The sequence below is a fragment of the Enterococcus sp. AMC2644 genome (genome assembly GCF_058216475.1).
The window spans coordinates 1267501-1467500 of sequence record NZ_CM177095.1; the positions used below are offsets into that span (position 1 = coordinate 1267501).

General features: G+C 36.7%; 190 protein-coding genes, 1 tRNA gene, 2 rRNA genes, 1 riboswitch and 2 other annotated features (2 of these 196 only partly in view). Of the genes, 57 read left to right on the forward strand and 136 right to left on the reverse strand.

Annotated features, from left to right (window positions below; genetic code table 11):
• The 14 genes from AC4BC5_RS06225 to pth all read right to left on the reverse strand — a co-directional run.
• Nucleotides 1–15, reverse strand: a tRNA-Ala gene (locus AC4BC5_RS06225) (it extends 58 nt beyond the left edge of the window).
• A gap of 75 nt (nucleotides 16–90) precedes the next feature.
• Nucleotides 91–1648 (reverse strand): 16S ribosomal RNA (locus AC4BC5_RS06230).
• 639 nt (nucleotides 1649–2287) lie between these two features.
• Nucleotides 2288–3781, reverse strand: coding sequence for a lysine--tRNA ligase (lysS, locus tag AC4BC5_RS06235; RefSeq protein WP_490497249.1), 1494 nt, complete (start codon nucleotides 3779–3781; stop codon nucleotides 2288–2290).
• A gap of 101 nt (nucleotides 3782–3882) precedes the next feature.
• On the reverse strand, nucleotides 3883–4881 hold the full coding sequence (dusB, locus tag AC4BC5_RS06240; protein ID WP_490497251.1) for a tRNA dihydrouridine synthase DusB: 999 nt from the start codon (nucleotides 4879–4881) through the stop codon (nucleotides 3883–3885).
• Complete coding sequence (hslO, locus tag AC4BC5_RS06245) at nucleotides 4882–5772, reverse strand: Hsp33 family molecular chaperone HslO (protein ID WP_490497252.1); 891 nt, start codon at nucleotides 5770–5772, stop codon at nucleotides 4882–4884.
• A 121-nt stretch (nucleotides 5773–5893) separates the two neighbouring features.
• The gene (ftsH, locus tag AC4BC5_RS06250; protein ID WP_490497253.1) at nucleotides 5894–7978 is read right to left on the reverse strand and encodes an ATP-dependent zinc metalloprotease FtsH; all 2085 of its coding nucleotides are present in this window, start codon (nucleotides 7976–7978) and stop codon (nucleotides 5894–5896) included.
• A 67-nt stretch (nucleotides 7979–8045) separates the two neighbouring features.
• Nucleotides 8046–8594: a hypoxanthine phosphoribosyltransferase gene (gene hpt, locus AC4BC5_RS06255; RefSeq protein WP_490497254.1), complete on the reverse strand. Its 549-nt coding sequence runs from the start codon at nucleotides 8592–8594 to the stop codon at nucleotides 8046–8048.
• 177 nt (nucleotides 8595–8771) lie between these two features.
• Entirely contained in the window at nucleotides 8772–10139 is a 1368-nt protein-coding gene (gene tilS, locus AC4BC5_RS06260; RefSeq protein WP_490497255.1) for a tRNA lysidine(34) synthetase TilS, read from the reverse strand.
• Between the two features lie 82 nt (nucleotides 10140–10221).
• Complete coding sequence (locus tag AC4BC5_RS06265) at nucleotides 10222–10677, reverse strand: S1 domain-containing RNA-binding protein (RefSeq protein ID WP_490497256.1); 456 nt, start codon at nucleotides 10675–10677, stop codon at nucleotides 10222–10224.
• 183 nt (nucleotides 10678–10860) lie between these two features.
• Complete coding sequence (locus tag AC4BC5_RS06270; RefSeq protein WP_490497257.1) at nucleotides 10861–11277, reverse strand: FtsB family cell division protein; 417 nt, start codon at nucleotides 11275–11277, stop codon at nucleotides 10861–10863.
• Between the two features lie 72 nt (nucleotides 11278–11349).
• Nucleotides 11350–11616, reverse strand: coding sequence for an RNA-binding S4 domain-containing protein (locus tag AC4BC5_RS06275; protein ID WP_207942031.1), 267 nt, complete (start codon nucleotides 11614–11616; stop codon nucleotides 11350–11352).
• Nucleotides 11616–13205: a putative polysaccharide biosynthesis protein gene (locus AC4BC5_RS06280; protein ID WP_490497258.1), complete on the reverse strand. Its 1590-nt coding sequence runs from the start codon at nucleotides 13203–13205 to the stop codon at nucleotides 11616–11618. The genes AC4BC5_RS06275 and AC4BC5_RS06280 overlap by 1 nt, the downstream gene beginning before the upstream one ends.
• 15 nt (nucleotides 13206–13220) lie before the next feature.
• Nucleotides 13221–16748, reverse strand: a complete 3528-nt coding sequence (gene mfd, locus AC4BC5_RS06285) for a transcription-repair coupling factor (RefSeq protein WP_490497259.1) — start codon at nucleotides 16746–16748, stop codon at nucleotides 13221–13223.
• Between the two features lie 10 nt (nucleotides 16749–16758).
• Nucleotides 16759–17319, reverse strand: coding sequence for an aminoacyl-tRNA hydrolase (gene pth, locus AC4BC5_RS06290; protein WP_490497260.1), 561 nt, complete (start codon nucleotides 17317–17319; stop codon nucleotides 16759–16761).
• Between the two features lie 323 nt (nucleotides 17320–17642).
• Between pth and AC4BC5_RS06295 the strand changes: the two genes are divergently transcribed.
• Together AC4BC5_RS06295 and AC4BC5_RS06300 are read left to right on the forward strand one after the other, a co-directional pair.
• Entirely contained in the window at nucleotides 17643–18632 is a 990-nt protein-coding gene (locus AC4BC5_RS06295; protein WP_490497262.1) for an L-lactate dehydrogenase, read from the forward strand.
• Nucleotides 18633–18832: 200 nt separating this feature from the next.
• The gene (locus tag AC4BC5_RS06300) at nucleotides 18833–20239 is read left to right on the forward strand and encodes a L,D-transpeptidase family protein (RefSeq protein WP_490497263.1); all 1407 of its coding nucleotides are present in this window, start codon (nucleotides 18833–18835) and stop codon (nucleotides 20237–20239) included.
• 203 nt (nucleotides 20240–20442) lie between these two features.
• Here the strand turns inward: AC4BC5_RS06300 and AC4BC5_RS06305 are convergent, their stop codons facing one another.
• Nucleotides 20443–21165: a YebC/PmpR family DNA-binding transcriptional regulator gene (locus AC4BC5_RS06305; protein WP_490497264.1), complete on the reverse strand. Its 723-nt coding sequence runs from the start codon at nucleotides 21163–21165 to the stop codon at nucleotides 20443–20445.
• A gap of 15 nt (nucleotides 21166–21180) precedes the next feature.
• Entirely contained in the window at nucleotides 21181–21684 is a 504-nt protein-coding gene (locus AC4BC5_RS06310; RefSeq protein ID WP_490497265.1) for a VanZ family protein, read from the reverse strand.
• A 96-nt stretch (nucleotides 21685–21780) separates the two neighbouring features.
• On the opposite strand from AC4BC5_RS06310, the gene AC4BC5_RS06315 reads away from it, so the two are divergent.
• On the forward strand, nucleotides 21781–23583 hold the full coding sequence (locus AC4BC5_RS06315; RefSeq protein ID WP_490497266.1) for a M3 family oligoendopeptidase: 1803 nt from the start codon (nucleotides 21781–21783) through the stop codon (nucleotides 23581–23583).
• 61 nt (nucleotides 23584–23644) lie between these two features.
• Here the strand turns inward: AC4BC5_RS06315 and AC4BC5_RS06320 are convergent, their stop codons facing one another.
• The 3 genes from AC4BC5_RS06320 to AC4BC5_RS06330 form a co-directional block, all read right to left on the reverse strand.
• Complete coding sequence (locus AC4BC5_RS06320) at nucleotides 23645–24106, reverse strand: TspO/MBR family protein (RefSeq protein WP_490497267.1); 462 nt, start codon at nucleotides 24104–24106, stop codon at nucleotides 23645–23647.
• A 60-nt stretch (nucleotides 24107–24166) separates the two neighbouring features.
• Nucleotides 24167–24862, reverse strand: a complete 696-nt coding sequence (locus AC4BC5_RS06325) for a DUF554 domain-containing protein (protein ID WP_490497268.1) — start codon at nucleotides 24860–24862, stop codon at nucleotides 24167–24169.
• A gap of 411 nt (nucleotides 24863–25273) precedes the next feature.
• Entirely contained in the window at nucleotides 25274–26461 is a 1188-nt protein-coding gene (locus AC4BC5_RS06330) for an MFS transporter (protein ID WP_490497269.1), read from the reverse strand.
• A gap of 138 nt (nucleotides 26462–26599) precedes the next feature.
• Between AC4BC5_RS06330 and AC4BC5_RS06335 the strand changes: the two genes are divergently transcribed.
• Nucleotides 26600–27067 carry a GNAT family N-acetyltransferase gene (locus tag AC4BC5_RS06335; protein ID WP_490497270.1) on the forward strand — a complete coding sequence of 156 codons (468 nt, stop codon included), beginning with the start codon at nucleotides 26600–26602 and terminating at the stop codon, nucleotides 27065–27067.
• A 126-nt stretch (nucleotides 27068–27193) separates the two neighbouring features.
• Here the strand turns inward: AC4BC5_RS06335 and AC4BC5_RS06340 are convergent, their stop codons facing one another.
• A complete protein-coding gene (locus AC4BC5_RS06340) occupies nucleotides 27194–29635 on the reverse strand; it encodes a heavy metal translocating P-type ATPase (RefSeq protein ID WP_490497271.1) in 2442 nt (813 codons plus the stop codon).
• Between the two features lie 11 nt (nucleotides 29636–29646).
• Nucleotides 29647–30054 carry a CopY/TcrY family copper transport repressor gene (locus AC4BC5_RS06345; RefSeq protein WP_490497272.1) on the reverse strand — a complete coding sequence of 136 codons (408 nt, stop codon included), beginning with the start codon at nucleotides 30052–30054 and terminating at the stop codon, nucleotides 29647–29649.
• 190 nt (nucleotides 30055–30244) lie between these two features.
• On the opposite strand from AC4BC5_RS06345, the gene AC4BC5_RS06350 reads away from it, so the two are divergent.
• The 3 genes from AC4BC5_RS06350 to AC4BC5_RS06360 are packed head-to-tail and all read left to right on the forward strand — an operon-like array spanning nucleotide 30245 to nucleotide 32147.
• Complete coding sequence (locus AC4BC5_RS06350; RefSeq protein ID WP_490497273.1) at nucleotides 30245–30562, forward strand: PadR family transcriptional regulator; 318 nt, start codon at nucleotides 30245–30247, stop codon at nucleotides 30560–30562.
• A complete protein-coding gene (locus AC4BC5_RS06355) occupies nucleotides 30559–31143 on the forward strand; it encodes a DUF1700 domain-containing protein (RefSeq protein WP_490497274.1) in 585 nt (194 codons plus the stop codon). The genes AC4BC5_RS06350 and AC4BC5_RS06355 overlap by 4 nt, the downstream gene beginning before the upstream one ends.
• The gene (locus AC4BC5_RS06360; protein ID WP_490497275.1) at nucleotides 31140–32147 is read left to right on the forward strand and encodes a DUF4097 family beta strand repeat-containing protein; all 1008 of its coding nucleotides are present in this window, start codon (nucleotides 31140–31142) and stop codon (nucleotides 32145–32147) included. The genes AC4BC5_RS06355 and AC4BC5_RS06360 overlap by 4 nt, the downstream gene beginning before the upstream one ends.
• A gap of 110 nt (nucleotides 32148–32257) precedes the next feature.
• Here AC4BC5_RS06360 and AC4BC5_RS06365 read toward each other — a convergent pair whose 3' ends face one another.
• Nucleotides 32258–32956: a DUF4811 domain-containing protein gene (locus AC4BC5_RS06365; protein ID WP_490497276.1), complete on the reverse strand. Its 699-nt coding sequence runs from the start codon at nucleotides 32954–32956 to the stop codon at nucleotides 32258–32260.
• Nucleotides 32953–34431 (reverse strand): MDR family MFS transporter, encoded by a 1479-nt coding sequence (locus AC4BC5_RS06370; RefSeq protein WP_490497277.1) that lies wholly within the window; start codon nucleotides 34429–34431, stop codon nucleotides 32953–32955. The genes AC4BC5_RS06365 and AC4BC5_RS06370 overlap by 4 nt, the downstream gene beginning before the upstream one ends.
• Before the next feature lie 131 nt (nucleotides 34432–34562).
• Here AC4BC5_RS06370 and AC4BC5_RS06375 point away from each other — a divergent pair, with 131 nt between their 5' ends.
• A complete protein-coding gene (locus AC4BC5_RS06375; RefSeq protein WP_490497278.1) occupies nucleotides 34563–35051 on the forward strand; it encodes a MerR family transcriptional regulator in 489 nt (162 codons plus the stop codon).
• Nucleotides 35052–35055: 4 nt separating this feature from the next.
• Here the strand turns inward: AC4BC5_RS06375 and AC4BC5_RS06380 are convergent, their stop codons facing one another.
• The 4 genes from AC4BC5_RS06380 to AC4BC5_RS06395 all read right to left on the reverse strand — a co-directional run bounded on the left by AC4BC5_RS06380 (nucleotide 35056) and on the right by AC4BC5_RS06395 (nucleotide 39690).
• Nucleotides 35056–35916, reverse strand: a complete 861-nt coding sequence (locus AC4BC5_RS06380) for a formylglycine-generating enzyme family protein (RefSeq protein WP_490497279.1) — start codon at nucleotides 35914–35916, stop codon at nucleotides 35056–35058.
• On the reverse strand, nucleotides 35913–37409 hold the full coding sequence (locus AC4BC5_RS06385) for a sulfatase family protein (RefSeq protein ID WP_490497280.1): 1497 nt from the start codon (nucleotides 37407–37409) through the stop codon (nucleotides 35913–35915). Before AC4BC5_RS06385 ends, AC4BC5_RS06380 begins: the two co-directional genes overlap by 4 nt.
• Nucleotides 37410–37550: 141 nt before the next feature.
• Nucleotides 37551–38753, reverse strand: coding sequence for an NAD(P)/FAD-dependent oxidoreductase (locus AC4BC5_RS06390; RefSeq protein ID WP_490497281.1), 1203 nt, complete (start codon nucleotides 38751–38753; stop codon nucleotides 37551–37553).
• Between the two features lie 34 nt (nucleotides 38754–38787).
• Nucleotides 38788–39690, reverse strand: coding sequence for a prenyltransferase (locus AC4BC5_RS06395; RefSeq protein ID WP_490497282.1), 903 nt, complete (start codon nucleotides 39688–39690; stop codon nucleotides 38788–38790).
• A 98-nt stretch (nucleotides 39691–39788) separates the two neighbouring features.
• Here AC4BC5_RS06395 and AC4BC5_RS06400 point away from each other — a divergent pair, with 98 nt between their 5' ends.
• The 5 genes from AC4BC5_RS06400 (at nucleotide 39789) to AC4BC5_RS06420 (ending at nucleotide 43994) form a co-directional block, all read left to right on the forward strand.
• Nucleotides 39789–40769: a polyprenyl synthetase family protein gene (locus AC4BC5_RS06400; RefSeq protein ID WP_490497283.1), complete on the forward strand. Its 981-nt coding sequence runs from the start codon at nucleotides 39789–39791 to the stop codon at nucleotides 40767–40769.
• Nucleotides 40770–41331: 562 nt separating this feature from the next.
• Complete coding sequence (locus AC4BC5_RS06405; RefSeq protein WP_490497284.1) at nucleotides 41332–42072, forward strand: LytR/AlgR family response regulator transcription factor; 741 nt, start codon at nucleotides 41332–41334, stop codon at nucleotides 42070–42072.
• Between the two features lie 139 nt (nucleotides 42073–42211).
• Nucleotides 42212–43504, forward strand: a complete 1293-nt coding sequence (locus tag AC4BC5_RS06410; protein ID WP_490497285.1) for a GHKL domain-containing protein — start codon at nucleotides 42212–42214, stop codon at nucleotides 43502–43504.
• A gap of 119 nt (nucleotides 43505–43623) precedes the next feature.
• Nucleotides 43624–43836, forward strand: a complete 213-nt coding sequence (locus AC4BC5_RS06415; protein ID WP_490497286.1) for a hypothetical protein — start codon at nucleotides 43624–43626, stop codon at nucleotides 43834–43836.
• Nucleotides 43833–43994, forward strand: a complete 162-nt coding sequence (locus AC4BC5_RS06420) for a hypothetical protein (RefSeq protein ID WP_490497287.1) — start codon at nucleotides 43833–43835, stop codon at nucleotides 43992–43994. Before AC4BC5_RS06415 ends, AC4BC5_RS06420 begins: the two co-directional genes overlap by 4 nt.
• Nucleotides 43995–44041: 47 nt before the next feature.
• Here AC4BC5_RS06420 and lrgB read toward each other — a convergent pair whose 3' ends face one another.
• From lrgB to AC4BC5_RS06440, 4 genes are all read right to left on the reverse strand, one after another.
• A complete protein-coding gene (gene lrgB, locus AC4BC5_RS06425; protein WP_490497288.1) occupies nucleotides 44042–44725 on the reverse strand; it encodes an antiholin-like protein LrgB in 684 nt (227 codons plus the stop codon).
• The gene (lrgA, locus tag AC4BC5_RS06430; protein WP_490497289.1) at nucleotides 44722–45147 is read right to left on the reverse strand and encodes an antiholin-like murein hydrolase modulator LrgA; all 426 of its coding nucleotides are present in this window, start codon (nucleotides 45145–45147) and stop codon (nucleotides 44722–44724) included. The genes lrgB and lrgA overlap by 4 nt, the downstream gene beginning before the upstream one ends.
• Nucleotides 45148–45309: 162 nt before the next feature.
• Nucleotides 45310–46026, reverse strand: coding sequence for a LytR/AlgR family response regulator transcription factor (locus AC4BC5_RS06435; RefSeq protein ID WP_490497290.1), 717 nt, complete (start codon nucleotides 46024–46026; stop codon nucleotides 45310–45312).
• 7 nt (nucleotides 46027–46033) lie between these two features.
• Nucleotides 46034–47782, reverse strand: coding sequence for a LytS/YhcK type 5TM receptor domain-containing protein (locus AC4BC5_RS06440; protein ID WP_490497292.1), 1749 nt, complete (start codon nucleotides 47780–47782; stop codon nucleotides 46034–46036).
• 160 nt (nucleotides 47783–47942) lie between these two features.
• Here AC4BC5_RS06440 and AC4BC5_RS06445 point away from each other — a divergent pair, with 160 nt between their 5' ends.
• From AC4BC5_RS06445 to AC4BC5_RS06455, 3 genes are read left to right on the forward strand one after another with little or no spacing between them, the layout of a single operon-like run.
• Nucleotides 47943–49010 carry a dipeptide epimerase gene (locus AC4BC5_RS06445; RefSeq protein ID WP_490497293.1) on the forward strand — a complete coding sequence of 356 codons (1068 nt, stop codon included), beginning with the start codon at nucleotides 47943–47945 and terminating at the stop codon, nucleotides 49008–49010.
• Between the two features lie 25 nt (nucleotides 49011–49035).
• Nucleotides 49036–50451: a transglutaminase-like domain-containing protein gene (locus AC4BC5_RS06450; RefSeq protein ID WP_490497294.1), complete on the forward strand. Its 1416-nt coding sequence runs from the start codon at nucleotides 49036–49038 to the stop codon at nucleotides 50449–50451.
• A 13-nt stretch (nucleotides 50452–50464) separates the two neighbouring features.
• Complete coding sequence (locus tag AC4BC5_RS06455) at nucleotides 50465–52108, forward strand: peptide ABC transporter substrate-binding protein (RefSeq protein WP_490497295.1); 1644 nt, start codon at nucleotides 50465–50467, stop codon at nucleotides 52106–52108.
• A gap of 53 nt (nucleotides 52109–52161) precedes the next feature.
• Here AC4BC5_RS06455 and cydC read toward each other — a convergent pair whose 3' ends face one another.
• The 5 genes from cydC to AC4BC5_RS06480 all read right to left on the reverse strand — a co-directional run bounded on the left by cydC (nucleotide 52162) and on the right by AC4BC5_RS06480 (nucleotide 59105).
• Entirely contained in the window at nucleotides 52162–53904 is a 1743-nt protein-coding gene (cydC, locus tag AC4BC5_RS06460) for a thiol reductant ABC exporter subunit CydC (RefSeq protein ID WP_490497296.1), read from the reverse strand.
• On the reverse strand, nucleotides 53897–55615 hold the full coding sequence (gene cydD / locus AC4BC5_RS06465) for a thiol reductant ABC exporter subunit CydD (RefSeq protein ID WP_490497297.1): 1719 nt from the start codon (nucleotides 55613–55615) through the stop codon (nucleotides 53897–53899). The genes cydC and cydD overlap by 8 nt, the downstream gene beginning before the upstream one ends.
• A 4-nt stretch (nucleotides 55616–55619) precedes the next feature.
• Nucleotides 55620–56633, reverse strand: coding sequence for a cytochrome d ubiquinol oxidase subunit II (gene cydB, locus AC4BC5_RS06470; RefSeq protein WP_490497298.1), 1014 nt, complete (start codon nucleotides 56631–56633; stop codon nucleotides 55620–55622).
• Nucleotides 56626–58047, reverse strand: a complete 1422-nt coding sequence (locus AC4BC5_RS06475; RefSeq protein WP_490497299.1) for a cytochrome ubiquinol oxidase subunit I — start codon at nucleotides 58045–58047, stop codon at nucleotides 56626–56628. Before AC4BC5_RS06475 ends, cydB begins: the two co-directional genes overlap by 8 nt.
• 284 nt (nucleotides 58048–58331) lie before the next feature.
• Nucleotides 58332–59105 carry a sulfite exporter TauE/SafE family protein gene (locus AC4BC5_RS06480; RefSeq protein WP_490497300.1) on the reverse strand — a complete coding sequence of 258 codons (774 nt, stop codon included), beginning with the start codon at nucleotides 59103–59105 and terminating at the stop codon, nucleotides 58332–58334.
• Nucleotides 59106–59324: 219 nt separating this feature from the next.
• Here AC4BC5_RS06480 and AC4BC5_RS06485 point away from each other — a divergent pair, with 219 nt between their 5' ends.
• The 5 genes from AC4BC5_RS06485 to AC4BC5_RS06505 all read left to right on the forward strand — a co-directional run bounded on the left by AC4BC5_RS06485 (nucleotide 59325) and on the right by AC4BC5_RS06505 (nucleotide 65048).
• Nucleotides 59325–60407: a FecCD family ABC transporter permease gene (locus tag AC4BC5_RS06485; RefSeq protein WP_490497301.1), complete on the forward strand. Its 1083-nt coding sequence runs from the start codon at nucleotides 59325–59327 to the stop codon at nucleotides 60405–60407.
• Between the two features lie 2 nt (nucleotides 60408–60409).
• The gene (locus AC4BC5_RS06490; RefSeq protein WP_490497302.1) at nucleotides 60410–61168 is read left to right on the forward strand and encodes an ABC transporter ATP-binding protein; all 759 of its coding nucleotides are present in this window, start codon (nucleotides 60410–60412) and stop codon (nucleotides 61166–61168) included.
• Nucleotides 61169–61184: 16 nt separating this feature from the next.
• Complete coding sequence (locus AC4BC5_RS06495; RefSeq protein WP_490497303.1) at nucleotides 61185–62198, forward strand: ABC transporter substrate-binding protein; 1014 nt, start codon at nucleotides 61185–61187, stop codon at nucleotides 62196–62198.
• Between the two features lie 13 nt (nucleotides 62199–62211).
• Nucleotides 62212–63219, forward strand: a complete 1008-nt coding sequence (locus tag AC4BC5_RS06500; RefSeq protein WP_490497304.1) for an NAD(P)/FAD-dependent oxidoreductase — start codon at nucleotides 62212–62214, stop codon at nucleotides 63217–63219.
• An 839-nt stretch (nucleotides 63220–64058) separates the two neighbouring features.
• Nucleotides 64059–65048 (forward strand): helix-turn-helix domain-containing protein, encoded by a 990-nt coding sequence (locus tag AC4BC5_RS06505; RefSeq protein WP_490497305.1) that lies wholly within the window; start codon nucleotides 64059–64061, stop codon nucleotides 65046–65048.
• Between the two features lie 334 nt (nucleotides 65049–65382).
• Here AC4BC5_RS06505 and AC4BC5_RS06510 read toward each other — a convergent pair whose 3' ends face one another.
• From AC4BC5_RS06510 to AC4BC5_RS06580, 15 genes are all read right to left on the reverse strand, one after another.
• Nucleotides 65383–66435: an LLM class flavin-dependent oxidoreductase gene (locus AC4BC5_RS06510; RefSeq protein ID WP_490497306.1), complete on the reverse strand. Its 1053-nt coding sequence runs from the start codon at nucleotides 66433–66435 to the stop codon at nucleotides 65383–65385.
• Nucleotides 66436–66572: 137 nt separating this feature from the next.
• Complete coding sequence (locus AC4BC5_RS06515) at nucleotides 66573–69053, reverse strand: ATP-dependent Clp protease ATP-binding subunit (protein WP_490497307.1); 2481 nt, start codon at nucleotides 69051–69053, stop codon at nucleotides 66573–66575.
• A 5-nt stretch (nucleotides 69054–69058) separates the two neighbouring features.
• On the reverse strand, nucleotides 69059–69526 hold the full coding sequence (locus AC4BC5_RS06520) for a CtsR family transcriptional regulator (RefSeq protein WP_490497308.1): 468 nt from the start codon (nucleotides 69524–69526) through the stop codon (nucleotides 69059–69061).
• A 125-nt stretch (nucleotides 69527–69651) separates the two neighbouring features.
• On the reverse strand, nucleotides 69652–71865 hold the full coding sequence (gene pknB, locus AC4BC5_RS06525) for a Stk1 family PASTA domain-containing Ser/Thr kinase (protein ID WP_490497309.1): 2214 nt from the start codon (nucleotides 71863–71865) through the stop codon (nucleotides 69652–69654).
• Entirely contained in the window at nucleotides 71858–72601 is a 744-nt protein-coding gene (locus tag AC4BC5_RS06530; protein WP_490497310.1) for a Stp1/IreP family PP2C-type Ser/Thr phosphatase, read from the reverse strand. Before AC4BC5_RS06530 ends, pknB begins: the two co-directional genes overlap by 8 nt.
• A 13-nt stretch (nucleotides 72602–72614) precedes the next feature.
• A complete protein-coding gene (rsmB, locus tag AC4BC5_RS06535; RefSeq protein ID WP_490497311.1) occupies nucleotides 72615–73964 on the reverse strand; it encodes a 16S rRNA (cytosine(967)-C(5))-methyltransferase RsmB in 1350 nt (449 codons plus the stop codon).
• A gap of 1 nt (nucleotide 73965) precedes the next feature.
• A complete protein-coding gene (gene fmt / locus AC4BC5_RS06540) occupies nucleotides 73966–74907 on the reverse strand; it encodes a methionyl-tRNA formyltransferase (RefSeq protein ID WP_490497312.1) in 942 nt (313 codons plus the stop codon).
• Nucleotides 74900–75391: a peptide deformylase gene (gene def / locus AC4BC5_RS06545; RefSeq protein WP_490497313.1), complete on the reverse strand. Its 492-nt coding sequence runs from the start codon at nucleotides 75389–75391 to the stop codon at nucleotides 74900–74902. Before def ends, fmt begins: the two co-directional genes overlap by 8 nt.
• 15 nt (nucleotides 75392–75406) lie before the next feature.
• On the reverse strand, nucleotides 75407–77767 hold the full coding sequence (gene priA / locus AC4BC5_RS06550; protein WP_490497512.1) for a primosomal protein N': 2361 nt from the start codon (nucleotides 77765–77767) through the stop codon (nucleotides 75407–75409).
• 162 nt (nucleotides 77768–77929) lie between these two features.
• Complete coding sequence (gene rpoZ, locus AC4BC5_RS06555) at nucleotides 77930–78235, reverse strand: DNA-directed RNA polymerase subunit omega (protein ID WP_490497314.1); 306 nt, start codon at nucleotides 78233–78235, stop codon at nucleotides 77930–77932.
• Nucleotides 78236–78239: 4 nt separating this feature from the next.
• On the reverse strand, nucleotides 78240–78854 hold the full coding sequence (gmk, locus tag AC4BC5_RS06560; RefSeq protein ID WP_490497315.1) for a guanylate kinase: 615 nt from the start codon (nucleotides 78852–78854) through the stop codon (nucleotides 78240–78242).
• Between the two features lie 143 nt (nucleotides 78855–78997).
• Entirely contained in the window at nucleotides 78998–79879 is an 882-nt protein-coding gene (locus AC4BC5_RS06565) for a YicC/YloC family endoribonuclease (protein WP_490497316.1), read from the reverse strand.
• Nucleotides 79880–79896: 17 nt separating this feature from the next.
• The gene (locus AC4BC5_RS06570; protein WP_490497317.1) at nucleotides 79897–80115 is read right to left on the reverse strand and encodes a YdbC family protein; all 219 of its coding nucleotides are present in this window, start codon (nucleotides 80113–80115) and stop codon (nucleotides 79897–79899) included.
• A 31-nt stretch (nucleotides 80116–80146) separates the two neighbouring features.
• Nucleotides 80147–81820, reverse strand: a complete 1674-nt coding sequence (locus tag AC4BC5_RS06575) for a patatin-like phospholipase family protein (RefSeq protein WP_490497318.1) — start codon at nucleotides 81818–81820, stop codon at nucleotides 80147–80149.
• Nucleotides 81821–81842: 22 nt separating this feature from the next.
• A complete protein-coding gene (locus AC4BC5_RS06580) occupies nucleotides 81843–82556 on the reverse strand; it encodes a class A sortase (protein WP_490497319.1) in 714 nt (237 codons plus the stop codon).
• 188 nt (nucleotides 82557–82744) lie between these two features.
• Between AC4BC5_RS06580 and AC4BC5_RS06585 the strand changes: the two genes are divergently transcribed.
• Entirely contained in the window at nucleotides 82745–83533 is a 789-nt protein-coding gene (locus AC4BC5_RS06585) for a hypothetical protein (protein ID WP_490497320.1), read from the forward strand.
• A gap of 224 nt (nucleotides 83534–83757) precedes the next feature.
• Here the strand turns inward: AC4BC5_RS06585 and thiD are convergent, their stop codons facing one another.
• Genes thiD through thiT form a run of 6 tightly spaced genes read right to left on the reverse strand, consistent with a single transcriptional unit; the run spans nucleotide 83758 to nucleotide 87756 of the window.
• Complete coding sequence (gene thiD / locus AC4BC5_RS06590) at nucleotides 83758–84579, reverse strand: bifunctional hydroxymethylpyrimidine kinase/phosphomethylpyrimidine kinase (protein ID WP_490497321.1); 822 nt, start codon at nucleotides 84577–84579, stop codon at nucleotides 83758–83760.
• Nucleotides 84580–85203 carry a thiamine phosphate synthase gene (gene thiE / locus AC4BC5_RS06595; RefSeq protein ID WP_490497513.1) on the reverse strand — a complete coding sequence of 208 codons (624 nt, stop codon included), beginning with the start codon at nucleotides 85201–85203 and terminating at the stop codon, nucleotides 84580–84582.
• A complete protein-coding gene (gene thiM / locus AC4BC5_RS06600; RefSeq protein WP_490497322.1) occupies nucleotides 85197–86009 on the reverse strand; it encodes a hydroxyethylthiazole kinase in 813 nt (270 codons plus the stop codon). The genes thiE and thiM overlap by 7 nt, the downstream gene beginning before the upstream one ends.
• Nucleotides 86006–86521: an energy coupling factor transporter S component ThiW gene (thiW, locus tag AC4BC5_RS06605; protein WP_490497323.1), complete on the reverse strand. Its 516-nt coding sequence runs from the start codon at nucleotides 86519–86521 to the stop codon at nucleotides 86006–86008. The genes thiM and thiW overlap by 4 nt, the downstream gene beginning before the upstream one ends.
• A gap of 11 nt (nucleotides 86522–86532) precedes the next feature.
• Nucleotides 86533–87177: a thiaminase II gene (tenA, locus tag AC4BC5_RS06610; protein WP_490497324.1), complete on the reverse strand. Its 645-nt coding sequence runs from the start codon at nucleotides 87175–87177 to the stop codon at nucleotides 86533–86535.
• 6 nt (nucleotides 87178–87183) lie between these two features.
• Nucleotides 87184–87756, reverse strand: a complete 573-nt coding sequence (gene thiT, locus AC4BC5_RS06615; protein ID WP_490497325.1) for an energy-coupled thiamine transporter ThiT — start codon at nucleotides 87754–87756, stop codon at nucleotides 87184–87186.
• 66 nt (nucleotides 87757–87822) lie between these two features.
• Nucleotides 87823–87924: riboswitch (TPP riboswitch) on the reverse strand.
• Nucleotides 87925–88085: 161 nt separating this feature from the next.
• Between thiT and AC4BC5_RS06620 the strand changes: the two genes are divergently transcribed.
• Both AC4BC5_RS06620 and AC4BC5_RS06625 read left to right on the forward strand, forming a co-directional pair.
• The gene (locus AC4BC5_RS06620; protein WP_490497326.1) at nucleotides 88086–88403 is read left to right on the forward strand and encodes a cupin domain-containing protein; all 318 of its coding nucleotides are present in this window, start codon (nucleotides 88086–88088) and stop codon (nucleotides 88401–88403) included.
• A gap of 15 nt (nucleotides 88404–88418) precedes the next feature.
• Entirely contained in the window at nucleotides 88419–90035 is a 1617-nt protein-coding gene (locus tag AC4BC5_RS06625) for a peptide ABC transporter substrate-binding protein (protein ID WP_490497327.1), read from the forward strand.
• A 42-nt stretch (nucleotides 90036–90077) separates the two neighbouring features.
• Here the strand turns inward: AC4BC5_RS06625 and AC4BC5_RS06630 are convergent, their stop codons facing one another.
• The 12 genes from AC4BC5_RS06630 to treP all read right to left on the reverse strand — a co-directional run bounded on the left by AC4BC5_RS06630 (nucleotide 90078) and on the right by treP (nucleotide 102839).
• Nucleotides 90078–90935: a histidine phosphatase family protein gene (locus AC4BC5_RS06630; RefSeq protein ID WP_490497328.1), complete on the reverse strand. Its 858-nt coding sequence runs from the start codon at nucleotides 90933–90935 to the stop codon at nucleotides 90078–90080.
• A gap of 400 nt (nucleotides 90936–91335) precedes the next feature.
• Nucleotides 91336–92316 (reverse strand): ribose-phosphate diphosphokinase, encoded by a 981-nt coding sequence (locus AC4BC5_RS06635; protein ID WP_490497329.1) that lies wholly within the window; start codon nucleotides 92314–92316, stop codon nucleotides 91336–91338.
• A gap of 113 nt (nucleotides 92317–92429) precedes the next feature.
• Nucleotides 92430–93803: a bifunctional UDP-N-acetylglucosamine diphosphorylase/glucosamine-1-phosphate N-acetyltransferase GlmU gene (glmU, locus tag AC4BC5_RS06640; RefSeq protein WP_490497330.1), complete on the reverse strand. Its 1374-nt coding sequence runs from the start codon at nucleotides 93801–93803 to the stop codon at nucleotides 92430–92432.
• A gap of 91 nt (nucleotides 93804–93894) precedes the next feature.
• On the reverse strand, nucleotides 93895–94296 hold the full coding sequence (gene ndk, locus AC4BC5_RS06645) for a nucleoside-diphosphate kinase (protein ID WP_490497331.1): 402 nt from the start codon (nucleotides 94294–94296) through the stop codon (nucleotides 93895–93897).
• Nucleotides 94297–94456: 160 nt separating this feature from the next.
• Nucleotides 94457–95278 carry a pur operon repressor gene (purR, locus tag AC4BC5_RS06650; RefSeq protein WP_490497332.1) on the reverse strand — a complete coding sequence of 274 codons (822 nt, stop codon included), beginning with the start codon at nucleotides 95276–95278 and terminating at the stop codon, nucleotides 94457–94459.
• A 153-nt stretch (nucleotides 95279–95431) separates the two neighbouring features.
• Nucleotides 95432–96265, reverse strand: coding sequence for a metal ABC transporter permease (locus AC4BC5_RS06655; RefSeq protein ID WP_490497333.1), 834 nt, complete (start codon nucleotides 96263–96265; stop codon nucleotides 95432–95434).
• Complete coding sequence (locus AC4BC5_RS06660) at nucleotides 96238–96918, reverse strand: metal ABC transporter ATP-binding protein (RefSeq protein ID WP_490497334.1); 681 nt, start codon at nucleotides 96916–96918, stop codon at nucleotides 96238–96240. The genes AC4BC5_RS06655 and AC4BC5_RS06660 overlap by 28 nt, the downstream gene beginning before the upstream one ends.
• Nucleotides 96919–96930: 12 nt before the next feature.
• Nucleotides 96931–97860: a metal ABC transporter substrate-binding protein gene (locus tag AC4BC5_RS06665; RefSeq protein ID WP_490497335.1), complete on the reverse strand. Its 930-nt coding sequence runs from the start codon at nucleotides 97858–97860 to the stop codon at nucleotides 96931–96933.
• Nucleotides 97861–98021: 161 nt separating this feature from the next.
• On the reverse strand, nucleotides 98022–98873 hold the full coding sequence (gene ispE, locus AC4BC5_RS06670; protein ID WP_490497336.1) for a 4-(cytidine 5'-diphospho)-2-C-methyl-D-erythritol kinase: 852 nt from the start codon (nucleotides 98871–98873) through the stop codon (nucleotides 98022–98024).
• A gap of 288 nt (nucleotides 98874–99161) precedes the next feature.
• Nucleotides 99162–99749 carry a pentapeptide repeat-containing protein gene (locus tag AC4BC5_RS06675; RefSeq protein ID WP_490497337.1) on the reverse strand — a complete coding sequence of 196 codons (588 nt, stop codon included), beginning with the start codon at nucleotides 99747–99749 and terminating at the stop codon, nucleotides 99162–99164.
• A gap of 9 nt (nucleotides 99750–99758) precedes the next feature.
• Nucleotides 99759–100562, reverse strand: coding sequence for a Cof-type HAD-IIB family hydrolase (locus AC4BC5_RS06680; protein WP_490497338.1), 804 nt, complete (start codon nucleotides 100560–100562; stop codon nucleotides 99759–99761).
• A gap of 255 nt (nucleotides 100563–100817) precedes the next feature.
• On the reverse strand, nucleotides 100818–102839 hold the full coding sequence (gene treP / locus AC4BC5_RS06685; RefSeq protein ID WP_490497339.1) for a PTS system trehalose-specific EIIBC component: 2022 nt from the start codon (nucleotides 102837–102839) through the stop codon (nucleotides 100818–100820).
• Between the two features lie 294 nt (nucleotides 102840–103133).
• Here treP and AC4BC5_RS06690 point away from each other — a divergent pair, with 294 nt between their 5' ends.
• The 3 genes from AC4BC5_RS06690 to treR are packed head-to-tail and all read left to right on the forward strand — an operon-like array spanning nucleotide 103134 to nucleotide 107176.
• Nucleotides 103134–105740, forward strand: coding sequence for a glycoside hydrolase family 65 protein (locus AC4BC5_RS06690; RefSeq protein ID WP_490497340.1), 2607 nt, complete (start codon nucleotides 103134–103136; stop codon nucleotides 105738–105740).
• A gap of 15 nt (nucleotides 105741–105755) precedes the next feature.
• Nucleotides 105756–106406 carry a beta-phosphoglucomutase gene (pgmB, locus tag AC4BC5_RS06695; RefSeq protein WP_490497341.1) on the forward strand — a complete coding sequence of 217 codons (651 nt, stop codon included), beginning with the start codon at nucleotides 105756–105758 and terminating at the stop codon, nucleotides 106404–106406.
• Nucleotides 106407–106459: 53 nt separating this feature from the next.
• On the forward strand, nucleotides 106460–107176 hold the full coding sequence (treR, locus tag AC4BC5_RS06700; protein WP_207941934.1) for a trehalose operon repressor: 717 nt from the start codon (nucleotides 106460–106462) through the stop codon (nucleotides 107174–107176).
• 40 nt (nucleotides 107177–107216) lie between these two features.
• On the opposite strand, the gene AC4BC5_RS06705 is transcribed toward treR, so the two are convergent.
• From AC4BC5_RS06705 to yfmF, 11 genes are all read right to left on the reverse strand, one after another.
• Nucleotides 107217–107492 (reverse strand): hypothetical protein, encoded by a 276-nt coding sequence (locus AC4BC5_RS06705; RefSeq protein ID WP_490497342.1) that lies wholly within the window; start codon nucleotides 107490–107492, stop codon nucleotides 107217–107219.
• A gap of 142 nt (nucleotides 107493–107634) precedes the next feature.
• Complete coding sequence (locus tag AC4BC5_RS06710; RefSeq protein ID WP_490497343.1) at nucleotides 107635–107976, reverse strand: P-II family nitrogen regulator; 342 nt, start codon at nucleotides 107974–107976, stop codon at nucleotides 107635–107637.
• 13 nt (nucleotides 107977–107989) lie between these two features.
• A complete protein-coding gene (locus AC4BC5_RS06715) occupies nucleotides 107990–109207 on the reverse strand; it encodes an ammonium transporter (protein WP_490497344.1) in 1218 nt (405 codons plus the stop codon).
• Nucleotides 109208–109450: 243 nt separating this feature from the next.
• The gene (locus AC4BC5_RS06720; RefSeq protein ID WP_490497345.1) at nucleotides 109451–109663 is read right to left on the reverse strand and encodes a hypothetical protein; all 213 of its coding nucleotides are present in this window, start codon (nucleotides 109661–109663) and stop codon (nucleotides 109451–109453) included.
• A 113-nt stretch (nucleotides 109664–109776) separates the two neighbouring features.
• Nucleotides 109777–111333 carry a ribonuclease Y gene (rny, locus tag AC4BC5_RS06725; RefSeq protein ID WP_490497346.1) on the reverse strand — a complete coding sequence of 519 codons (1557 nt, stop codon included), beginning with the start codon at nucleotides 111331–111333 and terminating at the stop codon, nucleotides 109777–109779.
• Between the two features lie 265 nt (nucleotides 111334–111598).
• Nucleotides 111599–112639, reverse strand: a complete 1041-nt coding sequence (recA, locus tag AC4BC5_RS06730) for a recombinase RecA (RefSeq protein WP_490497347.1) — start codon at nucleotides 112637–112639, stop codon at nucleotides 111599–111601.
• Nucleotides 112640–112749: 110 nt separating this feature from the next.
• A complete protein-coding gene (locus tag AC4BC5_RS06735) occupies nucleotides 112750–113994 on the reverse strand; it encodes a competence/damage-inducible protein A (protein WP_490497348.1) in 1245 nt (414 codons plus the stop codon).
• Nucleotides 113995–114120: 126 nt separating this feature from the next.
• Nucleotides 114121–114702: a CDP-diacylglycerol--glycerol-3-phosphate 3-phosphatidyltransferase gene (gene pgsA / locus AC4BC5_RS06740; protein WP_490497349.1), complete on the reverse strand. Its 582-nt coding sequence runs from the start codon at nucleotides 114700–114702 to the stop codon at nucleotides 114121–114123.
• Between the two features lie 40 nt (nucleotides 114703–114742).
• Nucleotides 114743–115654 carry a helix-turn-helix domain-containing protein gene (locus tag AC4BC5_RS06745; protein WP_490497350.1) on the reverse strand — a complete coding sequence of 304 codons (912 nt, stop codon included), beginning with the start codon at nucleotides 115652–115654 and terminating at the stop codon, nucleotides 114743–114745.
• A 72-nt stretch (nucleotides 115655–115726) separates the two neighbouring features.
• Complete coding sequence (yfmH, locus tag AC4BC5_RS06750) at nucleotides 115727–117022, reverse strand: EF-P 5-aminopentanol modification-associated protein YfmH (protein ID WP_490497351.1); 1296 nt, start codon at nucleotides 117020–117022, stop codon at nucleotides 115727–115729.
• A 1-nt stretch (nucleotide 117023) separates the two neighbouring features.
• Nucleotides 117024–118283 (reverse strand): EF-P 5-aminopentanol modification-associated protein YfmF, encoded by a 1260-nt coding sequence (gene yfmF / locus AC4BC5_RS06755; protein ID WP_490497352.1) that lies wholly within the window; start codon nucleotides 118281–118283, stop codon nucleotides 117024–117026.
• Nucleotides 118284–118438: 155 nt separating this feature from the next.
• Between yfmF and mscL the strand changes: the two genes are divergently transcribed.
• Nucleotides 118439–118897, forward strand: coding sequence for a large conductance mechanosensitive channel protein MscL (mscL, locus tag AC4BC5_RS06760; protein WP_490497514.1), 459 nt, complete (start codon nucleotides 118439–118441; stop codon nucleotides 118895–118897).
• Between the two features lie 115 nt (nucleotides 118898–119012).
• On the opposite strand, the gene AC4BC5_RS06765 is transcribed toward mscL, so the two are convergent.
• From AC4BC5_RS06765 to AC4BC5_RS06815, 11 genes are all read right to left on the reverse strand, one after another.
• The gene (locus tag AC4BC5_RS06765) at nucleotides 119013–119453 is read right to left on the reverse strand and encodes a GNAT family N-acetyltransferase (RefSeq protein ID WP_490497353.1); all 441 of its coding nucleotides are present in this window, start codon (nucleotides 119451–119453) and stop codon (nucleotides 119013–119015) included.
• A gap of 56 nt (nucleotides 119454–119509) precedes the next feature.
• Complete coding sequence (locus AC4BC5_RS06770) at nucleotides 119510–119755, reverse strand: Veg family protein (RefSeq protein WP_016176080.1); 246 nt, start codon at nucleotides 119753–119755, stop codon at nucleotides 119510–119512.
• A 160-nt stretch (nucleotides 119756–119915) separates the two neighbouring features.
• Nucleotides 119916–120467: an RNA polymerase sigma factor gene (locus tag AC4BC5_RS06775; RefSeq protein ID WP_490497354.1), complete on the reverse strand. Its 552-nt coding sequence runs from the start codon at nucleotides 120465–120467 to the stop codon at nucleotides 119916–119918.
• 104 nt (nucleotides 120468–120571) lie between these two features.
• On the reverse strand, nucleotides 120572–121111 hold the full coding sequence (locus AC4BC5_RS06780; RefSeq protein WP_490497355.1) for an NYN domain-containing protein: 540 nt from the start codon (nucleotides 121109–121111) through the stop codon (nucleotides 120572–120574).
• Nucleotides 121108–121941 (reverse strand): 23S rRNA (guanosine(2251)-2'-O)-methyltransferase RlmB, encoded by an 834-nt coding sequence (rlmB, locus tag AC4BC5_RS06785; protein ID WP_490497356.1) that lies wholly within the window; start codon nucleotides 121939–121941, stop codon nucleotides 121108–121110. Before rlmB ends, AC4BC5_RS06780 begins: the two co-directional genes overlap by 4 nt.
• A 55-nt stretch (nucleotides 121942–121996) precedes the next feature.
• Complete coding sequence (gene hemH, locus AC4BC5_RS06790) at nucleotides 121997–122938, reverse strand: ferrochelatase (RefSeq protein ID WP_490497357.1); 942 nt, start codon at nucleotides 122936–122938, stop codon at nucleotides 121997–121999.
• Between the two features lie 19 nt (nucleotides 122939–122957).
• On the reverse strand, nucleotides 122958–123350 hold the full coding sequence (locus tag AC4BC5_RS06795; RefSeq protein WP_490497358.1) for a Mini-ribonuclease 3: 393 nt from the start codon (nucleotides 123348–123350) through the stop codon (nucleotides 122958–122960).
• Nucleotides 123347–124756 (reverse strand): cysteine--tRNA ligase, encoded by a 1410-nt coding sequence (cysS, locus tag AC4BC5_RS06800; RefSeq protein ID WP_490497359.1) that lies wholly within the window; start codon nucleotides 124754–124756, stop codon nucleotides 123347–123349. The genes AC4BC5_RS06795 and cysS overlap by 4 nt, the downstream gene beginning before the upstream one ends.
• Nucleotides 124728–125282 (reverse strand): serine O-acetyltransferase EpsC, encoded by a 555-nt coding sequence (gene epsC / locus AC4BC5_RS06805; protein WP_490497360.1) that lies wholly within the window; start codon nucleotides 125280–125282, stop codon nucleotides 124728–124730. Before epsC ends, cysS begins: the two co-directional genes overlap by 29 nt.
• A 298-nt stretch (nucleotides 125283–125580) precedes the next feature.
• Nucleotides 125581–125778, reverse strand: a binding site (T-box leader).
• Nucleotides 125778–127235 (reverse strand): glutamate--tRNA ligase, encoded by a 1458-nt coding sequence (gene gltX / locus AC4BC5_RS06810; RefSeq protein ID WP_490497361.1) that lies wholly within the window; start codon nucleotides 127233–127235, stop codon nucleotides 125778–125780. It overlaps the preceding feature by 1 nt.
• Nucleotides 127236–127508: 273 nt before the next feature.
• Nucleotides 127509–127940 (reverse strand): YxeA family protein, encoded by a 432-nt coding sequence (locus tag AC4BC5_RS06815; RefSeq protein ID WP_490497362.1) that lies wholly within the window; start codon nucleotides 127938–127940, stop codon nucleotides 127509–127511.
• Between the two features lie 639 nt (nucleotides 127941–128579).
• On the opposite strand from AC4BC5_RS06815, the gene AC4BC5_RS06820 reads away from it, so the two are divergent.
• Entirely contained in the window at nucleotides 128580–129026 is a 447-nt protein-coding gene (locus tag AC4BC5_RS06820) for a helix-turn-helix domain-containing protein (RefSeq protein ID WP_490497363.1), read from the forward strand.
• A 76-nt stretch (nucleotides 129027–129102) separates the two neighbouring features.
• On the opposite strand, the gene AC4BC5_RS06825 is transcribed toward AC4BC5_RS06820, so the two are convergent.
• The 4 genes from AC4BC5_RS06825 to AC4BC5_RS06840 form a co-directional block, all read right to left on the reverse strand.
• Nucleotides 129103–130221 (reverse strand): PIN/TRAM domain-containing protein, encoded by a 1119-nt coding sequence (locus AC4BC5_RS06825; RefSeq protein WP_490497365.1) that lies wholly within the window; start codon nucleotides 130219–130221, stop codon nucleotides 129103–129105.
• Nucleotides 130222–130300: 79 nt separating this feature from the next.
• Nucleotides 130301–131671, reverse strand: coding sequence for a DNA repair protein RadA (radA, locus tag AC4BC5_RS06830; RefSeq protein ID WP_490497366.1), 1371 nt, complete (start codon nucleotides 131669–131671; stop codon nucleotides 130301–130303).
• A gap of 11 nt (nucleotides 131672–131682) precedes the next feature.
• A complete protein-coding gene (locus AC4BC5_RS06835; RefSeq protein WP_490497515.1) occupies nucleotides 131683–132186 on the reverse strand; it encodes a dCTP deaminase/dUTPase family protein in 504 nt (167 codons plus the stop codon).
• 243 nt (nucleotides 132187–132429) lie between these two features.
• Entirely contained in the window at nucleotides 132430–133413 is a 984-nt protein-coding gene (locus tag AC4BC5_RS06840) for a P1 family peptidase (protein WP_490497367.1), read from the reverse strand.
• Between the two features lie 261 nt (nucleotides 133414–133674).
• On the opposite strand from AC4BC5_RS06840, the gene proB reads away from it, so the two are divergent.
• The 3 genes from proB (at nucleotide 133675) to AC4BC5_RS06855 (ending at nucleotide 135998) form a co-directional block, all read left to right on the forward strand.
• Entirely contained in the window at nucleotides 133675–134475 is an 801-nt protein-coding gene (gene proB, locus AC4BC5_RS06845; RefSeq protein WP_490497368.1) for a glutamate 5-kinase, read from the forward strand.
• A 2-nt stretch (nucleotides 134476–134477) separates the two neighbouring features.
• Nucleotides 134478–135722 (forward strand): glutamate-5-semialdehyde dehydrogenase, encoded by a 1245-nt coding sequence (locus AC4BC5_RS06850; protein ID WP_490497369.1) that lies wholly within the window; start codon nucleotides 134478–134480, stop codon nucleotides 135720–135722.
• A 72-nt stretch (nucleotides 135723–135794) separates the two neighbouring features.
• Nucleotides 135795–135998 carry a hypothetical protein gene (locus tag AC4BC5_RS06855; protein ID WP_490497370.1) on the forward strand — a complete coding sequence of 68 codons (204 nt, stop codon included), beginning with the start codon at nucleotides 135795–135797 and terminating at the stop codon, nucleotides 135996–135998.
• A 45-nt stretch (nucleotides 135999–136043) separates the two neighbouring features.
• Here the strand turns inward: AC4BC5_RS06855 and AC4BC5_RS06860 are convergent, their stop codons facing one another.
• Nucleotides 136044–136736 carry a PASTA domain-containing protein gene (locus tag AC4BC5_RS06860; protein WP_490497371.1) on the reverse strand — a complete coding sequence of 231 codons (693 nt, stop codon included), beginning with the start codon at nucleotides 136734–136736 and terminating at the stop codon, nucleotides 136044–136046.
• Nucleotides 136737–136910: 174 nt separating this feature from the next.
• On the opposite strand from AC4BC5_RS06860, the gene AC4BC5_RS06865 reads away from it, so the two are divergent.
• On the forward strand, nucleotides 136911–137408 hold the full coding sequence (locus AC4BC5_RS06865; protein WP_490497372.1) for an FUSC family protein: 498 nt from the start codon (nucleotides 136911–136913) through the stop codon (nucleotides 137406–137408).
• A gap of 45 nt (nucleotides 137409–137453) precedes the next feature.
• Here AC4BC5_RS06865 and AC4BC5_RS06870 read toward each other — a convergent pair whose 3' ends face one another.
• Nucleotides 137454–138272, reverse strand: a complete 819-nt coding sequence (locus tag AC4BC5_RS06870; RefSeq protein WP_490497373.1) for a ZIP family metal transporter — start codon at nucleotides 138270–138272, stop codon at nucleotides 137454–137456.
• Nucleotides 138273–138674: 402 nt separating this feature from the next.
• Here AC4BC5_RS06870 and AC4BC5_RS06875 point away from each other — a divergent pair, with 402 nt between their 5' ends.
• Nucleotides 138675–140297: an ABC-F family ATP-binding cassette domain-containing protein gene (locus AC4BC5_RS06875; RefSeq protein WP_490497374.1), complete on the forward strand. Its 1623-nt coding sequence runs from the start codon at nucleotides 138675–138677 to the stop codon at nucleotides 140295–140297.
• Between the two features lie 109 nt (nucleotides 140298–140406).
• Here the strand turns inward: AC4BC5_RS06875 and AC4BC5_RS06880 are convergent, their stop codons facing one another.
• From AC4BC5_RS06880 to AC4BC5_RS06910, 7 genes are all read right to left on the reverse strand, one after another.
• On the reverse strand, nucleotides 140407–141051 hold the full coding sequence (locus AC4BC5_RS06880) for a VTT domain-containing protein (RefSeq protein WP_490497375.1): 645 nt from the start codon (nucleotides 141049–141051) through the stop codon (nucleotides 140407–140409).
• A gap of 176 nt (nucleotides 141052–141227) precedes the next feature.
• Nucleotides 141228–142094 carry a DegV family protein gene (locus AC4BC5_RS06885; protein ID WP_490497376.1) on the reverse strand — a complete coding sequence of 289 codons (867 nt, stop codon included), beginning with the start codon at nucleotides 142092–142094 and terminating at the stop codon, nucleotides 141228–141230.
• Between the two features lie 90 nt (nucleotides 142095–142184).
• Nucleotides 142185–143477 carry an adenylosuccinate synthase gene (locus AC4BC5_RS06890; RefSeq protein WP_490497377.1) on the reverse strand — a complete coding sequence of 431 codons (1293 nt, stop codon included), beginning with the start codon at nucleotides 143475–143477 and terminating at the stop codon, nucleotides 142185–142187.
• Between the two features lie 447 nt (nucleotides 143478–143924).
• Nucleotides 143925–145850 carry a fructose-1,6-bisphosphatase gene (locus AC4BC5_RS06895; protein WP_490497378.1) on the reverse strand — a complete coding sequence of 642 codons (1926 nt, stop codon included), beginning with the start codon at nucleotides 145848–145850 and terminating at the stop codon, nucleotides 143925–143927.
• A gap of 95 nt (nucleotides 145851–145945) precedes the next feature.
• Nucleotides 145946–147316, reverse strand: coding sequence for a replicative DNA helicase (gene dnaB, locus AC4BC5_RS06900; RefSeq protein ID WP_490497379.1), 1371 nt, complete (start codon nucleotides 147314–147316; stop codon nucleotides 145946–145948).
• Nucleotides 147317–147420: 104 nt separating this feature from the next.
• Nucleotides 147421–147873 carry a 50S ribosomal protein L9 gene (gene rplI, locus AC4BC5_RS06905; RefSeq protein ID WP_490497380.1) on the reverse strand — a complete coding sequence of 151 codons (453 nt, stop codon included), beginning with the start codon at nucleotides 147871–147873 and terminating at the stop codon, nucleotides 147421–147423.
• Nucleotides 147874–147878: 5 nt separating this feature from the next.
• Complete coding sequence (locus tag AC4BC5_RS06910) at nucleotides 147879–149336, reverse strand: GGDEF domain-containing protein (RefSeq protein WP_490497381.1); 1458 nt, start codon at nucleotides 149334–149336, stop codon at nucleotides 147879–147881.
• 281 nt (nucleotides 149337–149617) lie between these two features.
• Here AC4BC5_RS06910 and AC4BC5_RS06915 point away from each other — a divergent pair, with 281 nt between their 5' ends.
• Entirely contained in the window at nucleotides 149618–150988 is a 1371-nt protein-coding gene (locus tag AC4BC5_RS06915; protein WP_490497382.1) for an ISL3 family transposase, read from the forward strand.
• Nucleotides 150989–151314: 326 nt separating this feature from the next.
• Here AC4BC5_RS06915 and AC4BC5_RS06920 read toward each other — a convergent pair whose 3' ends face one another.
• The 17 genes from AC4BC5_RS06920 to AC4BC5_RS07000 form a co-directional block, all read right to left on the reverse strand.
• Nucleotides 151315–152073, reverse strand: a complete 759-nt coding sequence (locus tag AC4BC5_RS06920) for a Panacea domain-containing protein (protein ID WP_490497383.1) — start codon at nucleotides 152071–152073, stop codon at nucleotides 151315–151317.
• Nucleotides 152073–152723, reverse strand: a complete 651-nt coding sequence (locus AC4BC5_RS06925; RefSeq protein ID WP_490497384.1) for a hypothetical protein — start codon at nucleotides 152721–152723, stop codon at nucleotides 152073–152075. The genes AC4BC5_RS06920 and AC4BC5_RS06925 overlap by 1 nt, the downstream gene beginning before the upstream one ends.
• Before the next feature lie 268 nt (nucleotides 152724–152991).
• Entirely contained in the window at nucleotides 152992–153105 is a 114-nt protein-coding gene (locus tag AC4BC5_RS06930; RefSeq protein ID WP_490497385.1) for a cold shock domain-containing protein, read from the reverse strand.
• Nucleotides 153102–153320 (reverse strand): hypothetical protein, encoded by a 219-nt coding sequence (locus AC4BC5_RS06935; protein WP_490497386.1) that lies wholly within the window; start codon nucleotides 153318–153320, stop codon nucleotides 153102–153104. The genes AC4BC5_RS06930 and AC4BC5_RS06935 overlap by 4 nt, the downstream gene beginning before the upstream one ends.
• Nucleotides 153321–153790: 470 nt before the next feature.
• Nucleotides 153791–154387 (reverse strand): hypothetical protein, encoded by a 597-nt coding sequence (locus AC4BC5_RS06940; RefSeq protein WP_490497387.1) that lies wholly within the window; start codon nucleotides 154385–154387, stop codon nucleotides 153791–153793.
• Between the two features lie 11 nt (nucleotides 154388–154398).
• Nucleotides 154399–154677, reverse strand: coding sequence for a hypothetical protein (locus tag AC4BC5_RS06945; RefSeq protein ID WP_490497388.1), 279 nt, complete (start codon nucleotides 154675–154677; stop codon nucleotides 154399–154401).
• Between the two features lie 18 nt (nucleotides 154678–154695).
• Nucleotides 154696–155166 (reverse strand): terminase small subunit, encoded by a 471-nt coding sequence (locus AC4BC5_RS06950; RefSeq protein ID WP_490497389.1) that lies wholly within the window; start codon nucleotides 155164–155166, stop codon nucleotides 154696–154698.
• A 190-nt stretch (nucleotides 155167–155356) separates the two neighbouring features.
• Complete coding sequence (locus AC4BC5_RS06955) at nucleotides 155357–155569, reverse strand: hypothetical protein (RefSeq protein WP_490497390.1); 213 nt, start codon at nucleotides 155567–155569, stop codon at nucleotides 155357–155359.
• A 3-nt stretch (nucleotides 155570–155572) separates the two neighbouring features.
• A complete protein-coding gene (locus AC4BC5_RS06960) occupies nucleotides 155573–155905 on the reverse strand; it encodes a hypothetical protein (protein ID WP_490497391.1) in 333 nt (110 codons plus the stop codon).
• A gap of 16 nt (nucleotides 155906–155921) precedes the next feature.
• Complete coding sequence (locus AC4BC5_RS06965) at nucleotides 155922–156827, reverse strand: phage replisome organizer N-terminal domain-containing protein (RefSeq protein ID WP_490497392.1); 906 nt, start codon at nucleotides 156825–156827, stop codon at nucleotides 155922–155924.
• Nucleotides 156827–157057: a hypothetical protein gene (locus tag AC4BC5_RS06970; RefSeq protein ID WP_490497393.1), complete on the reverse strand. Its 231-nt coding sequence runs from the start codon at nucleotides 157055–157057 to the stop codon at nucleotides 156827–156829. Before AC4BC5_RS06970 ends, AC4BC5_RS06965 begins: the two co-directional genes overlap by 1 nt.
• Nucleotides 157054–157218: a hypothetical protein gene (locus AC4BC5_RS06975; RefSeq protein WP_490497394.1), complete on the reverse strand. Its 165-nt coding sequence runs from the start codon at nucleotides 157216–157218 to the stop codon at nucleotides 157054–157056. Before AC4BC5_RS06975 ends, AC4BC5_RS06970 begins: the two co-directional genes overlap by 4 nt.
• 134 nt (nucleotides 157219–157352) lie before the next feature.
• Entirely contained in the window at nucleotides 157353–157943 is a 591-nt protein-coding gene (locus tag AC4BC5_RS06980; RefSeq protein WP_490497395.1) for a hypothetical protein, read from the reverse strand.
• Nucleotides 157940–158281, reverse strand: a complete 342-nt coding sequence (locus tag AC4BC5_RS06985) for a hypothetical protein (protein WP_490497396.1) — start codon at nucleotides 158279–158281, stop codon at nucleotides 157940–157942. Before AC4BC5_RS06985 ends, AC4BC5_RS06980 begins: the two co-directional genes overlap by 4 nt.
• A 21-nt stretch (nucleotides 158282–158302) precedes the next feature.
• The gene (locus AC4BC5_RS06990) at nucleotides 158303–159007 is read right to left on the reverse strand and encodes a BRO family protein (RefSeq protein WP_490497397.1); all 705 of its coding nucleotides are present in this window, start codon (nucleotides 159005–159007) and stop codon (nucleotides 158303–158305) included.
• Between the two features lie 84 nt (nucleotides 159008–159091).
• Complete coding sequence (locus AC4BC5_RS06995; protein WP_490497398.1) at nucleotides 159092–159373, reverse strand: helix-turn-helix domain-containing protein; 282 nt, start codon at nucleotides 159371–159373, stop codon at nucleotides 159092–159094.
• Entirely contained in the window at nucleotides 159373–159576 is a 204-nt protein-coding gene (locus AC4BC5_RS07000) for a helix-turn-helix domain-containing protein (protein WP_490497399.1), read from the reverse strand. The genes AC4BC5_RS06995 and AC4BC5_RS07000 overlap by 1 nt, the downstream gene beginning before the upstream one ends.
• A 156-nt stretch (nucleotides 159577–159732) precedes the next feature.
• Here AC4BC5_RS07000 and AC4BC5_RS07005 point away from each other — a divergent pair, with 156 nt between their 5' ends.
• On the forward strand, nucleotides 159733–160311 hold the full coding sequence (locus tag AC4BC5_RS07005) for a helix-turn-helix domain-containing protein (protein WP_490497400.1): 579 nt from the start codon (nucleotides 159733–159735) through the stop codon (nucleotides 160309–160311).
• A 95-nt stretch (nucleotides 160312–160406) separates the two neighbouring features.
• Entirely contained in the window at nucleotides 160407–161555 is a 1149-nt protein-coding gene (locus tag AC4BC5_RS07010; RefSeq protein ID WP_490497401.1) for a site-specific integrase, read from the forward strand.
• An 88-nt stretch (nucleotides 161556–161643) separates the two neighbouring features.
• On the opposite strand, the gene rpsR is transcribed toward AC4BC5_RS07010, so the two are convergent.
• The 9 genes from rpsR to dnaA form a co-directional block, all read right to left on the reverse strand.
• On the reverse strand, nucleotides 161644–161883 hold the full coding sequence (gene rpsR / locus AC4BC5_RS07015; RefSeq protein ID WP_016176044.1) for a 30S ribosomal protein S18: 240 nt from the start codon (nucleotides 161881–161883) through the stop codon (nucleotides 161644–161646).
• Between the two features lie 24 nt (nucleotides 161884–161907).
• Entirely contained in the window at nucleotides 161908–162414 is a 507-nt protein-coding gene (ssb, locus tag AC4BC5_RS07020; protein ID WP_490497402.1) for a single-stranded DNA-binding protein, read from the reverse strand.
• Nucleotides 162415–162462: 48 nt separating this feature from the next.
• Nucleotides 162463–162762: a 30S ribosomal protein S6 gene (rpsF, locus tag AC4BC5_RS07025; protein ID WP_016176042.1), complete on the reverse strand. Its 300-nt coding sequence runs from the start codon at nucleotides 162760–162762 to the stop codon at nucleotides 162463–162465.
• Between the two features lie 734 nt (nucleotides 162763–163496).
• Nucleotides 163497–165962: a DNA gyrase subunit A gene (gene gyrA, locus AC4BC5_RS07030; protein WP_490497403.1), complete on the reverse strand. Its 2466-nt coding sequence runs from the start codon at nucleotides 165960–165962 to the stop codon at nucleotides 163497–163499.
• An 18-nt stretch (nucleotides 165963–165980) separates the two neighbouring features.
• Nucleotides 165981–167930 (reverse strand): DNA topoisomerase (ATP-hydrolyzing) subunit B, encoded by a 1950-nt coding sequence (gene gyrB, locus AC4BC5_RS07035; protein ID WP_490497404.1) that lies wholly within the window; start codon nucleotides 167928–167930, stop codon nucleotides 165981–165983.
• On the reverse strand, nucleotides 167927–169051 hold the full coding sequence (gene recF / locus AC4BC5_RS07040; protein ID WP_490497405.1) for a DNA replication/repair protein RecF: 1125 nt from the start codon (nucleotides 169049–169051) through the stop codon (nucleotides 167927–167929). Before recF ends, gyrB begins: the two co-directional genes overlap by 4 nt.
• Nucleotides 169038–169274, reverse strand: coding sequence for a S4 domain-containing protein YaaA (gene yaaA, locus AC4BC5_RS07045; RefSeq protein WP_490497406.1), 237 nt, complete (start codon nucleotides 169272–169274; stop codon nucleotides 169038–169040). The genes recF and yaaA overlap by 14 nt, the downstream gene beginning before the upstream one ends.
• 226 nt (nucleotides 169275–169500) lie before the next feature.
• Nucleotides 169501–170631 carry a DNA polymerase III subunit beta gene (gene dnaN, locus AC4BC5_RS07050; RefSeq protein ID WP_490497407.1) on the reverse strand — a complete coding sequence of 377 codons (1131 nt, stop codon included), beginning with the start codon at nucleotides 170629–170631 and terminating at the stop codon, nucleotides 169501–169503.
• Between the two features lie 159 nt (nucleotides 170632–170790).
• Nucleotides 170791–172128, reverse strand: coding sequence for a chromosomal replication initiator protein DnaA (dnaA, locus tag AC4BC5_RS07055; RefSeq protein WP_490497408.1), 1338 nt, complete (start codon nucleotides 172126–172128; stop codon nucleotides 170791–170793).
• 631 nt (nucleotides 172129–172759) lie between these two features.
• Between dnaA and rpmH the strand changes: the two genes are divergently transcribed.
• From rpmH to AC4BC5_RS07080, 5 genes are all read left to right on the forward strand, one after another.
• Nucleotides 172760–172894, forward strand: coding sequence for a 50S ribosomal protein L34 (gene rpmH, locus AC4BC5_RS07060; protein ID WP_002293121.1), 135 nt, complete (start codon nucleotides 172760–172762; stop codon nucleotides 172892–172894).
• 119 nt (nucleotides 172895–173013) lie between these two features.
• Nucleotides 173014–173349 (forward strand): ribonuclease P protein component, encoded by a 336-nt coding sequence (rnpA, locus tag AC4BC5_RS07065; protein WP_490497409.1) that lies wholly within the window; start codon nucleotides 173014–173016, stop codon nucleotides 173347–173349.
• Nucleotides 173350–173368: 19 nt separating this feature from the next.
• Complete coding sequence (locus AC4BC5_RS07070) at nucleotides 173369–174196, forward strand: YidC/Oxa1 family membrane protein insertase (RefSeq protein WP_490497410.1); 828 nt, start codon at nucleotides 173369–173371, stop codon at nucleotides 174194–174196.
• Nucleotides 174197–174213: 17 nt separating this feature from the next.
• Complete coding sequence (jag, locus tag AC4BC5_RS07075; protein ID WP_490497411.1) at nucleotides 174214–174987, forward strand: RNA-binding cell elongation regulator Jag/EloR; 774 nt, start codon at nucleotides 174214–174216, stop codon at nucleotides 174985–174987.
• Between the two features lie 215 nt (nucleotides 174988–175202).
• Entirely contained in the window at nucleotides 175203–177188 is a 1986-nt protein-coding gene (locus tag AC4BC5_RS07080) for a KUP/HAK/KT family potassium transporter (RefSeq protein WP_490497412.1), read from the forward strand.
• Nucleotides 177189–177334: 146 nt separating this feature from the next.
• On the opposite strand, the gene AC4BC5_RS07085 is transcribed toward AC4BC5_RS07080, so the two are convergent.
• On the reverse strand, nucleotides 177335–177667 hold the full coding sequence (locus AC4BC5_RS07085) for a heavy metal-binding domain-containing protein (protein WP_490497413.1): 333 nt from the start codon (nucleotides 177665–177667) through the stop codon (nucleotides 177335–177337).
• Nucleotides 177668–177904: 237 nt separating this feature from the next.
• Here AC4BC5_RS07085 and mnmE point away from each other — a divergent pair, with 237 nt between their 5' ends.
• The 3 genes from mnmE to AC4BC5_RS07100 all read left to right on the forward strand — a co-directional run bounded on the left by mnmE (nucleotide 177905) and on the right by AC4BC5_RS07100 (nucleotide 181631).
• Nucleotides 177905–179299, forward strand: a complete 1395-nt coding sequence (gene mnmE, locus AC4BC5_RS07090) for a tRNA uridine-5-carboxymethylaminomethyl(34) synthesis GTPase MnmE (protein WP_490497414.1) — start codon at nucleotides 177905–177907, stop codon at nucleotides 179297–179299.
• Nucleotides 179300–179315: 16 nt separating this feature from the next.
• On the forward strand, nucleotides 179316–181214 hold the full coding sequence (gene mnmG, locus AC4BC5_RS07095) for a tRNA uridine-5-carboxymethylaminomethyl(34) synthesis enzyme MnmG (protein ID WP_490497415.1): 1899 nt from the start codon (nucleotides 179316–179318) through the stop codon (nucleotides 181212–181214).
• 90 nt (nucleotides 181215–181304) lie between these two features.
• Complete coding sequence (locus tag AC4BC5_RS07100) at nucleotides 181305–181631, forward strand: DMT family transporter (protein WP_490497416.1); 327 nt, start codon at nucleotides 181305–181307, stop codon at nucleotides 181629–181631.
• 52 nt (nucleotides 181632–181683) lie between these two features.
• Here the strand turns inward: AC4BC5_RS07100 and AC4BC5_RS07105 are convergent, their stop codons facing one another.
• Complete coding sequence (locus AC4BC5_RS07105) at nucleotides 181684–183207, reverse strand: class I adenylate-forming enzyme family protein (protein ID WP_490497417.1); 1524 nt, start codon at nucleotides 183205–183207, stop codon at nucleotides 181684–181686.
• 136 nt (nucleotides 183208–183343) lie between these two features.
• On the opposite strand from AC4BC5_RS07105, the gene AC4BC5_RS07110 reads away from it, so the two are divergent.
• The 11 genes from AC4BC5_RS07110 (at nucleotide 183344) to guaB (ending at nucleotide 192646) form a co-directional block, all read left to right on the forward strand.
• Nucleotides 183344–183592, forward strand: a complete 249-nt coding sequence (locus AC4BC5_RS07110; protein ID WP_490497418.1) for a DUF2922 family protein — start codon at nucleotides 183344–183346, stop codon at nucleotides 183590–183592.
• Nucleotides 183593–183852: 260 nt separating this feature from the next.
• Nucleotides 183853–184491, forward strand: a complete 639-nt coding sequence (locus AC4BC5_RS07115) for a FusB/FusC family EF-G-binding protein (RefSeq protein WP_490497419.1) — start codon at nucleotides 183853–183855, stop codon at nucleotides 184489–184491.
• 229 nt (nucleotides 184492–184720) lie between these two features.
• Entirely contained in the window at nucleotides 184721–185299 is a 579-nt protein-coding gene (locus tag AC4BC5_RS07120) for a nitroreductase family protein (protein WP_490497420.1), read from the forward strand.
• 247 nt (nucleotides 185300–185546) lie between these two features.
• On the forward strand, nucleotides 185547–186368 hold the full coding sequence (locus AC4BC5_RS07125) for a DUF6612 family protein (RefSeq protein WP_490497421.1): 822 nt from the start codon (nucleotides 185547–185549) through the stop codon (nucleotides 186366–186368).
• 149 nt (nucleotides 186369–186517) lie between these two features.
• Entirely contained in the window at nucleotides 186518–187234 is a 717-nt protein-coding gene (rsmG, locus tag AC4BC5_RS07130) for a 16S rRNA (guanine(527)-N(7))-methyltransferase RsmG (RefSeq protein ID WP_490497516.1), read from the forward strand.
• A gap of 11 nt (nucleotides 187235–187245) precedes the next feature.
• Entirely contained in the window at nucleotides 187246–188010 is a 765-nt protein-coding gene (locus AC4BC5_RS07135) for a ParA family protein (protein ID WP_490497422.1), read from the forward strand.
• Entirely contained in the window at nucleotides 188000–188887 is an 888-nt protein-coding gene (locus AC4BC5_RS07140; RefSeq protein WP_490497423.1) for a ParB/RepB/Spo0J family partition protein, read from the forward strand. The genes AC4BC5_RS07135 and AC4BC5_RS07140 overlap by 11 nt, the downstream gene beginning before the upstream one ends.
• Before the next feature lie 16 nt (nucleotides 188888–188903).
• Nucleotides 188904–189095 (forward strand): DUF951 domain-containing protein, encoded by a 192-nt coding sequence (locus AC4BC5_RS07145; protein ID WP_490497424.1) that lies wholly within the window; start codon nucleotides 188904–188906, stop codon nucleotides 189093–189095.
• A 3-nt stretch (nucleotides 189096–189098) separates the two neighbouring features.
• Complete coding sequence (gene ychF / locus AC4BC5_RS07150; protein ID WP_490497425.1) at nucleotides 189099–190211, forward strand: redox-regulated ATPase YchF; 1113 nt, start codon at nucleotides 189099–189101, stop codon at nucleotides 190209–190211.
• Between the two features lie 102 nt (nucleotides 190212–190313).
• Nucleotides 190314–191006, forward strand: a complete 693-nt coding sequence (locus AC4BC5_RS07155) for a DUF1129 domain-containing protein (protein ID WP_490497427.1) — start codon at nucleotides 190314–190316, stop codon at nucleotides 191004–191006.
• A 155-nt stretch (nucleotides 191007–191161) separates the two neighbouring features.
• Nucleotides 191162–192646 carry an IMP dehydrogenase gene (gene guaB, locus AC4BC5_RS07160; RefSeq protein WP_490497428.1) on the forward strand — a complete coding sequence of 495 codons (1485 nt, stop codon included), beginning with the start codon at nucleotides 191162–191164 and terminating at the stop codon, nucleotides 192644–192646.
• A 276-nt stretch (nucleotides 192647–192922) separates the two neighbouring features.
• Here the strand turns inward: guaB and AC4BC5_RS07165 are convergent, their stop codons facing one another.
• From AC4BC5_RS07165 to croR, 4 genes are all read right to left on the reverse strand, one after another.
• A complete protein-coding gene (locus AC4BC5_RS07165) occupies nucleotides 192923–194377 on the reverse strand; it encodes a polysaccharide deacetylase family protein (RefSeq protein ID WP_490497429.1) in 1455 nt (484 codons plus the stop codon).
• 109 nt (nucleotides 194378–194486) lie between these two features.
• Complete coding sequence (gene serS, locus AC4BC5_RS07170; protein ID WP_490497517.1) at nucleotides 194487–195761, reverse strand: serine--tRNA ligase; 1275 nt, start codon at nucleotides 195759–195761, stop codon at nucleotides 194487–194489.
• 60 nt (nucleotides 195762–195821) lie between these two features.
• Nucleotides 195822–196023 (reverse strand) — a binding site (T-box leader).
• Between the two features lie 51 nt (nucleotides 196024–196074).
• On the reverse strand, nucleotides 196075–197244 hold the full coding sequence (locus AC4BC5_RS07175; protein ID WP_490497430.1) for a sensor histidine kinase: 1170 nt from the start codon (nucleotides 197242–197244) through the stop codon (nucleotides 196075–196077).
• Complete coding sequence (croR, locus tag AC4BC5_RS07180) at nucleotides 197234–197923, reverse strand: response regulator transcription factor CroR (RefSeq protein WP_490497431.1); 690 nt, start codon at nucleotides 197921–197923, stop codon at nucleotides 197234–197236. Before croR ends, AC4BC5_RS07175 begins: the two co-directional genes overlap by 11 nt.
• A gap of 706 nt (nucleotides 197924–198629) precedes the next feature.
• On the opposite strand from croR, the gene AC4BC5_RS07185 reads away from it, so the two are divergent.
• Nucleotides 198630–200000: ribosomal RNA gene (locus AC4BC5_RS07185) — 16S ribosomal RNA — on the forward strand; it runs 187 nt beyond the window's last position.

Below are 200000 nucleotides of genomic sequence, written 5' to 3' on the forward strand. Positions count from 1 at the left end.
CTGAGCTAAGGCCCCAAAAAAGTTTTAAGAGTAAACCTCTCAAAACTGAACAAAGGCAAACGTTTGTGTAGTTTCCGTAATATTCCTTAGAAAGGAGGTGATCCAGCCGCACCTTCCGATACGGCTACCTTGTTACGACTTCACCCCAATCATCTATCCCACCTTAGGCGGCTGGCTCCAAAAAGGTTACCTCACCGACTTCGGGTGTTACAAACTCTCGTGGTGTGACGGGCGGTGTGTACAAGGCCCGGGAACGTATTCACCGCGGCGTGCTGATCCGCGATTACTAGCGATTCCGGCTTCATGTAGGCGAGTTGCAGCCTACAATCCGAACTGAGAGAAGTTTTAAGAGATTAGCTTAGCCTCGCGACTTCGCAACTCGTTGTACTTCCCATTGTAGCACGTGTGTAGCCCAGGTCATAAGGGGCATGATGATTTGACGTCATCCCCACCTTCCTCCGGTTTGTCACCGGCAGTCTCGCTAGAGTGCCCAACTAAATGATGGCAACTAACAATAAGGGTTGCGCTCGTTGCGGGACTTAACCCAACATCTCACGACACGAGCTGACGACAACCATGCACCACCTGTCACTTTGTCCCCGAAGGGAAAGCTCTATCTCTAGAGTGGTCAAAGGATGTCAAGACCTGGTAAGGTTCTTCGCGTTGCTTCGAATTAAACCACATGCTCCACCGCTTGTGCGGGCCCCCGTCAATTCCTTTGAGTTTCAACCTTGCGGTCGTACTCCCCAGGCGGAGTGCTTAATGCGTTTGCTGCAGCACTGAAGGGCGGAAACCCTCCAACACTTAGCACTCATCGTTTACGGCGTGGACTACCAGGGTATCTAATCCTGTTCGCTCCCCACGCTTTCGAGCCTCAGCGTCAGTTACAGACCAGAGAGCCGCCTTCGCCACTGGTGTTCCTCCATATATCTACGCATTTCACCGCTACACATGGAATTCCACTCTCCTCTTCTGCACTCAAGTCTCCCAGTTTCCAATGACCCTCCCCGGTTAAGCCGGGGGCTTTCACATCAGACTTAAGAAACCGCCTGCGCTCGCTTTACGCCCAATAAATCCGGACAACGCTTGCCACCTACGTATTACCGCGGCTGCTGGCACGTAGTTAGCCGTGGCTTTCTGGTTAGATACCGTCAAGGGATGAACATTCTCTTCTCATCCTTGTTCTTCTCTAACAACAGAGTTTTACGATCCGAAAACCTTCTTCACTCACGCGGCGTTGCTCGGTCAGACTTTCGTCCATTGCCGAAGATTCCCTACTGCTGCCTCCCGTAGGAGTCTGGGCCGTGTCTCAGTCCCAGTGTGGCCGATCACCCTCTCAGGTCGGCTATGCATCGTTGCCTTGGTGAGCCGTTACCTCACCAACTAGCTAATGCACCGCGGGTCCATCCATCAGTGACGCAAAAGCGCCTTTCAGCTTTCTCTCATGCGAGAAAAAGCATTATGCGGTATTAGCACCTGTTTCCAAGTGTTATCCCCCTCTGATGGGCAGGTTACCCACGTGTTACTCACCCGTTCGCCACTCCTCTTTTCCAGTGAACCGAAGTTCGGCGGAAAAGAAGCGTTCGACTTGCATGTATTAGGCACGCCGCCAGCGTTCGTCCTGAGCCAGGATCAAACTCTCATAAAAAATTTGAAACAATCTTTCGATTGTTAAGCTCAATAAAAAATTAACTTTGCTAGCTATTGCTTGCTTGTTGTATAACTTCTATCTAATAGAAGTGTCCTACACAATTGGTTCGTTTGCTTGCTTTGTTCAGTTTTCAAAGGTCTACTTTTGCTGTTCTAGCAACTTTTAAATCATAACAGATTGACGAATTGATGTCAATGTTTTTTTAAAAGTTTTTTTTGAAAAGAATTTAATTTTCTTAACTAACTTTTCGACAGCGACTTGATTATTTTAACAAATAGATTGTTACTTGTCAACAACTTTTTTCGATTTATTCATTGGTATTTCAACGTTTTTCATCGAATCCATTTTGACGACTTTGTTATAATATCATGTGTCATTTACTTCGTCAACTCTTTTTTTCAAAAGTTTTAAAAGTTATTTTGTCGTTTAGGACAAGTAATAATATACCAAGTAAACACCTTAAGGTCAATGAATTTATCATGTTTTTTCAAACTTTTTTTATTTCCGACTATTGAAAAATACACCTCTTAAAAATGTTCGCCTTTAGATAGAAATATACGCTAGTTTCTTATTTTTATTTGACTAAATATAATAAAAAAGCCACAGATAAAATCTGCAGCTTTTCCTACTATAGTATTAACGCATGGTTGGGAATAATAAAACGTCACGGATAGACTGTGCATCTGTTAATAGCATGACTAAACGGTCAATCCCGATTCCTAGACCACCAGTTGGCGGCATACCATATTCTAACGCTTCTAGGAAGTCTTCATCTACACCATGGGCTTCATCGTTTCCTGCTTCACGTTCTTTTTCTTGCCCTTCAAAACGTTCTCTTTGATCAATTGGATCATTTAACTCTGTAAAGGCGTTCGCAAATTCACGACCAACAATAAATAATTCAAAACGATCTGTAAAACGAGGATCTTCAGGATTTTTCTTTGCAAGTGGAGAGACTTCAACTGGATGACCATAAACAAATGTCGGTTGTTGCAATGTTTCTTCAACAAATGTTTCAAAGAATTCATTGATAATATGACCCACACTCATTGCATCAGTAATTTCAACATTCTGTTCTTTGGCTAATTGACGAGCTTCTTCAACGGTCATTTCTTGCCAGAAATCTACCCCTGTTCTATCTTTTACTGCATCAACCATATGGATGCGATTAAAATTAGAAGCTAAATCAATTTCTTGACCATCATAGACAATATGTGCCGAACCTAAAGATTTCTCAGCAGCATGACGAATGATACCTTCTGTTAAATCCATAATATCTTTATAATCTGTATAAGCGGTATAACATTCCAACATAGTGAATTCAGGATTATGGGTAGTGTCGATTCCTTCATTACGGAATACACGACCAATTTCATACACTTTTTCCATACCACCAACGATTAGACGTTTTAAATGTAGTTCTAAAGCAATACGTAGATACAAGTCCATATCTAATGCATTGTGATGAGTAATAAATGGACGCGCTGTTGCTCCACCTGCTTGATTGTGTAAAACTGGTGTTTCTACCTCTAAATAACCTTGTCCATCTAAATAACGACGAATCTCGCTGATGATTTGACTACGTTTTGTAAAACGATCAAAGCTTTCTTGATTACTAATTAAATCTAAATAACGTTGACGATAACGTTGTTCAATGTTTGTTAAACCATGGTATTTATCTGGTAACGGACGTAAAGCTTTTGATAAAATTGTGATTTCTTTTGCTTTAACAGACACTTCACCAGTATTTGTTTTCATAATTTGACCAGTAACACCAAAGAAGTCACCTAAATCTGCATGCTTAAACACGTCATATGCTTCATCACCAACTTCATCTTTACGTACATAAATTTGGATGCGGCCTTCACGATCTTGCAAATGTGCAAAACCAGCTTTTCCTTTACCACGCTTTGTAACGATACGTCCAGCAATACTTGCCGTCAGTTCCATTTCACTTAATTCTTCTTTTGTGCGTGATTCAAATAATTCATGCAACTCGGCAGAATTATGGGTACGGTCAAATCGTTGGCCAAATGGATCGATACCTTCTTCGCGCAATTGTTCCATCTTTTGTCGACGTACCAGCATTTGGTCATTTAGTTCTTCTTGTGTTTGTCGTTCCTCTGTCACGAGTTTTCCTCCATTCTCTGATATGTTTCCTTTCTATAATGCCAATGTTAACAAAAAAAAGCAAGTCGAAGTTATTTTTCGACTTGAATTTTCTTTCATAATTAACTTCTTACTGGTTGATTTTCTACTTTCTCAAGAAATTCTTCCAATAAGTGCACCGTTGTTGACCGGTTTTCCGATTGATTAATCGCAGCTTTAACTTTTGCTGCCCGCGAAATCCCCTTTAAATAGTAAGCTGCATGTTGACGAAACTCTAAAGATGCTACTTTTTCACCTTTCAAATCTATCAAACGATCATAATGTAAAATAGCCGTTTCAATTTTTTCTCTTGGTGTTGGTTCAGCAATTAATTCACCAGTTTCTAAATAATGTTTTGTTCGATGAATCATCCATGGGTTGCCTAAAGCAGCACGACCAATCATTACAGCATCGCAGCCTACTTCTTCAAACATTCGTTTTGCGTCTTCTGGTGTTCGGACATCACCATTGCCCATAAATGGAATGGAAATATTTTGTTTTACTTCTTTTAAAATATCCCAATTTGCTTGACCTTCGTACATCTGTACGCGTGTCCGACCATGCATCGCAATTGCTGATGCACCTGCTGCTTCGGCTGCTTGAGCATTTTGAACTGCAAAAACATGCTGTTCGTCCCAACCAATTCGCATTTTCACCGTTACAGGTTTATCGATTGCCGAAGAAACAGCATGAACCATTTCGTAAACTTTATCAGGATCAAGCAACCATTTAGCTCCAGCTTCGGCTTTAATAATTTTATTAACTGGACACCCCATATTAATATCAATGATATCGGCTGTCGTATTTTCAGCCACAAACTGTGCAGCTTCGACTAAAGAATCCTTATTACCACCAAAAATTTGTAGGCTTAATGGATGTTCTGTTTCATCAATATGCAACATACTCAAGGTTTTTTTGTTACGCATTTGAATCCCTTGATCGCTAATCATTTCACAGACAACTAATCCTGCCCCAGCTTCTTTCACAGTTACTCGAAACGCCGAATTTGAAATACCTGCCATTGGTGCAACTACCACACGATTAGGAATCTCTACATCACCAATTTTCCACGTGTGTTCCATCTATTCTTTTTCTCCTGTAATCTCTTGAATCAATGCTGTCAATTCAAGCTCGTCAAAATAATATTTTTCCCCACAGAATGAACAAACGGCTTCGGCACCATGATCTTCATCTATCATTGCTTGAATTTCACTTGTCCCTAATGTAATAATCGCCGTCGCAAATTTTTCTTTTGAACATCCACAGTTAAATTGAACAGGAGAATCTTCTAAAATCATGATTGCTTCACCTTCAAAAATAACTTCTAAAATGTCTTCGGGTGTTTTGCCTTCTTCTAATAAGGAAGAAATGTTTGGTAAAGTTTTTAAACATTCTTCTAATGCTTCAATTACTTCATCACTGGCACCAGGCATCACTTGTAGCATAAAGCCCCCTGCAGTTTTGATTGTATCGTCTGTATTAACCAATACGCTTAAACCTACTGCCGAAGGAATTTGTTCAGAAACTGCTAGGTAATAGGTAAAGTCTTCGCCTAATTCACCAGAAACAATTGGTGTTTGACCAGAGAAAGGTTCTTTTAAACCTAAATCTTTAATGACGGTAAAAACACCATTTGTTCCAACTGCACCACGTACATCAATTTTCCCTTTTTCGTTCAAAGGTAAGCTGACATGTGGGTTTTGAATATAACCTTTCACATCACCATTGCCGTTACTATCCACAATAATTGCACCGGCTGGTCCATCACCTTGAATTTTAACGGTCATTTTATCTTCACCTTTTAAGGTTGCTCCTAATAATAGTCCGCCTACTAATGAACGGCCTAATGCTGCGGAAGCTGTATTCCAAGTATCATGACGACGTTGTGCTTCGGCAACAGTCGCTGTTGCATTGACTGCATAGGCACGAACATAACCACCATACGCTAATGCTTTTACTAAATAATCTTTCATGAGTTGTTTTCGCTCCTTCATTATTTCACTAGTGAATCATACTAGTATCTGCTTTTTTTTTCAACTTTACAGTTTTTGACAAGCGAAGAGGCTGCGACATGGGTCACAGCCTACTTTTTTATTATTCTTTTGAATCATCTTGATCAGCGTCTTGAGTCTCTTCACGAATATTCGCAAAGTAATCTTTCGCTTCTTCAAAATCTTCTTTTTCTTCCGCTTGTTTTTGCGCATCTTTTGCTTCCAAAGCACGTTTTGCTTCTTCAAACGATTGCGCTTTTTCACTTGGGTAGTTGCTGTCTTCAGATCCTTCAGGCATTTTACCTAATTCAAACAATGATTTAATTGCTTTAGCGTCTAGTGTTTCAAACTCTAGTAATTTCTCAGCAATTAATTTGTGTTGCTCGCTATATTCTTCAATGATTTCACGTGCTTTCGTGTGAGCTTTCATTAAGATAGAACGAACTTCTTGATCGATTTCAAAGGCAACTTGTTCAGAATACGCTTTTGTTTGACCATAGTCACGACCGACAAAGACTTGATGATTTCCTTCATATTGAACAGGTCCAAGCTTATCACTCATTCCATATTCAGTCACCATACTACGTGCTAACGCAGTTGCTTGTTCGAAGTCATTTGAAGCTCCCGTTGATTGAACGTTGAAGACAATTTCTTCGGCTGTGCGTCCACCCAATAGGCCAACAATTTGTTCAAACATATCATCTTTTGTCATTAGCATTTGATCTTCTTTTGGTAAAGCAATCATGTAACCACCGGCCCGGCCACGTGGAATAATCGTTACTTTATGAACGATACGTGCACGACTTAAAACTAAACCGACAATAGTATGACCTGCTTCGTGATAGGCAACCATTTCGCGTTCACGTTTGCTGATAACACGATCTTTCTTCGCTGGACCAGCAATCACACGATCTTCTGCTTCATCAATATCTGAAGCATCAATTTTCTTTTTATTACGACGAGCAGCAACCAAAGCTGCCTCGTTTAAGACATTTTCCAGTTCTGCACCAGCAAAGCCTGGTGTTTGTTGCGCCACAACTTTTAAGTCAACGTCATCTGCCAATGGTTTATTACGAGCATGAACACGTAAAATTGCTTCACGACCTTTGACATCTGGACGGCCAACAAGAATTTGACGGTCAAAACGACCTGGACGTAATAACGCTGGGTCTAATACATCGGAACGGTTTGTTGCAGCGATAACGATAACGCCTTCGTTGCCACCAAAACCATCCATTTCAACTAACAATTGGTTAAGTGTTTGTTCACGTTCATCGTGTCCACCACCCATACCAGCACCACGTTGACGACCGACTGCATCGATTTCATCGATAAAGATAATCGCTGGTGCATTTTTCTTCGCTGTTTCAAATAAATCACGAACACGGCTAGCACCGACTCCGACAAACATTTCCACGAAATCTGAACCAGAAATTGAGTAAAATGGTACGCCTGCTTCACCAGCAACTGCTTTTGCCAATAAAGTTTTCCCTGTTCCTGGAGGTCCCTCTAAAAGAACACCAGCAGGAATACGTGCGCCTAATTCAGAAAAACGACGAGGGTCTTTTAAGAACTCAACAACTTCGACTAATTCTTGTTTTTCTTCTTCTGCTCCGGCTACATCAGAAAAACGAACACGGTTTGCTTTTTTATCTGCTTCTTTGGCTTTGGATTTACCAAAATTCATTACACGGCCGCTACCGCCACCGCCACCACCTTGTTGTCCCATCATCATGTAGAAGAAGAAAATGATGATAACTAGTGGTAAGAAACTAATCAATAGTGATAACCAAATACCACTACTTGACTCTTCTTCAATGGTTGTTTTTACAGAATGCTCACTTGCCAGCGTAGTCACTTCGCTGAGAGTAGTGTCATTTGGTAAAATGATTGTTGTGAATCGTGTGGTTGTTGCTTGAGTTGAGCCTAGAACAGCTAACCCATTATTATTATTGATTTTTTGTTCTTTGTTGTATTCACCAACGATACGATAGACACCATTCGCAGGTTGTACTTTAAACTCTTTGATCTCGCCTTCTTCTAATTGTTCAGTGAACTTAGAATATTCGATTTCAGGCGTTTGGTTTCCACCATTCCCTAGGAAGAAGTAAACAACCATGACCATTGCCAGTATGACCAGCACATAGTATAGGGTGTTTCGTACTGTTCCGTTATTTTTTTTATTCATGCGGCCCCTCCTTGCCAATTTGTCTTACTTTGACCTTTCCATTGTATCATAAGTTTTTTAGAAAGGGTCACTCTTTTGTTTCATAAACACTTGGTTTTAATACTCCTACATAAGGAAGGTTACGATATTGTTCTGCGTAGTCTAAACCATAGCCCACAACAAACTCATTTGGCACATCAAAACCAATATAATCTGCTTCGATATCAACAACACGACCTTCAGGTTTATCTAATAGTGTCACGATACGAACCGATTTTGCTTTACGATACTTAAATAAGTCAACTAGGTAAGCTAATGTGCGACCACTGTCGATAATATCTTCAACAATTAACATGTCGCGACCTTCTACATTGGTATCTAAGTCTTTGACAATTTTCACTTCACCAGATGAGACAGTCGCATTTCCATAGCTTGACACATCCATAAAATCTAACTCTAAGTAACAATCCATTTCACGAACGATGTCTGCCATAAATGGTACAGCACCTTTTAAAACACCGACCACTAGAGGATTTTTATCTGCATATTCTGCTGTTAATTCTTTTCCCAATTCCTCGCAACGTGACTGGATTTCTTCTCTTGTAATTAAGATTTTTTCAATGTCTTTTTCTAACATCTTGTTTCTCCTTCCAAATTCTACTCCTAATATGTGCGAACATTTCTTGAAAAAAGGGGCGATTTTATCCCTTTCAAGCAAACCCCATTGTTCAGGCGGTTTGACTTCTTATCATCTCGATGATTTTCTCATTAAAATCAAAAAGCAACTATTTTAACACTACAAATTGTAGCTCATTTATTTCATCCTTCGATAAAGTAGTACGTAGTGTATTTTATCAGTTTCTTTCGTAATACTCAAATAGGAAAAAGCGTAAGGAATCACTCCTAAAACCTCATCTTGTTCATTCGTTACAACCCATGCTTCTTCTCGCTTTTCGTGAGGAAGCTTTTTATCAATAAAAATGCGGCTAATTTTTTTGGTTAAAATTGGTGTCAAAGCGATTTTATCACCATTTTGACGTTTTCTGAGGTTAGTTACAGAAGGAAAGTTTACCGTCAAATCTTGGCGATACTCTGACCAAAGTTTGACTTTTTCGGGAATTTTTTCTTCTCCTACTGGAAAAATACCTAACCATTCAGTCTCAGACAAAAATTGTGCTTCCCCAATTTTCAATTTTAATGGTGTTATTTCTGTAGGCTTATTTATTTTTTGGGCAATTGTGATTTGCTGATACGTTTTTTTGATTTGCCACTGTTTCGTTAGATTAATTGTTCCTTGTGCTGGACCAATTAAGAGTTGCATAATCTGTTGAATCTGTTTATCAGAAAGAACAATTTTCTCGTTTTGTTGTAGTTTTTGCTTAACAGCTTGTAAAAAGAAATAGCGTTTGGCTTCTGAAAGCTTTAAATAATCAACCAAATCAAAACAGTATGTTTGAGCTTTTTGTACGAGATACTTTTCTAACCACTGCTCTTGCTGTTCAGCAACGATTTCTTGGGCAAAAATGGTTTGCTCAGACCATTGTTGAAAATGCTGAGCGATTTGCCGATTTTCTTTTTTTAAAACTGGCAACACCTGTGAACGCAAACGATTACGTTGCATTGCTAGCGATGTATTGGTTTCATCTTCAAAATAAGGAATGCCATTTTCTTGACTGTATGTGCGAATTTCTGCTTTTGTTGTTGTCAACAAGGGACGAACCAACCTACCTGAGCCAAATTGCTGACTAAAACGAATCCCGCTACTGCTAAAGAAATTTCCTTCACGAACCATTTTCATCAAGATTGTCTCTATCTGATCATCACTATGATGCGCCGTCAACAAAACGGAGTATTGCTGTTGCTTCATGATTTTTTCGAAAAAAGTATAACGAAATTTGCGCGCTGCAGCTTCAATCCCCGTAGTTGCAGGTTGTTCCCAGCGTGTTTGATACAACGGAATCTGGTGTCTTTGACAGTATTCCGTTAAAAAAAGAGCCTCCTTTTCAGATGCTTCTCGCAGTTGATGGTTCACATGAACAACACCGAAAGATACTTGTAGTTGTTCCAACAAATGAAGCAAGACCATTGAATCAACGCCTGTTGAAACAGCTACTAAAAGACAATCATCGGATTGCCATAGTTGCTTATCTTCCACTAGTTTCGCTACTCTCGATACTAACATTCGATTTCCCTCCCTTGGTCTCAAAACAAAAAACAGGTAAGAAGATTCGTCTCAAAACCTCCTACCTGTTCTAATTCAATTATTAATTACGACGACCGCCACGGCCTCCGCGTTTGCCTTCAGTATTACGACGTAAAGATGACAAACGATCATCACTGTCTTTTAAGAACGAACTCATTAATGAATCGAAGTCTTGTTTATTATTCCCTGTGTTTTGTTGATTGTTATTACGTGGGAATGATTTTTTCGGACTTGATCGATTAAAGTCTTTTTTCGGAAAGTCACGTTTTTCTTCTTTTGGCTTGTCTTCTGCCTTACGGATTGATAATCCAATTTTACCATCGTTCCCAATGGTTGTTACAAGTACGGTTACTTCATCGCCAACTTTTAAAACATCATTAATATCTTTCACAAAACCATTCGATACTTCACTAATGTGAACAAGCCCAGTTTTGCCTCCACCTAAATCAATAAACGCACCAAAATTTGTAATCCCTGACACTTTCCCAGGTAGTTTCGCTCCAACTTCGATTGACATAAAAAAATGTTCCTCCTAATTTTTGTCCCATTTTGAAAACTTCTTATGATATCTTCATAAGATTCTCGTCAGACGAGCAATCCCCATAGTTTCTATGGTTGTTTTATTTATGCTTTATACGTGCGTAGAATTTTCTACGCAAACATTGCACGACACAAGTTAGTAAATACTGCACAGTACCAATTATTCGCTTGATTCAGTTGTTGAATCATCTGCTTTTTCAGCGGCTTCATTCCCTGGCAAAGGGAAAATTAACTCACCTTCTTTTGAATACAAGAAACGGCTACGGGCAACTTTTGCGACATAATCCTTGTCTTTTAGTAAAGCCACATCTCTATTTAAATCTGCCATTTTTTGTTTCACTTCTGCTTGTTTCACAATTGTTTCTTGCTTTACATCTTGCAATCGTTGCAGACGTAAATAATCATTAAACAAGGAAATGCCAACACTCAAAAAAACAACGAAGGCGACGATAAAAACAGCCATTAAACGGCGACGACGAAAAATAATTTGTCGTTGTTGATACGCATATTTTGCATATTGTTCTTTCGCATAGTCTGTGTCTAAGATTTTCACATTATTTTTGATCTCTTTGCTCACAGGTACTCGCTCCAATCTCTCTTGACTGTCTTTTTTATTATACCAACATCAGAAACGCTTGTCTAACCTAATTTACTCGAAATTATCGACTCTTTTTTCTGATAAAATTTCATACATTTTTGCTGCATCTTCTTTTTTGGTTGATTCGTGTAATTCGTTGACTTTCACTTCTAAAATACGGTTACCAAATTGAATTTTCAACGTATCGCCAACTTTGACTGAACTACTTGACTTTGCTAACGTGCCATTAATTTGAATACGTCCTTTGTCTGCCACTTCTTTGGCAACAGAACGACGCTTAATAATTCTTGAAATTTTTAAAAACTTGTCTAAACGCATTATTTTCCTCCCATGAAACGCAATATTTTTTTCCCAAACGGAATCATTAGCCACTCACGTAATGTTAACAACTCGAAACGTATCGCAAATTGGATAAAAATGGTCCCACCAACTACAACTCCCAACAAACTAAAAACCAACGCCTGCAAACGGCTGCCCGGTGCACCAAGTACGTAGGTTAAAATGCCGTAGAAAATCCAGAGACCCATAACCATCCCAACTATACAAGCAATTAATTTACTGCCAAAATGTCGTTCTTTCCAAAAAACATTAATTTGAGCGTCTTCTTTTTTGATAAGATACCACAAGATGACGGTTAATCCTACTAAAGTTGATAAACTTGATCCAATTGTGCCAAACAAAATCGTCAATGGACCGGTCACAACAAATTTCATGACAATCCCCCAACCTGCTGCTTTTAATGAGCGACGAAAGTAATTTTGACTTTGAGCGATACTTTGATAAGCCTGAATGGTTGCGGTTAATACAATGGCAAATACAAACAAGGTTAGCGCCATATTACCAGCATTGTCTTTAAATAAGGCATAATTAATATATGGCAATAACACTGCAAGTCCAGTCGCTGCAGCTAGTGCTAGGCCAATTGTTAAACGAAGGTACATTTTTGCTGATTTCAAAAATTGTTCGCCTCGTTCTTCGATTAAACAAGTCGTCAACGCTGGTAAAAAAGTAGCGCTTAAAGCTGTAGCAGCAACTAACCCTAATTGCACCAAAGGCTGGCCTCGATCATATACGCCTTTAGCAATCCGAGCATTTTGTTCAATAACCCCTTGGAACTCTAATGCATTTACAATAAAAAACGAATCTACTAATTGGAATAAAATCAATAAACCACTATAGATTGATAACAAACCACCTTCAACAAAAAATTTACGGCGCATTCGTTTAGAAACCGAAAATGTTCTTGGTATTCGTAAAAAACGATGATTCGTTCCAAAAATTTTGTGGTCATAATAAGCCAAAAGCAACCATGCAACCACGCCTCCTACAAAGGCACCCGTCATTGCTAGCGTGCCTACTTGATAAATAGTGAGTGACAAACGATGAAAAGCCGAGGCAGCGACTAAAATAACCCCTACTCGTAATAATTGTTCAGAGACTTGCGAAACAGCAGACGGCACCATCAATAAATTCCCTTGAAAATTCCCACGGTAAAATGATAAAGGTGGGACTAATAAAAAGGTGAATGAAACCACCTGAATCAAAGGTTTCAATAAAACATTGCCCATAATAGTCGCAATCATACCACTAAAGAAAAAGGTAAGTCCCCATAAACAAATTGAAAACCAAAATACTAAAGGATAAATTTCATCTAGTGTTTGTTGTTGCTTCTGCGGATTTTTTTGACTTGCCACTAACTTTGAAATGAATTGTGGTAAACCAGATAACGCTAAGGTCATAGCTAATCCGTAGATAGGATAGACTTGTTGGTAAACATAAAATCCTTCATCACCAACCAAGTTTTGAAAAGGAACTCGATACACCGCACTCAATAATTTCGCGATAAAAGAAGCTAAGGTTAGCACAAATGCGCCTTTCATCATTCGTTGCATTTGATTTCGTGCCATGTGGCATCCTCCTTGCTAGCGCTGTTGCAATTGCTCTTGATAACGTATTTCACGTAAAGCTTTAACAAATTCCTGCACTTCATGCAGCCAAACCATTTGCTTCATTTCTTTAGGTACAGTTAGTTTGATGTGCATTTGTTCTTTTTCCACACCCAATGTTGCTTTTAACTTGGTAGACGATAATGCACCAAATAATTGTTCAACTGTATACGCTTTGGTTCCGGCTTTGCTCAAAATAAATTGAATAATAGGACCGTGTTTACGAATCGTATCAATTAATGCGCGATCGCCATTCATTTTAATTTCGCCAATCATTAACAAATGAGCAACTTCATCTGGATATTCACCAAAACGATCGATTAAATCATCTTGTAATTCATCTAAACTATCCATACTTTCCAGTTCACGAATACGTTTGTAAATTTCAATTTTTTGACGTTCATCATCAATGTATTCTGCGGGTAGGTAGGCATCAATTCCCAAATCAATTTCAACTGATGTTTTTTCAGTTTGCGTATTTTTTCCTTGCTTACGATCAACAGCTTCTGACAACATCTGCGCATACATATCGAATCCGACAGAGTCAATAAAGCCATGTTGTTGTGCTCCCAATAAGTTTCCCGCACCGCGAATCGATAAATCGCGCATGGCAATTTTAAACCCAGAGCCTAGTTCAGTAAAGTCTTTAATTGCTTGTAAGCGTTTCTCACTGACCTCATTTAATATTTTTTGTTGTTCATACATGAAATATGCATACGCCACGCGATTGCTTCGACCAACCCGTCCGCGTAATTGATACAACGTAGATAAGCCCATATAATCAGCATTTTCGACAAATAAGGTATTCGCGTTGGGGATATCTACGCCCGTTTCAATAATTGTTGTCGTAACTAAAACATCAAATTGGCCCTCAATAAAATCAAACAAGGTATTTTCCAATTGCACTTCAGTCATTTGCCCATGGGCGTACCCAATCCGAGCATCTGGTACTAACGCTTGGAGTTCCTCTACTTTTTGCTCTATCGTATCTACCCGATTGTATAAGTAGAAAACTTGGCCGCCACGTGCCATTTCGCGCAAGATAGCTTCACGAATTGCCCCTGGATTGGTTTCCATGACATACGTTTGAATGGGGTAACGATTTTCAGGTGGTGTTTCAATTACGGATAAATCCCGCACACCAAGCATTGACATGTGTAAGGTTCTTGGAATCGGCGTAGCTGTTAAGGTGACCACATCCACTTGTGAGCGAAGCTGTTTCAAGCGTTCTTTGTGTTTCACTCCAAAACGTTGCTCCTCGTCAATTACTAATAATCCTAAATCTGCAAATTCAATATCTTGCGACAAAATCCGATGGGTTCCAACGACAATATCCACTTTGCCTTCTTTAATTTCTTTAATCGTTTCATTTTGTTGCTTTTTTGTACGAAAACGGCTTAACAAGCCCACATTTACAGGAAAACCTTCAAAACGGTCAACCATCGTTTCATAATGTTGTTGCGCCAAAATCGTGGTTGGGACTAAAAAAGCCACTTGTTTACTTTCCTTAACTGCTTTAAATGCTGCTCGCAACGCTACTTCAGTTTTTCCAAAGCCAACATCGCCTACAAGTAAACGATCCATGGGTTTTTCTTTTTCCATGTCATGCTTAATTTCAGCCGTACTACGCAATTGATCGTCGGTTTCACTGTATGGAAAGGCATCTTCAAATTCACGCTGGTAAGCATCGTCGGGAGCGAAAGCATATCCCTTTTCAGCTTCTCGTTTCGCATAAAGTTGGATTAAATCATCCGCAATATCCTCAATTTTTTTCGAGACTTTTCGCTTGGTTTTTGCCCACTCTGTCCCACCCAGTTTATTAATCTTAGGTGATTTTGATTCAGAGGCAACATATTTTTGAATTAAGTTTAACTGAGTAACAGGGATAAATAACTTATCGTCATTTTGATAAACAATTGTCATGTAATCTTGATGGACACCATCTACCTCTAATGTTTGCATACCAATATATTTACCAATTCCATGATTCGCATGAACGACATAATCACCCGTTTTTAATTCATTGTAACTTTTTAAACGCTCTGCATTCGTAACTGTTTGCCGACGCTTACGCTTTTTGGTTACTTTTTGGAACATTTCTTGCTCAGTTACAATGACCACATGATCTTGAGGGAGTTCAAATCCGCTTTGCAATGTGCCTTCAACAATTTGAGAACGTCCTGTAAATAAGCGATCAGGTGTTGTTTCAACTGCATAAATTTCATGGTCACGAAAATCTTGCTCTAGTTTTTTAGCACGTTCCTGATTCCCAACTAAAAAAATGACTGTTTGTTGTTGTTTTTCCCAACGGTCAATTTCGACTTTTAATAAACCCATTTGTCCAAAAAATTGTTGCATCGGACGATATTGAACATTGTGAATAGCTTGGAAACGTAAATTTCCCATTCCTTTTTGAAATAGTGAAAAATAGGTCGTTGTAAAAGTTAAACGTTGAAATAATTGGTGAAGATTCATGCCAAACATTTGTTCAGAAAAAACGCGCAACTCAGAAATTTTTTGTGTCTGCCATTCACTTTCTTCTCGTTCAATTTCACGATTATTTTCCATCATACGACCGTAATCATCAACTAATAGTAAAGTATCTTTCGCGAAATAATCTAAAATGGTTTGTTTTTCTTGATATAAAAGATCCGTATACAAGTTCGCTGTATCGCCTGGAATCCCATCTCTCCAAGAAGCAATTAGTTGTCCGAAATAATCAGATAAAAATTGCTTGTCGGTTGGTTCATTCGTCACAGCTAAACGTTTAGTTAATAATTCTTGAAGTTTTTCGCTGCCTTTAGCTAAATTTTCTTTTGAAAAAACTAATTCTGTTGTTGGCAAGACGACTACTTCATCTAAATTTTCTACTGAACGCTGTGTCTCCACATCGAAATAACGCATGGAATCAATTTCAACATCAAATAATTCTAAACGAATAGGATATTCCGTATGCAAAGGGTAAATATCAATAATACTTCCTCGAATACTAAACTCACCCGGCTTGCCAATCATCGTTTGACGCTCATACCCCATTAATACTAACTGTTGTGGGAGTTGTCCAACATCAATTTCATCCCCTACGTGCCATGAGAATTGGACCTCTTGCCATGTTTTTAGAGTGGGTAAAAATTTACGAATCGCTGCAACAGGCAAGACATAGACGCCTGGTTGATTTTCAGCAATCGCATGTAAAGTTACTACCCGTTCGGCTTTGGCTTCAGGTGAAGAAAAAGCCATTTCTGCAGAAAGAACTTCATCTACTGGAAATATATAAACATCGTCAATCACTTGACGTAAATCTTCTACTAACTGGTTGGCATAATACAAATTCGCCGTCACAACAACGGTTGGACGACGGAACTTTTGATAGGCACTAGCAATTGCTAAGGTTTTAGCAGAACCCGCTAACCCGGTAATTAATTGTCTTTGTAATTTTTCTTCAATGCCTTGATACCACTCTTTAATAAAAGGAGTTTTTTCTATTAAATTAATTAAATTCATTCTTTTCCTCCTAATTAAAACGATTCATCGTAGCAATAAAATCATTCTTTTCAATATAATCAATGGTCGCTTCTACGGCTTTATCGATACTTCCTTCAATTAACGGCTGATTTTCTTTTGAAAAACCACTCAAGACGTGACTCACTACAGTCATGCCTGCTTTAGGGCGATCAATGCCAATTTTGATACGATCAAATTCTTGTGTGTTTAAATGAGAAATAATACTCTTCATGCCATTATGGCCACCCGCACTTCCTTTTTGACGAAGACGAATTTTACCTAAAACTAAATCCAAATCATCATAAATAACCACTAATTCTTCTGGATAAACACCAAAATAAGTCATCAACGGCCCAACTGCTCGTCCTGACTCATTCATAAACGTTTGTGGTTTAACTAATAAAATTTTTTCTCCATTCACAAAAAAATCAGCAACTTCTGCTTCAAAAGGATTTTTTTTGAAGGTTGCATTAAATTGTTTTGCTAAACGGTCTACGGTCATAAAGCCAACATTATGTTTTGTATTCTCATATTTTCTACCAGGGTTTCCCAGTCCGACGATCATTTTCATCTATCTATCTCCATTTGCTCCATTTTTTTCAATTTCACGCAAAATGCTGGACAAGTTTTCATTGTCCAGTTTCTCTGCTTATTTTTATAAATTATACCATAATCCCTCCCAATAACCCAAAATTCCATGCTTTCCTAATGATTTTTTTAACTATTTTACAAACTAAAAATAAGCACAGATTTGTGAAGTAAGCATTTACAACTATCACAGTTAAAAAAACTGTTACATTGTTTCATAAATCACATGACAAATCCTCGTGAAGATGGTAACATAGTAAATGTAAAGGAAATATTAAAACAAAAAGTGGAAGGATTGATACACTGATGGCTGCACAAACATTAAAAAAAGATCATCAAAAAGTTATTCTTGTTGGAGATGGCGCAGTAGGTTCTAGCTACGCATTTGCCTTAGTAACTCAAAATATTGCCCAAGAAATCGGCATTATTGATATCAACGTACCAAAAACTGAAGGAGATGCTCTAGACTTATCTCACGCATTAGCTTTCACTTCACCTAAAAAAATCTATGCAGCAACTTATGCAGATGCACATGATGCTGACATTGTTGTTATTACTGCTGGCGCTCCTCAAAAACCAGGCGAAACACGTTTAGATTTAGTTCACAAAAACTTAAAAATCAATCGTGAAGTAGTAACACAGATTGTTGAATCAGGATTTGATGGAATTTTCTTAATCGCAGCTAATCCGGTAGATATCTTAACTTATTCAACTTGGAAATTTTCAGGTTTCCCTAAAGAACGTATAATCGGTTCAGGTACTTCTCTAGATTCTGCACGCTTCCGTCAAGCATTAGCACAATTATTAGATGTGGATGCTCGTAACGTTCATGCCTATATCTTAGGTGAACATGGCGATTCAGAATTCCCTGTATGGTCTCACGCTAACGTTGCTGGTTTACAAATTTATGAGTGGGTTAAAAATCATCCAGAAGTCGATGAAGAAGCGATGGTTAACTTATTCTTTAGCGTACGTGATGCTGCCTACACTATTATTGAAAGAAAAGGGGCTACTTTTTATGGGATTGCCGTAGCTTTAGCACGTATCACTAAAGCTATTTTAGGCGATGAAAATGCTGTATTACCTTTATCTGTTTATATGAATGGTGAATATGGATTAGAAGATATCTATATTGGTGCACCAGCCATTATCAATGCACAAGGTATCCAACAAGTTATTGAAATCCCATTAAATGACGGCGAAAAAAATCGAATGGCTGCTTCAGCAAAACAATTGAAAGATATTCTAGATGCAGCTTTTGAAAAATTAGATGCCGAAGATGCTGAAAACAACTAATTTGTAACCAATCAAAAACATGAAAGAAGCAAACACGCCTTTGGTTTAAGGCCGTGTTTGCTTTTTTTTAAATATTTATTAGAATTCATCCACTTTATAAGCATTATTCTCGTTTTCAATTGTAAATGTGCTATGATATTACTAACTTATTGTGTTGTCAGGCAGCACAAGTTTAAATTTATGAGGAGTTGAATATCTCTATGTCTCTTTCTGAAAAACGTTCAATGACGTCTACGACTCAAAAAGTCATCATTGGCGTGTTGGTGGGTGTTTTGGTTATTGTCGCAGGTTATTCTTATCGTAGTACATATTATATTGATCATTTTTTACCAAAAACATATGTTGAAGATATCAATGTAAGTGAATTAACTGTAGAGGAAGCAAATAAAAAGCTGCATGATCAGTATGCAGCGCAAGAATTTACATTGAAAGAAAATAACCAGGAATGGAAAACAATTAATAAACATGACTTTGGTCTAAATACAGATTTTACTGCTGAACTAGAAAAAATTAAAGAGGAACAAAGCCAATGGTTATGGGGAACAGCTTCCCTTGGTTCCAAACAAAATCTTTCTTTAAATAAAGCTGCTTTTGATGAAAATAGTTTAGCTAACAAAACTGAAGAACTAAAAAAAGAACTTGATAAGCTAAATAAAGATCGACAAGTCACGGCAGATGCAAAATTAACTAAGGGAGAAGATGGATTTGAAATTACTCCTGAGGTTACAGGTACGAAATTTGATGTTCAAAAAACAATAGACGATTTCAAGGCTGACTTATTGGCTGGTAAAGATGAATTAAGTCTAGACACATATAAAACAACTCCAAAAATTACGGCAGATAATCCTGAATTAAACAAAGAAGCTGATACCTTAAATAAAATTGCGCATATCAATGCTTCTTATACTATTAATGGGAATACCTTTGAAATTCCTAAAGATAAAATTATGGATTGGTTATCTTATAAAGATGGAAAAGCAGATCTCAATCGGGACAAGGTACGCAAATACGTAGCTTCTTTAGGAGAAGAGTATAATACCAGTACGAATGATTCCACTTTCAAAAGTACTCGCCGCGGTGAAGTTTCTGTTCCTGCTGGGACATTGAGTTGGACTATTGCACCAGATGATGAAACAGATGCCTTAATTGCTGATTTATTAAATGGCGAAGATTTTACTCGTTCACCGATTGCCCAAGGAAGTGCTGATGCAGGTGCCCCACTATTCAGCAATACTTACGTTGAAGTAGATTTAAAAAATCAACATATGTGGTATTACAAAGATGGAGAAGTAGTGTTAGAAACGGATGTTGTTTCTGGGAAACCTAAAACACCTACGCCCCCAGGAGTCTTTTATATTTGGAATAAAGAACGCAATGCTACCTTACGTGGCACAAATGATGATGGCTCAAAATATGCTGAGCCGGTTGATTATTGGATGCCAATTGACTGGACTGGTGTCGGAATCCATGATTCAAGTTGGCAACCTGCTTATGGTGGCGAACTTTGGAAAACAGTTGGTTCTCACGGTTGTGTGAATACCCCACCTGGCGTCATGGCAGAACTATTTGATATTGTTGAAGTAGGAACGCCAGTTATTGTCCTATAAACAAAAAAGCTGAACAGCAATGAAGCGACCTCCAAAAGTTAGACCAAAAAATCTAACTTTTGGAGGTCGCTTTTTCATGGCTAAATACAGGCTTGAAGGAACGGGCGGAACAGACAGGCGCTTAAGAAGTAATTTTAGAACACTAAAAAAGAGCGGATTTCTCCACTCCTTAAACGTTTAACTTTTGGTCGTCATTACCTTTTTTATTCTTCAATTGATGTATAAACTTCTGATACATCGTCATCATCTTCTAATTTTTCAATAAGCTGGGCAAATTGTGCCTTTTGATCATCTGACAATACCGTAGTAGTTTGAGGAAACATGGTTAATTCAGCTTGCGCCAAGATAAATTCTTTTTCTAATTCATCACGAACCGCTGTGAAATCTTCTGGAGCTGTATAGATTTCAAATACTTCAGGCGATGTAATTAAATCCTCGCCGCCAACTTCCAAAATTTTTTCTAACATTTCATCTTCATCCAAAGTTACGTCTGCTCTTTCAATCGCAATATACCCTTTACGGTCAAACATATAACTGACCGAACCTGTCTCACCGAGATTTCCGCCATTACGGCTAAAAGCCACCCGCACGTTGGTTCCTGTACGATTACGATTATCCGTTAAAGTTTCTACCAAAATAGCTACGCCGCCCGGTCCATAACCTTCATAAATTACTTCATCATAGTTTGCGCCATCAGTGGAACTAGTCGCTTTTTTTATCGCACGTTCTACATTATCATTAGGCATGTTTGCTGCCTTCGCTTTATCCAAAGCTAAACGTAAAGCCGGATTTGAACTGCTATCCGAACCACCATTTTTTGCTGCAATATAAATCTCTCTTGATAATTTTTGGAAGATTTTTCCTCGTTTGGCATCTTGAGCATTTTTTCTTCCTTGAATATTTTTCCATTTACTATGTCCTGCCAATACTATCCTCTCCTTTTAGAAAATTCGCTGTTGTCGAAAGCCAATGAACATCCAACATAACATAACTGCCGTTAATGCCCCCACTGAATCTAACATCACATCTTGAAACAAAGGCGTGCGTCCATTTGTCATCATTTGATGAAATTCATCCATTCCCGCATAACCTGTTGCTGCCATCCAACCAAAAAAAGCCGATAAACCTAATGACTTTAATTTGGGAAATAGTCCTAAACAAAAGCTGCCCCCTAAAATAAAATAGGTGCAAAAATGGGCAAATTTACGAACAAAGAATTCAACAAAAGCAAAATAACCTTTCGCTTGAATACTAATTTCACTATCTGCATATAGAAAAGAAATTTTACTTAACCACTCTTTGAACGGTTCATTTTTTAACAATACTTTAAGTAATCCAATTTGAGACTGCTCCTCATAGGATTGCGATGAGCTATAAAAGAGGAGTGCCATAACAACAAAACCGATAATTAAATAGGTATTTCCATTTTTCATGCCTTTTTTCACTGTTCAATCACCTCAATATCTCATCTTAGCATTTTCTGTTTAGCAAAGAAACAGTTATGTTATACTAGATACGGAAAACAGAAGGGAGTTTTTTTCATGACTTATGCAATCAACTGGGATTTAGATTCAATTTTTTCAGGGGGAAGCAATTCAGAAAAGTTAGAACAACGAATGCAACAATTATCGGATGAAATCCATGAATACCATCATGCGGTAACGGCTTTTTCACCAGCTGAAGATGCGACCGATGCTTTAGTGCAACTATTGCAATTTGCTGAAACAATCAGCAACGGATTTGGACAATGTTCAAGTTTCATTAATGCCTTACTTTCAAGCAATGTTAACGATAGTAAAGCAAAAATATTATCCGGTGACTTATATAGTAAATTACCAGAATATCAGTTAGCAAGTACCATTTTCTCTAAAAAATTAACGGAGATTGATGAGGATACTTGGAAAACACTGATGGCAACCAAACAATTACAGCCAGTTGCTTTCCGCCTAACAGAAATTCGTCGTGATGGTAAGGAACTACTATCTGAAGCGGAAGAGAATATTATTAATACCTTAAAATTAGATGGTTTAAATGCTTGGAGTGAACATTATGACACAATTGTTGCAAGCATCACTATTCCATTTACCCAAACAGATGGTACAGAGATCCACCTGTCAGCCGGACAAGCCTTTAATAAAATGATGGGCGATCCTGACGCCAACGTTCGCCAAGAATTATTTGAGAAATGGGAGCAAGCTTGGAGTGAAAAAGCTGATTTATTTGCAGATACCCTCAACCACTTAGATGGCTTCCGTTTATCTACTCAAAAATTACATGGTTTCGACAATTATCTGAAAGAACCCTTAGAATACAATCGTTTAAAACAAGAAACTTTAGATACTATGTGGGCTACCATTCAAAAAAATAAACAACCAATCGTTGACTTTTTAACACGTAAAGCTCAATTATTTGGAAAAGATAAAATGGATTGGCAAGATCAAGATGCGCCTATCATTTTAGGTGAAATGCAAGAACGTACCTATTCTTTTGATGATGCAGCAGAATTTATTGTAGAGAATTTTGAAAAATTCAGTCCTAAAATGTCCGAATTTGCGCAAATGGCCTTTGATAAGGCCTGGATTGAAGCTGAAGATCGTCCAGGAAAACGCCCCGGTGGCTATTGTACGAGTTTACCTGAAACTCAAGAATCGCGTATTTTCATGACATATAGTAATTCTGTTAACGAAGTAGCAACCTTAGCCCATGAATTAGGTCATGCATTCCATAGTAGTGTCTTATGGGACTTACCTAGCTTAAACCAAGACTACGCTATGAACGTTGCCGAAACAGCTAGCACTTTTGCTGAATTGATTGTTGCTGATGCTACGTTAAAAGAAGCGACGACTAAAGAAGAAAAAATCAATTTATTGGATGCAAAAATGCAAAATGCCATTGCGATGTTCATGAACATCCATACACGTTACATTTTTGAAAATAATTTCTACCAAGCACGTCAAAAAGGATTGGTTTCTTCTGAACAAATCACAGAAATGATGTTAGCAGCCCAAAAAGAAAGTTATTTAGATAGCTTAGGCACATACCATCCACACTTCTGGGCGGCTAAATTACACTTCTTTATTGATGATGTGCCATTTTATAACTTCCCATATACATTTGGTTATTTATTTAGCATGGGCATCTATGCTTATGCTAATCAAAAAGGTGCTAACTTTGAAGATGAGTATATTGCCTTGTTACGTGACACTGCTTCAATGACAACCGAAGATTTAGCACAAAAACATTTACAAGTTGATTTGACAAAACCTGACTTCTGGCAAGCTGGTATCGATATGGTCTTAAAAGATATCAAAGAGTTCATGGTCTTAACTGAAGAATATCTGTAAAGAAAAGAAACGCTCCGAACGAGAGGCACAAATGTCGTGTGTTCCCATTCGGAGCGTTGTTTTAATTTAAAATAGCAATACTGATACATAAATAACTAGCAAATAGACACCATAAAAGATAGGGAATAAATAAATAACTTGCTAAAGGATTGATACGATAAAAGGCCTTGATACTAACAGCAATCAAAAGGATTAACGCCACGATTACCACACTCGCTAACCAATAGTGACCGCCACCAAAGAAAATAATGCTCCATGAAAAATTCAAAACTTGTTGAATAATAAATAAGACAATTGCTGTTTGTTTGCCTTTGCTGACTTTTGAAGTCAGCAACAGAAATAGTGCCGTCCCAATCATTGCATAAAGAATTGTCCACGTAATCCCAAATACACTACCTGCCGGTGAGAAAGGTGGTTTTTGTAATTCTTGGTAGACACTTTGAATATCACCTGCAAAAAAGCTAGAAATAACCCCGGTTAACTCAATACCAATCACGCTCAGTAACCAAATAAGCCATTGCATCTAAACGACCTCCTTTTTTCTAGAGTAACATAAGCAAAATAGGAAGCCTATCAATAACCATTAGTAGAAATATTGAATGCACATCAGTAGTACAAACACAAGCAATCCCGGTAAAAAATTGGATACTCGGATATAGCTGATTTTCAAAAGGTTAATCCCAATGCCCAAAATCATTATTCCTCCAATCGCGCTAATTTCACCCATTAACTCTGTTAGTAACTCAGGAGGAATCAAGCGGACTAAGACACTAGCAGCTAAAACAATGGTTCCTTGATATAAAAGAATAGGAATAGAAGAAAATAACACACCGACACCTAAAGAGGCTGTCAACATAATGGCTAAAAATCCATCCATAACGGCTTTTGTATACAATGTTGCATGATTTCCTGAGACACCACTTTCAATTGAACCAATAATGCCCATTGAACCAATCACAAAAATAAGCGATGCCGTCACAAAACCTTCAGCAAAATTACTATTAGGCCGCGCAAATTTCTTTTCTAAAAATAGCCCTAGACGGTTCATGCCATTTTCAATCCCTAAAAATTCACCAATCATTGCACCAATGCACAGACTCACAATCATCATTGTAAAAAATTTCGTCTGACTAGCCATTTGGATTCCCAAAGCAACTACACACAAGCCAATTCCTTTCGTAACGGTATCTTTCATTTCTTCACTAATATTGCGCAATATTGCACCTAAACAACCACCTAAAATAATTGCGGCACTATTGACGAGTACGCCATTTAACATTTCTATTCTCCTTTTATGATAAAATTTCCTGCTAATATTAAAAAATATAGATTTAACACTAATACATGCATCCCGTACATATAGAAAAACTTTATACTGGGGTTAAGACCGTTATCTAACCTCAATATAAAGAATTGCGTATTCATAAGTATAATGTAGATGTTTTGTTTAATAAATGCTTTTCTTAAATAAAACAGGGGAATCTACACATTCTATCAGTAGCTCTTATTCCATCTAGATTTATTTTAAAGAGATACAGACACTCATGCATTCTTTTATTCACTTGGTCCTAGCACCAATGTTATTCATAAAAAGAGATATTCAGACAAATGAAAAGTGGTAGAAAGCCTAAAATAAAAAGCTTTCTACCACTTTTAAAAGATACAATCTCTTTAATGTTGGACTTCCTTTTTAGATCTGTTCATTTAAAGCTTTAATACCTGGAATGGTCATCAATACTGTTAAACTAACTAAGTAAATTAATGATAAGAATAAGACTACAGCTTGTAAGTTGTAGTTATCCATTAAAAAGCCAATGACAATCGAAGAAAAACCACCTACCGCACGACCCAAATTCATAATAAAATTATTCGCAGTTGCGCGAATGGCCGTTGGATATAATCGACTAATAATGGCACCATAGCCGCCATACATGCCATTGATAAAGTAACCAACTATAACTGCTGCGGTAATTAAGGTCCATTGATTTTTAGCTAAGACTAATAAATAAACCGACAGTGCAGAACAGACTAAGAAGATCATATATGAGCGTCTGGCGCCAATTTTATCCATAATTGTTCCAAACGTTAGCATTCCTACAGACATTCCTAAAATAGTACTCACCATCCATAAAGAAGAACCTGATACAGACAAGCCCAAACGTGTTTGCATAATCGATGGTAGCCAGTTCATCAAACCGAAATAACCAGCAATTTGCACAGTAACCATTGCAGTTAAACCAATTGTTTGCCATGCTGTTTTAGGATTGGCAAATAATGACCATAAACTCGTGTTACGACCACTTGCTTGTGTTTCTTCAAAGGCTTCTGGTTCTTTTAAATCGCGACGAATAAATAAGACCATAAAAACTGGTAAAACCCCAATCACATATAACATTTTCCAACCAAGTGTTGGAATAATCAATGATGCTAAAATGGCTGCTAACATAGCCCCCACTTGACCACCAATTCCAGCCATTGAAGTCGCTTTTCCTAAGTGTTTTTTGGGAAATGTTTCAGAAATTAACGACATACATGCCCCATATTCCCCACCAGCACCAATTCCAGCGATAAAACGGAATAAATACACTAAATAAATATTTGATGCAAAATACATTAATAATGACGCAATCGAAAATAAAATAACTGTTTGCGAGAAAACTTTGACACGACCATACTTGTCCGCCATTAACCCAAAAAAGATTCCGCCGACTAACATTCCTAAATTGGTGATTGTTGCAATTAAACCCGCTTGTGTTCCTGAAATTCCAAAGGTTGAAATGATAGAAGAAAGCGAGAAAGCCAGAAACATGATATCCATATTTTCTAATGCGATTCCAGCAGAAGTAGATACTAAAACTTTTCGTTGATACTTAGACATTGCAAAACCATCTCCAACTCTATAAAATTAGTTAAACCTTCAAAATTTTACATGAATTTTCTGAAATTTTCAAGTATAAAAGAAGGATTTTCAGTATTATTTTCTGATAATTTGACAAATGGAATGGAGAGCAAAAAAATGATAATTCGTCCGATACAAGAAACAGATAATGCGATGATGGCAAAAATTATTCGCAAAAATCTCGAAGATTACCAATTAGATATTCCCGGTACAGCGTATTTTGACCCTGAATTAGATCAGCTATACGAATTTTATCAGCAAATACTACATGCAGAGTATTGGGTGCTTATTGAAAACAATCAATTAATTGGTGGTATTGGTGTTGTACCTTTTACCGAAAATATTGCTGAACTCCAAAAATTATACCTAAGCTCTAGTGCCAAAGGAAAAGGTTACGGACAACTGCTGATGTCTCATGCACTTGATTTTGCCAAAAAATACTATCAAGGGATTTATTTAGAAACTTTTTCAACAATGGAGAAAGCTTTACGCTTATACGAAAAAAATCAATTTGAACGCTTAGAAAGTCCTTTAGGTGCAAGCGGACATGATACGATGGATTGCTGGTATTTGAAAAAATTTTAGAGAAGTAATATGCTGCTTGTCACTATAACAAAAGGAAACAAAATAACTATACTCCCCCTATATAGGACACTGAAATGCGAAAGTCCTATATAGAGGGAGCATATTACCTTGATGAATATCTTAAGTTTATTTTTTCGGTTTAAACCCTTTTAAACGTAAGGCATTTAACAAAACAGAAACTGAACTAAAACTCATTGCTGCTCCAGCAATCATTGGATTTAACAACGGGCCGCCAAAAAGATGTAAAAGCCCCATCGCTACTGGTATACCTAACACATTATAAGCAAATGCCCAAAAAAGATTCTCTTTAATATTCTTAATCGTTGCCCGACTTAATTCAATTGCAGTCGGTACATCCATCAAATCACTGCGCATCAAGACAATATCGGCAGATTCAATTGCGACATCCGTTCCAGAACCAATCGCAATCCCAATGTCGGCTTGGGCTAAGGCAGGGGCGTCGTTAATGCCATCACCCACCATCGCAACATGTAATCCTTCATTTTGTAATTTCTTCACTTCTTTTGCTTTATCTTCGGGTAACACTTCACTAAATACACGATCAATTCCTACTTGTTTGGCAATTGCTTCAGCTGTTCGCTTGTTGTCACCAGTAATCATTGCCACCTGAAGTCCCATTCGATGCAATTTATCAATCGCTGCAACACTATTTTCTTTAAGCGTATCTGCAACTGCGACAATTCCGATTAATTGTCCATCAGCTGCGACAAACATTGGCGTTTTGCCTTCATTAGCTAATTGATTTGCCCTTGTGACAGCATCTAATAAATCAATTTGGTTTTCCTTCATTAGTTTTTGATTACCTAGTAGCAATGCTTTATCTGTAACTGTAACTGCGATTCCATGTCCCGGAATCGCTTGAAAATCTGTGTATTTTTTTAGCGGTAGCTCGCGTGTTTCTGCACTTTCAACAATAGCTTCCCCTAATGGATGTTCTGAACCCGTTTCTGCTGAAGCAGCTAGCACAAGAACCTCTTCTTCTGTGACATTGTTATAAGTAACAATGTCAGTCACAATTGGTTTCCCTTTTGTGATTGTCCCTGTTTTATCAAAAACTATCGTTTGAACTTTTTGAGTTGCTTCTAATGCATCCCCACTTTTAATCAAAACACCATTTTCTGCGCCTTTACCTGTCCCCACCATAATTGCTGTTGGTGTTGCTAAACCAAGCGCACATGGACAAGCAATAACCAATACAGAAATTGTAATACTTAAGGCAAAGACCCATGATTCTTGTCCTAAGAAAAACCAGGCTAACCCAGATAAGATTGCCAACACAATTACTACCGGTACAAATACACCGGATACTTTATCTGCTAATTTAGCGATTGGTGCTTTTGAACCTTGTGCATCTTCCACCAAACGAATGATTTGAGATAATGTTGTATCTTTGCCTACTTTTGTTGCTTTGAAATGGAAAGAGCCATTCTTGTTGAGACTGGCCCCAATAACCGTATCGCCTTGATGTTTTTCAACAGGAATACTCTCACCGGTTAACATCGATTCATCCACAGCAGAATTTCCTGAAAGAATAATACCATCAACAGGAATTTTATCACCGGGACGTACAACTACAACATCGCCTGCTTGAACCTGTTCAATTGGTAATTCAATTTCCTGATCTTGGCGAATGATACGCGCCGTTTTTGGTGCTAAATCCATGAGCTTTTTAATAGCTTCAGAGGTTTTGCCTTTTGATACTGCTTCAAAATATTTTCCTAAAGTAATTAATGTCAAGATGACGCCTGCTGATTCAAAATATAAATCAGGATGGTTGCCATGATGAATGACAATTTTCCCCATAACTAAAAGTGTTGTCATAACCATTCCTTGTAAAATAGCAGCCGATGTACCAATCGCAATCAGTGAATCCATATTGGGATGACCTTTACCCAATGCTTTAAAACCAACTGTGTAAAATGAGCGCCCCACATAAACAATCGGTAAGGTTAAAACTAATTGTAAAATCGCAAACGCAGTCACATTATGATCTGGGTGAATAAAACTAGGTAAAGGTAAGCCAACCATAGGACCCATGGCAATGTATAATAATGGCACTGCAAAAATTGCAGACCATAAAAATCGGAACCACATTTCTTGAATATAAGCAGCTTTCTTATCATTTTTAGATGTTTCTTCTCCAAAAGTTGCCTGATAACCAGCATCTGAAACGGCCGTTACAATCGCCGAAGTGGATGCTTCTTCTGGATTAAAGCGAACCATCATTTTTTCTGTTGCCAAGTTAACAGAAACTTCTTTAACTCCAGCAACTTTTTGTGTAGCCTTTTCAACTGTTTGAACACATGACGCACAGGTCATTCCCTCAATAGTAAATGTTTGCTCAATCGTTGAATCAGCCACTTGATAACCAGCAGCAGTGACCGCTTGTTTAATTTGTTCTTCACTAACATGTTCTGCAGCTACACTAAGCTTTTCTGTTGCCAAATTGACAGTTGCTTCTTGCACACCTTCGATTTTTTTGACGGCTTTCTCAACCGTTTGGGCACATGACGCACAGGTCATCCCTTCAATACTATACTCTTTCATTTTTTTCTCTCCTAACATTGATGATTTTCGGGAAGGCAATGACAAGCATTCTTTTCAACAACCTCTTTTGCTTGCAAAGCTTTTATCAAATCGGCAACATCTTCTGACGTTAACTCATTTTGTTGAATTAAATCCATAATAACCAGAGGCATTTTTTTCTTGCACACTTTATCAGAAATTTCCCGGCTGATTGCTAACACACTAGCTTCTTCCGTAATTAAAGGGCTATATAAAAAACGATTTCCGACTTTCTCGGTAGCTACAAATTTTTTTGCAACTAAACGCGTTAATAACGTTTTAACCGTTGAAGTGGTCCAATGAAATTTTTCTTGTAGCAACTGCGTAATCTCTCTACTAGTCGTTTGTTCTTGCGACCAAATAATACGCATCACTTGCCATTCCGCATTTGAAATTTCCATAGAAAGCACCTCTTTGTTTACTAATGTAATCTTTATATATTCACTATACAACTATCGTCTACAACTGTCAACAAATAATCCATAAAATTCTATTTGCTTTTTAAATAATTTCATAGTAGGATATATATAAATTATATATATAAAATTTTTATATATAAAAAAAGATTGATATATCAAGGATGTGAAAAAAATGTATTATCCCGTATCGTCTGTGTTGATTGAATGTATCATTTTGTCAGTCGTAGAAACGGCAGATTCTTATGGATATGAAATTAGCCAAACAGTGAAATTAGTTGCTGATATCAAAGAATCCACTCTCTATCCAATTCTAAAAAAATTGGAAAAAAGTGAGTACTTAACAACATATACCCGAATTTTTCAAGGAAGAAAAAGAAAATATTATTCACTGACCTCTGTTGGAAAAGAACATTTACAATTTCTACGACATGAATGGTCAAATTATCGTGATAGTTTGGATGCAATTATTGAAGGAGGCGTTCGAGGATGAATCGAGAAAACTATTTACAGCAATTAAAAAAATACTTAAAGAAACTTCCCCAGGAAGAGTATATTGATGCTATTGATTATTTCACTGAGTATTTTGATGAAGCGGGAATTGAAAATGAACAAATGGTTATCAATGAATTAGGAACACCTAAACAAGCTGCTAGTGAATTGCTCAATCAATTAGTAGAAAAACAAACACACGCGCCCCTCAGAAGTTGGTCCATGAAGCGGACCTTTTGGTTAGCCCTTTTAGCAATTTTCGCAGCACCTATTGGAATTCCTGTCGCACTAACTGCCTTTTTACTATTATTCTCAGGAATTTTAGTATTGTTTAGCTTATTATTGGCATTTGCTTCGTTACTGGTTGCTGATTTTCTAGTAGCAGGCAAACTAATTTTACGTGGCTTTGTGGCACTTCCTTTTTCATTTCCAGGTGGTGTGACCTTAATTGGTTTAGGAATGCTACTTATTGGAATTGGTCTTCTAGTATTACCACTGATTCCTTTAATTTGGAAAGTTGCTAAACATTGGACACTAACTCTTGTGACTCGCTTAACTAGAAAGCAGGTGCGTCATTCATGAAACAATTTCTACAGCGTCAAGTTGCGTTGACTTTTATTGGCATTGGTTTTGTTTTAATGGCTTTTGGTTTTATTTTAGGCGGTAAAAATTATGTTACACACGCAAACTTAAATGAGTTTAATTTAAAAGGAAAACAAACGGTTAAACACATTGAGTTAATAAAGGAACCTTTGAAAGCTTTCCAAAACTTAGAAGTTCAGTTAGACTTTGCTAATTTGATTATTGAACCTTCGACTGATAATCGAGCGTATCTTTCTTATATCAGCACCAATCCTGATGTTGCTTCTGCTCTCAACTACGAAGAAAAAGACCATACGCTCTATTTAGAAAAAAATCATTCACAAAACTACTTTATTGATATTTCTTTTATCAATCATTTATTTAATTTTGAAACGATTAGCAAAGCAGATCAAACTGCCATCACTTTATATCTTCCAGAAAAGATACTTGAGACAGTACAAATCAATGTTGAAGCTGGATCTGTGTCTATCAGTAAGTTACAAGCACAGCATACAACACTTCATTCCCAAAAACTAACACTGATAGATTCAAAAATTAATTCTTTACAAGTCTTTAATGAAGCAGGTAATTCTATTTTTAACGATACTCAGATTGAAGAATTGACCATGCATTCTGAAGCAGGTAATTTAACCTTTGAAGGAACAACTATTCAAAATGGGGACATCCACACTGAATTCGGCAATATGACACTAGATAATAGTCAGTTTAACAATACTCAATTTAAAACCGAAAGCGGTAATATCAAAGGGCAACATGTCAGCTTCACTGGTGAAAATAACATCAAAAGTGAGTACGGTGATCTTGCTTTAGAATTAACGAAATCAACCTTACAAGACACGCACTTTTCCTTACAAACAGAGCATGGTAAAGTAACCGTCCCAAATTTAACAGGCAAACAAACAGCAACTTCTTTTGAAAGTAATCAAAACGCCACACACACGTTCAATGCCTCGATTGAAAGTGGCAATATCACCATTAAATAATCAGTAGTCGTGAGATTAATTTATGTACAAGAAAAGAACCGAACGATAGAGAGGAAATGAAGCGACCCCCAAAAGCTAGATTTTTTGGTCTAACTTTTGGGGGTCGTTTTTTATTTCACTTCATTTAACAAATCTTGCATCATTTTTGCTTGAATTTCAGCAGTCCATTGATCAATCATTGTTTGTTGTTTCGTTTCATCAGCTGCCAACGATGGATCTTTTTGAATAGCTGCCATCATTTTTGCTTGGATCTCTTTTTGGGCATCTTCTTTAAAAGAAGCTTGGCGTTCTTTAGCTAATTCACCAAATTTTTTCATTTGGTCAACACTTAACACTTCCCAATTTTCAGGTATATTAAAAGTATTTGCTGCTTTGATAAACTCATGATTGTTATTAACAATTCCGAAGAATAATTGATACAAATCATTTTTATATTCCCAATAGCTTGTTTCTGTGACTAATTCTGGTGGTGTACCTTCAGTTACAGTATTAGTCACATAATCCGTATCTGTTGGTTTCGGTTCTTTGGTGTCAGGTGTTTGATACAAGTAGACTTTTTCAGAACCGTCTCCTAAGGGTTGGTAAAGTAATACGTCTAATCCATCAGCACTAGAAACAAGTTCAATTGATTGCGTTTCTGAAACTTTTTTCATTCCAAAATGACTCACAAAGTTTGCAGTGATCAACAGTAATGACAAAATAAAAATGCCACCACAGACGATACCCACACTGGTTTGCCAAGTTTTTTTCGCAAGTACGAAGGTAAACGCAAAACCGACCACACTTAAAAGTAGAATGAAGATAATCATGCGTTAACCTCCTTTGCTTCAACCTCGATTGGTTGCTTGCTATCTTTAATGAAGAACGCTACCACAACACCAATTAAACCAAAGACAATTGCAACCATAAATGCTGCATGGTAACCAGATAATGTTGCATTCAATGCTTGTTCTTTATAAGCAAGCGGTGTTTTGTCTAACATCGCTTCTTCTGGTAAATTCGCAGTCGTTACATTTGTTAAGACACTGATTAAAACAGCTGTTCCAATTGAACTAGCCACTTGTCGGAAGGTATTATTTACAGCTGTCCCATGACTAATTAAGTTCATTGGTAAAGCATTCATTCCTGATGTGGTTACTGGCATCATAACCATTGAAATCCCAAACATCCGAATAGCATATAATACCATAATGTACATAATTGGTGTTGAGGCTGTTAGAAAGGCAAACGGTGCAGTTGCCGCAGTTAAAATAATCATCCCTACAATTGCTAAACGACGTGCCCCATATTTGTCAAAAATTGCACCGGTTACTGGCATCATAACCCCCATAACTAATGCACCAGGTAATAACATTAACCCAGAATGGAAGGCCGTTTCACCATGAATATTTTGAATATATAATGGTACAACCATCTCCGCACCAATCATCGCCATATTAGTCACGCCTGATAGAATCGCAGCGATTGTAAAAATGGGTGATTTAAAGACACGTAATTCCAAGAATGGCTCCGGCAAGCGTAATTGTCTCCAAACAAATAAGCCGATTACGGCAATCCCCACTCCAATAAATCCTAAGACTTCTAGGCTATCCCAGCCTTTGTTCCCAACACTTGAAAAACCATACAGCAAGGCACCAAAACCGATACTTGATAACAAAGCAGATAAGATATCAATACTTGGATTAGACAATGGAATCACACTACGCATTAGGAAGAAAGCCAAAATTAAAACAATTACAGCTATCGGCAAAATCATTCCAAATAATTCACGCCAAGAATAATGATCAATAATCCAGCCTGACAATGTCGGACCTAAAGCTGGTGCTAAACCAATAACAACACCCGACATTCCCATCGCTGCTCCACGTTTTTCTGGTGGAAAAATAGATAACATAATATTTTGTAACAAAGGCATTGAAAGACCTACACCACTGGCTTGAATCAAACGCCCTACTAATAATGTCGCAAAGTTTGGCGCCATAAAACATGCCAAAGTCCCTAAGAGAAAGACTGTCATTGCGAATAAATACAAGCTTCGAGAGCTAAATTTATTGATTAACCATGCACTAATTGGAATCATAATTCCATTTACTAATAAGAATCCCGTTGTTAGCCACTGAACATCTGATGCCGTAATATCAAATGCTTTCATTAACGCTGGAAAAGCAGTAGTCAATAATGTTTGGTTTAATACTGTACAAAATGTCCCAATCAATAAAATTGCAACTAATAATGTACGATTATAAGGTTTTCCGTAAATATCTAAAGGTTGTTTGCTGCTCATTTGTTCATCTCCCTTTTTCTTGTTCAGCATTGCATACTTTATTCCTTTTTTTAAACTTTGTCAACTAACTTGACACGTGTGTAATTAAAAGTACAATGAAGGAAGAAACTCTATGGAAATGAGGAAAAAAAATGAAACCTTCTCTAGTAAAACAATTATTAGATAGTGATGATTTATTGATAGGCATTAGTGAGTTAAGCGAAATGAGTGGTACGTCACCAAGGCAACTACGCTATTGGGAAGAAAAAGGTTGGATTACTTCAGTTACTGATAAAAATCATACTGCCCGTCGTTATCGATTGCCTACTGTCGTAAAAGTTGAATTAATCAAATATTATTTAGAAGAAGGTTTTACATTAAAAAAAGCGGTAGAAAAAGCCGATGAGCGAATCAAAAAAGTCCACCATATTCGCAAAGTATTATCTAAATCATTACGTGACATCGAAATTATTGATGATTGTTTTACCGTCTTTTCGATGAGCCCTTTTGAACCACAGCAAGAACGTTTAGTAATTTTACATGACGGAACCAATGACACCTTGCATTATCGCCTATTTTCCTCAGACCAGACAGTTAATTATGAACAATTATGTGAAGAATTAAAACAAACCGATGAATAATTGTTCATCGGTTTGTTACATCTCGCACACAACGAAAGCTCATGTTGTTACTTGCAGACATTCCTGTATTCCCATTTCTAGCAGCAATTCGGTATCTTTTACAATACGAAGCATGGCATAAAAATGATCCCCCACGTATACCGTATGCTTCATCATCTATTTGCTGATATTCTTGCCAAAATTCAGCTCCATTAGTTGTCTGGAACTCTGTCAATGCTATTTTTTGAGGATTTACACACCATTCCCAAACATTTCCAATCATTTGATAAAGTCCATAGCCGTTTGGTTCAAATGTTTGAACAGGAGCAGTGGCTAAAAATCCATCTGCTTGTGTATTTTCACGAGGAAACTTTCCTTGCCAGATATTACAATGATGTTGATTATTAGCTAGGAATTCTTCTCCCCAAGGATAGCGTTCAAAAGTTGTTCCGCCTTTAGCTGCAATTTCCCACTCAGCTTCTGTCGGCAAGCGTTTATTCGCCCATTGGCAATAAGCAATCGCATCGTTTCGCGATACTTGGACAACTGGATGATCGAACCGATTGATAAGCGTTGTTTCTGGTCCTTCAGGATGTCGCCAATTTGCCCCACTAACTGCAAACCAATTCGAATTTTGAATAATCGCCCGTTGCTTGTCTTTTTCAGAAACAAAATAACTGAAAACTGATGACCAGCCAAACCGCTCTGAATCAGTTACATAACCTGTTTCTGCCACAAATTTCGCAAACTCTTCATTTGTGACCGTCGTTTCATCCATCCAAAAATCAGACATTTGTATCAGTGTTTGAGGACCTTCTCGATCTTGTAAATAGCCATCTGGTTGATTGGTCCCAATCCAATATTCTCCACCAGAAATCAGTTTCATCGATGAACACCTCGCATACGCAATGCTTGATATTCAAAAATCAAGTTATCATTATTGTCTATCATCCAATCGTTGAGGGCTTGTCGCATCTCTTGTAACGTTTCGTGATAAGCTTCTTGCTCAATTTTATTATCCATTTCGTATGGATCACTTGCTAAATCATATAATTCATCAACATCCCCACAATTAAACACATATTTGATGTCTTTTTTACGAATCATACGTTGTGAAAATAAGATACTACCAATTCCTGAACATTCTGTCACAACAGTCTCTGGCCAAACAAGGCTAGCATTTTCCATTAACGGACGCATCGATTGACCATCACGTTCTCGTTGTTCTTCAGACACACCCGCATAGTCTAAAATGGTCGAATAGATATCACAACTCGTAACAAACTCCGTCAACTCCTGACGAGTTTGTGATTTTGCTGGTTTAATAAACAAAGGAATGCTTACGGTTTCGTCATACATAAATATCGCTTTATCACAAAGTCCATCATGAATACCTAAAGACTCACCATGATCAGCGCTAAAAATAATGACAGTATTATCGTATAATTCGTTTTCTTTTAAATAGCGAATAACTTCACCAATTTGATAGTCGATATGCGATACCCCTGCAAAATAATGTTTAACAACAGGTTCAATTTCTGCCCAGGTGGTAAAATCACCACGTTTAACATCGTGAATGCGCGGTTTCAATGCGCCTTTGTCATCGAAATTTTGCCACGCAGGAATTTCTAGCTCTTTGTATGGTTCCAAAAATTCTTGAGGGACAAAATAGGGTTCGTGTGGTCCCCAAAAGTTCAGTTGGAAATACCACGGTGCTTGCTCTTTTTGAAATTCAGATAAAATCATCTTCGTGCGATGAACTAAAAAACTTTCGATAGTCGTTTCTACCCCAGTAGTTACAACACCTGCTTGATGTTGTTGATAAAACCCATTGATAATGTGTTCAATTTTAAAATCTAGGTTATTTTCTGCCAAATACTCTTGAAATTGAGGGTAGTAGTGACCACCAAATCCGTGTCCCGGAAAATCATCACCTGTATAACCAACTGTGGTTGGTAACGCATCATTTCGCAAACCAAATTCTGCAAATTGAATATCCCCCATATATTTTTGAATATATGCATCTTTTTGTACATTGTCGACACCTGAACCTAGATGCCATTTGCCAGTATAGCCTATTTGATAGCCCATTTTTTCCAATTGACGACTCAACAATTCAGGAGTATCTGCTAGTTCTTGTACCATATTGCCATAGTTATAAGAATTTGTTAGCATCCCGTGGTGCATAGGATACAAGCCGGTTTGTAGCGATGCCCTAGCAGGGGTGCAAATGGGACACGTTGTATAAGCATTCTCAAAAACATAGGACTCTTCACTTAATTCGTCTAAATTAGGGGTTGTACATGGCAGGTTCCCATATGTCGACAAAGTATCCTTCCGTTGCTGATCTGTTAAAATAAATAATATATTGGGTTTCATCCTTTTTCCTCCTTATACAGTAACCGCTTTCTATTTATTATCCAGTGTGCTAAGAAATTAAACAACCATTTTACACTATGTATCTTTTGCATAGAAAAACTGCCAAACAGAAATTCTGTTTGGCAGTTTAATTTTTTCGGCTTAATGATATAAGTCGAAACGGCCTTTCGCCATTACTTCTTTCACACCGCCTGTTTCAAGCAATGATTTATTCATAATCATTTTTTTAATAAATGAAGCTGGGTAACCTTTAACGCCAGTTTTTCCAACCATACCAAATGCATGCGTGTTACCGATTGAAGCGACAGAACCTGCAGATTTGAAAACAAATCCTGGTAGAGTTTGTCCTTTTGAGCGGCTAAGAATATGCTTCGCTGTGTATTCACCCATTTTTAAAGCAATTTGTGCAGTTGTTGGGTAAGGCCGATTTGATTCCTTATCCATAACAGCAGCAACGTCCCCAATGATGTAAATATCATCATGGTCTGGTGCTGTTAAGTTATCGCTAACCATTACACGACCACGACGTTCTTCAAAACCAGATTCACCCATAACAAAGCTGCCACTCACACCTGTTGTCCAGATAATTGTCGCTGCTTCTAATTCTTTTTCAGTGTCGCCATTTGCATACACAACATGCTCTGGTTTGATTCCTTTAATTGCGCAACCTGTCATTAGATGAACATTCCATTTGTCTAAATGTTTCAAGCAATAGTTTGTCAATTCATCATTAAACATTGGTAAAATTGTTGGTGCTGCTTCCACGCAATAAACTTCGATTTCATCGGGAGTTACACCAGCAATTTTTGCGTATTCTTTTTTCGCTTCAACAAGAGAACCAACTAATTCGATACCTGTAAATCCAGCACCACAAACAACTAGTTTCAAATATTTTTTATCTTTTGTTTCTTTATATTTTGCCATTGCATTTTTAATGTGTTCATAAATTTTTACTGCTGATTCGATGTTAACCATTTCCAATGCATTTTCTTCTGCACCTGAAATACCGAACGTTTCTGAACGGAATCCCAAACCAATAATTAAATAATCGTAATGTAAAGCTTTGTTATTTTTCAACTCAACTTCTTTTTTATCTGCGTTAATTTTTAGCACTTCATCTTGAATAAATGTAGTTACTTTAGGATTAACAACATCTTTAATGTCATAAGTAATTTTTTCTTTTGGTTGTGTACCTGCAGCAACTTCGTGTAAATCGGTTGCTTCATAATGGTAAGCATTACGATCCACTAATGTAATGTGAAATGCTCCTGCTGCTTTCTTTTGTAATTCATATAAAGCTCGTAACCCAGCGTACCCAGCGCCTAAAATCGCTACTTCCTTCATAACTTTTCCACTTCTTTCTTTTCAATATTATTTATTATATAAGGATACCTAACAAGTAGGTGATTACTTGTGCTACTGAACCTACAGCGAGAATTCGCACGGCACAAATAAATGTTTCCCGTTTTACCTGTTTGTTTCTAAAAAGAGTTAGCTGTTTCCAAATAAATGGCGCAACTAAAAATGTTAATAATACCGTAACTGGTGCAAGACTTAGCACTACGGATAAGATGATTCCTAGAAGAGCTAGGATGTTCATACCTACAAATAAATTGATTGAACGTTGTTTTCCTAAGTAATGAACTAAGGTGTAACGTTCATTTTTTTCATCTTCCTCTTTATCACAAATGTTGTTTGCAAGCATTAAGTTCGCAATCCACATTGTATTAGGCAACGCAATTATAAAGATACTGAATATTTCAGAAAAATTCCAATGAAATGTTTCGAAAGTATTCAGATACACACAAATAAATGAAATCATGATGCCCATAGTCGATCCAGAGAAAAATTCTCCAAGCGGTAGACTCGATAATGGTCTAGGTCCAGAAGAATAAAAAATACCGACTAAGTAACAATACAATCCCATCCATAATAATGGCCAGCCCACAATAGCTGCTAGCGCAATCCCTAAGACTGCTGAAATAATAATCATGCTCGTCATTAACCAAAACACTAAACGTAGCGATAAATTTTCACGCCCAATAATATTCGTTTTTTGTTTGTAATCATGTCCTTCTGTTGCATGGTGATAGTCGTTATAATTATCTAAAATATCTACTGCCATATTGAAAATAAACATTGCAACAAAATAAACGAGGACATAACCAAGATGCAGCGTACCATAATGATACCAACTATAACAAAGTCCGATCAAAAACGGTAGGACGCTGGCAGTTTTTGCTTTCATCTCAACGAGCTCTAAAAAAACAGATAGTGACATCAGACACCCCTTTCTAAATTTGGACAGCATTACATTGCCTTTTTGAACGAAAATAAGTTAAAATAGAACTACTATCTAACATCGAAAGGGTTATAAACATGCTATCTTACTGGAACGATTATCCCACTATTCAAAATAAACTCCAAATCGTTTGCTCACTAATAGAGAAACAAATGAGAGTTCGTAATAAAGATATTCAAGAAACGCTGATTGATTTTTCACAAGCTGGCGGAAAATATTTGCGACCAGCTTTCTTTTTGTTATTCGCTTCCTTGGGAGACCCTGAAAAACAAGACGAAGAGCAATTAATTAAAATCGCAGCTTCTATTGAAATACTTCACATGGCAACACTGATTCATGATGACATCATTGATGATTCTCCATTGCGCAGAGGGACACAAACTGTCCAATCACGCTATGGTAAAGATATTGCCGTTTATACAGGCGACTTATTATTTACAGAGTTCTTTAAGTTAACTATTGAGACGATGAATGGTTCGAAATTTTTAGCCATCAATGCCCGTTCAATGCATCGTTTATTATTAGGTGAGCTCGATCAAATGCACACACGTTATAATAAAAAAGAAACTATTCGTGACTATTTACGCAGTGTCAATGGTAAAACCGCTGAATTATTTTGGTTAGCTTGTGCACAAGGCGCACATTTCGGTCATGCTGAAGCTTATGTGCAACGTATCGCTGGTCGAATTGGACGAAATATCGGAATTGCTTTTCAAGTGTATGACGATATTTTAGACTATACTGCCGATGAAGAAACCCTTAAAAAACCAATTTTAGAAGATTTAGTACAAGGTGTGTACACCTTACCTTTGCTTTTAGCAAAAGCGAAACAACCAGAGATCTTCTTACCTTATTTAGAAAAGGAAGACAAAATTACACCTGAAGAATCCCAAGAAGTAGCAGACTTAGTTGTAAAATACAATGGTGTCGAAATGGCAAAAGAGATTGCTCGTCGTTACACGCAAAAAGCACTGGTTGATATTGAAACCTTACCAGAGGGTGAAGCCAAAGAAATGTTGCAATTATTAACAACACAATTATTACTACGTAACTATTAATGAGCTGGTAGAACAAAATAAAAGACGCTTATCACATCAAAAAGCGATAAGCGTTTTTTTCATTCTAGCTCGAAAAAAATCACTCCAGTAACAGAATAAACTCGCGCATGCAGGTCCAATCACTGCCCATCATTTCTGATCGGTATCAAAAAGAAGACACTCCCACCTAAAAAATCTAATAATCGGCACCCCTTCTCACAATAAGCGTAACGACCCATTCTTAAAGTTTTTTTATCCTATAGTGAAAAGTATTTTCTAACAAAAAACTGCTTGACCAGACATCCTGTTCGCTGTCTGATTAAGCAGTTTCTGATTCTATACCACGTTAGTTTAACAAATTTTTATTGCTTATAACCAAAAATGTCCTAAACGTAGCGAATTCATGCCTGAACGTCATAATTTCTATTATTTTTGCTAGAAATAGACTTAAATAACACTATCTTTAAAGAAAATCTATAGAGCGATAAACTTTTCATAGTTTTTTTCATATTTTACCTTTATTACTCATAAATCATGATATAATTTTGGGAAATTAATTCACTTGAATCATCGGAGGAAAAAAATGATTAACGTATTTATTTGTGAAGACAATTTAATTCAGCGAACAAGATTAGAAACAATCATTAATAATTTCCTTTTAATGGAAGATATAGATATGAACTTAACATTAAGCACAGCCGATCCAGAAGAATTATTAGACTATTTGCACCAAAATCCCCAGACGCAAAGCATTTTCTTTTTGGATATTGACTTAAATCATACACTAGATGGTATTCAATTAGGGGCGCAGATTCGCGATTTATGTATTGACAGTAAGATTGTGTTTATTACCACACATGGCGAGTTAGCTCCCCTAACTTTTAAATACAAAGTTGAAGCAATGGATTATATTGTCAAAGATGATCCTGAAGAACTAGCTTCTCGAATAAAAGACGCACTGAATCAAGCAAAAAAACATTATTTAGCTGAACATAAAAAAGATGACACACACATTCGTTTGCGAGTTGGTAGTCAAATCCGCTTATTTGAACTAGCAGACATTATGTTTATTGAAACATCGCCAGGTTCCCACAAGCTGGTATTACATTTAACCAATAGTTTAGTTGAGTTTTATGGTACGATTACCGAAGTTGAAAAATTAGCGCCAGAATTTGTAAGAGTCCATAAGTCATTTGTTGCAAATCAAAAAAATATCATACAAGTCGATACCAAAAATCGATGTTTAACGTTTAAAAATGGCGAAACTTGTTGGGCATCTTTTCGGAAACTGAGTCAGTTAAGTAGAACATTAACCGAAACATAAGCTACTTTAAGCGTAAGCTCATTGACTAAAAACATGATTCCATTCCTTTTGAATCATGTTTTTATTGTTGCTGTATAAACTATTTAAAAATCATGCTATAATTTCGTAGCCATTCGTTTCATATTGGAGGTAGATTTCAATGTTCTATTTATTGATTGCTTCAAATGTCATTCAAATTTTTTTCAACTTTCTTATTTTAGATAAACTTCCTGTTTTAAAAAAATATAACCTGTTCTTAGCGAGTATTATCTTAATAATTTCATACAACTTGAGTATTTATATTTCACCTATAGACACACTGGTTTTGTTTGTCCTGTTGTTCTCCCTATCCTATATGAATAACCGGGCACAACTATTTGGAAATATATTATTTCATTTTGCACTAGCATATCTTTTAGCTTTTGTTTTTAACTATCTCTTCACCGATATCGTTGTCAAAATTATCTTAAGTGGAAACAACTTATTGATGTTTCTTTGGTTTTGGTTTGCTTTAACGCTCAATAGCTCTCTGGCATTTCTTATTCGTCGTTTCTTACTACCCAAACTTACAAATAAGCTGAGTGTCTTCAGCGGATACCTGCTGTTTATAGTGGTTTTTAGTTATCAGTTATATAAGCTAAGTGAATATATCCGAATAAGTCCAACTGACTTTAAGCTAGAAACACTCTTACGTATTTTCAATATTTTTATTGTTTTGCTAGTTATCAGTGGCATTATCAGTATTGTCATGCTCAAACGTCATCAAAAATTAGCTTTGGAAACACAGAAAAAAGAGCTTGAATATCAAGCTATGCAACTTTATACAATAGAATTAAATAAGCAATACCAAGAAATTCGAAAATTTCGTCATGATTATATTAACATTTTATCATCGATGGAAAGCTATATGGAACTTGATCAGATGTCTGAATTAAAAAGTTATTACCATCAATATATTCAACCAACTCGGGCCATCTTTTCAGAACACTTTACTAAGTTAAATGACCTACAGAAAATTGAAGATCCTGCTATTCGAAGTATTTTTATGACAAAGTTATTGTTAGCCCAAGAAAAAAGTATCTCTGTTCAATTAGAAATTAGCGAGACAGTCCAGTTACCAACCTCTGTTGATCCGGTTATCCTTGTAAGAATATTTGGAATCTTATTAGATAATGCGATTGAAGAACTCATTGACTTGAACAAAGGCGATCTAGAAATTGCGATTTTTACTTTGGAACAAGAGACTATATTTATTATTCAAAATAGAACACGAGCAAACATTGAACCTTTGTACCAGCTTAAAACAAATGGTGTCTCAACAAAAGGCAATCATCGTGGACTTGGGTTAAGTACAGTAGATAATTTAATTCGACAAGTTCCTAGCCTTTTATTAGAATCAACAATTGACAATCAGTTATTTACACAAAAGTTGACGATTTTAACACATAGATAGGATAAATTTGTACGTTCATTTGACGTTCAGGACAAAATAATTAACGTTTACGACATTTTTCGTTTTTACTATTCAATTTATAGTACAATCAGCTAAAAATAGATAAGGAGCTGAACTAAATGAAAAAAATCATTGTTGCGGCACTCATGTTTTGTATTATTAGTGGTAGTCAAATAGCACATGCGGAGGAAGTTGATTCTGCAGATGCTGTAACAACTTTTGCAATTCTTACACCTTACGACTTTAAAAATTATCCACCTTCAACGTATAATGGTCAAAAACTAATAAAAGTAGAAAGATTTAAAAGTGGTTACCGAGGTTGGTATCAATGATTCGTACAGTTCTTTCTGTACTCCTAACTCTCTTGATTGTAATGACTGTCTTTCATCCGTTTAATCCCCATGTACAAATATTAATTATGATTGGTATTGCTCTATTTGTGACGCTTCTCATGTTTAAAATGGCTGCTATGGAAGAAAATGATAACTAAAAAAACCAGCTGATTTCTATGAATTACAAAAGAAATCAGCTGATTTTTTATATCCCAATCAAGGTCGCAAATACTGGGACTACAATAACAGTAATTACGCCAACAACGACAACCGAAATACTTGCCATCGCTGCTTCGGTCTCACCCATTTCTAAACCTACTGCTACACCAAGAGCGTGACCTGCTGCACCTAAGGCTAAGCCTTTGGCAACGGGATGTTTGATACGGAACCATTTTAGTGCCATCCGGCCTAATGCGTAAGTTAATACGCCATTAAAGATAACTGTAAAAGCTGTAATTGACGCAACGCCACCAACTGATTCAGAGATTGGAACGGCAATGGCTGTTGTTGCCGCTTGGGGTAGAATTGAAGCAATAATGCTTGGATTCATTTGAATTAATTTTCCTGCAAGTACTACGGCAATCAATGAACCAAATGAACCAATTGTCAAAGCCGTTAAAATTTCAATCCAATATTTTTTTAACACATCTCTCTTTTTATACAAAGGAATCGCAAATGCAACGGTTGCAGGTTCTAAAAAGAAGCTAATAAATTTACCGCCTTCATTATACTGTTCATAGCTAATACCTGTGACCTTCAAGACCAGTACACCTAAAATCATCGCCACAAATAATGGCGTAAATAAGAAAAATCCTTTGCTTTTTTTAAATGCCCAGCTACCAATCCCAAATACAACAAATGAAATGATAATACCTACATATGGACTCATAATGATACCCCTCCTTTGTGCTCGACTGGAACGCGTTTTTCTGTTTTTTCAGTAGCGCGATTATCTTTAATGTGTAACAAGAAAGCGCCTGTCCAACCTGTAGAAGCTAAAAGTGCTAAAGTTGCGACAAGAATGACAAACAGAATTTGAAAACCGTATTGTTGCATAATATCTAAGGAATTAATCAATGAAATTCCTGACGGTACGAATAAGAAGGTAATTACTCTTGATAACGAATTACTCAATTCTTCCACCTGTTCTAATTTGATAACTTTGGTGCATAAACCGACAAAAAGTAAAATCATTCCAATCACTGATGCAGGTACTGGAATCGGCATGACCTTGGTTAAACCGTTGGCAATTAACATAATGAGTGCAAAAATAAACGCTTGTTGTAAAAATGAATATACTTTCTTTTCCATGAATTCCATCTCCTCTTGTTTTCTACACATTTAGTATAGAATGAAAACGAATTTTTGTGAGAAGAATTTCACGAGTTGCCCTAAATCTAACATGAAATGCAAAAATAACAACATCACTTACACAAAAAACAGATCTACCTAGACAGTAGACCTGTTTTTTTACTACGCTAAACCGACTTGTTCCCGAAAAGTTTTTACATAGGAACGACTAACCGGGACACGAGAACCATTTTCTAAGATAACTTGTAGTGTGTGATTAAACCATGGCTGAATCTCTTGAATTTTAGTCCGGTTCAAAATAAAGCTACGATGCGTTTTTAAGAATAATTCAGACGGTAGTTTCTGTTCAATTTTGCTTAGTGTTCCGGTCATTTGATAGACTTGATCTTTGGTTTCAATATTCAGTTGTCGTTCTTCAACCGAAACTAAATAAATATCTTCAGGAGCAACTAAATAAATGCGATCTTCTCCTTGGATCGGAATAGCTTCAAACTTGGATGTCACAGCCGCTTGCTTTGGTGTTAGTTCTTTAATCGCTTTATCTAACGCTTGATGAATTTTATTTTCTTCAAACGGCTTTAATAGATAGTCTTTGGCATTTACTTGAAAAGCTTGTAAAGCATAGGCATCATAAGCAGTCGCAAAGATTAAATAAGGCGCTTTTTTCAGATGCGTTAATCTCTCCGCCAAATCAAACCCACTTTCATCGGTTAAATGAATATCTAAGAAGATAATATCGGGTTTTTGATCCATCATTTCTTCCATGGCTTCTTCAACCGATTCAGCTTCTGCCGTGGATGTAATTTTTGGATGCTGCATCACCAAATAGCCTAATTCTTCGCGTGCTAACGGTTCATCATCCACAATTAATACATGCATTTATTTTTCACCTCAAGTCTTTAATTGGAATTGCCAAACGAGCATGGCTTCCGCCAGTTGGTCGATTTTCAATTTGGAATTTTCCATCACCACCATATAGATTTTCAATACGCCGTGATAGATTTTCCAATGCAGTCCCCGTTCCTTTTTCAGATTTCACGGGTTCTCTGCCTAATAATACACGCCTATCTTCAGGAATACCAATGCCATTATCCCAGACATCAATAATCAAATTGGTCGCAATTTTACGAACAACCACCTTTACATGATTATTTGTTTTTCGGTTGCCAAACGCATGTCGAATCGTATTTTCTACGAGCACTTGAATGGCATATGGAGGGACATAATAATCTTCTGTCCCCGTTTCAATGTCAAACTCGACTTGATAACGGTCTGGAAAACGGGCTTGCTCCAAAGATAAATACGCGCTCACTTGATCGAGTTCTTGTTCTAAAGGAATCGTGGTTTGCACAGCTCCTTGTAAATTACCTCTAAAATAAGTGCTTAACTGTAATAACAAGCGCCGGGCATTTTCACTATCTTTGCGCATCAATGCAGAAATCGTATTAATGGCATTAAAGAAGAAGTGTGGATTGACTTGTGCTTGTAAGCTTTTAATCTCCGCTTCTTTTAATAATTTCGATTGCAGTTCGGCTTCTCCAAGTTCGATTTGTGAAGAAAAGATGGTTCCTAAACCTTCTGCTAATTGCTCTTCGACATGTGTCAAATGTGTTGGGTCAGTAAAATACATTTTCAATGTGCCAACAATTTTTTGATGAGACAACAATGGAATCACAATGGCTGCTTGTAGCGGACAATCTGGGTGTGAACAACCAACTTCTGCTTTGGAATGGGCAATTGTCATCTTCCCCGTCTGTAACACTTCTTTGGATAATTCAGTAATCACTTCCAGTTCAGGAATATGATGGTCATCACCTGCGCCAACATGTGCCAAAATTTGATGACTATCCGTCATACTAATCGCACTAACTTTCGTGTAATGTTGAATGATACGGGCAACTTTTTGACAAGAATGCTCATTAAGCCCTTCACGAAAATAGGGTAATGTTTCCGCAGCTAATTCTAAAACGTCATGCGTTTGTACCGCTTTTGCTTGTTCTTCTTGTTTTAATGTCGTAGTTAAAATAGATAGAAAAATAAAGGTTCCCACACTGTTTAATAAAATCATCGGTAACGCAATTAAACGAACCAACATCACTCCATCCATAAAACTGCCGCTAAAAAATAAAATAAAGAGCATTTGAATGACTTCCATGATAATCCCAATAAATGCTGCTTGCGTTGCTTTAGGAAACTGATAGTCTTTCGTTAGTCGCTTCCCAAGAACGCCTGATAAAATACCGACAAGTAATGATGCTGGAATATAAAATAAACCGGAACCCGCACCTTGAATAACACGATGAACACCTGCAATTAATCCCACTGCGCCACCAACAAATGGGCCACCTATTAAACCAGAAACGCCAATGACTAAAGTTCTTGTATTAGCAATTGACGCATCATTACTAAGATAGGTTAAAACATTACTCGGGATAATCTGATTGGCAGTAATTTCAATCCCTGTAAAATTAGAAATAATGGCAAAAACTCCAAAAATAAGTACCAACCGAATTTTTGAATGGATGGTTTCTCTACTTAATAAAATCTTTTTAAAATAAGAAACATTGACCAATAAAAAAGCCAATAAAATAATTAACCCCACACGTTCCATCATTAAAATAAACAATTCAAACATTCTCATCGCTCCTCTTTCCCTATACTATCATTTAAACAAGAATATTTAAAATCAATAAATAGGATAAAAATCTTTTCTGAAAAATTGACAAAATTTTCTGTCAATTTAACAAATGTATGTTATACTCTTAGTTATTCTTTTGATACAAGGAGGAGTCAACATGAAAATTGTTAGTATTGACTTCCAAACACAATCCACTGCGTTGAAAAAACCTTTTACGATTGCCTTAGGAACGATTACTCAAGCAGACAATATTTTTGTCAAGATTACTACCGATGATGGCATCATCGGTATTGGTGAAGCAGTCCCCGAAACCTTCGTCACCGGTGAAACACTAAAAAGTTGCAAAGCAGCCTTAGAATTACTGACGCAAAAATTAATTGGAAAAAATCCCTTAAATATTGCGAAAATTCATGAAATTATGGATCGAGCAATTCTTGGCAATGGTGCTGCAAAAGCAGCCATTGATATCGCTTGTTACGATATTTTAGGAAAAGCAGCAAACTTACCATTGCATAAATTGTTAGGTGGCCATAGTGATTTCGTGCGCACTGATATGACAATTAGCATTGATACACCTGCTGTGATGGCAGCAGAAGCCAAAAAATATGTCCATTTAGGATTTGAAGCAATCAAAATTAAAGTGGGCGTTGACCCAATTGAAGATGTAGAACGTATTGTCGCTATTCGAAAAGCAGTAGGACCAGATGTTCAACTGCGAGTGGATGCGAATCAAGGATGGACACCCAAAGAAGCGCTGCGTGCGATTGAACGAATTAGCTCATATAATATCGCCTTTATCGAACAACCTGTTGCAGCTAAAAATATTGATGGTTTAAAATTTGTGCGCGACCATGTAACCGATAACATTATGTCCGATGAAAGTGCCTTTATCCCACAAGATGCTTTGGCCTTAGTCAAAAAGGAGGCTATTGATTACGTTAATATCAAGCTTATGAAGTGTGGAGGCCTTTATCCCGCCCTAAAAATTATTGCTATCTGCGAAAGTGCTGGTATCGCATGTATGATTGGTTGTATGAGCGGGGAATCAAATATTAGCATAGCAGCAGCTGCTCACTTGGCAGCAGCACAACCTAACATCCGTTTTGCCGACTTAGATGCAACTTTCTCATTGAATCAGTTGCGTTATCCAGGTGTCGTAGGTACAACACCGGTGCCATTGATTGATTTAAGTGAATGTTCCGCTGGTCTAGGTATTCAATTGTAATAAATCATTTAGGAGGTTTTTTTTTATGGAATCATTTGAATTAAACGAAATATCTTATCTGTCTACTCCGATTCCAGAAGATATTCAACGTGCGAAAGATTATGGCGATACAACATTAGCCAAAAAGTTAATCGAACATAAACTTGCAAAAAAACAAACAAGCGCAACACTAAAACGTCGTCTAGAGGGTGAATTGGCCATTCTATCCGTATTAGAAGCCAACCAATTCCCATTTGATGAACAAGAAGCCGTGCGCTTAATGGCGGATGCCTTTGAAAATTTCAAGCCACAGGAATTAGAAGATATCGTCATTTCTTGTGATGTGGAATGGATTTATCAAAATGGACAAAAATATTACCATCGCCGTTTTATCGAAAACTTGGTTAAAACACGACGAGACTACTATGAGCGCTATCGTTATGAAGAAGGAAACACCATTGATAACGAGCGACAAACCGAATTAGATGATAATGTGCGCTTGATGAAACAAACAAAAAAACGAACAGCACGAATTCGTTTGAAACAATCGATTGCTCCCAAAGAAAAGTTAAGTAAAGCAGAAGCACCTTTTTTAGCACACCTTCCTTTACCACGTCATAACGGCACGATTCATCATACAAAAATCATTGAAACACAGGGCGAGATGCTTCATGTCGATGATGAAACTGCTATCCAACGTACCATTGCTTTTCAAACCGATAATCCCGAACAATTATACTTTGAAGTGATTCATGAATATGAAATTGAAGCAGCGTACCATGATTTATTTTCTTTAATGGACGATCAATCATTTCCAAAAGAACTATCTGAAAATGAGAAATTGCAATACAAAGAAGCGTTACAAGAAAAAAGTCCTCATATCATGTTTACTGATTTCTTGAAAACTTTATTATCAGAAATTACTACTGAAGAAATGACACTTGTAGAAAAAGCTTTTAAAATTTATGAGTTTGTCACTACACAAGTGAATTATTCGTTTATGCGTGAATACTACACCATTCCTAATATCAGTGAGTTTTGTGCAGTAAATCAAAAAGGTGATTGTGGCGTCCAAGCAATTTTATTCATTACATTGAGCCGCATGGCGGGAATTCCGGCCAAATGGGAGTCTGGCTTATATGTTTCGGAATATACGCAAGGCTGTCACGATTGGGCAAAATTCTACTTACCAACAGTTGGTTGGGTCTATGCAGATGCATCATTTGGTGGTAGTGCCTATCGCGGAGACAACGAAGCTCGCTGGAAATATTACTTTGGTAACTTAGATATTTTCCGCATGCCTGCTAATGATGACATTCAGGCGAGTTTTACAATTAATAAAAAACAATTACGTGGCGATCCAATTGATAATCAACGCGGCGAATTTGAAAGCAACCAACGTGGTTTTCGCTATGATGCCCTTGATTGGGAAATGTCTTTAGTCGCTTTCGAATTACTATAAGGAGGAAACAACAATGAAAAAAAAGGCAATTTGGTTATTTGCTAGTTTGCTGATGGTCGGCTCACTAGCAGCCTGTACAACAGGCAAACAAACAGATGACTCAAAAGAAGCAGCTGGGGAAGAAAAAGTAGTCAACTTAATGGAAGCAAATGAAATTGCTTCGATGAATACATTAGTCACCCAAGACACTGGGAGTATTAATGCCCAAGTTCATGTTTTTGAAGGGCTGTATCAAATCAATGATCAAAATGAGGTTGTTCCGGCAGTTGCCAAAGAACTTCCTGAAATTTCAGAAGATGGCAAAACGTATACCATTCAATTACGTGATGATGCAAAATGGAGTAATGGTGAAGATGTTACTGCGAATGATTTTGTCTATGCATGGCAACGTTTGGCTGATCCAGCAAACCAAGCAAACTACCTATTCTTACTAGAAGGAACTATTTTAAATGGGACACAAATCATTAATGATGGCACGTCTCCAACAGAATTAGGTGTTGAAGCCGTCAATGACAAAGAATTAAAAGTCCAATTGGAAAAACCTGTACCCTATTTTACATCATTATTAACGTTCCCTGCCTTTTTCCCTCAAAATCAAGCATTTGTTGAAAAACAAGGGAAAGAATACGGTAACTCAAGTGAACAAATTCTATCAAACGGCGCTTTTAATATTGAAAACTGGGACCAATCATCAATGAAATGGGATCTTGTAAAAAATCCTGAATATTACGATGCTGACAAAGTAAAAATTGAAAACATTCACGTAGATGTCGTTAAAGAAGCAGTAACCGCCTTTAACTTGTTTGAAGATGGACAACTAGACATGGCAGAAGTGTTCGGTGAATATGTAAAACAAAATCAAGACAATCCATTGATGCATGCCGCACCAATGTCTCGTGTTTATTATTTCAAAATGAATCAAATAATCGATGGGAAGGAGACTATTTTTGCCAATAGTGATGTTCGTAAGGCATTGGCTTATGCTCTTGATAAAGAGTCATTAATTAATGACGTATTGGCAGATGGTTCTGTTGCAAGTTACGGATACATTCCCAAAGGATTCGTTTACAATCCAGAAACAGGTAAAGATTTTCGCGAAGACGCTGGCAACTTAATGGAAACCGATAAAGACAAAGCTTTGGAACATTGGGAAGCAGCTAAAAAATCAATCGGTGACACTATCAAAATTGAAATGTTAACTTCTGATACAGATGCTGAAAAAAAAGTTGCTGAGTTTATTCAGTTCCAATTAGAAGATGCCTTACCAGGATTAAAGGTTGAAATCAAAGCGGTACCACTAAACAACTCAATTGAACTAACACGTAACAGTGAATATGAATTAGCAATTGGTCGTTGGGGACCAGACTATCAAGATCCAATGACATACCTAGAAAGCTTAAGTTCACCGAACAATACCAACTATGACAGTAAAGAATACAACGACTTGTTAGCTAAGATTGAAAATGATTATGCCAATGACTTAAACGTGCGTTGGGATGCAATGATTGAAGCTGAAAAAATTCTAGTCGAAAAAGACACGGCTATTGTGCCATTGTATCAACAATCACGGGCTCTATTGATTAATGAACACTTAAGCGGTATTTACTACCCAAGTTTTGGTGCATCAACTATTTTCAAATACGCTGAGTATAAATAAAAGAAGATAGAAAGAACAATTAGTCTTCGCTAATTGTTCTTCTATCTTCTTTTTTATCGACCATCATCAATGGCTTTTAGTTTTTGATAACGCTCATTGGTTTTAGCCAATTCTTGTGGCGAACCGGTCATTTCCAATTGCCCATCTTCAATAAAGATGACTCGTTGCATCTTCTCAATTCCTTGTAAGTGATGCGTAATCCAAATGACTGTTTTCCCATCTAATTGGCCAAAGAATGTATCAATTAAGGCTTGTTCCGTAATTGGATCTAAACCAACAGTTGGTTCATCCAGTAAAACAATCGGTGTATCTTTTAACAACATACGGGCTAATGCCATTCGATGACGTTCACCACCAGAAAAACGCAACCCTGCTTCATCGACCATCGTATCCAAACCAGCTGGTAATTTTTCAACTAATTCTTTTAAACCGACCCGCTCAAGTACTTCCCAAACCTCTGCGACCGTTGCTTGTTCATTGCCGATCCGTAAATTATTTAAAATGGTTGTATGGAATAGATAGGGCGCCTGTTGGATAACTCCAATGTAATCTGAAATAGTATCACCTAAACAGTAGGTGTCAACGCCAGCTAAGGTTAATTGCCCACTGTTTGGAATCAAATCTCCCCGAATCAGCGTTGCTAAAGTACTTTTTCCAGAACCACTGCGACCTAAAATCGCGATTTTTTCACCTTGAGGAATCGTTAAATTCAAGTTATCCAGTACTTGACGCGTTCCTTTTTCATAACGAAAAGACACGTTTTGTACTTCAATATCCAATGAACCCGCTAAGGTTGTGACTGGTTCGATACCAGCTTTTTCAGGTAAATCATTTAAGCGTTCCAACGAATCTTTGTAGATATTCGTTTCTTGTGCAGCATCCGGTAAAACAGCAAACGCATCAACTAATGGAAAGACACATAAAACAAAAGCTGCAATCCAGTTGGCTGCTCCGCCATGATTTCCGACGAATTGCTGACTCGTCCAAAAAATCAATAGTACCACAATGATGCCAAACACGCTTTGTAGCAATAAATTGCGGCGGCGGTTAAAACGACGTAACTTTTCTTGAACTTTGAGCAATCCAGCTTCTGATTCTTCATGTAACTGGACATACTCTTGACCACGTTGGCTGAAAATCCAATCTGAGATTCCTAAAACATTATCCGTTAAATCGGTATATAACGCATTTTTCAATTGTTTTTCTTGTTCTTGTCGCGCGCCATTGACTAACACAGACCACAAGGGTAATAAGAACGTAACAATAAACAGCATCAAGGCCATGACTAATGCAAACCACCATGAAAAATAACCTAACCCAATAATTAAAAACGCATATAAAATCCACGCAATAACAGTTGGGAAAATTGTGCGTAAATACAAATTTTGAATATGATTAATATCTTCTGCTAGTAATCCTAAAATATCTCCCATTCGATAATTACGTTTAAAGAAAATTGCATCTTTTTCTAATGTTGTATACAACTTCAAACGTAATTCTGAGGTCATTCGTAACACCCAGTTATGACTAACTAAACGTTCGACATAACGGAAAACCGGGCGACTCACACCAAAGCCACGGGTAAATACAATGGGTACATAAATCATCAAAATATTTTCTGGTAACGACGCCGCTCGACTAATCAAATAGCCAGAGTTAAACATTAATGCTCCTGCAGAGAAAAATGTTAGAAAACCTAAAATTAAGGCAAGAACTAAGGCTTTTTTATATTTTTTTAAAAATGGTTTGACCCACGTATCTTTTTTAAAAGCTTTAAATAGAGGAATATTATTCACGTTCTTCCCTCCTCATTTGTTGCGTTAGTGCATAAAAATGGCCTTTGCGTGCCGTTAATTCAGTGAAACTACCGATTTCAACTACTTGGCCTTTTTCAATAACTATGATTTCGTCCATTTGATGCATCCAATGAAGACGATGAGTGGCAAAAAAGACTAACCGGTTCTCCATTAAAGGCAACATGCGCTCTTTTAATTCAACTTCCGTTTCAATATCCAAATGGGCTGTAGGTTCATCCAGTAAGAGAATTTTACGTTCTTTATCCAAAAAGGCACGAGCAACTGCAATTCGTTGCGACTGTCCACCACTTAATGCGCGAGCTCCGCCACCTAGTTGTGTATCTAGACCTTCTGGTAATTCTGCCACTAACTCTGATAGTCCCGCAACATGCACGGCTTCTAAAATCTCTTCTTCCGTAGCTTCTGGCGTATAAAAGGCAATGTTTTCACGTAAAGATGTTTGAAAAACATACGGATTTTGAGGAATATAAATCATTTGTTTTTGCCAATCTTGTTGGGCAAAATTGTTTACTGTTTGACCATCTAGCGTAATTGCGCCCGAGGTTGGTTGTAAAAAGCCACTTAGTGTGTTGATAAATGTCGATTTACCCGAACCACTCATTCCAATGATACCAATTTTTTTAAACCCAGTAACCTGATAATCAACTGCTAAGGCTGCTTGCTCATCATAAGTAACTCTCACATCCGTTAATGTCAAATTAGATTGTTGGGACCAGGTTGACACCTCAACTTGTTCCCCTTCAATTTCAGGTTCCTCTAAAATTTCACGAATAGCTGTCATTGCATTTTTTCCATCTAAGGTTGCATGATAATCACTTGCAAAATCACGAACCGGTAAGAAATATTCTGGAGATAAAATCAAAACCGTTAAGGCTGGAAACAACAATATACCACCTTCAATTAAGCGTAAACCTAATAACACTGCTACAATCGCCACAGATAACGTTGTAAAGAAATCTAACGCAAAAGTCGATAAAATCCCAATCCGTAGCGTACTCATTGTTGCTTTACGAAATTGTTCACTCGTTTTAAAAATACTCTTGCCATATTTTTTACTCAAGCCAAAAATTTTCAAGGTATCCACGCCTCGTAAAGAGTCAATAAAATGATTGGATAAAATTTGGAAGGCTTTGTATTGTCGATCCGCTTTTGCCTGAGCCGCATATCCTAAAATAATCATGAAGATAATAATTAATGGAAAAACTAATAACAAGACAATCCCCGATTCAATATCTAAAAAGAAGACCACTGCTAAAATTGGCCAAGGGATAATCGTCATATTCATCATTTTTGCTAAAATCAAGTGAATATAATTTTCAACTTGGCTAATGCCATCTAACGCCATAGTCGTCATATTACCAGTTCCTTGTTTTTGCACAATTTGCGGACCCACACGAAAGATTTTTTCTAATAACTGCTGACGCAAATAACTGGCTTGTTCAGCTGAATAATGATCCAATAGTTTGTCACGTAAAAAAGTTACACCGTGACGAGCAAAATAAATTACAGCAAAAGCACCAATCATCAAATATTGATCTGTAATTTTTTCGCCACTCCATAGATTAGTGATAACGGTTGATAATGTATACGCTTGCCCAATTATAAAGAGGGCTTGCAAGGCTGAAAGCCCTGCAAGCATCCCCATAATTTTTCTAATATTGGGCAAACCGAGAATCGCTTTGTCCATCATAAGATTAGTACCCCGCTACGTTTGTATGTTTAATACGTTTTCTAAAGATATAATATGACCAAATAGTATACGCTAAAACAAATGGTAATAACCCAATTGCTACAAAACTCATAATTTTTAACGTATATGGCGTTGATGACGCATTTTCAATCAACAAATTGTATTCTGGACTGATTGAGCTAATCATCAAACGAGGGAATAAACCTGTAAATAATAAAACAACTAATGATACCAGTGTTAAACCACTAGCAATAAATGCTGTTTTTTCTTTTCCTTTAAATAAAGCTAGATTTGCTACGACCGTGAAAATAACCATTAATGCTAAGAATGTCACGGTTGAAGCAAGTTTTACTTCAAAGAAATCCGTATTAAAGTATAACAACACCGCAAACGCTACAAGTCCAACATACGCAATTCCGTATAATGCTTGTGCGTAATTACGTGCACGTGTACGAATTGGTCCAGTTGTCTTTAATGAAATATAGTTTAAACCATGTAAATAAGATAATAATGTTAACGCAACTCCCCCGACGATTGAAAGAGGATTAACGTAATCTGTAAAGGTTGCACTCATATCTCCATTGGCATTGATTGGCATCCCTTGCACTAAACTAGTGAAAAGCAACCCAAAACAAAATGGAACAATCAAACTACCAATACTTAATGTCCAACCCCAAATCCAGCGTTTTTCAGCTGGCATATGATGACGGAATTCAAATGAAACGCCACGAATAATCAAACCAACTAAAACAAGGAGTAAAATTAGGTAATAACCACTAAATAATGAGGCATACCAGTATGGAAATGACGCGAACATTGCGCCACCTGCTGTAACTAACCATACTTCATTTCCATCCCAAACAGGTCCAATTGTTTCGATCAATTGATCTTCTTCTTTTTCATTGTGTGCAAGTGTTTTAACAGACATCCCTACACCGAAGTCAAAGCCTTCTAAAAAGAAGAAACCTGCAAATAACACACCGATTAAAATATACCAAAATAATTGTAAACTACTCATTGAAAGCACCTCCCGCAAAAGGATCAATTGTAGGTTCTTCATGCTCTGCTGCTTCTAACGCATCTGGCCCTTTTCTTAAAGTACGAACAACCAAATAGACCATGATTGAACCTAACACTGAGAATAAGGCAAAATACACGATATTTGAAATTAACAGCGAAATTGCAGATACATTTGGTGATACACTTTCTTCAATTGTAAATAAACCGTAAGCTGTCCAAGGATAACGACCTAATTCTGTTAACAACCAACCAGCTGTATTAGCTAAGAATGGTGCAAACGTAGTTAAGGCGACAATCCACAGCATCCATTGTTTTTCATAAAGAATTGGTTTCTTTTTACGTGTTAAGAATAAACCAATTCCTGATACCATCAACATCAACATACCAAAACCTGCCATAACACGGAAGTTCCAGAATAAAGCATTGACGGGTGGGAAGTAATTTCTATCCCCATATTCTTCAATTAATCGTTCATTGATGGTATTCATCCCATCTACAGAACCTGATAATTCATGATAAGATAAGATACTTAAAATGTAAGGTACTTCGACACCAAAAACACGTTCTTTTTCTTTTTCATTCATCCAGGCAACTAGTGTCCAAGCTGCAGGATCTTCAGAATCTTCATACAAACCTTCTGCTGCTGCAAACTTCATAGGTTGTGTTTCAAGCATGGCTTTCATTTGGAAGTCACCGGCTGCTAATACTGAAAGTGAACCCACCAAACCGACCCAAAGCCCAATACGCAATGATTTTTTATATACAGTAGTGCTAAGCTCCGTCAACGTATTTTTCTTCAACAGACGGAAAGCTGCCATACCAGCAACAGCAATTCCTCCTAAAGTAATTGCTCCTGCAATAACATGAGAAAATTCATACATAACTTTTGGATTCGTAACTAATGCAACGAAATCATTCATTTCTGCACGACCATTATTGATAGTGTACCCTACTGGATGTTGCATGAAACTGTTGGCAACTAAAATCCAAAAGGCTGACATCATTGAGCCTATAAATACTAGCCAAATAAAAACAACGTGTAATTTAGGACTCACTTTATCCCAAGTAAACATCCATAATCCTAAAAATGTTGATTCTAAGAAAAAGGCAAGTAAAGCTTCGACTGCTAATGGTGCACCAAAAATATCTCCCATAAAACGAGAATATTCTGACCAGTTCATACCAAATTGAAATTCTTGAATAAGTCCTGTTACTACCCCTACTGCAAAACTAAGTAGAAATATGTTTCCCCAAAATTTTGCCATTTTTTTGTAAAATTCATCTTTTTTCGTCACATAAAGAGTTTCCATAATTGCCACAACTAATCCGGTACCGATTGAAAATGGTACAAAGAAAAAGTGGAAAACCGTCGTCATCGCAAACTGGATTCGAGCTAATGTAACAATATCCATAATGATTCCTCCTCTTCTTTATTTTAGGAAAAATAAAGATTATTAAATCTGTGCGTGAACCCATGAAATAGTTCTAAAAATTACGTAACTTGTTACAAATTACTCTTACTAATAATTTCTTTAAAAAATAATCGTTTATCAGCAATTTTTTTCCTAAATCGTTCACTCACACTTCCTCATTATCAATGATATTCCTTTTTGACGGAATTGCAATAAATAGGCTTAAAAAAAGTGCTTTCTTCATGCATTTATTTTAACTTTGTGAAAAAATGATATTATTTCCATTAGAATAAACGACTAGCGTTATAAATATTGATTAATAGGACACATAAAATGATTCCTTGAAAGATAAGTGTCACCTTTTTTGCAGAAAAAATAAGGCTCGCTTTTGCACCTAACAGTCCTCCTAAAATTGCAGCGGGGATAACAAACCAAAGCATCATTAAGTCGTATCGTTCAAAACCAGTAGACAAAGCAATTGTCACTAATTTAGAAAGCTGTGAAAAGAAAATCGTACAAATCGAATACACCGTTGCATCTTTAATAGGCATCGCAAACAGTAACATTAACGCTGACACATTAATTGGTCCTCCGCCAATCCCTAGAAAACTAGCGAGAAACCCTAAAATTAATCCACACAAAAGATACCAGGGAACACCCTGCAACGTAAAATTTTTCCATTCGTAACGAGAATATAAGAATGCAAAAACTAACGTAACAATCGTCAAAATGATTTGAATAAATTGCACTATTTCTTCGTTTGTTAATCCTAATAATTTTTCAAATAATAGATTGCCAAAAATTCCACCAATCACTGCTCCTAACGAAATCCAAATAACTAGCTGCAAACGAATCGACATCCCATTTTTAATTTGTCGATAGGTCGACACAATCGACATGACAAAGACTGCGACTGTCGAATAAAAAGAAATGGCGGCCACTGAATCCTGCGCTATAAAATCCAAGACTGGTTTAATAATCACACCGCCACCCATTCCTGAAACCGAACCAATCGTGTTAGCAAAAATAATTACCAAAAAATATAAGATTCCAGTCACTTCTTTTCCCTCCTTATTTCTTTAAAATTCTCCCAGATAGAGCCTTTTCTTTAATGATACTCCTTCAAAAATAAAAAGCCAATGTTAGAAAATTTGAATAATTCACAAAAAAATAGATTGAAAAATAAAAACGAGCATGTTACTATATCTGACAATGAGAATCATTCTCATTTGAATAAAAAAATTCTCATTACGTTATGAAGAACAGAAGGTGACTCTTTGCAATTAGCAAAAACAATCAATAAACCCACTCTCCCACGTAATACACAGCTTTTGATTACACTGGGATTCATTGCACTCTTTATTTTTTCTATTTTATTTTCATTAGGCAATGGACAAGCCGATATTTCCTTTACTGACATTTGGCAAATTCTTTTGTATAAAACAACTAATGGCGCACTTGGGTCAATCGATAATGTCAATCAATCCGTCATCAATATTATTTGGTTTGTTCGTACCCCTCGTGTTTTAGCTGCTATTTTTATCGGTTGCGGATTAGCCATCAGCGGATCGGTTATGCAGGCGGTCGTACAAAATCCTTTAGCTGATCCTTATATTTTAGGAATCTCCTCTGGTGCTTCTTTAGGAGCAACTTTTGCCATTATGGTGGGCTTTGGAACAGCTAGTGTCTTTTCACAAATCAGCTTATCCTTCAGTGCCTTTTTAGGCGCACTACTTGCAACATTTTTTGTCCTCCTACTCTCTAGTGTTGGTGGCAAAATGACCTCTATAAAGTTAGTCTTATCTGGTACCGTCATCAACTCCATTTTCGGTTCCATCTCTAGTTTAATTGTCTTTTTGGCAAATAATGCAGAGGGCATGAAAACAGTCACTTTTTGGTCGATGGGAAGTTTAGCTTCAGCAAGTTGGGGCAAATTACCACTTTTAGCAATCGTTACGATGATGGTTAGTCTGTTCTTTTCTTTCCAATTTCGAGTGTTAAATACAATGCTTTTAGGTGATGAGGCGGCAGTGACCTTAGGCATTCCATTAGGAACCTATCGCAAGCTTTACATGGTGATTGCCTCACTATTGACCGGTTTAATTGTAGCAAACTCCGGTATGATTGGTTTTGTCGGTTTAATTATTCCACACATCGTTCGTGGCGTTTATGGTTCAGATCATAAAAAATTATTGCCGATGTCTGGTTTTGTGGGTGCGCTATTTTTAGTTTGGACTGACTTATTATCACGTGTTTTATTGCCAAATACGGATTTACCAATTGGGATTTTAACAGCAATTATTGGTGCACCTATTTTTATCTATATTATTCTTAAAAAAGAATATCGTTTTGGAGGTTAGAGATGTTAGAGATAGAAAATTTGTCAGTCAAATTAGGGAAAAAAGATATTATTCAGCAGCTCTCTCTTTCTATGGAAACAAATCAATTTGTCGGTATTATTGGTGCAAATGGTAGTGGAAAATCAACGTTGTTAAAAACAATTTATAAAGGCTTAATCCCTGAAACAGGAAAAATTGTCTATAACAATATGGATTTATTGCATACCTCTGCCAAAAAAGTTGCACAAAAACTTAGTGTCGTAGGACAATTTAATGAGCTAAGTTTTGATTTTACCGTTTTCCAAATGGTCTTATTGGGACGAACACCTCATAAGCGTTTATTAGAAACGGACTCTCAAGAAGATTATGCGATTGTTGAAAAAGCTTTACACGAAATGGGATTGACAGATTATCGTGATGAGAGTTTTCTTTCCCTTTCTGGTGGTGAAAAACAACGCGTCATCTTAGCACGTGCTTTGGCACAGCAACCGGAATTTTTAATTTTAGATGAACCAACGAATCATTTAGATATTCGTTATCAATTAGAGTTAATGGAAAGTGTTAAAAACCTCAATATTGGTGTTTTAGCTGCTTTGCATGATTTAGATTTGGCGGCGGCTTATTGCGATTATGTCTTTGCTATGAAAAATGGGGAAATTATCACTGCAGGTACACCAGAAGAAATTTTTACAGAAGCATTGATTGAAGAACTTTACGGGATTCGCTGTGTTGTTTATCGCAACCCGATTACAGAACATTTAGCATTTCATTATTATATTTAGAATAGGTGGAACTTAGATGAAAAAAACAGTAACTCTTTTAGCAGCAGCCTTTATTTTTACTTTAAGTGGCTGTGGCAACACAAACGATACTACAGCTAGCACAAGCTCAACAGACAGTAACTATCCATTAACAATCAAAAACGTTACAAAAGTAGAAGGCGGGATGGAATGGACTGAAAAAGATCAAGTTTTTGACAAAGCGCCTGAACGTGTATTGGCAAATACTCGCCCTGCAGCAGAACTATTATTACACTTAGGTTTAAAAGATCAGATTGCTGGCGTGGGTGCGGTATTTGGTATGGATGACCCTGATGTAAAAGCTGACTTTGATGAGTTAAATCATTTATCGGATGGGTATATTAATAAAGAAACGGCATTAAGTGTTGATCCTGATTTGATTTTTGGTCGTGGTGGTTTATTTGATAATGCTGAATGGGGAAACGGAACCGTTGACTCAATCAACGAAATGGGTATCCCGACTTATGTTCAAGAAACTTCTACCCAAGATGCAACATTTGAATCTGTTTATAATGACATTGATAACTTAGGAAAAATCTTTGATGTCGAACCTGCTGCCGAAAGTTTTAAAGCCGACTTAAAAGAACGTGAGCAACACTTAAAAGATCGTGTCAAAGAAGTTGGTAATGATCAAAGCTTTGTCATCTTGTTTATGACTGACCCAAATGAAATATCTACTTATCCAGCATATGGCGAAAGTTTCTTTAACTCGATGTTCGATATGATTGGTTTAGATAATGTATTGCGTGATGTGCAAGGTGATGTTTCTTTAGAAACATTAATTGAAACCGACCCAGATGTGCTAATTGTTCCCGATTGGACGACAACGACAGCTGGTACAAAGAAAAATGACATGGTGGATGCCGTTTTAAATAATGAAAAACTATCAAGTATGAAAGCAATCAAAAACAAACAAGTATATTCTGTTGATTATAACTACATGTTTGGTTACGGCTATCAATCACTCGCAGGAATGGAATTACTAATTGACGAAATGTATGGTGAAAAATAGAAAGAGGGATTCGATGACACAAGCAATAGTGGATGTGGTGATTATTGGTGGCGGTCCAGCTGGATTGTATGCTGCCTTTTATGCAGGTCTTCGTGATCTGACTGTAACAGTACTTGAAGCACAAGATGAGTTAGGTGGAAAAATCAATTTTTATCCAGAAAAATTCGTTTGGGATGTTGGTGCGCTACCCGCAACACGTGGGATTGATGTTCGTACCAACTTAATCCAACAAGCCCAAACGTTTCACGCAAACTTTTATACAAGTTCTAAAGCTGTCGAAATTACTAAAGAAGATAACGTCTTTTATGTAGAAGATGAACAAGGTCGGATTCATCCTTGTCGTACTGTATTATTTGCAATTGGTGGCGGAATTGTCTCACCCAAAAAACTAACTGCTCCGATTGATACGGCAGTTCAAGAACATGTCTATTACGCCTTTCCAGACTACCGTATTTTAAAAGATACGCATATGGTGGTTTCTGGTGGCGGAGACGGTGCAGTCGATTATGCAAATGAATGCTTAAAATTTACAGATAGTGTGACAATTATCTATCGCGGTGAAAAACTCAAAGCACATGAGGCCTCCGTTACTTCCTTTAAAGAAAACGGTGGAAAAATCATCCTGGCTAGTGATATTCGCGCAATCCGTCAAGGTATCGACAAACGCATGGAATTATTGCTAGACGACCATGCGACGTTAAGTGCTGATCATCTCCTTGTGCAACATGGACATGATCGTGACAGCTCATTCTTAGATAAGCTTGCCTTTGAATTTCATCGTGAACAAGATTTTTATCTGTCTTGTGAGGAACCAACGATTACCAATATTCCTGGTTGTTTTGCAGCTGGCGATATTCAATTTTCAAAAGGGAAAGTCTACTTGTTAGCGGGTGCCTTTCAAGAAGCTGCACTCAGCGTGAACCAAATCAAGCAATACCTTGATCCAGAAAGTTATGGTCATGGGATGGTTTCTTCTCATAATGAAAAATTTGATGACTTAAATCAAGCCTTAATTGATTAACAACATTCAAATATTTTTTAGTTATTACTTTAATTGGAACTTAATCACGTATATAAGCCAATTTATATGTAACTCAACAGAATTCGGGGATAAATAAAAGTTCCGAATTCTGTTTTTTTAATAATTTTTCCATCATTATAATCATTCCTGTTGCATTCCACTCAAGGCACACCCCCGAAAAAAATAGTGTACTCTTTAGAACTAACCTTATAAGAATATAGCTATCCTCTCTATTGACTTCTCATTTGAAATACTGATAAACAGCTGCTACTTCCATTTTTTTATTATACTGTCTCAAGAAGAATACCGATATCTGTAAATGCTATGACAGCAATTAAAAGTGCAGGGTTGCCTATTTGCTAAGATACTACTTGTTAGGATTGGTTTGGTGGCCTTTTTTAGTTTTCTCGTTGTTTATCTCTTTTTCAAAACTTTCTTCCTAAAAATATTCACTTTCTAGACAAGAAAAACCGATTTTGTCTCACATTAAGCTTTAAAAGCACTTTTGATTAAACGATCAAAAGTGCTTTTTTCTTTGAATTAGCATGTTTATTATGAGGAAATTTTACTCATTATGAAATCTAAGAAAAAAAGAAAAAACCGCGGTATCTTCGTATTTATAGAATGAATGGCTAAAAACTAACTACTTAATATTAGCTCTTAATAAGGGAAATTAGCTCTTATTGACTATAATTTCCTTCTTTTCTGACCTAAAAGTAGCGAATTAAGCAAATTATGACTGATTAAGAGTAGTTTTGACTACTTAAGAGTGGTTTTTGGCTTTTAAGGAATTTTTGTCTGCAGAGTATCTTGTGATATTTTTGCAATGAGGTGATTAGATGTTTAAATTATTGTTAGAAAAACCCGATCAATTAATCTATCAAGTTTTTAGTTGTTTACAAGAAAAAAATCCGTATCCGTTAACAGCTTTAGCGTTACAATTAAACAAAAAACCTGGAGTTATTAAACGTGCTTTACAAGATTGGCAACAAGATCCGTATAATCGTTCAACAGGGATTGGCTTTTATATAAAAAAAGATGCGATTCATGGAATCTATGGCAAAGAACATGCGCCACTCTTTTTTAGTACCTTATTGCATCGGAGCGAATCTTTTCAGCTGTTATTAAAAATCCTATACCATCCTTATCGCTCTGCAACTCAGCTACAACAAGAAATGCATATCAGCTCAGCCACCTTTCAGCGCCGTGTACGACAGTTAGAGCCGGTGTTACAAGATTACCATCTGCAGTTATCTTTTATGCACTTGCCAGCTCTTAAAGGAGACGAAATGCAAATTCGTTGGTTAACTTTTTTTGTCTCATTAATTGCCGATCCGCCTTTTCACTCTTCACCAATCGATTGGTGGTATCGCTACAAAGAGCTTTGTACCCATCGTCCACTTTGGTTAGATACTTGGCAACCACCTATGACTGCTTATTATCAACCATCCTTTCAATTGAATGAACGGGGCAGTGCTTTTCTATGGCGCCAATTAATCGGTCTAGAACCGCTCTGGATGAAAAAAGAAATGTCCGAAATGCTTTCCTTTGCTCTATATGCGCATACAACACTGGATTCAATTTATTTTACTGAAGTCCTTCAACAAATTCATCGTATACATTGTTGTTGCTCTTTATTTAATGGAACCTTGTATTTCCCACCAATTCCTATTTCAAAAGAAGCCCAACGTTTGACTCAAAGTTTTCGTTTGTTATTGCCACAATACAATGACTTATTAACGAAACATCCTGAATTACCAATGTTGTATCAAGGTGTTTTAGAAAAATATTACTTTTTAGAACGCGGGTTAATGGTTTCAGAAGAATAAAAAAACTTGACAAAAAAAATTAAATTCGTGTAATGTACGAACGAAATTCAGCATGATACTATTTTAGTGTAGAAAAAGAACACTATCCTAACTTTCACTTTTCTCTACAACTTGACCTCTAAACATTTAGAGGTCATTTTTTAGTTACGTTCAATAAAATAAGCCGCTATCTTGTTCTCGAAACAAAATAGCGACCTACTCCCATCCTAAGTAATCACTCCGTAACTACCTATCATTTACCGATATTTCTCAGCTAAAAAAGATGTAAATGTTGTTTTACCAATAATTCAAAAGAAGTAAACACCTCGGAGATACCAAGATATTGCCTAGGTTGCTACTTTTTCTGTTTTCCAAGTAATTCTTTGACTCTTGGAACAACTTTTTCACCATATAACTGAATAGTACGGAAACGATCTTTTTGTAATTGTCCTCCAGCACCATAAACTAGGTCAAAACGACTAACTCCCACTGTTTGAATCATATGAGCAATTTTTTGTGCTACTGTTTCAGGACTCCCTACATAATATGAACCTTCTGAAATTTCAAACGCAAATCGTTCACGAGTCATTGGTGCCCAACCACGCTCAGAACCAATTTGGTCCATTGATTTTTTCAAGTATTGCCAAGCAATCTCTTGAGCTTCTTCGTCTGTATCAGCAATCACCCCATGTGAGTGCATACCTACTGGATGATTAGGTTGACCAAACTGTTTTGCTGCTTGTTGGTATAAATTAATATACGGACGGAAACGTGCTGGTTCACCACCAATAATTGCTAGCATGACTGGAAAGCCATATTTAGCTGCGCGAATAATCGAGTCTGGGGAACCACCGACACCGACTTGAACATCTAAACGTTTTTCTGTTTTTGGATATAGTTGTATATTATTTAATGATTGCGTCAGCTGTCCTTCCCAAGTAACAGGTTCCCCTGTTAACAGTTCATTAAATAAAGCGATTTTTTCTTCAAATAATTCATTGTAATCATTTAAATCATACCCAAACAATGGAAAAGATTCTGTAAATGAGCCCCGTCCTAACATAATTTGCGCACGCCCATTGGACAATGCATCAACTGTCGCAAAACGTTCAAATACTCGTACTGGATCGTCTGAGCTTAAGACAGTTACACCTGTTCCCAAAATAATATTTTTCGTAGTGACTGCTAAAGCAGCAAGTACTGTATCTGGACTAGAAATTGAGTATTCTTTCCGATGATGCTCCCCTAAAGCAATCACATCTATCCCTAATTGATCTGCTAGTTTACCTTCTTCCACAATCATTCGTAATGACTCAGCATAGCTTAATGGCTCTTTGGTTACATCATGATAGGCAACATCACCAAATGTATCTAAACCAAATAGAACTGTTTTTTCATTCGTTATCATAAAATTATCCCCTTTATTTTTGTCTTACTCTAACTATACCTAATTTTTAACGAAAACCAACAAATAAGCTTACTAAATGTAAGTTTATTATTCCATAAAAAAACTCTCTCATCCTATAAAATGAGAGAGTGCTATTTTTATACTTGTTGTAAAACTTTGTCAGTTTTTGGTTCTTTTACATTTAATGTAATTGTTCCTTTAGATGCACCAATTGTTACTTGGTTGCCTAAATGAATTTGCCCAGAAAGTAAGGCTTCACTCAAACGATCCTCTACTTCTTTTTGTAATGCACGTCGGATTGGACGAGCGCCGTATTCTGGATCAAAACCAGCTTTCCCAATTACATCTAATGCAGCGGGTGTAATTTTCAATTGAATGTCTTGTTCTGCCAAACGTTTAATAATTGAATGACTCATGATTTTCACAATTTCATGAATTTCATTCTTATCTAATGAACGGAACACAACTGTTTCATCAATACGATTTAAAAACTCTGGTCGATAAGCTTTCTTTAAGGCCTCTAAGATACGTTTTTGCATCGAAGTATAGTCTTTAGAAGCATCTACCACATTAAAGCCCACATTTTTCTCTTCACGCAATTCTGTTGCTCCAATATTAGACGTCATAATTAAAATGGTATTTCTAAAATCAACACGACGGCCTTTAGAATCGGTTAAGTGTCCGTCATCTAATACTTGTAACAAAATATTAAAGACATCTGGATGAGCTTTCTCAACTTCATCTAGTAAAATAACAGAATATGGTTTAGAACGAACTTTTTCAGTTAATTGTCCACCTTCATCATAACCTACATAACCTGGAGGCGAACCAATTAAGCGACTCGTACTATATTTTTCCATAAACTCTGACATATCTACGCGAATCAGTGCGTCTTCACTGCCAAACATTGCTTCAGCTAATGCCTTCGCTAATTCAGTTTTACCGACACCTGTTGGGCCTAAGAACATGAATGAACCGATTGGACGATTAGGATCTTTCAAACCACTACGTGCACGACGTATGGAGCGAGAAACAGCTTGTACTGCTTCATCTTGACCAACGACACGTTGATGTAGGATTTTTTCCAAATCTAACAAACGTTCACTTTCTTTTTTCTCCATTTGTTGTAATGGAACACCTGTCCATTGTGAGACAACAGCTGCTACATCTTCTGCTGTTACACTGTTTTCGTACCCTGTTGCTTCCTTAACTTCAACAAACGTCACTTCAGCCAAGTTTTGACTAACTTCTTTTTCACGTTGACGCAAACGCGCTGCTGTTTCAAAGTCTTGTTGACGAATAGCTGCTTCTTTTTCTTCAGCTAATTTCATCAATTCTTCTTGTAATAATGCAGCTTCTGATACTTCATCTGCCTTGTCCAAGCGAACTTTTGCGGCTGATTCATCCATTAAATCAATTGCTTTATCGGGTAATTGACGAGAATTAATGTAACGAACGGATAGTTGAACAGCTGCATGTAAGGCATCATCCGTAATTTCAACACCATGATGTTCTTCATAACGAGGACGTAAGCCTCTTAGAATTTCTTCGGCTTCTTCTGGTGTTGGCTCATCAACTTGTACTCGAGCAAAACGACGTTCAAGAGCGGAGTCTTTTTCAATATATTTTTGATATTCATTTAATGTGGTTGCTCCAATAGTTTGTAATTCACCACGAGCTAGGGCTGGTTTTAAAATGTTCGATGCATCAATTGCCCCTTCTGCCCCACCGGCACCAATTAAGGTATGCAACTCATCGATAAAGAGAATAATTTGACCATCTTGATAAATTTCATCAATAATTTTTTTCATGCGATCTTCAAATTCACCACGGTATTTGGTTCCTGCGACTAAAGCGCCCATGTCTAGCATCATCAGACGCTTTTGTTGCATGTCTTTTGGCACTTCAGCATTAACAATTTTTTGAGCCAAACCTTCCGCAATGGCTGTTTTACCAACACCTGGTTCACCTACTAAAACAGGATTATTTTTAGTACGACGACTTAAAATTTGAATTAAACGTTTCACTTCTTTGCTACGTCCAACAACAGGATCTAGGCGTTGCTCACGGGCTAATTTCGTTAAATCACGAGCCAATGAATCCAACGTTGGCGTTCCTTCTTGTTGGGGCTGTTGACGTTGTTGTGGGCGTCGACGACTTGTATTGCTTTTTGATTGTACACCCATTTTTTTCTTCAACAATTGACGCATTTTTGCCAAACTCATTCCTAAATTCAACATAATCCGTGAAGCTAAAATTTCTTCATCACGTAACAATCCTAATAGCAAGTGTTCCGTTCCAATTTGTTGGGCACCTAAACGTTTGGCTTCATCGCCTGCATAAGCAAAAATTTGTCTTGCTCGTGGCGAGTAGGGTAAAAAGCCACCTGTTGGATATTCCTTCATTGAACCATAACCAGTCAAATGTTCAATTTCTTCCCGAATATCATTTTCATTTACACGCATTTCACGCAATGTTTTTCCAGCAATACCATCTTGCTCGATAATCAACGCTAATAAAATATGCTCTGAACCTACAGACTGATGTTTAAAGTATTTTGCTTCTTCTTGAGCAATGGCAAGCACCGCTTTTGCTCGTTGTGTAAATAGTTCATCCATCGCACTCACTCCTTATCTTCATAACTTAATCGTTCTAAAATCCCATGCATAATTGAAGCACGAATTATATTTTCCTCATCTGATTTCCCTAAGACTGCTTTACTAATTGTTGTTAATAATAAATTACCTTCTCGTTTTGACAGAATACCTTCTTCATATAACTTCTGGATAATTGATACCGCATCTTTTTCAGAAATTGTTTTATCAAATAATTGATTTACTTGTTCTAAAAAATGATGATAATTCGCAATTTGAATTTTCTCAATTCGAATATAGCCTCCACCACCACGTTTACTTTCAACAGCATAACCTCGTTGAATGGTAAAACGAGTATTGATGACATAATTGATTTGCGAAGGTACACAGTTAAATAAATCTGCCATCTCTGCACGACGAATTTCTATCATTTCACTTTCTTCAAGAATCTTCTTCAAATATGCTTCGATTAAATCAGAAGTATTTTGATGACCCATTTAAACGCGACCTCCCTTGACTAATATTGACCTTAATTATAGCGAATTTTCAGAAGTTTGAAAAGAAGAAGGACTTTAAAGAAAAAGGATAAAGCAAAAGTTTAAACTTCGCTCTATCCTTTATCTTAATCTTCAGTTACTGATGTGGCTGTATTTGATGTGTTATCAGAAGATATAGTCTCACTATCTTCTGGTGATGAATTAGAAGAATCACCATCTTCTTGTCCTCTAGAAATGATTAGCTGAATTGTTTCACCCTTGTCTACGGATGTTCCTGCCTCCGGATTCGTTGAGATAACTTTTCCTTTTTCTACTGAGTCACTGGATTCTTCTGTTGTTGATACAGAGAAGCCTTGACGTTCTAATAAGGATTTTGCAGCTGACTCAGACATATCGGAAACATCTGGTAAATCAATTTTTTCGGAACCCTTACTAATTTCTAACGTAATCGTTGTATCCCCTGGCGAAATATCTGAACCAGCTTTTGGGGATTGTTTGACAATGGTTCCCTCATCATTGTTACTATACACTTCACTAATACGCACAGAATTACTTCCTAAACCATACGTATCCAATTCACTACGCGCATCTGCTTCCGTATAACCAATTAAATTAGGCATCTTAATATTTTCTGGGCCTTTACTAATCGTTAAGGTAATTTCAGTATCTCCAGGAATAATTTCTGTGTTTGCTGCTGGCGTTTGTTTAATCACCAAACCTGGACTCATGTCACTAAATTCTTCAACAATCGTTACTGAATTATTGCCTAAACCATAGTTAGTCAACTCAGCATGAGCATCGCGTTCCACATAACCGTATAAATTGGGCATTATAACAGGTTCTGCCCCTTTACTAACCGTTAATTCAACTTCAGCTTCTTGAGGATCCACCTCTACCCCTTCTGATGGTGTTTGCTCCATAACTTCATTAGCTGGTGTATCGTTATCGTAAACCTCTTCGATTTTTATTTTGCTCTCATCAAAACCAAGTGTTTTCAATTCTTCGATAACTTTGTCTTTATTTTGACCAACATAATCTTTCATTTCAACTTTTTTACTGCCCGTACTAATGTAAAGGAGAACTTCTTTCGTACGTTTAATAATCGCCCCTTCTTCGGGATCAGTCTTCACCACATGATTTTCAGGGATTTCATTACTCGGAAATTCTTTAGTTTCCGTGGCAACCTCAATTCCAGCATCATGCAAAGTTTCTCGAGCAGCAGCTTCTGTTAGACCGGCAACTTCTGGAATCGTTACTTGATTCCGACCACCACCAAATACTAAATAATACGCTAAACCTGCTAGTGCACAAAAGAGTAAGATAGGTAAAAGCAACCACAATTTTCTTTTTTTCTTTTTCTTCACAGGCTTTTGAAGCTCAGGCTCTGGTGTGGCTTGTTTAGCAGTTGGCATCTCTTTGAAGGAATCTGGCATTGGCGTATCTTCTGCAATCGGTGTTAAAATTTTTGTTTCTTCTAACATTGCATGTGGTTCCCATAATGGTTCATTTAAGCGATCTGGAGAAAGTGCCGTTTCAATATCCTGACGCATTTCATCGGCTTCTTTATAACGATCACTTTGCTCTTTGGCAGTTGCTTTTAAGACAATATTTTCAAGAGATTGTGGAACGTCTTTATCGTAAATACGAATAGATGGGATTTCATCTTGAAAATGTTTTAAGGCAATCGTTACTGCAGATTCACCATCAAAGGGTACTCGACCAGTTAACATCTCATATAAAATAATCCCAATGGCATAAATATCGGATTGATTTGTTGCCATACTACCACGTGCTTGTTCAGGTGATAGATAATGAACGGAACCAAGCATTGTATTGGTTTGTGTAATTGATGTCTCTGATAAAGCAATCGCAATTCCAAAATCAGCAATCTTAACCACACCATCTTCATTAATTAAAATATTTTGTGGTTTTAAATCACGATGAATAATACGATGTTGATGTGCCAAAGCAACTGCCGAAAGAATTTGTTGCATAATATCAATAGTCTCTGGATAAGGGATTGGATATCGCGTTTGGATATAACGTTTTAAATCCATCCCTCTAACATATTCCATTACTAAGTATTGCATATTATCTTCTTCACCAACATCATAGACAGAGACAATATTGGGATGCACAAGTTCGGTTGCAGCTAATGCTTCTCTTTGAAAACGACGAATAGCATCCGTGTCCTCTCGAAAGTCGTAACGTAAGACTTTGATAGCTACTTCTCGATCTAAGATCAAATCACGCGCTAAAAAAACATTCGCCATTCCACCGCTGCCGATACTACCTAAAATCAAATAGCGCCCACTTAATTTTTTTCCCGTCTCAATCATGGCTGACACCTCCAAGGTCTATCAATAATACCGTAATATTATCCACACCACCATGCGCATTTGCAGCATCGATTAAACGTTCAATTGCTTCATCTAAACAATTGCTAGTTGTAACATATTCATAAATTAATTCTTCACTAACCATATTGGTCAAACCATCAGAACATAATATTAAATAATCATTTTCAGCAATAAAGTGCGTAGCCACATCTACTTCGACTATTCCCGGCATACCTACTGAACGAGTTACCACATTTCTACGTGGGTGATTAGCTGCCATTTCCTCAGTAATTTCCCCTGATTTTACCAAGGCATTTACCAGAGAATGGTCTTCTGTTAATTGAATTAGCTCATTTCCTCGTATTAAGTAGGTGCGGCTATCCCCTACGTGTGCCAAGGTAAATTGGTCATCTAAAATGATTACCGCTTCCAAGGTAGTGCCCATCCCGCTTAATTCGGGAGTAGCTTGGCCACGCTGATAAATAGTTTCATTTTCTACTTGAATATATTGAATTAACCATTGTGCGGCTTTTTCACTGTCTGAAATATCTGAGGCTTGCCATTTGTTACCAATTTCTTCGACCGTATCATGACTGGCAACATCACCCGCTTGGTGTCCACCCATGCCATCTGCTAATAATGCTAACGTATATCCTTTTTGATTGGTAAATACGGCAGCGTAATCTTGATTAGTATTACGCCTTTTTCCCACATCACTTTTATAACGAATCTCCATATTTTTCACCTCATCATTTTTTACGTAAACAGCTGATAAAAAATCCATCTGTCATATATTGGTGCGGATAAATTGTCAGCATCTGGTTTTCGATACTTGGTTGTAACACATCATTCACTGAAACATCAACTAAAGTGAATTCTGAATGCTTTTGTAAGAACTGGTTAACGACTGCTTGATTTTCTTCGGGTGCAAACGTACATGTACTATAAACCAACATTCCATTAGATTTCAAAGTAGGTGCCACGCTCTCTAAAATTGCCAGTTGAATCTCAGGCAACTTTTCAAAATCAGCTGGTTTTTTATTGTATTTAATATCTGGTTTCCGACGCATTAGCCCTAAGCCCGAACAAGGAGCATCTACTAAAATGCGGTCAAATGTTTCAGAAGGAAATTCCTCCGCAACTTGACGTGCATCGAGTTCTAACGCATGAACAACCTCCGAAACATGCAGACGTTCTGCATTTTCTTCAATTAAAGCCACCTTATGTCGATGAATATCTAATGAAGTAACAGCACCACCTTTTTTTGCTTCTAAAAAGGTAGCAATATGTGTCGTTTTTCCACCTGGGGCAGCACATGCATCTAACACTTGGTGATTTGGCTCGATTTGTAACGCTGGTGCTACCAACATTGAACTTTCATCTTGAACGGTTAACAAGCCTTCTTTAAATAATCGGCTACCTGCAATAAAACCTTTGGCAGCAATTATACCATAAGGTGAAATATCGCTTGCTTTTGCTTCAATACCTTCTTCAATCAATATTTGTATAGCTGCTTGACGGGTTATTTTACGCGTGTCGACACGACAACTCACGTGGCTGGATTCAAATAAAGATAAACCTAACTGGCGTGTGTTTTCTTCCCCAATTTCTTTGACTAGTTTTTCGACCAACCATTTAGGCATACTGATTTCTGTTGCCAAACGGTCTAAAGGATTTTTAATCGTTGCAAGTTCAGGTACTCCTTGACGTTGGATATTCCGTAATACACCATTTACAAACTTTCCAATCCCAACATTCCCACGAACTTTTGCAATTTCCACTGCTTCATTTAAGACTGCGTGACTGGGAACTTTATCTAAGTAAAGCAATTGATACAAAGAAAGCTGTAATAATAATTTCACCCAATCATCTACCTTTTTCGCCTTAGCAATAAATGGATGTAGATAAAAGGAAAGTAATAATTGACGACTAATGGTTCCATACACTAATTCAGTTAGTAAACGACTATCTTTTTCATTTAATTGTCCTTTATTGATACAATCACGCAGTAATAGATTTGAATATGCTCCGCCTTTTTGTACACGCTCTAAAGCATCCAATGCCACAAAGCGGACGGTCTTTTTGACTTTATTTTTCATATTAATTCACCTGTTGCCCAATTGCGACTTGCTGCCCACTACCATTTAAAAAGGCACTAATCACTTGCTTTCCTTTACCAGCTGGCTGTAATTCATCAATGGCTAATACCGAATGATTTCCACAAGCAATCCATAGTTCTTTTTTACTACGCTGAATAATCGTTCCTGGTTCAGCCGTGGTAGTCTCATCAAGCGGGGTAACTGCCCATAATTTCCACCGTTGGCCCTCATACATTGTAAAAGCAATCGGCCACGGACGCATACCACGCACTTGACAGTCAATTTCTTCAGCAGTTTTATGCCAATCAATAGCTTCTTGTTCACGGGTAATATTAGGCGAAAATGTTACTTGCTCTTCCTCTTGAGGCGTTGGTTTTAAAGTTCCATCTAAAATTTTTGGTAAGGTAGCTAATAACAATTCTTTTCCCAATAAGCTTAATTTATCAAACATCATGCCAACATCATCTTGACGAGTAATTGGCAGACTTGCTTGAGAATAGATACCACCTGCATCCATTTTTTTAATCATTTCCATAATAGTTACACCGGTTTCTTTTTCACCATTCATAATCGAATAATGCACAGGTGCTCCCCCACGGTATTTTGGCAATAATGATGCATGAACATTAATCGCTCCATGTGTAGGAATTTGTAATAAACGTTCGGGTAAAAACTGGCCAAATGCTGCCGTAACAATCAAATCAGGTTGTAATTCGCCGATTTTTTCCATTTCCGGAGAACCCGAAATTTTTTCAGGTTGTAAAACAGGAATGCCTAGACGAACTGCTGCTTCTTTTACAGGAGTAGGGGTAATGATCTTTTTTCGTCCAACAGGGCGATCTGGTTGGGTAACAACTGCAACAACCTCATACTCTTGGTCAACAAGACCTTCTAAGATGGGTACTGAAAATTGGGGGGTTCCCATAAATACAATTTTAGTCATGGTCATGCTCCTCTACATAAGCTTCTAATTCTTCTTCTGGAATGCGGTCAATCATATTATCAATAAATAATTTACCATTCAAATGATCAATTTCATGCTGAAATGCACGTGCTAAATAGCCAAACGCTTGAACTTCCATTTCAATTCCTTCACGGTCATAGTAGCGAACAGTAACTTCCTCAGCACGTTTCACTGTTCCATAAACATGTGGAATACTCAGACAGCCTTCTACGTCGATATCACTACCTTTTGCTTCGATGATTTCTGGATTAATCAGTTCAAATAATTCGCCTTCTTCAACTTCTACTACCGCAACTTGGATATTTTTACCAATTTGTGGTGCAGCAATACCAATTCCATCATGGGCCAACATCGTTTCATACATATCTTCTAATAACTGCACTAACTCATCAGTCACCACCGTAATAGGTTCACATGGTTGACGGAGCTTTTCATCAGGGTTAATAATAATAGGATATCGCATAATTTCTCCTTTAGTTTAAATAAAATTAAGTGGTTCATTGTCAATGGATACATAAAGATTTTTACGCTGATCTTTTTGACTCTCTTCCAAGATTTCACGTAATAAGCCTTGTAGCAACGGTTCATGTTTATATTTGATAATTAACTGATAGTGATAACGATTTTTTACTCGTGCCACGCCGCTTGGAATGGGACCTAATAAGATACTCTGCGGACTCAATGTTTGTTTAACTTGTTGGGCAATTTGAAACATTTTTTTGGCAACAACTTGTTCCTCAAGATGACTGCAAGAAATTTTAACTGTAAAATAATACGGTGGATACCCACTCTGATGGCGCAGCTGCATTTCTTTTTGATAAAAGTGTTCGTAATCTTGTGCTTGTGCTAATACAATTGCATGATGATCGGGGTTGAATGTCTGAATGATTACCTCACCTGTTTTTTCAGCACGACCAGCACGACCACTGACTTGGGTTAAGAGCTGGAAAGTTCGCTCACTTGAACGAAAATCAGGTAAGTTCAATGCTGTATCAGCGTTTAATACGCCTACCAATGTAATATTAGGAAAATCAAGTCCTTTGGCAATCATCTGTGTTCCTAGCAGAATATCTGCTTTTTGGTCTCCGAAAGTCTGAAGTATCTTCTCATGTGCACCTTTGCGACGGGTTGTATCAACATCCATACGTAAAATACGTGCTTCTGAAAAAAGTGCTTGTAATTCTTCTTCAACTTTCTGCGTGCCCGTACCGTAATAGCGGATTTTATTACCACCACAATCCGGACAACGATGAGGAATCGCTTCTTCATGCCCACAATAATGGCAACGCATCGTTTTAGTATCCATATGTAAAGTTAAGGATATATCACAATTGGGACAAGGCAATACATAACCACAATCACGACACATAATAAAAGAGGAATAGCCTCGACGATTTAATAACAAAACGATTTGTTCTTTTTTTGCTAAACGATCCGCAATTTTCTCTTGTAGTAGCCGAGAAAAAGTGCTGGTATTTTTTTGTACAAATTCTTCTTTTAAGTCAACCACCTGAACACTTGGCAAAGTCGCATTTGGATTTGCTCGTTGGTTCAAATGCAACAGCTGATAAACTTTTTTTTGCGCACGTGCGCGCGATTCCAAAGAAGGCGTTGCACTACCTAATATCACTGGGCAGTGATGATACGCACCTCTCCAAATTGCTAAATCTCGAGCGTGATAACGTGGCGCTTCGTCTTGCTTATATGATGCTTCATGTTCTTCATCAATAATAATCACACCAATATTCTCTAATGGCGCGAAGATAGCCGAACGTGCACCAACAACCACTTGTGCTTCCTTACGTTCAATTTTACGCCATTCATCGTATTTTTCACCATGGGATAAGCCACTGTGCAAGACTGCTACAGCTTCTCCAAAGCGGCTCTTAAATCGTTCAACCATTTGTGGCGTCAACGCAATTTCCGGAACTAACATCATCGCCGTTTTCCCTTCGGCTAACAAGGAAGCAATGGTTTGTAAATAAACTTCTGTCTTCCCGCTCCCAGTAATTCCCTCTAACAAGAAAACGTCAGATTTTCCAGTAGCAGCTGAAGACAGAATCGCTTCTACAGCTTGTTGTTGTTCATTATTTAAGGCCAATGAATGCGTTTGTTCAAACGTTCGATGTTTGTAAGGGTCGCGATAAGCCTCAACTTCTTCAAAGACTAACCAGCCATTAGCAGCTCCTTGATTTAAAATCGATGTCACAATTCCTTGTTCTTTATAAAATGAAACGGGTTGATTAGGATGCTTTGTCAATAATTCGACTAATTGCATTTGACGCTTCGCTGTTTTTTTAATAGTTTCCATTATACTTGGAAGTTGAGCAGGACTAAGTAAACTTTTCACGTAACGAATCGTCTTTACTTTATTTTTATTTTTCACAACGTACTGAATCTCGACCACGTTTTCAGCACGTAATTTTTTGAATTTATTTAATAACCCTAGCGATTCTACTTTCTGCCAATCAAGTGACTCACTTTCTGAAAAATACGTATGAATCGGATGATTTCGGTCTTTTAACACGAAATTTTTTTGATATTCCGCTTTCATGACACTCGGTAGCATCGTTTGAAAACAAGTGATTTTAAATGCAAAGGTTGTTTCTTTCATATAATCTGCTAATCGCAATAATTCATGATTGAGCACAGGTGCTAAATCTAACACACGTATAATTGGCTTTAACTGCGTTTGTGCTTGCTCATCTATTAAACCAGTCACAAAGCCTTGAATATGGCGATCAGAGTTACCAAACGGTACTTCAACTCGCATGCCAACTTCAACTACTTCTACTAATTCTTCTGGTACAACATAAGTAAAGGGTTGATCTGTCTGCATTGTCGGCACATCTACAATAATCTCTGCTAACAATAACCTCGTCCTCCCTTCATGGTTTCCTACATTTTACTAAACTTGACAGGTTTTGTCTGTAAAGCAAAAAAAATTTAACTTTTACAACCAAAAGGAGTCTGGAATATTCTTTTCCAGACCCCACAATAATTATAATTTTTGTTCTTGGCGAATGCGTGCTTCTAATTCTTTTTGTTCTTGTTCTTTTTGAGCTCGACGTTCTTCTGCTTCCATCTTCAAACGAGCACGTTTTACTTCTGGATGTGGGTCACTAACAACTGTTTCAGCTTCAATCTCTTCTAACGCTTGACCAACACTTTTTACTGAGTCAAATTTATCTAAGGTTGCTTGTGCACCAGCATCTAATTCATGCGCACGTTTACTAGCTAAAATAACTAATGAATATTTTGAATTCACACGATCCAACAATGAATCGATTGATGGTTTTAACATCATTATTCTACAACTCCTCTAACATTTTTCTATATTTTCCAATGACGCGTTCTACGCGAAAATGTTCGCTTGAAATGATATCTTTAATTCGTTGTACGGCTAAAGGAACTTCATCGTTGACAACAGCATAATCATACAACGCCATCATTTCAATTTCTTCTCGGGCAATTCGCATACGTTCATCAATCACTTCAATTGAATCAGTCCCACGTCCTGTAATTCTTGAGCGTAATTCCGTTAAATCTGGTGGTGTCAAGAAAATAAACACCCCATCTGGCACTTTTTCTTTTACTTGTAAGGCACCTTGCACTTCGATTTCTAGGAAAACATCTTTTCCTTCATCTAATGTTTTTTGAACATAAGATAATGGCGTACCATAATAATTTCCTACATATTCTGCATACTCTAACATTTCACCAGCAGTAATTAATTCTTCAAACTCTTTATGGCTACGGAAAAAATAATCCACACCCTCTACTTCTCCGATACGTTTTTTACGTGTTGTCATTGAAATAGAATATTGAAAATCATTATCTTCACTATCAAATATTGCTTTACGTACTGTTCCCTTACCAACGCCGGAAGGTCCAGATAATACGATTAATAATCCTCGCTCTGTCATATTGACGTCCTTTCACTGTTCGATTTGCTTAACGTCTATTTTGCACTTTTTTTCAACAACTTTCAAGAATTACTTTATTATAACGAGAATTTTATTAAAAAACTACTTAAATGCCCGTACAATCTAATCATTTAACCATTTTATTATTCCACATTTTGCACTTGTTCACGAATTTTTTCAATAATCGTTTTCATTTGGACAACTGCATTTTTTATAACAATCGGGCTTGATTTCGAACCAATTGTGTTAACTTCACGATTCATTTCTTGAATTAGAAAGTCCAATTCACGTCCTACAGGTTTCTCCGATTGAAGCATTGTAGCCATCGATGTTAAATGAATATTCAATCGATCTAACTCTTCATGAATATCGCCACGCTCCAATAAAATCGCCATTTCTGTCAACAAGCGCTCTTGATCGACCGCTGCCCCCAACCAGTCCGTTAATTTTTTCTCAAATCGTTCTTGATAATCGGCTTCGTATACTTCAACAAACGTCGCTAATTCAGCTATTTTTTGTTGCAGTGCGCGTCTATTTTCTTCTAGAATTTGTTGAATTCCTGCACCTTCAACTTCCCGACTGGCATTATTTGCTTCGGCAGCTTCTTTAATCGCTGCTAATACCGATGCTTCTAGTCCCTGGTCTTCTGTTTGTTTTTCTTGAATATCAATCAATTCTTGGTTATTAATCAACCGTTTTAAAATAGTTTTTGCAGGTAATTCTTCATTAAACCGCGCTTGTGCTTCTGTTTGCAGATTGGTGACAAGTTCTTGTATTAAATCCCAGTGTATCGCAACTTCTTTATGACTGTCACCTTTTTCTTTTAATGTGAGGTAAACTTCTACTCGTCCACGTTGCAATGTTTCTTTAATCGTTTGGCGAATCGCTTGTTCATATATGTTTAACTGACGCGGGCTACGTAATTGAATATCTAAAAAGCGATGGTTGACACTTTTTATTTCTACTTCAATCTGATAATATTCAGACTCACACAACGCTTTTCCAAAACCAGTCATACTTTTCATGGTCAAAAAACTCCTTTTTACATTGATGTTAACGTTTGTTTCAATGCCGCAAACTCTTCGTTAGATAAGGTTACCCCTTTTCCCATTTTTTCATGACCTGGACTCCAATCGCGCAAATCAAATTTTGGTGGTCTACCATTCCAACTCACCAAGTTCAATTCTTTCCGCCAGCCTTTTGGGTTTTCTGATAACACTACAATTTCTTCCACAATTTCATAAGAAAATTCACTTGCCATTTCACACGCCTCTTTTCTAGATTCATTTCTTTTATTGTAACGTATTTTTTGAATGGTGTACAAACGCTGGTGTTTCTAACAAATACGCTAAAAATTTCGCTGTTACTACCATCACAGGTGCTATTGAAACTATTTGTTGCGGGATGTCTCTATTTTCTTTGATGATTTGATATAAATGAGTCACTTGATTTTTTTCAGATAATACAAAACGTTGACTATGATAAGTCGTTAACCATTCTGAAATAGATAAGGTTCCAATCGCTAGTTTCTCTTGGTGAAAGGCCTGTTGAATTTTTGCCAAGAACAGCTCTTTTGTATAGACATGAGTCGCTTCTAATCCAAATAAGCGCCCAGCTAACTCTAATAAAATCAAACCGCCTTGCTCGACAGGTGCTTTTTGTTGATATAGTTTACTAACCTTTTTCCAAAAGTCAGTTCGTTTGATTAGATCCAAGTAAACAGGTTCATTTTGTAAATGCCGTAAAAATGCGCGCCATTCTTCTTGCCAGGTCGTTTCTAAAGTAAAGGTATACCAATAACCTGTAAATTGCTCGAATGACTTCAACGTTTCTAAATATCCTAAACGATAATTTGTTTCAGAACGACTACTGTCAAAAACTAAAAGGTTTCCTAACGTCCATGGTGAACAATAATTAACCACGGCTACTTCTTCAGGAGCTGTCAGTTTTTTAACAATTCCTGGACCTTTAATATCCACACAAATGCACTCTGTTGCCCCATGAGCCAATGCAATATCCAATGGTAAATTATTGCGATAGCCCCCATCGACATACTGTTCTTGATCGATTTCCATTGGAATCATACCGGGATAAAAAGAAGCCGAGGCAATTAACCATTTCAATTCCTCTAAACCATTTGTTACATCATACTGATGAACAACTTCTTGCAATCCTGGAAGTCGTGTCGTGCAGACAAATAATGGCAGAGTACTGTGCTGCATTTTTTCAGCATCAAACGTTTTTACCAACAACTCTTGTAATGGTTGAGAACTGGCACCGTTCTCTTTTAAGGCTGTCGTTGCCAAGGAGCTGACTTGTTGCACTAATTCCTTAAATGTTTGATTGGTAGCACAAGCTTCAGGAAAGGCTAGGACTTTATCCGTGCTAATAGTTAACCATAGTTCACGTGCTATTTCTACATCATCCATCAAAATAAGGGCACCGTTCAGTGCGCCAACGGAAGTTCCTGTAATTAAATCAAATGTGATGCCTAAGCTTTTTAATGCTTGCCAAACACCGATTTGGTAAGATCCTCTTGCTCCACCACCGCCCAAAACTAATGCAGTATGATACGTAAAAACTTTTTTAAAGCCCTGCGCTGTCTGTTCGTACCCATTTGCACTCAACCATTGAGACATCAATTCACCCAATTGCAGCGGAATGATGAACTCCTTAACAAAACGCTGACGTAAAAAAGTTTCAATTAGCAGTAAGCTCTTCTTCCAAGAAAAATGTTCCATTGGTACATACAATAAATTACGCAAAACCACTTGTTTTTCATCAATTTCTAGCGCTAAAAAAAGCTGATGCGAACCATTTAATTGCCATGCTTCCTTTTTTCTCGCTTGCTTTAAAAAAGCTTCTCTTGCTTCAGAATGAGAGGGAAAAAAAGGTACTGCTAATTGACTCGACAAAAAAACAGTAGACTGTTTTAAATCCGATAAAAATACTCTTTCGCTACGCACCACTTATCCCTCCTAAAAAGTATTAATAGCTTTTTCGCTCCATTTGAAAAGCAGTCAGCATGTCTTGATTTGCCTGCTCGACTGCAGTGACTTCCGTCAGTTCGCCTTGGACCATCCAACGTGTCACAGCACTGGCTTCTCCACAAGTAATTAGGGTAACTAGCTTTTTATCGGGAACATCTTCTACTACTTCCACTTGTTTAGGATCGATGCGCGTCGAAACGGTGACTTGATAGGTATAAACATTTTCCAAATCGGTTAAATAAACAATATCCCCAATCCTTACTTGATCTAGATGCGAGAATAATAAATCCGATTCTTCTAAACGATGGCTTGCTAATGCATAATTGCCTGTTCCTAATGTTTGGTCAGGACGAAATGTTCCTGCGCCATACCACAAGCCTTCATTTCCTAATCCTTTAAAAATAGGTAGATTGATAGCTACGCTCGGAATAGCCACGCCAGCAATAACAGGCAAATCAGTTTGTTGCAATTGTGCTTGTAATACTTTTTCGGCACTTACCGCCTCAACTGCTTCGAAGTCAAAGCTAGCATCTTTGTCTGTATTGGCTACAATGTTTTCACGTGAAACATGAGAAATTGTGTAGTCTTCGCTCCTTTTTTCGATAATGAAGTTTTTTATTTTGTTATTGAAAATTAATGCTAAACCTAACAGTATTAATAATACAATCAGTACGTTAATGAATAAATTTTTTATTTTTGATTTTTTCTTCATCGTTATTCTCTCCATTCCTTTTCTCTTCCCATCATATCATAGAACTTTTATTGTATAAAAACTATAAAAGTTTTCTTCTAAAACTCTCCGTTTTGTAATCAATTTTTAAAGGAAAAGAAACAAGCTTTTTTAAATCCTTTATTGTAAAATACAGTTATGACTTAACAATATAATGGGGGAGGTTGGACATGAAACAGTTGGTTTATGTACATATTGATACAATTAGTAATGCTGTACTGACGCAAGGAATTGCCGTACAAGATTTTCATCAAGGGATTGTTCACCAACCCAAGAATTTATTACTTTTAAATCCATCAAGTGATTTAGGAGATTTTGAATCACATACCGCCATGAAAGTAGTTCGTGGTAATGAGGCAGTTGAAAATTATTTTCAAACAGTTGAAAAACTTCGACCAATGGAAGAAACTAAATGGATTGATTTTACTGACTTTGCAATGTTGAAAGAACTGACACCGTTAGAAATTTCTGAATTGCTATATTTCGGTCATATGAAAACTCATTTGCACTCACCGTTTTTTTATAAGTTACAAAACAATTTCGTTTACTTTGATTTAAAAGATAATGTTGCACGCACATACTATCGCTATTTAGATGAGTTCTATCGGATTTTAGCGAATAAACTAACTCAAATTGTTTTTGAAACTGTGAATCAAAAACGTGGCTTCTTCAGAAAACCCCAGCCCATTGAAAGATTAAATGTCGACTTAATGAAATCATTGCGTGAATTTATGCGAGAAGGACTTGTTTTTTCATTTTCTCAAGCGGTGAGAACCGAAGAATTATTTCAAATTCCTATTTTTGTAGTTGAAGATACACGTTTTCGAGTAGCAACCCCGCCATTTAAAGAAGATGCGCTAGTGGGGCATCTATCGTATCAGTTCACCAATAATAGTTGGCAATTAGATGTAGACGAAAACCATCTAGCCTTCGCTTCTTTATCCAGCACTCATTTTTAGGTAACCCAAATAGACTGTGACAACTGTCACAGTCTATTTTTTTATTTGAAAAACAGCTAGGAAAATCTCTCAGAACAGAAAGGCCTATAACATACATAGATTGACAAATAAGCTATTTGAACGATAAAAGATTGGTCCTCGTCGCAATCTCGCCTTGATTTGGCGTAATGCTATTTTGTTCGGATAGTTTCGGCTTATTTTTCCTTATATTACAGGCGCTTCTTTTAGTCGTCTACTTGAACTTCTTCGCTTAATTTTGCCCAATGATTTGTTGGACCATGGCCATGGCCAACAAAAATCCCCTCTTGAATGGCTCCTTGAATAAATTTTTTAGCAGTAATAATTGCGGCTTTTGCTGTAGCACCTTTTGCTAATTCAGCCACAATACAAGAAGAAAAAGTATCCCCTGTGCCATGTGTATTTTTGGTAGCAATCCGTGGGGTACGCAGCCAAAAATCGGTCTGGTCTTCTAAAAGGACATAATCAGCTGACTCAGACCCTTCTTTATGTCCGCCTTTCATCACAACATGTCGAACTCCCAGACGTTGCAAATCATGCGCGGCTCGTTGCATATCCGCTTCTGTTTCGATTGAATAACCGACTAACACTTCCGCTTCTGGCAAATTCGGTGTGACAATAGTTGCTAACGGCAGTAGCTCTTCCTTAATTAGTTGAATCGCATCTTCTGTTAACAATGGATGACCCCCTTTAGCAATCATCACCGGATCAACTATTAGTGGACCAAAATCATACGTTTTCAAATTTTTAACAACTGCTGCTACATGTTCACTGTCTGCTAACATACCTGTTTTCGATGCTTTAATCGCAAAATCAGCAGCTAAAGAAGCAAATTGAGCATCGATAAATGAACAAGGAATGGGGTAACTTGCTTGTACACCCAGTGTATTCTGAGCGGTTAGAGCAATCACAATACTCATGCCGAAAACATGTCGGGCCTGAAATGTTTTTAAATCTGCTTGAATACCAGCACCACCACCAGAATCCGAACCAGCAATTGTAACCACTTGAGGTGTGCTATTTTCCATCTATTTCCTCTCCCATTCTAGAATTTTTTTACGCATATTTTCAACTTTTTTAGAAACAGATTCAGCTTTCATAATTTCGCTGACTACTGCTACACCTGCAATATCAAACTCTTTAAAGGTTGCTAAACGCTCCTCGGTAATCCCTCCAATAGCTACTACTGGAATGGTAATTGCCTCGGTAATTTCTTGCAATGTTTCAAGAGAAGTTAATGGCGTCTCTTTCGTTTTTGTAGGGAAAATCGCACCTACACCAAGATAATCTGCTCCTTCTTTTTCTGCTTCTTGTGCACGTGAAACAGTTTTAGCAGAGACCCCTAACCATTTTTTGCCAATTAATTTTCGCATAATTGCTACAGGCAACTCATCATCACCAATATGCACACCTGCCGCATCAATAGCTAAACAAATATCAACTCGATCATTAATAATCAAAGGAATTTCATATCGATCTGTAATGTCTTTTACTTGTTGTGCTAATTCATAAAATTCATGGGTAGACAATGCTTTTTCTCGTAACTGCACTAAAGTCACACCACTTTGGCAAGCTTCTTCAATGACTTTTAGAAAATCTTCGGTGCTACCATAACGCTGAGTTACTAAATATAATGCTAACTCTTTCATAATTTTCGTCCTTTCACCTGTTGGCTCCAAGTAGTATCTTGTGATAATAGAGATAATTGATTTAATGTTTCATGACGAAAATCAGCTAAACCGACTGAAGGAGCTAATTTTTGTTTCGCTTGTTCTCCACAGCAGTTGAAATAACTGACCCCTAGGATAGTTGCTGTTACAGCTTCATAACCGGCACCTAAAAACGCTGTAATTAATGCACCTACTAAATCTCCTGTCCCAGTAAAACAATCCAATTCTGGTACCCCATTTTCTAATAACCAAACTTGTTCACCGCTAACAACAATATCTTTTTTTCCTGTTGCTAAATAAGTAATGGCTGGATCTTGTTGTTGCAAAGCTGTAATTAATTCATTAATTGCCGCATCCTCTTGGTCAGAGGCACTACCATCGACACCTCGTCCTGCTGATGGCAAGCCACAAAAGGCCCGTAATTCTGAAATATTCCCTTTTAAAACGCTGGGTTGATTACCAGCTAATCGATGAGCTAAATCAAAACGTAACGATGTAGCTGCCGCGCCAACAATATCAACTACAACTGGTTTATTAACTAATTGACTAGCTTCTATTAGTGATTCTTCACGAGCAATCGACATTCTGCCCATATTTAGTAATAAGCCATCAATACTCTTGAATAAATCAGGAAATTCTCGAATATCTTCAGCCATGATGGGTTTTGCACCAACGAATAATAAGCCATTTGCTAATAATTCATTGGTAATTTCATTGGTAATACAATGAATCAATGGCGCTTTTTTCAGAGGTAAATACTGCGCAAGTGTATCTTGCCAAGTTGTCATATTGATACTCCTTTATATAAATGTTGAATTTTTTGAATCGCTGTGATGCTCTTGGCTTTTTGCCAGATAAAAAAGGCAACGACTGAACCAATACAAGCCGCTCCAATAAAACGTGGGGTATACATTAACCAATAAAAATCGCTACTACTACCAGTAAACCAAACCATTACCGGATAAGACAATAAAGAGCCAATAATTCCTGTACCAATAATTTCCCCGACCATCGAAGAAACAATGGATGGATACAAGCGATACCCCAGCCCTGCTAGGAAAGCTCCGAACACTGCACCAGTTAAGGCTAACGGCGGAATTCCCAATAACGTCATCCGAATTAAACCACAGACCAAAGCCATAATCGTTCCGTAAACTGGACCTAATAATACGCCAGCTAATACATTCATCACACTCGACATTGGTGCCATACCTTCAATTCGAAACAATGGAGATAAGACCACATCTAATGCAACCATCATCGCTAGATAGGTTAATTTCTGTAATTTTTTATTTTCCATAATATACTCCTTTATTTGTTGAAATTATATGCCATATTCCAAAAAGCCTCTTCCATCTTCACGCTAGTCACAAATGCAGCAATCATTTGTTGACGTTCGAATGCTGTAGCTTTTTGATATAAGCTATTTAACAATTCTTGTTCTTCTGCAACAATTGCCATGCTCTCTGGTGTCGTACAAGTATCAAGCCAACGCTGATAGATAGGGTGTGGCGATTCTCGTAAGGTTAAGCCAATTTCTTGATACAACCAAGCACAAGGTAGTAAACTCGCAAATGCTGTAGCAACAGAATCGTTCAATTGTTGATGCATGTGACTTACATACTCTTGAGGAACCATTGCAATTGGTGTTTGTTGTCTTTCTTGTTGTGTAATTTGGAGTGCTTCAAAAAAAGTTTCACGAATATTAATTTCTCCAGCTATCAAGCGTTTCGCCCCTTGTTGCATCATCTTCTTTATTTTTGGTAGCGTCGTCTGTTGAGCAATGGCTAGATAAACCGACTGCAATGATTCTAAATAATAACAATCTTGTAATAGATAATAACGGAAACAACTTTCAGGTAAGGTTCCCTGATGTAATTCTTGAATAAATGGATGTTTCAAGCTACGCTCCCAGCTTTCTTGTGCAGTACAGCGGGCGATTGTCACAAAATTCATTGGGTTTTACCTAATCGTATCTTTGGGAACAAAGATTGTCGGATTCATCCGATAAAGTATTAATAATACAATTGTCGTTACAATCGCCGTTGCTAGCCCGCTGATTCCATTCATCACTAAAGAAAAGACGACCGGACTCATGCCCCATAGCGCATACGAACCCCAGAAAACCCAACCAGCGACAAAATGCCAAAAATAACGAGCCAATGCGCCAATCATTACACCAGAAATGATTTGTTTGTGAGCAGTTGATTTGTCACCGTTAGCAATCGCTGTTTGTAATTTAGCAGCTGCAATACCTGTTAGACCGGCAAAAGTAAAAGCGATTGGATATTCAATTAATACCTGTATCACACTTAAAAAGAAGACTTTGCCCGTTGGAAAATGTAACAGCCCCCAAATAAATGCTGCTAATAAGCCGGCTTTAGGACCGCGGCGCAAGGCGTAAACTGCAATGGGGATTTGCCCAAGCGAAATGGAAAAACTTGAACCAATATCGACTGGAATAAACGATAAGACCATTGCTAAAGCTGCTAAAATGGTGCCTTCCACCCAAATTTTTGTTTTTGATGAACCCATAAAAAAACTCCTCCTTTAGAATCTTCACAATTCACAAAGGAGAAGTAAATGACAGTTATCATGTACACTTCAACTCATCACAATTCCTACGCTCGAATGATCGAAACAGGTACGGAGGGTTTAGAGTAAACTCAATCTCAGCCCAAATGGACTCCCCTTTGCGAGTAGATTCTATTTAATTTTTAATACAGCAAAAGCATAGCACAGTTTTTAGGTAATGAAAACCTTAATGTAATTTTTTTATTATTAAACGGACAATTTTTTTTGAAAGATTGACATTGTAATGGTTTCAAGTATTATTAGGTGTAATAAAAGAGAGGAGCGCTGATATGATTATTAAACCAACTCTTGCTGAAAAGATGAACATCTTTTTTGACAAGGAGAACCAACCTAATGAGCGTGTCACTATGGGCTTAATTACATTACAACCTGGTGAAAAAAGTCCAGCAGAAGGTTTTGCTCGCCACGACCAAGATGAATATTCTTATATTATTTCGGGAACGGCACATACCATTTTAGAAGATGGACAAGATTTAATTGGCAAACCTGGTGATGCGCAATTAATTGAAAAAGGAGAAGGTCACATCAATTACAATGACGGAGACGAACCAGCAGTGGTTGTCTGGATGTTAGTCGACCGTCACTAAACTAGGAGGAATAAAATGAATAAAAAGGGACTTTGGTTAGGTGCCCTAGCAACTTTAGCATTAGTCGGTTGTTCAACAGGGAAGCCAAAAGAAGAAGCAACACCAATTAATTTAATGTCTGCATCGGAATTAACAACGTTAGACACATCAAATATGTTAGATTTTCCCGATGCAATTACACATACTGCAGCCTTTGAAGGTTTGTATGCCTTAGATGAAAACGATGAAGTAATTCCCGCAGTGGCGAAAGAATTGCCTGAAATTTCTGACGATGGTAAAATTTATACGATTACTTTACGTGATAATGCTATTTGGAGCAACGACGAGCCAGTAACTGCTCATGACTTTGAAGCGGCCTGGAAAAAAATGATTGATCCCAAAAATGCCTTAATCTATAGCTTCTTACTAATCGATACGGTCGAAAATGCCGAAGCAATCGCAACCGGCGAAAAAGAAGTCGATGAATTAGGTGTAAAAGCACTCGACGATTACACCTTAGAAGTGCATTTAAGCGAAGCAAAACCATATTTCACATCCTTGCTCACTTTCCCTACATTCTTCCCACAAAATCAAACAGCCTTGAAAGAGTTTGGTGATAATTATGGGAAAGATAGTGAGAGTATTGTCTATAACGGACCTTTTATTGTTGAAAATTGGAAGCAATCTGGAACAAGTTGGGATTTAGTCAAAAACGACAAATATTGGGACAAAGAAAATGTCAAAGCGGAAAATATCCATTATGATGTCATCAAAGAAGCATCTACTGCTCTAAACTTATTCAATGATGGCCAATTAGATGTTGCTACTTTAACAGGTGAATTAGCGAAGCAAAACTTAACTAACGAAGACTTCCATTCCTATCCAACAGCAACGATGAATTATATCCGCATGAACCAAATCCGTGGTGGCAAAGATACCCCACTTAAAAACAGCGATTTACGTAAAGCTCTGGCGTTAGGTATCGACAAAGAAACTTTAGTGAACAATGTCATGGCTGATGGTTCCAAACCTCTTTACGGTGCAGTAACAGAAGGATTTGTTAGCAATCCAGCTACAGGAGTTGATTTCCGTGAAGAAGCGGGTAACTTGATGGAATATAACAAAGACGAAGCCTTACAATATTGGGAAAAAGCCAAAGCTGAGCTAGGAGATAACATTACTTTAGAATTGATGGTTACTGATGATGGTGGCTACAAAAAAATGGGTGAAAGTATTCAATACAGCTTACAAGAAACGTTCCCTGGCTTAACGATTGAACTAAAAGCTCTGCCAACTGAAACAGCATTAAACTTAGCTCGTGACAGCGACTATGACTTATTCTTGATTTATTGGACACCAGACTACAAGGATCCAATTTCGACTTTAAATACGTTATACTCAGGAAATGACCGTAACTACTCAAATCCGACCTATGATCAATTGTTAGATGATGCCTCAATCAAATACGCCAACGATTTAGAAAAACGTTGGGAAACTTTGATTGCAGCAGAAAAAGAAGTCATTGAAAATAATCCAGGCATGATTATTATCAGCCAAAACCAACAATCTGTTTTACAAAACAAAGCGATTGAAGGCTTAAATTACCATACATTTGCGGCACCATTAACGTTGAAAAATATTTATAAAAAATAAATGAAAACAGATCAGAAAAAATTTCTGGTCTGTTTTTTTCATCTATTCCGCTGCCGCTTCGCCTACTTCAACGTAACTCATATCATTAACAGATTCTAACGTGTATTTACCATCTTTGTACTTGATGATGTTTACGCTGGCATTTTTCAAGCCGCCTTCTGGTACTTCAAACTCTTCAAATAATGTATCTAATAACGCAGAAATACTTAACCCATGTGACGTAATCAAAATGTTGCCAGTACCTGGATTTTTAGACTCTTCTTCAACAATTGTAGTTAATCCTTCTGTTAGTCGATCAGTAATTGTTTGGTAATCTTCTGCGGGCCAGTTTATCCCTTCTTCAATCCCTTCTTTTTTCATATGTTCTTTATCTAATTTTGCTACACTATCAGCAAATTCTGACGGATCTAAATTTGCTAAAAATTCTTCTAAAGTCACACCACGATCATCAGCAATGTCTTGCCACATCGTATGGTTTAGGTCCCCTTCATACGTTCCGAAATTAAACTCACGTAAATGACGATCTGTATGAATTTCCAAATGATTAGATGCTGTATTTTCATCCATAATCAAGTTCGCTGTTTGAACGGCACGACCACTGTCGCTACTATAAACAGCTTGGAAATCAACGTCTTTCAAACCTACACCTGCTGCCGTCACAACTTCTTCACCCGCTGGCGTTAATACCGCATCAGACCAGCCCTGAACACGGTCTGTTGTATTTAACATCGTTTTTCCGTGACGGACGACATATAAAGTTAGCTCATCAGCGACCTCATCGCTAACCGTTGCTGACTCGATAACTGATTCGTTTGTTGGCGTAGTACCACCATTTTGACAGCCAGTTAATACGAGTCCAAATGAGAATAACACACCCGCTGCAACCAATAATTTCTTCATCTTTTTCTTCCTCCTAATTCTCCAGATTAAAAATGTTTTTCCAAAACAACAAAAAAACCCATAACTGTCCCAGGTAACTTGGATGCAGTTATAGGTTATGCTCTTTACAGATAACATTCCTAATCAATTGTATATAGATTTTTGCTTGAAGAAAATCTATAATGAAAAGGCTATCATAATTTTAAATACCTGTCAAACCTATTTTTGAAAAAGCTTACAATTTTATTTTCCTTAAAAAATAGCTTGATAAACAGGAAAATAGGCCTGTGACATAAGGAGATTGACCGTAAAATATCCGAACAATAGAAGATTACTCATGCTATTTTATTTGGATATTTTTGTCTTGTTTCGTCTTATATCACAGACCCATTTTGTTTCTTTTAATTTATAGTATCAGCCACTATTTAATAAATGCTTCTTTTGACTCAAATAATGGGCTGACTGGTTTGTTCTCATGGATACGTTTGATTGCTTCTGCCATTAAGCTACCAACGCTAATTTCATCAATCTTATCAATTTTGCGCTCTTCTGGTAAATTAATTGAATCAGTCACAACTAAACGTTCAATTGCTGATGCTTCAATCCGTTCTAAGGCTGGACCAGACAATACAGGATGTGTACAAGAGGCATATACACTTTTAGCACCAGCTTGTTTCAAAGCATTTGCTGCTAGAGTAATTGTACCTGCTGTATCAATAATATCATCAATTAGGACACAAATTTTGCCTTCAACATGACCAATAATGTTCATTACTTCAGCAACATTAGCGCGTGGACGACGTTTGTCAATAATTGCAATTGGTGCTTTTAAGAACTCTGCTAACTTACGCGCACGAGTTACCCCACCATGGTCAGGTGATACTACCACAACATCATCACCTTGAATGTTATTTTCTAAGAAGTAATTTGCAATTAATGGTGCACCCATCAAATGATCCACTGGAATATCAAAGAATCCTTGAATTTGTGACGCATGTAAGTCTAGTGTTACCATACGATTGGCACCAGCTTTTTCGATCATATTTGCCACTAATTTTGCTGTAATTGGTTCGCGAGAGCGTGCTTTACGGTCTTGACGAGCATAACCATAATAAGGCATCACAACGTTAATTGTTTTTGCACTGGCACGTTTTAAGGCATCAATCATGATTAATAACTCCATTAAGTTATCATTCACTGGGTTACTTGTTGATTGAATGATGTATACGTGCGCACCACGAATACTTTCTTCAATGTTGACTTGGATTTCACCATCACTGAATTGTTTGACCGAACATTTACCTAATTCTACACCTACTGCAGCAGCGATTTTTTCTGCTAACGGACGATTAGAGTTTAGCGCAAAAATCTTTAATTTTGGATCAGAATATTGATTCGACATGAGAACCTCCACTTTCTATACATTCGACTAGTAAAAAGACTACAATCTACTAGAATCATCTTCCTAGTAAATAGTAGTCATTTTTGACAAATAAATCAAGACTTTCGTCTAACTTATTGCATATATGGGAAATTTTTTGCGTAATCTTCTTTATTTACTTGGCGAGCACGTGCAATAGCTAAGGCATGTTCGGGTACATCCTCAGTGATAGTCGAACCTGCTGCGATACAACTATTGGCTGCTACATTGACTGGCGCAATCAGATTGGCTCCTGAGCCAATAAAACTGTGGTCGCCGATAACCGTTTGATATTTGTTTTTGCCATCATAGTTCACGAAAACTACGCCACAGCCAACATTGATGTCTTTGCCTAATGTCGCATCGCCAACATAGGTTAAGTGCCCTACTTTCGTTCCTTCACCAACCGTCGCATTTTTGACTTCGACAAAGTTGCCGATATGTGCATCTGCCATAATTTCAGCTTTTGGACGTAAATGGGCATAAGGACCAACATCCGCTCCAGAATGAACCGTACTTTCTTCGACTACCGATGATTTCACCACCACATGGTCACCAATGATACTGTCAACGATTTGTGATTGTGCGGTAATCACACAATTTTCACCAATGACTGTGTTACCTTTTAAGTACACACCTGGTTCAATGACTGTTTCTGCACCAATTTCAATGCCAGCATCGATATAGGTCGCTGCTGGGTCAACAAAAGTCACGCCATTCACCATGTGTTGGTGATTGATACGTGCTCGCATAATGCGGTTAGCTTCAGCTAAGGCAACTCGGTCATTCACACCTAACGATTCATCAAAATCTTGTGTTTGATAGGCTGCCACATTTTTGCCTTCGTCTTTTAGAATTTCAATAATGTCAGTTAAATAATATTCGCCTTGCGCATTATCGGTGTTTAATTTGGTTAAGGCATCGAATAATAATTCATTATCAAAACAATAAGTACCCGTATTGATTTCTTTAACTTGTGCTTCTTCGGGTGTCGCATCTTTTTGTTCCACGATCCGATCCACAATTCCGACGTGGTCACGTAAAATACGACCATACCCCGTTGGATTTTCTGCATGGGCGGTTAAGATAGTCGCAGAAGCCCCTTTTCCTTGATGGTATTCAAATAAATGGTCCAAGGTTTCTGATGTTAATAAGGGGGTATCTCCACTAATAACTAATGTCGTCCCTTTTTTACCTTTTAAAAAGTCGGCAGCTTGCATAACTGCATGACCTGTTCCTAGTTGTTCCGCTTGCAAGGCATATTGACTGCGCGCCCCTAATTGAGATTGTACTTTATCAGCGCCATGTCCAACAATGGTCACGATTTCTGCTGGTTTTGTTTCTTCCACACGATTAATGATATGTTCTACCATTGGTTTGCCACAAACAGGATGCAATACCTTGTACAGCTTTGATTTCATGCGGGTCCCTTTTCCGGCGGCTAAAATAATTGCGTAACGTGTATCCACGTAACTCACTCCATTCGCTTTTTGCTTTTTTCAGTGTAGCCCAATTGTACGAACTTTTCAACTATATCGGAATATTTATAGCTAGACCAATTTATTTCTGGAAAAAACGAGTGATTTCAATTTGAGCGGCTTCTAATGAATCTGACGCATGAACTACATTACGTGTTTGATTTGTTCCATATTCACCACGTATCGTGCCAATTTCGGCTTTTAATGGATCTGTCACACCAACCATTCTTCGAACACGTGTCACCGCATGTTCTCCTTCTAAAATAAGTAGTAAGACTGGGCCTTCTGTCATATATGCCAATAATTTTGGGAAAAATGGCTGATTAAGGATATGGCTGTAATGTTCTTTTAAAATTTCAGTAGACAAAACGGTCAGATTGATTGCTGCGATTTTTAAATTAGCAGCTTCAAAACGCTGAATAATTTTTCCGACTAGCTGACGTTCAATCCCATCAGGTTTGATGATTACAAGTGTTTGTTCCATACTATCATGCTCCCCTTTATCCATAATAGCTCTAGTTTACAAAAATCCTCAGCTAATGTAAACGCATTCTCGACATTCTTGCCTCAGTCCTAAATCAAATCATCCACAAAAAAATAAAAAACTGATTTCCAACAGGCCATGTTGAAAATCAGTCAATTGCTTATTCTTCATCAAAATAATTTCCTGGTACGACAGAAATGGTTTTGGTTTGAGTATTTACATCTTCGACAAATAATAAAGAATTGTATTCTTTTACAGCGCGTTCTCCACGAAATTTTGCTTCAGCAAACACAGTTACACCAACTAACTCAGCTTCGAATTCTTCAATCAATCCTTGCATCCCGTTAATTGTTCCGCCGCCTTTCATGAAATCATCCACAACTAAAACACGTGACCCTCGTTTTAGACTACGTTTCGACAATTCCATTTTTTCAATACGTTCCGATGAACCTGATACATAGTTTACACTGACCGTTGAACCCTCTGTAATTTTTGAGTCACGACGAACAATGACAAATGGTACATTTAAGTAATACGAAACAGCTTGAGCAATTGGCACACCTTTTGTTGCAACAGTCATCACTGCATCAATTTTTTCACCTAAGTATTTAGAAGCAATAATTCGTCCCACTTGGCGTAATAACTCTGGTTCCCCTAATAAATCAGATAAATAAACATAACCACCAGGAAGTAGACGATCTTGTTCTGATAAGCGTTCCGATAATGCAACAACATATTCTTTTGCTTCTTCTTTAGAGATTATTGGTACAAAAATAACGCCTCCTGCTGCGCCAGGAATCGTATCCAGAATCCCTGTCCCTCTTTCTCTAAATGTTTTTTTAATGATGGCTAAATCTTCACTAATCGATGATTTCGCTGACTCATAGCGTTTGGCAAAAAATGTCAATGAAATCAATTCATGAGGATGATCCAATAAATAGTGGGTCATATCAATTAATCGTTCACTACGACGAACCTTCACAAACTTCAACTCCTTTTCCTAAATTCTTTCTCCTTATTATAAAGCTTTTCACAGATTTTTTCGAGCATTTTCTTGATTATTAAAAAAAATGTTCGTACTTTATCAGTAGTAACTAAAAAAAGCACGAGAAATTTTCGTTTCTCGTGCTTTTTTTTAATTTTTTGCTTGTTTTTTTCGTTGGACCATAACTAGCAAACGTCGAATCAAATTAACCACTAAAAAGACTGCAATAAAGACTAGCGTAATCGTTGCTCCTGGAGGGGTTGAAAGATAATACGAACTGGTCAACCCTGTCAACATTCCTGCCAAGCCTATAATAATGCTAATCAAAATAACCATGTTAAAACTTTTACCTAAACGCATACTAATAGCTGCTGGTAATACCATAATTGCCGAAATTAATAAGGCGCCTGCAATTGGAATCATCACAGCAATTGCCACTCCCGTTAACACATTAAACATCATCGACATAAAATGAACTGGTAATCCATCTACATGAGCCGTGTCTTCATCGAAGGTTAGGACATACATTGGTTTTTTAAATAATAAAAATAACACTGCTGTAATCACAAATAAAATACCTAAAAAGACGACTTGATCTGAGGTAATCGTTACAATCGAACCGAAAAGATAGGATTGAATACTTGTTGACGAGTTACCACCACTCAAATTCATCAAGACTAATGCTAATGCTAAACCACCTGACATTAAAATAGCAATCGAAACCTCTGAATAACTTCGATACATCATACGAAGGTATTCAAGTACAATCGCCGCTAAAATAACAACGAGCATCGTCGTTAACGTTGGATTTAAATTTAAAAAGAACCCTAACGCCACACCAGCTAAAGAAACATGAGACAACGTATCCGCCATCAATGATTGACGACGAATGACTAGGAATACGCCTAGCATTGGAGCGATTCCTGCAATAAAAATTGCCGCTAAAAAAGCTCGTCTCATGAATTCATATGAAAGCATCTCCATTGAGAATCCTCCTTTCGCACTAAGCGGATTTGACGATCTGCATAATTTTTAATATCTTCATGATCATGAGTAATCATCAAAATTGCTTTCCCGTGTTGATGCGCACTATGACGCAATAAACGATAAAAATTATTACGTGATTCTTCATCCATCCCAGTTGTTGGTTCATCTAAAATAAATAAATCAGGATCTGTTGCAAAAATACGCGCCAAACTAATCCGTTGTTTTTGTCCACCTGATAATTCGCCAATTCGCTTGTGACGCATATCCCACATGCCAACAGCCTCTAACGCTTTTTGCACATGATCATAATCTCGTTGGGTTAATTTTTTAAACCAACGATTTTTTGGATAGCGTCCAGAACACACTAATTCCAACACAGTACTAGGGAAACCCACGTTAAAGGAAGCAATTTGTTGAGGAATATAACCGACACTTAAACGTTTGCCTTCAGCGTTTTTTTTCGCAATCGTAACTTGACCTTTTTCTGGTTTTAGTAACCCCAATGTTGAACGTACAAGCGTCGATTTCGCCGCACCATTTTCTCCAGTTAAGATAACAAACTCACCGGCATCTACGTGATAATTCACGCCTTCTAATACAGGTTCATCATCGTAATAAAACGTCAAATCTTTTACTTCTATATAATGCACCAGCGCACCTCCTTATTGAATACTGGCTTTCAATGCCTCCAGATTTTCACGCATGACACTTAAATAATTTTCGCCTGCGTCTAATTGTTCATTGGTTAGACTTTCTAAGGGATTTAAAACTTCTAACGATACGCCCGTTTCTTGCGCCAACGTTTCTGCAACTTTGGATGTGGCATTTTCTTCAAAATAAATTACTTTTACATCATGATCTTCTACATAATGTTTTAATTCAGCTAAACGACTAGGGCTAGGTTCTTCATCAGGAGAGAGCCCAGCAATTGATTCTTGTGTTAAACCATATTGTTTGGCTAAATAAGCAAATGCCGCATGTTGGGTAACGAAAGTTTTATTTTTTGCCTCTTTAAAAGCTGCTTGGAATTCTTGATCTAAGACTTTTAACTCATCCAAATAAACTGCCGCATTTTTTTCAAAAATAGCTTTTTTATCCGGATATTTTTCACTTAATGAATCACGAATCGTTTCGACTTCGTTCATTGCCAATACAGGATCAACCCAAACATGTGGATCATGTGCATGGTGATGCCCCTCATGCTCAGCTTCATGGTCATGGTCTTCTTCTTTGCCCGCTTCCATTAAATCAATTTGTCCAGCTGCTTCGATAAATGCCGTTTGTTTCGTATCAATACTTTCGTTCAAACGACTCACCCAAGTTTCCAGTTCTTCACTGTTGTAAACTAAAGCATCTGCTTCAGAAATTTTCGCAATATCTTTTGCACTGGGCTCATAATCATGAGCTTCAGTCCCAGCTGGGATTAATAATTCGACTTCCCCTTCCTCACCAATAACTTGCTTACTAAATTCATACATCGGATAGAAAGTTGTCATAACTTTTAATTCATCTGTTGTTTCTTGACTTTTTCCACACGCACCTAACAAAATACTACCTACTAAAAGGGCACTTGCTAAAAGGATTTTTTTCATTTTTACGATCCTCACTTTTTCTTTGAATAAACAAATCGTAAAGTTTACGATTTGATGACAGAAAATAATGTATCAAACAGTGGGCGTTTCGTCAAGAAAAAGGCGAGCAAATAAAAAACGAAGCCTCCTTATCAAAGAAGAATTCGCTCTTTTTTCTTTCATCATTTTAAGGTGCGCACAAGATATACTTCCTCACAGAAGCCTTTTAACCCATTGACAATTCGTTGTGCACGAGAATATTTCTTACATAAAGCAAAGACAGTCGGACCACTACCGCTCATTAGTGCGGTATCAGCACCATATTTTAGCATGCGGTCTTTAATTTGTTGAACCACGGGGTGTTTGGGGATTGTCACATCTTCTAAACTATTTCCCATATGTGCTAACATCATCTCATAATCTTGTTTTAAGATAGCCTCAGATAACTTATGCATATCTGGATGAGATAGTTGTTCCATTTCAACTTGCTGGAAAATTTTACGTGTAGATACGCTGATACGTGGTTTAACTAATACAACCCAACATTGGGGCATCGGACACAATGGCTTAACAATTTCTCCTTTACCTGCGATAAACGAAGTCGTACCATACAGACAATAAGGAACATCTGTCCCAACTTCGACACCCATAGCTACTAACTCATCCATTGATAAGCCTAGTTGCCACAAGCGATTCATCCCTCTTAAAGCTGCTGCACAGTCGGTACTGCCACCGCCTAAACCAGCAGCTACTGGAATATGTTTATCAATAGAAATTTTAAGTCCTTCTTGAATACCGTAGCGCTCTTTTAAAATTGCCGCTGCTTGATAGACATTATTGCGTTTATCAATCGGCAAAAAGGCTTTATTTGTCTCCACAATGATTTTATTTTCAGGGAGCGTTTCAAACGTTAAACGATCCGCTAAATCTACACTAGACATGACCATCTCAAGTTCGTGATATCCATCTTCTCTTTTACCTAGAATATCTAAGCCCAAATTGATTTTTGCGGGTGCTTTCTCTATAATTTCCATATTTCCACCTACTTGAAAATAGTCGTGTTGTATTCTATCATAGCAAATTTCACTTGTATAGGCACTGAGAAACTTTTATTTCTAGAAATATTTTTATTAGCGAGTGATTATTCGTAGTTCTCCCCAGTTATTTTAACTAAAAAAGAGTCCCGAATGTAACAAAATATCCGAACTATATAGAGTCAGCCTTACTCATCCTAACAAATTTTCATCTAGGTGCCGCTAGTAAGCTCTAATATAATTCGGATATTTCTCGTTAAAGAGGCGCAGACAACACGATATAAGCTCTTATCGGATGATGACACCCATCATTGCCATCATTTGTACTGCTTGATACTGGGAAATAATAGCACCTTTCATTAGTTGTGGTGAAAAATAGAGCGTCTCAAACTCACTCGTTGAAAAATCAACTTCTGCTAACTTGGTCTCTGAAAAATCAGCTTGATTCAATTCACATTGATCAAAAAGTAGTTTTTTCTTAATTGTTACTTGTTGAAAAAAAACTTCTCTCAAAGAAACTCGTTCAAAGACGTTTTTCTCCATCACAGATTCGCTAAAATTAAGATAATCCCCACGTGAGTCAGTAATTCGAGTTTCTTTAAAACGATTATGTGAAAAATTTGTCCCTAAAAGCTGGCAATGGTCAAACGAACAGCGATAAAAAACACTATCAGAAAAATCTTGATTTGAACACACACTATTTTTAAAAGTACAGTCTAACCATTCACTGTGTGTAAAACGTTGCTTTTCAAATTCACAGCAATCAAATATTATATCCGAAAATAAACTACCCTTTTCAGCCGGTAATAAACGACAATTTTTGTATGTCTCGCCTGCTTCTAATTGGTCAATAGGTAACGTTTGGTTTTCAATCATCTGTTTCTCCTATCGTAATAAAAATTCTTCAATAACTTGCAAAACACCACTTTTATCATTAGATGGCGCTGTAAATTTAGCTGTTTGCAGAACAGCCGGAGCACCATTTTCCATCGCGTAACTGTGTCCCACATAAGACAACATTTCTAAATCATTATGCCCATCACCAAATGCCATCATGTCTTGAGGCGCAATTTGCCAATAGTCTGCTAGAAAATTCAAGCCGTTCGCTTTATGATAATTAGGTAAAATAATATCTACACTCCCATGACCACTAGAAACGGCACGGGCTTTTCCAGAAAAAGCCCGTGAGATGGCTTGAACAATTTCTTCTGTTTGTTCTATTGGCACACCTAAAGCGAATTTTACATATTTTTCTTTTTCAAAATCTAGCGTCGCTAAATCGTCTACTTTCTTTAAAGCATGGCAATAAAATGCGATAAACCGTTGAAATTCTTCTGGCATATGTCGCTCTATATAGGCACTTTGAACCCCATTTAATACTATCTTGATTTCAGGATAATTTTCTCGTAAAAAATGAATGATTGAAAGAAGTGTTTCTTTTTCAAAATGGTTTTCGCGAATTAACTCACCTTGGTCATACACTAACACACCATTTTCTGCCACAAACGTCAATTCTTTATTTTCGGGGAAAAACGAAGCTAATTGCGCATATTGATTCCCACTAGCAACAACAAATTTAATTTGACGTTGCTTTAGTTCTGCTAAAATTTTTTCAAACCGTACTCGGTCATACGTCTTATCTGTTGTTAAGAACGTCCCATCCATGTCTACTGCAATTAATTGAACCATAAGAACCTCCTTAAAGTTATTATTCCAACCATAGCATAGGTCTCAATGACAAGACAAGGTAAAAAAATAGACTTTAATCTTAAATGAATGAGCGTATTCAAGAAACGCACATTTCCCCTCTTTGCCCTAGATAGTGGTAAAATTTATTAGCCAAACAATGTGCACCTATCTGCTATAACTTCTTGTAAAAAATATGCTAGAAAATCTCTTAGTCAAAGATTTTCTAGCATATTTTTTATTTTTATTAAACGTCAGTTAGCTTAAAATTTCGGCTTTACCAATAGGTGTCTTAGCAGTCGTTTCACCCAAAGTTACGGTTAGACCAGCAACACGATCGGCATTCGTGATGACGGTTACAATATCCGTTGCTTTTCCAGCAGCTGTCACTGCTTCCAAATCCATTTCTGCTAATTCAGTTTCTGGTGTTACTTTGTCACCTGCTTTGACTTTAACATTAAACGGTGCACCTTTTAATTCAACTGTATCCAAGCCCATGTGTACGAGCACTTCAGCACCTGCTGGAGTTAAAATTCCAATTGCATGCTGCGTATCAAATACGCTAGTAATTGTTCCAACTACTGGCGAGAATACCTGCTTGTCAGTTGGTTGTATTGCAAACCCATCACCCATCATTTTTTGAGCAAATACTGGGTCATTCACTTCACCAATTCCGATAACCTTTCCATTAACGGTAGCAAATAATTCTTCTGTGACTACTTCATTGGATTCTGATGTTGCTTCTACTTCAACAGGTACATCTACGACACCTGCGGCAACAGCTTGTTTACCAACACGATCAATCTTATTGAACCATCCACGCTGACGGAAAACAATGGTTAAGACAAATGGTACAACAATCGCAATCACCATCGCAATCGTGAAGGCTAACCAACCACCGCCAATATTTCCGTTAATAGCTAAAATACCTGGTAGACCACCAACTCCAATTGCATTGGCACGAACGCCCATGATATTACTGAACATTCCAGCAATACCTGAACCAATCATTGCTGCAACAAAAGGATAAACATATTTTAAGTTAATCCCAAACATCGCAGGCTCCGTAACACCTAACCATGAAGAAATCCCTGATGGTAGTGAAATTTCTTTTTCTTTTGTATCTGTACGATGCAAGAATAATACCGCAAATACGGCTGCACCTTGCGCAATATTTGATAAGGCAATCATTGGCCACAAGTTCGTTGTACCAAAGTCTGCAATTAATTGCGCATCAATCGCAAGCGTTGTATGATGCAATCCAGTAATAACTAATGGTGCATAAACTGCTCCGAAGATAGCACTAAATAACCATGAAATTGGCGATTCTAATCCAGCATTTACTACATACGAGATACCGGTACCAATCTTCCAACCAATTGGACCTAAAATAGTATGAGCGAAGAAAATCGCTGGTAATAATGAAAACAACGGGACAAAAATCATTGAAATGGCTTCCGGAATTCTTGGTCTAAAGAATTTCTCCAAATAAACAAGTGTAAAGCCGGCTAACATCGCTGGAATAACTTGTGCTTGGTATCCAATCATATTAACTTGAGCAAAACCAAAGTCCCAGAATGGAACATCTGCTGCGGCTGTACTATTTACAGCATAAGCATTTAGTAATTGTGGAGATACTAATGTAATCCCTAAAACAATCCCTAGAATTTGAGTAGTACCCATTTTACGAGTAATACTCCAAGTAATTCCTACTGGTAAGAAGTGGAAAATCGCTTCCCCTGGTAACCATAAGAAACTATTTACACCTGACCAAAATTGTGAAACATCAACAATTGTCTGATAAATTGGTGTACCATCCACATTGGTTGCGGCTACACCATCAATCATTTTTTGGCCGAGCGCTGCAATTTGTACACCTTCTAATAAATTACGAAAACCTAAAATCAAACCCCCGACAATAATAGCTGGTAATAATGGCGTAAAAATTTCGGCTAAAACAGCAATCGCTCGTTGCAAAGGATTCTGATTTTGTTTTGCCAAAGCTTTCCCTTGTTCTTTTGAAACCCCTTCAATTCCTGAAGTCGCTGAAAAATCATTGTAAAATGTTGAGACATCATTTCCAATGATTACTTGGAATTGTCCAGCATTCGTAAACATACCTTTCACACTTGGTATTTCCTCGATTGCTTTTTCATTTGCTTTTGCAGGATCATTTAAAACAAAACGCATTCGTGTCGCACAGTGTGTTACTGCTGCAATGTTTTCTTTTCCCCCAACAAACTCAAGCAGTTTCTCGGCATCAGCTTGATATTTTCCCATTGTTGTATCCTCCTAACACTTAATTTGTATATACATGTGTACTTACAAACTAATCATAACTTGTGACTCTTTATAATGCAAGCGTTTTATTATTTTTTCGCAAAAAAAGTTACTTGATAAACATCAGAATATTGGTGTACCAGTATTTTCACATCTTATTTTCTTTTATAAAATTTGGTTTTTCTATTTCTTTTTGCATTTTCATAAATAAAAAACATAAATATCCGTTGTAAAAGCTTTCATTTTCCGTTATACTTTGGTTGCATGTATAGACAAGTAGAAAGGGGAAGTAAAATGAAAATAGATGTACAAGCTACAAACTGGACAGCTACCTTAGAAAATGACACAACCATCGTCTTAGAGGGAGATATTGCCGAACGTATCAACCAATTAACTGAGATAATCAGCAAACACGAGGTCACTCAAGGTTCGATTAATAAAGAGGAAATCCTAAAAATCGATGGACAAACCGTTGAATTAGCTCAATATTTAACTGAAAAAACCAATCGTCCATTTGTCACAGGAGCAATTGACCAGGCTACAAATATTCCATGGGAGGTTGTTTACCATGGCTATACACCAGGAAAAGATGAATATTCTGTTGAATCATTACTAACAGTTGGAAATGGCTTTTTAGGGCTACGTGGAACAACACCAGAGATGGAAATTGCCGATGAAAACTATCCAGCACTTTACTTAGCAAGCCTATATAATACCGCTGCCTCTCAAGTCGCTGATCGTACCATCTACAATGAAGATTTCGTAAATGCACCAAATCTACAAAAAATGTTTTTAATCGTGAATGATGAACGGATAGATATTGCCAATAATCAAGTTTTGGCAATGAAACGTCGTTTAGATTTGAAAACAGGTTTATTTGAAGCTTGGACTACTGTTCAATTAACTGATGGTAAAAAATTAGCCATTCATACGAAAAAAATTGCAAGTATGGCAAATGTGCATCAATTTAACCTTTCTTATACCTTTACACCCTTAAATTTTTCTGGAGAAATTACATTTGTATCAGAAGCAGATGGTGCCGTTTATAACTATAATGTTGCCCGTTACCGTAGCTTGTCATGCGAGCATTTAGAGGTAACTAATCTACAAGCGAAACAAAACTATATTGCTTTAACAGCAAAAACAAATACATCAAATATCACCGTTGCCCAACAAGCAAAATTATATTATGACGAAACATTATCAGAACTAACAACAAAAGAAACGGAAACAAAAATCAGTCAAACATTAACGATTCAAGCGAATGAAGGAACTGCTTATACATTTGAAAAGACGGTTATTGTTGACCAATACCGCGAAAATGAAGAAGTACCAACCATCGATTTTTCTACTGATTTCCTTACTTTTGATGAAAGTTATCAAGCCTCAACCGAAGCTTGGAAAACTTTGTGGGCAACCGCTGGCATTGAGATTGATGGCGATTTGATGTCACAAAAAATGTTAAATTTACACACTTTCCACTTGTTAGCTTCTGCGTCACCAAACGGCAATAAGAATCTAGATGCTAGTGTGACAGCTCGTGGGTTACATGGTGAAGCGTATCGTGGTCATATCTTCTGGGATGAATTATTTATCTTACCATTTTATATTATTCATTTCCCTGAAACAGCAAAAGAGTTATTGTTGTATCGTTATCGTCGGTTAGAAATGGCGAAAAAAGATGCGAAAAAAGCCGGTTATCAAGGTGCGATGTTCCCTTGGCAATCAGGGTTGGACGGTACAGAACAATCACAAGAACTACATTTAAATCCAATCAGTGGTGAGTGGAAAGAAGATCACAGTCGTTTACAGCGTCATGTTTCCTTAGCGATTGCTTACAACGTATGGCAATACTGGCACAATACGAATGATGTTGCATTTATGGAAAAATATGGTTTAGAGCTAATGTTGGAAATCGCACAGTTCTGGCAAAGTGCCGCAACTTTCGATGAAACAACACAACGTTACTTTATCGACCGAGTGATGGGACCAGATGAGTTTCATGAAAGTTATCCAAATGCTGAAAAAGGCGGTTTGAAAAACAATGCCTATACAAATATGATGGTAGTTTGGTTGTTTGAAGAAATCGAACATTTGACCGAACAATTATCCTCTGAGATTGTCCAAACTATTCAAGAAAAAACTGGTATTACGCAACAACAATTAGAAAAAATGGCAGCGATGAAACAGCAATTAGGTCTAGAAATTAATGAAGATGGCATTATCGCACAGTTTGAAGGTTACTTTGACTTAAAAGACTTAGATTGGGATCACTACAAAGAAAAATATGGCAATATTTACCGTATGGATCGTATCTTAAATGCAGAAGGTGAATCAGCAGATGCATACAAAGTTGCAAAACAAGCAGACAGCCTAATGATTTTCTATAATTTCTCTAAAGAGCAAGTTCGCTTAATCCTTGAAGATTTGAACTATCAGTTACCTAATGACTATGTAGAACGTAACCTAAATTATTACTTAGAGCGTACGTCTCACGGTTCTACCCTTTCTCGTGTTGTTCATGCTCAATTAGCTGCAATGGTTGACGATCAAGAGTTAGCTTGGAAACTTTATCAAGAGGCTTTATACTCAGATTATCGAGACATTCAAGGTGGCACAACAGCAGAAGGGATTCATGCGGGCGTAATGGCAGCAACCTTATTTATTCCATTAACTACTTTTGCTGGATTAGATATCCGTAAAGAGATGATTAGCTTTGAACCAAACTTACCTGAAGCTTGGAATGCTATCGCCTTTAATTTAAAAATTCGTGGTATTCATTTGCATATAAATGCGACAAAAACTGCTTTACAGGTGACTGCCGATCAAACAACAACAATTGAAGTGAACGGCCAATCAATTGCATTAACAGCCAATCAACAGGCAACTATCAACTATTAAGGAGCGTACAACAAGATGAAAAAAGGATTTGTATTTGATTTAGATGGCGTAATTACTGACACTGCCAAATTCCATTACTTAGCATGGAAGGATTTAGCTGATGAAATCGGAATCGAGATTGATTTGAAATTCAATGAGCAATTAAAAGGGATTAGTCGTATGGACTCGTTAGAACGTATTTTAGCTTATGGTAATAAAGCTGATGCTTACACAACAGAAGAAAAAGAAGCACTAGCTGAAAAGAAAAATACCCACTATGTTGAATTGTTACAAGACCTAACACCAGAAGATTTATTACCTGGTGTCCAAGAATTTTTAAATGACGCAAAAACACAAAATGTACCATGTGCCATTGCCTCAGCTTCTAAAAATGCGCCATTTATCTTAGAAAAATTAGGAGTTCAAGAGGCATTTGATGCCATCGTTGATCCTGCAACATTAACAAAAGGAAAGCCGGACCCAGAAATCTTTGTTCGTGCAGCAGAAGCTATCAATATTACTCCAGCTGAAGCAGTTGGCTTTGAAGACGCCCAAGCTGGTCTAGATGGAATTAAAGCAGCAGGTATGTACGCAGTCGGTGTATACTCTGGTGAAGAATTACACGGTGCTGATTTAATTGTCCATAAATTAACAGATATTTCTGTTGCTGAATTATTACAAAAATAGTGGTTTGCTTTCCTAACTCCCTGTCGCTATAATGGATTGGAGGAGGGTGAGTGATGAATAAATTCAAAGAAATATTCCTAGATTTGGAACAAAAAATATTAGCCAAAGAATATCCGCCCCATACGCTATTACCAAGTGAAAATCAACTGATTAAAATGTATAGCGTTTCGAGAGAAACAGTACGCAAAGCCTTGAATTTATTACGTGATGCCGGTTATATCCAAAAAAAACAAGGAAAAGGATCGATTGTTTTAGATTTAAATCGTTTTGATTTTCCAATTTCAGGACTAACAAGTTTTAAAGAGCTCCAAACAGCCCAACAAATTCCAAGTGAAACAAGCGTTGTAGAGATACGCAAAATTGCCGTCTCTCCTTCGTTGCACGAAATTACCGATTGGCCTGTCGCAGCTGAAGCATGGCGCTTAATTCGCCAACGCCGAATTGATGGTGAGGTTGTCATTTTAGATAAAGATTATTTAATTGCTGACATCATCCCTGAACTTCCTGAAAACAAAGCTGAAAAATCAATTTATGATTATTTTGAGAATGATTTAGGTTTAGAAATTGCCTACGCACAAAAAGAGATTACTGTTGACCCTGTCAACAAAGAATTACGTGATTTGATGAATTTACACCCTGAAGATCAACACGTAGTGACTGTACGCAGTTTAGTGTATTTAGAAGATACTCGTTGTTTTGAGTACACCGAATCCATTCACCGTTTAGATAAATTCCGCTTTGTGGATTTTGCTAGACGTCGAAAAGTATAAAAAAGTTCTAGCGTTCAAATGAACGTTAGAACTTTTTTTCTTACAAACTGCCTAAACTTGCTAAATAGAAATCTAACATGTAATAACGATGATCACTTTTTGAATAGATTGATTTTTTATCCCTTAATTGCTTAATTAACTGCTTGCGTTGTTCAGGAGTCACTTCTTCCCAATCATTTTCTTGCATACTACAATAAAAACGAAATGGTAAAGCTTGTTCTACCTTGACTTCTAAAAAATCTTTCGGGTACCCCGATGCAACATAATCCACATCCGTCATCAATTCACCAACATAATTTAAATATTTTTCAACCATAGTAAGAACCTCCTTGAACAATTTTGTTATAATACAATAAGTATTGTACTATAACAAAAGCGTTTTCACAAGACCTATCGAGAACAGTATTCAAAAAAAACAGCACATATTTAGCTAATATGCGCTGTTCCTTGTTTTATAGTTAAATTGCTTCTTCTCCACGTTCTTTTGTACGAATACGGATAACTTCTTCCACATTATAGATGAAAATTTTTCCATCGCCGACTTCTCCAGTATGACAAATGGCAATAATTTGATCGACAATGGCTTCCACTTGAGCATCATCAACTATCAACCAAATGGCGATTTTAGGCAATAATGTTGGAATAACTTTTTGTCCACGAACAAATTCTGCCACGCCTTTTTGATTCCCGTGTCCTAAAACTTGAGTGACGGTCATTCCGCTAATTTGAAAATCTTTATCCAAAGCAAGTTTTAATTCTTCTAATTTCTCTTGACGAATAATCGCTTCAATTTTTTTCATACGCTCACTCCTCCTAAGAATCTAAGCCCATAAATGTTGGGTAGGCTGTCTCATCGTGTTCTGTTTTATCCATACCTAATGCTTCTTCTTGTTCAGTTACACGGATTGGCATCACTAGCTTAATAACAAAGATAATGATGTAGCTGATAATCCCTACATAAGCGAGCGTAAATACGATACTTAAGACTTGTGCGACAAATAAAGAAGTTTCTCCGTAAATCAAACCACTATAGCCACCAACTGCTGGATCAGCGAAGATTCCTGTTAAAATTCCTCCAATGATCCCACCAACACCATGACATCCAAATGCATCTAATGAATCGTCTAATCCTAAGCGATGCTTTAATTTTGAAATGAAGTAATAACAAATTGGACTAGTAATTGCACCAATGATAAATGAAGACCATAGAGAGACAAAACCAGCGCCTGGCGTAATCGCAACTAGACCTACGATTGCCCCTGTACAAGCACCCACGATTGTTGGTTTTCCAATCGTTAATTTCTCAACTAATATCCATGACAACATTGCACTTGCAGCAGCTGTGTTCGTTGTTAATAAAGCATGAATGGCCAAACCATCCGCAGCTAGAGCTGAACCGGCATTAAAACCAAACCAACCAAACCATAATAAACCAGCGCCTAAAACGATAAATGGAATATTGTGTGGACGGTATTCCGTTTGATGGAACTCACGACGTTTACCAACAACAAGCGCTAAGATTAACCCAGCAAATCCTGAACTGATATGTACAACGTTCCCGCCCGCAAAGTCAATTGAACCAATCTCATGTAAAAATCCACCGCCCCATACCATATGAGCCATTGGATAATAAATCAAAATCAACCAAAAAGCAATGAAAGTAAAAATTGCTGAAAAGCGCATACGACCTACAACTGAACCTGTAATAATCGCTGCGGCAATAATTGAGAACATCATTTGAAATGCTGCAAATAATGATTCGGGAATCCCACCTGCATCTTCAGCAGTAACACCATTAAAGAACATTTTATCAAAGTTTCCAACAAATGAGTTTTCTCCACTAAACGATAGCGAATAACCAATAATAATCCATAAGACGGATGCTAATCCGATTGTTGCGATGACCATCATCATCGTATTTAAAATATTTTTTCTTCGTTCTAAACCTCCGTAGAAAAATGCTAATGCTGGCGTCATAAGAAAAACTAGTGCCGCACATAGCAAAATAAATGCAATATTTCCTGTATCCATAGTACCGCCTCCTTTTATGTTAGAAATCATAACATCACTTTTTTAGTAAATCTAGTGTTTTTGTAAAAAAAATGAAAATAATCTGAAAATTATAACTATTCATGTTATGTTTTCTAACATGATAAAAGTAACCTTATTTTTATTGATGCAAAATATTGTTCCTTTCTATTTTGAGTGACTATAGGAAATTTTTGTAGATAATATCTTTTCTAGTCAATTCATAGACTAGATCAACAAAATTGTTTATTGGTTTAACTTTGCATTATTATGCAATTTTATATTCTCTAAGAGTAAAGCTTGTTCAGCTTCTAATCGCAACACGTCTATTCGTAATAATCGAGGTGTTTTCTTTTGAATTATTGGATTTAAATCACCTGCATCATAGCTGACTCGTCCTTCTTCATTACCAAACAAAATAAAACCTAGACTTCCAAAAAAAATAGTGCTCCACGTCATGCTCAATTATCCTATCAGGATTGCTTGTACTAACAACTGTTGCTGAATCACTTTTTTAAAGGAGAGCGCATAAAAAAAGACATCCCCATTTTCGAGGATGTCTTTCCACCTGTTTATTTTGCGTAATCTGTTGCACGCGTTTCGCGAATAACGATTACTTTAATATTCCCTGGATAATCCAGTTCATCTTCAATTTTCTTACGAATGTCTCGTACTAAACGAACAGCATCCATATCTGAGATTTCTTCTGGTTTGACCATCACACGCACTTCACGACCTGCTTGAACAGCAAAACTGTAATCAACACCGGCAAAGCTGTTAGAAATATTTTCTAAGTTTTCTAAACGACGAATATAGTTTTCAAGTGACTCACTACGCGCTCCCGGACGAGCCGCAGATAATGCATCCGCTGCTGCTACCAAAACAGAAATGACAGATGTTGCTTCTGTATCTCCGTGGTGAGAAGCGATCGCATTGATTACCACTGGATTTTCTTTGTATTTCGCAGCAAGTTCTGCACCAATTTGTACGTGAGAACCTTCAATTTCATGATCTAGTGCTTTTCCGATATCATGTAAAAGACCTGCACGTTTTGCTAATTGAATATCTTCACCCAATTCTGCTGCTAAAACACCTGTTAACTTCGCAACTTCGATTGAGTGATTTAAGACGTTTTGACCATAACTTGTTCTAAAGCGTAACCGTCCTAAAATCTTGATTAAATCTGGATGTAAAGTATGCGCACCAACTTCAAAAGCTGCTTGTTCACCATATTCGCGAATGCGTTCATCCATTTCTTTCCGTGATTTTTCAACCATTTCTTCGATTCTTGCAGGGTGAATCCGTCCATCTTGAATCAGTTTCTCTAAAGTCATCCGCGCAATTTCGCGTCGGATTGGATCAAAACCGGATAACACAACTGCTTCTGGTGTATCATCAATAATTAAATCGATACCTGTAAGTGTTTCTAACGTGCGAATATTTCTTCCTTCGCGACCAATGATTCGGCCTTTCATTTCATCATTTGGTAAAGTCACAACAGAGACGGTTGTTTCAGATACTTGATCTGCCGCACAGCGTTGGATAGCTAACGAAAGTAAGTTTTTCGCTTTTCGATCGGCTTCTTCTTTGGCTCGCTGTTCTGATTCTTTTACCATAACCGTTAATTCATGATTCAACTCTTCTTCGGTTGATTTCATAATGATTTCTTTTGCATCTTCTCTAGACAATGCAGCAATTCGTTCTAATTCTGCTTGTTGTTCGCCAATTAGTTTTTCAACTTCTTTTTCTCGCTCGTCTATTAATTGTTGTTTCTCACTGACTTTATATTCCTTATTAGCCAACGAATGTTCACGTTTTTCCAAAGAATCATCTTTGCGATCAAGTAATTGTTCTCTTTGTAGTAAGCGGTTTTCTTGTGATTTTAACTCAAGTTTGCTTTCTTTCAACTCACTTTCAATTTCTGATCGGTACTTTTGATTTTCTTCCTTAGCTTCTAACAACGCTTCTTTTCGTAAAGTCTCTGCTTCTTTTTTGGCAGTATTTAAAATACCTTCTGCAGTATTTTTCGCGCCGTTCACAGCTTTTTCATGGCGAGAATTTGTGACAAAAATACCAGCGAATAGACCGACAATTAATCCGATGATAGCGAGGAGAATGTTAAGTCCCATTGATGAATCACCTCCATACTATCTTTCTTATTTTCAATTTGTAGTTTTTTGATAAACAAACATTAGAATAAAATTATCAATATGCCTACTTGCATATGTGTGTTATACACACAATTTTATTCTAATGTTTGTAAGGAAGAGTGTCAACTTAAAAAAGACGAGTTGCCTCGAAATCGCATGCGCTACCATTGTTTAAATTTCGCTTTTTCATCTAAAAAAAATACGGTAAGAAACCTAAACAGGTTCTTACCGCAATCTTATTTGCTTATTCTCCTAGAGGAAGTTCTTCCTGTCCCTCTTCCTCTAATGTTTCCCCTGTTCCGATACCATACGCATCACGAACACGTGCAGATACTTCTGCCACCATTTCTGGATGGTCTTTCATATAATTTTTGACATTTTCACGACCTTGTCCAATTCTGTCCCCTTTATATGAATACCAAGCACCACTTTTATCAATGATGTCTTTTTCAGCTGCCATATCTAATAACTCACCAACTTGCGAAATGCCTTCGCCATACATAATATCTACTTCAGCTACTTTAAATGGTGGTGCTACTTTATTTTTGACCACTTTAATTTTAGTACGGTTCCCAATAATATCTGTTCCTGATTTCAATTGTTCGGCACGACGTACTTCTAAACGCACGGTTGCATAAAACTTCAATGCACGGCCACCAGGTGTTACTTCTGGGTTACCAAACATGACACCGACTTTTTCACGAATTTGGTTAATGAATAACGCAATTGTTTTTGTTTTATTGATGGTACCAGATAATTTACGTAACGCTTGCGACATTAAACGAGCTTGCAAACCAACGTGAGCATCGCCCATTTCTCCATCAATTTCGGCACGCGGTACTAAGGCAGCCACGGAGTCAATTACGACAATATCTACCGCGCCACTTGAAACTAACGCATCGGCAATCTCTAAACCTTGTTCACCAGTATCTGGTTGTGAAAGTAACAGTTCATCAATGTTTACGCCTAATTTTTCAGCATATTGAGGATCTAAAGCGTGTTCTGCATCAATAAAGGCTGCAGTTCCACCTTGTTTTTGAACTTCTGCAACAGCATGTAAAGCAACCGTTGTTTTACCAGAACTTTCTGGACCATAGACTTCAACAATACGTCCTCGAGGAAAACCACCAACACCTAATGCAACATCCAATGCTAATGAACCACTTGGTATCGTTGAGATACGTTGATCTGCTTTTTCCCCAAGTTTCATTACTGCACCTTTACCGAAGTTCTTTTCAATTCTTTTCAATGCAGCATCTAAGGCTGCTTTACGATCATCTGCCACTCGGATAATCCTCCTTATATTCAAACCATATCAATTATATGTTTTTCTTCATGTATCTATAATACCTTTTCTTCTAACAAAAAGCAAGAAATATGCGAACAAACATTCGCCTACCAATTCAACAATTCACGTCGTATTAAATCTAAGCCTGTCATTACAGCACTATGACGAATATAGCTACGGTCTCTAGTAAAATGATAGTTGTAGCTGGTCACCCTTTGTTCACTAGCTAAGGCAATCCAGACAGTACCAGCTGGCTGTCCCTCTAATTCAGTAGGACCGGCTACCCCACTAAAAGCAATTGCATAGTCCGTTTTTGCTAACTTACGCGCATTAATTGCCATTTGTTCGACACATTCTTGACTAACTGTTCCCACTTTTTCTAAAAAGTTTTTCTCAATTCCTAAAAAATCGGCTTTTGTTGCCGCAGAATAAGTAATAAATCCCCCAGGAAAAACTTCAGAAACACCTGAAATATCTCCCAGTGCCGCTTGGAAAGCACCAGCGGTTAAACTTTCAGCTGCAGTTAAAGTCTGTTGCTTTTTCTTCAATAATCCCACGACAACGTTGGCTAAGGAATTTTCTTCCCCATAGCCATAGAAATATTCTCCCACTCGTTCTTGAATCATTTTTTCTAAATCATCAAGTTGAGCCAAGCCTTGTGTTTCATCAGTCGTTTTCACTGTTAATCTTAACGTCACCTCATTTGGCTTAGCATAAGGAGCAATTGTTGGATTTGTTTGACTTTGAATTAAATCTGCTAAATCCGTCACTAACTGCGACTCACCAATCCCATAAAAACGTAACACCCGAGAAATCAGCTGATCTTCTTTTTGAAATTTTTTAGTGAGTAAAGGAACTACTTCGTTATAAAACATCGGTTTTAGCTCGCTTGGCGGTCCAGGAAGCAATAAGTAATGATTTCCCTTAGTAGAAGTGTAAAAGATGCCTACAGCTAAGCCAGTACTGTTTTGTAATGAGATACCATCTTTAAAAACTAATGTTTGTAAGAGATTATTTTCGGTCATAGGACGTTGGCGTTTTTCAAAAAAGGCAAGCAAGTTTTGGTACCCTACTTCATCACGTACTAATTCCTGTCCTACATGCGCTGCTGTGACTTGTTTGGTTAAATCATCTTCGGTTGGACCTAGTCCCCCACATAAAACAATCAAGTCACTGCGTTGGTCTGCTAATTCTAATAATGATTTCAAGCGTTCAGAATTATCTCCAACAACGCTATGATAATACACATCAATTCCCAATCCTGCCAACTCTTCTGATAAAAAAGTTGCATTGGTATTTATTACTTGTCCTAATAACAATTCGGTTCCTACTGCAATAATTTCTGCCTTCATGTGTCACACTCCTACTTTTAATATACGACGTTTTCTCTTTTTTATTTTAAATCATTGAAGGAATTTATTAAAGAAAGTCGTTTACAACAAAAAAGCCAAACATCTTGAAGATGCCTGACTTTCATTTTACATAGAGCCTTTAAATACAGCTGTATTTTTTGCAAAATAATCCACACCCGAATAAATCGTGAAGATTAAGCAGATATACAACATGATTTGATCTACAGGTAAACCGATTAAATTAAACGGTACGTTATCGATTAACAGAAAAATAATTGCTAGCATTTGCGTAGCTGTTTTAATTTTCCCAGGCCAGGCAGCCGCCATTACTTCGCCACCTTCAACCAACAATAGTCGTAAACCGGTCACAGCTAATTCACGACAAACGATAATTGCCACAATCCATGCAGGTGATTTTCCTAATTCGACTAACATAATAAATGCTGTCATTACCAACATTTTATCTGCTAATGGATCAGCAAATTTTCCAAAATTCGTCACTAAACCTTGCGCCCGCGCAATGTAGCCATCTAACCAATCGGTAAAACTCGCTATCGCAAAAATAATTGCAGCCACTAAATGAGTCACAGGTAATTCGACAGAACCTATAGATAAGGCTCCCCAATCTAGAGACGGTATTGCTAAAATCACAATAAAAATTGGTATCATAAAAATTCTTAAAACAGTTAACTTATTTGGTAAATTCACGTATGTTCCTCTTTTCTCTCGTTTTAGCTACAATAAATCGTTACTCTTGATAAGAAATAGTGAAATGAAGATTTTTTTGTAGTAGTTCAAATCTTGCATCGCTAAAATCAACAATTTCTCCGCCTGCTTTTACGTCAATATTTGCGCTCTCACCGAGTGTAACCATTGCTTGTGTAACCCCTTCTGGTAAAGTCATTTTCGCTTCTTCTTCTGGTTGTAAAGTTTGTTGAAACACGTAATTATTATCTACCAAAATGCCTACCCAACAACGATCATTTTTTCCTACAAACGTCAACTCAATAGGACCCTTTGCTTCTGAAATAGTAAACATTGCATCAGCCTGTGTGGATTCTTCACGTTTGATTAATAACTTTTTTTCAGGTTCTGACTCGCTTGATTGCTCCTCACTGGAAGCATGAGTTGATGCTTGGGTACTGGAAATAAGAGATTGATCTACAGTGATATCTGGCTGGCTCTGATTACCAATAATCGGTGTCGCATGACGATCCTGCCATGTCATGTATCCGACAATTGTAATAATTGTTAAGGCCACCAAACCTAATAAAACTATTGGCGTGTATTCAGTTAAGGTTTTTCTACGTCGGACAGACTCTTCATGTTGCGCTTTACGTGAGCCACTGACTTTTTCAGGTTCCGGGCGCTTAGGTGGTTCTTTTTCAAAACTCTCTTCGCCATCAAATACTGCTACTAAATAGTCACCATCTTCGCCTACTACAGCTGCATATTCACGAATAAAGGAACGTACATAATACTCTCCTGGCAATACATCAAACGCACCTCGTTCAATTGCTTCTAAGTAACGTTTTTGAATTTTCGTTTGCTTTTGCAATTCATTGATGCTAATATTTTTTTTTCTTCGGGCTTGCCGTAAACGATCTCCAATAATTAGTTCATTGCCCACTCGTCCATCTTCTCCAGTCTTTAAAATCAATATATCCTAGAATACCATAAATAAAACTTGTTGAGGATAGCTAATTGTGCAGTCTCAAACAAATTTTAAAACTTATTTTTCTAATGGTGACAAATAAAAACGACTAAATGCTGCTTTTTTAATAAATTGATGTCCTGCATTTAAAACATCTTCCAATTGAATCGATTGAATCACTGCTGGTACATCAAATAAGGTGACATCGCCAAACAAATCTTGTGTAAATTGATTGGCAATAAATTCTAATGAATTCAATGACTGGAAATATTTCCCAAGCATTTTTTTCTTCAAAAGAATCAAATTTTCTTCATTGACTTCTGAATCTTGGGCAAAATTTAAAAGTAATTCTTCAATCGCTGCTGAAAACGTATCTGGATGATCTGAATCTCCAGAAAAATCAGCAAAATGAAAACTACGATCTAACGAAAACTCAAAGCCAAACGTATCATCGATAATCCCTTCATTATACAAACGCAAATAATTCTTACTCGTATTCCCCATTAATAATTGAAATAATAAATTAATCGACGTTCTAAAACGTAATAATTCATTTTCTTCTTTTGGTAAATTTTCAGAAAAACCTTTAATACCTACTACTACTTTTGTACGATTTACTGGCATTTGGACGCTACTAAACGGAACAATGTCAGCAAGAGTTTCTTCTGGAAAATGACGCTTAATTTCACGAATTTCTGCAAAGGTTTTACTTGCTTGATTGTCACGAATCAATGTCAACATTTCTTCAGGATCAACATTGCCTACTACAAATAATGTCATGTTACTTGGATGATAAAACGTATGGTAGCAATGGTACAGATCTTCGGCTGTGATTTCAGCAATACTTTCAATCGTTCCTGCAATATCAATGTGTAACGGATGTTTTGGGTATAAGTTTTTCAAAATACCAAAAAATTGACGCCAGTTTGGGTCATCATCATACATTTGAATTTCTTGCCCGATAATCCCTTTTTCTTTTTCAACGGTTTCTTTTGTAAAATAAGGATCTTGGACAAAATCAACCAAAGTCAACAAGTTTTCTTCGATATTATCCGTTGCCGAAAAAAGATAACTTGTTTTAGTAAAACTCGTAAAAGCATTGGAAGATGCACCTTGTTTACCAAATAGCTGAAAAACATCGCCATCTTCTTTTTCAAATAATTTATGCTCTAAAAAATGCGCAATCCCATCAGGAACACGGGTCATTTCTTCACCAACATAACCAAATTCATTGTCAATTGAACCATAATTGGTACTAAATAGCCCATAGGTTTTATGAAAGCCTGGTTTTGGCAAAACAAACACTTTCAGCCCATTAGGTAAAACTTCTTTATAAAGTGTTTCATTAAGTTGCTCGTAAACTTTTTTCTCCATGCTATTCCTCTCCATCTAAAACAAAAATTGCTTGTAGTGTGATGTCTTGTGCAACGGTCTGAATTTCTTCTTTTGTCACCGCCATTAAAGCTGTTAAAAATTCTGATTCAGTTAACTGGGTTTCTGGTAGCCACTGATTCAAATAGGCTGTTTCAATTAAAGATTGTGGGTTATCTAAGGACAATAAAAATTGATTGCGTAACATCGCCTTAGTTTGCGCAATTTCTTCTTCTGTAAAATCGCCTGCACAAAGGCTCGCCAATTGTTCTTTAACTAATTCTAAAACACGCATCCGATTTTTCCCATCAATTCCCGTTTGGACAGTCACTAACCCCCGGAATGTATCCACACTGCTCGACGCATAATACGCTAAGCTTTCTTTTTCACGGACATTTAAAAACAGTTTGGAGTGTGGGAACCCACCAAACAATCCATTAAAGACCATTAAGGCAAAACGACGAGAATCGCCATAATACACCGAAGTCTGGAAACCCATGTTTAGTTTTGCTTGCGTGACTGGTTCATGAACAATTTCTTCGTTTACTGTAGCCACTAACGGTTGACGATAGTAGATTTCTGGATGTTGACGTACATTAGTAGGAAATTCCCAGTTTGCTAAAGTTTGTTGTACTTGATCTTGCGTGATATCACCTACAACAAAAATATCAATTTGATCGTTGTGCAACATCTCTTGATAAGTTACCACTAACTCTTGCGAAGTAACCTGCTCTAAATGTTTAAAATCACCAAAACTTGGTACTTTTTGATTTTCATCTTTACTAAAATACAATTCTTGTAGGCGTAAAGAAGCCATTGTCTGTTTGTCTTCATGTAAGCTTTTCAGATAAGCGATAAGATTGTCTTTTTCCAAACGGAATGTTTCTTCATCAAAAATATTTTCTTTAATATTAGGATAAAAAAGAATTTCCTTTAAAAAATCCATTCCCTCGGTAAATACCTGGTCATTACCGATGTATTTACCATTCACTAAAGATAAAGCAACATTTATTTGATGTATATTCCCTTTTTTACCTACGTTTAAACCAAAACTTGCACCATATAATTCAGCTAGTTTGGCACTTAAATCGGTTTGATTTGGATAATGTAAACTATTTGTTTCAAGTAAACTTGTTAATAATGTACGTTTAGCCGCTGCATCTTTGCTATGTGGTGCTGAAAAGCGAATAAAAGTACGAATTGTTTTATATTTTTCAGTTGGAATTACCGTTAATTGAATACCAGGTTGTAGTTGTATCGCCATTTTTTTGCTCCTTTATCTTTGTCATTCTTAAAGATTATAACATAGGGGACTGATTACAGAAAATTAACAGAATCCTAGCTTTATTGTTTTTCAATTACCTACAATTCCGTTATACTACACTTATCAACAAAGAAAGGAGAGTTACTATGAAAAAAATATTTGCAGAGTTTAAAGAATTTATCGTTACTGGTAATGTGATTGACTTAGCAGTCGGGGTTGTTATCGGGAGTGCGTTCACAGCAATTGTCACAAAAGTTGTTGAAGGTTTAATCACACCATTAATCGCTTTGGTTATCAGCTTATTTACTAATTCAACAAATATGGACGAGTCGCTTGGTGCTTTAGTATGGACACCACGCAAAGGAGTCGCTTTCGACTTCGGTAGTGTGCTTAGCGCAATTATTACATTCTTAATTACCGGCTTCGTTTTATTCTTAGTAGTTAAAGGCATTAACAAACTACAAAACTTCCACAAAGCTCCTGAAGAAGAGGAAGAAGAAGAAGTTACTGCTGAAGATTACTTAGCTGAGATTCGTGACTTATTACGTTTACAATCTGGTTTACCAGTTGACGTTGAAATCGTTGATGAAGAGAAAAAAGACGAAAAAGTCTAGTCTTTTATACGATAACTAAAACAAAAATATCCGAACGGTAGAGATTATGATGACCTCTCCTTGTCTATTTGGCAAGGAGGGGCTTACACCTCTTTATCATTCGGATATTTTTGTTTTAAGCATTACTTTTTTGCATATCTATATGTGGAATACCGTCTTCTAAATATTCTTCAGAAATCGGTTGGAAACCAAATGCACCATAAAATTTTTGCAAATGAGCTTGCGCACCAATCTTAATCGGTTGCTGCGGATAGTTTTTTTCAATAAAAGTCATTACTTCGGCAATAAGTTTTTGTCCTAATCGTTGTCCTCGCCATGCTTCTGCCACTAAAACACGACCAAAATGGACTGTTTCAGCCTCTTGATAAATCCGGGCATAGGCTAAAATATGGTCTGCTTCATCTGCAAACCAAAGATGTGTTGCTTCTAAATCAATGGCATCGATTTCTTGATACGGACAATTTTGTTCTACGACAAAAACTGCTACGCGCATCTCTAGTAAGCGATGGTATTCGACTGTTGTTAATTCTGAAAAAGATTTTATCTGAATATTCATTCATTTCCTCCACTAAAAAAGAGCTTGCGCATTCGCTAAGCCCTTTTAATTTCTTATTAGACTGCCTCTGATAGAAATTCAATTTCGACTGTTTTTGTCAAAATATCTGAGTAACTATAGGAAACACGTTCAAACGAATTTTCGTCTGGATCAAGATCCACCACAAATACTGATGGATATGTTTCTGTCAAAATTCCGCGGCGTTCTGTTTGACGTTTTCTTCCAGTCTGAGCAACCAGCATAATTTCGCTGCCGATACGACCTTCCAAGTCTTTTTTGATTGTAGCTAAAGTTGTTGGCATCCCGTTCACCTCGAAATTGATTTTAACATAATTGTCTGAAAATTTCAAGTTTACCACAATATAAATAAAATTTCAACTTCAATATACTGGTAAAAGAAAAAAATAATGAACAAACTTTTATCCATTGTGCACAAAGTATACCAACAAACCTGCGTATTGGTTATGATTTTAATTTTTTTAAATGTTGTGTAATTTTACGTTTCGAACGATCATAGGCACTACGAAGCGCTCGTTCAGAAGCAATACTGGCATGATTGCCTAAGACATACACTGCGAACGCTTCTTTCTCAAGTGCTGATAATAAATCTTGACATTCATCTAATGTTTCTTGCACAAGAATATGGTCTAAAGGACTATCCACCATACTGTAATCTGTAGATAGTTCATTGCCTTCTTGTAAAAATTTTTGCTCATATGATACGGTTTGTTGATTGCTTTTACGTTTATACGCACATTCTTTTCGAACAAAACTACGTATACGATTTTCAAATGCTCGTTTAAAAAAAGCCCCTAATGTTGTACCAAATCCAGGTTCAAAACTTTGTAAGCAATCGTGAAAGGTAATCAACCCTTCTTGAAGCCAATCTTGGTCGTCAAAATCACGTAAAAAATATTTGTTACGGATACTATAAACGAGGGGACGATAATGTGAAAATAATTCTCTTAATGCGTCATCATCGCCCTTTTTTGCTTGTCGAATTAACTGCTGCATAAAAATAAAAGCTCCTTTCATCAAGTGATGAAAAGAGCATAACATGATTATTTTTCAAATTCTCTCATTGATTGCGTCAAATTTTGACCATTTCTTATCTACTATTACTTATTTCGGGGTTTTTTTTGACTTAATTCTTTCAATTTTTGTTCTAATACGCTTAACTGCTTTTCATCCCATGGAGAATTACGGCGATAATTAGTAAAGTGGATGTCTTGTTGGTGCTGATGAATCGTTTTTTCTGTTTTTTCAACTGTTTTATACAACTCACGAGCAGAAGTCCGTAAAGCACCTTGAGAAAAAACAACCCATTGTTCAGCTAAATCACTTGTCGCAACGGTCACTTGAGTTAAACGATTGTTTAATTCACCCGCCACACGTTCAATATAACTATCTGCTGTCTCGCCTTCTTCTGTAAAAATAACTTCTAATTGGTACTTCGTATAGTTTTGTGTAATCCCAGGAACCAATTGTGCGTCAAAAACCACAATCACACGAATATTTTCATATTTTGCAAAGTTAGATAAACGTTGTAGCAATGCTTCACGGGCATCTTCTAAGCGATCTTGATTTTTTAGTGTTACTAATTCCGGCCAAGCACCAATCATATTGTATCCATCTACTAGTAACAGTTGTGTTTTCATAGACTATCGCCTCGTTGACGAAAAGCTTCGTACATCAACAAACCAGCTGCGACTGATGCATTTAAACTTTGGACGTGACCAACCATTGGGATTGTCAACATTTCATCAACTTCTTTTTTCAAGCCTTCACTCATGCCACGACCTTCATTCCCAATGATTAACGCAATAGAACCTTGTGCGTTCCATTTTGAATAAGGCGTTCCTTGCATGTCGGTACCAAAGATCCAAAAACCTTTTTCTTTTAACTCTTTGATTGCTTGATGAATGTTTGTCACACGAGCAACTGGTACATGCTCAACCGCACCTGTAGATGTTTTGACAACTACTGGCGTAATTCCAACTGCCCGATGTTTAGGAATAATAATACCATCTACCCCACTGGCATCGGCTGTACGTAAAATCGAACCAAAATTATGTGGGTCTTCCAAATTATCTAAAATCAAATAAAACGGATTTTCTTTGCTTTGTTCCATTAGTTCAGCTAGTGATAAATATTCATATGGCGTAATCGCTAGAATTAAGCCTTGATGTACGCCTTGATTGCTCATTTGATCTAGTTTTTGTTTTGGTACCCATTTAATCGGCACAGATTGCTCACGCGCAACTTCTTTTAATTCGTCAATCTTATCACCACGGGCATCCTCTGAAACAAATAACTTATTGCCACGACCTTGTTTTAATGCTTCAACAACTGCATGGTGTCCAAAAACAAAGTTCTCATCGATTTCTTCATCAGTTCGGACGGTCGGCTTATCTTCACGCCCATTTGGTCGACGTTTGTCGTTGTGCTTATCGTTGCGACGACGATCATTTTTAAAATTTTTCTTCATTGTTCTTCATCCTTTTTATAAAAAGCCCACCCCAGAAAACTGAGGCGGCGTTTCATTAATTTGTTGCTAATTGTTTTAAAATTTCTGCTAATTGTGGATCATCATTAAATGGTGGGAGATAATAAAATTCTTCGCCACCGTTTTCCATGAAATATCCTTTGTTTTCTTCTTCTAATTCTTCAATCGTCTCTAAACAATCCGCTACAAATCCTGGTGCAATGACTAATACTTTTTTAATCCCTTGTTTGGGAAGGTTCGTCAGGGTAGCATCTGTTGCTGGTGTCAGCCATTCAGCAGGGCCAAATTTGGATTGATAGGTTTGATAAAAAGGGATTTCGCCAATCTGTTGCATAATTAGTTCCGTTGTTCGGGTACATTCACTTGGATAATTATCGCCATCGGTCACATAAGAAACCGGAATACCATGATAACTAAACAGCAACGCATCCACAGCTTGTTGTTCCAGTTGCGTTTTGATTTTCTCCGCAAAATATTGAATATACAGCGGATGATCGTAAAATGAACGAACAAAATGCAAATTAACAATTTTATCGCTCTTAACAAAATAGTTCATGACATCATCAAAAACCGAGCCGACTGTTGTACCTGAATACTGGGGATACAGTGGTAAAATAGTTAAGTCATCAATCCCATCCGCTAGTAACTGGTCAATGGCTTCTGGAATAAATGGATGGCTATACGACATGGCTAATGCAACGGTTGTATCAGGCAATAACTCTTGTAAATATGCTTGTTGTTGTTTGGCGTATATTAATAAGGGCGAACCTTCTTTACGCCAAATACTTTCATACAACTTTGCTGATTTTTTAGGGCGTGTGCGCAAAATAATGCCATTTAAAACTGGTTTCCAAATTGCTGCCGGTGTTTTAATCACACGCGGATCAGACAAAAATATTTTTAAATACTCTCTTACATGTGTCGTAGTGGGACTTTCAGGTGTTCCCAGATTCACAATTAGAATCCCTTTTTTCGTCATGTTACTCTTCCTTCTGCTTCTATTTTTGTTCAGCGACTTTTTCAATACACCACTGAATCAATTCTTCCAATCGTTCTTTTTGTTCAGTCAGATGTAAATAGCCCATTAATGCTTCAAATCCAGTTGAAATACGATAAGTGGTAATATCTGCATTTTTAGCACTTGTATGACTTTTACTATTTCTACCCCGACGATAAAAGTCTTGCTCTTCGGTCGTTAAAATATCTTCCTCTAACATTTTTTGTATTAAAGCTGCTTGGGCTTTCGCTGAGACATAGTGAGTCGCCATACGATGTAGTTGATTCGGACGAGTTTGACCTTGCGATACAAGATAGTCACGAATATACACTTCGTAAATTGCATCTCCCACATATGCTAATGCTAAACCATTTAATTGTCGATAATCTCTCATGATTCTTTTCTCCATCGTGTTCCTTGTGGGGTATCTTCTAAAAGAATCCCTTGTTCCTTCAACAAGTCACGGATTTCATCGCTACGACTAAAGTTACGATCTTTCCGTGCTTGATTGCGTTCTTCAATTAAAGCGTCAATTTCTGAGTCTACCAATTCTTCTTGGAAAACAATACCAAAAATTTCTAATAATTGGGTAAAGGTTGTGCGAGCTTTTTCTAAAACAGTTTGAGAAACCTCTGATTGTTCACTGTATAGATTTAACCACTTCGCTAATTCATAGACAACTGTAATCCCATTTGCGGTATTAAAGTCATCATCCATCTCTTCTATAAAACGTTCAACTAAGGCTTGGATTTCTGTGATTTTTTCCGAATCGCTTGGCAAAGAATGTTGAGCATCTGCTAAACGGAATCCTGCATTTTCATAAGCTGTCCGTAATCGTTGTAGATTAGTTGTCGCTTCTTTCAATGTTGTTTCGCTATAGCGAATAGGACGACGATATTGTGTGGTTGCCATAAAGAAGCGTAAAACTTGTGGGTCAATTTGTTTAACCATTTCATGAACTGTAACGAAATTACCTAGGGATTTACTCATCTTTTCATCGTCATCACCAATGGTTACATACCCATTATGCATCCAATAATTTGCAAAGTTTTTGCCTGTTTTTGCTTCACTTTGGGCAATCTCATTCTCATGATGTGGAAATTCCAAGTCTTGTCCACCTCCATGAATATCAATGGTATCCCCTAGTAATTTCGTTGCCATTACCGAGCATTCAATATGCCAGCCTGGACGACCTTTTCCCCATGGTGACTCCCAAGAAATTTCTTCTGGTTTTGCTGATTTCCATAGAGCAAAATCTAGTGGATCTTCTTTGATTTGTTGTTCTTCACCAGTACGCTGACTGGCACCAATTTCTAATTCATCAATCGATTGGTCACTTAGTTTTCCATAAGATTCAAATTTACGTGTTCGGTAATAAACATCGCCTTCGACTTCATAAGCATACCCTTTATCGATCAGAACTTGAATGAAATCAATAATATCATCAATATGATCCATGACACGTGGATGAGCGCATGCAGGTTTGACATTCAAGGCTTGCGTATCTTCGGTAAATGCCTCGATAAAACGCTCTGCGACTTCAGGTGCCGTAATTTTTAATTCTTTTGCTGCTCGAATAATTTTATCGTCAACATCCGTAAAGTTAGAGACATAATTGACCTCATACCCTCGAAATTCTAAATAACGACGTATCGTATCGAAAGAAACCGTACTACGACCATTCCCAATATGGATATAGTTATAAACGGTTGGTCCGCAAACGTACATTTTCACTTTTCCCTCTTCTAGAGGATAAAACGTTTCTTTTGTTCTACTCAATGTATTGTAAATCTTGATCATTCGTAATTTTTTCTCCTTTCATTCGGACAACTTTCGCTGGTACACCAACGGCAGTTGCATCAGCTGGAATATCATGTAATACAACAGCTCCAGCACCGACTTTTGCTCGTTCACCAATCGTTACAGGTCCTAAAATTTGAACATGAGCGGAAATTAGAGCCCCTTTTTTAACCGTTGGATGACGTTTCGTTTTATGTTTTCCTGTACCACCTAAAGTGACATTATGATGCAAAATCACGTCATCTTCGACTTCGGCTGTTTCACCAATCACCAAACCCATCCCATGATCAATAAAAACGCCTTGACCAATTTTTGCTCCAGGATGAATTTCAATACCGGTCATAAACCGCCAGAATTGTGCATTCATTTTTGCTAATAAATACCATTGATGTTGATATAAAAAATGAGAAATACGATGCCAAAATAACGCATGAATTCCGGGATAAGTCAAGATGACTTCTGCAGTCGAACGGGCGGCTGGATCATTGTCTTTTACCGCTTGGACAGCTCGTTTTAGCCAACTCATGTTCATTCACCTTCTTTGTTTGTTTTTTTATCTACTAATTTTCAACTGTATCAAGAACTAAAAATTTTCCGAAAAGCACTGTGATTCGGGTGTTGGGACTACCCTCGCTTCGCTCTGCTAGTGCTGTTCATCATCAACTCTCTGCTCCTTACAGTCGCTGAGTCGTTGTGATTCGGGGGAAAGGGGACTACCCTCGCTTCGCTCTGCTAGTGCTGTTCATCATCAACTCTCTGCTCCTTACAGTCGCTGAGTCGTTGTGATTCACAGCAAAAAGCGTCTTTTAAATAGGTTTCCCTATTTAAAAGACGCTTTGGGCGTGGTTCCACTTTTATTTGCAGAATGTCTCTGCCTCATGTAAGCGTAACGGGCTTTGCCGTCTTTGGTTTTTACCAAAGCCACTCCCAGGTGCATTTCCAAGTCCTTAATGATTGCTTTCACCAACCGCAATCTCTCTTGAAAAAAGGAAACTTGTACTTCGTCTGTTCACTGTGTTTATTATAAAACTTGATTTAAATGTGCTAGTGCTTTTTCTTTTCCTAATAATTCAACTGTATCTGGTAATTCTGGTCCGTGTGTTTGTCCTGAAACAGCTACACGAATTGGCATAAACAGGTTTTTACCTTTAATGCCAGTTTCCTTTTGAACAGCTTTAATGGCTGCTTTAACAGTTGGTGCATCAACAACTTCCATTGCTTCTAATTGTGCTTTAAAAGCTTGTAAAACAGTTGGTACGGTTTCACCTGCTAAAACTTCCTTAGCTGCTTCATCCAATACTGGATGTTCTGTAAAGAATAGATTAGACACTTCAACGATTTCTGCTGCATAACTCATTTGTGGTTGGTATAAGCTGACAACTTTTTTCAACCATTCTAAACGTTCTGGTGTTGGATTTTCTTCCATACGTCCATCCGCAATTAAATAAGGTGCACACATGTCTGTCAATACGTCTAAATCTAATTGTTTCATGTAATGGTTATTAATCCATTCTAACTTTTTGCCATCAAAAGCTGCAGGAGATTTACTTAAACGATTTGGATCAAACATTTTAACGATTTCTTCTTGAGAGAACAACTCGTCTTCACCCACTGGCGACCAACCTAATAAAGCGATGAAATTAAACATTGCTTCTGGTAAGTAACCTAATTCACGGTATTGTTCAATGAATTGTAGGATTGATTCATCACGCTTACTTAATTTTTTACCTGTTTCTGAATTGATAATTAATGTCATATGCCCAAAACGTGGTGTTTTCCAACCAAATGCTTCATAAATCATCATTTGTTTTGGCGTATTAGCAATATGATCATCACCACGTAACACATGCGTAATTTTCATTTCATGATCATCCACGGCCACTGCAAAATTATATGTCGGCATACCGTCACGTTTTTGGATAACAAAATCGCCACCAACGTTATCTGATTCAAAGACAATTTCACCTTTTACAATATCGTCAAATTTATATTCCACATTTTTCGGTACACGGAAGCGAATAACTGGTTGAATCCCTGCTGCTTCTTTGGCTTGTTGTTCTTCAACAGAAAGATTGGCACATTTACCACCGTAACGAGGAATTTCGCCACGTGCACGTTGCGCTTCACGTTCTTCTTCTAATTCTTCTTCGGTACAATAGCACTTGTATGCACGATTGCTTGCTAATAGTTGGTCAATTAAGGGTTGATAAATTTCTTTACGCTCTGACTGACGGTAAGGACCATATGCACCTGGATTTTCTGGTGATTCATCCCAATTAATGCCTAACCATTTTAAATTTTCTAATTGGCTTTTTTCGCCATCTTCAATGTTACGTTTTTGGTCGGTGTCTTCAATACGGATAATAAATTCACCGTCATTGTGACGCGCATATAAATAGTTAAATAATGCTGTTCGAGCATTTCCGATGTGTAAATGCCCAGTTGGACTTGGTGCATAACGTACACGTACTTTTGTCATTGTCATCTTCCTCTTCTTTTGAATGCGAATGCTAACAATTAGCTTCGATAATAGATTCCTGCTTATCTAAAAAATAAGCCTTTCAGCTAGAATTGTACATTTAATAAGCAGATTAGTAAAGTCAACCGACCAACTAATCCGCTTTTTAAACAACTTTTTCTCTTTCTTTAGACTTTTACTTCAAACCGGAGCTTTATCGACCATCTGATTCTTCAGGTAAATCTTTCTCACGACTATAGACATATACTATATTTAATTTACATACCACCAAAATTAATTGATATTAGATTTTTCAAAACTATTTTGGACATCTTCAGGTATTTCATCCCAAGAAATAAATTCTATTTTATATACATATAAACCCTTATGAGTTACTTTAGCATAATTTTTTCCGTCCGGTGATTGACCACCAGAAAAAGTTAATACGTTTCTATCATCTTCATCAGGAGAGTCGATTACTAATGTAGTATAGTCATCAGGTATCTGGTACCCTTCTCTATTTTTAGCTTTTTCTTCGTCATATTCTGAACCATTATTGTAAGTAACATTAACTGGCAAAACCGCAAAGCCTGTCTTCTTTTCTAATAGGGGGTTTAGTCTATCTAAAATTTCATTATCATATTTTTTACTATTTATAAATAGTAATGCTGAAACTAATACGACCATCACTGAACCAATAATTATAATTATTTTTTTCATCATCATGTTCTCCTATAATTTTTTTGGCTAAATTAATTGTTATATCACACTCTTTAGCTACGTACTCATCAGAATCATACTCTACTGTCCTAAAACAACAGTACACATTTCTGCTCTATTTCAAATGCACAAGTTTAGTAAGCTTGAAGGCCAAAAAAGTCGAAATCCCAGAATGACTTGTAATTCTACCATTCTTATAAAGATATCCCCCTGTTAATGGCTGAATACCAGAAGTAACATACGTAGAAACATCTACTTTAGTACCAACTAAGGTAGGATCCACAAAAATTTTAGCACTAGTTACTTAATAAAATAATACTTCGAATCAACATATTTTATATAACGGAATTACAACAATATCATATAATAAAACCACTTTTTTACAAGCGTTTTCTAACAAAACGTCAAAACCAAACCCTCGTCTACTCTCACGCTGTCTTTTGACGTTTTTATTAAGGTAGTAGATAATTAGCTATTATGGTAGTACATTATTTTTTTATTATACCAATTTTGAAATAAATTTTTTTTCGTCATTGAAATTTAATTGGAATTATCCCATTGCAACGATGCGGTTACAGCTTGCTACAATAAGGTTCTTCCCTAAAACAGCTGTAACAGTTACGATAATAGTCGGAGGTGAACAAATTGGATTTTCACAAAATACTCAAAGAGGAACGCAAAAAACATCATCTTTCTCAAGAAGATTTAGCGAACCGTTTAAACATCAGTCGACAATCCATCTCAAAGTGGGAGCGAGAAAAGGGATATCCCACGATTGAAACCCTTATTCAATTAAGCGATATTTTTAACATTACAATTGATGAACTTTTGAAAGGAGATGTTTATTTGAAAAATAAAATTATTACTGACAGTAAAAAATTAAAATATCCTAAAGTAAAAGCTTGTTTTGATGCGTTGACTGCTTTGGGTGGCATATTGATTATTACCAAAATTGTTTTATTCATTTTGACAAAAGTCACCGGAATGGCATTCACTTTTTATTCAGATTCCTTTCTCTACTCATTCGTCCCGTTAGCATTAATGATTATCGGTTCTATTGGATCAGATATTTTTAAGAACAACTATATCTAAAACTAGCAAAAAAAACTATCCGCACACATAAAAATTGTTCGGATAGTTTTTCAGCAACGAATATTACAGCTTTTTCTTAATTTTCTTTATTGTCAAGTCCGCGACCAGAATGTGCTGGTTTGGCGAAAATCATGCGACCAGCTGCTGTTTGTAACGCACTCGTCACAATGACCTTGATTCGTTCGTTCATGTAGTGTTGACCGTCTTCTACCACAACCATTGTACCATCATCTAGATACGCAACCCCTTGCTGACGTTCAGTTCCAGCTTTCACCACTAAAACTTCCATTGCTTCGCCAGGAATAACAACCGGTTTGACAGCATTTGCCAGAGCATTAATATTTAGAACAGGAACGTTTTGAAACTCTGCAACTTTATTTAAATTGTAGTCATTCGTCACCACGACGCCGTCTAATAATTTCGCTAGTCGTAATAATTTACTGTCAACTTCGGTAATATCTTCAAAATCACCGTCATACATTTCAACCGTAATGCCTTCTTCTTTTTGCAATGCATTTAAAATATCCAAACCACGACGACCACGAACACGTTTTAAACTGTCACCCGAATCAGCAATGTATTGTAATTCATACAAGACAAAATTCGGAATCATGATAACTCCTTCTAAAAAGCCTGTTTTAGCAATATCATAAATACGACCATCAATAATGACACTCGTATCTAATATTTTGTACTTATGAAACGCATCTTCGGATTTACGATCCAACAACTGTTGCTCCGCTTGTGTTTCAGTTTTTTTATTTCTTGAACCAAAGATTTTTTTCCATTCTTCAATACGCGTTGTCCCAATTTGGAATCCTAGATAGCCCAGTAAACACATGACTAAAATCGGTGCCACACTATTTACAAAAGGAACATTCCAGTTATACAACGGGATAGAAACTATTACCCCAATAATTAAGCCAATAATCGTTCCTATTGCACCAAATAATAGGTAGGTTAGACTAAATTCACTTAATTTTTTTTCGATTTTTTTAATCCCAGCTGAAATTTGGTTTACCACTAGCAAAGAAAATAAATAGAAAATAATTGCGCCTAATAAGCTATTGGTAACTGTATTATTTAGCCAGTCATTATTGGTTTGTCCAATAGTATTCCAAGCAAGCGGTAATAAAGATACACCAATGCTTACTCCAGCAATAACCATTAGGACTGTAATGACACGTTTTTGCATATTCCATCCTCCAATTCTCATTCAGTATGTATTCATTTTCTCATACTGAATGAGTTTAATCTACGTTGTTTTAGTTTTCTTAACGAAAAACACGTTTTAAGGCTTCCTCTAATGTCGCTACACCTACCACCTTAATTCCTTTAGGTGGTTCCCAATTTACTAAGTTATTTTTGGGTACATAGACTTTTTTAAATCCTAATTTTTGTACTTCTTTCACTCGTTGCTCAATCGCATTTACTCGTCGAATTTCTCCTGTCAAACCAATTTCACCAATGAAACATTCCGTTGCATCTGTTCCTTTTTCTTTATAACTAGAGGCAATACTCATTGCAATTGCTAAATCAATGGCTGGTTCGTTTAATTTCACACCACCAGCAGCTTTTAAATACGCATCTTGGTTTTGTAACAATAAACCAGCACGCTTTTCCAAGACTGCCATAATGAGTGACACACGATTAAAATCAAGACCCGTAGTTGTACGTTTGGCATTCCCAAACATAGTCGGTGTTACCAATGCTTGAATTTCGACAAGAATTGGACGACTTCCTTCCATTGCTACCACAATTGCCGAACCTGTCGCACCGGCTAAGCGTTCTTCAAGAAAAACTTGTGAAGGATTGGCAACTTCTTCCAATCCGCCTTCACGCATTTCAAAAATACCAATCTCATTGGTTGAACCAAAACGATTTTTGACAGCTCGTAAAATACGAAAACTTTGGTGCTGTTCGCCCTCAAAATACAATACGGTATCAACCATATGTTCTAACATTCGTGGACCTGCAATTGATCCTTCTTTAGTCACGTGTCCGACAATAAAAATTGCAATGCCATTGGTTTTAGCAATTTTTAACAATTCAGCTGTAGTTTCACGAACTTGACTCACACTACCCGCAACACTACTAATATCGGGTTGCGTCATTGTTTGAATCGAGTCAATAATCACATAATCTGGTTCTAAACTTTCGATTGCCCGACTAATATCGTGCATGTCCGTTTCTGCATATAAATAAAATTCATTATCCACCACGCCTAAACGTTGCGCCCGCATTTTAATTTGCTCCGCACTTTCTTCTCCAGAAACATATAGAACTTTGCCACCGGTTGCCGCCAATTGTTGGGAAACTTGCAAAAGTAACGTTGACTTCCCAATTCCCGGGTCACCACCAAGTAATACCATTGAACCTGGTACAACACCGCCACCCAACACACGATTTAACTCGCCTAATTGCGTTTGGACACGGGGTTCTTTTTTCGGTATGACATCTGCTAATTTCATCGGTTGCATTTTTTGTCCAGTTAATGTCGTACGTGTCCGACGATCAGACGTATCTTGAATCTTTTCTTCTACCATTGAATTCCAGCTACCACATTGCGGACACTTTCCTAAATATCGCGGTGAAATGTACCCACAGTGCTGACATTCAAATTGGGTTTTTGCTTTTTTCGCCATCTTGCCCTCCTTTATTTATCAGAAGAACCAAAACCGCCTGTACGTTCACCCATCGTTTCGTCTTGATCGGCTTTTAAAAATGGTAAGAAAATGCCTTGACCAATTCGTTCTCCTTTTTTAATCGTGACATCACGTAAACCAAAATTAGTAAACTGGAACATGATATGTCCCTCGTTTGCTGCATTATTATAATAATCGCTATCAATCACGCCAATTCCATTACTTAAAGCTAAGAAACGTTTCAAGGGATTGCTAGAGCGATTTGCTAATTGCAAGAACTCATCCTCGCCCATGTAAGCTTTAATGCCAGTCGGTACCAATACAGGCTTAATTTTTTTTTCAACTGCTGGGTTGTTTCCAATACTACGTGAGAGCAGTTGCTTCCAAATACTCGGAATCACTACATCCGCTGCTGCTTCAAAATCGTAACCTGCCGCATGGTTGGTTGCGCGTACAGGTAAATTAATGTTTTGTCCTTCAAAACTTGTAACAAGTTCAAATCCTCGTTTTTTCATCATAAACCTCCAATAAATACTATGCTCATTTTAACATAAGTTCGCATAAAAACTGAAAGTTAATGGACTAGAGATTAGCTTACGCAAAAAATACGAAGAAAGTTTGTTTCTTCTGTTGAAAAAACGTAAAACTATGACTAACTTTTTCGCAATTGAGCGACAAGTGGGAAAATAGCTGCATCTACAAATAAGCTGAACGATACTGACTGCATCGTTCAGCTTGTCTGCTAGATAAAAGAAAAGTTAGTCAATCAACTGCAAATAGTCTGTTTCAGAAATTGTTGTGTGTGCCATCGCTTTTAAAATAGCTTCTGAAAGAACATTCGCCGCCAACGTCCCGACCACATTCACATCAACCACCACTTCTCCAAGTGAAAAAGTATAAATCGCATCGCCATCTGCCATCGTATTAACTGGTCGTACCGAACGAGCCAAGCCAGTCCGTGCCATGACTGCAATACGATTCATTTCAGGGGCTGAAAATTTACCATTCGTAAAAATAGCTGCCAACGTCGTATTGGCACCGTTCGTTAACGCTTGTTGTGCCTGAATCATTAAGTCATCTGTTGGTAAAAAATCGCTTCGGTCTGGGGTGACTACTCCCGCTACTTTTTTCCCTGTTTGATAATCGAAAACATCACCCACCGCATTCACGACAACCATTGCACCAATTTGCAGATCCCCCACTTCTACAGCAAAATATCCAATACCAGCTTTCTGACTTTGTGGCATACCACATAATTTCCCAACTGTTGCTCCGGTACCGGCACCAACGCTTCCAGAAAGCGGCTCTTCAGCTGTTTCCGTAGCAACACAAGCCGCATAGCCCAGATCTGCATCCGGTCGAATATTCGCATGACCAATGTTCAAGTCAAAAATACAAGATTGAACTACTAGGGGAACAACGACTTTTCCCACAGCATACCCCATATGACGCTCTTCCAAGTAACGCATGACACCGTCCGAAGCGGCTAATCCATAAGCTGAACCACCTGAAAAAACAACCGCATTGATTGATTTATCATCAGTGAGTGGCGCTAACAAATGAGCTTCGCGACTGGCAGGGCCACCGCCACTAATATCTAAGCCGGCTGTATTATCCTTCGTGAATAAGGCAACAGAGACACCAGTCATACCATCCATACGCTGCACTTGGCCAAAACGTACACCTTCAATAGTACTGATTGGAATAACTTTCCAGTTAAGACTTTGTGTATTATTTTCCATCACTTGTTCCTGCTTTCATTCCAATTTTTTATTGCTATTTTGCCAAAATAATTAGTTATATCAATTGTAAGCAAGTTTATGTTCTTTCGCTAGTACTATTTTGACGGCTTACTCGTAACCAATACGTTGCTAACATGGAACGGAGCTTTTTTGTAAAAAAAAAAATCCTCTCAACTTTTCTGAATTTTGAAAGAATTTACATGACGAAATACCTTTTTGCTAGTACAATAGAAACACTATATAAACTAAAAGAGGTAGCTTATGCGAAAAAATTTACACAAAGCCAAACGTGTCGTCATTAAAATTGGAACCAGTTCCTTAATCTACCCCAATGGCAATATTAATTTAGCTGGTATTGACGAATTGGCATTTGCTTTAACAGATTTAAGAAATCGCGGGAAAGAAGTCATTTTGGTTTCTTCTGGAGCCGTCGGTGTGGGGATGAATAAACTGAACATAGAACGCCGTCCAGCGTCCATTCCTGAACAACAAGCAGTCGCAGCTGTTGGACAAGCAGAACTTATGTCTATTTATGGCCAACGCTTTGGAACCTATAGCCAACAAACAGCGCAAGTCTTATTAACACGTGATGTCATTGAATTTCCGGAGAGTCGCAAAAATGTAGTCAACACCTTGAATCAGTTGTTAAAAATGGGGATCATCCCAATCATTAATGAAAATGATACGGTGGCAGTTGATGAGTTAGACCATACAACCAAGTTTGGTGATAACGACCAACTTTCTGCTATCGTACTACAATTGATTGATGCCGATCTTTTGATTATGCTTTCTGATATTAACGGCTTTTATTCCGATAACCCGACGACGAATAAAAATGCCAAATTGTATTCACGGGTAACAGAAATCAATGATGATTTGTATTCTCGTGCAGGTGGCAAAGGTAGTCAATATGGGACTGGTGGTATGTATAGCAAGCTAAAAGCTGCCCAACGCGTATTAGAAAATCATAGTGCCATGGTCTTGGCAAATGGGAAACGTCCAAAAGTTATTTTTGATATTGTCAACGGCGAAGAAATTGGAACATTCTTTGAGGAGGAATGAGTATGACAGATTTAAACAAATTAGGGCAACAAGCAAAAGAAAGTGCCTATCAACTTGGTTTATTAGATACTGCCTCAAAAAATCAATTATTAGCAAAAATGGCAGACGCACTAGAAGCAAATACGCCTGTAATTTTAGCAGCAAATGCACAAGACTTAGCAAAGTCGGATGACTATGGAATCAAAGAAACCATGAAAGATCGCCTGCGTCTAACCGACGAACGCATCCAAGAAATGGCAGATGGCATTCGCCAAGTCGTTCAATTACCAGATCCAATTGGCGAAGTAGAAAAAATGTGGAAAAATGCAGATGGTTTGATGATTGGCCGTCAACGTGTGCCTTTGGGCGTCATTGGGATTATTTATGAATCACGTCCAAACGTTACCACTGATGCAGCAAGTCTATGTTTCAAAACTGGAAATGCTGTCATTTTACGTGGTGGAAAAGAAGCATTTTATTCCAATCAAATTTTAGTCAAAATTTTACAAGATACGTTAGTCGCAAATAATTTTTCTCCTTATGCAATTCAATTCATTGATGATACCTCACACGCAGTAGCTAACGAATTGATGCGTTTAACGGACTATTTGGATGTCTTAATTCCTCGTGGAGGCGCTGGTTTGATTCAGCGTGTGAAAGAAACAGCGACTGTGCCAGTAATTGAAACAGGTACCGGAAACAATCATGTCTATGTTGATAAAGACGCACAGCTACAAATGGCACTAAACATTACAGTCAATGCTAAAGTGCAACGCCCTTCTGTTTGCAACGCGATTGAAACCTTATTAGTACACCAAGATGTTGCTGAATTTTTCTTGCCAAAATTAGCAGAAACTCTTGAGGGTCAAGTGGAATTCCGTGGCGATGAACGTGCACTGCCATTTTTACCAAATGCCAGTGTAGCGACAGAAGAGGATTGGGCAACAGAGTACCTTGATTATATCTTGGCAGTAAAAGTTGTAGATTCCATTGAAGAAGCCATTGCACATATTAATCATTACAACACCAAACATTCAGAAGCTATCATTACTGACAATTACTTTGCTTCACAAAAATTCTTAAAAGAAGTTGATGCTGCTGCTGTCTACGTCAATGCATCGACACGTTTTACGGATGGCTTTGTCTTTGGATTTGGTGCAGAAATCGGTATTTCTACTCAAAAACTGCATGCACGCGGACCAATGGGCTTACCAGAATTAACTTCAACAAAATATATTGTCTATGGTGATGGACAAATTCGTGGATAATCCTTCTTAAGACGGATGTTTTTCCTGTTTCTTTTTGATAAATTAAGTACAAGAAGAAAAACAGGAGGAAAAATGATGAATAATTCGACAGTGTCAACTATTATTAAGTTAGTAATTGGTTTGATTATCGCAAGTTTTGCTATTAAGATTCTTTTGTCCTTAGTAGGTGGCTTATTCTATGTAGCATTTAGATTTGGAATTCCGTTATTAATCGCCTTCTTTGTTGTCCGTTGGTTAACTGGCGCTAGAAGAGGCAATAATCGTCAATCTTACTAATAACATTCAGATAAAAACAGCTGATCTTTTGAAGGATTAGCTGTTTTATTTTTTCTTTTTAAAAAATAATGATTTTTTAGAACCGACTGTTTTTGGTGTTTTTTCTTCTAATAATTTTTTGCTTTGAGTCAAAACATAATCGTTCACATAATACAATTGAATCATACTGCCTACTTTGACATGTTTATGAAATAAGGCCAATTTAGGATTTGAGTCTACGACAATATTTTCATGAGTATACGCATATTTTTTATGTGGTGTCGCTAGTTTTAAGACCGGCTTTAACCCCTCATTTAATAAAAAAGCTTTTGCTTCTTCCACATTCATGCCAATCACATCGGGTAACTCACGCTGACGTGACTCTGAAATTACTTGCTCATTGACATAATAAAGCTTAATCAATGAACCAATTTTTGCTGTTTTTCCTTTAGGTGAAATGGCAACCACCTCACCATCTGTTTTATTCTGATATTTTTTATTAGGTTGTGCTAAAACCTCTTGTGTAATAAACCCTAGATTTTCCAAAATCTCTTTCGCTCTTGTAACATGTAATTCAATAACTGCTGGAACATCTTTGTATAATTTTTTATTTTCACGTCGATTATCTAATTCTTTTGAAATAATTGGTGCTGTCTCTTCAATTGTTTTATTAATCAATTCTGTAGAATCAGGGATCACACGTAAGACTTTTCCAACTGGTCCGAGAAGTTTTCCGATACGCCCTTCTTTTTTTCCCATCGTTCTTCCTCCTAATAAGAAAATCCGTTCTCATTCCCATTATATCAAAGAATAGTCCTGACGACACTTGCGATAGGTTGAATCTGTCTTTATCAGAAATTTGGTTTTCATTTCATTTTCAGGAAGTTTCTTGATATACTACCAATTATCTAGCAAATTACGGAGGAAGTATTTTTGAAAATCGGGTTACGCACGATCAAGACGGGACTGAGTGTCTTTATTTGTATCTTAATTAGTATTATTTTTCATCGGGAAACATATGTTGTTGCTGCACTTACTGCGGTCTTCACTTTACGTGAGGATATGATTAATACCTTAAAATTTGGTAAACATCGCGTTGTTGGCAATTCCTTCGGTGCAATGTTTTCAATTGTTGCCATCTTTCTTTTTAAATTATTTGGTGATGGCAAGGAAACGCAACTCTTCATCATGCCTTTATTAATTATTTTTATGATTTCGCTTCTATCTCATTTTGGTTATCAAGAAGGAACTGTAGGCGCATGTGCAACATTATTAACGATTTTATTTATGATTCCTGAAACTGAATCCTATCATTATGCGTTTGCGCGGGTAATCGATAGTTTTATCGGTATGTTTGTAGCAATTGGAGTAAATCAAATATTGCCAAACCGAAACATGTTAAAAGACTTGGAAAAACAGTTGAAAAACTGAATTCCAAGTCTTTTTTTCAAATAATTCTTAGTTTTAATTCACCCTTTATCCCAAGGCTACATCTAAAATCATCATAATTACAAAACCTAGCATTGTACCAAATACGCCAAAATGACGTCTTGTAGGTGATGAAAGATGGGCTTCTGGAATTAATTCTTCGACAACAACATAAATCATCGCCCCTGCCGCAAATGCCAAAGCATAAGGCAAAATCATTGTCATTTTGGTTACCAATAAAGCCCCAATAACTCCTGCTATGGGTTCTACAATCCCGGATGCCTGTCCATGAAAGAAAGCTTTCGTTCGGCTTAAGCCTTCTTGTTGTAAAGGAATTGAGACAGCGGCTCCTTCTGGGAAATTTTGAATGCCAATTCCAATGGCTACTGACAATGCCGCTAAAACTGCCGCTCGAGGATCACTGGCGTTAGCAGCTGCGCCAAAAGCTACCCCTACTGCTAATCCTTCAGGGATATTGTGTAAAGTAATTGAAAAGACAAGCAAAATAGTCCGTTTAAAATGGCTTGGAATTCCCTCCGGTTCTTCGTTTTGCCCAAAATGTAAATGCGGTAAAATTTTATCCGCAACATATAAAAATAACCCGCCTAAACCAAAACCAATACTGACTACAAGCCAGGGAATGTCGCCATTTTCTGTTGCCCGTTCAATGGCCGGATCTAATAATGACCAAAAACTCGCCGCAATCATTACTCCCGATGCAAAGCCTAACATCGTACTTAAAACATTTCGATTAATACTTTTAAAGAAAAAAACCAATGCTGCACCTAACGCTGTCATAAAATAGGTAAATCCTGTGCCCACTAATGCCTGTTGCCAAGGTTGTAAACTGACTAACCAATCGACCATTTTTTCCTCCATTATTTTTACTGAATGATATCGCTTTTATTTTAAGGTTAATCCAAAGAAATATCAAGGAAAGGGGATAAAATACTTCATTATCTTCAATAAAGGCTAATAGAATTGAATGCCTCGCATATGAATTTTCCTAGTCAGATTGATTCCAGTGTCCTTTCATTCGTTTCTTACAAATGGAGCAAGTACCAATTGCATTCACCACCCCGATTATTAGTTTTAACCATTGGCTTCCTATCGTTCTGTCTTTGGTCATTCTCTTTAAAATTGTTTTGCTTGCACCTTAAAAAACTAGGAATTCGTGAATTCCAACGCAATACCTTGAAACTTTTGACTATCACCGATATAATGCTAGGAGACCTTAGTCTAGAATACATGTAAAAGTGAGGAAAAGAATTGATTACAGTAAGTGATGTTAGTTTGCATTTTTCAGATCGCAAACTTTTTGATGATGTGAATATTAAGTTTACACCCGGAAATTGCTATGGTTTGATCGGTGCAAATGGTGCTGGTAAATCAACCTTTTTAAAAATATTATCCGGAGAAATCCAACCATCGACAGGGAATGTAGCATTAGGCCCTGATGAGCGTATGGCTGTTTTAAAACAAAATCACTTTGATTTTGAAGAGTATACAGTTATTGAAACAGTTATCATGGGACATAAACGTCTATATGACGTAATGAAAGAAAAAGATGCTATCTATATGAAAGAAGATTTTAGTGACGAAGATGGTATCAAAGCTGCTGAATTAGAAGGCGAGTTTGCCGAGTTAAATGGTTGGGAAGCTGAACCAGAAGCTGCTGTTTTACTACAAGGGTTAAATATCCCAGAAGAATTACACCAACTTTACATGAGCGAATTAACAGCTGGACAAAAAGTCAAAGTGTTATTAGCACAAGCGCTATTTGGCCAACCAGACGTTCTATTACTAGATGAGCCGACCAACGGATTAGATATTCAATCAATCGCTTGGTTAGAAGAATTTTTAATTAACTTTGAAAATACAGTTATCGTAGTCTCTCATGACCGCCACTTCTTAAACAAAGTATGTACGCATATGGCTGATTTAGATTTTGGTAAAATTAAATTATATGTCGGAAACTACGATTTCTGGTTAGAATCAAGTCAATTAGCTGCGAAATTACAATCGCAATCAAATGCGAAAAAAGAAGAACAAATCAAAGAATTACAAGAATTTATCGCACGATTTTCTGCGAATGCTTCAAAATCGAAACAAGCGACTTCTCGTAAAAAAATGTTAGATAAAATTACTCTAGATGATATCCAACCTTCTTCTCGTCGTTACCCATTCGTTGGTTTCAAACCTGAACGCGAAATTGGCAATGACTTATTACAAGTAGAGAATGTTAGTGTAACCATTGATGGTAAAAAAATCTTAGACAATATCTCATTTACCTTAAATAAAGACGATAAAGTAGCCTTTGTCGCTAACAACGATATTACAACGACTACTTTATTTAAAGTAATTATGGGCGAGTTAACACCTGATACAGGAACTGTTCGTTGGGGTGTCACAACAAGCCAATCTTACTTACCAAAAGACCCTAGCGCAGAATTTGATAATGATTTAACGATTTTAGATTGGTTACGTCAATATGCCAGCAAAGAAGAAGATGACAATACTTTCTTACGTAGTTTCTTAGGAAGAATGTTATTCTCTGGCGATGAAGTCTTGAAAAAAGTCAACGTCCTATCTGGGGGCGAAAAAGTCCGTTGTATGTTATCAAAAAACATGCTGTCAAAAGCCAACGTCTTGGTTTTAGATGATCCAACCAACCACTTAGACTTAGAATCAATTTCAGCGTTGAACGAAGGGTTAATGGCCTTTACAGGTTCATTATTATTTGCTTCACATGACCATCAATTTATCCAAACGTTAGCTAACCGCATTATCGTGGTCTCTGCTAATGGAATTGTGGATCGTGCAGAAACAACTTACGATGAATTCTTAGAAAATGCAGATTTACAAAAACGTGTAGCTGCGCTGTACGAATAAAAAAACTATGATATAGATAAAAACAAGAAAAAAATAGCCAGACTATTTAGCAAAAAATCGCTAAATAGTTTGGCTATTTTATTATTAAGTAAGTTTATCTCACCATTTTTTATTGCGCTTGTCTTCTTGCTTGCCAACCTTTTGCTACAGAAATTAACATTGGTAATAAAGACACAAAAATGATAACGAGCATAATCATTGAAAAATGCGCATTGATAAAAGGAATATTCCCTAAGAAAAAGCCAGCAAATGTTGCTAATAAGACCCAACAACAACCACTAATCACATTATAAAACATGAATGTACTACGATTCATCTTAGTTGAACCAGCAATAAAGGGGACGAATGTCCGAATAAATGGTAAAAATCGTCCAATGAAAATAGTATATTTGCCTTTTTCATTAAAGAAATTTTCCGCTTTTTGCAGTTCTTCCGCTTTGATAAAACGTGATAGTTTTCCTTCGTACAAAGCATGTGTGCCAAAGTGACGACCCAAACTATAATTAATCGTGTTACCTAAAATTGATGCCACAATGCAAGTCACTAAAATCAAAGGTAAACTCAAACTGTTACTGATAGCAGCCAAAGCTCCGCCTGCAAACAACAAAGAGTCTCCTGGTAAAAATGGAAAGACAACTAAGCCAGTTTCAATGAATAAAATAGCAAATAATAACGGATAAATGCCTGCACCATACTGTTGTACTAAATAAAGTAAGTGTTCATCAACATGTAAAATAAAATCAATAATAATCATTTTTTCCCATCCATCTTTTCTTAGTATAGTTTTCACTGTTTTTTATCATACCATTTTTAATCAAAAAGAGCAGATGAAAAAACCAATCGTAAGAAATAATCAAAAAATAGCAAATTATTGCAAGAAAACGGTCATAACCATTCATAGATTCATCCCAAGAAATACACCCTCACTGCTTATCTTGCATTTTTTCCCATCGAAAATAACGCAAAGCAACCATATCCTGTATGGCTTGCAATGGTTGGTCCCAAAGAATAACGCATAACTGGAATATCTGGGTAGCTACGTTTTAGCTCTTCCATAATTTGTTGGGCAGTGTCTTGATCGCCACTATGGGCTAAATAAAATTGATTCACAATCGTTAAATCTAATTCGTGAACTGTTTCTGCGATAATTTTATGAATTGCTTTATTGCGGCCTCGTACTTTATCAACATTTTGTAGCTTACCTTCCCTATCAACTGTGATAATTGGTTTAACATGTAATAAACCACCGATCGTAGCTGCAGCTTTAGAAATGCGCCCACCTTTTTCAAGATGCTTCAAATCATTCACCATGACCCAAGAACGTACATGCATTTTATATGTTTCTAACCATTCGACAATCTCTTCTAGTGTTTTTCCAGCTTTTTGTAAACGAGCAGCCTCCATAACTAACATTCCTTCACCTAAACTGGCGGCCTTCGTATCAATACAATAAATAAGTGCTTGCGGATATTCTTCTTTCAATAATTCTACAGCTTGTAAGGCACTACTGTAAGAACCACTGAGACCTGAAGAAAAACCGATGTATAAAATGGGGACGTTATTTTCCACATGCGGACGAAAATATTCCATATAACGTCCAATATTTATTTGTGAGGTGGTTGGTTGTTTATTTTCTTGTAAGCTTTTTAAAAATCCATCATAATCAAATGTTTGACCTAAATCATCGACATATTCTTTTCCATCAAGTGTTAAAATCATTGGAATATACGCAACATCTGCTTGATCGAGGATTTCTGCGGGTAAATCGCAACACGCATCAGTAATAATTTGAAACATCTCTTTTCCCCTCCTGACCTAGTACTTCTTATTATACCAAAAGAAAAAAGATCCATCAGAAAATGTGTTTTCTGATGAATCTTTGATTAATTAAATTTGAGACCAAACACTTTCTAAAATATTCGTTTGATTACGATCTGGACCTACGGAGAAGGTCGAAATACGAACACCAACTAACTCAGAAACACGACGAACATAGTTACGAGCATTTTCTGGTAATTCAGCTAGTGATTTACAAGCAGTAATGTCTTCTGACCAACCTGGTAATTCTTCGTATACTGGTTTACAACGATTTAATTCTTTTAAGCTTGCTGGATAATGGTAAATTAATTCACCATCTAATTCATAAGCGGTACAAATTTTAACCGTATCTAAACCACTCAACACATCAATTGAGTTTAATGATAAGTTTGTAATCCCTGATACTCGACGAGAGTGGCGCATAACAACAGAGTCAAACCAACCAACACGACGTGGACGACCAGTTGTTGTACCATACTCACGACCAACTTTACGAATAGTTTCTCCTACTTCATCAAATAACTCTGTTGGGAATGGACCATCACCTACACGAGAAGTGTATGCTTTACAAACACCAACAACTTTATCAATTTTAGAAGGACCTACTCCACTACCAATTGTTACACCACCCGCAACTGGGTTTGAAGATGTTACAAATGGGTATGTTCCTTGGTCGATATCTAGCATAACACCTTGGGCACCTTCGAATAAAACGCGTTTGCCTTCATCCAATGCATCATTCAAAATAACAGAAGTGTCTGTTACATATTGCTTAATTTGTTGACCATATTCATAATATTCTTCAAAAATATCATCAAAGTCAATTGGTTCTGAATCAAACATTTTAACAAATTGACGGTTCTTATCTTCTAAATTAATACGTAGACGTTCTTCAAAAATTTCTTTATCTAACAAATCAGCCACACGGATACCAACACGAGCAGCTTTATCCATATAAGCTGGTCCAATCCCTTTAATGGTTGTACCAATTTTGTTATCGCCCTTAGCATCTTCTTGTAATTGATCCAATTTGATATGGTAAGGCAAGATAACATGCGCACGATCTGAGATACGTAAATTTTCTGTGCTAACTTCATGATCTTTTAAATAAGCTAATTCTTTTACTAGAGATTTCGGGTTAACGACAACACCATTTCCGATCACGCTAATTTTTTCTTTGTAGAAAATTCCTGATGGGATTAAGTGCAATTTGTATGTGACACCATCGAATTTGATTGTGTGACCTGCATTATCTCCACCTTGATAACGAGCGATGACTTCTGCATTTTCACTTAGGAAATCGGTGATCTTCCCTTTTCCTTCATCGCCCCATTGCGTACCTACAACTACCACTGATGACATATGAATACCTCTTTCTTTATTTAGTGCATTCCTAAATTATTGTAACAAGTTTTGAAAGTAATTTCAATAAAAATCGAATATTCACACCTTTTTAATTATTAAAAAAAGAAAAATACGAACATTTAATTAATTAAAAATATAAAATTAACGAAAAAACGAACATAGAAATAATATTCAAGAAAAAAGCTAGCAACCATTCTGATATGCTCTTCCTATATAGGGGCGATTTTATATGTCAAATAGGAACTCAACAGCCGCACATAAAAAACTGCTAGTGGGTTCCTAATATTCGTAGAAGTTTGATGGATAAAACTTCTTAGATTCACTAAGCGTCGTCAAGATTAATCAAGGAAAAAAGAAAGAACTGTTTGCCAAAAAATGGCAAACAGTTCTCTAGCAATTTTATTATATTTTTGGGTTAAAAACTTATGTCAAAGACTCGGTTAATTAACATTTTTCATAATTTTGATATAACGTCTCTAAAGCATTCATTTCTTGTTTTAATTTTTGACCCGTATTGGTGTTACCAACTGTCGTACGAGTATCCACAGTTTCAATCAATCGTTTAGTTGATAAAATATCACTACCTTCTGCGACAGCTGCATCTACAGAAGAGAACGGTTGATGGGCAACTAATTGAAGACCATAACTATTAGAAAGTAACGTATAGCCTGCCAGCCCCGTTTCTTGCTGATAGCTTTTAGCAAAGCCACCATCAATCACCAATAACCGACCATTGGCTTTAATTGGACTCTCACCTTTTTTAGCTTTTACAGGAGTATGACCATTGATGATATGTCCGGTAATCGGTAAATCAAATAAGGCTAAAATATCTTGGCAAATATGTTCTTCATTACGCAAATGATAATAAGCATTTTTTTCTTCCTTATGCGTTTTTTTATCTTCAATGTAGTAGCGTTCAAAGGTCGTCATTGCATTCTTACCAAATAACGAAGAACACTCTCCAGTCCACAGATACCACAATAAATCAGTTGCTAAATCATCAGAAACTGAATAATCTTTATAACTTTTACGCACTTGTTTCTCAAAATAGTCCAATAATTCTTTACCAGCATATTGTTTTTGATTAATACGGAAAGATTTAAAATCACCATTTTCATGTAATGGAATACAACCATGTAGGAGAAGATTTCCGTTATAACACAAATACATACTACCTTTTTCAATTAAAAAATCAGTGTGACGTCGAAGTTTTTCTGATGCTTGAAATGATAACATTAATTTGTTCAATAAGCGTTCTTCTTCTTCAGTCAATGCACAAGGATTGGTAGCATCTACGGTTGGCGCTTGAAAATTAACCAGTGGGTAACGTTTACCTTTTAAGCTAATTTCCTGCGTATTATAATCAATATTTTTTAGCATATGTCGGTCATTCATATGAAAATCCGGACGACGATCGATTAATTGTCCTTCTAATTTAAACTGTAAAATTGTTGTTGCTTGTTGCACGACATTTAAATACTCTTTTTCAGTAGCTGTCAGTTCATCCTCATCAGGCGCTAGTTTCGGAGCAAATTTCTCATTGGCAAGGTAATGTTTTTTACTATATTCAACTAAGGGACGAACATTGATACCATAGCGTTCTTCAACAATATCTAAATTCCCATAACGGGCACAAATTCGCAATAAATTCATAATTGCAATCGGCGAACCTGCCATTGCCGCCATCCAAACAATGTCATGGTTTCCCCATTGAATATCTACTGAATGATGTTGAATCAAACGTTCCATAATAAAATCGGGTGCTGGACCACGATCATAAATATCACCAACCACATGTAAATGGTCAACCACAAATCGTTGAACTAAATAGCATAAATCTTTAATTAAAGCAGTCGCCTGATGAAGCTGAATAATTTTATCAATGATTGCGTGGAAATACCCTTCTTTTCCAGGTTCTTTTTGAGATTCAGTTAATAGTTCTTCAATAATATAACTAAAACGTTTTGGCAAAGCTTTACGTACTTTTGAACGTGTATATTTACGACTAGAAAAGTTAATAGTTTGAATGAGCAATTGAATTTTTTCTCCATACCACTGCTCACGTTCGACTTGAGTCATTCGGGATTTTTCTAGTTGCATTTTTTCTTCTGGATAATAAATCAAAGTTGCTAGATCATCAATATCCACCGGTGTATCAGCAAAACATTCAACTAATTTTTCTTTAACACTTCCCGAACCATTGCGTAACACATGGTCAAAAGCCTCAAATTCTCCATGAACGTCACTCACAAAATGTTCTGTTCCTTTTGGCAAATGCAAAATAGCTTCTAAGTTAATAATCTCGGTAACAACATTTTCCTTGTTCTGAAATTTTTCTTTTAATAAAGCATAATATTTTTCCTCTAACATAGACTCACCCCGTTTGTTCAGTACTATATCAAAATTATTCAGCTTGTACAAGATTAAAATACAAGTTAAACAAAAAAGAACCGCCAAAGCAGTTCTTAAGCAAATTCTTCTCTTGGAGAAAGCGAAGAAAATTTATTATATTCTTTGATAAAAAGTAATTCAACTGTACCACGGGCACCACTACGGTTTTTTTCAATAATTACTTCGATAACATTATCGTTTTGTGGTTCCTCACCATTCTCATCCTCATCGCCTTCTCGTTGATAATAATCATCCCGATATAAGAAGGCAACAATATCGGCATCTTGTTCAATCGAACCTGATTCACGAATATCACTTAACACAGGGCGTTTGTCTTGGCGTTGCTCTACCCCACGAGAAAGCTGAGACAAAGCAATCACGGGTACTTTTAATTCTTTTGCCAATTTTTTTAGTTGACGAGAAATTTCCGAAACTTCTTGTTGGCGACTTTCGCGTCCTGTGCCTTCAATTAATTGTAAGTAATCAATCAATATTAACCCTAAGTTTCCTTTTTCCTGTGCTAATTTACGACAACGGGCACGAATTTCTGAAATTTTAATCCCTGGTGTATCATCAATATAGATACTAGCTCGTGATAAACTTCCCATCGCCACAATTAAATTTCGCCATTCATCATCGGTTAATTGTCCTGTTCGCAAATGACTTGCTTCAATCGAACCTTCTGCACAAAGCATCCGACTCACTAACGATTCAGCCCCCATTTCCAGACTAAAAATAGCGACAGTATTATCTGTTTTCGTTCCTACGTTTTGAGCAATATTTAGTGCAAATGCAGTTTTACCTACAGCAGGACGTGCAGCTAGAATAATCAATTCTTCCTTTTGTAAACCTGCTGTCATTTTATCCAATGCCTGATAACCTGTTGGTAAACCAGTAATTTCTTCATCATTTTGTGCCAAACGGTCAATATTTTCAATCGTTCGATTTAAGACATCAGCAATAGATTGAAAACCTGTACTGTTTCTTTTTTCTGATACTTCTAGAATACTTTTTTCTGCATCATCAACAATTGCTTGAACCTCTTCATCTTGCTCAAACCCTTTAGTGACGATTCGATTAGCAGCTTGAATTAAATTACGTAAGGTTGCTTTATCATCAACAATTTTTGCATAATGTGATACACCCGCTGAAGAAGGCGAAGCTTGGCCCAACTCGGTTAGATAACTAATACCACCTACGTCTTCCAACGCATTGCTTTTTTCAATTTCAGCTTTTAATGTAATCAAATCAATCGCTTCATTACGATCATTCAACTGAATCATACACTGAAAGATAATTTGATGACTGCGACGGTAAAAGTCACGGGGCTCAATCAATTCCATTGCTTCTATAATGGCATCAGAATCAAGGAAAACGGCCCCCAAGACGGCTTGTTCTGCTTCTATATCTTGCGGTGGCACACGATCTTGCCAAACTTCATTCATACGTTTCTCTCCTATACTTAGTCAGTGCATTTATTTTACAATTATTTGACTAAAATGCAAAGTGCAAGGCAGACCCGAACTCTCGAAATCTGCCTGCGTGTGTATTATTCACTAACAACATGTACCTTAATAGTTGCTGTAACTTCTGGATGCAATTTTGCTGGCACATCAGTAAAGCCTAATGAACGAATAGGTTGTTTTAAATCAACTTTTCGTTTATCAACTTTGATTTTATATTGCTTGTTCAATGCATCAGTAATTTGTTTGGAAGGAATTGAACCAAATAGACGACTATCTGCGCCTGCTTTTGCTTTAATTTCAACTACAGTTTCTTCTTTTTCCAAGAAATCTTTAAGTGTTTGTGCCTCTTTTAACGATTCAGCATCTTGCTTTTCTTTCGCTTTTTTCTTGCCTGACATCTCTGCTAAACTTTCACGATTGGCTTCTTTAGCCAAATTATTTTTAATTAAATAGTTTTGGGCATAACCAGTTGGTACTTCTTTTACTTGGCCTTTTTTTCCTTTTCCTTTAACGTCTTCTAAGAAAATAACTTTCATGTTGATTACTCCTTTTCTTCCAGTATTCTTAATTCATTAAATAGCATTTCACGAACTTTTTCAAGCGTTTTTCCCTCGATTTGTGTAGCTGCATTAGTGAAATGACCTCCACCACCGAAGTTTTCCATTAATCGTTGCACGTTCACTTTACCCGAACTACGAGCACTAATTCCTATGCGCTGATCCAAACGTTTTGTAATGACAAAAGCAGCTTGAATATCATTCATCGATAGTAACGTATCGGCAGCTTTAGCAATGGTTACATTATCATAAGCTTTGTCTTCAGGACCAACTGAAACGACAATTTCTGGTGTAACGTATTCACTACGCGATACCAATTCACTAATTTGCAAATACGCCTCTAAATCAGAACTTAATAAATCATGAACAATTGACAAATCAGCCCCATGATTTTTTAAATAACTGGCAAGATCGAACGTTCGTCCTGTTGTTCGAACGGCAAAGCTTTTGGTATCAACATAAATTCCCGCAAGTAATAAAGTAGCTGTGATTTTTGATAAATGATGATTTTTATCAGCTTGGTATTGAATCAATTCAGCTACTAATTCGGACGCTGATGAAGCAGATGCTTCAATATACGTCAAAAGAGGATTCGCTGGAAATTCATCTCCTCGACGATGGTGATCAATAATTACAATTTTTTCAACAGCTTCATACACTTCTTGTGAAATTGACATTGAAGGTTTGTGGTAATCTACCATTACTAAAACACTATGCTTATCAAGTAACTTCAATGCTTCTTTACTTGAAATAACCATATTTTTCACTTCTGGATAATTATCAATTTCGATTAAACCGCGAGTGATATCTGCAGTTACTTCATCACGATTTAAAATGATATAACATTCTTTATTCATAAATTTTCCAAGAGTCGCTACTCCAAAAGCAGCACCGATAGCATCCATATCCGGATAACGATGCCCCATAATAAAGATTTTTTGATTGTCTTTAAAAATGCGATTCAGCGACATACTCATCGCGCGTGAACGTGTTCTAGTTCGTTTAATGGTACCGTCAGTATTGCCTCCAAAAAACTGTGGTTTTGCTTGTGGATCAGTATCCTTCATTACAACTTGATCGCCCCCACGAGCCAACGCCATATCTAGATTACTTTGAGCAATTTCACCAATTTTTTCAGCAGATGTTTCTCCATAGGCAATTCCCATACTAATTGTTAAAACTAATTCATTATGGACTTCTGAATTTTTAACATGTTGTAATAAATCAAAATTTTTCTCTTGCATTCGTAAAATATCCGTTGTATCAGCGACAAAAAAATAACGTTCTGAATTAATACGCTTATAAAAAACATGATACTCACTTGCCCAATCAGAAACTAACGTTGTAACTAATGTATTGAGGTAAGAAATATGTTTGTCATCCATTTTATCAATTACATCATCGTAATTATCTAGTGAGATAATACCAATTGCTGTTGTCATATTTTACTCCTTAATCTATCTCGATTCATCTATAATGAACGCCAACAAAATGAAAACTTTACCTTTTATTTTACCACAAATTGATGAAACTTGCTTTTTCATTTTCTTTGGTCAAAAAAAAGATCTCACTAGCTAAACCAGTGAGATCTTGGAAAATTAGGGCTCTATACTTTTTAGTGTTGGTAGAAATTGCCAGCACTTTTTTTGTGTGTATAACTAAACAGACATCTTGAAATCCGTTAGAATAAAGTCGACGAAAACCAATCTAAGGAGGAATCAAGATGTCCATCTCTCATTTTATCAGAGAAGTTTTAGATATTCTAGATTTTAATATTACTTTTTATGAAAACGAAACAGAAAAGCAGCTTGGAAATTATACAAAAGAACGAATCAAAGGAGAAATTTGTCACGTATTTGATGGTAGACTTTCTTATACACCTGATAATTGTGAAAAATGCGGAGAAAGTAATGAAAAGACGATCATTAAATGGGGATTTAAAACGGTTATGACTCAGGTAAACAAAGTATCTGAATACAAAACCTATCTTCGTCTAAAGAAACAACGATTTAAATGCAAAGCTTGTAATCAAACCTTTGTCGCTTCCTCGACCTTGACGCAACCGAACTGTTCCATTGCTCAACGAGTGAAATTGAAAATTGCGACCATGTTGGAAGACTCCGTCTCTATGACCTATATTGCCAAACAAATCGGTGTCGCTCCTATGACGGTTTTGCGTGTTCTTCGGGACTTCTACCAACCAACATTGCCGGAAAAACAAGCATTGCCTACGGTGCTTTGCTTGGATGAATTTAAATCAGGAGCGTTTGCCGAAGGAGCTATGAGTTGTATTCTCGTGGATGGAGAAAACCGGCGACTACTTGATGTGTTAGAGGATCGACGGAAAGTTCGGCTAGAAACCTATTTCTACCGCTATTCCTTAGAAGAAAGACAGGCAGTAAACATTGTTGTGACCGATTTTTATTCACCCTATATCACTTTGACAAAAGAACTCTTTCCAAATGCACAGGTGTTAATTGATCGTTTTCATATTGTTCAGTTGATTGGAAGAACGTTTCAAAACCAGCGAATCACTGTTATGAAGTCCTTTCCCGATACTGATAAACGCTACCGACAGTTAAAAAAATATTGGAAACTACTTCAGAAAAGACAGAGTGAGTTAGACTGGAGTCATCGGTATTGGCGTCCTTCTTTTAAGGATTATTTAACGCAGACAGAGATTGTGGATCGTCTCCTTACTTACGATCCAGAGTTAAATCGAGGATATGAGACCTATCAAGCATTCTTACGTGTGCTACGTTATTCTGAGGAAAAAGAAAAACAAAAAGAAGCCATTGAAGGTTTTGAAGAATTACTGACACAAAGCTACAAACACCTGTCTGAAGGCTATCAAAAAACGATTCGTACGTATAAAAAATATCGAAAAGAAATCATCCTTGCTTTGATTTTGTCTTATTCAAATGGACCTGTGGAAGCAACGAATAATCATATTAAAGTCATCAAACGAACGGCTTATGGTTTTCGAAATTTCATTAATTTTAAGATTCGAATCTTTATCCAACGTGGGAAATACTATCGCACGTTGCCAATCAAAACCAAAGAAAAAGGTCAAGCAGCGAAAAACGCTGCTTGACCCAAAGACGCTATTCGAACTGTTAAAGATTGTCTAAACTTTTACCAACACCAGTTGTTAAAGAGCCAAAATTAGTTTTCTTCGCCTACGAATAAAGTTGCTATTTCTCTACGTTTCTAGGGATTGAGTTTCTAGTATTTTTAGACGTTGAAAGAGTAAAATAGTTTCACTAATATTCACTATCTTATTATCAATCGGATTCAAAAACGTATTCAAAATTCTTCATCTAACGTGGGGCAATTTCTCTCGAATGAGGGGAATTTTTTTATTTAAGCATTCAAATCTTATAACGGTTGAATACATCATATCCCGCTAATATCAAATACTTAAATTGTTTCAATATATTCTTTTTCCTTATAACTATATGAAGCTATTAAACTATCAGTTATTTCTACATTACACCCTTCAATATAAGCTTTACACCATGGACCATCCGGAGCATGAGAAATAGACACTAATTGATTTGCTGTTCTGGGCCAATATGTTCTTATTGTTTCAGTTAATGCTTTTATCACGTTTACATAATCTTTACTCATAGCTATTTTAGCTAATGACATTGGTACGGTAAGTTCTTCAAAAGAAAATACTGTATCATCCTCTTCTATCTCACTTCGACCATAACCTTTGTATGCATGATACACTTCCTCAACTACCGGGCCGTATTTGTATGCAATAATTTTCTCGCTAAATAACCTTTCAGATGTCATTTCTAAATAAGTTGAGTATGCAAAATAAATTAATTTCTGTAACTTTAAATTAGTAATGGGTGCTATCGTCACAAAAAATTTTGCTATATCTAATGCACTTATTTCTTTATCTTTTTTCAATAATTTAATAAAGCCATCCATGTTGTCAGCTATATAAATATCTTTAAAAAACGAATCTTTTTCATAAACGCTTTCCCATGAAGTAGAATCAGTAGTTAATCTATGAATCCCAAAATCGATTTTTCCTAACTCAGCTTTACTTTTAGTTAAAAAATCCTCTATAACCGATTTATCAAGATTTTCTTCCGATGAATAATGCCATCCAATTCTTGTACCGCCTTCATAATAACTAGCTATTGCAATAAAATGATACGCCATTACTCATCATCCTTTCTTGATAAAGTTCCTTCTTTATATTTTTTCGGCCAAATAATATACTCTCTCTTTGCTTTATGTTCTGCATGAGAAATTTCATTTGAAACTGCATTTTCAGTATTCCATAATTGTAACTCCCATGGAAAGTACTTATTGTTCATATTTTTAAAATAAATATGTGTAGCGATATAGCCATCTCTGTCTCTGTTATACCATCTCATCAACTGTATGTTTGTTTTAACTTCCTCCATGAACATCTTAAATTCTTCTGATGTACTGTGGAATTCATCTAGAATAAGTCTAAATCCTAATAAATCATTCAGACACTTCTGTATTGCAATTCGTCCATCTTCATGATTAGAATAGTAATACAACAACTTGTTTTGAATAGATTCTTTTTGTTTTAATCGAATTCTTCCATCCCAATCTTTATAATCAACATCAAAATCAGAATACGCAATTACTAAATTTAATTTTTCATAATATTCATCTATATACTCTAAAAATTCACTAGAAACTTTATTAGAGATTACAACATCCTTGACTGACATATTACGTAAATTATACGATGTATTAGAAAAGTGATCCTCAGATATCGTTTTATGTAATTCATTGATATCAAAAATACTTTTCCTTAGTAACTCAAAATTCATACAAGAGACCTTTCGGCGAAGCTTTATATTATACACTATATGCCTAACAAAAGCTACTATATTTTCTATACTATATATAGTATACCAATGGGAACATAGTAAGTAAATATAAATCGCTTGACAAATGGAAAGTTTAGACATTTTTAAGTGTATGTATGCTAAAAGAGTGAATCAAAAAAGCCTAAGCAACCGCCTAGAAAATTAATACTAACAAAAAAGGCTGCACATAATCATGCAACCCTCTAAATTCTGAAATAAACTGAAACTACTAATCTGCTACATCGCTTACTACAACCACATTTACCGCCTTGTTACGTCCTTCATGCTCTGTTACTTCATATTCCACTTGTTGCCCTTCAACTAGCTTTCTGTAGCCATTCATCTTGATTCTTGAATGATGGACAAAGATGTCAATTCCATTTCAAAGAAAGCAACAGAACGATCTTTAAGTTTTCCTGACTGTGGTTTAATTACAAGATATTCGCCTTCATCGTCATTATCTTCACTTGTTGTGTAGTCAGTAATTCTTCCAGAAAGTATTTTTCCATCTTTAAAAGTTACACGTACCGTTTTACCAACGAAACTTTCTAAATCCATTCTATTTTTCTCCTTTCCAAGACAACACCGTGTTCTCTTATTTCTGTATCATCATAAGAATATTCATCACTTCATTATATCCGATTTTTCCGATAAATTAGATATAAGTTCAAAATACTTGGTATTCATCCAATGAAGATGGTGCTTGATTATCCAAAATTTTACTGATAGTAGGCAACTCTTTTTCATGCCATCATCACAAGTTACAATTTCTACCACGAATTACCACATATAACTAGCATTTATATCAGTGTGTGTTAGTCTCCCTAATATTGCAAGTGATGAGTGCTATATTTAGCATAAACTCTATCATAACGTGGTAAATAAGCAATATTCTGCAAGGTATATAAATTCTTATTCCCATCTTTCTGGTTTGTAACGCTACATGTAACGCTATGTAGCGCTACGTTTGAAAGGGAGCGTTTTTTATGTGCTTTTTTGAAACAATCTATTTCTATGTCATCAAATTTCTAATAGGTGTAATAATGAGTATGGATATTCTGCAAAGCAGTCTTTAAGTCTGGTCCTAGAAATTTTGGTTTTGCAGCGTTATTTCGGATCTTTCTCCATGCTTCCCACTCCAAAGTTACTAAATGAAGTGACGTATTATCTTTTACAATAGTTTCAGCTTTATCTATAGCATTCTGGCGATAATCAAGTAACGATTGCTCTGTTTCTAGTATTAATTGAGCGGCCTCTTTGACAATTCTCTCTGCTTCTTTTTTCTTCTGTAAATATTCGGATATTACTATTTTTCTGATAATTGACTCAACCATCATTTTCACACGCGCTTCAATGCTCTTTTCTTCTGCTGTAATTTGTTCATATACTTCATCACTCATAGAACAATATTCATTGTAATTACTCTCCAATAATTTAATTTCATTTAATAAATCAAAACTAGGTTGATCTTCCAATTGTTCTTTTAATTCCTTTATTTTTTTATTAGCTTCTCTAAGTTCTCCATTCATTTTATTGCGTTTGGAGTTCAATTCCTGTAATGGTTTAAGCAAGTCATTAATTTTCTGAATACTTTGTTTTACTTCCTCATTCATTTTTCCAGCCATTTTCAAACCTCCTATTTGTTATCAAAGAAACTATATTTTAGCGGTTGCTGTCTGTTTTGTTGGGCTATACGTTTTCCCATCGTACCAGGAACATATTTATTTTTATTTATTACCACAAATTCTCTTGCTTGAAGTTCCTGATCTTCTCTTGTTGTCAACTTTCCCAATGTTTCTACTTGTTCATCCGTAAGATTGTTCTCTTTTCCTAATAGACTTGCATAGCGTTTGGCAAAGTCCGAGTTAAAAGTAAATGTTTCTAATGGTTGCTGTTCGTTGTTTTCTACACTCATTCTAATTCCTCCAGTTGATTAATCTAAAAATATTATTGATTTTCTACCTTTTTGCTTTTCTTCAAAAGAAAGACCAAATATTTTTGCCCATCGTTCAAATTCAAGTGATTCACTTATGTAAATCTGTATTTGTAGTTGAATACATTGGATTATTTCTTGAATATAAACGTTTTTCCATAAGCGATTAGCATTTATATTAGCTGTTCTATAACTACAGCCATACGCTCTCATGTAAGCTCTAGTGCGATTTAAATCTTTAAAATATTCCCAACAAAATGAGATGTTTTTATTTGTCAATAACCGATGATTTACATACCATTCTGTATGATCAAACATTTCATCCCTAGTCATTTTATATTTACTACGAGTATTCCTTAGGTGTCTTATTAAGTTTTCATAGTCTTCACTCATTCCTAAAACCTCATTTTGACTAGCATCTGTCATATCTTTTGTAACGCTATAATCCACAACACTAACCTTGGTTAACACGCTACTTGCTTTTCTAGTACAATATTCCTTTGACTATAGCGCTTCTACATCGTTCCGTTATAGAGTTGCAACCTGTGTTATTTTGTATGCAAAAAAGAGGATATGACACACCTCACAAAAGCGATGTGTTCATATCCTCTAGAATTCTAGTCAGATAGTTCTTTTATTTATTATCTTATTATATCATTTTTCACGAAAGAAAACTATTTTTTAATTGATTTCTCAATGTTTCTACTGTTTTTTTGCCACTAGGTAAGTCTAACAAATCAACAGGCTTTTTCTTTTCATGCTGTTCCACTAATACAAGTGTTCCATCTTGAATTTTTAGAGTAACGTTACTGAAATCCGCTACTTCTACGCATTTATATTTATTATCCTTTCCAATAAATATAACTTTGTTCATACTTTAGCCTCCTATACGGTTTTGCCAACCGTTCAAGTCTGTTTCTTCGATAATCTTGATTAAACGGCTCATATCTACTACTTGTGCTTTGTATGAAGCAAGACCCTCTGCACGTTCTTCCTCGCTGGTAGCGATAAAGTACCCCCTATTTGTGGGTTCTCCGTGTCTGATAGCACAAATTGGTATTCCCTTTTTCCTCAAACTATTGATTACTTCATATACACTTCGTTCATCGATATCAATTAAGCTACTGATTTCTCTAATCGCTACTTTTCTTTCAATACTTAGCGGAATTAAATCTAATACTGCCTGTTCGATAATTGTTAATTCTGTCATACTCGTTCCTCCGATTTTAAAATGGTAAAACATCACCATAATGTTCTTTATTGAATTTCTCTTGCTCGATATCAATATCTTCCACGGACTTAAATCCTTTGTCATTCCACTGTTTCAATAAAGATGTAATATAAGCTACTGGAACATCAATCTCAGTTCCATTCATCTTTCTCCAATAAGCTTTACTTATAGCTTCATGAAGAAATTCAATACTGTACTCATTTGCTAACTTTCTAAAGATTTTTCTTTCTGTTTCGACAAGTCTCCCAAAAGAATTTGAGAATTCAGAAAAACAATCCGTTAAGGTTAACTGAGAATGGTTAGAAAGTGATTGAGCAACGGAAGCATATAACTCTCCCTCTAACTTTGTCTCTGTCTCTTTATCTAGCTCTGACTCTAGTTCTTGCTCTTTCTCTGCTCTTTGCTCTCCTCTCTTTTCTCTTTTCTCTAAATCTTTTCTCTGCTCTTGCTCTATTCTCTTAGTTGCATTGCGTTGCTCTTCTGTTTCATTTGCGTTGCATTGCAACATTTTTTGTTTTTTCTTATTTCTATGGCGTCTAGATCTTTCAGTACTATAGGCTTCTGAACCAATCATTTCAGGTACTCGATTCAAGAAAAATTCATCTTCTTCAATAATTTCGAGTAATTTCTTAGCTTGTAAAAATTGGATAGTTAGTGCCACATTTTCAACATCTTCATCTAAATCAAGCGCTAATTCTTCTGTAAAATCATCGCCTATTGCTTCAAAATACAACGAACCATCATCTTGCAAGCTTTTAAGCAGCATCTTTAAATAAATAATTGTAAATGTATCTCCACCAGCAATTTTCCTTAGTAACTTAATTTCTTTTTGATCAAAAAAATCATTTTTCAATTTGAGCCAATAATAACGTTTTGCTGTAGAATCATTTTTATACTGCATTAATTACGCACCTCGTTCATATCAAACTTACTAGCTTTATTTGAATGACTGTCAGCCATCAATAAAATAGCTTGAACCATTCCATTTAATCCGCTTAGAGAATCTACTGTGACGTTAGCAACGGAAGAAACATTGTCAAAAACATATTTATCTAATGCAATTGCTAAGCAATGTAAATCTCCTGCACTTTTAGCTAAATCACAAGCTGTTATTTCACTTTTTTTCATCATTTCTGACCTTCTTTCATTAAATTCAAACTAAAATCATCCCAATCCATTATTAATTGAACATACAAAGGACTAATAAGAATTAGTTTTGCTATTATGGGTAACGCTGAAAACAGTACTGCAACAATAATCAACGCCATGATACGTCTATTTTTCTTTCTCAATGTTCATTCCTCCAAATATTTGGTATACTTAGAGAAAAGATATATAGGTCAGAAACCTATCATGTTGCCTTTTGCTGATTCTCGCCAAAGAATTTGACAGCAAAGGCTTTTTTCTTTTCTCCAAGCATCCATAACTAATCCTCCAAGTTTTCTAATAATGCTTTGAACCCTTGATATTGTTCATCCGTCACTTCTAGTTCACCATTCTTGCACCGCAAAAGAATATCTTCCATGACACTTTTAGGAATGGCCACTTGACCATCTACAACCTGGAACAATTCGTCAGGATAAGGAGTATATAGCGGATGGTACACACCTTTGATTTCTGCAATACTATGGTGCGGATTCTCGTAATTTCTGAAATTAAAATAGGTTGTTACCTGTTTTAATTCGTCATAACTAAAGTTTTCGGATTGTAATAAATCTGTTATCTCTTCAATAATTTTTTGAGACACGTACCAAATTCCATCTTGTTGTGTAAATTCTTTTACTGGATATTTACGAAATAACGGATACTCTTTTTTAAATTCCTTCAACGTTGAATGCTGTTTCTGATATGAGGTAACTAACCCTTCTCCGACTGCTTTCTTGGTCGGTTCTCCTGTTTGTGTTACTATTCCTTCACGAACCATCATCTGATAAACTTCTGCTTTGCTAACTTCAATCCCTTGTTGTTGCATAAATTGATACGATTTTTCTACTAACATTGGATAAATAATATTCATTTTGATTCTTCCCCCACTTCAATCCCTAATAATTCGGCTAATTGTTCAATATCGTTATAAAACAATGCTTGAACGTCTTGTACAGTGATTTGTGAACCGTCTGAATTATTTATACTATCCGCAACAGAAAGCTCGTATAAGCTTGTTAAACAACTTTTAACAGTAGGTTGTTGGTAACCAAATGCCTGTTCTTGTAAATCATCTAATTCAGCACTTGCTTCAATAATCAACTCTTTTCCCTCTTCCAAACTCATATCGTAGAAAGCACGCTGCAAGCTATTAACAATACGCTGCTTTTGTCTGTCAATTTGAATCACATTCATTGTTTCTTTATTCATTTTGTTGTTCCTCCTTATTAGTTATATCGCCTTCTGTGGCATTTTAAGGGTCATTTGATAGATAACTCCACCATTAGCTAGAATCGCTTTAATTTGTTCATAATCAAGTCCTAGACCTATCAAAGTTGCAATTTCTTGCTCTCGTTGGTTAACGGCTGTTTGTTCTTCAATGCTTAGATAATCTAAAATATTATGACCTTTTGCGATGTTTCTAGCCTTGCGTACCTGGCTCGCATTGAAGCCAATTGCTGACTTGTAGCATAAATTAGTAAAGTGGACATAAAACTTTGATGAAAAGCCTGCATCGCGTATGGCATCGGTCATTGATAAGCGTATTTGTTTGCCTGTTTCTCGCTTTTCTTTCCAAACGAGTTGACCATCTACAAACGCATTAATCACTTTTCTAGCCCAAGATCTAAAATGCCGTGCTTTTGGCTGATGAGATAAAAAGCTAACTTCCATAATTCCATCACGAGTAAAAACAATCGTTTCCCTTTTTACTTGGCGATCACCCTCAACTACCGACAGTTTGTAGGTACTTGAAAATTCTTTATCTCTCAAATATGGATGCCTCTTAAGAATTTTTTCTATTCCATCTTTACTCTTATATTCCAAAGCATTCGCCAATTGTTGGATAGTCATGAAGGGATTTCGATTCCTATCCATCCAAATATCGCAGCGAACACTTTGAAACAATTCTTCTTGTGCTAATACCAATTTTTGCATTGTTCACACCTCCCTATATCAAAAACCTTATAACAGACATTTGACTTAGTGACGTTACAACCTCGCCCCACGCTAGATTATTTTTTAAATTTTGTGTTTTTCCATGAACGCATCTGCATCACGCTGATCAATTTTTTCTTCACCATCTAATATGATGATTCTCAATCCCATACGCTTATATTTCTGCAAGCGATTATAGGAACAATTCATATAAATACACGTTTGATTTTGCTTCATATATCTTGGTAGCTCCTTGCGTGCCTGGTGTAACTGAAAAGCTTCATCCACCTTTAAAGCAATCATCGCCACAATAGGAGAAAATGCTTCATCTTTTAGATCCATGCTGTCAATTTGTAGCTTTGCCATCATTTCACCACCTTTTCATTAATCAACCAATCAACTAATTTCTTATAAACTGTTTTTCGTACAGCAGAAATTTGTTCATTTTCGATTTTTCCTAATGTAATTCGAGAAATTCCAATTTCATTCGCTGCCTTTTCTAAAGTAATATTTTTTCTTGCTCTCCTTTCTCTTAATTTTGAAGCCATTTCTTTATCAATTTCGAACATGTTTATCACCTCTTTTTATCCATTTTGGATATTTTTATTATATATTATCCATTTAGTTTATTCAAGTGTTTTTTATCCATTTTGAAAAAATCATTGTATTTAACTATATTTTTGGATAAAATAATATTATATAAAAATATAATAAAGGAGCACACTATGAGTAGATTACGAGAACTTAGAGAAGATTGCGGGAAAAGTTTAGGCGATGTAAGTAATGAATTAGATATTCCTTATCAAACATATCGAAATTATGAGATTGGAAAAAGGGAGCCTCGTGATTCAAAAACTTGGCAACAATTAGCTGATTATTTTGAAGTTTCGGTTCCTTATATCATGGGAGTAAGTGATATAAAAAATGAATTGAATTCATCATTAGAGTTCGGAAATCATCTTTCTACGTCTGTTTTAGCTGGAATAATCGACAAGCTTGAAAACATGGATGATAAGGAAGAAGCAGAAAAAATTAGTGAGGCTATTTCTGAATATCTTGTTACTTTGACTAGTTCACTATCGCAAAAAAATAGTACTGAAATAGAAAGTTTCAAAAAGTTGAGCGAGTTGATTTTTTCAAATAATGGATTATTTGGAGGGCGCCTCCTTTTAAAAAAAACTGACAAAGGTATAAAACCAAGATCAGATTTAGATTTCGTAAAAAGCTATCTAGAAACGACAGAATTAATAACAAAAGAACTTGATAAAGTTTTTTTAAATAGATTAGAACAAAGACAAAAATAGAAATTTTCATCATCCTTTTCTACACTTTTAAAGCATAGGAATTAAATCATCCTCTACATCCAAACGCCCCACGTTAGGTACTGGGAGGAAACAACATGGCAACATTTAAGCAATATGAAAAGAAAGATGGCACGAAAGCATGGTTGTTCCAGGCTTATCTTGGCGTTGACTCTTTAACAGGTAAAGAAGTAAGAACCACTAGAAGGAATTTCAAAACAAAAAAAGAAGCCCAACTCGCTCTATCAAGACTGCAAGTGGACTACGTATCAGATGGCTTAAAAAAAGGGAATGAAGAAACATTTAAAGAGGTTTATGAGTTGTGGCTTGAGGTTTATAAAACAACTGTCAAAGAAGTTACACTTATAAAAACAGAGATCAAGTTTAAGAAATGGTTGCTACCTATCTACGGCAACATGAAAATGAAGGAAGTAACAACAAAGCATGCGCAAAAAATCATCAACCAATGGGCACAAGAAACAGATCAATATCGTATTTTGCATTCCTCAGCAAGCCGTATCTTTAAATACGCTATCAATCTAGGCATTATCCAAAGCAACCCACTTTCCAACGTGATGATGCCACAGCGAAAGAAAGAGACATCCAATAATGAACATGTAAAAGTTTATACCAAAGAACAGTTAAATGCTTTATTTGATTATGTGAATCATCGTCCTGCTACCTATGATGATGACTTTAACAAAACGATGCTACGCTTTCTCGTCTATAGTGGGTGCCGTATCTCTGAAGCTTTAGCTCTCAACTGGTCCGATATTGACTTTAAAGAAAATACTGTGTCTATCGACAAAACCTTAAGTGATGTCAAACATGGCGTACAAATAACTACACCTAAAACAGATACAAGTATTGATGTATTGCCGATAGATGCTAAGACAATGGCTGTTTTAAAACGTTGGCAAGTGAATCAAAGGATCTACATGCTTGAATTAGGTATCACGAACCCTACAATGCCCTTCTGTAGCATTGAGAAAAAACTGATCACTCATAATACTTTTTATGTACGTATGAAAAAGATTTCTAAGCATGCTGCCATTCCTTTCATGGGGAGTCATGTAACACGTCACACTCATGCTAGCTTGTTATTAGATGCTGGAGTAAGTATGAAGGAAGTTCAAGAAAGATTACGCCATTCATCTATCACAATTACGATGGATATATACGGACATCTTAGCAAAGAAACCAAAATAAATATCGTTGAAAAGTTCGTAAAACACCTAAATATGTAGTAATCCGTATTCAAAACCGTATTCAATTAACAAAAGAAAAAAGCTGAACCGTTGGTATATCAACGGTTCAGCCTATCATTTAAGCTAATTAGTTTTCTTCGCCTACGAATGGAAGTAATCCCATAATACGTGCGCGTTTAATAGCAACTGTTAATTTACGTTGGTTTTTAGCACCAGTACCAGTTACACGACGTGGTAAAATTTTACCGCGTTCTGAAATAAATCTTTTTAATAATTCAACGTCTTTATAATCAACGTGTTCGATATGATTAGCTGCAAGATAGTCTACTTTACGACGTTTGCGTCCGCCTCTTCTTTGTTGTGCCATCCTATTTCCCTCCTATCAAATTTCTTAGAATGGTAAATCGTCATCTGAAATGTCGATTGATGAACCCCCGAATGGATCAGAGTTGTCTCGATCAAAACTAGGCATTCCGTTCGATGGTTGAGATGTTTGATTTTGATTGTAGCTGTTTCCAAAGTTTGATTGATTTCCACCAAAATCGCCGCTATCGTTTCCACGACGTTGTTCGCTAGTTGAACGAGATTCTAGTAATTGGAAGTTTTCTGCTACAACTTCAGTAACATAAACTCTTTGACCTTGTTGGTTTTCATAGTTTCTTGTTTGAATTCTTCCTGTCACTCCAAGCAATGTACCTTTACGGGCATAATTTGCGAGTGTTTCTGCTGATTTTCTCCAAATCACGCAGTTAATAAAATCTGCATCTCTTTCTCCACTTTGATTCGTAAAATTACGATTCACTGCTAATGAGAAAGTAGCAACAGCCGTACCACTTGCGGTATAACGTAAATCAGGATCTTTTGTCAATCTTCCTACTAATACAACATTGTTAATCAAAATTCATCATCCCTTCATCGTTATTTTTGTTTCACGTGAAACAATTTATTAAGCTTCTTCTTTAACAATCATGTGACGAATAATGCTGTCGTTGATTTTAGCAAGACGGTCAAATTCGTTGATTGCATTTGCATTTGATGGAGAAGACACTTTAACGATGTGATAGATACCTTCGCGGAATCCGTTCATTTCATATGCTAGACGGCGTTTTTCCCAAAGTTTTGACTCAAGAACTTCCGCTCCATTATCAGTCAAAATTGCGTCAAAACGTTCCACTAAAGCAGTTTTTGCTTCTTCATCAATGTTTGGACGAATAATATAAAGAATTTCATATTTCGTATTTTCCATTGATTTTCACCTCCCTATGGACTTTGGCCCCTAGTACAATCTAGGAGCAGAGAATGGTCTTTTAAGACTACTCACAAAGATAAATTATACACTGTTTTTCTTTTCCACGCAAGTTTTTTCTCATGATTGTTAAATCGAATGAATTTGATTTTCATAAGTAATTACGCTATTTTGACAAAATAACTAGAAAAAAGCGAAACAAACATAAAATTATGCTTGTTTCGCTGAGGAATTAAACTACGTCTGACCCATTTGTAGCAATGACTTTTTTATACCAATCAAATGAATCTTTTTTCGAGCGAGCTAAAGTGCCATTACCTTTGTACCTAAAGAAGAAAAACTGCTTAGTCCACTTATTCAAAAGGCTAACGAAAAAATACTTATCATTGTCTTTTCTTCTTTTGGAGTGATTTTTAGTAAAAATTCTGATTTGGCTAATAAAATCATGGGTAGTCAAGCATATTCTGTTTTAATTACCCAATATACAAAAAATATTTTTACAAATTGGCACTTAGCCATTGACTTTTTTATCGATTTTCTCGTTCGACATTATGCCGTCCTGTACGAAAATCATTCCTTAACTGATAAAAAAAACGACTGGCAAAAAAGACAAAAATCACCAAATTTTTTTCATAGGATACATCAAACCAACGCATGAAATCAATGTTTAAAAAACAGATTTCATGCGTTGGTTGTTTTTAGATATTACAAGACTTTTTGCCTAGCCTCTGTTTTTATTCTGAGACTTCTGGTGTCTCCACAAGTTCATCGACTTCTGGATCGACTGTTGCCATCGTTACAACTTTAGCGTCTTCTTCCATCTTCATTAAGCGGACCCCTAATGTCGCACGACCAGTTTGTGAGACTGTTTCGGCACTAAAGCGGATAATAACCCCTTTATTAGTGATTAGCATAATATCTTCTACGCCAGTCACAGTTGTTAAACCAGCTAATGGACCATTTTTCGCTGTAATATTCGCAGTTTTAATTCCTTTACCCCCGCGTCCTTTAATTGGGTACTCACTGCCAGCTGTCCGTTTTCCATAACCATTTTCGGTAATTACTAAGACTTCATCTTCTTCACGAATGACCGCCGCACCTACGACATAGTCTTCTTCACGCAAACGAATTCCTCGTACCCCGGCGGCAGTTCGTCCCATATCACGAACTGCTTCTTCTTTAAACGTGACAGAATAGCCATTGTGCGTACCAATAATCATCACGTCATCGCCTTTCGTTGATAAAACGTTGACTAATTCATCGCCTTCTTTTAGTCCAATCGCAATTAAACCATTGCTCCGGATATTGGAGAAAGCCATGACAGATGTTCGTTTGACTACTCCTAATCTAGTTGTAAAGAATAAATAATTTCCTTCTTCTGGTTTGTCAGAAACTGAAATGATTGTTTGAATCCGTTCACTCGAATCAATTCCCAGCAAGTTAATCACTGGAATTCCTTTAGCAGTTCGACCATATTCTGGAATCTCATAGCCTTTAGAGCGATACACTTTCCCAGCATTAGTAAAGAATAATAATGTATCATGTGTTGAACAAGAAACTAACGTACGTACGAAATCTTCATCGTGAATCCCCATTCCCTGCACACCACGACCACCACGACGTTGCGCACGGAATTCACTATTCGCTACACGTTTAATATAACCGTTATTCGTTAAAGTAATCACGATTTCTTCTTCTTCAATTAAGTCTTCATCTTCTAAACTTAAGACTTCGCCAACTAATAATTCTGTACGGCGAGCATCTCCGAAACGATGACCTAATTCATGTAATTCCGTTTGAATAATTTCTGTTACACGTTCTGGACGAGCTAAAATATCTGCTAGATCCTCAATTAATTTCAATAATTCTTGGTATTCTGCTTCAATTTTATCGCGTTCCAAACCAGTTAAACGACGTAGACGCATATCTAAAATGGCTTGGGCTTGGCGATCAGACAAATCAAATTTTTCAATCATTGTTGCTTTTGCTTCGCCATCTGTTTTTGATCCACGAATAATTGCAATAATTTCATCAATATGATCTAAAGCTATTCGTAAGCCTTCTAGGATATGAGCACGTGCTTCCGCTTTTTCTTTTTCAAAAATTGTTCGACGTGTAATGACTTCTTTTTGATGTTCAAGATAATCTTCTAAAATACGTTTTAGACTTAAGACTTTTGGCACACCTTTTTCAATTGCCAACATATTGAAACCAAAAGAAGATTGTAGAGCAGTCATTTTATATAAATTATTTAAAATAACTGAAGCACTGACATCACGGCGAACATCAATCACGATACGCATTCCTTCACGAGAAGACTCATCACGTAAATCAGTAATTCCTTCAATCCGCTTGTCTCGATGCAATTCAGAAATTCGTTCGATTAATTTCGCTTTATTGACCATGTATGGTAATTCAGTAACTAGAATACGTTCTTTACCATTAGGCATTTCTGTAATTTCCACTTTTCCTCGAACGGTAATAGAACCTTTCCCCGTTTCATAAGCACGACGAATACCGGATTTCCCCATGACCAATCCACCAGTTGGAAAGTCTGGTCCAGGTAAGACCTCCATTAATTCATTAGTTGTAACTTCTGGGTTATCCATCAATAAATCAATAGCTGCAATGACTTCATTTAAGTTATGTGGAGGAATATTCGTAGCCATTCCTACCGCAATCCCTGTCGTTCCATTGACTAATAGATTGGGAAAACGTGCTGGCAAAACTTGTGGTTCACGTTCAGTATCATCATAGTTACTTGCATAATCTACTGTATTTTTATTAATATCACGCAACATTTCTACCGCTAGTTTACTCATACGTGCTTCAGTATAACGCATAGCCGCTGCGCCATCACCATCGACTGAACCAAAGTTTCCATGTCCATCTACAAGCATATAACGGTAACTAAATGGTTGTGCCATCCGAACCATCGATTCATAAATAGCACTATCACCATGTGGATGATATTTCCCCATAACATCTCCAACAATACGCGCAGATTTCTTATGCGGCTTGTCTGGTGTAACCCCTAATTCATTCATCCCATAAAGAATACGGCGGTGAACCGGTTTTAAACCGTCTCGAACATCTGGTAATGCTCTGGCAACAATAACACTCATGGCATAATCGATAAAGGATTCGCGCATTTCACTGGTCAGATTGACGTCATGAATATTTTTCTTTTGATCTTCCAAAGTTTCTCCTCCTTATCATTAAATATCAAGATTTTTAACATAGTGTGCATTCTCTTCAATAAATGCACGACGTGGTTCTACTTTATCACCCATTAGCATTTCAAAAACTTGATCGGCTTCAATTGCATCATCTACACTGACACGCAACATCATACGATTTTCAGGATCCATCGTTGTTTCCCATAATTGATGGTCATCCATTTCTCCTAAACCTTTATAACGTTGAACAGTTGGTTTAGGGGTTGCTGGTAATGAATTGATGACACGTTGCAATTCGTCTTCGGCATTTTTTCCTGGCTGAATATACGAAATATTTTTTCCTTGCTTCACCCCATACAATGGTGGTTGTGCAATATAAACATAGCCTGCTTCGACAATTGGACGCATATAGCGATAGAACAATGTTAATAATAAAGTACGAATATGCGCACCATCCACATCGGCATCGGTCATAATAACCAATTTATGATAACGGGCTTTTGACACATCGAAATCTGCACCAAAACCAGTTCCCATTGCGGTGAATAATGAACGAATTTCTTCATTTGCCAAAATTTTATCCATACTAGCTTTTTCAACGTTTAAAATTTTCCCACGAATAGGTAAAATAGCTTGGAACTCACGGCTACGTCCTTGTTTTGCTGAACCACCGGCAGAGTCTCCTTCGACGATAAACAATTCTGTTTTTTCAGGATCATTACTTGAACAATCAGCTAATTTACCTGGTAAATTACTGATTTCTAAAGCTCCTTTACGACGAGTTACTTCACGTGCACGTTTCGCAGCTAATCGCGCTTTCGAAGCCAATAAACCTTTTTCAATAATTTGACGACCGACAGAAGGGTTTTCCATTAAAAATTTAGAAAAATGCTCTGAAAATAGGCGGTCAGTGACTGTCCGTACTTCGGAATTACCTAATTTAGTTTTTGTTTGTCCTTCAAATTGCGGATCCGGATGTTTAATAGAAATAACTGCTGTCAAACCTTCTCGAACATCTTCCCCCGTTAAGTTTTCATCATTATCTTTCATCAATTTTTGTTTACGTGCATAGTCATTAATCACACGTGTTAACGCTGTCTTGAATCCAGATTCATGTGTTCCGCCTTCATAAGTATGAATATTGTTGGCAAAACTTAAGATATTTGAATGATAGCCATCTGTATATTGCATGGATACTTCCACTGTAATATCTTGTTGTTCCCCTTCAAGGAAAATAGGCTCCGGAAATAGCACGTTTTTATTCGCATTTAGATGTTCAACATAGCTTTTAATTCCGCCTTCATAATGATATTCACGTTTAACAGGCTCTGCTTCACGACGATCTTCAATTGAAATGAGTAAACCTTTATTTAAAAATGCTAATTCACGAACGCGCGTTGCTAATTTATCAAAATTAAAAACTGTTGTTTCTGTGAAAATCTCTGGATCAGGGATAAAATGGACATCTGTTCCACTACGATCAGTTTCACCAATCACTTCTAAATCAGCAACAACTTTCCCACGATGATATTCTTGATAATAGATTTTACCTTCTTTATGAACTTTTACATCTAAAGTAGTCGATAGGGCATTAACTACGGAGGAACCTACTCCGTGTAGACCACCAGACACTTTATAGCCACCACCGCCAAATTTTCCGCCGGCATGTAAAATAGTAAAGACCGTTTCTACCGCTGGACGTCCAGTTTTCGCTTGGATATCTACAGGAATTCCACGTCCATCATCGATAACTGTAATGCTATTGTCTTGTTCAATAATTACTTGAATACTTGTGGCAAAACCCGCTAAAGCTTCATCAATCGAATTATCTACAATTTCCCATACTAGATGGTGTAATCCTTCTGAACTAGTTGAACCGATGTACATTCCAGGACGTTTTCTTACTGCTTCTAATCCTTCTAAGACCTGAATCTGACTCGCATCATATTCTCTTGCGCGTTCATTTAACATTCTTTTTTCTTCTGTCACTCCGCACTCTCTCCTTCTAGCTGACCTTGACGAACGTAGAAAATTTCTGGTTCAACGGTCATTTTATCTTTCACATGTTCTAACGTGGTAGTTGTTAAAAACGTTTGAACTTTCCCTTCAATCGTTTCAAGTAAATGCAATTGTCGGGCATCATCTAATTCACTCATCACATCATCCAATAATAAGACTGGATACTCGCCTGTTTCTTCTTTCATTAAATCAATTTCAGCTAATTTTACACTTAAAGCAGTAGTTCGTTGCTGGCCTTGTGAACCAAATGTCTGAACATTTTTCTCATTAATCAAAAAAATCAAATCATCACGGTGTGGTCCCGCTAATGTGACTTGACGAAAATGTTCTTTGTTTTTTACTTTTTCTAATGCTTGACGAAAAGCCGCTTGAACAGCTGCTAGATTATCCCAAGGGGTATCAGGAACACTTGAAATATATTCAATCACCAAATGTTCTTTATTTTGGCTAATTTTTTGATGTAACTGACTTGCCCAATATTCCAAGCGCTTCACAAATTTTTGTCGGGCAATCAGAACTTTACTGCCGAATTCTATTAATTGCTCCGTTAAAATTTCTAAATATAACTCATCCGTTTGTTTCTTTTCAGCTAATTGCTTTAAATATTGATTGCGTTGTTTTAAGACTTTTTGGTATTGTACCAAATCATACAAGTAGACTGGATCAATTTGACCAATTTCCATGTCTAAAAACTTACGTCGTAGTTGTGGACTACCTTTCACTAAAGATAGATCTTCTGGGGCAAATAAAATGACATTGAGTTGACCAATATAACTACTTAATTTCTTTTGTTCTATGTGATTTACTTTGGTTTTACGGCCTTTTTTGGTTAAAAATAACTCCAAAGGGACCGAAGTATGTTTACGTTCAACAATTCCCCTAATCGATGCTTGTTTGGCATCCCATTGAATTAATTCTTGTTCATTTGTTGTTCGGTGACTACGCGTCATCGCCAATACAAAAATACTTTCTAAAATATTCGTCTTTCCTTGTGCATTTTCCCCTAAAAAAATAACTAGGTTCTTGTTAAACGTCAAAGATAAGTCGTCATAATTCCGAAAATTTTGTAGTTGAAGATTACTCAGACGCATGGTCGCTATCCTTCACCATAAAGAACGTACCGACTTCTGGAATCTCAATCATCATGCCATCATATAACTTGCGACCACGGCGATTTTCAGGTTCCCCATCAATAAAAACAGTATTTTCAGCTAAATACCATTTAGCTTGGCCACCACTACTGATAACATTCACTTCTTTTAAAACTTGACCAAGTGTCATGTAATCTGATTTTAAAATGATTTTCTCTTTCATTTTTTCCCTCAATTCTACTTAGAGACATATGTTTATATTATACCTCTTTTGAAGGAATAAAACAAATTTATCCACATATTTATCGTTTTTAGAAGTTTTAATTCATTTGGACAAATTTTATTTAAAATTAAAAGAAGGGCTTAAAATCGATTTTAAGCCCTTCTTTGTATAATTCTCTTTTTAGATTAATCTTTCATAAAATTTTCATAATCATTGAAAATTTAGATTAATTTGTACGAACCGGTGTAATTAATTGAATGAATTCTCCATTACCTTCCGTTGGTTCCAACGTAAATGGACGAATTGCTGAAATAAAACGAATACTAATAGTCGTTGCACCAAATGCACGTAATGCTGCTTTCATATAGTCTGGATTAAATGAAATATCTAACGGATCACCAGAAACTTTTTCATAATTTAGGACTTCTTCAACTTTCCCAATTTCTGGAGAGTTTCCGTATAAAACAACTCCATCGCTAGCAATATGCAGACGAACAATATTATTGCGACCTTCATGAGATAGTAAAGATGCGCGTTCAATCGCCGCTAAAAGCTCAGGCACACTAAATTCAATTTCTGTATTAAAGCTTGTCGGAATTAAACGATTGGTATCAGGATACGTTCCTTCTAGTAAACGTGAATAAAATTTCATTGTTTTAGTTTCAAATAATACTTGATTATCCATAATACTAATTTTTATATCTTCTTCTTCATCGCCTACTGAACGAGAAAGTTCCGTTAAACTTTTTCCTGGAACAACAATATTAAAAGCTTCTGCTCCACTTTCTAATGGAATTACACGTTGGCTTAAACGATGAGAATCTGTCGCAACAGCTAATAACTTTTGATTTTCTAAGATAAAGTGAACCCCTGTTAAAATTGGACGGCTTTCATGTTGAGAGACAGCAAATACAGTTTCTCCAATCAATTTGTTCAATACATGAATGGGGATAGTGATTTGATTTTGACTATCCACAATTGGCAGATGTGGATAACTATCTGCATCTAAACCATTTACAGTAAAGTTGGCTTTTCCAGAAGTAATATTCACTTGGTTATTCTCAATTACTTCCATTGTGAAATTATCTTCAGGTAAACGACGAATAATTTCTCCAAAAAAACGAGATTGTAAAACAACCGCACCTGTTTTTTCGATAAGCATTTGGGCTTTTTCATCATTGACACTTAAAAAAGACTCGATAGAAATTTCTGCGTTACTCCCGGTTAAAGTTAGACCATTATTTGAAAGTTCAATTTTAACGCCGGTTAAAATTGGCATAGTAGTTTTTGATGAAATAGCTCGTTGAACAGTTTGTAGTTCTTGAATAAAGGTTGAACGATTTAACGTTACTTTCATGATAGCTTCTCCTTTTATATTAATTTAAAGAATAAAAATAGTAGTAGTAGTAGGGCTGTTGATACTGTGGAAAACTCGATAGAAACACAAGAACCTAAAGTTATTCACCTGTTGATAAGCTGGGGGTAACTGGCAGGTCCTTTTTTTGAGTTATACACACTATTTTAGTAGCAGTCCTTTTATTTCAGAAATTTCATTTTGAATAGTTGAATCATGTTTTAATAATTGCTGAATTTTTTCATGAGCATGAATAACTGTGGTATGATCTTTTCCGCCAAATTCGGCACCAATTTTTGGTAAAGAGTTGTCGGTCATTTCTCTAGCTAAAAACATGGCAATTTGACGGGGCACAACGATACTTTTTACACGTTTTTTGCCTTTTAAATCTTTTAGTTGAATATGGTAGTAGCTGGCTACTTCTTCTTGAATTTGTAAAATTGACACTTGACGCAGCGGTTCGCTGGACTGGAGAGCTTTTAGCGCTTCAGCGGCTAAACTCGTTGTAATATCAGCACTTTGAATTGTTGCAAAAGCTTGCACACGAACTAAAGCGCCCTCTAATTCACGAATATTAGAATCAATCTGTCCGGCAATATAACTTAAAGTATCATCTGGAATTTCTAAATTTTCTGCTTCTGCTTTTTTACGTAAGATAGCAGTTCGTGTTTCTAAATCTGGTGGCGTAATATCCACTGATAGCCCCCACGCAAAACGAGATACCAAACGTTGTGGTAACGTTGGGATTTCATTTGGTAGACGATCACTTGTCAAAACAATCTGCTTGTTGTTTCGATAAAGCTCTTCAAACGTATTAAAGAACTCTTCTTGTGTGCCCTCTTTATTCACCAAAAATTGAATATCGTCGACTAATAATAAATCAACGGTTCGATATTCATTTCGAAAATCTTCCATTTTGTTTTTTTGAATCGAGTTAATGAAATCATTAGTGAAATTCTCACTGCTCACATATTTAATTTTTGCATGTGGTCTTTTAGCAAGCATTTGATGGCCAATTGCGTGCATTAAATGGGTTTTCCCCAAACCCACACCACCATAGAAAAAGAGTGGATTGTAAATAGATCCGGGATCTTCTGCGACAACGAGTGCTGCTGCGTGAGCCATTTGATTTCCTTTTCCGATAACGAATGTATCAAACGTATATTTTGGATTTAACATAGAAAGATTGGTTTCGTTTGTTGTTGGTAATTCTATATTTTTTTCCGGGACATGTTGTTTATAGATATCGGATTCATCTGGAGTAACAAAAATTGGCAGAATTTCTTCGCCACTCATCATAAAGAATGTTTCAAGAATTTTACCAGCTAGGTTTTTTTCCCAATAATTCTTTTGAATAGCTGTAGGTACTTCAATAATTAATTCATTATTTTGAAAAGAAAGAGGCGTGGCAGGTTCGATCCATGTATTGTAACTAACTGGATTCATTTCTTTTTTATAGCTGTCTTGTAACTCTTTCCATATAGCATCCAGAGATGGCATCGCAAATCCTCCTGTAAAATAATCGATAAAGATAGATAGTACTAATTTATCATGGATTAACGAAGTTTTCCACAGTATCGAATAAAAATGAGAAAAATAATTTTATTTTTCCACACTGTTAATAAAAAATATAAAAGTTATACACAAGGTGGAAAAACACTTATACACAGATTCTTTATTCGTGTGCATAACTCTTGGATAAAAAAAGTTATGCACATTATAGTGTTAATAACTATTGCTGCTATAAAAGCTTTTGTTGAAATTAATCCACAGAAAAAAAGAGTTTGTGGATAACTTTTTAACCCCCTGTTAATCTGTGTATAACCGGGTAATAACTCAAGAATAAGTTAAGAGTTTTTAAAAATTATACACAGAGATATCCCCAGATGATTTTTTGAAATTGTGGATAAATAAATAGATTAGAAAATAGCGAAAAAAAGAGGTATTTTATCTTTATTTGATGAAAAATCCATATAAACAAATTCTTCGATAGTTTTTTTGGGATGACTTCTGTAGATCTTTCAAAAAGGTATTTTCACTTTTTTATTGACAAAACTAGGAAGTACTAGTTATACTATCAAAGTATGTCGTAAAGGAATCGATAACAAAACACTTGTTGGAGGTGGAATAAATGAAAAGAACGTATCAACCAAATAAACGTAAACGTCAAAAAGTTCACGGATTTCGTAAACGTATGAGCACTAAAAATGGACGTCGTGTTTTAGCTAGCCGTCGTCGTAAAGGCAGAAAGGTTCTTTCTGCATAAGCCACTGAACCTCAGTGGTTTTTTTTATGCACTTTTTTAGCTGAAAAGCTGAACCCACATGGCAATTATGGTATTATTGGTTAGTGAGTATCTAAGTAGAAGGAAATGATGAAAAGGACATGAGAAAGGCATATCGAGTCAAAAAAGAGAAAGAATTTCAAAAAGTTTTCCAAACAGGACAATCGTTTGCGAATCGCAAATTTGTGGTATATGTATTGCCCAAAGAGCAATCACATTTTCGCGTAGGGATTTCTGTCGGAAAAAAAATTGGGAATGCAGTTGCGCGAAATGCAGTTAAACGTAAAATTCGGGCGAGTATTTTCGATATGAAAGACATGATCAATCCAAATTTGGATTTTATCGTCATCGCTAGACCATCCGTTTCAACTTTATCTTCCCAAGAAGTGTACTCGAATTTGTTGCATGTATTTAAACTTGCAAAAATAATCAGTTAAGGGAAAGGAAAATTGTTCAGTGAAAAAAAGAAAGCGTCTCCTACTGATGATGGCTTTAGTATCATTAGTAGTATTATTATCAGCTTGTGGAACAAGCGAAGTCTCTGCTCAAAGTACTGGGTTTTGGGAAAGATACGTAGTTTATTATTTTGCGGAGGCTATTAAATGGTTATCAGTTGGTGGCTCACGTGGAATGGGGATTATTCTCTTTACCTTGATTATCCGAGTTATTTTATTACCATTGATGAATTTCCAAACAAAAAGCATGCGTAAAACGCAAGAACTACAACCGAAATTAAAAGAGTTGCAGCAAAAATATTCTTCAAAAGATACAGCAACACAACAACAATTACGTGAAGAACAACAACGCTTGTATGCTGAAAATGGCGTTAATCCATATGCTGGCTGTTTACCATTAATCGTCCAAATGCCAATCTTGATGGCCATTTGGCAAGCAATTTCTCGCGTACCTGAACTAAGAGAAGGTAGCTTCATGTGGTTAAAAGTGCTAGGGGATTCGGATCCATATTTTATTTTACCAATCTTAGCAGCAATCTTTACATTTGCAAGCACGTATCTATCAAGTATGAGCCAAGTAGAATCAAATCCTAGTATGAAAATCATGACGTATGCAATGCCTGTGATGATTTTAGTAATGGGGATTAATTTACCAAGTGCCTTATCACTTTATTGGGTAATTTCTAATGCCTTCCAAGTAGGCCAAACATTATTAATCAATAATCCATATAAAATTATCCGTGAGCGTGAAGAGATAGCACGTCAAGAAAAAGAACGCGAACGCGCATTACGTAAAGCACAAAGTCCAAAGAAAAAACGTAAAAAATAACGAAAGGAGCATAAACGATGCCAATCTATGAAGGTCAAACAGTAGAAGAAGCAATTTCTGCCGGTCTTGCGGCATTGGGGTTAACAGAAAATCAAGTTACCGTTGATGTATTAGACGAAGGGAAAAAAGGATTTCTAGGGATGGGTAAAAAAAATGCCCGTGTTTCGTTAAATCCAATTTTAACAGAAGAAGTTGTGGAAACTGTCGAAGAAATCATTGAAGAGGTAGCTGAGTCTGAGCTTACTGAATCGATGGTGGAAGTAGATGTGACGATTTCCCCCGTTGAATCTGAAGTACCAAAAGATAACACCGTTTTAGAAAATTTAGAAGATGATGAAGCGTTAACGCAACTTGCGTTGTACTTAACGAACATCTCTCGAGAATTAAATGCACCTGCGCTAGTAAAAACAAATCGCGAACATGGAACAATAGTCTTTCAATTAGAAACTCAAAAACAAGGGATTTTAATTGGAAAACATGGTAAAACACTCAATGCGTTGCAATATCTTGCTCAAGTGTTTATCCATCGTGTTGCTAAAAATAAATTATCTGTTGTAGTTAATGTAGGTAATTATCGTGAGAAACGTCAAGCAATCTTACAACGTTTAGCAGAACGTACGGCTGAAAAAGTTGATCGTACGGGTCGTCCGGTCTTTTTAGAACCGATGCCTGCGTTTGAACGTAAACAAATTCATGCAGCATTAAGTAAAAAAGATTATGTAACTACACATTCTGAAGGCGATGAACCTTATCGTTATTTAGTTGTTGAACCGGCAAAAAAATATTTTTAACTAAAAATTTGACAAAAAACTCCAAAATGTAGATAATGATGTCCATTAGGGGAGTAGCACATAGATTTATTCTATGATTCTAAGTCAACATCAAGTGCATAAACACTGGTTTAGAATATAAAGGCAAGACCTAGGTGAGCAATAGCTTATCTGGGTCTTTTCTTTTTCCCCTATGTCAGTTGAAGATTTTTTGATTATCAGAAAGGGGAAACAGCATGTTAAAAAATCATAAAAAGATTTCTGCTGCAGGATTATTAGTATCGATGGGTGTCGTGTATGGAGACATTGGTACTAGTCCGCTCTATGTAATGAAAGCAATCGTTGAAGAAAATGGTGGATTGAAAAGTCTTCAACCAGATTTTATTTTAGGGGCAGTCTCGTTAATCTTTTGGACATTAACTTTGTTGACAACTATTAAATATGTCATCATCGCCTTAAATGCGGACAATCATGGAGAAGGTGGAATTTTTTCATTATATACGTTAGTGAGAAGATCAGGTAAATATTTAATTATTCCTGCTATGATAGGTGGTGCTGCTTTATTAGCAGATGGTGTACTGACACCAGCGGTTACTGTTACAACGGCAATTGAAGGATTGAGAGGTATTCCATTATTTTATGATACCTTTGGAAACAATCAAAATGTGATTGTTATTATTACCTTAGCTATTTTACTTATACTTTTTGGTGTTCAACGCTTTGGAACAGATTTAGTTGGTAAAGCATTTGGTCCAGCGATGTTTCTGTGGTTTACTTTTTTAGGAATTGTTGGATTGATTAACTTTAGTGGTGATTTATCTGTTATCCGTGCCTTAAACCCTGTGTATGCCGTTAAATTGTTGTTTAGTCCAGAAAATAAAGAAGGCTTGTTTATTTTAGGCAGTATTTTCCTAGCTACTACAGGAGCAGAAGCTCTTTATTCTGATATGGGACACGTTGGTAAAAATAATATTCGTGTTAGTTGGCCATATATAAAATTATGTCTGATGCTTAATTATTTAGGGCAAGCAGCGTGGTTATTACAAGCCTATAAAAATCCTACCCTAGCTGTACAAGACCATATTAATCCGTTCTTTATGGCTTTACCAAATGGTTGGATGGTAATTGGGGTTGTTTTTGCTACATTGGCTGCAATTATTGCTTCACAAGCTTTGTTATCGGGTTCTTTTACATTAGTTTCTGAAGCAATCAAGTTAAAACTACTTCCTCGATTGAAAATCGTTTATCCAGGAACGTCAATTGGCCAAATGTACATCCCAGCCGTCAATTTAATTTTGTGGATTTGTTGTTCGCTTGTTGTTGTTATTTTTAGAACCTCGACACATATGGAAGCAGCGTATGGCTTATCCATCACTATCACAATGTTAATGACGACACTGTTACTTTATTACTATCTAACTATTAGCGGAAAAAATAAATGGTTTGCGTTATCATTAACTATCTTCTTTGGTTTTATTGAAACTATTTTCTTTGTTTCTAGTGCTGTAAAATTCTTCCATGGTGGTTTTGTAGCAGTCATCATGGCCTTAATGATTCTGTTTGTTATGGTTGTATGGGAATGGGGAAATATTATTGAAGAACGGGCTTCAGAAGAGGTTAATTTAAACGACTATCTACCTCAATTAAATAGGTTGCGTCAAGACCCGGCCATTCCTATGTATCAAACTAATGTCGTGTTTTTAGTGCCTAACCTTACAGGTGATTGGATTGGTCGTCAGTTTTTATATTCCATTTTAGACAAACGTTTGAAAAAAGCGAAAGTGTATTGGTTTGTTCATGTAAACGTGACAGATGAACCCTATACACAAGAATATGAAGTCGATATGATGGAGACGGATTTTATCGTCAAATTAAAATTACACCTTGGTTTTAGAATGAATCAAGAAGTAAATGTTTATATTCGTCAAGTAATTAATGATTTAATGAAACAAGGTCGTTTACCAAAACAGCCTCAAACGTATTCCATTACACCAGGACGAGAAGTGGGAGATTTCCAATTTATTTTAATTCAAAAAGTTCTCTCTAATAACTGTGAATTAAGTAAATGGGAACGCCAAGTAATGCAAATGAAGTTAGCTATCAAACGCTACACTACCTCTCCAGAAAATTGGTTTGGTTTGGAATATAGCGAGGTCAAATATGAAACAGTACCTTTAGTTATCGGTGACACACGAAAAACACACTTAATCGAAAAAAATTAAGTGTAAGATGTAACATGAATCGTCAACGTCTCCTTGACTTCATTCTCTTTTACAAGTATAGTCTACTGTAGATCATTCTTATCAGAGCAAATACTTTGATATAAAAAAAGCCTGACTTTTCGACAGGCTTTTTTTTATTGGGAAAATTAACCACCAATAGTTGATTGTGTGAACTGAACGACTGTTCCATAGGCGAAAATTTCAATAATGTTATCGCCAGTATGTTCATGCTCGAAATGACAATTAATCACGGCATTAGCACCATATTCATAGGCCGTTTCTTTTAATTTATAAGCAACGTCAGCTAATAATTCATTTGGGTTGTTTGCTGGATCAAATAAATCAACATCAATCTTAGCCGTTGCAAAAACAATATCACGCACGACATAAGGCTTATTTACATTTCCTGTAGATAAAATAATACGATTGATGCGTTCATCGCCACCGTGTTTATAATTGATGTTTTCTTCAGTATTCATAACTGATCCCTTCTTTCCGCAAGTCTATCTACTTATATTTTAGCTTTTTTTGGATATTTGCGCAAAACTTAACTTGTTTAAAGTGAAAGTGAGTTGGAAACTTGTCACTATTAAAAAAATGTGCTACTCTATGACAAGAATTTAATCAGACAAGCAGTCAAAGTGCGAAGTCTACTCGTTGAATTTAACGGGTGGAGTGGGCACTTTTTTTGTGTCAAAAATTAGGAGGGACTATTCGTGGCGGAAATTACGCAAGAATTTGATACGATTGCAGCAATTTCGACTCCCCCAGGAGAAGGAGCAATCAGCATTGTTCGTTTAAGCGGGGATCAAGCCGTTACCATCGCAGACAAAGTATTTAAAGCAAATAAATCATTAATAGATGTCGCAAGCCATACCATTAATTACGGGCATCTTTTTGATCCAAAAACAGAACAATTAGTCGATGAAGTGATGGTATCTGTAATGCGTGCACCAAAAACCTTTACGCGAGAAGATGTTATTGAAATCAATTGTCATGGTGGAATTGTCGTTGTAAATCAAATTTTACAACTGTTATTACGTCAAGGAGCACGATTAGCAGAACCAGGTGAATTTACTAAACGGGCTTTTTTAAATGGGCGTGTCGATTTGTCACAAGCAGAAGCCATTATGGATTTAATTCGTGCAAAAACTGACAAAGCAATGAATTTAGCTTTAAATCAATTAGATGGTAATTTATCAAATCTGATTCGTGCATTACGTCAAGAAATTCTTGAAACATTGGCACAAGTAGAAGTGAACATTGACTATCCAGAATACGACGATGTGGAAGAAATGACCACACGATTATTATTAGAAAAAGCGATACATGTTCAAGCACAAATCCAAGCACTCTTACAAACAGCACAACAAGGAAAAATTTTACGCGAAGGTTTGAATACGGCAATTATTGGTCGACCAAACGTTGGAAAATCAAGTTTATTAAATCATTTACTACGTGAAGAAAAAGCAATCGTAACGGATATTGCTGGAACTACACGGGATGTCATTGAAGAATACGTCAATGTTCGTGGTGTACCTTTAAAATTAATTGATACAGCAGGTATTCGTGAAACAGAAGATATTGTTGAGCGCATTGGCGTAGAGCGTAGTCGCAAAGCTTTGTCAGAAGCTGATTTAATTTTATTAGTTTTAAATCAAAGCGAAGAGCTATCGCCTGAAGATTGTCAATTAATTGATATTACCGCTGGTGCGAAGCGTATTATTTTGTTAAATAAAGCTGATTTACCATCAAAATTAAATCGCACAGAGCTAAGAGAATACGTAGCTGATGCTGCTATTTTTGAAGTATCTGTTTTACAAAATGACGGTTTGGACCAACTAGAGCAAGCGATTGCTGATTTATTCTTTGGCGGACAAACAGCAGATAAAGATGCTTCTTATTTGTCAAATACACGTCATATTGCTTTGCTCGAAAATGCCTCACAAGCGTTAGGCGAAGTGGTAGAAGGCATTGAGGCTGGTATGCCTGTTGATCTTGTACAAATGGACATGACACGCTGTTGGGACTATTTAGGTGAAGTGGTTGGTGATAGTGTGCAAGATGAATTAATTACACAACTATTTAGCCAATTCTGTTTAGGAAAATAAGAGAGGAAGTAACGTAATGCAAGAATATCAAGGTGGCGTATATGACGTCATTGTTGTCGGTGCAGGTCATGCTGGTTCAGAAGCAGCTTTAGCCGCAAGTCGTATGGGAAATAAAACGTTATTAATTACAATTAATTTAGATATGGTGGCTTTTATGCCATGTAATCCTTCTGTGGGTGGTCCAGCCAAGGGAGTAGTCGTACGTGAAATTGATGCATTAGGCGGCGAAATGGGTAAAAATATCGATAAAACATATATTCAAATGCGGATGCTTAATACTGGAAAAGGTCCAGCTGTACGCGCTTTACGCGCTCAAGCTGATAAACATGCGTATGCATCAGAAATGAAACAGACGATTGAAAACGAAGAAAATCTAACCTTGCGTCAAGGAATTGTCGAACGCCTAATCGTTGAAGATGGTGTATGTAAAGGGGTTGTTACCGCAACTGGTGCTCGTTATGATGCAAAAGCTGTTGTGATTACTGCTGGAACAGCTTTACGTGGTGAAATTATTATTGGCGAATTAAAGTATTCTTCGGGTCCTAATAATTCACAGCCATCCGTAGCTTTAGCCGATAATTTAAAAGAGTTAGGTTTAGAAATTGAACGTTTTAAAACTGGAACCCCACCGCGAGTGAAATCAAGCACGATTGATTACAGTGTAACTGAAATCCAACCTGGCGATGAAGCACCCAATCATTTTAGTTTTAGTACGCCAGATAGTGCGTATAAACAAGACCAAATTCCTTGTTGGTTGACTTATACTAATCCAGGCACACACCAAATTATTCAAGCTAATTTACACCGTGCACCAATGTTTACCGGCATTGTTGAAGGCGTGGGTGCCCGTTATTGTCCATCCATTGAAGATAAAATTGTTCGTTTTGCCGATAAAGAACGTCATCAATTATTCTTAGAACCAGAAGGCTTGAATACGGAAGAAGTTTATGTGCAAGGGCTATCCTCTTCTTTACCAGAAGATGTTCAAGAAGATGTCTTACATTCAATCGCTGGCTTGGAAAAAGCTGAAATGATGCGTACGGGTTATGCCATTGAATACGACGTGGTTGTGCCACATCAATTGCGTCCAACACTAGAAACAAAAGTCATTGAAAATCTTTATACAGCTGGTCAAACAAATGGAACGAGTGGTTATGAAGAAGCAGCTGGTCAAGGTTTGCTTGCTGGAATTAATGCTGCGTTGAAAATTCAAGGTAAAGAACCGCTCGTTTTAAAACGGAGTGATGGTTATATTGGTGTAATGATTGATGACTTAGTAACAAAAGGAACCAATGAACCTTATCGACTGCTAACTTCTCGCGCTGAATATCGCTTATTGTTGCGCCATGACAATGCTGATTTACGTCTAACTGAAATGGGTCATGAAATTGGCTTAGTAAAAGAAGAACAATACCAAGATTATGTAGCGAAAAAAGCGGCAGTAGAATCAGAAATTGAACGCTTGAAAACGATTCGCATCAAACCAACTAAAGAAGTGCAAGCATTTTTAGAAGCAACAGGTTCAGCGACATTAAAAGATGGAATTTTAGCGAATGAAATCTTACGTCGTCCTGAAATTAGCTATTCTGAAATTGTCCCATTTATTTCTGCCAATGAAGAATTGACCAGCAAAGAAATTGAGCAAGTTGAAATCCAAATTAAGTATGAAGGTTATATCAAAAAAGCGATGGAAAAAGTTGAGAAACTTAAACGTATGGAAGCCAAGCGCATTCCGGATAACATCGATTATACTGCAATCAATGGCTTAGCAACGGAAGCCAAACAAAAACTACAAAAGATTCAACCAGAAACGATAGCTCAGGCAAGCCGCATCAGCGGTGTGAATCCCGCCGATTTAAGTATTTTAATGGTTTACATCGAACAAGGGAAAATCGCGAAAACAACTTCAGCTTAAAATTAATACAGAGAAGCGGACCTGTGAAATAAGGACAGTTTCGTTATGTCACAGACCCGCTTCTTCAAGTTCATAAGGAGTGAATAGAAGATGGCCTATATGTATTTATTCGTAGCAATTGTCAGTGAGGTTATTGCAACCAATTTATTAAAAGCAACATATGGTTTCACTAAATTATTACCGACTATGGGCTGCTTAGCTCTTTATTTTATTTGTTTTTATTCATTATCAAAAGCAATTAAATTTATGCCACTAGGTGTTGCTTATGCTGTTTGGGGGGCTGTTGGTGTGATTTTTATTACATTATTTTCGATTTTTTATTGGAAAGAGACAGTTAATTTACCAACTATTTTAGGATTAGGCTTAATTATCGCCGGGACTATTTTAGTCAATTTATATGGCGGTGGTCACAGTTAATGTTTCATGTGAAACAACCGAGCATTGTGTTATGCTCGGTTGTTTTTTGTTTTTAAAAATTCTGTTCTTTCAATGCTTGTTCAATTTGTAGACGTTGAACTTTCATTGTAGCTGTTCGAGGAATATCTTCAAATTTTCGTAGAATGGGTTCGTTTAAGTGTGGTAAATCAGCAATTTTTTCCCACCAAGCATCCCAATTCATTTCTTTCTCAGGAGCAACTGCAACAATTGGTTGTGGTTGTTGATTTTTGTCACGAACAATCACTACTTCTTCAAGAAAATCAAGATGATCAAGCAAATAATCCTCGATGGCCAAATTGCTATTAATTTTTTCAATTAAATCAACTTGACGGTCTTTTAAGAATAAATGCCCCTGATCGTCAATCATTCCATAATCTCCGCTATCCCACCATTCATTATAAACAGTTTCTTGGAAGCGCGCATCTTCTTTATAGTAAGTAAGGGCACGACCTTTTGATAAGAACTGGATATGTCCATCTGTATTAGCGGGTAATATTTTACCATTTTCATCGGCAATTCGTGCTTGTGTTAAACCTTCTAAGCCAATCCCCATATCACGCGCATCGTTTTCTTTTAAGGAAACAAGCGTATGTTTTTTAAGAATCATGGGACCACACTCGCTCTGGCCATAGACTTGTAGAAAGACTGTTTGCTCATCACCAGAAGCTTCCAAAAACCGTGCCATGGTTTGATTGTTGATAGCATCGAAAGTGGAATGATAGTAACGAATACTGTGAAAAGCTTCGGGATGTTCTTTGGCATAAAAGGACCACTGAACAAAGTTATTTGGATGAGTTTCCAAAGCAATTGGCTGATAACGAGTTAGCATCTTACCAACTTTTTGGCTGTCTGCAGTATTTAAAGGCATTAAAGGAAAACCTAAAGCCATAGCAGAAGTTACGCCAATGTTAAAACGAGAATGGACAGGCGAAATATGAAAAGCTAATAACCTTTTTTCTGTAATTTTTTCAAAAATAGTTCGTTGCCATAACGTACGCCATCCCATGGAATTCGCTGAATGACAAATTAATTTTGGAATACCAGTTGTTCCTGAAGTATGGGTCATATAACTGATTTCATCTAATTCTAGTTGAGCTTGTGGGACTTCTAACGGATGTTGTTGAAGTAATTGACGCACAGCGATTTGTTTACTAGGAGAACTATTTTTAATTGCTAGAACAATTTCAGCAGTTTGGTCATCAAAAAGAATAAAGGGGTTTTCCAATCGTTCCACAAAAACGGACATTGTTGCTACAGGAAAATGATAAGATACCATTACTGGAATTGCACCTAAATAAGAAACAGCTGCTGCTAACAAGTAAGTATCAAATTTAGGACTTTTGAAAACAATCACTTTATCGCGTTTTTTGACTCCATAGCGCGCTAATTGATAAGCGCGTTGTTGGATGATAATTAAGCTTTCAGCATAGGTAGTTTCTAAGGGTAATTCGGGGAAAGCAGGCAAGGATTCGTCAAGAATAATCTGTTGTGTAGGATAGTTCACTGCAGCTTGCTCATAATTTGTATATAAATTTAGGGGGTGATATTGTTCCATTAAAAAGAACTCCTTTAAAAGTATTTTCTTTATCATAGCATATTTTGTGATTGATTTTACAATTTGGAAATAAAAATTTTATAAAAATGCGACAATTAATTTCTTAGATACGTTTATCCTATTAGGAGGAAGAAAATTGAAAAAATTAAAATTAATCTTTTTAACAAGCGAAGGAAAGCGCCATATATTTTATCCACAGATTAACTCAGATAAAATTTCAGACATCGAGATTCAAGAAATTATCAATCAATTCCTTGCTGTGGATAAGTCTAGGGCTAAAAATGGGAAATGTTTATTTGCGAAATTGGAAAATGCGATGTGGATTGAAAAAAATTCTACGGTCCTTTTTAGAAAATATAAAAATGGCATAATTTACGGTAGATGATTGTATCTTTTTACACAATTTTAAATTAAAAAAATCACAAGTTGTTAAACCGGTATTTAATGTTTCACGTGGAACATTAGAATTGATATTTCATCTGTTTCAAAGTATGATAAGGCAGTATACAATTGAATCAACAAAAGGGGATGATAGAATGGTACGCGTAGTATCTTCTGTAGAAAGACAAATTGCTGATCGTTAATTTCGGATGCTTTGTCTAGTTTCTTCAAAGCATCTATGTGTTTGAAGAAAGGAATTTTATAATGAACCCAATAATCCAACCATATCAATACTTTGCTATTCAAAAGCAAGTCCAATATTTAATTAATTCATATCAATCAGTCAATGATCATGAAACGATTCACACGATTCAAGCTTTGACTATTGAAAAAATTGATGAAATCGTGCTAGAAAGTTATCCAGAAATTGAAGCATTAAAAACTTTTATTTTGGATAAGTCATTGACAAGAGCAAAAGCAGAAAATTATTTTGAGAGACTAAAAGAAGCAGTTGTTCCCTTTAAACAACCATCAAATAAACAAATTGAAAAAGCTTTTAGAAAAACAAAAAAATTAAAAATACCTACATGGGAAGTACTTGATTTGAGAGAACATTCTTATATAGGATGGAATGATCCTGGTAGCCAAAAGAAATTTATTTTGTACTATCAAGACGAGAAGCTTCAAGGGATTTCTGGACAATTAAGTCCAACTATTTTAAAAAATGTCTGTTCAATTTGTCAAAAAGTATCGAATGTATCGATGTTTTTAGCTACAACTAAAACGAGCGGTGATGGGACATATACGAAAAAAGGAAATTATATCTGTGCTGATAGTGAGCAATGCAATCATCAATTGCATGATATGGCGTCATTTTATACATTTGTTAATCAAATGAAATAATTGTCAATCTCAAAATCTACTAGCTAGCGTTTAAAAATAAAATACCTGAACTATAGAGATATTGGAATTCAATAGCGTAACTTTACGATATTTGTGAATTCTGATAGGTATAGTTTAGGTATTTTTATTTGCACTAATTTTTTCTATCTGATGCAAGTTATAATAGTTGTTTTCTTATTTTTTTCTCAGTAAACTATAGATGAGAAAGGTTCTCAAAGGAGGAAATAAAATGGTTACAGTTAGTGAAGCAGTTGTTGAACGTCGGACATCTAAAAAAAGTTTAAGTAAAGAGGTTTCCGTGGAATTAATTTATGAATTATTGGAAAAAGCATGCTATGCGCCTTTTCATAAACGTGAGCCTTGGCAAGCGAAAATTATTACTACGCAAGCAGAGAAAGAATTTTTATATAAAAAAGTTATCGAACGTTATGAAGAAAACGGCGTGATTGATGATGAAGCAAGTCGAGAAAAAATGACAAAAAAAATGACAAATTTAATTAAAAATGCACCTGCAACAATTTTATTTGCAAGAGAAATTATTCCGGAAAATAAACGCTTGGATTCAGATTCAATTCAAGCAACTGCAGCATTAATTCAAAACTTTTCATTAGTTGCCTATGAAGCTGGCTTGGTCGGTTTTTGGGCTTCAAGTAAATTCGTTATGGATCAAGAACTAGCCAAGCGCTTAGGCTTTCCTGAAAATTATGAAGTAATTGCGAATTATCGCTTGGGTTATCCAGATCCAGAAATCAAAAAGAATCGAGCAAAACGAGCCGATGTCAAAACATGGGCAACTCCTTTATTGTAATTTAAAGAAATATTGTCTAGATATAATTGGAACATATCCGAACTATATGAGAGGAAATTTATAAATGAATATAAATTTCAAATGCAGAGCGACTATGTCTGCGAAATAATCTCTCTAATGTTCGGATATATTGTTTTTAAGCTAGCTCCTACTAGCGCTTGTTTTTTGCTTTTAAACATGAACAAAGAATTTAAATCGGTCACATGTTACAATATAAGAGGATAAATCATTTTAGGAGGGAACAACGATGAAAAAAAGAAAGTTAGTCTGGGCGTCGATTGCTTTATGCGCAATTACTTTATCTGCGTGTAACAACAAGGAACAAGCAACAACAAACGAAACAGTCGCAACCTCTGAAAAACAAGTAGGAAATTTGTCTAAGGAAGAAGTCATAAAGAAAGCTTCTGAAGCCTCACAAGATATTAAAAGTGCAGAAATAACAATGGCCATCAACATGAATATGACGATGAACGAACAAGAAAACAAGGTAGAGACAAGTTCAGTCGTTCAATATACATTAGATCCTTTCGTTATGAAGACAGAAACAAGCTTTCCAGTAAATGGTGAGTCTCAAACAATGACTAGCTACATGGACAAAGAAGCAATGTATTATCAAGTTCCGGGAGCAGACGGATGGCAAAAACAACCATTAGAAACATCAGGTGTGGATGCTGAAGATTTAATTGACACGTATTCTTCTTCAGAAATTTTTGATTCATTTGAAGAATACCAAGACAAAGTAGAGCTTAAAGAAGCTGGGGACAATTATATTCTTTCATTCACCGGTAATGGAGACGAATTAAAAGATTTAGTTGAAAAAGTTTTAGCATCTGGAAATGCAGGTACGGAAACTGATATGTCTAGCATGATGGATCAAATGAAAATCAATGACTTCTCCTATGAATCAGTCATCAGCAAAGCGACATTTTTGCCAGTTTCATTTACATCTATAATGGATTATGAAATTGAAGCAGAGGGATATAAAGTTGCTGCTAAAACGAACCAAACAGGATCATTTGATAAAATCAATCAAGTGGAACCAATTGAAATACCAACAGCAGCAGAATAAAATTATAAAAAGGTGGATGGGTGAAGAGCTCATGTACCTTTTTTTGCGTATTCTTATAGTTGAAACTATTGCATGATTGCAGCTTTTGCGTTAAAGTAGTAACTAGTCTGTGAAACATTTTTTGTTTCACGAAAAGAAAGGAAATGGATATGTTACCTGAAGAATTTCAACAAGAATTACGTACTCAAGGCATTGAGTTGAACCAAAAACAAATGGAACAATTTGAACGCTACTACGAACTATTAGTTGAATGGAACGAGAAAATGAATCTGACTGCTATTACTGAAAAAAATGAAGTGTACTTGAAACATTTTTATGATTCAATCACTTTGGCGCTAGCAGTTCCATTAACTGAACAAGCTTCCTTATGTGATGTCGGTTCAGGCGCGGGTTTTCCAAGTATTCCTTTAAAAATTGTTTTTCCTCAATTAAAAATTACAATTGTTGACTCACTAAATAAGCGTATTACTTTTTTACAAACCCTAGTTGATGAACTTGGTTTGAGCGAAGTTTCTTTATTTCACGATCGTGCTGAAACTTTTGGACAAAACCCTGCACACCGAGCTTCATATGATTATGTGACAGCACGAGCAGTTGCACGTTTAAATGTGTTAGCTGAATTATGTTTACCTTTAGTGAAAAAAACTGGTTATTTCTTTGCCTTAAAAGCAGCTAAAAGCGAAGAGGAATTAGTCGAAGCTAAACCAGCAATCGCAATTTTAGGTGGAAAATTTATTGAAGATAAAGAAATTCATTTACCTGTTACGAGGGATGTACGTCATACATTAATTATTGAAAAGAAAAAAGAAACACCGAAAAAATACCCTAGAAAACCTGGATTACCCAATAAGCAACCAATCAAGTAGGAGGAAGAGCCATGGCACGAATTATCTCTGTTGCAAACCAAAAAGGTGGCGTTGGTAAAACCACCACAACGGTCAACTTAGGAGCATGTTTAGCCTATGTTGGCAAGAAAGTTTTACTAGTAGACATTGATGCACAAGGCAACGCGACAAGTGGAATTGGAATTAAAAAATCGGATGTGCTGACAGACATTTATGATGTATTAGTCAACGAAGTTCCGATTCGTGACACAATCTTAGCTAGTTCAAGAGCAAATTTAGATATCGTTCCTGCCACTCTTCAGCTAGCTGGTGCTGAAATTGAACTTGCGACAAAAATGGCTAGAGAAACACGCTTAAAATTGGCCTTAAAAGAAGTGATTGAACAATATGATTACATCTTAATTGATTGTCCACCTTCCTTAGGGACATTAACCATTAATGCCTTTACTGCAAGTGATTCAATTTTGATACCTGTTCAATGTGAATATTATGCTTTAGAAGGATTAAGTCAGTTATTGAACACAGTACGTTTAGTTCAAAAACACTTTAATCCAGAGTTAGAAATTGAAGGTGTCTTATTAACTATGTTTGATGCAAGAACCAATTTAAGCAGTGAAGTTGTTGAGGATGTTCGTCGTTACTTCCAAGAAAAAGTATATCAAACGGTTATTCCACGAAATATTCGTTTATCTGAAGCACCCAGTTATGGTTTATCGATTATTGACTATGATTTACGCTCAAAAGGTGCCGAAGTTTATCAGGCTTTAGCAAAGGAAGTGTTAGCTCGTGAAAAATAAGGGGAAAAGTTTAGGCAAAGGCATCGATGCTTTGTTTCAAGATTTAGCTGGTCTTGAAACAGTAGACGTAAAAAAAGATGAAGTGCTAGAACTTTCTTTAAATGAACTACGCCCTAATCCGTATCAACCACGGAAAACGTTTGATGAAACTTCTTTACAAGAGTTAGCTAATTCTATTGAGCATTCGGGTGTTTTTCAACCAATTATTGTGCGTAAATCAGCAGTTAAAGGATATGAAATTATTGCGGGTGAGCGCCGTTTCCGAGCATCAAAGCTAGCCCAAAAAGAAACTATTCCTGCAATCATCCGTGATTTTGATGAAGAAGCGATGATGCAAGTGGCAGTTTTAGAAAATTTACAACGTGAAGACTTAAATCCGTTGGAAGAAGCGGAAGCCTATGATATGCTAATGAAGAATTTGAAGCTGACTCAGGCTGAAGTTGCCGAACGATTAGGAAAAAGTCGTCCATATATTGCCAATTATTTACGTTTATTATCATTGCCAAAACTAGTTAAAGAAATGATGCAAGATGAACGTTTGTCGATGGGACAAGCACGGACCTTATTAGGTTTAAAAAATAAAGAACAAATTTTGAAGTTAGCCAATCGTTGTGTCAAAGAAAATTTAACCGTCCGTCAATTAGAACAATTAGTATCCACTATGAATGAATCGAAAGATAAGAAAAAAGTTCCACGAATTGTTAAAGAAAAGCCTTACTACTTACGGGAAAGTGAAGATCGTTTGATGGATAAGTTTGGGACAAGTGTCGAAATTCATGAAAAAAAAGGCAAGGGTAAAATTGAGATTGAATATTTGTCTCAGAGCGATTTGACACGAATTTTAGATATTTTGGACATTCATTTTGATGAAGCATAAGTGAGGAGAGAAATCTATGTATGACTTAGGTGATAAAGTAGAAATGAAAAAACCGCATGCATGCCAAACCAACCGTTGGGAAATTATTCGAATGGGCGCAGATATCAAAATTAAATGCGAAAAATGCGGACATATTGTGATGTTACCACGTCGCGAATTTGAAAAGAAAATGAAGAAAATTTTAGAAAAAAAGAGAAAGAGTGAATAAAACATGGCATTAACAGCTGGAATCGTTGGTTTACCAAACGTAGGAAAATCAACTTTATTTAACGCGATTACAAAAGCTGGTGCAGAAGCAGCGAACTATCCTTTTGCAACTATTGATCCGAATGTAGGGATGGTTGAAGTACCAGACTGGCGTTTACAACGATTAACTGAATTGGTTCATCCTAAAAAAACTGTACCAACAACTTTTGAATTTACTGATATTGCTGGAATTGTAAAAGGTGCTAGTAAAGGAGAAGGGTTAGGAAATCAATTTTTAAGCCATATCCGTCAAGTTGATGCTATTTGTCACGTTGTTCGTTGTTTCGATGATGAAAATATTATGCGTGAACAAAACCGTGAAGCGGACTTTGTAGACCCGTTAGCAGATATTGATACAATCAACTTAGAATTAATTTTAGCTGATCTAGACTCAGTTAATAAGCGTTATACGCGTGTTGCAAAAGTGGCGAAAACAAAAGATAAAGATGCATTAGCTGAACTAGCTGTTTTGGATAAAATCAAACCTGTTTTAGAAGAAGGCTTATCTGCCCGTACGATTGATTTTACAACGGAAGAAGAAAAAATTGTTCGATCACTATTCTTATTAACAACTAAGCCAGTGTTGTACGTAGCCAATGTTTCTGAAGATGAAGTGGCTGATGCTGACAGCAATGAATATGTAAAACAAGTACGTGAATTTGCAACTAGTGAAAATGCCGAAGTAATTATCGTGAGTGCTCGTGCGGAAGAAGAAATTGCTGAGTTAGATGAAGAAGACAAAGTGGAATTCTTAGAAGCGTTAGGCATTGAAGAATCTGGTTTGGATCAACTCATTCGTGCCGCGTATGATTTGTTAGGTTTAGCAACCTACTTTACTGCTGGTGAACAAGAAGTTCGCGCATGGACTTTCCGTAAAGGAATTAAAGCGCCTCAAGCAGCTGGTATTATCCATTCTGACTTTGAACGTGGTTTTATCCGTGCAGAAACTGTTTCTTTTGAAGATTTAGATAAGTATGGAAATATGCAAGCAGCCAAAGAAGCTGGACGTGTTCGTTTAGAAGGAAAAGAGTACGTTGTGCAAGATGGCGATGTTATGTTATTCCGCTTTAATGTATAAACTAGCGATTTTTGCATTAAAGGGCTACCAAAGCAAGGAACTAATATGTTAAAATAGCCTGTGGAAATGTTGTTAGGGAAGGCGAAGGGAGAACCGAGAGTCATGGAACCAGAAACTCTACGAGGATATGTTTCAGAAAATCGTGAATTAGAAAAACAATTAACAAAAAGAAACCAACAGTATATTTTTGATTTGAAAAAATCACTTGAAGCAGCGAATTTATCTGAAGAAGAAAAATCGATTGCGCTCCATGAAATATTACCTGTTTTGGTTAAAGAACAAAAAGGTGGACGTACAGCTCGCCAATTGTTTGGAACGGTTTCTGAACGAACAGAAGCAATCTTAAATAAACCAGAAGAAATCAAAGAAACATCACCCGTGATGATGTGGTTAGACAATACCTTATTAATCTTAGGTATTTTCGGTATTATGATGGGAATCATGGGTCTCTTTGCTCGTGATAGTGCACAAGTCTATGGTATTATCACATTCATTTCGATGTCGATGGTCGGTGGTTGGGTCTTTTATGTAATGTACAAATATATGTATCAATATGAACGTCCAGGTGCAGACAAATCACAACGTCCGAAAATGTGGAAAGTTATGTTAATTTTAGTTGGCTCATTCTTCTTATGGATTGCGACAATTGCAGTAACATCAATTTTACCTCGATCAATCAATATTGTACTTGACCCAATTGTTTTAGCAGTAATTGGAGCCGCAGCGATTGGATTACGTTATTACTTGAAGAAAAAATATAATATCGTGGGAAGTCTATCTGTTCCACGAAAATAACAATAAACAACCCTTTCTGAGAAAGATGGGGTTGTTTGTTCGTTTTTTCTTACCTAATTCTTAGTTATTTAATCTTTTTATTTTGAATAGTTGACTTATGGCATAATTTTTGCTATTTTCATTAAAATATAAAAATTTGAGGAGTGGTTACGAAAATGTCCAACTGGGAAACAAAGTTCGTGAAAAAAGGATTGACTTTTGATGATGTATTGCTAATACCTGCTGAAAGTCATGTATTGCCAAATGATGTTGATATGAGTGTTCAATTAGCTAAGAATATCAAATTGAATATTCCAATTATTAGTGCCAGTATGGATACCGTAACAGACAGTAAGATGGCGATTGCGATGGCACGCCAAGGTGGCCTGGGTGTTGTTCACAAGAATATGAGTATTGCAGCACAAGCCGATGAAGTACGTAAAGTAAAACGTTCTGAAAGTGGAGTTATTATTGACCCGTTCTTCTTAACACCGGATCATTTAGTGGCTGATGCAGAGGAATTAATGAGTCGTTATCGTATTAGTGGTGTTCCTGTTGTTGAAACAATGGAAAATCGAAAATTAGTCGGAATTATGACTAACCGTGATTTGCGTTTTGTAACAGATTATAATATCCCAATTTCTGATGTTATGACGAAAGAAAACTTAGTGACTGCCCCTGTTGGAACCTCTCTAAAAGATGCAGAAAAAATCTTGCAACAACACAAAATCGAAAAATTACCAATCGTTGATGAAAAAGGTCTTTTGAGTGGTTTAATTACCATTAAAGATATTGAAAAAGTAATTGAGTTCCCGAATGCAGCTAAAGATGAGCATGGTCGTCTATTAGTAGCCGCAGCAGTTGGTGTAACAAGTGATACTTTCGAACGTGCACAAGCTTTATTAGATGCTGGTGCCGATGCAATTGTTATTGATACAGCACATGGTCATAGCGCTGGTGTATTACGTAAAATTGAAGAAATTCGTGCAGAGTTTCCTGAAGCAACTTTAATTGCTGGAAATGTAGCAACTGGCGAGGGAACCAAAGCTCTATATGATGCCGGTGTGGACGTTGTTAAAGTCGGAATTGGACCTGGTTCAATTTGTACAACACGTGTCGTTGCCGGTGTGGGTGTTCCTCAATTAACAGCCATTTATGATGCAGCATCAGTTGCTCGCCAATATGGTAAAGCAATCATTGCTGACGGTGGAATTAAATATTCTGGTGATATCGTAAAAGCCTTAGCGGCAGGTGGTTTTGCCGTAATGTTAGGTAGTATGTTAGCTGGGACAGATGAATCTCCAGGTGAATTTGAAATTTTCCAAGGTCGTCGCTTTAAAACATATCGCGGAATGGGATCATTGGGTGCGATGGAAAAAGGATCAAGCGACCGTTACTTCCAAGGTGGCGTCAATGAGGCTAATAAATTAGTTCCAGAAGGTATCGAAGGTCGTGTAGCATACAAAGGAAGTGCCGCAGATATTATCTTCCAAATGATGGGTGGCTTAAAATCTGGAATGGGTTACGTTGGTGCAGCCAACTTGAAAGAATTACGCGACAATGCGCAATTTATCCAAATGAGTGGTAACGGATTGAAAGAATCTCATCCACATGATGTACAAATTACTAAAGAAGCTCCAAACTATTCAATCGAATCATAAAAATAAACCGCTGTTTTCTGGATTAAGAAAACAGCGGTTTTCGTTTTTTGTCAATAAGAACTGACGAGTTAGATTGAAGGACATCCAAAATGGAACGTGAAGAGGTCTGTTCTGAATTTTTTCTTACTTTACTTCAAGCAATTGGCTGAATACAAAGATTCTTATGTTCAAACAGTCGATAAAGAACCACAACTTGTGGTTCTTTATGAAAGATGGGACGGAAGAATCAATACTGATTTTTCCGTCCCATAGATTATAGAGTCCGTTTTTTATTAGTTAAATTTCACGTGCATCTGTTTGACCAAAGTATTGATACAATGGTTTTTCTTTTTGTTCGAGTAATTGACTAGCTGTCACAAATTCATATCCTTGTGCACGAAGGTTATCAATAACGGTTCCTACTGCATCAATAGTTGTTGGATGAATATCATGCATTAAGATAATACCACCTTCAAACGCGGTTTGGTTTACGCGGTCAATCACTGCTTGTGTATTTTTTGAATCCCAATCATAAGAATCAATATCCCATTGAATAATTGGTTTGCCAACGACTTCGGCAGATTTAGGATCAATAGCACCATACGGAGGACGCAAGGTACGTGGTAGAATACCTGCTGCCTTGTAAATTGCTTTATCTGTTAGACGAACTTGCTCTTTTAATTTGTCATCGGGAAGTGCATTTAGTTGTGGATGCGAATAGGAATGACTAGCAATTTCGTGTCCTTGTTCATGAACCTCTTTGACAACTTGAGGGAATTCCTCTGCCATTTGTCCAAGCATAAAGAAGGTTGCTTTTACGTTTTTTTCGTCCAATATTTGTAACAAACGCGGTGTTGTATCTCCACCAGGACCATCGTCAAATGTTAAAGAGATATATTTTTTCTTCGGATCTAAAGCAGTTGTTTCTTCCGATAACTGATTTGGATCGACTAAATCTGTTTGAATAAATGATTGCACATCACGATAATTAAGTGTCAGTTTATCGATACCAGTCTTATTTTCCGGTAAGGTTACTTCTAAATGTTCTGGTGTATACGTCGTACTTTCGAAATTAATACGGGGTAAATCTAAAACAGCATCTAAAATATCTTGTGGTTTCTCTGCATCATCCAATAATTTTTGTTGAATGACTTGCTGAATTCCTAATAAATTAGCATTTGAGCTAATTAAAGCTTTCGAAGTAATTTCTTCCCCGGTATCTGTATTGATATAAATTGGTTTTTCGGTCCGCTCGTTTTCTTTTTTGAATATTTGTTCCTCGGATTTCCAATCATAAGTGTCAACATTCAAGGCATAAGAAGAAAGATGATCCGTCCGTTTTTGTTTTTCCACGCCGCCTACCACAATGGCTTGTTTTGGATGTTTAAGTTTTTTAATTTCTTGTTTCATCAACTTTGTCAGTTGTTCTTCGGTGTTTTTATAAGGAAGTTTTTCTTCTTTTGGAATATAAATAATTTCTTTGATAGTATCGTCATTTAGCTCTTTTTTTTCACTAGCGACACCACTTTTTTCTTGCTCTAGCTCAATTTTGCCAACTAAATTAGTTGTCTCTTCATCAAGTTTTGCTTGAAGCTGTTGTTCTTGGATCTTGCCATACACTACATATGTTCCACCACTGACGATAATCAGCACGCATACAAGAAATGCAATCCACAGAAAATATGGAAGTTTCTTTGGTGATTGTCCTGAGTGTCGATCGCTGCGTCTATTTTTTGTGTTTTCTGTAGTCATAAGCCCTCTTCTTTCATTTTTATAAAAGTAATTACTACCACTGTAACACGATTGAAATATTCAATCAATGAAAATACCGTAAATGAAATTTTCATTTACGGTACTGTTTTTATTTTTCAATTTTTGTTAATCCACCCATGTATGGAACTAATACTTCAGGAATCGTTACACTGCCATCCGCATTTTGATAATTTTCCAATACAGCAGCTACTGTTCGGCCCACTGCTAATCCAGAACCATTTAGTGTGTGTGCATATTGAATTTTATTATCTGTATCACGATAACGAATCATCGCTCGACGTGCTTGGAAGTCTTCACAGTTAGAGCATGAACTGATTTCGCGATAGGTGTCTTGTGCTGGAATCCAAACCTCTAAATCATAAGTTTTAGCTGCAGAGAAGCCCATATCGCCCGTTGACAATGCCATAACACGGTAAGGTAAATTTAGTTTTTGTAAAATTGATTCGGCGTCTGCGGTCATTTTTTCTAATTCATCATAAGAATGCTTGGCGTCACTGAATTTTACCATTTCGACTTTATTGAATTGATGCAAACGAATTAGTCCACGAGTATCACGACCTGCACTGCCTGCTTCTGAACGAAAAGCTGGGCTGAGTGCTGTGAAATAAATTGGTAATTGTTCTTGTTCTAAAATTTCGTTGCTGTAATAGTTTGTTAAAGGAACTTCAGCTGTAGGAATTAAAGTTAAATCAGAGTTTTCTAGTTGAAAAACATCTTCTTTAAATTTTGGAAATTGGCCAGTTCCAAACATTGCTTGGCTATTTACAGCATAGGGAGTAATCATTTCAGTGTAGCCATGTTCGTAGACATGTTGATCTAACATGAAATTATACAATGCGCGTTCTAAGCGTGCGCCTAAACCAGTATAGTAAACAAAGCGGCTACCAGAAACTTTTGCTCCACGTTCGAAATCTAAAATACCTAAGTTTTCAGCAATTTCCCAGTGAGGTTTTGCTTCAAAATCTAATAGTGGAGGCTCACTCCAACGACGAACTTCTACATTGTCATCTTCATCTGCCCCGATTGGTGTACTTTCATGTGGAATATTCGGTAAAGTCGTAGCAATAACTTTCAATTGTTCATCAATTTGAGAGATTTCACCATCCAAGGCTTTAATTTTGCCACCAACCTCTTTCATTTCAGTAATTTTGGCAGTAGCATCTTCTTTATTACGTTTTAATTGAGCAATTTCTGCCGAAACATCATTGCGGTATTTTTTTAAATCTTCAACTTGAACTAACAAGCCACGACGGTCTTCATCTAATTTTAGAAACTCAGCGAGAATTTCTTCAGAAACGCCACGTGTCTTTAGTTTTTGTTGTACAGTATCAAAATTTTGACGAATCATTTTAATATCTAACATCATTTTTCCTCCTATTGTTATATAAATAAAATAAAAAACTATTTCATCCCTAGCAAAATAGCTTGGGACGAAATAGTTGTTCGCGGTGCCACCCAAGTTCGGCCAATTGCCGCACTTGACCTCGTAACCTGAGGGAAGGTTCTTTCTTTCAAAAGACGCATTATAAGAACTGGATTCCCAAATAGCTTTTACTGATTTTCACCAACCATCAGTTCTCTTAACTAAAAGTCTATTTTGTACTAGGTTCTTTGCATATTCTCTATTTAATTGGTTTTAGCATAGCTGAATTTTGTATTTTCGTCAACCGTTGTTATTAGGGTTGTGGTAATTTGTTGCGGTGTAATGGTAAATGGATAATAAAAGAAGTCCATGTATGAGAAGATTTAGCATAAATATAGCCTCCGTGTAAAGCGACGATGCTTTGAGCAATTGCTAATCCTAAACCAGTACCACCTGTTTCTTGTGAACGTGATTCTTCTACTCGATAGAAACGGTCAAAAAGTGAGTCTAATGCTCGCTTTGGAATCATTTTGCCATTGTTTTTAACTGTAATCACGACCTCAGTACCTACTTTTTCTACTTCCATTACAATTTTCGTCGCGCCTTTACCATATTTTAAAGCATTAGTTAATAAGTTATTAAAGACGCGAACTAGTTTTTCGGTGTCCCCATCCATTAAAATTTGTGGCGGTTGCGCAACAGTTTGTACATCAATTCCTTTTTTACTCGCTTCCAGTTCAAAATCAGCTGCCAATTGTTCAACAAGTTGTACCATATCAAATTTAATTAAATTAATCGGAACACTAGGCTGTCTCACTTTTGTATATTCAAATAGGTCATCAACAAGTGATTTCATTTGTTTTGCTTTTATATATGCTGTGTGCGTGTATTTCAATAAATCTTCTTCCGAATGGTATTGTCGATCTTCAATTAGTCCCAAATAACCAATAATGGAGGTTAAGGGAGTACGAATATCATGGCTGACATTAGTTATTAACTCATCTTTTGATTTTTCAATTTTCCGTTCCTCTTCGATAGCAGCAACTGTACTATCGACTAAGCCATTGATACTGCTCACTACGCGATTCAAATCACCTCGTAGTTCAAACGGAATACGATGGTCATAATTTCCTTCTGCAATATAATGAAGCTCGCTAATAATATGTCGTAATTGCATTTGACGATAGCGACGAATTAATCGCCAGTATAAGAAAGCAATGTCCAAAACAAGAAAAACTGGAACCAAAATATTTTTTCCACTTAAAAAGATTTCAGTATCAAAATTTTCGACAAAACTATTACGCGATTCAAAGATAGCTTCATTTAACGCAGGTGTGTTTGTTATAATAGAAGAAAGAATAAGCAAGATAGCAATGTTCACGATAATTAATAGAATGATCGTGACAATTGCTTCTGCAAATAGTTCACTGATTTCTTTAGAAGTAAGCGTGATTCGTTTTCTTTTTTCTGCTTTATTTTGCATCTATTTTGTATCCAACTCCCCATACTGTTTGAATAATTTTTTCACCGCCAGTTGCTTCTTCAATTTTATCACGCAAATGACTGACATGAACCATAACTGTTTTTGCAGATACGACACTTTCTTGTTTCCAAACCCGTTCAAAAATTTCATCTGCACTAAAAACGCGGTTCGGATGTGAAGCAAGTAAGTACAAGATTCCGAATTCCAAAGCAGTTAATTGAATCTCTTTTCCATCAATTGTTTTAACTTCATGTGAGTCACGATTAATAATCAATGAACTTACTTCTAAAACATCTGGTTGTGAGGAAGCAACTTGCATTTTAGTTCGACGTAAAAGTGATTTGACGCGAGCCATTACTTCTAATGGATTAAATGGTTTTGTCACGTAGTCATCAGCACCAGCAACCAATCCTTTAATTTTATCCATATCCGTTGTTTTAGCAGTTAACATAATAATAGGAATTTGTGATTCTTTGCGAAGTGTTTTTACAACTTGCATACCATCAACTTCAGGCATCATGATATCTAAGATTAACAACTCAATATCAGGCGTTGTACGCACTTTAGATAAAGCTTCCTTTCCATCGTAAGCTTTTATTGTTTCGTAGCCTTCATTGTGTAAATAGATACTAATCAGTTCAACAATTTCTTTATCATCATCTGCAACTAAAATTTTCATATAATATCCTCCTATAGAACAATAGTATTTTATAGTATTTTATCAAAAAATAGAGAAAATAGATAAATTTCCACTTAATCTTTAGAGAATATAAGGAATTGTAAAAGCAAACGAAATATAAAGGCGAACGATAAATCTATAATTTTAAAATTTAAGGGTTATTTCGCTATAAAAACGAACGAAATTAGTCTTGAAAAGAGAAGAAAGGGATGTAATGAGAAACGTTGGTATATCAATGTTCTTTCTGTTGACGAATAACAGAAAACTTGGTATATTATTACTTGTCCTAAGCGACAAAAAAATCTTTAACTTTTTTGAAAAAAAGAGTTGACGAAGTAAATGACAGATGATATTATAACGAAGTCGTCAAAATTGAAGAGGTTATAAACGTTGTAATCACAACAAAATAACTGAAAAATTTTGTTGACAAATAACAATTCATTTGTTAATATTACAAAGTCGCTGTGAAGAAGTAAAACACTTCAATAAAAAACTTTTAAAATATAGTTGACATTCGATTGTCGAAGTGATATTATATAAAAGTTGCTAACACAGCAAAAGTAGACCTTTGAAAACTGAACAAAGCAAGCAAACGAACCAATTGTGTAGGACACTTCTATTAGATAGAAGTTATACAACAAGCAAGCAATAGCTAGCAAAGTTAATTTTTTATTGAGCTTAACAATCGAAAGATTGTTTCAAATTTTTTTATGAGAGTTTGATCCTGGCTCAGGACGAACGCTGGCGGCGTGCCTAATACATGCAAGTCGAACGCTTCTTTTCCGCCGAACTTCGGTTCACTGGAAAAGAGGAGTGGCGAACGGGTGAGTAACACGTGGGTAACCTGCCCATCAGAGGGGGATAACACTTGGAAACAGGTGCTAATACCGCATAATGCTTTTTCTCGCATGAGAGAAAGCTGAAAGGCGCTTTTGCGTCACTGATGGATGGACCCGCGGTGCATTAGCTAGTTGGTGAGGTAACGGCTCACCAAGGCAACGATGCATAGCCGACCTGAGAGGGTGATCGGCCACACTGGGACTGAGACACGGCCCAGACTCCTACGGGAGGCAGCAGTAGGGAATCTTCGGCAATGGACGAAAGTCTGACCGAGCAACGCCGCGTGAGTGAAGAAGGTTTTCGGATCGTAAAACTCTGTTGTTAGAGAAGAACAAGGATGAGAAGAGAATGTTCATCCCTTGACGGTATCTAACCAGAAAGCCACGGCTAACTACGTGCCAGCAGCCGCGGTAATACGTAGGTGGCAAGCGTTGTCCGGATTTATTGGGCGTAAAGCGAGCGCAGGCGGTTTCTTAAGTCTGATGTGAAAGCCCCCGGCTTAACCGGGGAGGGTCATTGGAAACTGGGAGACTTGAGTGCAGAAGAGGAGAGTGGAATTCCATGTGTAGCGGTGAAATGCGTAGATATATGGAGGAACACCAGTGGCGAAGGCGGCTCTCTGGTCTGTAACTGACGCTGAGGCTCGAAAGCGTGGGGAGCGAACAGGATTAGATACCCTGGTAGTCCACGCCGTAAACGATGAGTGCTAAGTGTTGGAGGGTTTCCGCCCTTCAGTGCTGCAGCAAACGCATTAAGCACTCCGCCTGGGGAGTACGACCGCAAGGTTGAAACTCAAAGGAATTGACGGGGGCCCGCACAAGCGGTGGAGCATGTGGTTTAATTCGAAGCAACGCGAAGAACCTTACCAGGTCTTGACATCCTTTGACCACTCTAGAGATAGAGCTTTCCCTTCGGGGACAAAGTGACAGGTGGTGCATGGTTGTCGTCAGCTCGTGTCGTGAGATGTTGGGTTAAGTCCCGCAACGAGCGCAACCCTTATTGTTAGTTGCCATCATTTAGTTGGGCACTCTAGCGAGACTGCCGGTGACAAACCGGAGGAAGGTGGGGATGACGTCAAATCATCATGCCCCTTATGACCTGGGCTACACACGTGCTACAATGGGAAGTACAACGAGTTGCGAAGTCGCGAGGCTAAGCTAATCTCTTAAAACTTCTCTCAGTTCGGATTGTAGGCTGCAACTCGCCTACATGAAGCCGGAATCGCTAGTAATCGCGG

Excerpts from the sequence above, each read along its gene's own strand:
- dusB (WP_490497251.1), bottom strand. The coding sequence starts at position 4,881 with ATGGAACACACGTGGAAAATTGGTGATGTAGAGATTCCTAATCGTGTG.
- hslO (WP_490497252.1), bottom strand. The coding sequence starts at position 5,772 with ATGAAAGATTATTTAGTAAAAGCATTAGCGTATGGTGGTTATGTTCGT.
- ftsH (WP_490497253.1), bottom strand. The coding sequence starts at position 7,978 with ATGAATAAAAAAAATAACGGAACAGTACGAAACACCCTATACTATGTG.
- hpt (WP_490497254.1), bottom strand. The coding sequence starts at position 8,594 with ATGTTAGAAAAAGACATTGAAAAAATCTTAATTACAAGAGAAGAAATC.
- tilS (WP_490497255.1), bottom strand. The coding sequence starts at position 10,139 with ATGTTAGTATCGAGAGTAGCGAAACTAGTGGAAGATAAGCAACTATGG.
- AC4BC5_RS06265 (WP_490497256.1), bottom strand. The coding sequence starts at position 10,677 with ATGTCAATCGAAGTTGGAGCGAAACTACCTGGGAAAGTGTCAGGGATT.
- AC4BC5_RS06275 (WP_207942031.1), bottom strand. The coding sequence starts at position 11,616 with ATGCGTTTAGACAAGTTTTTAAAAATTTCAAGAATTATTAAGCGTCGT.
- AC4BC5_RS06280 (WP_490497258.1), bottom strand. The coding sequence starts at position 13,205 with ATGGCACGAAATCAAATGCAACGAATGATGAAAGGCGCATTTGTGCTA.
- mfd (WP_490497259.1), bottom strand. The coding sequence starts at position 16,748 with ATGAATTTAATTAATTTAATAGAAAAAACTCCTTTTATTAAAGAGTGG.
- pth (WP_490497260.1), bottom strand. The coding sequence starts at position 17,319 with ATGAAAATGATCGTCGGACTGGGAAACCCTGGTAGAAAATATGAGAAT.
- AC4BC5_RS06295 (WP_490497262.1), top strand. The coding sequence starts at position 17,643 with ATGGCTGCACAAACATTAAAAAAAGATCATCAAAAAGTTATTCTTGTT.
- AC4BC5_RS06300 (WP_490497263.1), top strand. The coding sequence starts at position 18,833 with ATGTCTCTTTCTGAAAAACGTTCAATGACGTCTACGACTCAAAAAGTC.
- AC4BC5_RS06315 (WP_490497266.1), top strand. The coding sequence starts at position 21,781 with ATGACTTATGCAATCAACTGGGATTTAGATTCAATTTTTTCAGGGGGA.
- AC4BC5_RS06320 (WP_490497267.1), bottom strand. The coding sequence starts at position 24,106 with ATGCAATGGCTTATTTGGTTACTGAGCGTGATTGGTATTGAGTTAACC.
- AC4BC5_RS06325 (WP_490497268.1), bottom strand. The coding sequence starts at position 24,862 with ATGTTAAATGGCGTACTCGTCAATAGTGCCGCAATTATTTTAGGTGGT.
- AC4BC5_RS06330 (WP_490497269.1), bottom strand. The coding sequence starts at position 26,461 with ATGTCTAAGTATCAACGAAAAGTTTTAGTATCTACTTCTGCTGGAATC.
- AC4BC5_RS06335 (WP_490497270.1), top strand. The coding sequence starts at position 26,600 with ATGATAATTCGTCCGATACAAGAAACAGATAATGCGATGATGGCAAAA.
- AC4BC5_RS06340 (WP_490497271.1), bottom strand. The coding sequence starts at position 29,635 with ATGAAAGAGTATAGTATTGAAGGGATGACCTGTGCGTCATGTGCCCAA.
- AC4BC5_RS06345 (WP_490497272.1), bottom strand. The coding sequence starts at position 30,054 with ATGGAAATTTCAAATGCGGAATGGCAAGTGATGCGTATTATTTGGTCG.
- AC4BC5_RS06350 (WP_490497273.1), top strand. The coding sequence starts at position 30,245 with ATGTATTATCCCGTATCGTCTGTGTTGATTGAATGTATCATTTTGTCA.
- AC4BC5_RS06355 (WP_490497274.1), top strand. The coding sequence starts at position 30,559 with ATGAATCGAGAAAACTATTTACAGCAATTAAAAAAATACTTAAAGAAA.
- AC4BC5_RS06360 (WP_490497275.1), top strand. The coding sequence starts at position 31,140 with ATGAAACAATTTCTACAGCGTCAAGTTGCGTTGACTTTTATTGGCATT.
- AC4BC5_RS06365 (WP_490497276.1), bottom strand. The coding sequence starts at position 32,956 with ATGATTATCTTCATTCTACTTTTAAGTGTGGTCGGTTTTGCGTTTACC.
- AC4BC5_RS06370 (WP_490497277.1), bottom strand. The coding sequence starts at position 34,431 with ATGAGCAGCAAACAACCTTTAGATATTTACGGAAAACCTTATAATCGT.
- AC4BC5_RS06375 (WP_490497278.1), top strand. The coding sequence starts at position 34,563 with ATGAAACCTTCTCTAGTAAAACAATTATTAGATAGTGATGATTTATTG.
- AC4BC5_RS06380 (WP_490497279.1), bottom strand. The coding sequence starts at position 35,916 with ATGAAACTGATTTCTGGTGGAGAATATTGGATTGGGACCAATCAACCA.
- AC4BC5_RS06385 (WP_490497280.1), bottom strand. The coding sequence starts at position 37,409 with ATGAAACCCAATATATTATTTATTTTAACAGATCAGCAACGGAAGGAT.
- AC4BC5_RS06390 (WP_490497281.1), bottom strand. The coding sequence starts at position 38,753 with ATGAAGGAAGTAGCGATTTTAGGCGCTGGGTACGCTGGGTTACGAGCT.
- AC4BC5_RS06395 (WP_490497282.1), bottom strand. The coding sequence starts at position 39,690 with ATGTCACTATCTGTTTTTTTAGAGCTCGTTGAGATGAAAGCAAAAACT.
- AC4BC5_RS06400 (WP_490497283.1), top strand. The coding sequence starts at position 39,789 with ATGCTATCTTACTGGAACGATTATCCCACTATTCAAAATAAACTCCAA.
- AC4BC5_RS06405 (WP_490497284.1), top strand. The coding sequence starts at position 41,332 with ATGATTAACGTATTTATTTGTGAAGACAATTTAATTCAGCGAACAAGA.
- AC4BC5_RS06410 (WP_490497285.1), top strand. The coding sequence starts at position 42,212 with ATGTTCTATTTATTGATTGCTTCAAATGTCATTCAAATTTTTTTCAAC.
- AC4BC5_RS06415 (WP_490497286.1), top strand. The coding sequence starts at position 43,624 with ATGAAAAAAATCATTGTTGCGGCACTCATGTTTTGTATTATTAGTGGT.
- AC4BC5_RS06420 (WP_490497287.1), top strand. The coding sequence starts at position 43,833 with ATGATTCGTACAGTTCTTTCTGTACTCCTAACTCTCTTGATTGTAATG.
- lrgB (WP_490497288.1), bottom strand. The coding sequence starts at position 44,725 with ATGAGTCCATATGTAGGTATTATCATTTCATTTGTTGTATTTGGGATT.
- lrgA (WP_490497289.1), bottom strand. The coding sequence starts at position 45,147 with ATGGAAAAGAAAGTATATTCATTTTTACAACAAGCGTTTATTTTTGCA.
- AC4BC5_RS06435 (WP_490497290.1), bottom strand. The coding sequence starts at position 46,026 with ATGCATGTATTAATTGTGGATGATGAACCGTTAGCACGCGAAGAATTA.
- AC4BC5_RS06440 (WP_490497292.1), bottom strand. The coding sequence starts at position 47,782 with ATGTTTGAATTGTTTATTTTAATGATGGAACGTGTGGGGTTAATTATT.
- AC4BC5_RS06445 (WP_490497293.1), top strand. The coding sequence starts at position 47,943 with ATGAAAATTGTTAGTATTGACTTCCAAACACAATCCACTGCGTTGAAA.
- AC4BC5_RS06450 (WP_490497294.1), top strand. The coding sequence starts at position 49,036 with ATGGAATCATTTGAATTAAACGAAATATCTTATCTGTCTACTCCGATT.
- AC4BC5_RS06455 (WP_490497295.1), top strand. The coding sequence starts at position 50,465 with ATGAAAAAAAAGGCAATTTGGTTATTTGCTAGTTTGCTGATGGTCGGC.
- cydD (WP_490497297.1), bottom strand. The coding sequence starts at position 55,615 with ATGATGGACAAAGCGATTCTCGGTTTGCCCAATATTAGAAAAATTATG.
- cydB (WP_490497298.1), bottom strand. The coding sequence starts at position 56,633 with ATGAGTAGTTTACAATTATTTTGGTATATTTTAATCGGTGTGTTATTT.
- AC4BC5_RS06475 (WP_490497299.1), bottom strand. The coding sequence starts at position 58,047 with ATGGATATTGTTACATTAGCTCGAATCCAGTTTGCGATGACGACGGTT.
- AC4BC5_RS06490 (WP_490497302.1), top strand. The coding sequence starts at position 60,410 with ATGTTAGAGATAGAAAATTTGTCAGTCAAATTAGGGAAAAAAGATATT.
- AC4BC5_RS06495 (WP_490497303.1), top strand. The coding sequence starts at position 61,185 with ATGAAAAAAACAGTAACTCTTTTAGCAGCAGCCTTTATTTTTACTTTA.
- AC4BC5_RS06500 (WP_490497304.1), top strand. The coding sequence starts at position 62,212 with ATGACACAAGCAATAGTGGATGTGGTGATTATTGGTGGCGGTCCAGCT.
- AC4BC5_RS06505 (WP_490497305.1), top strand. The coding sequence starts at position 64,059 with ATGTTTAAATTATTGTTAGAAAAACCCGATCAATTAATCTATCAAGTT.
- AC4BC5_RS06510 (WP_490497306.1), bottom strand. The coding sequence starts at position 66,435 with ATGATAACGAATGAAAAAACAGTTCTATTTGGTTTAGATACATTTGGT.
- AC4BC5_RS06515 (WP_490497307.1), bottom strand. The coding sequence starts at position 69,053 with ATGGATGAACTATTTACACAACGAGCAAAAGCGGTGCTTGCCATTGCT.
- AC4BC5_RS06520 (WP_490497308.1), bottom strand. The coding sequence starts at position 69,526 with ATGGGTCATCAAAATACTTCTGATTTAATCGAAGCATATTTGAAGAAG.
- pknB (WP_490497309.1), bottom strand. The coding sequence starts at position 71,865 with ATGATTGAGACGGGAAAAAAATTAAGTGGGCGCTATTTGATTTTAGGT.
- AC4BC5_RS06530 (WP_490497310.1), bottom strand. The coding sequence starts at position 72,601 with ATGGAGATTCGTTATAAAAGTGATGTGGGAAAAAGGCGTAATACTAAT.
- rsmB (WP_490497311.1), bottom strand. The coding sequence starts at position 73,964 with ATGAAAAATAAAGTCAAAAAGACCGTCCGCTTTGTGGCATTGGATGCT.
- fmt (WP_490497312.1), bottom strand. The coding sequence starts at position 74,907 with ATGACTAAAATTGTATTTATGGGAACCCCCCAATTTTCAGTACCCATC.
- def (WP_490497313.1), bottom strand. The coding sequence starts at position 75,391 with ATGCGATATCCTATTATTATTAACCCTGATGAAAAGCTCCGTCAACCA.
- priA (WP_490497512.1), bottom strand. The coding sequence starts at position 77,767 with ATGCAGACAGATCAACCCTTTACTTATGTTGTACCAGAAGAATTAGTA.
- rpoZ (WP_490497314.1), bottom strand. The coding sequence starts at position 78,235 with ATGATGTTAAAACCATCAATCGATTCATTGTTGGATCGTGTGAATTCA.
- gmk (WP_490497315.1), bottom strand. The coding sequence starts at position 78,854 with ATGACAGAGCGAGGATTATTAATCGTATTATCTGGACCTTCCGGCGTT.
- AC4BC5_RS06565 (WP_490497316.1), bottom strand. The coding sequence starts at position 79,879 with ATGAAAAGTATGACTGGTTTTGGAAAAGCGTTGTGTGAGTCTGAATAT.
- AC4BC5_RS06570 (WP_490497317.1), bottom strand. The coding sequence starts at position 80,115 with ATGGCAAGTGAATTTTCTTATGAAATTGTGGAAGAAATTGTAGTGTTA.
- AC4BC5_RS06580 (WP_490497319.1), bottom strand. The coding sequence starts at position 82,556 with ATGAAGAAAAAATCAAAAATAAAAAATTTATTCATTAACGTACTGATT.
- AC4BC5_RS06585 (WP_490497320.1), top strand. The coding sequence starts at position 82,745 with ATGAAACAGTTGGTTTATGTACATATTGATACAATTAGTAATGCTGTA.
- thiD (WP_490497321.1), bottom strand. The coding sequence starts at position 84,579 with ATGGAAAATAGCACACCTCAAGTGGTTACAATTGCTGGTTCGGATTCT.
- thiM (WP_490497322.1), bottom strand. The coding sequence starts at position 86,009 with ATGACAACTTGGCAAGATACACTTGCGCAGTATTTACCTCTGAAAAAA.
- thiW (WP_490497323.1), bottom strand. The coding sequence starts at position 86,521 with ATGGAAAATAAAAAATTACAGAAATTAACCTATCTAGCGATGATGGTT.
- tenA (WP_490497324.1), bottom strand. The coding sequence starts at position 87,177 with ATGAATTTTGTGACAATCGCCCGCTGTACTGCACAAGAAAGCTGGGAG.
- thiT (WP_490497325.1), bottom strand. The coding sequence starts at position 87,756 with ATGGGTTCATCAAAAACAAAAATTTGGGTGGAAGGCACCATTTTAGCA.
- AC4BC5_RS06620 (WP_490497326.1), top strand. The coding sequence starts at position 88,086 with ATGATTATTAAACCAACTCTTGCTGAAAAGATGAACATCTTTTTTGAC.
- AC4BC5_RS06625 (WP_490497327.1), top strand. The coding sequence starts at position 88,419 with ATGAATAAAAAGGGACTTTGGTTAGGTGCCCTAGCAACTTTAGCATTA.
- AC4BC5_RS06630 (WP_490497328.1), bottom strand. The coding sequence starts at position 90,935 with ATGAAGAAATTATTGGTTGCAGCGGGTGTGTTATTCTCATTTGGACTC.
- AC4BC5_RS06635 (WP_490497329.1), bottom strand. The coding sequence starts at position 92,316 with ATGTCGAATCAATATTCTGATCCAAAATTAAAGATTTTTGCGCTAAAC.
- ndk (WP_490497331.1), bottom strand. The coding sequence starts at position 94,296 with ATGGAACAAACACTTGTAATCATCAAACCTGATGGGATTGAACGTCAG.
- AC4BC5_RS06655 (WP_490497333.1), bottom strand. The coding sequence starts at position 96,265 with ATGGAGATGCTTTCATATGAATTCATGAGACGAGCTTTTTTAGCGGCA.
- AC4BC5_RS06665 (WP_490497335.1), bottom strand. The coding sequence starts at position 97,860 with ATGAAAAAAATCCTTTTAGCAAGTGCCCTTTTAGTAGGTAGTATTTTG.
- ispE (WP_490497336.1), bottom strand. The coding sequence starts at position 98,873 with ATGGAAATTATAGAGAAAGCACCCGCAAAAATCAATTTGGGCTTAGAT.
- AC4BC5_RS06675 (WP_490497337.1), bottom strand. The coding sequence starts at position 99,749 with ATGATTGAAAACCAAACGTTACCTATTGACCAATTAGAAGCAGGCGAG.
- AC4BC5_RS06680 (WP_490497338.1), bottom strand. The coding sequence starts at position 100,562 with ATGGTTCAATTAATTGCAGTAGACATGGATGGGACGTTCTTAACAACA.
- treP (WP_490497339.1), bottom strand. The coding sequence starts at position 102,839 with ATGGGAAAATATCAAGCTGATGCCGAGAAACTGCTTGAGTTTGTTGGG.
- AC4BC5_RS06690 (WP_490497340.1), top strand. The coding sequence starts at position 103,134 with ATGAAAATAGATGTACAAGCTACAAACTGGACAGCTACCTTAGAAAAT.
- pgmB (WP_490497341.1), top strand. The coding sequence starts at position 105,756 with ATGAAAAAAGGATTTGTATTTGATTTAGATGGCGTAATTACTGACACT.
- treR (WP_207941934.1), top strand. The coding sequence starts at position 106,460 with ATGAATAAATTCAAAGAAATATTCCTAGATTTGGAACAAAAAATATTA.
- AC4BC5_RS06705 (WP_490497342.1), bottom strand. The coding sequence starts at position 107,492 with ATGGTTGAAAAATATTTAAATTATGTTGGTGAATTGATGACGGATGTG.
- AC4BC5_RS06710 (WP_490497343.1), bottom strand. The coding sequence starts at position 107,976 with ATGAAAAAAATTGAAGCGATTATTCGTCAAGAGAAATTAGAAGAATTA.
- AC4BC5_RS06715 (WP_490497344.1), bottom strand. The coding sequence starts at position 109,207 with ATGGATACAGGAAATATTGCATTTATTTTGCTATGTGCGGCACTAGTT.
- AC4BC5_RS06720 (WP_490497345.1), bottom strand. The coding sequence starts at position 109,663 with ATGACGTGGAGCACTATTTTTTTTGGAAGTCTAGGTTTTATTTTGTTT.
- rny (WP_490497346.1), bottom strand. The coding sequence starts at position 111,333 with ATGGGACTTAACATTCTCCTCGCTATCATCGGATTAATTGTCGGTCTA.
- AC4BC5_RS06735 (WP_490497348.1), bottom strand. The coding sequence starts at position 113,994 with ATGAAGGCAGAAATTATTGCAGTAGGAACCGAATTGTTATTAGGACAA.
- yfmH (WP_490497351.1), bottom strand. The coding sequence starts at position 117,022 with ATGGAGAAAAAAGTTTACGAGCAACTTAATGAAACACTTTATAAAGAA.
- yfmF (WP_490497352.1), bottom strand. The coding sequence starts at position 118,283 with ATGGCGATACAACTACAACCTGGTATTCAATTAACGGTAATTCCAACT.
- AC4BC5_RS06765 (WP_490497353.1), bottom strand. The coding sequence starts at position 119,453 with ATGAATATTCAGATAAAATCTTTTTCAGAATTAACAACAGTCGAATAC.
- AC4BC5_RS06770 (WP_016176080.1), bottom strand. The coding sequence starts at position 119,755 with ATGCCAACAACTTTAGCTACAATCAAAAAAGACTTGGAAGGTCGTATC.
- AC4BC5_RS06775 (WP_490497354.1), bottom strand. The coding sequence starts at position 120,467 with ATGCAGCAGTTAATTCGACAAGCAAAAAAGGGCGATGATGACGCATTA.
- AC4BC5_RS06780 (WP_490497355.1), bottom strand. The coding sequence starts at position 121,111 with ATGAAAACACAACTGTTACTAGTAGATGGATACAATATGATTGGTGCT.
- rlmB (WP_490497356.1), bottom strand. The coding sequence starts at position 121,941 with ATGAAGAAAAATTTTAAAAATGATCGTCGTCGCAACGATAAGCACAAC.
- hemH (WP_490497357.1), bottom strand. The coding sequence starts at position 122,938 with ATGACGAAAAAAGGGATTCTAATTGTGAATCTGGGAACACCTGAAAGT.
- AC4BC5_RS06795 (WP_490497358.1), bottom strand. The coding sequence starts at position 123,350 with ATGAGAGATTATCGACAATTAAATGGTTTAGCATTAGCATATGTGGGA.
- cysS (WP_490497359.1), bottom strand. The coding sequence starts at position 124,756 with ATGATCAAGATTTACAATACATTGAGTAGAACAAAAGAAACGTTTTAT.
- epsC (WP_490497360.1), bottom strand. The coding sequence starts at position 125,282 with ATGAGTTGGCTAAAACGAGCTGTCCAAGCGGTAAAAGACAATGATCCA.
- gltX (WP_490497361.1), bottom strand. The coding sequence starts at position 127,235 with ATGACAAAAGTACGTGTACGTTATGCACCAAGTCCAACTGGGCATTTA.
- AC4BC5_RS06815 (WP_490497362.1), bottom strand. The coding sequence starts at position 127,940 with ATGATGATGAAAAAAATAATTATAATTATTGGTTCAGTGATGGTCGTA.
- AC4BC5_RS06825 (WP_490497365.1), bottom strand. The coding sequence starts at position 130,221 with ATGCAAAAACGTGTCATTACAGTCCTAATGGTTATTGCTGGAGTAAGC.
- radA (WP_490497366.1), bottom strand. The coding sequence starts at position 131,671 with ATGGCGAAAAAAGCAAAAACCCAATTTGAATGTCAGCACTGTGGGTAC.
- AC4BC5_RS06835 (WP_490497515.1), bottom strand. The coding sequence starts at position 132,186 with ATGAAAAAACGAGGATTTGAACTTGTTACAAGTTTTGAAGGACAAAAC.
- AC4BC5_RS06840 (WP_490497367.1), bottom strand. The coding sequence starts at position 133,413 with ATGGAAAATAATACACAAAGTCTTAACTGGAAAGTTATTCCAATCAGT.
- proB (WP_490497368.1), top strand. The coding sequence starts at position 133,675 with ATGCGAAAAAATTTACACAAAGCCAAACGTGTCGTCATTAAAATTGGA.
- AC4BC5_RS06850 (WP_490497369.1), top strand. The coding sequence starts at position 134,478 with ATGACAGATTTAAACAAATTAGGGCAACAAGCAAAAGAAAGTGCCTAT.
- AC4BC5_RS06855 (WP_490497370.1), top strand. The coding sequence starts at position 135,795 with ATGATGAATAATTCGACAGTGTCAACTATTATTAAGTTAGTAATTGGT.
- AC4BC5_RS06860 (WP_490497371.1), bottom strand. The coding sequence starts at position 136,736 with ATGGGAAAAAAAGAAGGGCGTATCGGAAAACTTCTCGGACCAGTTGGA.
- AC4BC5_RS06870 (WP_490497373.1), bottom strand. The coding sequence starts at position 138,272 with ATGGTCGATTGGTTAGTCAGTTTACAACCTTGGCAACAGGCATTAGTG.
- AC4BC5_RS06880 (WP_490497375.1), bottom strand. The coding sequence starts at position 141,051 with ATGATTATTATTGATTTTATTTTACATGTTGATGAACACTTACTTTAT.
- AC4BC5_RS06885 (WP_490497376.1), bottom strand. The coding sequence starts at position 142,094 with ATGTTTCAAATTATTACTGATGCGTGTTGCGATTTACCCGCAGAAATC.
- AC4BC5_RS06890 (WP_490497377.1), bottom strand. The coding sequence starts at position 143,477 with ATGTCATCAGTGGTAGTTGTAGGTACGCAATGGGGCGATGAAGGAAAA.
- AC4BC5_RS06895 (WP_490497378.1), bottom strand. The coding sequence starts at position 145,850 with ATGTTAGAGGAAAAATATTATGCTTTATTAAAAGAAAAATTTCAGAAC.
- dnaB (WP_490497379.1), bottom strand. The coding sequence starts at position 147,316 with ATGAATGAAGTTTGGCAAGATCGTGTGCCACCGCAAGATATAGAAGCA.
- rplI (WP_490497380.1), bottom strand. The coding sequence starts at position 147,873 with ATGAAAGTTATTTTCTTAGAAGACGTTAAAGGAAAAGGAAAAAAAGGC.
- AC4BC5_RS06910 (WP_490497381.1), bottom strand. The coding sequence starts at position 149,336 with ATGACAACAGCAATTGGTATTATCTCACTAGATAATTACGATGATGTA.
- AC4BC5_RS06915 (WP_490497382.1), top strand. The coding sequence starts at position 149,618 with ATGTCCATCTCTCATTTTATCAGAGAAGTTTTAGATATTCTAGATTTT.
- AC4BC5_RS06920 (WP_490497383.1), bottom strand. The coding sequence starts at position 152,073 with ATGGCGTATCATTTTATTGCAATAGCTAGTTATTATGAAGGCGGTACA.
- AC4BC5_RS06925 (WP_490497384.1), bottom strand. The coding sequence starts at position 152,723 with ATGAATTTTGAGTTACTAAGGAAAAGTATTTTTGATATCAATGAATTA.
- AC4BC5_RS06930 (WP_490497385.1), bottom strand. The coding sequence starts at position 153,105 with ATGAATGGCTACAGAAAGCTAGTTGAAGGGCAACAAGTGGAATATGAA.
- AC4BC5_RS06935 (WP_490497386.1), bottom strand. The coding sequence starts at position 153,320 with ATGGATTTAGAAAGTTTCGTTGGTAAAACGGTACGTGTAACTTTTAAA.
- AC4BC5_RS06940 (WP_490497387.1), bottom strand. The coding sequence starts at position 154,387 with ATGGCTGGAAAAATGAATGAGGAAGTAAAACAAAGTATTCAGAAAATT.
- AC4BC5_RS06945 (WP_490497388.1), bottom strand. The coding sequence starts at position 154,677 with ATGAGTGTAGAAAACAACGAACAGCAACCATTAGAAACATTTACTTTT.
- AC4BC5_RS06955 (WP_490497390.1), bottom strand. The coding sequence starts at position 155,569 with ATGAACAAAGTTATATTTATTGGAAAGGATAATAAATATAAATGCGTA.
- AC4BC5_RS06960 (WP_490497391.1), bottom strand. The coding sequence starts at position 155,905 with ATGACAGAATTAACAATTATCGAACAGGCAGTATTAGATTTAATTCCG.
- AC4BC5_RS06965 (WP_490497392.1), bottom strand. The coding sequence starts at position 156,827 with ATGCAGTATAAAAATGATTCTACAGCAAAACGTTATTATTGGCTCAAA.
- AC4BC5_RS06970 (WP_490497393.1), bottom strand. The coding sequence starts at position 157,057 with ATGATGAAAAAAAGTGAAATAACAGCTTGTGATTTAGCTAAAAGTGCA.
- AC4BC5_RS06980 (WP_490497395.1), bottom strand. The coding sequence starts at position 157,943 with ATGAATATTATTTATCCAATGTTAGTAGAAAAATCGTATCAATTTATG.
- AC4BC5_RS06985 (WP_490497396.1), bottom strand. The coding sequence starts at position 158,281 with ATGAATAAAGAAACAATGAATGTGATTCAAATTGACAGACAAAAGCAG.
- AC4BC5_RS06990 (WP_490497397.1), bottom strand. The coding sequence starts at position 159,007 with ATGCAAAAATTGGTATTAGCACAAGAAGAATTGTTTCAAAGTGTTCGC.
- AC4BC5_RS06995 (WP_490497398.1), bottom strand. The coding sequence starts at position 159,373 with ATGGCAAAGCTACAAATTGACAGCATGGATCTAAAAGATGAAGCATTT.
- AC4BC5_RS07000 (WP_490497399.1), bottom strand. The coding sequence starts at position 159,576 with ATGTTCGAAATTGATAAAGAAATGGCTTCAAAATTAAGAGAAAGGAGA.
- AC4BC5_RS07005 (WP_490497400.1), top strand. The coding sequence starts at position 159,733 with ATGAGTAGATTACGAGAACTTAGAGAAGATTGCGGGAAAAGTTTAGGC.
- AC4BC5_RS07010 (WP_490497401.1), top strand. The coding sequence starts at position 160,407 with ATGGCAACATTTAAGCAATATGAAAAGAAAGATGGCACGAAAGCATGG.
- rpsR (WP_016176044.1), bottom strand. The coding sequence starts at position 161,883 with ATGGCACAACAAAGAAGAGGCGGACGCAAACGTCGTAAAGTAGACTAT.
- rpsF (WP_016176042.1), bottom strand. The coding sequence starts at position 162,762 with ATGGAAAATACGAAATATGAAATTCTTTATATTATTCGTCCAAACATT.
- recF (WP_490497405.1), bottom strand. The coding sequence starts at position 169,051 with ATGCGTCTGAGTAATCTTCAACTACAAAATTTTCGGAATTATGACGAC.
- yaaA (WP_490497406.1), bottom strand. The coding sequence starts at position 169,274 with ATGAAAGAGAAAATCATTTTAAAATCAGATTACATGACACTTGGTCAA.
- dnaN (WP_490497407.1), bottom strand. The coding sequence starts at position 170,631 with ATGAAAGTAACGTTAAATCGTTCAACCTTTATTCAAGAACTACAAACT.
- dnaA (WP_490497408.1), bottom strand. The coding sequence starts at position 172,128 with ATGCCATCTCTGGATGCTATATGGAAAGAGTTACAAGACAGCTATAAA.
- rpmH (WP_002293121.1), top strand. The coding sequence starts at position 172,760 with ATGAAAAGAACGTATCAACCAAATAAACGTAAACGTCAAAAAGTTCAC.
- rnpA (WP_490497409.1), top strand. The coding sequence starts at position 173,014 with ATGAGAAAGGCATATCGAGTCAAAAAAGAGAAAGAATTTCAAAAAGTT.
- jag (WP_490497411.1), top strand. The coding sequence starts at position 174,214 with ATGCCAATCTATGAAGGTCAAACAGTAGAAGAAGCAATTTCTGCCGGT.
- AC4BC5_RS07080 (WP_490497412.1), top strand. The coding sequence starts at position 175,203 with ATGTTAAAAAATCATAAAAAGATTTCTGCTGCAGGATTATTAGTATCG.
- AC4BC5_RS07085 (WP_490497413.1), bottom strand. The coding sequence starts at position 177,667 with ATGAATACTGAAGAAAACATCAATTATAAACACGGTGGCGATGAACGC.
- mnmG (WP_490497415.1), top strand. The coding sequence starts at position 179,316 with ATGCAAGAATATCAAGGTGGCGTATATGACGTCATTGTTGTCGGTGCA.
- AC4BC5_RS07100 (WP_490497416.1), top strand. The coding sequence starts at position 181,305 with ATGGCCTATATGTATTTATTCGTAGCAATTGTCAGTGAGGTTATTGCA.
- AC4BC5_RS07105 (WP_490497417.1), bottom strand. The coding sequence starts at position 183,207 with ATGGAACAATATCACCCCCTAAATTTATATACAAATTATGAGCAAGCT.
- AC4BC5_RS07115 (WP_490497419.1), top strand. The coding sequence starts at position 183,853 with ATGAACCCAATAATCCAACCATATCAATACTTTGCTATTCAAAAGCAA.
- AC4BC5_RS07120 (WP_490497420.1), top strand. The coding sequence starts at position 184,721 with ATGGTTACAGTTAGTGAAGCAGTTGTTGAACGTCGGACATCTAAAAAA.
- AC4BC5_RS07125 (WP_490497421.1), top strand. The coding sequence starts at position 185,547 with ATGAAAAAAAGAAAGTTAGTCTGGGCGTCGATTGCTTTATGCGCAATT.
- rsmG (WP_490497516.1), top strand. The coding sequence starts at position 186,518 with ATGTTACCTGAAGAATTTCAACAAGAATTACGTACTCAAGGCATTGAG.
- AC4BC5_RS07135 (WP_490497422.1), top strand. The coding sequence starts at position 187,246 with ATGGCACGAATTATCTCTGTTGCAAACCAAAAAGGTGGCGTTGGTAAA.
- AC4BC5_RS07145 (WP_490497424.1), top strand. The coding sequence starts at position 188,904 with ATGTATGACTTAGGTGATAAAGTAGAAATGAAAAAACCGCATGCATGC.
- ychF (WP_490497425.1), top strand. The coding sequence starts at position 189,099 with ATGGCATTAACAGCTGGAATCGTTGGTTTACCAAACGTAGGAAAATCA.
- AC4BC5_RS07155 (WP_490497427.1), top strand. The coding sequence starts at position 190,314 with ATGGAACCAGAAACTCTACGAGGATATGTTTCAGAAAATCGTGAATTA.
- guaB (WP_490497428.1), top strand. The coding sequence starts at position 191,162 with ATGTCCAACTGGGAAACAAAGTTCGTGAAAAAAGGATTGACTTTTGAT.
- AC4BC5_RS07165 (WP_490497429.1), bottom strand. The coding sequence starts at position 194,377 with ATGACTACAGAAAACACAAAAAATAGACGCAGCGATCGACACTCAGGA.
- serS (WP_490497517.1), bottom strand. The coding sequence starts at position 195,761 with ATGTTAGATATTAAAATGATTCGTCAAAATTTTGATACTGTACAACAA.
- AC4BC5_RS07175 (WP_490497430.1), bottom strand. The coding sequence starts at position 197,244 with ATGCAAAATAAAGCAGAAAAAAGAAAACGAATCACGCTTACTTCTAAA.
- croR (WP_490497431.1), bottom strand. The coding sequence starts at position 197,923 with ATGAAAATTTTAGTTGCAGATGATGATAAAGAAATTGTTGAACTGATT.